Source organism: Clostridium aminobutyricum (assembly GCF_017255415.1).
Classification (GTDB): domain Bacteria; phylum Bacillota; class Clostridia; order Peptostreptococcales; family Anaerovoracaceae; genus Aminipila; species Aminipila aminobutyrica.
In genome coordinates, this window is sequence record NZ_JAFJZZ010000001.1 from 1,094,129 (window position 1) to 1,322,862 (window position 228,734).

The 228,734-nt window shown below is 39.6% G+C and carries 197 protein-coding genes, 3 tRNA genes, 1 rRNA gene, 1 pseudogene and 1 other annotated feature (1 of these 203 cut by a window edge); of the genes and pseudogenes, 30 read left to right on the forward strand and 172 right to left on the reverse strand.

Annotated features, from left to right (window positions below; translation table 11 throughout):
- Positions 1-845, reverse strand: the 5' portion of a protein-coding gene (locus JYB65_RS05265) for a cysteine desulfurase family protein (RefSeq protein WP_206581541.1). Its footprint begins 343 nt before the window's first position; the window shows 845 of its 1,188 coding nt (coding positions 1-845); its start codon is at positions 843-845; its stop codon lies beyond the left edge, outside the window.
- Between the two features lie 319 nt (positions 846-1,164).
- On the reverse strand, positions 1,165-2,718 hold the full coding sequence (gene rny / locus JYB65_RS05270; protein ID WP_342366622.1) for a ribonuclease Y: 1,554 nt from the start codon (positions 2,716-2,718) through the stop codon (positions 1,165-1,167).
- 165 nt (positions 2,719-2,883) lie between these two features.
- Between rny and rodA the strand changes: the two genes are divergently transcribed.
- Positions 2,884-3,990: a rod shape-determining protein RodA gene (gene rodA / locus JYB65_RS05275; RefSeq protein WP_206581542.1), complete on the forward strand. Its 1,107-nt coding sequence runs from the start codon at positions 2,884-2,886 to the stop codon at positions 3,988-3,990.
- Between the two features lie 60 nt (positions 3,991-4,050).
- Here rodA and minD read toward each other — a convergent pair whose 3' ends face one another.
- The 6 genes from minD to radC all read right to left on the reverse strand — a co-directional run bounded on the left by minD (position 4,051) and on the right by radC (position 10,709).
- A complete protein-coding gene (minD, locus tag JYB65_RS05280) occupies positions 4,051-4,773 on the reverse strand; it encodes a septum site-determining protein MinD (RefSeq protein WP_206581543.1) in 723 nt (240 codons plus the stop codon).
- Positions 4,774-4,787: 14 nt separating this feature from the next.
- Positions 4,788-7,601, reverse strand: a complete 2,814-nt coding sequence (locus JYB65_RS05285) for a penicillin-binding transpeptidase domain-containing protein (RefSeq protein ID WP_206581544.1) — start codon at positions 7,599-7,601, stop codon at positions 4,788-4,790.
- Positions 7,586-8,098: a rod shape-determining protein MreD gene (gene mreD / locus JYB65_RS05290; RefSeq protein WP_206581545.1), complete on the reverse strand. Its 513-nt coding sequence runs from the start codon at positions 8,096-8,098 to the stop codon at positions 7,586-7,588. The genes JYB65_RS05285 and mreD overlap by 16 nt, the downstream gene beginning before the upstream one ends.
- Entirely contained in the window at positions 8,095-8,913 is an 819-nt protein-coding gene (mreC, locus tag JYB65_RS05295) for a rod shape-determining protein MreC (protein ID WP_206581546.1), read from the reverse strand. The genes mreD and mreC overlap by 4 nt, the downstream gene beginning before the upstream one ends.
- Before the next feature lie 13 nt (positions 8,914-8,926).
- The gene (gene mreB / locus JYB65_RS05300; RefSeq protein WP_206581547.1) at positions 8,927-9,958 is read right to left on the reverse strand and encodes a rod shape-determining protein; all 1,032 of its coding nucleotides are present in this window, start codon (positions 9,956-9,958) and stop codon (positions 8,927-8,929) included.
- A gap of 73 nt (positions 9,959-10,031) precedes the next feature.
- A complete protein-coding gene (gene radC, locus JYB65_RS05305) occupies positions 10,032-10,709 on the reverse strand; it encodes a RadC family protein (protein WP_206581548.1) in 678 nt (225 codons plus the stop codon).
- A gap of 355 nt (positions 10,710-11,064) precedes the next feature.
- Between radC and JYB65_RS05310 the strand changes: the two genes are divergently transcribed.
- On the forward strand, positions 11,065-11,229 hold the full coding sequence (locus JYB65_RS05310; protein WP_206581549.1) for a DUF1540 domain-containing protein: 165 nt from the start codon (positions 11,065-11,067) through the stop codon (positions 11,227-11,229).
- An 80-nt stretch (positions 11,230-11,309) separates the two neighbouring features.
- The gene (sigK, locus tag JYB65_RS05315) at positions 11,310-11,936 is read left to right on the forward strand and encodes an RNA polymerase sporulation sigma factor SigK (RefSeq protein ID WP_206581550.1); all 627 of its coding nucleotides are present in this window, start codon (positions 11,310-11,312) and stop codon (positions 11,934-11,936) included.
- A 96-nt stretch (positions 11,937-12,032) separates the two neighbouring features.
- Here the strand turns inward: sigK and JYB65_RS05320 are convergent, their stop codons facing one another.
- The 9 genes from JYB65_RS05320 to JYB65_RS05360 all read right to left on the reverse strand — a co-directional run bounded on the left by JYB65_RS05320 (position 12,033) and on the right by JYB65_RS05360 (position 22,602).
- Positions 12,033-12,866: an arginase family protein gene (locus tag JYB65_RS05320; RefSeq protein WP_206581551.1), complete on the reverse strand. Its 834-nt coding sequence runs from the start codon at positions 12,864-12,866 to the stop codon at positions 12,033-12,035.
- A 166-nt stretch (positions 12,867-13,032) separates the two neighbouring features.
- Positions 13,033-14,385, reverse strand: coding sequence for a sigma-54 interaction domain-containing protein (locus JYB65_RS05325; protein ID WP_206581552.1), 1,353 nt, complete (start codon positions 14,383-14,385; stop codon positions 13,033-13,035).
- 40 nt (positions 14,386-14,425) lie between these two features.
- Positions 14,426-15,868: a glycosyl hydrolase family 18 protein gene (locus JYB65_RS05330; protein WP_206581553.1), complete on the reverse strand. Its 1,443-nt coding sequence runs from the start codon at positions 15,866-15,868 to the stop codon at positions 14,426-14,428.
- Between the two features lie 79 nt (positions 15,869-15,947).
- Positions 15,948-17,036: a GGDEF domain-containing protein gene (locus tag JYB65_RS05335; RefSeq protein ID WP_206581554.1), complete on the reverse strand. Its 1,089-nt coding sequence runs from the start codon at positions 17,034-17,036 to the stop codon at positions 15,948-15,950.
- Positions 17,037-17,256: 220 nt separating this feature from the next.
- Complete coding sequence (locus tag JYB65_RS05340; protein ID WP_206581555.1) at positions 17,257-18,930, reverse strand: ABC transporter permease; 1,674 nt, start codon at positions 18,928-18,930, stop codon at positions 17,257-17,259.
- Position 18,931: 1 nt separating this feature from the next.
- A complete protein-coding gene (locus JYB65_RS05345; RefSeq protein ID WP_206581556.1) occupies positions 18,932-19,720 on the reverse strand; it encodes an ABC transporter ATP-binding protein in 789 nt (262 codons plus the stop codon).
- A 154-nt stretch (positions 19,721-19,874) separates the two neighbouring features.
- Entirely contained in the window at positions 19,875-20,789 is a 915-nt protein-coding gene (locus tag JYB65_RS05350) for a ketopantoate reductase family protein (protein ID WP_206581557.1), read from the reverse strand.
- Between the two features lie 79 nt (positions 20,790-20,868).
- Positions 20,869-21,375, reverse strand: a complete 507-nt coding sequence (locus JYB65_RS05355; protein ID WP_206581558.1) for a metal-dependent hydrolase — start codon at positions 21,373-21,375, stop codon at positions 20,869-20,871.
- A 123-nt stretch (positions 21,376-21,498) separates the two neighbouring features.
- The gene (locus tag JYB65_RS05360) at positions 21,499-22,602 is read right to left on the reverse strand and encodes a Coenzyme F420 hydrogenase/dehydrogenase, beta subunit C-terminal domain (RefSeq protein ID WP_206581559.1); all 1,104 of its coding nucleotides are present in this window, start codon (positions 22,600-22,602) and stop codon (positions 21,499-21,501) included.
- A gap of 434 nt (positions 22,603-23,036) precedes the next feature.
- On the opposite strand from JYB65_RS05360, the gene rd reads away from it, so the two are divergent.
- The 3 genes from rd (at position 23,037) to JYB65_RS05375 (ending at position 25,836) form a co-directional block, all read left to right on the forward strand.
- A complete protein-coding gene (gene rd, locus JYB65_RS05365; RefSeq protein WP_206581560.1) occupies positions 23,037-23,201 on the forward strand; it encodes a rubredoxin in 165 nt (54 codons plus the stop codon).
- A gap of 24 nt (positions 23,202-23,225) precedes the next feature.
- A complete protein-coding gene (gene hcp, locus JYB65_RS05370) occupies positions 23,226-24,857 on the forward strand; it encodes a hydroxylamine reductase (protein ID WP_206581561.1) in 1,632 nt (543 codons plus the stop codon).
- Between the two features lie 91 nt (positions 24,858-24,948).
- Entirely contained in the window at positions 24,949-25,836 is an 888-nt protein-coding gene (locus JYB65_RS05375) for a 3-hydroxyacyl-CoA dehydrogenase family protein (protein WP_206581562.1), read from the forward strand.
- Positions 25,837-26,327: 491 nt separating this feature from the next.
- On the opposite strand, the gene ndk is transcribed toward JYB65_RS05375, so the two are convergent.
- From ndk to JYB65_RS05395, 4 genes are all read right to left on the reverse strand, one after another.
- On the reverse strand, positions 26,328-26,726 hold the full coding sequence (gene ndk / locus JYB65_RS05380; protein WP_206581563.1) for a nucleoside-diphosphate kinase: 399 nt from the start codon (positions 26,724-26,726) through the stop codon (positions 26,328-26,330).
- A gap of 213 nt (positions 26,727-26,939) precedes the next feature.
- Complete coding sequence (locus JYB65_RS05385) at positions 26,940-27,683, reverse strand: amino acid ABC transporter ATP-binding protein (RefSeq protein ID WP_206581564.1); 744 nt, start codon at positions 27,681-27,683, stop codon at positions 26,940-26,942.
- The gene (locus tag JYB65_RS05390; RefSeq protein WP_206581565.1) at positions 27,680-28,345 is read right to left on the reverse strand and encodes an amino acid ABC transporter permease; all 666 of its coding nucleotides are present in this window, start codon (positions 28,343-28,345) and stop codon (positions 27,680-27,682) included. The genes JYB65_RS05385 and JYB65_RS05390 overlap by 4 nt, the downstream gene beginning before the upstream one ends.
- A 12-nt stretch (positions 28,346-28,357) precedes the next feature.
- Positions 28,358-29,131, reverse strand: coding sequence for a transporter substrate-binding domain-containing protein (locus JYB65_RS05395; protein WP_206581566.1), 774 nt, complete (start codon positions 29,129-29,131; stop codon positions 28,358-28,360).
- 247 nt (positions 29,132-29,378) lie between these two features.
- On the opposite strand from JYB65_RS05395, the gene JYB65_RS05400 reads away from it, so the two are divergent.
- Together JYB65_RS05400 and JYB65_RS05405 are read left to right on the forward strand one after the other, a co-directional pair.
- Complete coding sequence (locus tag JYB65_RS05400; RefSeq protein ID WP_206581567.1) at positions 29,379-30,173, forward strand: ZIP family metal transporter; 795 nt, start codon at positions 29,379-29,381, stop codon at positions 30,171-30,173.
- Positions 30,174-30,238: 65 nt separating this feature from the next.
- Positions 30,239-30,364, forward strand: a complete 126-nt coding sequence (locus tag JYB65_RS05405) for a CDIF630_02480 family spore surface protein (protein ID WP_206581568.1) — start codon at positions 30,239-30,241, stop codon at positions 30,362-30,364.
- A gap of 140 nt (positions 30,365-30,504) precedes the next feature.
- Here the strand turns inward: JYB65_RS05405 and JYB65_RS05410 are convergent, their stop codons facing one another.
- Positions 30,505-31,248 (reverse strand): SIMPL domain-containing protein, encoded by a 744-nt coding sequence (locus tag JYB65_RS05410; protein ID WP_206581569.1) that lies wholly within the window; start codon positions 31,246-31,248, stop codon positions 30,505-30,507.
- Positions 31,249-31,414: 166 nt separating this feature from the next.
- Here JYB65_RS05410 and JYB65_RS05415 point away from each other — a divergent pair, with 166 nt between their 5' ends.
- Positions 31,415-31,600 carry a DUF6774 domain-containing protein gene (locus JYB65_RS05415; protein WP_206581570.1) on the forward strand — a complete coding sequence of 62 codons (186 nt, stop codon included), beginning with the start codon at positions 31,415-31,417 and terminating at the stop codon, positions 31,598-31,600.
- Between the two features lie 33 nt (positions 31,601-31,633).
- Here JYB65_RS05415 and JYB65_RS05420 read toward each other — a convergent pair whose 3' ends face one another.
- The 18 genes and pseudogenes from JYB65_RS05420 to gatC form a co-directional block, all read right to left on the reverse strand.
- On the reverse strand, positions 31,634-32,527 hold the full coding sequence (locus JYB65_RS05420) for a pentapeptide repeat-containing protein (RefSeq protein WP_245156576.1): 894 nt from the start codon (positions 32,525-32,527) through the stop codon (positions 31,634-31,636).
- 87 nt (positions 32,528-32,614) lie between these two features.
- Positions 32,615-33,076 carry a chemotaxis protein CheX gene (locus tag JYB65_RS05425; RefSeq protein ID WP_206581571.1) on the reverse strand — a complete coding sequence of 154 codons (462 nt, stop codon included), beginning with the start codon at positions 33,074-33,076 and terminating at the stop codon, positions 32,615-32,617.
- Positions 33,069-33,932 carry a response regulator gene (locus JYB65_RS05430; RefSeq protein WP_206581572.1) on the reverse strand — a complete coding sequence of 288 codons (864 nt, stop codon included), beginning with the start codon at positions 33,930-33,932 and terminating at the stop codon, positions 33,069-33,071. The genes JYB65_RS05425 and JYB65_RS05430 overlap by 8 nt, the downstream gene beginning before the upstream one ends.
- 62 nt (positions 33,933-33,994) lie before the next feature.
- Entirely contained in the window at positions 33,995-37,030 is a 3,036-nt protein-coding gene (locus JYB65_RS05435; RefSeq protein WP_245156608.1) for a GGDEF and EAL domain-containing protein, read from the reverse strand.
- 258 nt (positions 37,031-37,288) lie between these two features.
- Entirely contained in the window at positions 37,289-38,683 is a 1,395-nt protein-coding gene (locus JYB65_RS05440; protein ID WP_206581574.1) for a PhoH family protein, read from the reverse strand.
- Between the two features lie 103 nt (positions 38,684-38,786).
- Positions 38,787-39,377, reverse strand: a complete 591-nt coding sequence (locus JYB65_RS05445) for a 5' nucleotidase, NT5C type (RefSeq protein WP_206581575.1) — start codon at positions 39,375-39,377, stop codon at positions 38,787-38,789.
- Between the two features lie 215 nt (positions 39,378-39,592).
- Positions 39,593-39,952, reverse strand: a complete 360-nt coding sequence (locus tag JYB65_RS05450; RefSeq protein WP_206581576.1) for a CoA-binding protein — start codon at positions 39,950-39,952, stop codon at positions 39,593-39,595.
- A 215-nt stretch (positions 39,953-40,167) separates the two neighbouring features.
- Complete coding sequence (locus tag JYB65_RS05455; RefSeq protein ID WP_206581577.1) at positions 40,168-41,772, reverse strand: peptidoglycan D,D-transpeptidase FtsI family protein; 1,605 nt, start codon at positions 41,770-41,772, stop codon at positions 40,168-40,170.
- 66 nt (positions 41,773-41,838) lie between these two features.
- Positions 41,839-43,080 (reverse strand): DUF1015 domain-containing protein, encoded by a 1,242-nt coding sequence (locus tag JYB65_RS05460; protein WP_206581578.1) that lies wholly within the window; start codon positions 43,078-43,080, stop codon positions 41,839-41,841.
- Positions 43,067-43,738 carry a (d)CMP kinase gene (gene cmk, locus JYB65_RS05465; protein ID WP_206581579.1) on the reverse strand — a complete coding sequence of 224 codons (672 nt, stop codon included), beginning with the start codon at positions 43,736-43,738 and terminating at the stop codon, positions 43,067-43,069. Before cmk ends, JYB65_RS05460 begins: the two co-directional genes overlap by 14 nt.
- A gap of 16 nt (positions 43,739-43,754) precedes the next feature.
- Entirely contained in the window at positions 43,755-44,219 is a 465-nt protein-coding gene (gene nrdR / locus JYB65_RS05470) for a transcriptional regulator NrdR (RefSeq protein ID WP_206581580.1), read from the reverse strand.
- A 129-nt stretch (positions 44,220-44,348) separates the two neighbouring features.
- Positions 44,349-44,597 carry a PRC-barrel domain-containing protein gene (locus tag JYB65_RS05475; RefSeq protein WP_206581581.1) on the reverse strand — a complete coding sequence of 83 codons (249 nt, stop codon included), beginning with the start codon at positions 44,595-44,597 and terminating at the stop codon, positions 44,349-44,351.
- 121 nt (positions 44,598-44,718) lie between these two features.
- Entirely contained in the window at positions 44,719-45,810 is a 1,092-nt protein-coding gene (gene tig, locus JYB65_RS05480) for a trigger factor (protein ID WP_206581582.1), read from the reverse strand.
- A 249-nt stretch (positions 45,811-46,059) separates the two neighbouring features.
- Positions 46,060-46,830 (reverse strand): RNA polymerase sporulation sigma factor SigG, encoded by a 771-nt coding sequence (sigG, locus tag JYB65_RS05485; protein WP_206581583.1) that lies wholly within the window; start codon positions 46,828-46,830, stop codon positions 46,060-46,062.
- A 199-nt stretch (positions 46,831-47,029) separates the two neighbouring features.
- On the reverse strand, positions 47,030-48,787 hold the full coding sequence (aspS, locus tag JYB65_RS05490; RefSeq protein WP_342366632.1) for an aspartate--tRNA ligase: 1,758 nt from the start codon (positions 48,785-48,787) through the stop codon (positions 47,030-47,032).
- A 108-nt stretch (positions 48,788-48,895) separates the two neighbouring features.
- Positions 48,896-50,305: pseudogene (gene gatB, locus JYB65_RS14910) on the reverse strand (Asp-tRNA(Asn)/Glu-tRNA(Gln) amidotransferase subunit GatB); the annotation flags it as partial.
- The gene (gene gatA, locus JYB65_RS05495; RefSeq protein WP_245156609.1) at positions 50,305-51,753 is read right to left on the reverse strand and encodes an Asp-tRNA(Asn)/Glu-tRNA(Gln) amidotransferase subunit GatA; all 1,449 of its coding nucleotides are present in this window, start codon (positions 51,751-51,753) and stop codon (positions 50,305-50,307) included. The pseudogene gatB and the gene gatA, both read right to left, overlap by 1 nt.
- A 168-nt stretch (positions 51,754-51,921) precedes the next feature.
- Positions 51,922-52,209: an Asp-tRNA(Asn)/Glu-tRNA(Gln) amidotransferase subunit GatC gene (gatC, locus tag JYB65_RS05500; protein ID WP_206581585.1), complete on the reverse strand. Its 288-nt coding sequence runs from the start codon at positions 52,207-52,209 to the stop codon at positions 51,922-51,924.
- Between the two features lie 883 nt (positions 52,210-53,092).
- On the opposite strand from gatC, the gene JYB65_RS05505 reads away from it, so the two are divergent.
- On the forward strand, positions 53,093-55,177 hold the full coding sequence (locus JYB65_RS05505) for a glutamine synthetase III family protein (protein ID WP_206581586.1): 2,085 nt from the start codon (positions 53,093-53,095) through the stop codon (positions 55,175-55,177).
- A 55-nt stretch (positions 55,178-55,232) separates the two neighbouring features.
- Here JYB65_RS05505 and JYB65_RS05510 read toward each other — a convergent pair whose 3' ends face one another.
- From JYB65_RS05510 to infC, 13 genes are all read right to left on the reverse strand, one after another.
- Positions 55,233-55,802 carry an ANTAR domain-containing response regulator gene (locus JYB65_RS05510; protein WP_206581587.1) on the reverse strand — a complete coding sequence of 190 codons (570 nt, stop codon included), beginning with the start codon at positions 55,800-55,802 and terminating at the stop codon, positions 55,233-55,235.
- Positions 55,803-55,919: 117 nt separating this feature from the next.
- On the reverse strand, positions 55,920-57,659 hold the full coding sequence (locus JYB65_RS05515) for an ABC-F family ATP-binding cassette domain-containing protein (protein WP_206581588.1): 1,740 nt from the start codon (positions 57,657-57,659) through the stop codon (positions 55,920-55,922).
- Positions 57,660-57,922: 263 nt separating this feature from the next.
- Positions 57,923-59,446 (reverse strand): xylulokinase, encoded by a 1,524-nt coding sequence (gene xylB, locus JYB65_RS05520; protein WP_206581589.1) that lies wholly within the window; start codon positions 59,444-59,446, stop codon positions 57,923-57,925.
- Positions 59,447-59,476: 30 nt separating this feature from the next.
- Entirely contained in the window at positions 59,477-60,520 is a 1,044-nt protein-coding gene (locus tag JYB65_RS05525) for an NAD(P)-dependent alcohol dehydrogenase (protein WP_206581590.1), read from the reverse strand.
- Positions 60,521-60,726: 206 nt separating this feature from the next.
- Positions 60,727-61,716, reverse strand: a complete 990-nt coding sequence (locus tag JYB65_RS05530; protein ID WP_206581591.1) for a sugar ABC transporter substrate-binding protein — start codon at positions 61,714-61,716, stop codon at positions 60,727-60,729.
- Positions 61,717-61,780: 64 nt separating this feature from the next.
- A complete protein-coding gene (locus JYB65_RS05535) occupies positions 61,781-62,785 on the reverse strand; it encodes an ABC transporter permease (protein WP_206581592.1) in 1,005 nt (334 codons plus the stop codon).
- A complete protein-coding gene (locus JYB65_RS05540; RefSeq protein ID WP_206581593.1) occupies positions 62,785-64,296 on the reverse strand; it encodes a sugar ABC transporter ATP-binding protein in 1,512 nt (503 codons plus the stop codon). The genes JYB65_RS05535 and JYB65_RS05540 overlap by 1 nt, the downstream gene beginning before the upstream one ends.
- 185 nt (positions 64,297-64,481) lie before the next feature.
- On the reverse strand, positions 64,482-65,597 hold the full coding sequence (locus JYB65_RS05545; RefSeq protein ID WP_206581594.1) for an ROK family transcriptional regulator: 1,116 nt from the start codon (positions 65,595-65,597) through the stop codon (positions 64,482-64,484).
- Positions 65,598-65,689: 92 nt separating this feature from the next.
- Entirely contained in the window at positions 65,690-66,409 is a 720-nt protein-coding gene (gene sigE, locus JYB65_RS05550; RefSeq protein WP_206581796.1) for an RNA polymerase sporulation sigma factor SigE, read from the reverse strand.
- A gap of 8 nt (positions 66,410-66,417) precedes the next feature.
- Positions 66,418-67,242 (reverse strand): sigma-E processing peptidase SpoIIGA, encoded by an 825-nt coding sequence (locus JYB65_RS05555; RefSeq protein ID WP_206581595.1) that lies wholly within the window; start codon positions 67,240-67,242, stop codon positions 66,418-66,420.
- Between the two features lie 90 nt (positions 67,243-67,332).
- Positions 67,333-67,689 carry a 50S ribosomal protein L20 gene (gene rplT / locus JYB65_RS05560; RefSeq protein ID WP_206581596.1) on the reverse strand — a complete coding sequence of 119 codons (357 nt, stop codon included), beginning with the start codon at positions 67,687-67,689 and terminating at the stop codon, positions 67,333-67,335.
- Positions 67,690-67,707: 18 nt separating this feature from the next.
- Positions 67,708-67,908 carry a 50S ribosomal protein L35 gene (gene rpmI / locus JYB65_RS05565; protein ID WP_206581597.1) on the reverse strand — a complete coding sequence of 67 codons (201 nt, stop codon included), beginning with the start codon at positions 67,906-67,908 and terminating at the stop codon, positions 67,708-67,710.
- A 39-nt stretch (positions 67,909-67,947) separates the two neighbouring features.
- Positions 67,948-68,502 carry a translation initiation factor IF-3 gene (infC, locus tag JYB65_RS05570; protein WP_206581598.1) on the reverse strand — a complete coding sequence of 185 codons (555 nt, stop codon included), beginning with the start codon at positions 68,500-68,502 and terminating at the stop codon, positions 67,948-67,950.
- Positions 68,479-68,603: a sequence feature (ribosomal protein L20 leader region), on the reverse strand. Its footprint overlaps the gene before it by 24 nt.
- A 165-nt stretch (positions 68,604-68,768) precedes the next feature.
- Between infC and JYB65_RS05575 the strand changes: the two genes are divergently transcribed.
- The 5 genes from JYB65_RS05575 (at position 68,769) to lexA (ending at position 76,884) form a co-directional block, all read left to right on the forward strand.
- On the forward strand, positions 68,769-70,142 hold the full coding sequence (locus JYB65_RS05575; protein ID WP_206581599.1) for a sigma-54 interaction domain-containing protein: 1,374 nt from the start codon (positions 68,769-68,771) through the stop codon (positions 70,140-70,142).
- Between the two features lie 350 nt (positions 70,143-70,492).
- Positions 70,493-71,917, forward strand: a complete 1,425-nt coding sequence (locus JYB65_RS05580) for an aldehyde dehydrogenase family protein (RefSeq protein ID WP_206581600.1) — start codon at positions 70,493-70,495, stop codon at positions 71,915-71,917.
- A 106-nt stretch (positions 71,918-72,023) separates the two neighbouring features.
- A complete protein-coding gene (locus JYB65_RS05585; protein ID WP_206581797.1) occupies positions 72,024-73,355 on the forward strand; it encodes an aminotransferase class III-fold pyridoxal phosphate-dependent enzyme in 1,332 nt (443 codons plus the stop codon).
- 307 nt (positions 73,356-73,662) lie between these two features.
- Positions 73,663-76,026: a choline trimethylamine-lyase gene (cutC, locus tag JYB65_RS05590; protein WP_245156577.1), complete on the forward strand. Its 2,364-nt coding sequence runs from the start codon at positions 73,663-73,665 to the stop codon at positions 76,024-76,026.
- Positions 76,027-76,221: 195 nt separating this feature from the next.
- Complete coding sequence (gene lexA, locus JYB65_RS05595) at positions 76,222-76,884, forward strand: transcriptional repressor LexA (RefSeq protein ID WP_206581602.1); 663 nt, start codon at positions 76,222-76,224, stop codon at positions 76,882-76,884.
- Between the two features lie 80 nt (positions 76,885-76,964).
- Here the strand turns inward: lexA and JYB65_RS05600 are convergent, their stop codons facing one another.
- From JYB65_RS05600 to JYB65_RS05625, 6 genes are all read right to left on the reverse strand, one after another.
- Positions 76,965-78,158: a vWA domain-containing protein gene (locus tag JYB65_RS05600; RefSeq protein WP_206581603.1), complete on the reverse strand. Its 1,194-nt coding sequence runs from the start codon at positions 78,156-78,158 to the stop codon at positions 76,965-76,967.
- A 4-nt stretch (positions 78,159-78,162) separates the two neighbouring features.
- On the reverse strand, positions 78,163-79,008 hold the full coding sequence (locus JYB65_RS05605) for an AAA family ATPase (protein WP_206581604.1): 846 nt from the start codon (positions 79,006-79,008) through the stop codon (positions 78,163-78,165).
- A gap of 40 nt (positions 79,009-79,048) precedes the next feature.
- Positions 79,049-79,645, reverse strand: a complete 597-nt coding sequence (locus JYB65_RS05610) for a LysO family transporter (protein WP_206581605.1) — start codon at positions 79,643-79,645, stop codon at positions 79,049-79,051.
- Positions 79,638-79,940, reverse strand: a complete 303-nt coding sequence (locus JYB65_RS05615; RefSeq protein ID WP_206581606.1) for a LysO family transporter — start codon at positions 79,938-79,940, stop codon at positions 79,638-79,640. The genes JYB65_RS05610 and JYB65_RS05615 overlap by 8 nt, the downstream gene beginning before the upstream one ends.
- Positions 79,941-79,966: 26 nt before the next feature.
- On the reverse strand, positions 79,967-81,184 hold the full coding sequence (locus tag JYB65_RS05620) for an N-acetylmuramoyl-L-alanine amidase (protein ID WP_206581607.1): 1,218 nt from the start codon (positions 81,182-81,184) through the stop codon (positions 79,967-79,969).
- A 211-nt stretch (positions 81,185-81,395) separates the two neighbouring features.
- Positions 81,396-83,066 carry a S8 family serine peptidase gene (locus tag JYB65_RS05625; protein ID WP_206581608.1) on the reverse strand — a complete coding sequence of 557 codons (1,671 nt, stop codon included), beginning with the start codon at positions 83,064-83,066 and terminating at the stop codon, positions 81,396-81,398.
- 498 nt (positions 83,067-83,564) lie between these two features.
- Here JYB65_RS05625 and JYB65_RS05630 point away from each other — a divergent pair, with 498 nt between their 5' ends.
- Positions 83,565-84,221: a hypothetical protein gene (locus JYB65_RS05630; RefSeq protein ID WP_206581609.1), complete on the forward strand. Its 657-nt coding sequence runs from the start codon at positions 83,565-83,567 to the stop codon at positions 84,219-84,221.
- A gap of 77 nt (positions 84,222-84,298) precedes the next feature.
- On the opposite strand, the gene arcC is transcribed toward JYB65_RS05630, so the two are convergent.
- From arcC to JYB65_RS05670, 8 genes are all read right to left on the reverse strand, one after another.
- Complete coding sequence (arcC, locus tag JYB65_RS05635) at positions 84,299-85,258, reverse strand: carbamate kinase (RefSeq protein ID WP_206581610.1); 960 nt, start codon at positions 85,256-85,258, stop codon at positions 84,299-84,301.
- Between the two features lie 45 nt (positions 85,259-85,303).
- Positions 85,304-86,524, reverse strand: coding sequence for an arginine deiminase (arcA, locus tag JYB65_RS05640; protein ID WP_206581611.1), 1,221 nt, complete (start codon positions 86,522-86,524; stop codon positions 85,304-85,306).
- Between the two features lie 56 nt (positions 86,525-86,580).
- Positions 86,581-87,576, reverse strand: coding sequence for an ornithine carbamoyltransferase (gene argF / locus JYB65_RS05645; protein WP_206581612.1), 996 nt, complete (start codon positions 87,574-87,576; stop codon positions 86,581-86,583).
- A 56-nt stretch (positions 87,577-87,632) separates the two neighbouring features.
- Complete coding sequence (locus JYB65_RS05650) at positions 87,633-88,961, reverse strand: AlbA family DNA-binding domain-containing protein (RefSeq protein ID WP_206581613.1); 1,329 nt, start codon at positions 88,959-88,961, stop codon at positions 87,633-87,635.
- Positions 88,958-89,905: a 3-hydroxyacyl-CoA dehydrogenase NAD-binding domain-containing protein gene (locus JYB65_RS05655; RefSeq protein ID WP_206581614.1), complete on the reverse strand. Its 948-nt coding sequence runs from the start codon at positions 89,903-89,905 to the stop codon at positions 88,958-88,960. Before JYB65_RS05655 ends, JYB65_RS05650 begins: the two co-directional genes overlap by 4 nt.
- Before the next feature lie 565 nt (positions 89,906-90,470).
- Positions 90,471-91,268 carry a YfjL-like protein gene (locus JYB65_RS05660; RefSeq protein WP_206581615.1) on the reverse strand — a complete coding sequence of 266 codons (798 nt, stop codon included), beginning with the start codon at positions 91,266-91,268 and terminating at the stop codon, positions 90,471-90,473.
- A 186-nt stretch (positions 91,269-91,454) separates the two neighbouring features.
- Positions 91,455-92,126, reverse strand: a complete 672-nt coding sequence (locus tag JYB65_RS05665; protein WP_206581616.1) for a hypothetical protein — start codon at positions 92,124-92,126, stop codon at positions 91,455-91,457.
- A 541-nt stretch (positions 92,127-92,667) separates the two neighbouring features.
- Positions 92,668-93,390, reverse strand: coding sequence for an SH3 domain-containing protein (locus tag JYB65_RS05670; protein WP_206581617.1), 723 nt, complete (start codon positions 93,388-93,390; stop codon positions 92,668-92,670).
- Positions 93,391-93,792: 402 nt separating this feature from the next.
- On the opposite strand from JYB65_RS05670, the gene JYB65_RS05675 reads away from it, so the two are divergent.
- A complete protein-coding gene (locus JYB65_RS05675) occupies positions 93,793-96,039 on the forward strand; it encodes a HelD family protein (protein WP_206581618.1) in 2,247 nt (748 codons plus the stop codon).
- 23 nt (positions 96,040-96,062) lie between these two features.
- The gene (locus tag JYB65_RS05680) at positions 96,063-96,353 is read left to right on the forward strand and encodes a phosphopantetheine-binding protein (RefSeq protein ID WP_206581619.1); all 291 of its coding nucleotides are present in this window, start codon (positions 96,063-96,065) and stop codon (positions 96,351-96,353) included.
- 118 nt (positions 96,354-96,471) lie between these two features.
- Here the strand turns inward: JYB65_RS05680 and JYB65_RS05685 are convergent, their stop codons facing one another.
- The 51 genes from JYB65_RS05685 to JYB65_RS05935 form a co-directional block, all read right to left on the reverse strand.
- On the reverse strand, positions 96,472-97,287 hold the full coding sequence (locus JYB65_RS05685; protein WP_206581798.1) for a molybdopterin-synthase adenylyltransferase MoeB: 816 nt from the start codon (positions 97,285-97,287) through the stop codon (positions 96,472-96,474).
- A 65-nt stretch (positions 97,288-97,352) separates the two neighbouring features.
- Positions 97,353-98,285: a thiamine phosphate synthase gene (locus JYB65_RS05690; RefSeq protein ID WP_206581620.1), complete on the reverse strand. Its 933-nt coding sequence runs from the start codon at positions 98,283-98,285 to the stop codon at positions 97,353-97,355.
- Positions 98,278-99,531: a 2-iminoacetate synthase ThiH gene (gene thiH, locus JYB65_RS05695; protein WP_206581621.1), complete on the reverse strand. Its 1,254-nt coding sequence runs from the start codon at positions 99,529-99,531 to the stop codon at positions 98,278-98,280. Before thiH ends, JYB65_RS05690 begins: the two co-directional genes overlap by 8 nt.
- A 129-nt stretch (positions 99,532-99,660) precedes the next feature.
- Positions 99,661-100,434, reverse strand: a complete 774-nt coding sequence (locus JYB65_RS05700) for a thiazole synthase (protein ID WP_206581622.1) — start codon at positions 100,432-100,434, stop codon at positions 99,661-99,663.
- Between the two features lie 63 nt (positions 100,435-100,497).
- A complete protein-coding gene (gene thiS / locus JYB65_RS05705) occupies positions 100,498-100,692 on the reverse strand; it encodes a sulfur carrier protein ThiS (protein ID WP_206581623.1) in 195 nt (64 codons plus the stop codon).
- Between the two features lie 279 nt (positions 100,693-100,971).
- Positions 100,972-101,047: transfer RNA gene (locus JYB65_RS05710), tRNA-Arg, on the reverse strand.
- 324 nt (positions 101,048-101,371) lie between these two features.
- On the reverse strand, positions 101,372-102,259 hold the full coding sequence (locus JYB65_RS05715) for a YitT family protein (protein ID WP_206581624.1): 888 nt from the start codon (positions 102,257-102,259) through the stop codon (positions 101,372-101,374).
- 13 nt (positions 102,260-102,272) lie between these two features.
- Positions 102,273-103,607 (reverse strand): DNA methyltransferase, encoded by a 1,335-nt coding sequence (locus tag JYB65_RS05720; RefSeq protein ID WP_206581625.1) that lies wholly within the window; start codon positions 103,605-103,607, stop codon positions 102,273-102,275.
- The gene (locus JYB65_RS05725) at positions 103,607-105,484 is read right to left on the reverse strand and encodes a YgiQ family radical SAM protein (RefSeq protein ID WP_206581626.1); all 1,878 of its coding nucleotides are present in this window, start codon (positions 105,482-105,484) and stop codon (positions 103,607-103,609) included. Before JYB65_RS05725 ends, JYB65_RS05720 begins: the two co-directional genes overlap by 1 nt.
- 226 nt (positions 105,485-105,710) lie before the next feature.
- A complete protein-coding gene (locus JYB65_RS05730; protein WP_206581627.1) occupies positions 105,711-106,670 on the reverse strand; it encodes an ABC transporter permease in 960 nt (319 codons plus the stop codon).
- Positions 106,670-107,833, reverse strand: a complete 1,164-nt coding sequence (locus JYB65_RS05735) for an ABC transporter permease (RefSeq protein WP_206581628.1) — start codon at positions 107,831-107,833, stop codon at positions 106,670-106,672. Before JYB65_RS05735 ends, JYB65_RS05730 begins: the two co-directional genes overlap by 1 nt.
- 1 nt (position 107,834) lies before the next feature.
- Positions 107,835-109,364, reverse strand: a complete 1,530-nt coding sequence (locus JYB65_RS05740; protein ID WP_206581629.1) for an ABC transporter ATP-binding protein — start codon at positions 109,362-109,364, stop codon at positions 107,835-107,837.
- A gap of 182 nt (positions 109,365-109,546) precedes the next feature.
- Entirely contained in the window at positions 109,547-110,641 is a 1,095-nt protein-coding gene (locus tag JYB65_RS05745) for a BMP family lipoprotein (protein ID WP_206581630.1), read from the reverse strand.
- A 152-nt stretch (positions 110,642-110,793) separates the two neighbouring features.
- Positions 110,794-111,618, reverse strand: a complete 825-nt coding sequence (locus JYB65_RS05750; RefSeq protein ID WP_206581631.1) for a carbon-nitrogen hydrolase family protein — start codon at positions 111,616-111,618, stop codon at positions 110,794-110,796.
- Between the two features lie 199 nt (positions 111,619-111,817).
- Positions 111,818-112,723 carry a CAP domain-containing protein gene (locus JYB65_RS05755; RefSeq protein WP_206581632.1) on the reverse strand — a complete coding sequence of 302 codons (906 nt, stop codon included), beginning with the start codon at positions 112,721-112,723 and terminating at the stop codon, positions 111,818-111,820.
- 132 nt (positions 112,724-112,855) lie between these two features.
- Positions 112,856-113,494 carry an NUDIX domain-containing protein gene (locus JYB65_RS05760; protein ID WP_206581633.1) on the reverse strand — a complete coding sequence of 213 codons (639 nt, stop codon included), beginning with the start codon at positions 113,492-113,494 and terminating at the stop codon, positions 112,856-112,858.
- 35 nt (positions 113,495-113,529) lie between these two features.
- Positions 113,530-114,426, reverse strand: a complete 897-nt coding sequence (locus JYB65_RS05765) for a DMT family transporter (protein ID WP_206581634.1) — start codon at positions 114,424-114,426, stop codon at positions 113,530-113,532.
- Between the two features lie 141 nt (positions 114,427-114,567).
- On the reverse strand, positions 114,568-114,990 hold the full coding sequence (locus tag JYB65_RS05770; protein WP_206581635.1) for a hypothetical protein: 423 nt from the start codon (positions 114,988-114,990) through the stop codon (positions 114,568-114,570).
- A 208-nt stretch (positions 114,991-115,198) separates the two neighbouring features.
- Positions 115,199-116,239, reverse strand: coding sequence for a dual-specificity RNA methyltransferase RlmN (rlmN, locus tag JYB65_RS05775; protein WP_206581636.1), 1,041 nt, complete (start codon positions 116,237-116,239; stop codon positions 115,199-115,201).
- A 73-nt stretch (positions 116,240-116,312) separates the two neighbouring features.
- A complete protein-coding gene (ileS, locus tag JYB65_RS05780; protein ID WP_206581637.1) occupies positions 116,313-119,429 on the reverse strand; it encodes an isoleucine--tRNA ligase in 3,117 nt (1,038 codons plus the stop codon).
- Positions 119,430-119,900: 471 nt separating this feature from the next.
- A complete protein-coding gene (locus tag JYB65_RS05785; RefSeq protein ID WP_206581638.1) occupies positions 119,901-121,880 on the reverse strand; it encodes a methyl-accepting chemotaxis protein in 1,980 nt (659 codons plus the stop codon).
- 371 nt (positions 121,881-122,251) lie between these two features.
- Positions 122,252-122,806 (reverse strand): regulatory protein RecX, encoded by a 555-nt coding sequence (locus JYB65_RS05790; protein WP_206581639.1) that lies wholly within the window; start codon positions 122,804-122,806, stop codon positions 122,252-122,254.
- A complete protein-coding gene (locus JYB65_RS05795; RefSeq protein ID WP_206581640.1) occupies positions 122,799-123,710 on the reverse strand; it encodes a DMT family transporter in 912 nt (303 codons plus the stop codon). Before JYB65_RS05795 ends, JYB65_RS05790 begins: the two co-directional genes overlap by 8 nt.
- Positions 123,692-124,282, reverse strand: coding sequence for a 4'-phosphopantetheinyl transferase family protein (locus JYB65_RS05800; protein WP_206581641.1), 591 nt, complete (start codon positions 124,280-124,282; stop codon positions 123,692-123,694). Before JYB65_RS05800 ends, JYB65_RS05795 begins: the two co-directional genes overlap by 19 nt.
- 166 nt (positions 124,283-124,448) lie before the next feature.
- Positions 124,449-124,748, reverse strand: a complete 300-nt coding sequence (locus JYB65_RS05805; RefSeq protein ID WP_206581642.1) for a YerC/YecD family TrpR-related protein — start codon at positions 124,746-124,748, stop codon at positions 124,449-124,451.
- Positions 124,749-124,859: 111 nt separating this feature from the next.
- Positions 124,860-126,047, reverse strand: coding sequence for a S41 family peptidase (locus JYB65_RS05810; protein ID WP_206581643.1), 1,188 nt, complete (start codon positions 126,045-126,047; stop codon positions 124,860-124,862).
- Entirely contained in the window at positions 126,034-127,707 is a 1,674-nt protein-coding gene (gene recJ / locus JYB65_RS05815; protein WP_206581644.1) for a single-stranded-DNA-specific exonuclease RecJ, read from the reverse strand. The genes JYB65_RS05810 and recJ overlap by 14 nt, the downstream gene beginning before the upstream one ends.
- Positions 127,708-128,007: 300 nt before the next feature.
- A complete protein-coding gene (locus JYB65_RS05820; protein WP_206581645.1) occupies positions 128,008-129,126 on the reverse strand; it encodes a murein hydrolase activator EnvC family protein in 1,119 nt (372 codons plus the stop codon).
- Between the two features lie 44 nt (positions 129,127-129,170).
- A complete protein-coding gene (gene ftsX, locus JYB65_RS05825) occupies positions 129,171-130,064 on the reverse strand; it encodes a permease-like cell division protein FtsX (RefSeq protein WP_206581646.1) in 894 nt (297 codons plus the stop codon).
- The gene (ftsE, locus tag JYB65_RS05830; RefSeq protein ID WP_206581647.1) at positions 130,057-130,791 is read right to left on the reverse strand and encodes a cell division ATP-binding protein FtsE; all 735 of its coding nucleotides are present in this window, start codon (positions 130,789-130,791) and stop codon (positions 130,057-130,059) included. Before ftsE ends, ftsX begins: the two co-directional genes overlap by 8 nt.
- Before the next feature lie 172 nt (positions 130,792-130,963).
- Positions 130,964-131,752: a P-loop NTPase family protein gene (locus tag JYB65_RS05835; protein WP_206581648.1), complete on the reverse strand. Its 789-nt coding sequence runs from the start codon at positions 131,750-131,752 to the stop codon at positions 130,964-130,966.
- Between the two features lie 163 nt (positions 131,753-131,915).
- Positions 131,916-132,698: a tryptophan synthase subunit alpha gene (gene trpA, locus JYB65_RS05840; protein WP_206581649.1), complete on the reverse strand. Its 783-nt coding sequence runs from the start codon at positions 132,696-132,698 to the stop codon at positions 131,916-131,918.
- Positions 132,691-133,875, reverse strand: a complete 1,185-nt coding sequence (gene trpB, locus JYB65_RS05845; RefSeq protein ID WP_206581650.1) for a tryptophan synthase subunit beta — start codon at positions 133,873-133,875, stop codon at positions 132,691-132,693. Before trpB ends, trpA begins: the two co-directional genes overlap by 8 nt.
- On the reverse strand, positions 133,868-134,467 hold the full coding sequence (locus tag JYB65_RS05850) for a phosphoribosylanthranilate isomerase (protein ID WP_206581651.1): 600 nt from the start codon (positions 134,465-134,467) through the stop codon (positions 133,868-133,870). Before JYB65_RS05850 ends, trpB begins: the two co-directional genes overlap by 8 nt.
- On the reverse strand, positions 134,464-135,249 hold the full coding sequence (gene trpC, locus JYB65_RS05855) for an indole-3-glycerol phosphate synthase TrpC (protein ID WP_206581652.1): 786 nt from the start codon (positions 135,247-135,249) through the stop codon (positions 134,464-134,466). Before trpC ends, JYB65_RS05850 begins: the two co-directional genes overlap by 4 nt.
- Positions 135,250-135,276: 27 nt before the next feature.
- Positions 135,277-136,284: an anthranilate phosphoribosyltransferase gene (gene trpD, locus JYB65_RS05860; RefSeq protein ID WP_206581653.1), complete on the reverse strand. Its 1,008-nt coding sequence runs from the start codon at positions 136,282-136,284 to the stop codon at positions 135,277-135,279.
- Positions 136,285-136,357: 73 nt separating this feature from the next.
- Positions 136,358-136,936 (reverse strand): anthranilate synthase component II, encoded by a 579-nt coding sequence (locus JYB65_RS05865; protein WP_206581654.1) that lies wholly within the window; start codon positions 136,934-136,936, stop codon positions 136,358-136,360.
- The gene (gene trpE / locus JYB65_RS05870) at positions 136,936-138,411 is read right to left on the reverse strand and encodes an anthranilate synthase component I (RefSeq protein ID WP_206581655.1); all 1,476 of its coding nucleotides are present in this window, start codon (positions 138,409-138,411) and stop codon (positions 136,936-136,938) included. The genes JYB65_RS05865 and trpE overlap by 1 nt, the downstream gene beginning before the upstream one ends.
- 479 nt (positions 138,412-138,890) lie before the next feature.
- Entirely contained in the window at positions 138,891-139,367 is a 477-nt protein-coding gene (locus tag JYB65_RS15100) for a protease complex subunit PrcB family protein (protein ID WP_206581656.1), read from the reverse strand.
- A gap of 98 nt (positions 139,368-139,465) precedes the next feature.
- Positions 139,466-140,392, reverse strand: coding sequence for a transketolase family protein (locus JYB65_RS05880; protein WP_206581657.1), 927 nt, complete (start codon positions 140,390-140,392; stop codon positions 139,466-139,468).
- Positions 140,392-141,216 carry a transketolase gene (locus tag JYB65_RS05885; protein WP_342366624.1) on the reverse strand — a complete coding sequence of 275 codons (825 nt, stop codon included), beginning with the start codon at positions 141,214-141,216 and terminating at the stop codon, positions 140,392-140,394. The genes JYB65_RS05880 and JYB65_RS05885 overlap by 1 nt, the downstream gene beginning before the upstream one ends.
- Before the next feature lie 24 nt (positions 141,217-141,240).
- Positions 141,241-142,005: a WecB/TagA/CpsF family glycosyltransferase gene (locus JYB65_RS05890; protein ID WP_206581659.1), complete on the reverse strand. Its 765-nt coding sequence runs from the start codon at positions 142,003-142,005 to the stop codon at positions 141,241-141,243.
- Positions 142,005-143,102, reverse strand: a complete 1,098-nt coding sequence (gene csaB / locus JYB65_RS05895; protein WP_206581660.1) for a polysaccharide pyruvyl transferase CsaB — start codon at positions 143,100-143,102, stop codon at positions 142,005-142,007. Before csaB ends, JYB65_RS05890 begins: the two co-directional genes overlap by 1 nt.
- On the reverse strand, positions 143,102-145,309 hold the full coding sequence (locus JYB65_RS05900) for a DUF5693 family protein (protein WP_206581661.1): 2,208 nt from the start codon (positions 145,307-145,309) through the stop codon (positions 143,102-143,104). The genes csaB and JYB65_RS05900 overlap by 1 nt, the downstream gene beginning before the upstream one ends.
- Positions 145,310-145,325: 16 nt before the next feature.
- Entirely contained in the window at positions 145,326-145,724 is a 399-nt protein-coding gene (locus tag JYB65_RS05905) for a hypothetical protein (protein ID WP_206581662.1), read from the reverse strand.
- Between the two features lie 111 nt (positions 145,725-145,835).
- Positions 145,836-146,198, reverse strand: a complete 363-nt coding sequence (locus JYB65_RS05910; RefSeq protein WP_206581663.1) for a type II toxin-antitoxin system PemK/MazF family toxin — start codon at positions 146,196-146,198, stop codon at positions 145,836-145,838.
- 44 nt (positions 146,199-146,242) lie between these two features.
- Positions 146,243-147,094, reverse strand: a complete 852-nt coding sequence (locus JYB65_RS05915) for an NAD(P)H-hydrate dehydratase (RefSeq protein WP_206581664.1) — start codon at positions 147,092-147,094, stop codon at positions 146,243-146,245.
- Between the two features lie 8 nt (positions 147,095-147,102).
- Positions 147,103-148,479, reverse strand: coding sequence for a magnesium transporter (gene mgtE / locus JYB65_RS05920; protein WP_245156578.1), 1,377 nt, complete (start codon positions 148,477-148,479; stop codon positions 147,103-147,105).
- 274 nt (positions 148,480-148,753) lie between these two features.
- Positions 148,754-149,833, reverse strand: coding sequence for a flavodoxin family protein (locus JYB65_RS05925; RefSeq protein WP_206581665.1), 1,080 nt, complete (start codon positions 149,831-149,833; stop codon positions 148,754-148,756).
- 64 nt (positions 149,834-149,897) lie between these two features.
- Entirely contained in the window at positions 149,898-150,890 is a 993-nt protein-coding gene (locus tag JYB65_RS05930; protein ID WP_206581666.1) for a lactate dehydrogenase, read from the reverse strand.
- Between the two features lie 46 nt (positions 150,891-150,936).
- Positions 150,937-155,808, reverse strand: a complete 4,872-nt coding sequence (locus tag JYB65_RS05935) for a nicotinate-nicotinamide nucleotide adenylyltransferase (protein WP_206581667.1) — start codon at positions 155,806-155,808, stop codon at positions 150,937-150,939.
- A gap of 434 nt (positions 155,809-156,242) precedes the next feature.
- On the opposite strand from JYB65_RS05935, the gene gdhA reads away from it, so the two are divergent.
- Positions 156,243-157,589 (forward strand): NADP-specific glutamate dehydrogenase, encoded by a 1,347-nt coding sequence (gdhA, locus tag JYB65_RS05940; RefSeq protein ID WP_206581668.1) that lies wholly within the window; start codon positions 156,243-156,245, stop codon positions 157,587-157,589.
- A gap of 194 nt (positions 157,590-157,783) precedes the next feature.
- Here the strand turns inward: gdhA and JYB65_RS05945 are convergent, their stop codons facing one another.
- From JYB65_RS05945 to typA, 14 genes are all read right to left on the reverse strand, one after another.
- Entirely contained in the window at positions 157,784-159,235 is a 1,452-nt protein-coding gene (locus JYB65_RS05945) for an aminotransferase class I/II-fold pyridoxal phosphate-dependent enzyme (protein ID WP_206581669.1), read from the reverse strand.
- 128 nt (positions 159,236-159,363) lie between these two features.
- A complete protein-coding gene (locus tag JYB65_RS05950) occupies positions 159,364-162,807 on the reverse strand; it encodes a pyruvate carboxylase (protein ID WP_206581670.1) in 3,444 nt (1,147 codons plus the stop codon).
- Positions 162,808-163,336: 529 nt separating this feature from the next.
- Complete coding sequence (locus tag JYB65_RS05955) at positions 163,337-163,519, reverse strand: hypothetical protein (RefSeq protein ID WP_206581671.1); 183 nt, start codon at positions 163,517-163,519, stop codon at positions 163,337-163,339.
- A 63-nt stretch (positions 163,520-163,582) separates the two neighbouring features.
- Positions 163,583-164,377: a mechanosensitive ion channel family protein gene (locus JYB65_RS05960; RefSeq protein ID WP_206581672.1), complete on the reverse strand. Its 795-nt coding sequence runs from the start codon at positions 164,375-164,377 to the stop codon at positions 163,583-163,585.
- Positions 164,378-164,398: 21 nt separating this feature from the next.
- Positions 164,399-165,388: an ADP-ribosylglycohydrolase family protein gene (locus tag JYB65_RS05965; RefSeq protein ID WP_206581673.1), complete on the reverse strand. Its 990-nt coding sequence runs from the start codon at positions 165,386-165,388 to the stop codon at positions 164,399-164,401.
- Positions 165,389-166,309 (reverse strand): carbohydrate kinase family protein, encoded by a 921-nt coding sequence (locus JYB65_RS05970; RefSeq protein ID WP_206581674.1) that lies wholly within the window; start codon positions 166,307-166,309, stop codon positions 165,389-165,391.
- Between the two features lie 44 nt (positions 166,310-166,353).
- Positions 166,354-167,358: an ABC transporter ATP-binding protein gene (locus JYB65_RS05975; protein WP_206581675.1), complete on the reverse strand. Its 1,005-nt coding sequence runs from the start codon at positions 167,356-167,358 to the stop codon at positions 166,354-166,356.
- A gap of 2 nt (positions 167,359-167,360) precedes the next feature.
- Entirely contained in the window at positions 167,361-168,155 is a 795-nt protein-coding gene (locus JYB65_RS05980; protein WP_206581676.1) for an ABC transporter permease, read from the reverse strand.
- Positions 168,155-168,979 (reverse strand): ABC transporter permease, encoded by an 825-nt coding sequence (locus tag JYB65_RS05985; RefSeq protein ID WP_245156579.1) that lies wholly within the window; start codon positions 168,977-168,979, stop codon positions 168,155-168,157. Before JYB65_RS05985 ends, JYB65_RS05980 begins: the two co-directional genes overlap by 1 nt.
- Positions 168,980-169,116: 137 nt before the next feature.
- Complete coding sequence (locus tag JYB65_RS05990; protein ID WP_206581677.1) at positions 169,117-170,199, reverse strand: ABC transporter substrate-binding protein; 1,083 nt, start codon at positions 170,197-170,199, stop codon at positions 169,117-169,119.
- Between the two features lie 170 nt (positions 170,200-170,369).
- Positions 170,370-171,080: an undecaprenyl diphosphate synthase family protein gene (locus JYB65_RS05995; RefSeq protein WP_245156580.1), complete on the reverse strand. Its 711-nt coding sequence runs from the start codon at positions 171,078-171,080 to the stop codon at positions 170,370-170,372.
- A 67-nt stretch (positions 171,081-171,147) separates the two neighbouring features.
- On the reverse strand, positions 171,148-174,000 hold the full coding sequence (locus JYB65_RS06000) for an HD domain-containing phosphohydrolase (protein ID WP_206581678.1): 2,853 nt from the start codon (positions 173,998-174,000) through the stop codon (positions 171,148-171,150).
- Between the two features lie 98 nt (positions 174,001-174,098).
- Positions 174,099-174,905 (reverse strand): DUF368 domain-containing protein, encoded by an 807-nt coding sequence (locus JYB65_RS06005; RefSeq protein WP_206581679.1) that lies wholly within the window; start codon positions 174,903-174,905, stop codon positions 174,099-174,101.
- A 181-nt stretch (positions 174,906-175,086) separates the two neighbouring features.
- Positions 175,087-176,958 carry a translational GTPase TypA gene (gene typA, locus JYB65_RS06010; protein WP_206581680.1) on the reverse strand — a complete coding sequence of 624 codons (1,872 nt, stop codon included), beginning with the start codon at positions 176,956-176,958 and terminating at the stop codon, positions 175,087-175,089.
- A 383-nt stretch (positions 176,959-177,341) separates the two neighbouring features.
- On the opposite strand from typA, the gene JYB65_RS06015 reads away from it, so the two are divergent.
- Positions 177,342-177,899 carry an N-acetylmuramoyl-L-alanine amidase family protein gene (locus tag JYB65_RS06015; protein ID WP_206581681.1) on the forward strand — a complete coding sequence of 186 codons (558 nt, stop codon included), beginning with the start codon at positions 177,342-177,344 and terminating at the stop codon, positions 177,897-177,899.
- Positions 177,900-177,973: 74 nt separating this feature from the next.
- A complete protein-coding gene (locus JYB65_RS06020; RefSeq protein ID WP_206581682.1) occupies positions 177,974-179,143 on the forward strand; it encodes a class I SAM-dependent methyltransferase in 1,170 nt (389 codons plus the stop codon).
- 123 nt (positions 179,144-179,266) lie between these two features.
- Here the strand turns inward: JYB65_RS06020 and queF are convergent, their stop codons facing one another.
- The 9 genes from queF to JYB65_RS06065 all read right to left on the reverse strand — a co-directional run bounded on the left by queF (position 179,267) and on the right by JYB65_RS06065 (position 186,989).
- Positions 179,267-179,767: a preQ(1) synthase gene (gene queF, locus JYB65_RS06025; protein WP_425331114.1), complete on the reverse strand. Its 501-nt coding sequence runs from the start codon at positions 179,765-179,767 to the stop codon at positions 179,267-179,269.
- A gap of 14 nt (positions 179,768-179,781) precedes the next feature.
- Positions 179,782-180,459 (reverse strand): 7-cyano-7-deazaguanine synthase QueC, encoded by a 678-nt coding sequence (queC, locus tag JYB65_RS06030; protein ID WP_206581683.1) that lies wholly within the window; start codon positions 180,457-180,459, stop codon positions 179,782-179,784.
- A gap of 18 nt (positions 180,460-180,477) precedes the next feature.
- Positions 180,478-181,053 (reverse strand): GTP cyclohydrolase I FolE, encoded by a 576-nt coding sequence (gene folE / locus JYB65_RS06035; protein WP_206581684.1) that lies wholly within the window; start codon positions 181,051-181,053, stop codon positions 180,478-180,480.
- A 39-nt stretch (positions 181,054-181,092) separates the two neighbouring features.
- The gene (gene queE, locus JYB65_RS06040) at positions 181,093-181,761 is read right to left on the reverse strand and encodes a putative 7-carboxy-7-deazaguanine synthase QueE (protein ID WP_206581685.1); all 669 of its coding nucleotides are present in this window, start codon (positions 181,759-181,761) and stop codon (positions 181,093-181,095) included.
- Positions 181,762-182,184, reverse strand: coding sequence for a 6-carboxytetrahydropterin synthase QueD (queD, locus tag JYB65_RS06045; RefSeq protein ID WP_206581686.1), 423 nt, complete (start codon positions 182,182-182,184; stop codon positions 181,762-181,764). It lies immediately after the preceding gene.
- Positions 182,185-182,403: 219 nt separating this feature from the next.
- Positions 182,404-183,684, reverse strand: a complete 1,281-nt coding sequence (locus JYB65_RS06050) for a Na+/H+ antiporter NhaC family protein (protein ID WP_206581687.1) — start codon at positions 183,682-183,684, stop codon at positions 182,404-182,406.
- 115 nt (positions 183,685-183,799) lie between these two features.
- Positions 183,800-185,719: a DUF2207 domain-containing protein gene (locus JYB65_RS06055; protein WP_206581688.1), complete on the reverse strand. Its 1,920-nt coding sequence runs from the start codon at positions 185,717-185,719 to the stop codon at positions 183,800-183,802.
- Positions 185,719-186,270, reverse strand: coding sequence for a LemA family protein (locus JYB65_RS06060; RefSeq protein WP_206581689.1), 552 nt, complete (start codon positions 186,268-186,270; stop codon positions 185,719-185,721). The genes JYB65_RS06055 and JYB65_RS06060 overlap by 1 nt, the downstream gene beginning before the upstream one ends.
- A gap of 53 nt (positions 186,271-186,323) precedes the next feature.
- Complete coding sequence (locus JYB65_RS06065; protein WP_206581690.1) at positions 186,324-186,989, reverse strand: uracil-DNA glycosylase; 666 nt, start codon at positions 186,987-186,989, stop codon at positions 186,324-186,326.
- A 95-nt stretch (positions 186,990-187,084) separates the two neighbouring features.
- Between JYB65_RS06065 and JYB65_RS06070 the strand changes: the two genes are divergently transcribed.
- From JYB65_RS06070 to JYB65_RS06085, 4 genes are all read left to right on the forward strand, one after another.
- On the forward strand, positions 187,085-187,762 hold the full coding sequence (locus JYB65_RS06070) for a DUF6873 family GME fold protein (RefSeq protein WP_206581691.1): 678 nt from the start codon (positions 187,085-187,087) through the stop codon (positions 187,760-187,762).
- 89 nt (positions 187,763-187,851) lie between these two features.
- Positions 187,852-188,883, forward strand: a complete 1,032-nt coding sequence (locus JYB65_RS06075; RefSeq protein WP_206581692.1) for an elongator complex protein 3 — start codon at positions 187,852-187,854, stop codon at positions 188,881-188,883.
- Between the two features lie 100 nt (positions 188,884-188,983).
- Positions 188,984-189,247: an ACT domain-containing protein gene (locus JYB65_RS06080; protein ID WP_206581693.1), complete on the forward strand. Its 264-nt coding sequence runs from the start codon at positions 188,984-188,986 to the stop codon at positions 189,245-189,247.
- Between the two features lie 19 nt (positions 189,248-189,266).
- On the forward strand, positions 189,267-190,625 hold the full coding sequence (locus JYB65_RS06085) for a PFL family protein (RefSeq protein ID WP_206581694.1): 1,359 nt from the start codon (positions 189,267-189,269) through the stop codon (positions 190,623-190,625).
- 112 nt (positions 190,626-190,737) lie between these two features.
- On the opposite strand, the gene JYB65_RS06090 is transcribed toward JYB65_RS06085, so the two are convergent.
- The 6 genes from JYB65_RS06090 to murB all read right to left on the reverse strand — a co-directional run bounded on the left by JYB65_RS06090 (position 190,738) and on the right by murB (position 196,609).
- Positions 190,738-191,433 carry a DUF554 domain-containing protein gene (locus JYB65_RS06090; RefSeq protein ID WP_206581695.1) on the reverse strand — a complete coding sequence of 232 codons (696 nt, stop codon included), beginning with the start codon at positions 191,431-191,433 and terminating at the stop codon, positions 190,738-190,740.
- A gap of 415 nt (positions 191,434-191,848) precedes the next feature.
- The gene (gene whiA, locus JYB65_RS06095) at positions 191,849-192,796 is read right to left on the reverse strand and encodes a DNA-binding protein WhiA (RefSeq protein WP_206581696.1); all 948 of its coding nucleotides are present in this window, start codon (positions 192,794-192,796) and stop codon (positions 191,849-191,851) included.
- Positions 192,797-192,975: 179 nt separating this feature from the next.
- The gene (kce, locus tag JYB65_RS06100) at positions 192,976-193,800 is read right to left on the reverse strand and encodes a 3-keto-5-aminohexanoate cleavage enzyme (protein WP_206581697.1); all 825 of its coding nucleotides are present in this window, start codon (positions 193,798-193,800) and stop codon (positions 192,976-192,978) included.
- 220 nt (positions 193,801-194,020) lie between these two features.
- Positions 194,021-194,866, reverse strand: coding sequence for an RNase adapter RapZ (gene rapZ / locus JYB65_RS06105; RefSeq protein ID WP_206581698.1), 846 nt, complete (start codon positions 194,864-194,866; stop codon positions 194,021-194,023).
- Positions 194,867-194,873: 7 nt separating this feature from the next.
- Complete coding sequence (locus tag JYB65_RS06110; protein ID WP_206581699.1) at positions 194,874-195,662, reverse strand: PHP domain-containing protein; 789 nt, start codon at positions 195,660-195,662, stop codon at positions 194,874-194,876.
- Positions 195,663-195,676: 14 nt separating this feature from the next.
- Positions 195,677-196,609: a UDP-N-acetylmuramate dehydrogenase gene (gene murB, locus JYB65_RS06115; RefSeq protein WP_245156581.1), complete on the reverse strand. Its 933-nt coding sequence runs from the start codon at positions 196,607-196,609 to the stop codon at positions 195,677-195,679.
- A 495-nt stretch (positions 196,610-197,104) separates the two neighbouring features.
- Here murB and JYB65_RS06120 point away from each other — a divergent pair, with 495 nt between their 5' ends.
- Positions 197,105-198,373: an argininosuccinate synthase gene (locus JYB65_RS06120; RefSeq protein ID WP_206581700.1), complete on the forward strand. Its 1,269-nt coding sequence runs from the start codon at positions 197,105-197,107 to the stop codon at positions 198,371-198,373.
- The gene (argH, locus tag JYB65_RS06125; RefSeq protein WP_206581701.1) at positions 198,324-199,685 is read left to right on the forward strand and encodes an argininosuccinate lyase; all 1,362 of its coding nucleotides are present in this window, start codon (positions 198,324-198,326) and stop codon (positions 199,683-199,685) included. The genes JYB65_RS06120 and argH overlap by 50 nt, the downstream gene beginning before the upstream one ends.
- A 55-nt stretch (positions 199,686-199,740) precedes the next feature.
- On the opposite strand, the gene JYB65_RS06130 is transcribed toward argH, so the two are convergent.
- On the reverse strand, positions 199,741-200,460 hold the full coding sequence (locus JYB65_RS06130) for a Fic family protein (protein WP_206581702.1): 720 nt from the start codon (positions 200,458-200,460) through the stop codon (positions 199,741-199,743).
- A 98-nt stretch (positions 200,461-200,558) separates the two neighbouring features.
- Between JYB65_RS06130 and JYB65_RS06135 the strand changes: the two genes are divergently transcribed.
- Positions 200,559-201,266 (forward strand): MgtC/SapB family protein, encoded by a 708-nt coding sequence (locus tag JYB65_RS06135; protein WP_206581703.1) that lies wholly within the window; start codon positions 200,559-200,561, stop codon positions 201,264-201,266.
- Positions 201,267-201,303: 37 nt separating this feature from the next.
- Here JYB65_RS06135 and JYB65_RS06140 read toward each other — a convergent pair whose 3' ends face one another.
- Both JYB65_RS06140 and JYB65_RS06145 read right to left on the reverse strand, forming a co-directional pair.
- Positions 201,304-202,701, reverse strand: a complete 1,398-nt coding sequence (locus tag JYB65_RS06140; protein WP_206581704.1) for an oxaloacetate decarboxylase subunit alpha — start codon at positions 202,699-202,701, stop codon at positions 201,304-201,306.
- Positions 202,702-203,000: 299 nt separating this feature from the next.
- Positions 203,001-203,921, reverse strand: coding sequence for a GTP 3',8-cyclase MoaA (locus JYB65_RS06145; protein ID WP_206581705.1), 921 nt, complete (start codon positions 203,919-203,921; stop codon positions 203,001-203,003).
- A 300-nt stretch (positions 203,922-204,221) separates the two neighbouring features.
- Here JYB65_RS06145 and JYB65_RS06150 point away from each other — a divergent pair, with 300 nt between their 5' ends.
- A complete protein-coding gene (locus tag JYB65_RS06150; protein WP_206581706.1) occupies positions 204,222-204,800 on the forward strand; it encodes a hypothetical protein in 579 nt (192 codons plus the stop codon).
- 43 nt (positions 204,801-204,843) lie between these two features.
- Positions 204,844-205,395, forward strand: coding sequence for a metallophosphoesterase family protein (locus JYB65_RS06155; protein ID WP_206581707.1), 552 nt, complete (start codon positions 204,844-204,846; stop codon positions 205,393-205,395).
- Positions 205,396-205,431: 36 nt separating this feature from the next.
- Here JYB65_RS06155 and JYB65_RS06160 read toward each other — a convergent pair whose 3' ends face one another.
- The 22 genes from JYB65_RS06160 to rrf all read right to left on the reverse strand — a co-directional run bounded on the left by JYB65_RS06160 (position 205,432) and on the right by rrf (position 228,405).
- On the reverse strand, positions 205,432-205,893 hold the full coding sequence (locus tag JYB65_RS06160; protein WP_206581708.1) for a PaaI family thioesterase: 462 nt from the start codon (positions 205,891-205,893) through the stop codon (positions 205,432-205,434).
- Between the two features lie 180 nt (positions 205,894-206,073).
- A complete protein-coding gene (locus JYB65_RS06165) occupies positions 206,074-206,985 on the reverse strand; it encodes a DUF6179 domain-containing protein (RefSeq protein ID WP_206581709.1) in 912 nt (303 codons plus the stop codon).
- The gene (locus tag JYB65_RS06170; protein WP_206581710.1) at positions 206,963-207,436 is read right to left on the reverse strand and encodes a DUF6323 family protein; all 474 of its coding nucleotides are present in this window, start codon (positions 207,434-207,436) and stop codon (positions 206,963-206,965) included. The genes JYB65_RS06165 and JYB65_RS06170 overlap by 23 nt, the downstream gene beginning before the upstream one ends.
- A gap of 194 nt (positions 207,437-207,630) precedes the next feature.
- On the reverse strand, positions 207,631-208,536 hold the full coding sequence (rbsB, locus tag JYB65_RS06175) for a ribose ABC transporter substrate-binding protein RbsB (protein WP_206581711.1): 906 nt from the start codon (positions 208,534-208,536) through the stop codon (positions 207,631-207,633).
- 64 nt (positions 208,537-208,600) lie between these two features.
- Positions 208,601-209,569 (reverse strand): ribose ABC transporter permease, encoded by a 969-nt coding sequence (gene rbsC / locus JYB65_RS06180; protein WP_206581712.1) that lies wholly within the window; start codon positions 209,567-209,569, stop codon positions 208,601-208,603.
- Positions 209,570-211,066, reverse strand: a complete 1,497-nt coding sequence (locus JYB65_RS06185) for a sugar ABC transporter ATP-binding protein (protein WP_206581713.1) — start codon at positions 211,064-211,066, stop codon at positions 209,570-209,572.
- Positions 211,067-211,100: 34 nt separating this feature from the next.
- Positions 211,101-211,520 carry a D-ribose pyranase gene (gene rbsD, locus JYB65_RS06190; RefSeq protein WP_206581714.1) on the reverse strand — a complete coding sequence of 140 codons (420 nt, stop codon included), beginning with the start codon at positions 211,518-211,520 and terminating at the stop codon, positions 211,101-211,103.
- 13 nt (positions 211,521-211,533) lie between these two features.
- Positions 211,534-212,463, reverse strand: a complete 930-nt coding sequence (rbsK, locus tag JYB65_RS06195) for a ribokinase (RefSeq protein WP_206581715.1) — start codon at positions 212,461-212,463, stop codon at positions 211,534-211,536.
- A gap of 13 nt (positions 212,464-212,476) precedes the next feature.
- Positions 212,477-213,502: a LacI family DNA-binding transcriptional regulator gene (locus JYB65_RS06200; protein ID WP_206581716.1), complete on the reverse strand. Its 1,026-nt coding sequence runs from the start codon at positions 213,500-213,502 to the stop codon at positions 212,477-212,479.
- A gap of 381 nt (positions 213,503-213,883) precedes the next feature.
- Positions 213,884-215,425, reverse strand: coding sequence for an HAL/PAL/TAL family ammonia-lyase (locus JYB65_RS06205; RefSeq protein WP_206581717.1), 1,542 nt, complete (start codon positions 215,423-215,425; stop codon positions 213,884-213,886).
- A 60-nt stretch (positions 215,426-215,485) separates the two neighbouring features.
- Positions 215,486-215,767, reverse strand: coding sequence for a hypothetical protein (locus JYB65_RS06210; protein WP_245156582.1), 282 nt, complete (start codon positions 215,765-215,767; stop codon positions 215,486-215,488).
- Entirely contained in the window at positions 215,767-217,188 is a 1,422-nt protein-coding gene (locus JYB65_RS06215) for a sodium:solute symporter family protein (RefSeq protein WP_206581718.1), read from the reverse strand. Before JYB65_RS06215 ends, JYB65_RS06210 begins: the two co-directional genes overlap by 1 nt.
- A gap of 254 nt (positions 217,189-217,442) precedes the next feature.
- Positions 217,443-217,985, reverse strand: a complete 543-nt coding sequence (locus tag JYB65_RS06220) for a hypothetical protein (protein WP_206581719.1) — start codon at positions 217,983-217,985, stop codon at positions 217,443-217,445.
- Between the two features lie 221 nt (positions 217,986-218,206).
- A complete protein-coding gene (locus JYB65_RS06225; protein ID WP_206581720.1) occupies positions 218,207-219,841 on the reverse strand; it encodes a sigma-54 interaction domain-containing protein in 1,635 nt (544 codons plus the stop codon).
- 99 nt (positions 219,842-219,940) lie between these two features.
- A complete protein-coding gene (locus tag JYB65_RS06230; protein WP_209010482.1) occupies positions 219,941-221,506 on the reverse strand; it encodes an HAL/PAL/TAL family ammonia-lyase in 1,566 nt (521 codons plus the stop codon).
- A 464-nt stretch (positions 221,507-221,970) separates the two neighbouring features.
- Positions 221,971-224,499: a (2S)-3-sulfopropanediol dehydratase gene (gene hpfG / locus JYB65_RS06235; RefSeq protein ID WP_206581721.1), complete on the reverse strand. Its 2,529-nt coding sequence runs from the start codon at positions 224,497-224,499 to the stop codon at positions 221,971-221,973.
- Positions 224,500-224,525: 26 nt separating this feature from the next.
- Positions 224,526-225,476, reverse strand: a complete 951-nt coding sequence (gene hpfH, locus JYB65_RS06240) for a (2S)-3-sulfopropanediol dehydratase activating enzyme (RefSeq protein WP_206581722.1) — start codon at positions 225,474-225,476, stop codon at positions 224,526-224,528.
- A 167-nt stretch (positions 225,477-225,643) separates the two neighbouring features.
- A complete protein-coding gene (locus JYB65_RS06245) occupies positions 225,644-226,753 on the reverse strand; it encodes a helix-turn-helix domain-containing protein (RefSeq protein WP_206581723.1) in 1,110 nt (369 codons plus the stop codon).
- Between the two features lie 576 nt (positions 226,754-227,329).
- Positions 227,330-227,725, reverse strand: a complete 396-nt coding sequence (locus JYB65_RS06250; RefSeq protein WP_206581724.1) for a hypothetical protein — start codon at positions 227,723-227,725, stop codon at positions 227,330-227,332.
- 314 nt (positions 227,726-228,039) lie between these two features.
- Positions 228,040-228,122, reverse strand: a tRNA-Leu gene (locus JYB65_RS06255).
- 6 nt (positions 228,123-228,128) lie between these two features.
- Positions 228,129-228,203 (reverse strand) — tRNA-Glu (locus JYB65_RS06260).
- 85 nt (positions 228,204-228,288) lie between these two features.
- A 5S ribosomal RNA gene (rrf, locus tag JYB65_RS06265) occupies positions 228,289-228,405 on the reverse strand.
- Between the last annotated feature and the right edge of the window lie 329 nt (positions 228,406-228,734).

A 228,734-nucleotide genomic window follows, 5' to 3' on the forward strand; every position in this document is an offset into this window, starting at 1 on the left:
ATCTCTTCTTTTATGCCTTTCAGCAAATAATTTCTTGCCTCCGACATGGCTAGAATTCTCTTCTCAAAATTTTCACGAATCTGCTTTGCCGCATGTCCAAAACCTACGATAGCAGGTACATTTTCTGTGCCTGACCGCATATTCTTTTCCTGGCCTCCACCGATCAAATAAGGCTCAATCGTTAATCCCTTTCGAATATACAGGGCACCAATGCCTTTCGGTCCATGAATCTTATGACCGCTTACCGAGATTAAATCAACGCCCTGAAAGGACATCGGAATTTTACCCAAGGCTTGAACCGCATCGGTATGAAACAAGATGTCCGTCCCCTTTGCTTTATTGTACTCATTTTTTATCCGAATGATTTCTTCAAGAGGTTCAACCGTTCCTACTTCATTATTGACACCCATTACAGAAATCAGTATCGTTGCCTCGTCTACAGCTTCCTGTAATGCTTTTACGTCCAGATTGCCTTTTTCATCTACGCCAATATATTCTACGATATAATAACCTTGTCCTTCTAATCTTTTAACCGTTTCCAATACAGCCGGATGCTCCACAGCCGTTGTAATAATTTTATTTCCTCTTCTTTTCCGAGCAGATGCAGTGCCGAGTAAGGCCATATTATCCGCTTCTGTACCCCCAGAGGTAAATACAATCTCTTCCGACTTCGCTCCTAAAGCTAACGCAATCTCTTTTCTGGCATTTTTGATTCCCTTTTCGGCCTGAATCCCTAATCTATGCAGAGAAGAAGGATTTCCAAAATCCTTTTTCATATATTCCGTCATTATCTCTGTAACAGAGTCGTATTGTCTGGTTGTCGCACTATTATCCAAATATACCATTTCATTTTACCTATTCTACCTATTGATTATTGATTTAAAAAAATGGCTTCGCCATTCCGCTAAGGAACCCAACGGCTACGCCTCCGACTCACTTCGCTCCCTGCTGTCCGTTTTGCCTTGCCAAGCAAGCTTGGGGCAAAAAGGCTATGGTTCCCTTCGGCGCCCGCTTTGCGAGCTGAGCACCCTCCTTTATCGGCAAAGAGGCTCCTCCCCTCTGCACTTCCCCTGTTATCCTATCGGATAAAAAGGAAGAGGAATTTCTCCCTCTTCCTTAGATAATTAACAATTTTAATTAAAATGCAAATACTTTTTGATTATGCTATTTAGCAAAATCAATGGCTCTCATCTCTCTCAAAACATTTACTTTAATCTGTCCCGGATATTCAAGCTCGCTTTCGATTTTCTTTGAAATTTCTCTTGCTAAGAATACAAGTTCTTCATCTTTGACTTCATCAGGTTTTGCTATAATTCTGATTTCTCTTCCAGCTTGAATTGCATACGCTTTCTCAACGCCAACAGTAGTTGTAGCGATTTCTTCAAGCTTTTGAAGCCTCTTGATATAAGATTCCAGGGTTTCTCTTCTGGCTCCAGGCCGAGCGGCGGATAAAGCATCTGCTGCAGCGATAAGCACGGCTTCTAAGCTCTTTGGTTCATAGTCACCATGATGTGCTGCCATACCGTTAATAACAGCTTCAGATTCTTTATATTTTCTAAGTACATCAATCCCTATGTCCACGTGAGTACCTTCCACCTCATGATCCAAGGCTTTTCCAATATCATGAAGCAAACCAGCCCTCTTAGCCAGCTTTGTATCCATACCTAACTCACTCGCCATTAATCCTGCTAAATGAGCTACTTCTATGGAATGATTCAATACGTTCTGTCCATATGAAGTTCTATACTTCAATCTTCCTAACAGTTTTATTAATTCAGGATGGAAATTGTGAATACCAATTTCAAAAGTTGCCTGCTCTCCTGCTTCTTTTATGATAGAGTTTACTTCTTTTTCAGACTTCTCTACCATTTCCTCAATTCTCGCAGGATGTATTCTTCCGTCTACAATCAACTTTTCTAAAGCTAGCCTCGCAATTTCTCTCTTAACAGGGTCAAATCCTGATAAAATAACTGCTTCTGGTGTGTCATCAATAATTAGATCGATTCCCGTTAAAGTTTCGATAGCTCTGATGTTTCTCCCTTCTCGTCCGATGATTCTTCCCTTCATTTCATCGTTTGGCAGGGCAACAACAGAAACAGTACTTTCTGCTACATGATCAGCGGCACATCGTTGAATAGCTCCGATAATAATTTCCTTCGCCTTCTTGTCCCCTTCTTCTTTAGCCTTTGATTCAATATCTTTGATCATCAAAGAAGCTTCCACTCTTATTTCTTTCTCTACATTCGAAAGTAAGACTGCCTTTGCTTCTTCTACCGTATACCCTGATATTCTCTCAAGTTCTTCTAACTGCCTTTGAATAAATCCATCTAGTTCTTTTTGTTTATCAATTAATGATTGCTCTTTGTTTGTAATGCTTTCTTCTTTCTTTTCCAGGTTTTCGATTTTTCTATCGACAGTTTCTTCTTTTTGTATCAATCTTTTTTCAGATCGTTGAATTTCGGCTCTTCTTTCGCGAATTTCACGTTCAATTTCGCTTCGCATTTTATGAGCCTCTTCTTTAGCCTCTAGTGTGATTTCCTTCTTGATGGTTTCAGATTTGTTCTCAGCGTCAAGAATCAGATTCCTCGCTTTTTGTTCAGCACTCCCAATGGCTTTCTCGCCAACAGTTTTTCTGATTATATATCCAACCAATAGCCCAACAGCTATAGAAATAATTCCCACTAATACTCTAATTAGTATCTCTGTAATATAAAACACCTCCTCCTACAATATATATTGTATAGTACATAAACATAAAATATGCTGCAGCCATAGCAACAGCGGACAAATTCTTTGCATTACTTTAATTAATTATTGATATAATTACACAATACTATTATAATGTTTATTGTGACTCCATGTCAAGTTAATGAAAGGCAAACGATGAAGTATTTTTGGAATTTATTTAAAAATATAGACAAAATTTTACTATTTCTTCCTGTATGCTTTGCGCTTATCAGTATTGTGATGATTAGCAGCACCGCATCGCAAGGAGAATTTGTTTTTGCAAAGGACGTAAAGATTCAATTTATAGCTTATCTATTAGGTTTTTGCGCCATGTCCTGCATACTCTTAGTCGATTATAAACTGTTTGAAAACTGGGAGCGTCCGCTCTATATCGGTTCTATATTTCTCCTGCTTACGGTTTACATCCCTGGGCTTGGAGTAGAACATTACGGTGCGCGTTCATGGATAGACTTAAAAGTAGTTGATTTTCAGCCTTCTGAAATTGTAAAAATTACCTTTGTTATCCTAATGGCGCTTTATTTGTCAAAAAATCATGATACGTTAAAAACATATAAAGGAGTCTTTCGCGCCGGATTATATGCTTCTCCTTTTATCGTTATCGTTTTGAAGGAAGATTTAGGCGGTGCCATTGTTCTGTCCGTCATTTGGTTAGCGATGATTTTTTACGCAGGGATTGATTATAAAATCTTAGGAAAATCTGCTTGTGTATTTGTTGTAGCATTGCCGATCGTCTATCGATTTATGGCATCGCACCAAAAAGAAAGAATTGATGCATTCCTGCATCCGGACAACTTAGGTCTAGCCGGAAATTATCAAGTATGGCAATCCAAGGTAGCCATCGGTTCCGGAGGATTCTTCGGAAAAGGATTATTTCAGGGGACTCAAAAAGAATTAAAATTTCTTCCGGTTCAAAAATCTGACTTTATTTATTCGGTCATTGTAGAAGAATTAGGAATGATAGGAGGGGCACTTGTTATCGCCTTGTATGCCGTTTTTCTCTATAAGATCCTTAAAATTGCTTATAATGCGAAAGAAAATTACGGCGCTCTTATAGCCATTGGTTTTATCGGAATGTTCGGTTTCCAAGTATTTGAAAATATTGCGATGACCCTCGGTGCCATGCCGGTTACCGGCATTACCCTTCCTTTCATCAGTTATGGGGGTTCCTCTGTGGTAGCCAATATGATTGCGCTGGGATTCATCCTTAATGTGGGAATCCGAAGCAAGCTCATCAATTTCTAACGATAGGTATCCATAAAGAAAAAAGCCTGATTCAAATGAATCAGGCTTTTTATATAGACTTTATAAAGTTATTATTCGATCTACAATATTGTTAAAATTCTCTTCTATGTACGTTCCTTTTTTTATCACTACAGGGATACCGCTATTTGCTGCTATATGGATATTATCATCATATTGAATAATTCCTGCCATCTTTGGTTTCAGCAATTCCGCGATTTCTCTAAGGGTAGGTACAATGCCCATCCCCATGATCTCTGCTTTCACTTTATTTACAACATAGCACTTGTTCTTTATTCCTAGCTCATTTAAAACCCTGTCCAGCATATCCGCATCCCGGACAGCAACATGTTCAGGCGTCGTGATTATTACAGCACTGTCTGCACCGGCGGCAGCTAACTTTAAGCCATCTCCAATTCCGGCAGGCGAATCTACGAGAATATAATCAAACTTCTCTTTTAACTTTTCGCACAGTACTTTCATATGAAGCGGGGTGAGATCTCCCTTATCCCTGTGATGAGCTGCAGAAATTAAATAGAGCTCATCAAATCGCCTGTCTCTTATTAACGCTTGCTTAATACGGCACAAGCCTGTCATCGCATCTGCTACGTCATAAACAACTTTATTCTCAAGGCCAAGGCATAAATCAAGATTTCGCAATCCCATATCCATATCAATCAGGACAACCTTATAGCCCTTTTGTGCTAATGCTGCGCCGGCATTGGCCGTAAAAACAGTCTTGCCAACACCGCCTTTTCCTGATGCTACTAATATAACCTTGCCCATATTTCTATTGCCTCCTATTGTATCATTGTATCTAAACTAAAATCTTGATAAGTCTTATCCAGCTGCAAGTATTTACCTATCACTTCACGAGCTACCGGTCCGGCATAACCTGCCGTACCTCCCTGAACAATCATAACAGCAACTGCAATCTTTGGATTGTCGGCAGGCGCCATAGTTACAACCCATGCAAAGTTATCATAATCGCTCAAGTACGAATTTATTTTTTTTGTTGTGACAGTTCCATTGCTCAAATTCAGAACAGCCTGAATGACAGCCTTATCCCTCGTCGTGTAGATATCAGGTTCTTCTTTCATCAATTTAGTCATTTCTGTTTCCACTTGATCCCAAGATAATTTGTAATTAATTTGCTTTAAGTGGGACTTGATATATGCGACTTCATCAACCGGTGGAATCTTTCCTTCTCTTTGTGCAGTGCCGCTTTTCCCTGCTACTTGCACCGGAAAGTTTCCGAATACTCCCTTCAAACTACCCTTCGGTCCGTTAACTACTTGCTTCATACCCTTGATAATATCATCCAGATATTTGTCGTCACTAATGTTAATCTTTGTACCTTCTTCTTTTTGAATTGGCTCAGACTCCTCTATTGCCTTAATCAAGCTAACTTTGTTATGCACCCCTTTGTTTCCGATTGTCGCGATATAATTTGCTATTTGCAATGGCGTATAAGCATTTTCACCTTGACCGATTGCAATGTTCAATTCATCTCCAAGTGTCCATGCTGCTTGGTTAAAATAGTCGTATTTGCATAGATCTGCCACCTTGTCTACCATATCTTTCTTGACACCCAAATCCATAGACGACAAGCGGTCAATAATTGTTCCTCTAGAAGGATTTTCTTCGGCCCATCCGACAATGGTATCAATCTTTGCAGATAATAGCTCTTTATCGCTCACTACTTTTTTTTCAAAATATTTCGATGCACTGTTCAGTAAAACACTCCTCAGTGATTTCTTTGTCTGTATCATCTTATTTTCTGACTTTGGAACATCCGTCACTCGTTCAGCGATTTCAATTCCGGTCGGCTTACCCAGGCCATACTGTTCCGCATAGGAAGTAATGGTTTCAATACTAATCGGCGTAACATATCCCAAACTGCCGCCTTTATAGAAATCTCGGTTCGTTGCAATATCATAAAAATAATAGTTACAGGAAACTTCCAAAGCATCCGCTAAATTTACATAACCATGGGAGCCGCGAGATCTATTCCATATTAAGCATCCATAGGATCGGTTTCCGATCATAACGTGACCACCGTCATAAAGTTTCTTATTGGGATCCAATCCAGATTCTAATGCCGCCGTAGCGGTAACCATCTTAAAGATAGAGCCCGGCTGTACCGGTGTCATCGTTGCCACGTTATACAATGGTGCTGCTGCCATTGGATCTCTCGGATTTACACTCTGGAGCGAATTCCAATCGGTTTTACTGATTCCGGAAGCAAAAAGATTCGGATCGAAAGCAGGATAACTTGCCATAGCAAGTACATCTCCGGTCTCCACTTCAATGGCTACTGCTGCCCCAACCTTTGCATTTCTATACGCAGTGCCATACTTGTAATTGCCATATTGACTTTGAAAGGTTCCTCCCACCTGAATTTGCTCGATTGCCTGCTGCAATGCATCTTCCACCGTTTTCTGCAATTCCGAATCAATCGTCAAATAAACATCTTTTCCCTTTTGAGGCTCCGTCTCGTCTATTACCCGGACCAATTCTCCCACAGCATTTACTTGTACCGTCTTCACGCCGTCTTTTCCTTTTAACGTCGTTTCATATGCACTTTCGATGCCGTCCTGTCCTACTAAGTCATTGGTATTATATCCTAGCTTTGTTACATAATATTCTTTATCTCGCTCAGATATTTGTCCTAAATATCCTAAAATATGAGCCGCCATATCCTGATTCGGATAAAATCTTCTCGTTTCAGAAATGACTTCGACCTGAGGAAGTTCTGAACTTCTTTCTTCTATTTCCACAATAGTTGAATCCGAAATGCCGCGAGCAATATCAGCAGGCAAATATTTTCTGTAGCCCATCGACTGTATTTCATTCCGTATCACGATGATCTTCCTGGCTTCTTCATTGGAAAGAGATGCATCAATTTCAAAGTAACCCCTAAGGGCTGCAAATGCCTCTTCAGCCGACAGTTCATGTACGTCCTCTTCTTTTTTCCCTTCCTTTTTTGCTTTTTCTAACAGGGTTTTCTTATCGAGTTTATATCTTCCTAAAAAGCTCTCTTTGTCCAAATCTTTGGAGAACCTCATGTTCTTTACAGATATGGGAGGATATACTTTATAGACATTTTGCAGTTCTGACTGCGCTTCATATTTACTTAAGCTTTCATCGATGTCATAACGGGTTCTTAACTCATTGAAGGCTTCTTGAGCCGTAAAGTTTAAAGGAATTTCTTGCCCTGCAAGCCATTCATTGATATCATTTTGGTACGTATAAGTAAATTGATTTCCATTGATGATAATGGGTAGGTTATCAAAATACGTTTCATTATTTTTTTCAAGTATTTGTATAACTTCACCACACACTCGATTTAATTCTTTGTTATCTAAATCACCTGCACTAATCTGTAACGTAAATATTTGAGTATTTCCCGCAATAACTCGGCCGTATCGATCCAATATCTCTCCCCTTGGAGCCTTCGTATAGATGCTCTTGGTACTGATATTAGTTGCTTTTTCTTTCCAATCTTCGTTTTGAATGACCGTTAAATTAAAAAGGTTAGAAAATAAAAAAACCATAGCAAGGGCTATAACAAGAATCATTTGATAATATCTAGATTTTAATATTTTTTCCATATCAAATACCTGTCATTTCTATATTTAACAATTGTTTTCATTAAATTTATATATAGAATCAGCACAACGATTATATTTTCTATAATATAAAGAGGCTGAATTTTCATCCAATAAATAAAGCTGTATATACTTCCAAAGAAAAAAACGCTTATTACATAATAAATAAGATTATAGCCAATCGTCGAGCATATCGTCACAATAATAATAGACGCAATATTTTCCTTATTAATCATTTCACGCATAAAACTTACTGTCAATCCGATAATCAAGTACCCCATTGCGGCAATTCCTAAATACTGCCCCATGCAGAGGTCACTTAACAGGCCAAAAACTACTCCCATTACGATTCCCTTGTTGTCTTCATATAAAAATGAAAAAATCGACACAAGACATAGAATTAAATTTGGAGTAGCTCCTTTTATCGCGAACAAATTGAGCAATGTTCCTTGGAACAAAAATGCAAGTAAAAACAGGAGGACTGCATATCTTATTTTCATAATATAACCGCCACCTTCTGTAAACTTTTAAAGGATACACTTGGCTCTATTTTTACGGTTTTCAATTGCGTATCACTATCATATTCAACGGAGACAGCCTTGCCTATTTTTATTCCTTCCGGGTACAGTCCCATGCTTGAAGTAACTAACGTATCCCCTTTAATGATCCCTGCTTTATTATCAATCATAAAGCCGGATAAAGATCCATTGCTATCTCCGGAAACAATCCCGATCAAGCTTAAGTCTCTTGATACCATAAAGCTCACGTTATTCGATTCATCAATAATCGATATTACTTTGGACCAACCCGTTCCTGCTTCAGCAATTCTGCCAACCAGTCCATCTCCATTTACTACCACATCATCTTTTTGAATGCCGCTTTCCGTTCCCCTATCAATAGTGAATTGGTTGAACCAATTGGAACCATCCATCGATATAATACTGGCACCGACAATCTTTTTATTCCCTGAAATACTTTCATAATTTAACGCATTCGATAGTTGTTGAAGTTCCTGCAGCTCATTTTTTTTCAGTGTGAGGTCTATCACTTGCTGTTGTAAATCATTCACTTGATCTTTCAGCTTTTCATTTTCAGAAACTATACTTTTAAATTTAAAAATTCCCCTTAAGCTATTCTTGATTGATTTTTCCATGTTTGATAACGGGCTTTGAGCCTTAGTCACGGCCGTTTCAGTTGCATTGCCTATCGTCCCGCTTTTTCCCCCTGTTTCATAAGAAACAAGCATGATAACGCACAAGGCAACTACCACCGCTATCAAGATGCTAACCATTTTATGTTCTCTTATCCACCTCATAGTAAGTATTTCCCTATCTTCTTGAAACTCGAGCGTATCGCTTTAGTTTTTCCAAATCTTCTAAGCTCTTACCGGTCCCCAAGGCAACCGCTTCAAAAGCATTTTGTTCAACGGCAACAGTCATTCCGGTCTTCTTTGCAATCAATTTGTCTAAATTTGTAAGAGTTCCGCCGCCACCCGATAGCACTAATCCGTTCATGACGATATCAGCTGAGATTTCAGGCGGTGCCTTTTCTAAAGTTGACTTAATACCGTCAATAATAATATCAACCGACTCTTCCAATGCAATCAGCATATCTCGATTGGTTACTTCTACTGTAGCAGGAAGTCCTGAGATAATATCTCTTCCCCTGGCTTTATCCGTTATAATAATTTCGTTGCCATTTTCGTCTGTATCTAACATGGCACATCCGATATTAATCTTAAGAGCTTCAGCGGTTTTATCACCGATGGCAATATTAAAGTTCTTTCGCATATACTGAATAATCGCTTCATTGAGTTTATCTCCTGCATAGCGCAATGAAATACTCGTCACAATACCGCCTAATGCAATAATAGCAACGTCCGTTGTACCTCCGCCTATATCTGCTATCATACAGCCTTCTGCACCGTCTATTGCCAAGTTTGAACCGATTGCAGCTGCCATTGGTTCTTCCAAAATGTATACTTCTTTTGCGCCCATCTGTCTCACAACTTCTTCAACAGCACGCTTCTCTACTTCGGTTACCCCGCTTGGTACGCCTACGGCAATCCGAAGATTTCCTGGATTTTTATTGCCGAGAGCTTTTCGAATAAAAACTCGGATCATTTCGGCTGTCATATCAAAATCGGAGATAACACCATCTTTCAAGGGTCTGATAACTTTAATAGTAGACGGGGCTTTACCGATCATTTCTTTTGCTGCCATACCGGTCGCCATAACGCTGTTATTTAATTTGTCCATCGCTATGACAGAAGGCTCATTTAATACTATGCCCTTTTCTCTCATATATATTAAAGTATTCGCCGTTCCTAAGTCTATTCCCATATCGTTTCTAAAAAACATATTAATTCCTCCACTGTATCAAATAATTTGTCCATTACTATGTACGGATCTATTTTTTAATACTCCGTTTAGTTTACATAAAACCTCTATTTTTCAAACTAAAAAAAGTGCCGTCCCCAATAATGATATGATCCCATACCTGAATGCCCAGAATTTCTCCTGCCCTCAAAAGCCGATGGGTAATATCAATATCTTCTTTGCTCGGTGTGGGATTGCCGCTCGGATGGTTATGGACAAAAACCACTGCGGCAGCACTCTTTCTAACTGCATTACAAAAAATTTCTCTTGGATGAACAATGGTACTGTTCAAGTCACCGATTGCTGCATTTTCTACCGAAAGGATTTCGCCTTTTGTATTTAGCAAAACCACATTAAAAAACTCCTTTTTATAGTATCTCATTTCTTCCATAAAAAGGTTTGCAATTATTTCCGGATTATTTATTTGAATCTTTGATGCTTTTGGTTTATTGGAAATGCGTTTTCCTAATTCTATCGCTGCAATAATCTGACAGGCTTTTGCTTTTCCGATACCCTGTATTTGAGAAAGCTCTTCAGGCACACAATCCGCTAAAAATGCAACTCCATTTTTATCATAAGAAAGAATTTCATTTGCTAGAATCAACGCTGACTTTTTGTTGGTTCCTGTTCTAATTAGAATCGCCAACAGTTCTGCATTGGATAAAGCTCCAATTCCGTATAGCATTAGCTTCTCTCTCGGTCTTTCATCCGGTGGAAGTTCCCTTATAATCAATTTGTCGTTCCCCCTCACATCGTAACGATGCTACCTACCATCTCTCCTCCTTTAACATTCTGTCCAGCATTTTAATGCTGCTGACAGAATTTAGGCTAGAAAATCATAAATCTTGATTTATAGATTTTCATCGTCTATTTTTTCTATAATCCCCCAATTTGCAAAATCTTCATGTCAAAATAACAGTAAATTTGTCGTAGGTCAATAAATGCAATCCTACATTTCGACAATCTTTTTCGCATTTTATATTTTAACATTTTAAAGGTACTTATACAAGAGTTACAATATTCTTCTACTAATAATTTTCGAAATTATAGCCACACTAATGAAGGAATAAAAATTTAGGAGGTAAATTATGAATTCTTTTATTAATGAGAGCATCAAATGTTCAGTGAATCAGTGCAGACATCACGCAAACAGCAAGAACTTTTGTTCTTTAGATTGTATTAGTGTTGGAACACATGAAGCCAATCCAAAGATGGATCAATGTACTGATTGTCTATCCTTTGAAGTAAAATAAGTCCATGTATTTTTTCTAAGGTCATGCACTTTGCCCCTTTCTGTTGCATATAGTAAAAGTCTACAGAGGGGGTTACATAAATGGGAAATTCCTTTCCAAAACCACTTACTAGCAAGGAAGAGGAATATTATCTTAAGCAATTCGAAGAAGGAGATCCGGAAGCAAAAAACATCCTAATAGTTAGAAATCTTAGATTAGTCGCTCATATCGTCAAGAAGTATGCCGGAAATACGGCCAACAGCGATGATCTGATTTCCATTGGAACTATTGGATTGATAAAAGCCATCAATACATATAGCAGCAAGCGAAGTACAAGACTAGCCACCTATGCTGCTAAATGCATCGAAAATGAAATTTTAATGAACATCCGCTCCGAAAAAAAAAGGAAACTTGAGATTTCACTCAATGAACCAATCGGAACAGATAAAGACGGAAATGAAATAAACTTCAATGATATACTTGGCTCAGATCCCGATGCCATCCTGGATGATATTCATTATAAAATGCAGGTCAATGCCCTTTACTGTGCAATTTATAAAATTCTTACCAGAAGAGAGCAAGCTGTCATTATAAAAAGATACGGCATCACAGGAGAAGATCCTAAAACTCAGCGTGAATTGGCAAAAGAGCTTGGAATCAGCCGCTCCTATGTCAGTCGAATTGAAAAAAAAGCAGTTGAAAAACTGCGAGATTACATTAATATCTAAAAAATGGTGCCATTTTTGGCACCATTTTTTAGATATATGATAATTAAAAACATATTAATGTGCTCTTGCCCCATACAGCCCGCCGAAAATTGCTTTTTACAACTGGACTCCCATCCGTATGATATATGATAATATCTTATTGTTTATTTCGTCAGATGAAGTATATTCTAAAAGACTCAATCCGACAAGGTTAAAGCTTTCTTTCAATTGCGTTAATAAATCCAGTAACAATTGTCCTTTTAATCCATTTGGAACAGGTACCATGACATAAGGAAATTCCTCATTGTCAAGAACATCAAGATCAATGTGTATGTAAATATTATTCGAACCCTTTAATCTTACAGCCTGAATAACCCTATCAACGCTTGAATGTATTTCTTCTATACTTATTAAATCTATTTCAAATTCTTTTATATATTCTCGTTCCGGATCGTCTAGATCTCTTTGTCCTATCAGAATTACTTGAGATGGCAGCAATGTAGAGAACATTGTCGCAGAAATCTTATGCTCCCCATCTCCAAGCAGTGTTCTTAAAGGCATTCCATGAAAGTTTTTGCTGGGTGATGATTCAGGGGTATTTAGATCGCCGTGAGCATCTATCCACAGCACAGTTAGATCCCCCTGCAACTTATCATTTAAATAAGATACAGGTACTATTTCAATATCACATCCTCCCCCAATGGTAAAAATGCTATCCGGCTCTTTTTTAGCAATAAGTAAATTTGCCTGCTTTGATTGTCGAAGGATTTTTTTATATCCTAAAATATTATTTGTAATTTCATCAATCTCTTCTTCATCCACCGGTACTTCAAAAAAATCATAATTCTGAAGATAGTTATCTTTTATTTCCAGTGCTCCCTTTAAAATTTCTTTACTTCTGCCTGCTCCCTGCCATTGAGGGAAAAATAAGTTCATATGCTTTGTTTTCATTTTCAGTTTCCTTTCCATCATACAATATTAGAAGTTCGATTCCTGATTGATTAATATTGCATATATCATGCCAACAAAATATTGGTGGAAAGCCACCTATTTAGTACTTATATAGCGTAAACTGTAAAGAAATTTTTACTATGTAAAATAATTTTTACAATATCTTTTATTTTTTATTCAAACTATATTTTTCAATTTTATATCTTAAGCTCTGCCGCGTAATTCCGAGTTTTCTTGCTGCTTCAGCATAAGTACTATTTTCGGCAATTGCTTTAGTGATTAAATTCTTTTCATATTGTTTCATCTTTTCCTCTAGATTTGCATTTGAATCGGCAATAAAATATTCACTCGTTGCATCTTCCGCAGTAGCTGCATGAACCATATAGTCAGGCAAATCCTTTAAGGTAATTTGATTGCCCTTCACCAAATTAAAGGTACCTTCAATTACATACCGTAACTCTCTGACATTTCCTTTCCAACGACACTCTTTAAACAAGTTCATTACAAGTTCACTGACACCGTCAATAGAACAATTCATCGTTCCATTATAATAATCAATGAAATGATTAACCAAAAGAGGAATATCCTCTTTCCGCTCTCTTAAAGGTGGGATATGAATAGAAACAACACTTAACCGATAGAATAAATCTTCTCGGATTAGGTTCTTCTCCATCGCAATCATCGGCGGGAGATTCATAGCAGAAAGTATCCGCACATTTACAAATTTATCCTCATTTTCTCCGAGCCGGCGAATCACGTGATCTTCAAGAAAACGTAACAATTTCGACTGAACGTTTAAAGGCATCCTGTGGATTTCATCTAAAAACAATATCCCGCCGTTCGCCTTCCAGATCAATCCTTGAGTGTTTTCTGCACCGGTAAACGCACCTTTCACTGTCCCAAACAAGACCGATTCCAGTAAATTTTCCGGTACAGCCGCACAATTCAGAGGCACAAACGGCATCTGATTTCTCCGACTATGGTAATGGATAGATTGTGCAACAAGTTCTTTGCCCGTTCCAGTTTCTCCTGATATAAGCACAGAAGAATCTGTTTTTGCTACCCTTAGAATCTTTTCTTTAATTTCAAGCATAGCCGGATCTTTTGTAATCATATCTTTTAAAGAATAGCCTTTATTCTCTGCAACTTTCACAGAGTTATCTTCCTGCATTTTAATAAACTTTGATACCTCTATTGCGCCTATTATTTCATTCCCGTCGATAATGGGAACAGTACTATTGATAATATGATGCAAATTGCCCCTAAAATCATATAATGTTTGCTGTTCATAAAATATCGGTTTTCCCGTTTTTAGTACTTTTAATATACTGCTGTCTTCTTCTTTTAGCTGAGGATACACCTCGAGTAAGTGCATTCCAGTTGTGTTTTCATTCTTAAATTCCTTCACTTTCGTATCATACAAGGTGCTATACTCAACGATGCCCTCTCGATTCACTATAATGATCCAATCAATTTCATCATACAGATTCAATACATTATTAAGAGCTTTATTTATCAACTGGTTCACTTCCTCTCAAAAAACAGCAAGCATTCCTCCATCATTTCGACTTTGCATACACTGTTTTGCCTGCTACGCTATAAGACAACTGATAGCCGAAAGTTTCAAGGACTGGGCGGGCGGGCAGATAGGTTCGTTCGCCCTTGATGACAGCAGCCGTATCCATGGTTAATTCTTTTCCATTTACCACATACGTATTGCTGCCGATATGGATATCAAGTCGCGTTCCATTGAGATCAGCACCGACTGAAACGATTTTTCCTTCTGTGTCAGCTGTATAGCTGACCTCAGCACCGATGCTTTCCAGCAGTTTTCGCACCGGAACCAGCGTTCGGTTGTTTTCATCAATAAAAGGACTTCCCATTCCGTCCTTTGAAGTAAAAGCCAGCGGTTTATTATCAATCACTACCCAGATATAATTCTTAATTTCCTCTTTGGTCAGTCCGTCCATAGTGGTCAATGTGTCATCTATCATAGACACTACACTGGTCTCGTCATAGGTATCTTCGTTCACATCAAAGAGCATCACGCCTCCTGCCGTCCGAAGGGCAATCATCGTCTTTTCACGAAGCGTATTCAGCCCGTTATAGGTGGATTCCAGAGGCTCTGTAGCCAAATAGTCTTGATAGGCGTTTTCCTTGTTCATATCCACTAAAAACCGGTATTGCTGCCAGCTTGGTCTTGCATAAAGCGGCATACCTAATACCAATTTTTCTGCAGGTACATTTCTGTACGTTTTCCAATAGTTTATGGTTGTGTTTGCATACCATATCGGGCTATGGTTTGGGTCTGTCTTTAAATCGTAGCACATTAAATTGATAAAGTCGAAACAGGCTAGTGTTTTATCCGTAACACCCTCCAAGGCTTCCCAAACTTTTTTACCATCCGTACTCCCGGTCCCAGGTAATGCAGTAGAGAGCCCTTTATTCATTGGTTTCAATCGTTCTGATAATAAAACAATGGTCTTTTCATAATCCGCACTGGTACTATATTTAGGATACTCCCAGTCAATTTCAACGCCATCAAATCCATATTGCTGCACAACGTCTATGATATGATTCACAAAAATCGTTCTTAGGTTATCATCTGCGCCAATTTTTTCAAATACAGGGAACAACGGAGTACCGTCTTTTTCGGCATATCCGCCTACGGAAACATATACCTCCGTTCCCGCATTATGGCACTTTTCAATCAATTGTTTTAATTCTTCCGGTTCTTCAAAAGGCTTACACGTACCATCCTCTTTCGGTATTAAAAACCCATAGATGACATGAGTCAAATTTTCCGCCTGTAGCTTTTCTATCGGTACATCGAACCATTCCCCACAATAGTATCCGATCACTTTAAATTCATCTGTTTGATTGGCTGAATCTCCTTGGCTATTATCACTTCCAAAGCTTACAGCAGGAAGCAACATAACCGTCAGCATAGCAAATATCATTGCTGCATGAATTAACATTCTACCGCTTTTCTTTAATCTCATTTTTCCTATCTCCTATTCCTCTTATCTTGTTATTTTGATACACAATCCCCTGTTGATATAATTTCCTGTTTTTTACACATTAATTAAAAGAAGCCTCTTGTCCATTTTCCACTCGGTTTCGTCCGCTGTCTTTGGCTTTATATAGCCCCATATCTGCTCGAAGCAATAAATTGGATATTGTATCCATTTTGATATTGGTTGCGACTCCAAAACTGCAAGTTACTTTAGTTGTCAAATGGAAATTAAATTCTTCAATTATTTTTCTTATTCTTTCAGCTAAATACACCGCTTTTTCAAAGTCAGTCTCGGGACAGATTATTAAAAATTCTTCGCCGCCCCATCTGCCTACTTTTTCACTTTTCTCTACATTATTTTTGAGAAGCTCTCCTATCTTTGTAAGTACCATGTCTCCGACATTATGCCCGTAGGTATCATTTATTGTCTTAAATAAATCAATATCCAGTAAAATAAGTGAAATTTTTTTATTTTCTCTTCTGCACCGACCGTACTCTATTTCTAAAATTTCGTTTAATTTTCGGCGATTATAAATATTGGTCAGTTCGTCCATCGAAGAGGTATAACGCAGTGCCTCATTGATCTTTTCAATTTTAGTGGTTTTGGCTTGAAGCAGTTTATTTTTATCACATATAATTTTTTGATTTCTAAACTCTTTCACATACCTCCTATAATTAATAACGGAAACAATCCATGCGATGATGTTATTGGACAGAATATCCGGTATAAAGCTGCTTTGAACAATATCAGGCTGAAATATCGGTAACAAAAATATGGTCAACAGGCTAGTTGTACCATAAATGCAAAAATTGACTGCTGGACTAAAATAGAAAACTACAGCAAATCCGTAAATCACCGAAGAATAAATGGTAGGCAAGACAAATAGATGGTTATGTACCAGTAATGTTCTGGCGATTGCAATCGCAAACCCAAAAAATCCAAAGCTAACCTCATATATTTTTAAAATCCAAGATACATTTTTTACCTTCTTCACCTGTATCGTTCCGCTTATTACACCATACAAGGCCATAACAAACGCCGTGATAAAATGAATGATATGTATCAATCCGGATGTGGTCACATAGAATCCATAGTACAATTGTTCTATAGTCAAATAAATAGATAATATCAGTATGCATAAATTATTATGCATAAACTTTTTTTCATAAAACTCTTTCGTGTTTTCCTTCACTATAATACTTGAAAAAAAATTATGAATATAGTTCATAGTGATAGCCTTTCGATTAATAATCTGAAATAAGGGTTGAAAATTTTATCTTCACAAAATTGTACAAACATTTTCATTATACACCCAAATTCAAAATTTTCATATATTTTCCTTCTTACAAAATAAAGGCAGCTGAATGCTGTCTTTATTGAACATCTCCCTCTATATCTTTCCACGAAAATTTGAAACCATAGTGCCACAGTGCTATTAAAATAGACAACGATATTACTGCATTTATAATGATGCCAGCAGAAATATAGGATAAAAACACATAATGAACTCCCGCCAAGCAAGCGCATAACGCAAATGAAAAAAATACTATGCCGATATTACTGCCATTCTGAGCATATTGGAAGTTCTTGTAAAACGGTAATTCTTTCTTTGAAAAATGAAAAATCACTAAAATCAGTACCAACATGTTGAGAAAAATCAAAACAAGGTCTAAGACGATCTTCAATCCAAAAATAGCGATGGAGATTACGCTCAATAGGAAATAAGTCGGAACAATGTAATGGTATAGAAAGGCTTTCAATGCGCCTTTTATTACCCATGCAGGCTGTTCTATAGGCAAGGCCTTATAGATCCAAGCACCTTTATAATCCTCACTTTTACTGATCATCGAAAACAGCGAAGAAAGGAAAGCCACTGAGAAATACAAATAAAGGTAGTATCTTCCATTCCTTATTTCTTCAAACAGAGCGGAAAAAGATTGATTTGCCCTATAAAAACTAAAGAAGAAGATTAAAGGCATCATTACCGAAAAAACAAGATTTGGGTAGATGCTCAATTTTAATTTTCGCTCATTTCCTAACATGATCAACGTAAATCTAAAAAAGGTCCTCTCAAGCGGGTGGATGCAAATCCTGTTAGCAACTCTGTTTTGCCACGCATTTTCTGGCATTTTCTTTCGTTTTGGATTGTCGCTGTTTTTCATCTTTTGTAGATTTCTTTCAAAACCAGGTGCAACCACCTTCACGTATAAAGTCATGGTTATGATAGGAACAATAATTCCGGTGAAACTTAGAAAAATATAGTACGGATTAAAGTCATGCTCCACTAGCAAATTAAAAGGCGCAGCAAACCATGTTGACGGCAAGAAAAAATTCCACCAATGCGGGCTGATGCTTATGTTCAAATCTGAAACATTAAAAAGTCTTCCTATGAATTGATACATTAAAATCATAAAGACAGTTAATACAATCTGACAATAGTTGATGATATCTTTTAATTTTTCACCGCTGAAAATTGTGAGAATTGCATAGTAAAAAATGGATGTAAATAAGATCACAAAACCGCAGATCAGTATCAGTTCAAACAGAAAAACAAGAGCAAATAAAACCCCATATTTGATGAGACTGCAAATGATTGAAGCCCCCGATAGGGCTATGGTTATGGTGGAAAGATAGGCAAGTATATGAATCATTTTTGCCGTACTTAAAGTTTTAGCATCTACCGGTCTAGGTAAAAGAATGTTCTTATCATCCAGATCAAGAAGCACAGAAGAAAAGTCTGAGACCATCGTTGTCATAATCATAAAGATCAGCATGCCAATGACAATGTTCATTTTTAAAAATAAAGGGAAAGGGATCAGCACGAATGCTCCAATAAACAGTCCTAAAAAGGCGTATATAGCCAATGAAGAGCGAAAGGAACTTTTCGATTCGGATTTCTTAGTATCCCTCATGATGGTTGGTACTCTTCGCCCATCCATCACAAATTTCAGCTGCAAAATTTTCCTCATAATGGGGTAATCAATCCCCGCAGATTTAAAGATAAAACTAATTTTATCCAATAATTTTAATAGCATAAAATCTTTCATTTTAACCCTCTTTCAGCACAGATATAAATTCATCAGCAATTTGCTTATGCTGATTGAATCCGGTCAGCTGATTAAATATATCTTCCAGTGAACCTTCACTGCATTTTTCCTGCAACTGCAAGAAGGTACCGTCCGCTACAATTTGACCGCTATGAATTAAAATGATTCGATCACTTATTTTTTCGACAACCTCCATGATATGGGAAGAATAGAAAATTGTTTTTCCTTGCACGGCCAATTCGGAAATGATTTCTTTAAAAACCATAACACTATTTGCATCTAATCCGCTCAAGGGTTCATCAAAAAATAAAATATCAGGATTATGAAGCAAACTGGCCACAATCAGTACTTTTTGTTTCATACCTTTTGAAAAAGAAGAGATTCGGTTGGTATAAGCTTCGCCTATGCCGAGCAGTTTCATCAGCTTTTGAGCTTTACGGTCAACCGTCTGATAATCTATTCCGTAGATCTCGCCAATAAACGTAAGATATTCCTGTGCAGTAAGTGTATCATACAGTTCCGCCGTTTCAGGGACATAACCGATTCTTTTCTTATATTCAATGCTCCCGGCAGAAATATCTTCGCCGAAAACCTTTACTTCCCCTTGATATCCTTCTAAGATTCCTAACAAAATTTTTACTGTAGTACTTTTCCCTGCTCCGTTTGGCCCTATATAGCCGATAATTTGTCCTCCCTGTATTTCCAGATCAATTCCTTTCAAGACCTGTTTCTCGCCAAAGCTCATTTTCAAGTCTTTTATAGAAACGATCTTTTCCCCTGGTGCATCCATTTTTCATCCCCCTATCCTAATTTTAGTCCTAATATTTTACCACAAATAACATATTCTAACAATGTAGTTCTCTTGTCTCTTATACCAGCTGTTTCTTTCCCACTAAAAATACCGTCTCGGATAATCCAAAACGGCATTGTTTTTATTCCTATCTTTAATCTGTGAAGCCAAATTGGGCTGCAATCTTTTCGTAAGCGGGAATGGATACACCGAGTTTTCTGCCTAAACGAACCACTTCAAACAGAAGTCCGTCTATCTCAGAACGTTTACCCTGCCTTAAGTCTCGCTGCATGGAAGTCGACGCGGTAGGGGTTAGTGCTGCTAAAATATCCAAATTTGTTTTAACAATATCCACGGTAAAATGGATAGCCAACGTGTTAGCCAGCTTTTCTATTTCCTGCATGAGCGCGATAAAGGTATCTCTTGCGATGCCGTCCTTTTGCACATCTCCTGCATCCACATCATAATAAGCCCCACAGGCAGCCATAGGCGAAACGTAGGAAAATTTTTGAAGTGCATCGCGCTTGATATCTTCCGATAAAGTACCCGTTATACCGCTTTCCTTTAAATCCTGAGCTACTTGCTCGAGAGCCGGACGATATTCTCCATTCTTCCTTACACCAAATATAACGTTGAAAATATCCCCTTTCTGTACTATAGTACCCGGTTCTTTGATTTCTGCCGCTATGTAGATGCAGCCATCGGTTACTAACAAATTCGGCAACAGCTCTTGCATCTTTCCTCCTGTGCCATATACATTGAGCAACGGAATAACGATGGTATCTTGATGAGCAACCCGCTTTATAAAAGGAATCGTTTCCTCTAAGGAATAAGATTTCACACAAACAAATATGATATCCGGCTTATCGTTATAATGCTCCATGTCAAAAGCCGTTATCGGGCAGACCGTATAGTGTCCCTTACAGGTCGTTTCCATATGCAGTCCATTTTCTTGAATGGCTGTCAGATGCTTCCCTCTGGCAATCACGGTTACGTCCTTCCCTGCTTCTGTCATAAGAGCTCCTATACTTCCTCCGATACCGCCGGCTCCGATGATTAAATATTTCATGTTCTTCCTCCGAATGCGTATTCATGTCATATTATAAAGTATACCACCGAGTGAAGGTCAATAGGCAATTTTGATTATTTTAAAAAAACGAACCGTACTTTCCATATAAACAGGCACCCAAGACAACGCAAACTGCCATTTCCATCATACTGTTTGTTCGAATGCGCAGAAGATGGAACCGTTTATTTGAAATCGGCCAAAGCCACATGATTCCCTGAACATTTAATGTATCTAAAACCAAGTGGGACATCATGCCCGGAATGAACCCTCGAATAAAATACGGAGCGAAGACATTCCACTCATGAAGCCAGCTCCAGTCCAATACTCCTAAAATGATGCTCACAATCGCAACAAATACCGGAGTATGTATAACACCTCTGTGCTTAAACAAACCCGACGCTGCATTTGCTAGTAGGGGAATTTTATGCGCAATCCAACTTTTTTTATGGTCAATATCGATAAATAATGAGCCCAGAACAGCTCCGGTCAGGATAGCTGATTGCTGTGTCGGTTCATTGACTCCCATAGCATTGATGACCATGACTCCTGCTGCTGCTCCGCCTAAAGAATGTGTTATATAGTTCATGATTTTACCTCCAACTACTTCTAAAACCCTTGCTGTTTTCCTCTTTACTGCAACAAAAAAAGAGGCTTCCGCACCTCTGTACTTCCTTTTTGTCCAAATTGAACAAAAACGCCATAAGCATTTTTAATATTTTTCTAAAACATACCGAAGTCCGAAATGTTTGTAATCCTTCCAAAATTGGGTTCGGTTTTGTGACAGCGGTAATGGCTCGCTTAGTCGTTTCTGTTCGTTCAACGCTTCCTCCGGCGAACGGTTCTCTGTAATCATATCTTGTTGACACTGTCTCAATAAATCTTCTCCCTTTGGCGAGTTGATTAAAATTAACGAAACGCCAAGAGGATCAAAAAAATCGGGACTGTATTTTTCAATTCCCCAGTAATCAGCAATAGTCAGATCGGAAACGCGATGAATATCTGTAAATTGGCATTGCGAACAAGACGGTCGTGTGATACTGCCGCTCTTAAAGAATAATTGATAAAAGCGATTATCTTCCTGCTTGTTTGGATTTTTATCTGTTGTAAACAAAAAACCCTTTTTACTGTTATCACGACTCCATCCTAAATTTTTCGAACGAAATTGTATGCCGGTGATTTTTTCTCCATATTCTTCTTCCAATAAATTTTTATAGTCTTCCCAAACCAAGGGGCTTGGTATACTGTAACAAATCAAGTCACACATATATAAATTTTCTGTCAAGGATGACTCCCCGATGAATCCCCTTAATCCTGCACACTGGCAAGGGGTACCGGTGAAAAAAGTAATTCGCCCTGCTTTTAAATCTTTTTTGATTCGGGTATAGGTATCGCCCATATCGCTCTGCACATATTTAGAAAACCTCATCCGATCTCGCTGTTCAGTCGTCTCCGCTCTCCGATGTATGACACGAAAAGACTCATCAAAATCAGCCCCATAAATAATACCGCCCTGTCTTAAAATTGCGTCAGAAACAGCAGTGAACGCACCGCCTGACGTGGAATTCTGCAATACTTGCTTTGACTTATGACGTGCCGCACAAACAGAAGGCAAACCATTTTGTTTATAATTTCCCTCCTGTAGAATCGGACAGATTCCCGTGCATCTGCGGCAGTTCACACATCGAGTTGGGTCTATTTTAGGATATAGAAACCCTTCTTCATCAGGCAACATATGGATGGCTTGCATCGCACAAATAGCAGAGCAGGCACCGCATCCACAGCAATTTTCTTTTTTTGGATAAACTGATTGCATCGTCTCTTCCTCTGTAATAGAAGTCCATGTGAAATTCTATAGCTCTATGATACCTCCGCAATGCGGACATCTTATCACTTCTTTTTCCACAGCATTCGTTAAATCAAATACAAAATATCGTTGGCAGTGTTTACATTTTATCATTTTTTTCCCTCCATTTTTACCCACAACAAAAATTATACTACTGAATTAAAATAAGAAAAAGTCTTGACATCTCGATAAATAGTTCTTCTATTGTTATTTTATTTTTTTGATATTCGTTTCCTTTCAAAAAATAATAATTTTTAAAAAAGTTCAATTTAGTTGTAAAAACAACATACATCAACTATTAAATATCCTAAAATTAGCATACAGTCACTACTTGATGTTTAAATCTAGTATGTTTTATGTTCTATCAAATCTAAAATCTGCAATTGATAAAGGAGGAAACAGAAATGGTGAAGTACAGCTGCATCCCATGTGGATATGTTTATGACCCTAAGCTAGGTGACCCTGATAATAAAATTAAGCCAGGTACTGCTTTTGAGGACCTGCCGGAGGATTGGACATGCCCCATTTGTTTTGTAGGTAAAGAAGATTTTGAAGAAGTTGAAGAGTAAAATTAATTTAGGAGGAATTTAATTATGAGTATGTTTTGTTTTCAATGTCAAGAAACCGCTAAAGGAACAGGTTGTGAAGTAAGAGGAGTTTGCGGAAAAACAGAAGAAGTTGCAAAATTACAGGATCTACTGATCTATACAACCAAAGGCATAGCTGAAGTTATGACGAAAGGTAATTTAGATGCAGCCGCACACAATGGATTAAATCATGAAGTATTAAAAAGCCTTTTTATCACCATCACAAATGCGAATTTTGATGACCGGGCAATCGTTCAACAGATTACTAAAATGATTGAACTACGAAACGAGTTAAAAAAGCAGGTTTCTGGTATCCCATTCAGCGATGCAGCAAACTTTGAAGTAAACGATAAGGCTTCCATGCTTGAGAAAGCCTCTGCAATAGGCGTCCTTTCCTGTGAGAATGAGGATGTACGTTCATTAAGAGAAATGATTATTTATGGGATTAAAGGGATGGCGGCTTATACCCATCACGCACTTAATATCGGGAAAGAGGATCCGGCTATCTATGAATTCATTTATGAGGGACTAGCGGCTACATTAGAGGATACATTAACGGCTGATGATCTGGTAGCGCTTACACTGAAGACAGGAGAACTAGGTGTTACTGCAATGGCCTTATTGGATGCAGCTAATACGTCAAGATATGGAAACCCTGAAATTACAACGGTTGATATCGGTGTAAGAAACAACCCTGGTATTCTAATCTCCGGTCATGACCTTACTGATTTGGAGCAATTGCTTGAACAGACAAAGGGAACCGGTATTGATGTTTATACCCACAGTGAAATGCTGCCGGCTCATTACTATCCGGCATTTAAAAAGTACGATAATTTTGCTGGAAATTACGGCGGGTCATGGTGGAAGCAAGTAACCGAATTCGAAACCTTTAACGGACCTATCCTATTTACAACCAATTGTATCGTTCCTCCGAAGAGTGAAGAAATTCGTGCCAGAATCTTTACTTCCGGTGCATCAGGATATCCCGGCTGTACTCATATAGAAGCAGATAAAAACGGCAAAAAGGATTTCTCTGCTATTATTGAAATGGCTAAGGCATGTAAGCCGCCGACAGAAATCGAGAGCGGAAATATCGTGGGAGGATTTGCACATAATCAAGTTTTTGCAGTAGCAGATAAGGTTGTTGATGCAGTAAAATCCGGAGCTATCAAGAAATTCTTTGTTATGGCCGGCTGCGATGGCCGAATGAAGTCTCGTGAATATTACACAGAATTTGCTGAAAAACTTCCAAAGGATACGGTTATTCTGACAGCAGGTTGTGCAAAATACCGTTACAACAAGCTGAACCTCGGCGACATCGGCGGCATTCCAAGAGTTCTTGATGCCGGACAGTGTAACGATTCCTATTCCCTTGCAGTCATCGCTTTGAAACTTAAAGAAGTATTTGAACTGGAGGATATCAATCAGCTTCCGATCGCCTTTAATATCGCTTGGTATGAGCAAAAAGCGGTTATCGTTCTGCTGGCTTTACTATATTTAGGAGTTAAGAACATTCATCTTGGCCCTACACTACCGGGCTTTTTATCACCTAATGTAGCAAAAGTTCTTGTTGAAACGTTCGGTATTGCAGGGATTGGTGATGTAGAGGATGACATTCAGTTATTTATGGCTAACTAATCCTCAATAAAGTGTTTGATTCTCTCATTATTTTGGTATAATATTACTATCCGGTGGATATCGTAGCGTATATAGAGAAAGGAAACTTATAATGGGTGTAAACAAATTATTTATTATCGGTGCAGGATTTATGGGAATGGGCATTGCTCAAATCTCCATATGCAGTGGAATTCAAGTAGCTGTCAATGATCTCAGTGAAAAAAGATTAGAGGCTGGCCGTAAATCATTGGAAAAAATGCTGCAAAAAAACGTGAATAAAGGTAAAATGACAGAAAACGAGATGAGCGATGCTCTATCAAATTTATCGTTTACTACTGTTATTTCCGATTGCAGCGATGCAGATTTTATCATTGAGGCAGCTTCAGAAAACGAAAAAGTTAAAATTGCTATTATGGAAGAAGTGGACAAGTACGCAAAGACTGATGCCATCATATCCAGTAACACTTCTTCAATTTCTATCACTACACTGGCCAGCCACCTGAAAGATCCTTCACGATTTATTGGAATGCACTTTTTCAGTCCTGTTCCTCTACTCGATCTATTGGAAGTAGTAAAAGGCTTACAAACCAGCCAGCAGACGATGGATCGCTCTATGGCATTCGGAGAACAGCTGGGAAAGACTTGTATCCTTTCAAAAGATGAACCGGGTTTTATCGTGAACCGTATGCTGCTTCCAATGTTAAATGAAGCATTTATACTTATCGAACGAGGTGTTGGAAGCATTGAAGAAATCGACTTAGGAATGCGTTTAGGTCTGAACCATCCTATGGGACCATTGGAGCTTGTAGATATGATCGGCATTGACGTTGAACTGGCGGTTATGGAAGTGCTGTACAGCGAAATCGGTGATCCAAAATACCGTCCGGCAGTATTATTGCGCAGAATGGTTGCCGCTGGACATTTAGGCCGTAAAACCGGTAAGGGATTCTATATCTACCATGAAGACGGAACTCGTACACCAAATACAGAATTACAATAATTTTTTATATAGGTAGAACGGATTTCCGCTTCACCTTCATTTGAAGGATAGTATCTTAAAAAATAAACCTCCTGAATGCGTATTTCATACTTTGTTCAGGAGGTTTTCAAATGTAAATTTAAATGTAAACGAATATCGTCTTATTTATATTTCAGAAAATTAAAACTTTTACATGCTCTTTATATTTTGTATATTATGTAAACTTTAGTTTAACCCCTATCTGTTTTTCCACAGCCTTCTATTCCCGTATTTTTCGACATTGAAACACTTTTCCACATCTTTTTAAAAAATTGTATACAATTTTATCCCAAGTAGCATGTGGACAAGTTTGAATCCCTTAAGGCTTTTATTTCAATGGTTCTGCCATTCATATAATTTGTCAACAGAAAGTTATCCACAGGTTTACACTTTTGATAATATCCTATTTTGCTCCTCACGAAAAAACAGCCCTCAAGAGCTGTTTTCTGTGTATACGTTTCATTCTTTTTACATTAACCAAAAAATCGCTTAATCTCTATCTCTGCATTTTCCGGAGAATCAGAACCATGTATCAGATTTTCCGTGGTAGAGCTGGCGAAGTCTCCTCGAATCGTGCCCGGAACTGCATTTTCAAATTTTGTTGCGCCCATTAGGATACGTACTCCTTGGATTACATTTTCTCCTTCAACAATCATCGCCCATACAGGTCCTGACGTCATATATCCTTCCATAGCAGGATAAAACGGTTCGTTCGCCACATGAGCATAATGCTCCCGTAATATTTCCTTTTCTAAAGTCATAATTTTCAGTTCAACAACTCGATATCCTTTGGCTTCTATTCTGTCGATAATACGTCCTGTTAGTTTCCTTCTAACCGCATCCGGCTTTAACATTACATAAGTTCTTTCCATACTTTCCTCCTCTTGATTTTAAAGCTTTTATTAACATTTTTTCTATAAATTATACCGATTCATTGATATGTGCTGATTATACCACAATCAAACAAATTTTCAGCATACAAGATAAAATCAAGTGTTTTTTACAAAAAATAATCCTGTAAGAGATCTCACAGGATTTAAAATTATTCTATTAATTTATTTTCTTCACGTTTTAAAGCATTTACATTAATGAGTGGATAATACTTTGTTTAAAAATTCCTTTGCTCTCGGATTTTTTGGATTCGTAAACATCTCAGAAGGTTCTGCCTCTTCCATAATAATACCCTGATCCATAAAGATGACTCTGTCCGCTACATCCCGGGCAAACCCCATTTCGTGTGTCACTACGACCATAGTCATACCCATTGCAGCCAATTCCTTCATAACAGCTAATACTTCCCCTACCATTTCAGGGTCTAAAGCGGAAGTTGGCTCGTCAAACAACATGATATCCGGTTCCATCGCCAGAGCTCTGGCAATAGCCACACGCTGTTGTTGTCCGCCGGACAGCTGTCTCGGCATGGCATCTGCTTTTTCGGAAAGTCCAACTCTTTCCAAAAGCTCGATGGCTTTATCTTCAATTTCTTTCTTGCTTTTTAGTTTTAATTCAAGCGGTGCCATCATAATATTCTGCTTCACTGAGAGGTGCGGAAACAGATTAAATTGCTGAAAAACCATTCCGATATGCCGTCTCGTTTTATTGATATCCGTCTTAGGGTTCGTGATGGAAATATCATCTACGATGATTTCTCCGCCGGTTGACTCTTCCAGTCGATTAATGCATCGAAGGAAGGTCGACTTTCCGGAACCGGAAGGTCCGATAACACAGACCACTTCGCCCTTGGCAATTTCTAAATCAATGCCCTTTAACACTTGAAGGCTTCCGTATGATTTGTGCAAGTCCTTTACTTTTATCTGCGCAGATGTCATGTATTCACCTTCCTCTCCACGTATTTAGCCACTTGAGTCAAAAGCGAAATAAGTATCAAATAGAATATAGCGACCCAAGTATATGTATAAAAGGACTCCAACGTACGGCCTACATAAATTTTCGCCTGGTACGTAATTTCTGCTAATGCAATAACAGAGATGATAGAAGAATCCTTTAAGGTAATAATAAACTGGTTCACTAAAGATGGTAAGCAAATACGAAAAGCTTGCGGCAGGATCACTTTTCTCATCCCTTGTGTCTGAGAGAGTCCTAAACTTCTTGCCGCTTCCATCTGCCCTTTATTAACAGCGTTTATGGCACCTCTAAAGATTTCCGATAAGTAAGCACCTGCATTTAAAGTCAAAGCAATTAAGCCCGCAGTAAAAGGTTCTAATCTTACATCCAATCCCATTAGCTGAAGTAATTGTGGGATCGCAAAAAAAATGTAAAACACTTGAACCAGCAAAGGCGTTCCTCTGATTAGTCCTATATATATTTTTGAAATAAAGCGAAGCGGAGCCTTTTGAGAAATAGCCATTAGACAGGAAATCAAACCCAGTATAAAAGCCAATAGAAGTGACAATATCGTCACTTCTATTGTAACCCAAAGGCCACTTAACAGCATAGGATACACTTCGCCTAAAACTCTAAATAATTCCATTCCAGTTCCCCGTTATTCTGCTGCGATATATTTGTCTATGATGTTCTGATAAGTTCCGTTTTCTTTAATGTTCTTAAGACCTGCATTAAACATGTCAAGAAGTTCTGTATTCTTACCCTTCATTACTGCGAATCCGTAAGAAGAACCCTTTTCCATATCGGTTACCATCTTTAAGCCATTGCCCTGAGAAATTCCATAACCCATTACTGGATAGTCTTCAAAACAAGCTACGGCATTTCCTGTCTTCACCGCTTCATACATGAAAGAAGACTCATCAAAGTAAATCATTTCAAAACCATACTGCTGAGCAATGGATTCTGCAAATGTAGCCCCTTCCGTTCCTGTTTTAATCGCAACCTTCTTGCCCTTTAAATCATCATAAGACTTGATATCTTCATTTGCTGAACGAACAGCCATTACAACACCTGAATCATAATATGGTTCTGAGAAGTCGTACTTCTTTTGACGATCTTCATTAATACTCATACCAGCGATAACAGCATCTGCCTGATTGGATTCAAGCGCAGCCACTGCGGCACTGAAGCCAAGTGGATTTAATTGATACTCAAATCCCTGATCGTCTGCAATTGCCTGTAATATTTCAATGTCAATTCCAACATATTCACCCTTATCATTCTGGAATTCAAATGGTGCAAAAGTTGTATCCGTTGCAATTTTATATACCGTTTCTTTTGGAGCATCTTCTTTAGCTGCTCCTCCGCCACATGCAGTAAGCACGCTCATTGATAGTAGCAAAACAAGTGCTACACTTAGAATTTTTTTCATTTACCTTTTCCTCCTAATTAGTTGTTATAATACCATACATAGTTATTATACATGAACAAGCTCTAAATGAAAAATGGTTTTTTTTGAAAGTTTAATATGATATTATGATATAATAAACGCAAAGATTAAATATGGCATCGCCGTAAGGAAGCATTCATTGAATCGTGCGGCGGCGCTGCTTGCATGATATAATTTTCAATAGAATAATTTCAGTTTTTGTGCTCAAACTTATGAAAAGAGGTGAAACATGGCACAATCAATACTATGGGCCGCGAGCGGTACCGGATTCACATTTTTAATGACCACCTTAGGTGCTGCGATGGTCTTTCTCTTCCGAAAAGAAATGAGCGGTGGGATTCAAAAGGTATTTCTCGGATTTGCTGCCGGAGTTATGATAGCCGCTTCTGTATGGAGTCTTTTAATCCCTGCTATAGAAGAGGCGGAAAAAAACGGCCAAATAGGCTGGGTTCCTGCCGCAGGAGGCTTCATCATCGGGATAGCCTTTTTATATACGCTTGATCATATGATTCCACATTTACACCCTCAAGCAAATCAGCAAGAAGGGATGTCTTCTTCCATGAAACGGACTTCCCTATTGGTTTTAGCCGTTACCCTACACAATATACCGGAGGGTATGGCTGTTGGCTTGTCCTTTGCTTTAGCCGTACAGCATGGAGGTGACAGTTCAGCCTATGCTTCTGCCATGGCCCTTGCGATCGGTATCGGCATTCAGAACTTTCCGGAAGGCGCAGCGATTTCATTACCTTTGCGGCAGGAAGGATTTAGTGTCCGAAAATCGTTTTTTCTCGGAAGTATGTCCGGGATCGTAGAACCGATATTCGGGATTTCAACCGTTTTAATCGCCGGGCTCATTTTCCCTTACATGCCGTGGCTTTTAGCTTTTGCTGCAGGAGCCATGATGTATGTGGTGGTGGAAGAATTAATCCCTGAGGCTCATTTAGGAGAGCACTCCGATATTGGCACGATGGGTGTCATGGCAGGTTTTATCATTATGATGATCTTAGATGTGGCTTTAGGATGATTTAAACTGAATATCTGCGCTAAAAATTACACAAACTAGATTTATTCAAGAACCAAGGAGGCAGTATGAATGAATTTAGTACCTTTCCTCTGGCTGACGTTTCGACTATAGAAAAGGACTCCAATGTAACAATCCCAACGGACGATGGTGTAGAGGAAGTAAAAGATTGGGTAGATTTTAACGAAAAATAATACCTGCAAAAACAGACAGGACATTTTTTTAAATGATCCTGTCTGTTTTTTATTGCCATTTTTATGTTGATTCCTGTTCCGAATCCATTAAATAGTTCTTCACTCCGCTCCACACGTAGCCCTACGCCTATTTCTTCCGTTTATTTTATTTCAAACTCACAATGAACAATGGCAGTGATTTCTTTTTCTAAAGAAGAGGTGTCATTCATGCCGTAATCCGAAACCTCATTAGAATAAAGAGGCGTGATTTGTATAACTCCCATATCTGCATATTTCAAACCACCCAGTTTGCTTCCTGCATTCTCGGCAATCATCTCGGCTCTCTTTCTTGCATCCTTAGTGGCCTCAGCTAACATGGTCACCTTTAAATCGGCAATCTTAGTATATAAATACTGAGGCGCATTGGACTGAAATTGAACTCCTTCATTAATCAGTTCTGTAGCGTTTCTGGAGATTTCCGTCACTCTATCGATGTCGGCGGAGCTGATGGTAACTGTTTGATATAAATCATAGTAGTCGATATCGCTCGTATACTGGCCATTTGGCAATACTACATAATAAATGTTGGTATTGATTGCAGTAAATACGATTTGGTCCTTTTTTACGCCCTGTTTGATAAGATAATCAGATACTTTATTTTTATCTGCTTCAAGTTGGGTATACGCTTCTTGAAGATTTGCCGATTTCGCACTAAAGCTCCCATTCCATACGACGAGATCCGAAGTAATCTGCTGTTTTGCCGATCCCGTAACAGCAATTTTATCTCCGTTTCCTTTCACTTCAACGATGCCGTTTGTAAGAATAATCGATGAGATAATAATTCCGATCACAATAATCATGGCCACTGCACCGTTTGCTGCGATTCTGTTTTTCCATTCATTCATTTCATTGTTCCCCCTTATTAAAAATATTCTGCATTATTTTTTCATTATCTCTTAGACGGACTTCCCTTCCTTTTTGTTCCAATTAAAACTTAAATAGTTATATTGTAAATGCTCTTTAAGTAACCGAAAAACCGGTTGCGCATAAATTGAATGGAGGTGATTTCATATGAATTATTGTGAGTTGACCGCAGCCATTTCTTCTCTTGCCATCGTAATCGCTAAAAATATACCCGATGATGACGAGTTAGACCTGTTGGCAGCTACACTTACCCAATTGGGAGACACATTAGCTACTATTGCAGCTCACCGTTCTTTGTGTGAAAGCAGTAAAACACCTGAACATTCAGAGTAAATCCGGAATCGATTCCTAAACCTATCTCCTTCTTCAGCCTTGCCAATGTGCCGGACATGCCAGTACCGGAGGTAACTTTGTAGTCTTATCCCCTTTTGCAACATTGATCTGGGCCTGCGTTAAAAAGAGACTTTCGGAAAGGTCTGCCCCTCTTATATCGGCATCTCGCAAATCCGCCCCGATAAAATCAGCTCCCTTCAAAACGGTATCTTTCAGATTTGCAGCAATTAAGTAAGCTCCTCTGAAATTAGCACCTTTCAAATTCATGTTTCTGAGATCTTTACCCATCCACTCTTTTCCTTGTTTCAGCTTCTTTTTTTTATATTGTTCGGAACTTATTTCTTTCAGAATTTGCCCTCTTATCAATTCACTGGTTTGTAAAAGGTACGTGTTTGCTTCTGCCCGATGTACTGCAATATCCAATTTCAAAAGATCATCTGCATCCAAATAAGTTAATTTTTCGATTTTTTTGATCACGGTATCAAGATGCTGGCGGTAGGGCAAATCTGATTTTATATTTGCCGCTTGATTCAAATACCAAAGAACTTCTTGCAGTTGCCTCATGATTAAGAACGACTCATACATTTTGTTCGCTGCTTCCGGTTTTTCCCGCCAATTTGCTCCTTTAAAAGTAATTTGAGCAATCTTTGGCCCTGCACCAAAGCAATCAAAAGCATCACACCCCTTTAAGCCTCGTTCTCTTAAATGACTATGAACTCCGCAAGTAAAATTCGATTGAAGATTTGGACAAGGGGTTCCGGGTTCTTTGTCGATCGGAAATCCTTCAGAAGTTGAAAAATAAAGTGCAACACAGCACATACCAAAACAATTTTTACAATCCGCTCTTAAATTTCTAATCTCCATACTATTGAATTCGTTCCTTTTTTCATTTATAGTCAAGTCTTGATTTCTAGAAATAGGTGTCATTATACCTCTTTGTCCTTCCTTTAATGAATAAGTCACACATAAAAGGAGGCATCTCAAAAATACCTCCTTCTACCCTACCTATAACTTTTATTTTTCCTCCAGAGATAGATAAATATAAAAAGGCTTATCTTCCATACGCATTTCAAGGCAGATAACCTTTGAATAACTTGTACTTACCGTAAATTCCCCATTCATTAAGGTAGGGGTAGAGATGTCTATGGTTGTACCCATCTCCGATAAGCTGATACTTGCATTTGCTGCCAGCATATTACTTAATTCGGAGATAGCACTTTGAGCAAGCTCACCAAATTCTGTCACTTCCATCCCGCACATCATATAAGAAGCAATCTGCTTTGCGCAATCTTCTCCCATGGCGAAAAAAACATTTCCGGTCAGCTCTCCTATGATGCCTACGATTCCGATCACTCCGGAAGCATCAATTTGCTTCTCAAAATATTTTTGATTTTCGAGTTTTACATCTGTTATGCCTAACATTGGCATAACATTTAAAAACGCATCGCTAAATGCAGCTACAAATTCTCTATTCATCGCACTCGCTCCTATTAAAGCCAACATTCATGTATACCTCACCGAAAACCGTTTCTGCTTTAGCAGAAGTAACGGAATCTAACTTTGGTTTTGAAATCTTAATGGATTCTCCGTAAATAACAGTAGGCGGCGCTACACGCAGTCCAAAAATTTCGTTCTTCTTATTAATCATAGAACAAGCATTTCCCGCTATGATATTTGAAATTTCACCCATTACATTAATCACCTGTTCGTCGGTTAACACCTCTTTCTTAAACAAAGCTGCTGCCATGTTTTTAGCTGTTTCATGAGACATATCCAAGATCATTCTACCGGAATATTTTCCGATGATCCCCATCACAACCGATATTCCTCTTGATATTTGTTCATCGTTTGCGGTGGTTTCATTTTCATATTGGGGAACAGATTTAAAAAATTTATTGCATGTATCTGTCAACGCTTCTTTAAAAGCGGTGTAATACAGTTGATCCAGTTCAACAAATAATTCTTGATCTGCCATAATTCTTCGAATCAATAAGGAAAGTTCTTCTCCGTCTACCGGTTTTTGTAGGTATCCAGACACTTTCGCTTTTCTTGCTTTTCGAATAATTTCTTCATCCATCATTGAACTAATAACAATGACCTTCAGCTCCGGATCAATTTCGTGAATAGCTTTTGTGCATTCAATTCCGTCCGCTTCCGGCATTGTCATATCCATTGTAACCAGATCCGGTTTTAGGTTCGAAACTGCTTCCACTGCTTCCGACAGAGAATTTGCACTACCGATGACTTCAAAGCCTTTCTCCGTTAGGATATTGCTGATCATTGCCACCGAAAAAGGAGAATCGTCCACAACAACTACTTTAACATCTTTCATTCTTACACCTATCCTTTTCCCATTATAAACTATTATTGAAGAAGCCCTATATGATTTAATATTTAATTATTGCTGATCTTTCTGAATATGTTTTCAACCTCGGATGGAGAGATTGGCCTATATAAGTAAAAGCCTTGCACTTCATTACATTTTCTTTGACGTAAAAACTCTAGCTGTGCTTTATTCTCCACCCCTTCAGCAATAACACGGAGTCCTAAATTTTTTGCAAGATTAATGATACTATCTGTTATAACTCGATCTTTATCATTGTTTTCAATACCATTAATAAATTGCATGTCGATTTTAATTCGGTCTATCGGTAAAATTTTCAACCTGCTCAATGAGGAATATTCCGTACCGAAATCATCAATTGAAATCGAAACGCCTAATTTTTTGAGCTGATTTAATACGTCTACTATGTAATATTCTTCCGCAATCGTGATGCTCTCTGTAATCTCCAGTTCAAGATACTGCGGATCCAAGCCCGTCTTCTTAAGGATGTTATCAACTTGAGAAACTAAATTGGGATCTCTGAATTGATTCACCGATAAATTAACTGCCATTCGTACGGGAGGAAATCCTAAATTCTGCCAATATTTATTCTGTATACAAGCCGTTTCCAAAGCCCATTCACCAATGGAATTAATAGCGCCCGTATGCTCCGCTAGAGGAATAAATACGTTTGGAGAAATCACGCCTTGCTCTGGATGATTCCATCTTAGTAAAGCTTCAAAACCGGTAATCTGATTTGTCTCAAGACAAACTTGGGGTTGATATTCGAGATAGAGTTCCTCTCTTTCTTTGGCGTGATATAAATTATTTGTCAACCGTATTCTGGTATGGATTTCTTCTTTCATTTCAGAAGAACATAACAGGTATTGATTTTTACCCGTGTCTTTGGCTTTATGCAATGCGATATTCGCATTCTTTATCAAGGAGTCCGTATCTGCTCCATCTTCCGGATAAATGGATATTCCGGCACTGGCAGAGATAAAGAACTCCTGCTCTTTCAGTATGAAAACTTGATTAAACAGTTCCATGACCTTATTGACAACCGTAATGATATCTTCGCGATTTGAAATATTAGTCAGCAAGATCAAAAATTCATCTCCGCCAAAGCGGCAAATCGTATCTGATTTACGCAAACCAGCCGATAAATGTCCTGCCATCTGCTTTAACAGCTCATCCCCTCCGTCATGTCCAATGGCATCATTGATCGTTTTAAAAGAATCAAGATCCAAAAAAACGATTCCCAGCATTTTCTCCGTACGATTAGCCAGATGAATAGCTTGATTGGCTCTGTCTTTAAATAAAACGCGGTTCGGTAAATTAGTCAGTTGATCGTAATACGCCAAATAACTAATTTCTTTTTCGGCATTTACTTTTAGTAAGGCATCCGCAAATACATTCGATATAATTTTTAATAGACTCGTCTGATCCTTACGCCACTGTTCTTGCGATTTTGCTAAATTAAATTCCAGAAACCCCAGCACTTGATTATTCCCAACAATAGGAATCAATCTCGTTGTAAAGAAAGTTTCCTTACATACATGACCTAATTGATCTGTATTTTTTGATATATTTACGATCTCTTTTAACAGCAACTGTTTCACCCACCAAGTATCCGGATCTACATACATCTCTTCAAATTTTCTTCGCTCTATTTTAGAAGATTGATACCACCTATGGGTAGCCTTAATTTTCATGTTTTCCATATCAAAAATGCCTAAACTGGCAATTTCCACTTCAAAATGCTCCCCGCATTTTCGTAATGCATAATTTATTTTTTCGTCGAAATTAAGTACATTGATGGTTACAAAATTCGCTGAGATATCCGAAATCAATGTCTGAAACCTTACTTGTTCCACATTCTCTTTGAGCCGTAATATATATATTTTATTCACAAAAAATGCAACCCAAATCCCAATGGCCAAGATTCCGATTCGAGCTATATAATCACTGCTGTCGATAAGAACCATTGCCTGTGGTTTAATATACCACACGAGAATTTGTGTAGTAATTGCAGAAATTGCAATAAAAACCAACGTATTGGACTTATTCAGCAAAAGAGAAATGATGACAAATATAAAGGGGAAAACCCAAATCGTTACGCCGCCGAACTCAACAAATTGAATGGTGATTGCTGGAATAGCCACTACCATACTAATGGTGATAATGATATTTTTTATATTTTCCTCTAAGTTGACATACTGAAGGACTTTTACGGCTATACCCAAAAGAAGCAATACCGCACTGGACATTAAAATCTTAGACAAATTGCCATGTTCACTGACGATATACTGTGCAATAAAACATAAAAAACTTCCTGCTATAAATGCAGTCGACAAATGACGATAAATCCTCACACGATTGGCCTCATTTAAAATAAACTCGTCATCTAAATAAACTTTTTCATTCATGAAGCGGTATTTAATGATCGAATAGAAGATTCCAATACAGGGCAACAAAATAATGATAGGAGCGATTTGAGGTATAGTAAAAGGCAAAACAGTATTTCCTATTATGTCTGTAAACAAAGCTATAATAAAGGCTGTAACAAAAGAATAAAAAATAATATTGGCCTGATTTTTACTTGTCTTATCTGTTTCATGCTTTTTCCAATTCCATAGCAGAAAAAGGCCAAGACATACATAGCCAACAACATAGACATGAAAAAATAAATCATAAAAATTGTTCGGTGCGAAATTAACCCAACCAAACGAAGAATAGATAAAATGATACTGCCGGAAAGCATTACTGGATAATGAAAAAAAATAGAGAATAAATAAAGGAGGCAACGTTAAAAAGACCCACCTTTTCTTTAGAAACTGCTCTTCCCCGGTTAAAATAGCAATATAAATTAATAATTCATAGAAAAAAGTTCCCCAACCGATAGCGGATATGCGTCTCCAAAATAAGCAATTTTCCATTGTCGGAGCAGAAATAGCTATCGAGAATCCGAAGGACCAAATAAATAAAGAGAGACAAGTAATAAAAAAAATCCTATTAATCTTTTCTTTCGGATTAATATATAAAATATAAGTTCCGAAAAAAAAGTAAAAAAAACAGACAAATAAAAACACTATTGAAAATGTCATTGGTGCATTCACTACAAAAATCCTCCTTTAATATAAGGATCCAGATTGGTTGACTGAATTTCAATCGTCATTGTTACAATAAGTTAGACTTATGTATAGATACCTTCGATAGCTGCTACATTATTCCACATTTTATATCCATATTATACATAATTTAATAGGCTTTGTACAAGTTATTTGAAAAATTTGTATAATCCGTCAAGTAATGCACATAAAAAATCCGCCCCCTGCATTATTGGCAAAGAGCGGTTGAATTACTTACAAACATTCCTCTGCTATTCTAGCTAATGGGCTTCGCTCCACTTCTTCCAAAGTGACATGTCCGGTTATCTCATACGGTTTCATCTTTTCAATGACGTAAACGAGTCCGTTTGACTTGGAATCAACGAGAGTATTATCAATCTGATTGTCTGACGGATCCCCTATCATAATAAATTTTGAATTCAATCCGGCTCTGGTCAGCATCAGTTTTGCAAGATGCGGTGTCATTTCCTGCGCCTCATCTATAATAACCATTGCATTCGATAAAGTTCTGCCCCGCATGAACGCAAAAGTTTTCATTTCAATCACCCCTGCGTCTTTATATTGTTCTAAAAAGCTTTCTACCGAAAAGTTTGGCTTCTCGGTATAGTCCATTCGTTTCTTTGCGTTTTTACTCAGTTTATCATTTTTTGCAGCAGCGTTCTTTTTTTGTCTCTCACTCATTAAACTCTCAATTGCATCACCAAAGGAATCCATGAAAGGCTTTAGCTTTGCATCTTCCGTTCCGGGTAAATAACCGATAGCATTTCCAGCAGAAACCACAGGCTTGACAAGAATAATCTTATCATACACATTGTTTTCCAGAACCTTTTGTAATGCGGCCGCTACAGAAAGAATGGATTTCCCTGTGCCGGCTCCTCCGCTTAATGTGACCAAATGAAGCTCTTCATCCATCAGTAGTTCAAAAGCCATTCTTTGTTCTCTATTTTTAGGAGATAAGCCCCAAGCCTTATCATTGGCATATTTCAAAGGAACAATTTTATGTCCGTCAAATTTGGCAAGTGTCTCGTGGGAGTCCCGATCGCTGCTTCTGATGCAGAAAAATTCGTTTGGGTAGGCATTTAATCCGGTCTTCTTTGTTAACTTTAATCCTCCCTGATAGATTTTATCGATTTGCCCTGAAGTTAAGGTGATCTCTTTATACCCTTTAAAGCTTTGGTCTACATCAATCTTATCGTTTTGATAATCTTGTACAGATAAATTTAAGGATTCTGCTTTAATCGCAACACAAAGGTCTTTCGTCACTAAGATCGTCGGAATAGGTTGTGACTCGTTCATGATGTTCATTGCAACGGTTAAAATTTTGTTATCATTTTTATTTAAATCCATTGCATCAGGAAGTTCAACAGGATTCATATGATTTAATTCAACTCTTAACGTCCCGCCATTTGGCAACGTTACCCCATTATGAATATTGCCGTATTGCCGTACTTGATTGATTTCCCGGATGGCCTCTCGCGCTTGGTAGCCCAATATCCCTTCCTTTTTCTTTAGATTATCTAGCTCTTCCAAGCATACTAACGGGATAATGATGTTATTGTCTTCAAAAGTATGAATACAGCCAGGAAAATGGATCAATACATTTGTATCCAGTATATAGTTCTTAATCAAATCAAATTCCCTCCTTAGGGCAGTTTCGCCACTCTACTAAGAGCTAACGATATTTCCTAGTAGATAAAAAAACTAAAGCAGCATGATAAACTACCGATTGTAGTTACAATGCTACTTTTAACTCATCATATTGCTGTGCATATTGCTCTATTATCGCTCCAATTTGAAACCAATGTTTCACGCGTGTCACATTGGCAGGCAACGCCCCTCTATTGTAGTTACAATCAATCAGAAGCACTTCAAAACCTGCCTGCGACAGCTGTATGGCATTTTCATATCGATCCTCAATAAATAAATCTGATTTTAACTCCTCCGCTTTATGTATTTTGTCATGACTTCCGAGCAACGATAAGGAATGCATCGGTATCTTGTGGTCTGACAGCCAGTCCAAAGTCACTTGCTTCATTTTTTCTTCTCGGGCAGTCACAAAATGTATTCGGTGAATAGAATGCAGGTCTTTTATCGCCATTGCCGCTCCAAATCTGATCTTTGCTTCTTTATGCAGTAATTCACCGTACTCCTTATAGAATTGACTATAGGCCTCCGGATTTACACCTAGGATTTTATGTATTTCATAGTGAATGGCATCCTCCGGCTCGAGATGGGTGTTAAAATATTCATTTACCCGGGAAATCCAATAATAGGGCTCTGTAATCGTGCCATCAATATCAATGCACAGATTTAATCGTTTCATCCTCTTTACCTCCTATGTATTTTCTGATTACATTATAATATTTCCACGGAAATATCTCTTTAAGAGAGCGTAAAATCTTTGTAAATTAAATGATTTTACCTCTGGGAAATAACCTCTTTGACTCAATCACTCTTCATGACAACAAAAAAACCCTGTAAACTGATTATAAAAATACAGTACAGAGTTCTCTTTAAAGGTTTATTCTATTATAAAATTTAGTTACACATGTAAACACTTAACCCTACGAGGAGACAGCTTTCAATAAAAGGAAGATTCTTCTGGCGCAAATAATCAAGCAATTCCGGACTTTCCGCCCCCGGTTGGATCACCACATTATTAAAGTTCTTTTCACATTCTTTCATTAATTGTAACCCCTTTACCGGATTAATGCATAAATCAATAACATCAATATCCTCCGGAATATCATTAATGGATTGCAGTTCTTTTCCTACACAATAGACTTTATATCCTGCTCCCTCCATCTGCTTTTTAATTTTATAAGCATACTTATCTTCATTTAACGTATCGCCAACAACAGCAAACGTTTTTTGCCTCATTGTTTCTCTTAAATCCATTTTATTGCTCCTTTCATGATATGACCTTATTTTATCACTATTGTTTTCTATGTGCTGTAACAAAGTCACCGAACAGCTTTTTATGAAACTCCATTAATATCGCAAGCGATATTTCCTACATTATAAAAATTATAAGCCATAAACTGCATACTTGCAAGCTTGGAAAAGGTGGCTCCACTCCCTGCCGTCCGTTTTACCCAGCCAAGCAGAAAACATCACGGTAGTTTCTGGGTCAGTTCATCAAAAATAGGGACAGCAGACTTTCGCCCTGATTTCCCGTTCTCTGCAAAAACTACAATCGTATATTTAGGGTTGGAAGCCGGATAAAATCCGGTAAACCATCCATGGACGATATATCGTCCGGCATCCGATGCTTCAGCTGATCCGGTTTTTCCTGCCGTTTCTTCTTCCGTCGATACATTATTTCCCGTTCCGTACTTCATCGTCGCCTTCATCATCTTCGTGAGCTGACTTGCTGTCTGCTTCGAGATCACCCTATGATCCTGGTCATCCGATTTCTTTTGTATCGCAGATTTTTGTGTTTCTTCGCTTGGGTCTCCCAGTACTTCTTCTACAATTTTCACCTCTTTATCCACACCGCCGTTTGCTATAATATTTACCATTCTAGCAACTTGAAGCGGAGTTACCAAGGTTTCTCCTTGTCCAATGGAAAGATTTCCGATGCCTGCACCCTGACAATTCTTTAATGCGGGAAGATTACCGTTTTTAATATTCGGAAACCCATTAATCGGATTCTCACCCAACCCCATTTTCTCCGCCATTTTCAATATGTCTTCTGCCCCTACCATCTCCCCAAGCTCAATAAAGGCACTATTGCATGAGTAAGCAAAGGCATCGGTGAATGAAATATCTCCGTGGCCTTCCTCTCCTCCCGTCGAGCAGCCGAAGATTACACCATTTACCTCTCTCTTCCCGTCACAATGCAGAATAATGTCCGGTTTAATGCCTTTTTCTAAAGCAGCAGCAGCCACAACGATTTTAAAAATAGAGCCGGGAGGATATTCCCCCTGAAAAACTTTATCAATCAGCTCTTTATTATCGCTGTTAATATATTGTTTCATCTCATTCGGATCAAAAGCAGGCGTACTGGCACAGGCTAATATACTTCCGTCTTTTACAGATTGAACGACCACTGCTCCATTATAATCACTGTTATTTAACGCTTCTTCTACACTTTTTTGGATTTCCTTATCTAATGTCGTAACAACCCCGTAGTTCTGATTAACAGACGTCGAAAGTCCGATACCAGACAACAAATACCCTTTTGCATCTGCCATAGCAAAATAATTGCTGTCATTATTTTCTAATTTTTTGTTATACAGCAATTCAAGACCTGAAACACCGTTGCCGTCTTTCTGATTAATATACCCAATAAGATGGGACGCCAATTGGTTGTTATCATACCGTTTGTTGATTTCCAACGAATAGGCATTATACTTATCTTCCAGCACCTGCCAAGCTTCTCGATCATAATGATCGATTGCATATACATAGTATTTACTGTTATCTACACTCAATTTATGGGCTTCCATTTTACTTAAAACAGTAGCAACCTTTGAATCATATTTTTCTTTTAAGAGCAGCACCATATATTCTTTGCTTTGGCTGGTCAAAGGAGACATATTGCGATCATAAATGGTCCCTCTGAAATCGATTCCGTTCAAGCTTATCTTTTGTTGCCGGATAGCTGCCGTACTTAATTCTTCTCCACCTATAATTTGAATGTAGGTTAGCCGACCTGCCAGTCCTAAAGATAGCAGCACATATACGATGCATATGAACATCATTCTTTTCTTCATAAAAAACACCCCTTATAATGGGAGTTTTCCCCTTATAAAGAGTGTTTATACTTTCAGGATATTGTTTTACAGTTTATGTATAAATAAACCGCTGCCTAACTTAGGTTCAAACCATGTGGACTTAGGAGGCATTACCATATCGTTATCGGATACTGCCAATAAATCAGCTATCTCCACGGGATAGACCGCAAATGCAACCTGCATATCCGTCTTTACCCTTCTTTCGAGTTCTTTTAAGCCTCTGATCCCTCCCACAAAGTCTATTCTTTTATCCGTTCTTGGATCTTCTATGCCCAAAATCGGTTTTAACACATTGTTCTGCAAGATGGAAACATCCAGTGAATCAATCACATGATCCGGGATGATTTCAGGCTTCGCTTGTAATTCATACCATTTATCGTTTAGGAACATGCCGAATATATGTTTTCCTGTCGGTGCAAAAACATCGCTTCCCTTTTCGTTTATTTCAAATCCTGCCGTTTCCACCTTCTTTAAAAATTCTTCTGCTGTGTTTCCATATAAATCTTTAACCACTCTGTTATAGTCAAATATTCTTAAATCATTATCCGGGAAAATAACAGCCATAAAGAAATTGAATTCTTCTTCACCGGTATAATTGGGATTTTCTTCTCTTCTTTTCAAGCCGACTTTGCATGCGGAAGCACTTCGGTGATGTCCGTCTGCAATGTATAAAGCCGGAATTTCACCGAATAATTCCGAAAGATTCTTAATCACGGAATCATCGTCTACCGTCCATAAGGTATGCTGAATTCCATCCTCAGTAGTGATGTCAAACAGTATTTCATGACTGGATATCCAACCTTCTACAATGCTTCTGATTTTCTTATTGTCTCTATACGTTAAAAATACCGGCTCGGTATTGGCATCACAAATATCAAAATGATTAATTCGGTCGATTTCTTTTTCCACTCTTGTAAATTCATGTTTTTTAATGACATTATTTTGATAGTCGTCAACGGAAACGCAGCCTACGATACCAACCTGTGTTCTTCCATTCATCACTTGTTTATACAAATACATCACCGGTTTTTCTTCAACAACAAAAACCCCGTCTTCTATGTTTTGAATAATGTTTTGCTTCGCTCTTTCATGAACCGATTTCTCATATGGATTTTTCTGTTCAGGCATATCGATTTCTGCTCTGCAGATGTGCAAAAAGCTGTAAGGATTTCCATCTGCCATATATGCTGCTTCTTCTCTGTTCATTACATCGTAGGGTAATGAAATTACTTTGTCCGCATATTTTTTATCCGGACGTATTGCTTTGAAAGGTCTAACAATTGCCATTTTTTCTTATCTCCTTAATTATTTTTTCTGTGACTTCTGTAATACTCATTCCTGTTGTATCCAGTTCAATCGCATCTTCTGCTCTTTTTAAAGGGTTTAATGCCCGCGTGGAATCATCGTGATCCCGCTTGATAATATCCGCTAAGACAGCGTCAAAGTTCACGTTTTGTCCTTTTGCGACCAGTTCCTCATACCGCCTCTCTGCTCTTTCCTGTGCAGAGGCAGTCATAAAGAATTTATATCTCGCATCAGTCAACACATTCGTTCCGATATCCCTTCCATCCATTACAACACTTTTCGCTTGTCCCATTTTTCGCTGCAAAGCAACAAGCATTGCCCTTACTTCAGGCAATGCGGAACACATAGAAGCCATCTTTGTTACTTCGGGCGTTCTGATTTGGTCATTTACAATCTCACCATCCAGAATGATATTACCTTTACTAAAGTCTATATCCGTCTTGCCCAGTAAGTCAATCACTTCCTCCGTATGATCTAAATTAATTTTTCTCTCCAGAATTTTATATCCAATCGCCCGATACATAGCGCCCGTATCAATATAATCAATGCCCAGCAATTTAGCGACTTGTTGTGCGATTGTACTCTTTCCCGCACCGCTGGGTCCATCAATAGCGATTTGAAAAATTTGTTCTTCTTTCATCATTCTACTCCGGTTCTTACTTCTTCTTTCCATTGTCTAATAGTTTTTCTATTTCTGCAACAAAAGTATTGACATCGGTAAACTGCCTGTACACCGAAGCAAAGCGCACATAGGCCACTTCGTCCAGCTTTTTTAACTGTTCCATAATCAGCTCACCGATAAATTCACTTTGGACTTCTTTTTCCATCATGTTGTTCAGTCCTCTTTCGATTTCATTCACAACTTTTTCTATTTCAATCATAGGAACCGGTCTTTTTTCGCAAGCTTTAATAATCCCGTTCAAAATCTTATTTCGATCAAAAGCTTCGCGTCTACCGTCCTTTTTCACAACCATAAGCAACATTTCTTCTACTTTTTCATAGGTCGTAAATCGTTTATTGCATTGATCGCATTCTCGTCTTCTTCGTATAGCATGTCCTTCCTCAGTAGGTCTTGAATCGATTACCTTTGTATCTGGATTTTCACAAAATGGACATCTCATAATGCCACCTCCTACTATCTTTCGTAATTCTATATAACACTCTTTCTTCTACTAATCTGTTTTCGCTATACAATGATTCTACTATATATTGTGTGTTTTGAAAAGAAATTCTTCGTAAAATGGCTTTTTTTATACACTAATTCCCTCAATTTCCACTAAAATAACATCGTCACCTATAGTCCGTATATTTTCCCACTTTACCACATAGTCTCCATCACTTCTTCCAAAAATATTAAAGAAATTTTTCGGTGACGGAATAACAAGTCCCTCTATTCTTCCTTCTTCAAGATTAATTTCTATATCACTGACATAGCCTAAGCTTTTTCCGTCAAAAATATTGATAACCTCTTTGTTTTTAATTTCTTCTGTACTTGTCATCTTATGTTTCCCCTTCCACATGAAATGTATTGCCAGCTTTATAAGCTGTCCTATGGTACAATATATTAAAAGGGCAATGGAATTATACCATTGCCCTCTGATGATTTGTTTTTTATTCTTTTTATGCCTTAGCACTTTCTTCCGCGGGTACTTTCACGGACTGATCCACAACGAAATCAAGAACCTTTTCCATCATAAAGCTCTTCATCAGATTGGCCTTTCCTACATATTCTTCGAAGGATGCGCCATACTGCGCTTTAAATTCTTTATCGCTCGTAATATTCTGCTCCTTCATGTAATCCTTTAGAAGCTTGTCATATTCACTGTCATTGATCGTAATACCTTCTTTTCTTGCTATGGAGTAGATAACCATTTCTTGATGCACGATCGTCTTCGCATATTCATCTTCCGTCATCCCTAACATTTGCTCCATAAAGTCTGCATATTCCATACCATACTGTTCTGCATACGGCTCGTATTGCGTTTTAATGGTCTCCTTAATATCCTTCAATTCTTTATCCGGATATTTTAATACTTTTGCATTATCAACAACTGTATTCCAAACACTGTTTTGCATCTGCTGCTTTGCGTTGGCTTCTTTCTGAGCAAGCAAGTCTTCCTTTACGGATTTCTCATATTCCTCTAGTGTCGTGGATTTACTGTTCGCCTTTACAAAATCTATGTTGTATTCCGGAACGTTGCTAACGGTTATAGAATTCAATGTTACGGTAAAATCTACAGGCTTGCCGGCTACTTCTTTCCCCCAATAATCTTCTGGAAATTGTAAATTAAGAGTCTTGGTTTCTCCTACCTTCATACCGATTACGCCATCATCAAAGCCGTCAATATAGCCGCTGCTCCCTAAAGTAATATTGGTTCCTGTGGTACTTCCGCCTTCAAATTCCTTCCCGTCAATTTTACCGACATAAGCGATATTGACTGTTTGTCCTGCTGCAGCGGTTCCCTCTTTATCTTCAGTGGTTGTACTGGCTTGTTGAAGTCTATTTTGAATCTCGGCTTTAACGTCATCGCCGGAAACAGAAATGGCTTCTTCCGTTACTTTTATGCCTGTATAATCACCAAGGGTTACATATTCTGATAAATCATAATCATATGGTTCTTTATCCTCACTCTTGCTTCCGCACGCAGCAAGTGACAGTGTCAAGCAAAGAATCATTATAAAAGATACTATTTTTTTATTCGTTTTTATCATTTTTTCGCATTCTCCATCCCTTTGTTATTAACCGATATCGGCCTACATCTTAGCATTATATCATACAAACAGCGTCGCAGTATGATTCAATGAACGCTTCCCTACAGCAACACTGTATTCAATGCATTGCGTTCATTATACCATAAAAAGCTTACTAAATAAAGAAAAAAGCTCGGTAATTACACCGAGCTCTTCAAATCTTTATATGGTAACTACGATTATCACAAATTGGCCGAAAATCTTAGAAATCTAAACATATTTTCGCATGTATTTCAATGCGTTTTTCTCTAGCCTGCTTACCTGGGCCTGACTGATTGAAATTTCTTCTGCAACTTCCATCTGCGTTTTTCCTTCAAAGAATCTCATTTTTAAAATATGACGTTCTCTTGGGGATAATTTTTTCATTGCTTCAGATAACGATAGATTTTCAATCCACCGCGTATCTGTATTCTTCATATCTTTGACTTGATCCATTACATAAATGGCATCTCCGTCATCATGAAATACAGGTTCAAATAGCGAGATCGGCTCTTGGATTGATTCTAATGCCAGTACGACATCTGCCCGCTCCATCTCCGTTTCCTTTGCAATTTCTGCTATGGTCGGTTCCCGTTGAAGCTCCTTCGCTAACTTTTCTCGTGCCTGAAGGGCCTTATAAGCCGTATCCCGGAGCGATCTGGATACCCTGATCGGATTATTATCTCTCAGATACCTTCTGATTTCCCCTATAATCATTGGTACTGCATACGTTGAAAACTTCACACCGTGGCTAGTATCAAAGTTCTCCAACGCCTTAATTAATCCAATACACCCTACCTGAAATAAGTCATCTGGATTTTCTCCTCTATTGTTGAACCTCTGTATTACACTAAGTACCAACCTGAGATTCCCCTTTATGAATTCTTCTCTAACCTCTTTATCTCCCCCTTTAACAGCCTCTATCATTCTCATCATCTCTGCATCTTTGTAAACTGGTAATTTTGCGGTGTTTACGCCACAGATCTCTACCTTGTTTGCCATAAATAAGGTCCTCCGAATTCTCATTGCTCCCCTTTAGCAATCTTTTTTCGCTTTTAAAAGCGCTTTGTGACCTATATTATTTATGCGCAGAATGAGACTATTTTATACTCTATGCATGAAACTATTTGGCAGAAATCTACGACAAAAAACCTAGTTCCGTCAAGTCCGCATTTTTGGACTTAAAGAACTAGGTTTTAATTTATCTTATTTTAATATGCACGTCTCTCAGCTGAACTTCTTCTACTGTGCTTGGTGAATTAAACAATAAGTCTTGACCGTTTGGAGACAGTGGGAATGCGATGATTTCCCGGATATTTTCTTCTCCTGCAAGAAGCATGACCATTCGGTCTACTCCCGGAGCCATACCTGCATGAGGAGGTGCGCCAAATTGGAATGCTTTGTAAAGAGCTCCGAATTTTGTCTTTACATCTTCTTCCGTATATCCTGCGATTTCAAACGCTTTAACCATCACGTCCGGCCGATGGTTTCGAACGGCACCAGAGGATAATTCCACGCCGTTTACAACAATATCATACTGGTAAGCCTTGATCTCCAGTGGATCCATTTCCAGCAATGCTTTCATTTCGCCCTGCGGCATGGAAAATGGATTATGCGTGAAGTCAATCTTATTCAGATCTTCATTGAACTCAAACATCGGGAAGTCGGTAATATAACAGAATTCAAATCTGCTCTTGTCAATTAAGTCTAACCGATTTGCGAGTTCTGTTCGAATCTGGCCCGCATATTTTGCAACCACATTCTTTTCGTCGCTGATGAAGTATAGAATGTCTTCCGCCTGTAATCCTTCACGAACTGCTAGTGCTTTCTTCTGTTCATCGGTAAAGAACTTATCGATAGGACCCTTATAAGACATATCTTCATTAACTGTGATATAGCCAAGGCCTTTCATACCAATTCCCTTCGCAAAACTTTCCATCTTCTCAAAGAAAGACTTCGGCATTTTTGCCTTTCCCGGCACACGGATTGCTCGGACAATCTTACCCTTAAACGGTGCGAAATCAACGTCTTCAAAGAAATCACTCAAATCTGTAATGAGTAAAGGATTTCTTAAATCCGGTTTATCGTTCCCATATTTCAGCATGGATTCTTCAAAGGTAATCTTTCTAAACGGCGGCTTGGAAACTTCTAGCTGCGAAAATTCCTTAAAGGTCGCATACAGTACTTTTTCAGCTACCGCAAATACATCTTCTTGTGTAGCGAACGCCATTTCAAAATCTAACTGATAGAATTCTCCCGGTGAACGGTCTGCTCTCGCATCTTCGTCTCTAAAGCACGGAGCGATCTGGAAATATCGGTCAAATCCGGAAGCCATCAGCATTTGCTTAAACTGCTGCGGAGCCTGCGGCAGCGCATAGAAGCAGCCTTTATGCTTTCTGCTCGGTACCAAATAATCTCTTGCCCCTTCCGGTGAAGAGTTTGCCAAAATCGGCGTCTGTATTTCCATGAATCCCTGTTCTTCCATTCTTGCACGTAAGAATCGGATAATCTTTGAACGGAATATAATCTTTTCATGAACCTTCGGATTTCTTAAATCCAAGAATCGATACTTTAATCGAACATCTTCTCTGGTATCGGTAGAAGAATCAATTTCAAACGGTAGATTATTGTTCGCCATTCCAAGAATTCGAACAGCTAGCGCCTTTACTTCGATTTCTCCGGTTGCAAGCTTCGGATTTACCGTATCGGCATCTCTCTTAAGCACGATACCGCTGACAGAAATAACCACTTCTTTGTTGAGTTTTTCTACCATGTTTTCGGTTACTACAATCTGCGTCACACCGTAATGGTCTCTTAAATCAACGAAAGCAATACCGCCGTGGTTTCGGATTGTGCTCACCCATCCGGCAATCTTAATTTCTTTATCTACATCAGCAGCGGTTAACTGGTTGCAATTTACAGTTCGGTAGCATCCGTCAAATTCACTGTCATCATCGATAGCAATATCCCATGCCTTTACATCGTACTTTTTCGCTTCAGCCGCTTTTCTCTCTTCTTGCTGCGCTTCCGCTTCTGCCTGTGATCCTGCACTGATGTTTTCTAATTGTTCTTTAATCAGCTTATTTACAGTCTGAGGACTTGCCTTTCCTGCAAGCTTTCTCATCGCCTGGCCTACTAAGAAGCCAAAGGCTTTATCTTTTCCGGCCTGATAATCTTCGATAGATTTAGGATTTTCGTCAATCGCCTCAGTTACAGCTTTTTCAATTAAAGCCATATCTTCGATAGCAAGTAAACCCTTTTCTTCCACATATTTTACTGGATCAATATTATTATCAAATAATTCTTCAATAACCTGTTTTGCTACAGCTCGATTGATTTTGCCTTCTGCTGTTAATTTCACAATATCCGCTAATTTTTGTGCGTCCACCTGAATATCTTCCGGTGCAACATCTCTTTCCTTTAATAGTCTTAAGATATCTCCCGTAACAAAGTTCGCGGAAAGCTTTGCATCCTTTGATAAGGCTGTTGTATTTTCAAATAATAATGCCACTTCTTGGGTCGCAATAATCGTCTTCGCAATATCTTCGGATAAGCCGTATTCTTTCTGGTATCGTTCTCTTTTCGCAAGAGGTAATTCTATCATTTTTTCTTGTAACCCAGAAATCCAAAGTTCATCAATAGATACCGGCAATAAATCCGGATCTGGGAAATATCGATAGTCCTGCGCATTTTCCTTGGAACGCATGCTATAACTTTCACCGATTTCATCATCCCATCTTCTGGTTTCCTGAGTAACCTTACCGCCCGCTTCAATTAAGTCAATCTGTCTTTTGCTTTCAAATAAGATCGCTCTGTGAATGGCTTTGAAGGAGTTTAGATTCTTCATTTCTGTTCTTGTTCCATACTGTTCAGCGCCTTCCGGCCTGATAGACAAGTTCACGTCTGCTCTCATGGAACCTTCCTGCATCTTACAGTCGGAAACACCTAAATACCGCAGCATCTGCTGAAGATTTTCAAGGAAAGTCACTACTTGTTCGGGTGTTCTGAAATCAGGATTTGTAACGATTTCGATAAGCGGTACACCGCATCTGTTATAGTCTACAAGGGTACCGGATACATCATGCACCAGCTTGCCCGCATCTTCTTCCATATGGATTTCGCAGAGAGTGATTCGGCTTATTTCTCCGCCAACCACAATATCCATATAGCCGTTTCGGCAAATCGGATGATATAACTGAGAAATCTGATAATCCTTTGGAAGGTCCGGATAAAAGTAATTTTTTCTATCAAATCGATTTTCTCTTTGAATATTACAATTCAAAGCAAGGCCGGCTTTGATTGCACGATTTACCACGTCCTTATTTAATACCGGCAAACTACCTGGCAAGCCCATACAAACCGGGCAAACATGCGAATTGGGTTCCCCGCCGAATTCAGTGCTGCATCCGCAGAATATCTTTGTTTTAGTTGCTAATTCAACATGGACTTCAAGACCCATGACAATTTCATAGTTCATTACAGAATTCCTCCCTTCGTATGATGATCGGTTACCTGCTGGTACGCATACGCAGCCTTCACCAAAGTCGGTTCGGAGAACGTATTTCCGATTAGCTGCATGCCGATTGGCATATTATTTTCAGCTGAAATACCGCATGGCAATGCAACAGCCGGAACACCCGCTAAATTAATGGATACCGTATAAATATCCGCCATATACATGGCAATCGGATCATCAATCTGTTCGCCGATTTTATAAGCTGTATTCGGGCTTACAGGGCTCAAAATCATATCAAACTTTTGGAAGGCCTGATCGAATGACTCTTTTATCATGCCTCGAACCTGTAACGCCTTCTTATAATACGCATCAAAATAGCCGGAGCTTAGCACGAAAGAACCCAGCATGATTCTTCTCTTCACTTCGGAACCGAAGCCCTCGCTTCTGGATTTATAGTAAGTGGCCAACAAATCGTTTGCTTCTGCTGAACTGTAGCCATATTTAATACCATCATAACGAGAAAGGTTTGAGCTTGCTTCGGCACAGGCAACGATATAGTAAGCCGGTACCGCATATTCAATACCTGGCATTTCAAATTCATGCAATTCTGCTCCTAATGATTTTAACACTTGAGAAGCAGCAAGAACTTTCTCTCTCACTTCGCCATTTAATCCGTCTCCAAAATAGTTCTTCGGAATACCGATTCGTAAGCCTTTCAAGTCCTGTGTATAAGAATTAGTAAAATCAAACGGTTTGTCCATGATTGAGGTACTGTCTCTGCGGTCGGACCCAGAGATAAGAGACAACACCTCTGCACAATCTTCTACTGTTTTTCCCACTGGGCCAATCTGATCCAAAGAGGATGCATAGGCCATTAAACCGTATCTGGACACACTGCCGTAGGTTGGTTTAATTCCTGTTAAATTACAGAATGCACAAGGCTGCCTGATAGAACCTCCTGTATCGGAACCCAACGCATAAGGAGACATGTTTGCTGCTACTGCAGCAGCTGAACCGCCGGAAGAACCGCCCGGCACATATTCCTTATTCCATGGATTTTTTGTAACACCAAAATGGGACGTTTCAGTGGAACCTCCCATAGCGAATTCATCCATATTTGCTTTTCCGATGACAACAGCTCCTGCTGCGTTAAGCTTTTCCATTACACCTGCATTGTATATTGGAACAAAGTTTTCCAGCATTTTTGAACCTGCCGTGGTTCGGATGCCTTTTGTACAAATGTTATCCTTGATGATAACAGGTACGCCAGCAAGCGGAGAAAGTTCTTCTCCTTTATCTATTTTCTTTTGAACTGCTTCCGCAGATTGTATTGCTTCATGTTCAGTCACGGTAATAACCGCATTTACGTCTGTATTGTTATTATTTATTTCACCTAAATAGTATTCGGTTACTTCTTTACAGCTTAATTCCTTGGACTTAATTCGTTTGCCAATTTCAATGGCAGACATGTCCTTCAACGGTTGAGTTGACAATGCCATCACCTTCCTTTTCTAAAATATAATTGTTTCTATAACGCCTCTGTAGAAAAATTTCGACTGTAGAAATTTTTCTTTCATCTGTGCGTTCAACGAGGTGAGGGATATATTATCCTCGTTATATTCAGGGAGAAATTCTGTCTATTCTACTGTCTTGTGCACCTTAAAATAATCGCCTTTGCTTTCGGGTGCATTTTGCAGTACTTCTCCACGTCTGTCACCATTAGTCACATTATCTTCTCTAAAACAATTCTTATTTTCAAATGGGTGTGACATTTCTTTCATGCCCTTCGTATCCAGTTCATTGAGCTTATCCATGTAATTTAATATATCAGTTAAGTCTTTTTTCGCTCTCTGTTTTTCTTCTTCACCGAGCTCGAGTCTAGATAAATCGCCGATATAATCAATCAGGCTATCAGTTATGTTCATAAACGTGACCTCTTTCTATGAATTCATTGTTTTTGTGTGTAAAACTACCTTTATTTTGCGATAAAAGCATAAAAACATGTACTATAGGATACCACTTTTTGCTTAATTTTGCAAGGTTTTTGGATGTGGCCCGTCCTTATTTGTTATTTTAAACAAATAATTTATATTATTTTTGTTGACAAATCCAGTTTTATTTCATATACTTTGTAATAAGCAAGGGCGCTTTGAATAAAAATCATAGTGTCCTTGTCTTTTTTATTATTTCTTAAAAGGATGTAACGGAGGTATACTAAAATGTTTTATCCATAAAAATCCAAAATATACCCATTTTCCCCTTATTTGTTCTTATAAAAATTGCTGATTTTCTTATATAAAAATTTAAAAATGGGTATTGACACGGAATTAATTGTTTAGTATACTTTCGTCATTATATAGCAAAGGCGCTATGAGTATATACTCGTAGTGCCTTTTTTTTCGTAGCTTTAGCTACAATGAAAAAACGGACAGCAGGGAGCAAAGCGAGTCGGAGCCGAAGGGCGTTGCCGTTTTGCCCCAAGCTTGCTTGACTAGGCAAAACGGACAGCGTAGCGAACAACGTGAGCGAAGGAGCCGAAGGGCGTTGCCTTTTTGCCCCAAGCTTGCTTGGCTAGGCAAAACGGACAGCGTAGCGAACAACGTGAGTGAAGGAGCCGAAGGCGTTGCCTTTTTGCCCCAAGCTTGCTTGGCTAGGCAAAACGGACAGCGTAGCGAACAACGTGAGCGAAGGAGCCGAAGGCGTTGCCTTTTTTTCGTAGCTTTAGCTACAATGAAAAAACGGCACTGCTAACAGAACGATATTTATTTCAATGTTTATAAATCACAAAGAAAATCGGGAGGTAAAAAGATGAAAAAGATTTCAGAAATTTTCGGCAGCATGGTATTTAACGATGCAGTCATGAGAGAAAAACTGCCTAAGGATACTTATAAAGCACTTCAAGCTCATATAAACGATAGTGCTCCCCTTACAGTAGAAGTGGCCAATGTCATTGCAAGTGCCATGAAGGATTGGGCCATAGAAAAAGGCGCTACACATTTTACCCATTGGTTCCAGCCAATGACCGGTATTACGGCAGAAAAGCACGACAGCTTTATCTCCCCAACCGAAGGCGGAGAAGTAGTGATGAACTTTTCTGGCAAAGAATTAATCAAAGGTGAACCGGATGCTTCCAGTTTCCCTTCCGGCGGTATCCGGGCTACCTTTGAAGCCAGAGGATATACCAACTGGGACCCAAGCTCCTATGCATTTATAAAAGAAAATACGTTATGTATCCCTACTGCTTTCTGCTCCTACGGCGGAGAAGCTCTGGATAAAAAAACACCGTTGCTTCATTCCATGGAGGCGATTAACAAGCAGGCGGTCAGAGTATTAAATTTACTTGGCAATCCGGCTAAAAAGGTGATCACTACGGTTGGCCCGGAACAAGAATATTTCTTAATCTCCAAAGAGCTTTATGAAAAGCGTAAAGATTTGATTTACTGCGGACGTACTTTATTAGGGGCAAAGCCGCCGAAAAGACAGGAATTAGAGGATCACTACTTTGGTGCAATTAAGCCAAAGGTAAATGAATTCATGGCAGAATTGGATGAAGAACTGTGGAAGCTTGGTGTTCTTGCTAACACAGAACATAACGAAGTGGCTCCTGCACAGCACGAACTGGCTCCGATCTTTACTACGGCGAACATCGCATCCGATCACAATCAGCTTATGATGGAATTGATGAAAAAAATTGCTAATAAATATGATTTAGCATGTTTATTGCACGAAAAGCCGTTTGCTGGCATTAACGGAAGCGGAAAGCATATCAACTGGTCACTGGCCACGGACAGCGGAGAAAATTTATTGAAACCCGGCAAAAATCCAATTGAAAATATGCAGTTCTTACTGTTCTTATGCGCAGTGATCAAAGCGGTTGACCAGTATCAGGATTTACTTCGAATTTCAGTTTCCGGTCCAAGCAACGATCACCGTCTTGGCGGAAATGAAGCACCTCCTGCCATTATATCGATTTTCTTAGGAGAAGATTTAAAGGAAGTATTGGATGCTCTTGCAGACGGGAAGACAGAAGTTCCTTATCGGGATCGAAGGATGGATATCGGACTTTCCATTCTTCCTGATTTTAAAAAGGATACAACAGACAGAAACAGAACATCTCCGTTTGCTTTTACGGGAAGTCGGTTTGAATTCAGAATGGCTGGTTCTACAACATCCGTATCCTGTCCTTCCTATATGTTAAACACCATCACTGCCGATACACTTATGGGATTTGCAGATGTACTGGAACAAGCAGACGACATAGAAGCAGCAGTCAAGAATCTGATTAAGGAAACATATATCAACCATCAGCGAATCGTATTTAACGGGAACAATTATTCCGAAGAATGGGTACAGGAAGCAGAACGAAGAGGTCTTTTAAATCTAAAGGCTGCCGTAGATGCCTTTCCGCTTTTCACGAGTGAAAAGAACCTAGACCTCTTTAAGAGACAGGGCATCTTTTCAGAGGTAGAAGTGACAGCAAGAAAAGAAATCTTATTTGACGAATATTGCAAACTCGTAAATATCGAAGCATTAACCATGCTGGATATGGTTAATAAGGATATTCTTCCGGCTGTATCTTGCTATGTAAACGATTTAGCCGAACTAGTCATCAACAAGAAAAGTGTTTCTGAGACGATTGCTTGTGAGATGGAAAAAAACTTAATTTCAAATCTGTCCGCAATATGTGATGGCTTATACAGCAAAGCCTCTGCATTGGATAGCTTACTTCTTGAAGTAAATAATATTGAAAAGACTCAACTTGCGGCAAGATTCTTCTGCGATAAGATTTTACCGGCAATGAATGAAATCCGTGCATTGACAGATGAACTGGAAACCATGACGGCATCCAAATACTGGCCTATGCCTACATACGGAGAATTGTTGTTCTATTAATATAATATTAACCTCTAAAATAGGGTGTGCCTCGAAATGAGACACACCCTTTAGTTTAATGGTCGTATGTTTTTAATATTTTTTCTGCGATTTTCTTCTTGGAAACTCTTCTATTCATTGCTTGGTGCTCGATATATTTATGGGCCTGCTCTTCTGACATGCTTAAGTATTGTACCAATACCCACTTTGCACGATTGACCAGCTTCATTTCATCAATTTTACTCTGTAATTTTAAATTTTCCTCTTGAAGCGTTGTAATTCTGTTCTTTGCAAGCTGTGCGAATTTAATCGCTTGACTCAGCATGGCTTTCACCACAGGCTTGTTTACGATGATGATTCCATATTGCTCCATTTTTTCGGCTACCCGTTCAATATCTTCATTTTTTAACAAGACAATAACTCCTGCCGATGAATGATTTACGGCACAAATTGCTAAATTATCACCAACTTCCTCCTCCAAGGGGCTATTGATGATGACCAAGTCAAATAAGCCCTCCAGCAGTTTAGTTTGAGCTTCTTTAGCGGAATATACTGCTTCTGCTGTATATTCTTCAATCTGATTCATATACTCCATAAGAGCGTCCGTACTCTTACCATTTTTGGTCACTAACAACAGTTTTTTCAAGGGAGTTTCTCCTGTGCTTTATTGAAATATATTTCATTATATAAACATATATTTTATCATACAAATCTACTACTTGCAATATTTTTATTAATCTTCGTTCATTCACTTATTAACAATTTAAAGTAACTTAATCAGCTCCTCTAACTCTTCAGATAAAACTTTTGCAAGCACAAAATCCGTATCTTTTAAGGCCAATTCTATTTTCGTTTCAATTGATTTTTTCTTTTGTTCCATTTCTAAATAGTCTCTATCAAAATGACTGGCATAAATCATCTTTTTAAATTTTTGCATACTCATTTTTCTAATTGTCTTATCTTTAATGATTAAAACAAAATCCATACAATTCGCTATCGTATAGAAATCATGAGAAATCATGAGAATCGCACCTTTATAGTTTTCTATGGCTTTCTCCAATGCTATTTGCGAATAGGTGTCTAAATGACTTGTCGGTTCATCAAGAAGCAACAGGTTTGCTCTACTCGCAGAAACTTTAGCCAATTGAAGTATATTTTTTTCTCCCCCCGATAAAGCTTCTATCTTTTGATTAATGACTTCTCCCTCAAATCCATAGTTTGAAATATAGGATTGAACCTCTTGAGAAGTATTAAATCCAGCAATGAGGAATTCTTCAAGTATCGTATTAGACTCATTTAACCCTTCCCCTTGGAGCTGAGATAAATAAGTCACTTCAACGTCTTCATGTATCTCAATGGATTCATGATTATTTTCAAAGATGTCTCGAAGTAAAGTCGTTTTCCCTGTACCATTTGGCCCGATAAGGGCTACTTTATCGCTAGATTTAATCTCAAAAGTGACATTTTCCAGAAGCATATCATCAAAGGCGAGACTGTAATCCTTTACTTTTAAAGCGATGGTTTCTTCGATTTCATTAGCTGTAACCAAGCAGATATCCGGTTGTTTAATAGCTACAAATGGTGCTTTAATTCTACGTGCTTCTAATCTTTCTTGAATTTTAACTCTAGCATTTAGTGCTTTTCCCCTAGCCGCCTCCGAATTGCTCGTTGCGATGGTTCTTAATTTATTGATTAAGATTTCATTTCTCTCAATTTCTTCATTATCAGTAATAGCTAGTTCTTGCAATTCAATTTTACATTGGAGTAAGAAGAAGTTATAATCCATATATCTTCCATCAAACTCTTGGAGCTCCATGTTTTCAAGGTGCACAATTTTATCAAAACAATGATTCAATAGATATCTGTTGTGTGTAATAACTAACATTGTTCCTCTATGTGAATTAATTAGATTTTTAAGAGAATTAAGGTTTTCAAAGTCTAAAAACACATCGGGTTCATCCATAATCATTAGATCTGGACTAATCAGCATTTCCTTAATCACTTGAATAAGTTTGAATTCTCCGCCACTAAGTTCAGATACCCTTCGATTTTCATGCTTGATTAGGTTCGCTAAATTTAATTTTTTATTAATGTTGCTTTCATAATTATCTCCACCAATGGCATCAAATGCATCTAAAGCCTGTTGGTACTTTTCCAGTAAGGGATCCAGATCCGAAGAAGTTTCCATTTCAGTACAAATAGAGGTCAATTCATTTTGCAGCTTAATAAATTTTTCCCCTATATAGTCGAAAACTGTGACTTCTTTTATTTTGTCTAGCTCCGAGAACTGACTTACATACCCAATTCTACAATTGGAGTTTATTTCTAACTTTCCATCAAACATATATCGATCTGGGTCCATAATTATATCTATCAGTGTACTTTTTCCACTGCCACTTGTTCCTATAAAAGCACAATGTTGACCCTCCTCTAATGTAAATGAAATATTCTTATACAGATCCTTTTGCGGAAATGAGTAGGATAAGTTGTCAACCTTTATCATATTATTACCTTTCTTTATCACTAAAAAAGAGCCTATGGAAATAAGCTCTTCAATATATTATCTCGCTAATCACAATTTTACAATTGATTTTATATAGTAAAGACATTCTTTTAAGTTTACCGTTAATAGTATAACACTTTTTACGACTAATTTCAATCATTCTATATGAAAGGTTCGGATTGTAATCTGTTTTGTGAACGCTCTTCGCTAAAATACCCCTCACAAGCTCCAGCTAAGCGGGTATTTAAAAGGAAATGTTTAACCTATAAGGACGATAGCTTTTTAAACTGATCCACTAAGGTCACATATAGCTCTTTATATAATTCGTAATATTTTTTATAGGCTTCGTTATTTTCACAAATCGGCTGATGCGTTTGATTCTTTACAATCAATTTGCTGCAAGTCTCCTCTAAATCCTTATAGATTCCTGCTCCGACTCCGGCCAAAATCGCAACGCCCAATGCGCCGCCTTGTTCCGCCTGAATGGTGCTTACCGGGCAGCCGTACAGATCCGCAAACATCTGCCGCCAAAATTCACTTCTGGCTCCGCCTCCGCAGATCATCATATCGCCGATGGGTACGCCCATTTCTCGGAATACATCTACACATTCCAGTTGTGAATAGGAAATGCCTTCCATGACAGCTCGAATCAAATTCTTTTTCTGATGAATCGCAGACAATCCAAAGAAGGTTCCCCGGCAATCCGGATCGGGATGCGGTGAACGCTCTCCCATCAAATAAGGAAGATAAATCAGCTTATCTGCCCCGATAGGTGCTTCTTTAGCCATGGCGGTCATCAATTCGTAAGGGTCTACCCCTTGTTCTTTAGCCAGCTGTACTTCGTCTGTACACACATTGTTTCGGAGCCATTGAAGGGATAAGCCTGCCGCCTGTGTACAGCTCATCACAGTCCATTTACCAGGTACAGATGCACATAAGGTGTGAACCCGCCCCTTCTTATCGATTGCAACTTTGTCGGAAATGGCATATACTACGCCGGAAGTACCGATGGTTGTGAAAGCACTTCCCTCTGAAACAATTCCCGTTCCAATAGCAGCGGCCGGATTGTCTCCGGCTCCGCCGACTACAATTGTTCCCACTGCAAGACCGGTTGCAAGAGCTGCCTTGCTATGCACTTCTCCGGTCACCTCCGGAGATTCATACATTTTTCCGAGCAGACTTCTCTCAATCCCCAACGGTTCTAAAATTTCATCAGACCAATCTCTTTTGGCCACGTTCATCAGCTGCATGCCGGATGCATCCGAGACTTCTGTAGCAAATTCGCCTGTCAACATGTAACGAATATAGTCTTTCGGAAGAAGGATATGGGCACATTTATTGTATATTTCCGGCTCATTCTTTTTTACCCAAAGAATTTTGGCAGCCGTGAATCCTGTCAATGCCGGATTTGCCGTGATATCGATGATTTTTTGCGGAGTCAGAATTCGATTCATGTCCTCCACTTCTTTTCCGGTTCTCTGATCACACCAAATGATGGATTTACGGAGTGGCTTCCCGTTGCTGTCCAGCATGACAAGACCATGCATCTGGCCGGAAAGTCCGATTCCCTTGATCTGCTTCGAATCGATTTTTGAGGTTAAAATCACATAATAAATCCCTTCAACTGTTGCATTCCACCAATCCAAAGGGTCTTGTTCGGCCCATCCGTTTTGTTCTTGATACATTGGATATTCAAATGTCTTAGAACAAATGGTATTGGCATCTCTGTCAAAGAGTACTGTTTTTGTTCCTGAAGTCCCTATATCAATTCCCAATAAATATTCCACCAGCGTCTCCTCCCACTATCCAACACTCTGTTATTCGGTTATTTTGATTACGGCTTTTACCACATTATCCTTATCATTGATTGCACATTCAAAAGCTTCCTGAATGTTGTCAAAATCAAATTCGTGTGTGACGATTCCGGATATATCAATGATGCCGTCTGCAATGGCCGCAATCGCCTTTGGATAAATGTTTCGATATCTGAATACGGATTCAATTCTTGCTTCTTTTGCCATGATTTTACCAAAATCAAATTTGATCTCAGGTTCCGCAGCAAGTCCTACTAAAATAATTGTTCCGCCATTTTTTACAAGGTGAGGTGTCTGTGCAATAGTAACAGGAGATCCGGCCGTTTCAAATACCTTTTCAATTCCTGCTCCTTTTGTCAATTTTTCGATTTCGGCAACTACATTTACTTCTTTCCCGTTTAGTACTCTTGTAGCTCCTAATTTTTTTGCATATTCCAGACGCTTTGGTACCACGTCTACCACGGTGATATCGGCAGCACCTGAAGCCTTACAAGACAATAATGTCATTAATCCGATACAGCCGGCACCCAAAATAATTACCTGATCTCCAAGACCTATTTTCCCCTGTGCTGCTGCATGCAATCCAACTGCAAGAGGCTCTACCAATGCACCTTCTTTGGTTGACATGTTCTCAGGTAATTTAAAGCACATATTTTCAGGGAAAGCGATATAATTTTCATAGCATCCCTGAACCGGAGGTGTCGCTAAAAATTGAACATCCGGACATAAATTATAGCGTCCTGTCTTACAGAATTCACAATGTCCGCAAGTAATTCCGGGTTCTAAAGCCACTTTGTCTCCGACCGAAAGATTCTTTACTTCAGGGCCAATCTCTACTACGGTTCCTGCACATTCGTGCCCCAGTATAAACTCCCCTTCTACCACAAAATCTCCGCAGCGTCCATCATGGAAGTAGTGAACATCAGAACCACATATTCCTACATATTCAAGCTTCACAAGTACTTCCTTTTCTTTAATTGTCGGAACCGGAATCTCACGAATTTCCATTTTATTTAATCCTGTCATATAAGCAGCTCTGTTTTTCATAACTTTATCCCTTTCTTTACGTACCTTTTATAAATCCAGTTTATCCTGAACGGAAGAATTCCCCCTCCATCTGAACGGAAAAATTGCACTCTAGCTAAAGCTAGGCAATTTCCGTATAGCCCTTGCGCGCCATATCATAGATATGAGCATGCGTAAAAGTAAAGGTGCCATAAAGCAAAGTTTAAGGCACCTCTATAATCAAAGTCTTACTCAGTAATTAGACCTCTATCTTTGTAAATCTTTACATATTCGCTTGCGTTATCCTTCGTGATAAGTGGAGCGTCGATATCTGTATTAATCTGAGTTTCTTCACCGGTTAATAGCTTGTGAACGCTTTCCATGTTCAACTTAGCAAGGTCAATAGCGGACTGTAGGCAAGTTGAAGTCATCTTACCCTGTTCAATCAAGAGACAAGCTTCAGGCGTACCGTCTACACCATAAGAAAGAGTGTTCGCATATGCGGAATTGTCTTTGATAACTTCTAAAGCACCTGCTGCCATGTTATCGTTCATTGAAATGATCGCATCAATCTTACCCTGAGAAGTAACCCAGTCTTCCATTAACGACATCGCTTCATCTTTGTTCCAGTTTGCAAAGTCTTCACCAACGATTTTTACGTCAGGTCTTGCTGCAAAGAATACTTCTTTCCAAGCTTTCAATCTTTCATCTGCATGGAAGTTTCCAGAAGGTCCCTTAAGAACAACGACTCTGCCATTTTGAGGAACTTGGTCAATTGCCGCTTTTGCATTTACTTCAGCCTGTGTGTAAGGATTTGCATCGACAGAGGAAGCTCCTTCAATACCATCGATACGTGCGTTAGTAGTGATAGCAATGATTCCGGCATCAACAATCTGCTCTACGTAAGGACGCTGCGCTTCTCCATTGTTTGGCTGTACGATAATAGCATCGTATCCGTTAGCAATAGCGTTTTCAATAGCTGCATTTTCTTTTTCATCGTCTGCCTGCCCGTCAAAGATATCCAATTTCATGTCAGGATATTCTGCTGCTGCTGCTTTCATTTCGTTTGCCAGCCAAGCTGCAAAGGAATCGGACTGTGCTCTTGCAATATACGCTACTTTGTATGTTGCATCTTTGGAATCTTTGTTGTCCTCTTCTTTAGCACTGTTGCCACAACCAACAAATGTTGCAAGTACAAGTGTTAAAACCATTAGGATCGCTAAAATTTTCTTTTTCATAATTTTTCCCTTCCTTTCTTTCCCTCTATTTTAAAAATAAAATTGAGTCATGTTCAGAGTGTTTCTATTCTTCCAACGGATTTTTAGTCTTTGAAGCCTGAGACTTACTTCCTAAAATCACCTTTACACTCTTCTTGTTCTTAAAGCGTATATCATATAATACTGCTGCTGTAATGATTCCACCCTTTACAATCTGTTGTACATAAGAATCAATACCTTGAAGGTTCATAATGTTGTTTAGACATCCTATAATAAAAGATCCGGCTAACGTTCCAAACGTCGTACCAACGCCGCCGGTGAAACTTGTGCCTCCTACGATCGCAGCAGTCAAGCCTTCCATTTCATAACCTACAGCACCGTTCGGAAGTCCTGCATTGACACGGGACATAAAGAGCACTCCTGCAATTCCTACTAAAACACCATTCAATATAAACGCAATATATTTGGAGCGAATAACATTGATGCCGGATGCAATAGCTGCTTCTTCATTCCCTCCGATGGCATAAAGAGATCGTCCGAATCTGGTATGATTCAGTATGTACCAAATCACCCCTGTTATGACAATTAAGAAAATAACCGGAATCGGCATAAATCCGATTTTTCCCTGTCCTACTATCTTATAGTCTCCAATTTGAAGAATATTTTGTCCTTTCGTGTATAAAAGAGCAATTCCACGCGCCACCATAGTCATAGCTAAAGTAACAATGAACGCCGGCATTCTCCAATTGGCAACGAAAAACGCATTCACTAAATTACAGGCAACCGCTACTGCTATTGAAACCATAATGGCTCCAACCAGCGAACCCGTTGACTTATAGAAATTAACCGATAAGACCCCGGAAAGTGCCAGTACCGCGCCCACTGATAAATCCAGCATACCGCTGATAATCAAGAGCATTTCACCATAAGCCAATATTGTAGCCACTGCTAGCTGTCTGGCTATATTGGTCAAATTTCCCTGACTAAAGAAATTTTCATTCATTGCGGCTGATAAAAATATCATGACAAATAATACAAAGAAGATCGAATACTTCTGCATCATCTGACCTGCACCATCTTTTAATCTCATTATATTGCATCCTCCATTTCCACTGTCCCTGTTGCAAATTTCATGATCGCTTCCTGTGAGAACTCTTCTCTTTTAAGTTCGCCTGAAATCCTTCCCTGACACATCACGTAGATCCGATCACACATTCCGATCAGCTCCGGCAGTTCAGAGGACACCATGATTACAGCTTTTCCTGACGCTGTCATCTCTGACATCAGTTTGTAGATTTCAAACTTTGCACCAACGTCAATTCCTCTTGTCGGTTCATCTAAAATAAGAATATCCGGATTTTTAAGCATCCACTTTGCTAATAATACCTTTTGCTGATTTCCTCCGCTCAAGGACTGGATTTTAGTCTCCAAGGTCGGCGTTTTTACATTCATTTTTGAAAAGTATTCCCCAACGACTTTCTTCTCTTTATGTTTGTGCGCATAGCCACCGTAAATAAACTGTTCCAAACCGGAAATACTGGTATTCTCCATAACACTTCTGACCGGGATAATGCCAAACCGTCTTCTGTCCTCTGAAAGCATAATCATGCCATTCTTAATACTGTCTTTTACATTCTTTAGGTTTACCTTTTTTCCTGCAATATAAACCTCTCCGGATGAAATCTTATCCAGTCCGAATAAAGAACGCATCACTTCCGTCCTTCCTGCACCTACTAAGCCTGCGAAACCGACAATCTCACCTCTTTTTACATAAAAATTGACGTCCTCAAAAAGTTGATGACTGCATAGGTTTTTTACCTCAAGCAGCGTTTCTCCCAGCTTGATCTCCTGCTTTGGATAAACATTATCCATTTTTCTTCCGACCATCAGAGAAATGACTTCGTCAATATTTGTATCCGTTGCACGCATGCTTTTAACAACCATACCATCTCGGAATACCGTAATATCGTCCGCAATCTGAAACACTTCATCCAGCTTGTGGGAGATATAGATAATGCTTACCCCTTTTTCTTTTAATCCAGCAATCTTTTCAAATAGTAAATCTACTTCTTTATTCGTAATGGCTGAAGTAGGTTCATCCATTACGATCACCTGCGCATCGTTTGAAATGGCTTTAATAATTTCAAGCATTTGAATATCAGATACAGTCAAAGTCTTTAATTTCTGTTCAGGTTTATAGGCCAATCCTTGCTCTTTTAAAAATTGAAGGGTTTTTTCTCTTACTTCGCGCCATTTCACCTTCCCCATACTGTTCACAGGCAATCTTCCTAAAAAGAGATTTTCCTGAACAGACATCTCCGGAACATAGTTCAATTCTTGAGCGATCATGGCGATCCCCAAACTGCGTGCCTGAATAGGATCTTTTATTTTCACGGGCTTCTCATCCAGAAAGATTTGCCCTGCATCGGGTTTATATATACCATTAATTATTTTCATTAAGGTTGACTTTCCTGCACCATTTTCCCCGCATAAGGCGTGAACGGTTCCTTTTCTAACGGAAAAATCAATTTTATCCAGTGCTTTTACCCCCGGAAATGATTTCTCAATTTGAGAGACTCTTAATTTAATCTGCTCGTTCATAGCAAAGTCTCCTTTCCAAATTTAATATGTTAAATACTTTTATATATCTACTTTACATAAGTTACGACGAGTATACACTGAATGTTTTTATCTGTCAATGTTTGAAAAGAAGATTTCTCATGTATACATCTTAAACACAAGAAACCTTACATATTTGCTTTTTATACTCTTCATAATGATACGCATTATATGTTGTTAATGTAGTCATCCAGATAGTGAAGAGCTGCTCCCACCGCAGATGCTTCAAACTTATAATTACAAACTTTCACATAGTTTCCATCCTTCTCAAATGGATTTCTGAGATTAGCCATCTCGGTTAAAGCACTCACATGATTTTCCATATGGCTGCCCACGTAACCGCCTAGAACCACATCACAATCAAAACTCATTCTCAAATTGTTCACAAGCAAAGCCAAATAGTTCAAATACTCTTGAAATGCAGCGGTACATTCGGAATCTCCTTTATCGACATTTTCAAAAAACAGCTGTAAATTTCCGTCTGTCAAATCCGATAATATTTTTGCATTGCAATATGTATCCGCACAGCCTTTTTGTCCGCAGTAACACTGTCTTCCATCCTTTTCTAATGTAATATGCCCAAATTCTCCGCTGCGTTGATTTTCGCCCAGGTATACATTCTTAGAATACAAAATTGCTCCGCCGACACTGTTGCTTAAGGAGACATAAACGATAGGTGTTTCTGTGTCTCTGCGCCAAAATTCCGCGAAGCAGCCTGCATTGGCATCGTTAAAAAATACAAAAGGATAGTGGATATATTTTCCCATTCGTTCGTATAGATTGTCAGGCGCTTTAATGACGCAGATATAGCTGATGCTTTTACTATCCGCTCTGATAATAGCAGGCAGAGATACTCCCAGCCCTAAGATATTCTCTGGGTTAATTTTGCTGTCCTCTACAAAGGTGTCGATAACTTGTCCAATTCCTTGATAATACTCTTCGGTATCTCCGTATTCAAACCGCAATCGAATGCTATTCAATACCTTCCCCTGCATATCAACCAAAACCAAACTGATGTGGTTGGAGGTAATGTCCAGACCCAATGCCAATTTTGCATTATTAATCGATCGAATAACTCTTGCTTTTCGCCCTCCGGTAGATTCAAATGTCCCATATTCACCGATCAGACCTTTGTCCTTCAGTTCCGTAAGATTTTGACTTACCGTAGGTAAACTTAAATTCAAAATCTGTGCAATATCCTGTTTCGAAATACCATCCGAATCATAAATTAACTTATAAACGTTATTTCTATTTTTCCCTTTCAGGCCCATTCTATTTATCATGTTCCACCACTTTTCTAAAACTCTTTTATAAAACCTCGTTAATAATTAGCATATTACTCCTCTAGAAAGCGAAAAGCAAGCGGAACATGTTTTTATCCTAATTTCTTTATTTCTCTCCTTAATCTAGTAATAATCTTTTTTTCCAATCGGGATATATAAGATTGAGAAATCCCCATTTTATCAGCCACTTCTTTCTGAGTCATTTCTCGTCCGCTTAATAAGCCAAAACGCATTTCCATGATTTGTTTTTCTCTGTGATTCAGCTTTTTCATTGCATAGATCAGAAGGTTGCGATTGACCTCTTCTTCTATATGTCCATAGACCACATCTGTCTCCGTGCCGAGTATATCAGATAAAAGAAGCTCATTTCCGTCCCAATCCACATTTAAGGGCTCGTCAAAAGAGACTTCACTTCTCGTCTTATTATTTCTTCTTATGTACATTAGTATTTCATTTTCAATGCATCTTGATGCATAGGTTGCCAATTTAATATTTTTATCGGAATTGAACGTATTAACCGCCTTGATCAGTCCTATTGTCCCTATTGAAATAAGATCTTCAATATTTATTTTTGAGCTTTCAAATTTTTTAGCGATATAGACCACCAATCTCAAATTCCGCTCAATTAAAATCGACCTTGCTGCCTCGCTGCCTTTTGAAAACTCATCCAGCAGTTTTTTTTCTTCTTCACTGTTCAACGGAGGAGGCAATACCTCACTTCCACCTATATAAAAAATCTCTCCTGATTCTTTTTTCCTAAATTTGGAAAAAAATCGAAAAATCCTCTCGACTATCCACTGTTTAACTCGCATGCTCATTGCTATGCTACCCCCTCTCTTAGAATATCTCTACTAATCAGTACTTGATATTTTTCTTCTTCACCTATATTGCAAAATTCCGTATTATAGATTGCCACTACAACGCGTCCCAGTGCACATCCGTTTATGTAAGCATTGTCGGCCCGATAAGCCTCAAGAATTCCGTTTTCAATTCCTATTGCTTTATAAGGTACGATACAATACCTGCTGTCTAAATCAATATTACTTAAATTTTTCAAGTCTGCCGCAGCAGACTTGGATAAGATAATAACCGGTCTCCCTGTGATTGGATCCCGTAAAAAGTTACCTGAATCGATTAACGCCCGATGCTTGATGACAGCATCTCCGATCACAACTGAAATATCGGTGAAAACCCGTTCCTGTAACCTCTTTTCTTTAAAAATAGTTGAAAAGCCGCTTAAAATTATGTACGAAGCTGCAACACCGACCACCACATTAAAGTAAGTTACATCTCCGATATAGACCACGGCGTTGTTGGTGATGCCCCTTATCCTCCAAAGATACATAAGCATAATGGTGATTCCCCCCATCAAGGCGGAAACAACGTAAATCATGACGGTTGCTTTTATGTATTTTTTAGGGAAAACCGCGAATGACAGCAACAGAGCAAAAGATATCTTTATCAAAATACTCAGTAAAACGGGCATACGGATGAATATGATAAAAGCAAAGAAACCACAGAGCAATCCCCCCAGTACAATCCGTTTCTTACAGGTCTTCATCCCCCCCACTTTAGCCGAAAGTACCAGTATCACAATACCAATCAGAAAATTTTCTAAAAATAGATATTCTGCATAAATTTCCATAATAAAAAACCCCCTCGGCAGCTATCATCATTTAAGATTATAGTCCACCCGCGGGGGTATAATTTGTCGTATTCTAATGTCGTAATACTACTATTTTACTGCCTTCTTTGCTGTTTCGCAAAGCTGTGCAAACGCTGCTGTATCAAAAATAGCCATTTCAGCAAGCATCTTTCTGTTGATTTCGATTCCTGACTTTCTTAAGCCATCCATTAATCTGCTGTATGAAATATCATTCACTCTAGCACCGGCATTGATTCTAGCGATCCAAAGTCTTCTGTACTCTCTCTTCTTGTTCTTTCTTCCTACGTATGCAGAACGAAGCGCACGCATTACCGCAGGGTTAGCAGCTCTGAAAACCTTGCTCTTCTGTCCGTAAAACCCCTTCGCTAATTTTAATATCTTCTTATGTCTCTTATGAGCATTTACGCCCTTTTTTACTCTTGCCATTATTCGTACCTCCTAATTCTATTTAACCAATACAGCCTTAATTCTCTTGTGATCAGCACTTCCAAGAATAGTAGCCTTTCTAAGGCCTCTCTTTCTCTTCGCGCACTTTTTAGTAAGAATATGGCTTTTGTATGCCTTATTTCTCTTAACTTTACCAGTACCTGTTAACTTAAATCTCTTGCTAGCGCCTCTATGAGACTTCATCTTATTCTTAGCCATAGTAAATATTTCCTCCTAAGTTAAAATTATCTATACATCTTACTTATCCGCTTTAGGTGCAACAATCATAATCAGACTTCTGCCCTCAAATTCAGGCTTTTTCTCAACTACACCTACAGAAGACACTGCTTCAGCAAATTGCTTCATAACTTCAAGTCCTCTGCTGGCATAATCTTTTTCTCTGCCTTTGAATCGTAAGCTAACCTTTAGCCTATCTCCATCCTTTAAGAATTTTATCGCTGTGTTGGCCTTCACTTGGATATCATGAGCCTCAATAAACGTACTTAATCGAATTTCTTTTACTGAAGTGATTTTTTGCTTTTTCTTTGCTTCTTTTTCTCTCTTCTGAAGCTCGTAACGATATTTTCCGTAATCAAGAATTTTGCAAACCGGCGGCTTCGCATTTGGAGAAATATTTACTAAGTCAAGCTTCTTCTCATTTGCCAGCTCCAATGCGTCTTCCAACGTCATAATACCCAGCTGAGCACCATCATTGTCAATAACTCTTAATTCCTTGTCACGAATTTCTTCGTTGATCAGATTTTCCTTGCTAATGTTCTTGCACCTCCTGCAAATTAATAAGAGCGGGTACATTGTACCCGCTCCACAAAACCACATAAGTGTGTTACAATTGCTTTATTAACCCTAAAAGCGTCGCTATTAAGGTGAGAAGCGGATAACTTCTTCTTTATTACCTAAGTACTATACCATTTCTTCTGCTTAGTTGTCAAGCTCTTTTCTTTTAAATTACTTATTAATATAATTCCCCATAAACTCATATTATCTTATATCAGATTCATTTGTAAAATACATAATAATATGAATCATTCAATAGCAGTTTCGTGTAAAGGTAAAGAATTATGAGGGAATTTTTAGATGCATTTCATTCAGACGAGCTTCTGCCCATCTTAGACAGCATCAGTGATGCGGTGTTTATTGACAGCAAAGATGGCATTGCATTATGGTGCAATAAAGCTTGCTATGAACTTTATAAAGTATCACCGGAAGAAATCTACGGAAAACATGTAGCAGATTTGGAGAAAAGCGGTGTTTTTACGCCTTCTGTTGCATGCCTTGTTATGGAACAGAAAAAAGGAGTCACTATTGTCCATGAAAATAAAGACGGCAAAAGGCTTCTTTCCACCGGTATTCCGATTTTTGATTCCAACAACCATATGACAAAAATTATTACCACCTCTCGGGATATAACCGAACTGGTGAATTTGCAACATCAATTGGAATCGGTTCAAAATACTCTTGAAGATTTTAAGCTTCTAGGGAAGTTCTCCAGCGACGGGATGGTCGCAAACAGCCATCAGATGTTTCATGTATTGCAGCTTGCCAAACGTCTGTCTGATGTAGATTCCACCGTTTTAATCACGGGAGAATCCGGCGTCGGTAAAGGCGTGATAGCGAACCTGTTACATAGAAACGGGCGGCGTAAGGAAAAGCCTCTGATCAAAATAAACTGTGGAGCGATACCAGAATCCCTTATTGAATCCGAATTATTTGGGTATGAGCGAGGAGCCTTCACAGGGTCCCGTGCAGAGGGTAAAAAAGGTCTGTTTGAAACAGCCCAAGACGGAACGATTTTCTTGGACGAAATTTCCGAGCTGCCTTTAACTCTTCAGGTGAAACTGCTCCAAGTGATTCAGGAAAAAGAAATCACTCGCGTAGGCGGTGTAAAAAGTATTCCCATTGATGTGCGAATCATTTCTGCTACCAATAAGGACTTATTTGAGTTAGTAAACGAGAAGAAGTTTCGTGCGGATTTATACTATCGGTTAAATGTCGTTCCTATTAATATTCCTCCCCTGCGGGAGCGCTATGAAGATATCATTCCTTTGATTCAGCATGCTCTTAGAGAATGCAACAAAAAGATTCATGCCAATAAGCAGATTGACTCTAATGCGATGGCGATTTTGTTAAAGTATGATTGGCCCGGCAATGTACGAGAACTGGAAAATATCGTCGAACGTTTAGTCATTACAACGAAAGAAGACATCATTATGCCGGAAAATCTGCCTTCCTTTATATATGAGACCACCCATTCCAATCGGAACAAATCGCTAGAACCGGTTACCTTGAAAGATGCTTTAGATAAAGCGGAACAAGAACTGCTCTCTTCTGCTTATCATAAACATGGGTCTACCCGTATGATTGCAAAATCACTTGGCATCAGCCAGCCTTCCGTCGTTCGAAAGCTCAGGAAATACGGAATACCTGCGGAGTGATACAAAATTGAATCACCGATACATTTTTGAATCAAGTGCTTTTCCTTCTTTTCCAACATAATTGGAACAAAAAACTCTTATTGTCATGATTTAGGTGATACATTTTTGTATCACCTTTTTCTTTCCTGTATCTTAAACCCGTTATTCTCTTGAAAATTTTCCTGCCGCTCTCTTCTCTATTTCTTATTTTTATCTCATTAAATTTGATTTTTGAGGAGATTTCTGCTGTTTTCCGAAACTAGTTTCATTTTTAAGTGCATATGTTCTAATCTGGCACAAATCTTGCTTTTCATCCTTTTTGTTAGATGAATTATGAGTTGATTATTAGTGATCTAAGGGGGAGGTTCAATATGGCAATTAATTACGGCGAATACATTGCTGGGTTAGTAACAAAGGCAAAAGCTGCTCAGGCCATTGCAGAGAATTTTACACAAGAACAAGTAGACGAATTAACCGGTGCTGTAGCTTATGCACTGACAAAACCGAAAGTTGCTTTCATGTTTGGTGAAATGCTAGCAGAAGAATCAAATATGGGTATTCCTATCGACAAACAGTTGAAAATGTATGGAAAAGTGAAAGGTGCCTATTTCCAAATGAAGGGTCAGAAATCAGTAGGCCTTGTAGAAGTTGATGAAAAAATGGGTATGGAAAAGTACGCCAGACCGATCGGTGTGATCGGGGCCATCATCCCTGTTACAAATGGGGAAGCAACTCCGGTGGTAAAAACACTTATGGCTCTTAAAACAAGAAACGCTATTATCCTTGCACCTCATCCGAAAGCAAGGAAAACCAATTTAGCCATAACAGAGATGATTCGAGAAATCATCGCCAAATTAGGCTATCCGGCAGATCTGGTTCAGGCGATCGAACCGGAATACGTTTCCGTTGAAGCTTCTGCTGCGTTGATGAAGCAGGTTGACTTTATATTAGCAACCGGCGGTACACCGATGGTCAGGCAGGCTTATTCTTCCGGAAATCCGGCGATCGGCGTAGGGACCGGCAATGTCGTTTCTATCGTAGACGGCACGACCAACTTGGATGATGTTGCTGCTATGATTGTGAAATCCAAAACCTTTGACAATGCCACATCCTGTTCAACGGAAAACAATATTATCGTATTGGAAGATTGCTATAATGAATTTATAGCGGCTATGGGGCGTGCAGGCGCTGTGTTTATCAAAGAAGGGTCCGAAGAAAAAGAAAAACTATTGAAATGCTTATGGCCTCAATCTCCTGAAAATCATGACTTAAACAGACATATCGTAGCTCAGCCGGCTGAATTCATTGCAAAATCAGCCGGAATAGACGTTCCGGAAGGGACCAAATTACTTATGGCAGAAGAAAACGACGGATATGGCAATGAATTCCCTTTCACGGGTGAAAAATTGTCTCCTGTTTCGGGTATTCGCAAAGCCAAAGACTTTGATGATGCCATCGAAAAGATGCTGAATATCCTCAATTATCAGGGAAAAGGACATAGCTGCGGTATACATACCAGTATCAAGGAACGCGTTACCAAACTGGGTGAAGTCATCCCTGTATGTAAAGTTTGTGTGAATCAGCCTCAATCTCTGACTAATTCAGGTTCATGGACCTGCGGCTTCCCTATTTCTATGACGTTAGGCTGCGGTACCTGGGGGCACAACAGCATTTCCCATAACGCCACCTGGAAAGACCTTTTAAATTTCACTTACGTTTCCAGACCGATTCCTTCCTTCCAGCCTACGGATGAAGAATTATTCGATGAGGAAATCCGAGCCAAAGTGGATGCTTAACATGAGCCGTTCAACAGAATCACTGCTGAGCAGCGTTAATTACTCCATATATATAGAAGGGGTAGGAATGTGTCCTACCCCAAGAACCAGTTCTAATGAGAGGAGAATGATCATGTCCGACATTAAAGAAATGAGTTTAAAATATAATCTGCACTCCTGGAGTGCTCAAAAGGCTATCAATCCTACGGTTGTAACCAAAGCGGAGGGTATTTATTTCTGGGATGAAGATGGGAACCAATATTATGATATGTCCTCACAGCTTGTTAACTCTAACCTAGGACACGGTAATAAAGCGATTGTTGAAGCAATCAAGGATCAAGCTGACAAAATTCCTTTTATCGGACCAGGCTATGCGCTTGATGTAAGATCAGAAGCTGCAAAAGCAATTGTGGAAGCCTCCGGTCTCGAAGACTCAAAAGTCTTCTTCACTAATGCAGGAGCCGAATCAAATGAGAACGCCATCAAGATCGCAAAACAATATACCGACAGATGGAAAATATTCTCCATGTACCGATGCTATCACGGTTCTTCGGCCGGAGCAGGTATGCTCACGGGTGAACCAAGAAAATTTATTAATGAGCCAGGGGCGCCCGGATTTATTAAATACGATGGCCCTTACGCTTATAGAGCCCCTAAGGCGTGCAAATTCAAAACAGAAGAGGATATCTCTGCTTTCTATCTTGAATTACTGGAGAATCAAATTCAGTATGAAGGGCCTCATCAGATTGCCGCTATTTTTATCGAAACTGTAGTTGGTTCCAATGGAATTCTGATTCCTCCTAAAGGATATCTCGAAGGAATCAGGGCTCTTTGCGATACATACGGAATTTTAATGGTTTGCGATGAAGTCATGGCCGGATGGTACCGAACAGGTTCCTGTTTTGCATGGCAGCAATTCAACGTAAAGCCTGACCTTGTTACCTTTGCCAAAGGCAGTACATGCGGCTACGTTCCGCTCGGCGGAGTTATCGTTTCCAAGAAGATTGCAGAAAGCTTTGACCATGAAAAAATGTGGTGCGGCTTGACCTACAGCGCTCATCCGATAGGCTGTGCTGCTGCGGTTGCCACATTAAAAGAATACAAACGACTACACATTGAAGACAACGTTGCCGCTCAAGGAAAAGTACTCGGGGAACTGCTAGCAAATCTCCAAGCAAAGCACGCCTGTATCGGCGAATCTAGGCAAATCGGATTATTCTCAGCTATCGAATTAGTGAAGAGTAAAGAAACAAAAGAACCTCTTGTTGCATTCAATTATGATCCTGACGGATTAATGAATAAGATTATTGGAATGCTAAAAGCAGAAGGCTTCGCAACTTATTCACATGAAAATATGATTATTATTGCACCTCCGCTCATCATTACGGAAGAAGAATTAAGAACTGCAATGAAGATGCTGGATAAAGTTCTCGATTCCGTAGACAATATGATTCAATAGTATTTTATCTCCTACATAATAACCGGGGAGTCTCAAAAGAATTTATATGGAACAGCCAATGCCTACAGGAGTCATTCTCAGAATGTCCCTTATCACTGTTCCATCTGAATCATCGATTGAGACTTCCCTTTTGTTTTTGGATTTTCAAGGGCAGGGAATCAAATATTAGTAAAAAAATAATTTAATAAATTTTCTTGACATTCCTCTATAGGGGAACAGCTATAATTCAATCAGAAAAACTTATAATAATAACTTTATTGATAATAAGTGAAAGGACTTAACTATAATGGATAACAAGGAATTTGTAATGACCGAACGACTAAACCAACTTAAAGAAGCTTATCTGAAAGTAATTCCAAGCATCACAATCCATAGAGCGATTGCATATACGGAGGTGGCAAAAGAATATCCTGATATTCCGGTAAGTCTTAGAAGAGCAAAGGGATTTAGGCGAGCTTGTGAAACAGCGCCTATGCTAATTCAAGAAAATGAGCTTATTGTTGGACATCCTTGCGGTCAGCCACGTGCAGGAGCCTTTTCCCCTGATACGGCATGGAGTTGGGTAAAAGAGGAGTTGGCCGAGATTAGTACAAGACCTCAAGACCCTTATTTTATAAGTGAAGAAGACAAAAAGGTTATGAGAGAAGAACTTTTCCCTTTCTGGGAGGGAAAGTCTCTTGCTGAAGCCTGTGAAGCTGAACTTAGAAAAGAAGGAATTTGGGAGTATGGCGCTGAAGCCGCTATTACAGATCTAACGTATCATGTAACGAGCGGGGGTGGAGATTCCAGCCCGGGATACGATATTATTTTGTTTGAAAAAGGCATTTTGGGAATCAAAGCTGAAGCAGAGGAAGGTCTTGCAACTCTAGAAGGTAACCGGGAAGAAGTAAATGAAAAAAGCATCTTCTATCAATCCTCCATTGAAATATGTGAAGGCATTTTAACTTATGCAAGCCGTCTATCGAAATATGCTTCAGAGCTTGCTGAAAAAGAGAGCAATCCGATAAGAAAAGCAGAACTTATTAAAATTGCTGATGTAAATTCACGAGTACCTGCAAACCCACCAGAAACATTCCATGAGGCGTTACAATCCCTTTGGACGATACAATCATTATTTTTACTGGAAGAAAATCAATGTAGTACCTCGCTTGGTCGTTTAGATCAGTATATGCTTCCTTGTTACGAAAACGATATAAAAAGCGGCAACCTTACTGAAGAACAAGCTTTTGAATTAATGGGTTGCTTTATGATAAAATGCTCGGAAATAATTTGGTATACCCCAGGTGCTACAGCTAAATATTTTGCAGGATATATGCCTTTCATCAATATGTGTGTTGGTGGTGTAAAACGTGATGGCGGAGATGGAACGAACGATTTAACTTATTTAGTAATGGAAGCCGTAAGACAGGTCAAAGTTTATCAACCAACCCTTGCTTGTCGTATTCACAACCTTTCTCCGCAAAAGTATCTTGAAAAAGTTGTTGATTTAATTAAAGCCGGTGGCGGTATGCCTGCGTGCCATTTTGATGATGCCCATATCAAAATGATGCTCAGAAAGGGATATAGCTTTGAAGATGCAAGAGATTACAGCCTTATGGGTTGTGTTGAACCGCAGAAAAGCGGAAAAGTACACCAGTGGACGGCAGGAGGCTTTACCCAGTGGCCTATTACGATAGAGATGGCTATGAATAGGGGTGTTTTAAAGTCTTATGGCGATAAGCAATGGTTAGATACAGGCGATATCAATGAGTTTAAAACATATGAGAATTTTGAAGGTGCCGTAAAGAAACAGCTCGACTATTTGATTGATATCAACTGTAGAGGAACTGTCATCATTGAAAAAGTATTCAGAGATGTGACCCCTTCGCCGTATATGTCACTATTTATGGATGGTTGTATGGAAAAAGGTAAAGATGTCATGGCTGGGGGCGCAGTGATGTATGAAGGCCCTGGGACAATCTTTGCTGGTCTAGCTACCTATGTTGACAGCATGACTGCTATTAAAAAATTAGTTTATGAAGACAAAAAATATACGCTTGCACAAATAAAAGAAGCAATGGATGCAAATTGGGAAGGATATGAGCATATTCATAAAGATTGTTTAAATGCGCCTAAGTATGGCAATGATGATGACTATGCAGATATGATTGCAAAGGAAATTATTGATTATACAGAGCAAAAGATGAATTCTTATACATCCCTTTATGCAAGACAGATTCATGGGACATTATCACAATCGTTCAACACTCCCCTAGGGGGAATGGTTGGAGCTACACCAGACGGAAGAGCTGCTTATGCCCCTCTTTCAGATGCGATGAGCCCATCACAAGGTGCAGATAAAAAAGGTCCAACCGCTGTCATAAAATCCGTATCCAAGTTAAACGTGGAGTCCATGAGTTTAGGCATGGCTCATAACTTTAAAGTAAGTAATGGATTCCTTGATGGGGTTGAAGGTAGAAATGCGATTATTACGCTGCTCCGAACAGCTTCGATAATGGGCAATGGACAAATGCAATTTAACTGTGTGGATAATGCAACTTTAATTGATGCTCAAGTTCATCCGGAACTACACAGGGACTTGATTGTACGTGTTGCAGGATATTGCGCATTCTTTGTAGAACTTTGCAAGGAAGTCCAAGATGAAATCATCAGTAGAACTGTACTTGGTTAATATTTTAAAAGACAGTAAATTATCATAAAAGAAACTCCCAAAGCAATAGAAGCTGTCCGATATATTGGGCAGCTTCTATTGAACATTTTAAGATAATTATAATCCGAACATAATTTCAGAACATGTGTTTACAACCCTCTTGAAATATGGTAAAATAATTTTATTAAATATAGACTTTATTAATAGGGAGGATTTATGGAACAGTTAAAAGACCGAGAAAATAAAATATTGCAGTATATGAAAAAAGAAATCAGCCAGAAAGGCTATCCTCCGACCGTACGCGAAATCTGCTCCGCATTGAATATCAAGTCCACTTCAACAGTACACAAGGATATCGAAAATTTGGAGCTAAAAGGTTATTTAAAGAAAGATCCGTCCAAACCGCGTGCGCTGATGATTGTTGATCCCGAAGCTCATGACAACTCATCCGCAACCGAAAAAGGCACCGCTTCTTATGGAAACGCCGAACGTGCGGACGTCGTTGATATTCCTCTTGTTGGCAGAATTGCTGCCGGGACTCCTATTTTAGCGGAACAAAATGTAGAGGATACATTTCCTATTCCTGCTCGATTTGTAGGGAAAAATACCACTTTTATGTTAACAGTGTCCGGTGAAAGTATGATAGAGGCAGGAATTTTTGATGGGGACTATATTTTAGTCGAACAACAAAACACCGCAATTAATGGGGAGATTGTTGTTGCCATGATTGACGGTTTTGAAAGTGAAGCGACCGTTAAAACATTCTATAGAGAGGCCGACCATATACGCCTTCAGCCTGAGAATTCCAGCATGAGTCCTATCATTGTCAAAGATGTCAAAATCTTAGGCAAAGTGAAAGGCGTCTTTCGATATTTTTAAAAAGTATAAAATAGAGGATGATCAGAAGAACATGCAATCGATGTTGCATTCACTTTTGAAACATCCTCTTTTATTTACTGCTAACGCACCAATAATTTTTTAATTCCGGCTTCCAATCCGTCTATTGTCAGTTCAAACATCGGAAACACCTCTTTAATTTGCTGTAAGGTATAGCTTCCATAGATATAATCCCAATCCACTTTTCGTATCGGATTTAACCATATCAGCTTTTTATAACGTCGTTTAAACTTGTTGAGCCATTCAATACCCGGTTCTTCGTTGTAGAGTCCAATATAAGAATTTCCGCCAGGCCGCATCAGTTCATAGGGAGCCATTGTGCCGTCACCGATGAAAATTACTTTATATTCACTGTCCAGATTGGAAAGCACCCAATCTGTATTAATCCACTCACCTCTCCGGCAGTATGGAGTTGTATATAAATGTTCATAAATGCAATTATGAAAGTAATATACTTTTAAGTCTTTAAAGTGGCTGGATTTACTTACTGCCTGAAACAGTCTGCTGCATAATCGGCTATACGGCATCATAGAGCCATCGGAATCAAACAATAGCAGCAGCTTTATCGTATTCTTTCTAGGTTTATCAAAAACCAGCTTGAGGTTTCCTGCATTGTTACACGTTTCATCGATAGTCTCTTCCATATTCAGCTCGGTCTTTGCACCTTCTACTCTTGCGGAATACTGTCTTAGTTTTCTGAAGGCCATCTGGAATTGCCTTATATCGAGAATATTGTCTTGTCTGAAATCTTTAAAATTCCTTTCCCCTGCGATCTGAACCGCCGATTTATGTCTTCCCTGTCCGCCGGTTCGAATTCCTTGGTTATTATATCCGCCATAACCCATTTTGGAAGTTCCGCCGGTACCGATCCAATAATTCCCGCCGTCATGCTTTTCTTTTTGTTCCTCAATTCTTTCCCTGAACCGTTTCAGTAATTCTTCCAGCTCCAGCATCGCCTCATCCGGCATTGGTCTATCATAGAGACCCCGTTCTCTCGGATTGTCGTTCAGCCATTTCCAAAACTCTTCCGGCAAATCTTCAGGCGTTTCAATTCCTTTAAAATATTCGGCAAATACAGCATCAAATTTATCATAATCCGCTTCGCTCTTGATTAACACATTTCTGCATAAATGGTAAAAGCCAAGAAGACTGGACTCCGCCAAACCTTTATCCAACGCTTCAATCAATGCAAGCCATTCATTTAGCGAAACAGTTAAACCCTTCGCCCTCAACAAATAGAAAAATTCTAAAAACATCTAACTACCACCTTTTAAAGGAATAGCCTTTTTGCTTTACTTCACACATGGTATCAATATCTTGATTCTTTTTTAATAACACGCCCACAAAAGGAATTTCCTTTTTGATTCGCTCCAGGTCAATTCCGCTTATCATTAATGCCTGTAACCAGTCTAACAGTTCGGAAGTACTTGGTTTCTTTTGGAGTTCCTTCATCTCTCGAATAGAATAGAAAGCCTCCATCGCCTGCGCCACCAGCTTACCGTTGATATCATTGAAGTGAACTTTTACGATCTCTTCCATCCTATCTTGATCTGGGAATTCGATATAGTGGAATATGCATCTTCTTAGGAAAGCATCCGGTAATTCTTTCTCTGCATTAGAAGTGATGATAACAATCGGCCTAGTCTTTGTTTTGATGGTTTCCTTCGTTTCATTAATATAAAATTCCATTTTATCCAGTTCCCACAATAAGTCATTTGGAAATTCAAGGTCTGCCTTATCGATTTCGTCAATCAGCAGAACGACTTGTTCTTCTGATACAAAAGCCTCCCCCAATTTTCCGAGTTTAATGTATTGCTTGATATCAGCAACGTCTCCCTCACCAAACTGGCTGTCATATAATCGCTGAACCGTATCGTAAACATATAAGCCTTCCTGCGCTTTGGTGGTTGATTTAATACCCCAAATAATCAGTTGCATATTCAGTGCTTTTGCAATCGCTTCCGCCAGCATCGTTTTACCCGTTCCGGGTTCCCCTTTTATCAAAAGTGGTTTTTGCAATGCGATCGCTACATTGACCGCATTCATTAATTCTTTTGTTACGACATAATCGTCACTGCCTGTAAATCTCTTCATTTTATCAGCCATTCAAACTATTCTCCTTTGATGTTTTAAATGATTTTCACTTTTATAAACCAATAAGCAACGGCACCAAAATAGGAACAGCTATACTCAATACGGTTCCCATTACAAATGCATATACTGCTGTCTCACTATTCGTTGTTTTTTCAATGATCGGGAGACAGACATCCATTGCCGCAGCACCGGGCACACTGCATGCTTCAATATAACCGATTCTTTTTGCTACAATTGGAATGATGATGATTCCGAGCATCTCTCGTATTACGTTATGCAAAAATGAAACGGCACTGATTTCAGCAGAATACTGAGACAAAATAACAGGTGCTAAGGTATACCACCCAAAACCGGAGGCAACCGCCATGGTTTCTCTCGCTGTCATTGGCAAAATTAAAGATGCGATTGCTGCAAAAGCAAGGCATCCGATGATAGAAGCGATTGGAAAAGCCAATATTCGAATCCCAACCCGCTTAAAGTGTTCAACTACTGTCCCTGCGCGTCCCAAATCCAATCCCACAAAGAACAACATTACGCAAAGTCCTACAATTAATAAGTTTCCCGAAATAACATCGATAAAATAGTCCGGAATAAAAAAGTATCCCGAGAGCATTCCCAACGTTACAAAGGAAATGATAATCTTAGTCATCGGCTTTCACTCCCTTTCTGTCTATTCGAAAGAGTTTTCGAACCAAAAAACATGCCAGAATACTTCCAGCAAAAGCAAAAACGGAAATGACTGCTGCTTTGAATCCTATCGTTTGAAGGGATTGAATGACTTCTTCATTCGAACCGATTCTTGCACCCATCGTAAAAATAAGCACAATCAAGCAGCCTGTTGTCACTTTGCTCGTCCAGCTATATGATTTCTCCTTATCTGTATACTTTGCTCCTACTATATAGCCTATGAAAGCCATGCTTAAATATAATATTAATAGACGCAAATGTTACACTCTCTTTCCATTACTATTTATTTATACGCATCATTAAGGGATTTAATAATCCCTTTTGCTACAGCATATGCATAATTGTCGATAAATTCACTTGTTCGCAGCATTTTCAAATCACTTTCATTTGAAAGAAATGCACCTTCTACAATAATCGCCGGCATCACCGTATGTTTTAACACATACAGGCTTGGGCTGCTTCTTTCACCTCTGTCATAGGTTCCGCAAATGCTGACCATTTCATCTTGAACATTAGCGGCTATCGTTTTGCTTGCAATTCCATAAAGATCATTCTCTGTTTTTCCTTCCGCATTTACTTTGCTGTTATACAATACTTCTGTACCGTGAGGAGTTGAGCTTTCATTGGAATTATTATGTACGGACACAAAGAGCGTTGCTCCGTTGTTATTTGCTATCGTTGTTCTTTCGTCCAAAGTGAGATAAACATCTTGATCTCTGGTCAAAAGAGTTTTCACACCGGCACTTTTCAAGTATTCATTTAATTTTAGCCCAATCGGTAGATTCAGATCTTTTTCATATAGTTGATCCGTCTGACCTTGATGTCCAATGCTTCCGCAATCCTTGCCACCGTGTCCTATATCAATAACCACCAGCTTGTCCTTTGCCGCAGTATGAATCATATCAAGCATCCCCGAATCGTCATCAGTCGGGGTATCCGTATTTCCATCGGTCGGTTCCGTTGAAGGTTCGTTTGGTTCGATTACAGGTTCCTCTGTCTTTGGAGAGGTCGCCAGCACGCTTCGAGTAGAATCTTCCCAGCTTACTTCGCAGCCAAGAGCTTCCGCCGTAAACCGCACAGGAATCATCGTACTGCCATAGTAATCTCCATCCGGATCCAGTATCATAGCCGGAACATCCAATGGCTGATCTACTCCGTTCACAACTGCCACATCCGAACCGATAACCAGCTGTACGACTGTATTGTCCAATTTTATATTAACACTTTGGGTATTATTGTCCCAGGCAACAATCCCTCCCATGGCTTCAAACAATGCTCTGGCCGGAATAAGAGTTCTTTCTTTGATAATGACCGGCGGTACATCTTTTTCCCCAAAAGTGATCTCCGTGCCATCAAGAGCTAGCCTAACCGGGTACTCTTGACAAAAATTCAAACCCTCATCTATATCCGACTGTGTAATTTTTGTTCCAGCATAGGCTAACCCCGAAGCCATTGCGATCAGTACTATCACCATCATCAATATTCCTATGATTTTTTTCATATTGTCCCCCTTTTTGCTATTTAGTACCATATTATGTCACTACTCGACTAATTTATATTATACTATTTTATATGGGGTGATAGCAATTTTTTTTTCAGATTCCATTTTATTGAACATGATTTCATGTAAAAAGAAGGCATTAGGAAATGCCTTCTTTCTTTGATAAACCGTCCTTTTTCTTTTTTTATTTACCTAAAATTTCCTATTTTCTTTATTTTAATAATCGATGTAACCCCATTAAATCTATCTTCCCATACCCCCATTTTGGATTTGGATACTTCATATACATATTTCTTTGTGCTGACTGAATCAACAATTTTTTTATATCATATCCTTTTATATCGGTATTGTGTCCTTTTATGACCGCCCACTCCAATACCATAGCCACCACCCCTGATGCATATGCAGCGGCTGCTCCTGTTCCGGAAGCAGAGCCATAACTATTCCCTAAAGTCGGGCAAATCATGTTGACTCCCGGTGCCGCTAAATCCGGTTTCACAAAATTTGTCCTGCTATACCCTAAGCTTGAAAAATCTGCAAGCTCTCCACTGTCGGGGTCATATGCGGTTATCGTCATAGGCTCCTGCGAATTTCCCGGAGAGGTAATCGTTACATTCGGACAAGAATTTAAGAAATAAGTCTCATTCGAAATAAAATGATCTCCCGGCAGCCATACATTGAACCTAGTTTGTATATACATTTTGTTATATACTCTGAATTTCCAGTTTCCTTCCCGAGGGTTCAAAAAACGCACCCATATGACTTGATCTCCCGTCTCTCCGTCCGCCATGAGATTATTGATCCATACTACCGTTTTTTCATCAAGGGTATGCTCCGCACATTGCATGATTCCCATACTAAGCTCCGATATATATTCTCCGGTAGGGGAAGTAATATCAATAGCCACTTGACCCGGAGCTGTTGTCCATAACTCTATACTGAATCCCTTGTCCTGTTCACTAACTTTCAGATTAAATCTCGTAAATCCTTGGTTTTCCATTATATTTCCCTGGTAATGACGTCTTTGATTTCCTTCATTTCCCGCAGATATTACAACCGCCATTCGGGGTCTTTGAGTGATGAGGGTAAGATAGGTACTTAATGCCCCGTGTCCGTCATGCCCTCCTTTATTGCTTCCAAGCGCAACACATAGTACCAATGGACGTTTTAATTTTTCAGCAACCGATATCGCATAACTTATGCCAAGCATGATATCGGAATCTTGGTAACAAACTTCATCCGGCGGGACTAAAAAAACGTCTCGATTCAATTGTTTTGCTTGTTTTAACTTTACGACAACCAATTCTGCCTTCGGCACAACGCCGCAAAAATTTTCTTTAGGATTCTCATTTCCTGCAATAATACCTGCTAACATTGTGCCATACCCCAATTCATCCGTAGTAGGAACAACGGATAGAGGATATGGATCTTGCAATGCAAGATTCAGCATTTGCTTTGTGTATTCCGTACCATAATTATATCCTTCCGGTGGATTTCCGCCATCATTTATGGTTTGATCCCATATAGAAATGATTCGAGAGGTATTATCTATATTTAAAAATGCCTGATGCTGATATTCTATTCCGCTATCAACAATTCCAACCAAAACATCTTGACCTGAATAATCAAAATCGAGGCGCGTTAAATAATGAAGAACGTCAATTTTCCTCAAACTAATAATTGATTCAGGAAAAAACAGAGATTGAAACGCATAATAGGGATAATTTTTAAATGCGCATCTATCCGTGTATGGATTTTGAACATGCATGATAGAATGTCTTGTATTTACGGGAGTGACATTGTCTCCTTCTTTCTTAAAGTTTATCTTTGAATTTTCGAGCAATAAATCCAAGTAATCTTCACTTAGTATCTTATTAACCACAAAAACTTCCTCCCTCATATACTGATATTAATCACCTTATCCAGTATATGAACAGCGAAGTTATTACATACCGTTATTATCTGAAACCTTTTCGCTCAAACTTTGAAGAGATTTCAAAGAATTTTTATCCTTTATAGGACAAAAGTCATTTTATTCGCCTCCGAATCGCTTCGTTCCCAGCTGTCTGTTTTTTCATTGAATTCACTAAAAAAGGCATCCAAAGATGCCTTTTACAGAGTATAGAAGAGTGATATGTATATATGTTAATTTATTATGAATTTAGCAATTCCTTCCTCCCATAGACCGGATGGCTGAGGTGATTTGTAAGTTAATTATTTTACCTCACTATTAATATTATTAATTATATTACATAATCACAATTTTTTCAATTTTTTTACTATTAAAAGTTGATTTTTTATTTATTTTTGCTTGGCTTATCAAGTTTTCAGAAAATACGGTCGATATAATAAAATATAAAGAAACAGGGAGGTTTTTATAATGAATATTAATGGAGTAAATTCTTATTACAAGCAAACATTCCAAAATAGTTCTGCAACTTCAGGGGCGGAGAAATCGGAACAGCTTGAAACGAAAATAACCAGTGGAAACAAGGATACTATCGAAATTTCTGCCAATCAGGTGAATGAAGGGAAAAACGCATATAAGCTGACGGATCAATCCAATTCAACCTATACACAAAACATTGAGACGCTGAAATCTGAGTATGACAGGCAAGTAAAGGATTTCAAAGACATGCTCCGAAAGATGATTGCGCAACAAAGTACCATAAACGGAGGTGTAACTGAAACTCATTTTAATTTTTCTTTTGGCGTAAACCTCGATATTCAGTACAGTTCTTCAAACACACAGACTTCTGATTCCCTGTCCGGTTTTGGGGAAGATGATTATTGGGGAGCAGAACAAACAGCCAACCGAATTTTTGATTTTGCGGTTTCCCTTGCAGGCGATAACGATGAATTGTTATCAACGCTTAGAGATTCGGTAAAAGAGGGATTTAATCAAGTAGAAAAATTATTCGGGGGAGCGGGAAAACTTCCTTCGGTTTGTTATGACACACTGGATAGGATCAATGAACTTTTTGATCAAAGGCTACAAAAACAGGATACGAATGCTCAAGGGAAATCTGAAATATAATCATTGCAAAAAGGGATGCTTCAAATGAATATATCATTTTAAGACATCCCTAATCAATTTTTTTCTAAGCGACTTTACTAAGCAAATGTAATGACTGTACCTTTGTCATTTTCCAGAGCTTCAACTGCGTTATCCAGAGAAGTAATGATCGCCTTTTTCGTTGGATTTGCGCGGACAAACTTCATGGCTGCCTGCACTTTAGGAAGCATGCTTCCCGGTGCAAATTGTCCCTCTTCCACATATCTGGAGGCTTCATTCAAATCCATTTTGGACAGATTTTGCTGATTTGGTTTATTAAAATTAATAGCCACCATTTCAACTTCTGTTAATATCATCAAAATATCGGCTTCCACTTGTTCCGCGAGCAGTTCTGCAGCAAAATCTTTATCGATAACTGCTGCAACTCCTTTTAGTACGCCATTATCTTTTTCAATGACAGGGATCCCTCCTCCACCGCACGTAATCACAACCGTAGAGTCCCATAGCTGCTTCACAGCTGATATTTCAACGATTTTTCGAGGTATCGGAGAAGCTACTACTCTGCGCCATCCTCTTCCTGCATCTTCTTTCATGGTAAAGCCCTTCTCCTTTTCAAGAGTTCTGGCTTCTTCTTCCGTGTAAAAGGGCCCGATCGGCTTAGTTGGGTTTCGGAAAGCAGGGTCCTCTTCCTCTACAATCATCTGTGTTGCAACCGTTACAACAGGGATATTGCGATTTCTTTTATTGAGTGCATACTTCAGCGATTGCTGAAGGTGATAGCCGATATATCCCTGTGACATAGCGCCGCAAACGTCAAACGGCATGACCGGCGTTACATCCTTTGCCGTTTCGGAAGCAAGCAAAATTCTGCCTACCTGCGGACCGTTTCCATGCACCACCGCGATTTCATATCCTTTTGTACTGATTTCTGCAATATATTCACTGGTTTTACGAACTACTTCCAGTTGAGCGTCTGCCGTAGCGGCCCCATTCCCCGATTGTAAGGCATTACCGCCCAGCGCAATTACTATTTTTTTAGGTCGTTCTGCTTTTATCATTTTATCTTATCTCCTATCCTATAGTAAGGTCAGTATATTTAAAAATTAAAAATCATCACGATTAATCGGACACGACATACATCTTGGGCCCCCTCTTCCTCTTGACAATTCAGAAGATGGGATTGTTAATACCTTTATTCCTTTTTGATCCAACAAATCGTTGGTTACATAGTTTCTTTCGTACGTTACAACCGTTCCCGGAGCAATCGCCAGCGTATTGGAGCCGTCATTCCATTGCTCACGCTGCGCTGCCATTTTATCGGTTCCTCCACAACGGATTAATTCGACTGCCGGTAACTTCAACTCTGCTTTCAAAATATGGACCAGCTGTTCCTGCATGCTGGAAAAATGTGATTTTCCGTCTTTGTCGAGTGTGATCTCAAAAATTTGCAGCGGTCCTTCTATTTCGGGATGAATGGTGAATTTGTCAACATCCACCATAGTAAATACGGTATCCAGATGCATAAACGCACGGCATTTAGGAATATCAAAGACCAAAACCTTTGTAAACGAAGACTTGTTAAGCATATTTTCTGCGAAACGTTCGATTGCCGGCACTGTTGTTCTCTGGCTTAATCCGATGGCTACAATTTCTTTTGAGAGCACCAAAACGTCTCCGCCTTCTATCGAGTACTCCTGATCATAATCATACCAAAGGTTTGTTCCCTCCGGTGCAAAGTCCTTGTTGTGCAGGAACATATACTTTAGCAACAATGCCTCACGTCTTCTCGCCTTTGTACTCATATGATGGATGTTAATGCCGTTTCCGACACAGGCTCCCGGGTCTCTCGTAAAATAGAGATTCGGCATAGGGTCCGTATAATACGGATACCCCGACGTTATATAATCTGCAAGGGATTGAGAATGAACCGTGCCGATATCCTCCTTTTTTATCCCTGAAATCACCGTTTCCACCATTTTTTCAGGCGGCATCTGAATCAAATAATCCGCTAACGCTTCTTTCACTCCTTGCGAATAAATCTCACTTTCTTCAATGAATTTATGAATAAATTCTTTTCTTACCGCTGCATCTTGCAATGCTTTTGCCGTTTCATCCACATAATATACAACTTCCACTCCATTTTCCTGCAATAGTTTCGCAAAGCAATCATGCTCCTGCTGAGCTACTTTCAGATAGGGAATATCATCAAACAACAACCGTTCAAAATTGTCAGGAACGAGACCTTCAATTTCGCCTCCCAACTTATGAAGCAATACCTTGTTGAGCTTTCCAATCTCAGAATAATTGTTCATTCCAAGTTTCATACATGTACCATCCCTTCACTAATCATGTTGTTCTGGGTTGCTATCCTCGAATTATATTAGGATATAGTTGCTACTATAACGGCTTTTATCGTATGCATGCGGTTCTCTGCTTCGTCAAATACCTTTGAATGTCTGCTTCTAAATACTTCATCGGTTACTTCTCGGATGTCATACCCCAATTCCATCTGCGATTTAGCCATCGCTGTTTCAAAATCATGGAAGGCTGGCAAACAGTGCAAGAAGATTACGTCATCGTTTTCTGTGGCAGACAACATTTCTGCTGTCACTTTATAAGGCGTAAGCATTGCCACCTTTTCCGGGATTTGAGCTTCTTCACCCATGGATGCCCATACATCGGTATAAAGCACATCCGCATTCTTTAAGCATTCCGGCGTACTGCTGATTTCGATGGTTGCTCCGGTTTCCTTTGCAACAGCTTGTACTTTTTCCAGAAAATCCTTATCAATTTCTTCCGCTAATTTTGCAGGGCCGTATGCCACATAATGCATCCCCATTTTTGCACAGCCAATCATCCAAGCATAACTCATATTGTTTCTGATGTCTCCGCAGAACACAACCTTCACCTTGTTTAAAGGCTTAGCGATATGTTCTTCAATAGTAAGAAGATCTGCCAAAATCTGAGTAGGATGATCTACATCTGTTAACCCATTCCATACCGGTACACCTGCATGCTTGGCTAAACTTTCTACAAGTTCCTGCTTATAGCCTCTGTACTCAATGCCATCATAAAATCTGCCGAATACCTTTGCAGAATCTTCAACAGATTCCTTTTTTCCGAACTGTGAGCTGTTTGAATCCAGAAAAGTTACATGCCCTCCTTCATCTACACAAGCTACTTCAAATGCACAACGAGTTCTTGTGGAAGTCTTTTCAAAGAGCAAAACAATGTTTTTCCCTTTTAGTGCATTTCCTTCGATACCAGCTCTCTTTTTTGCCTTCAAATCTTTTGATAGATCCAGCAAATATCTGATTTCCTCCGGTGTGAAGTCCATCAATGTCAAAAAGCTTCTTCCTTTTAAATTTACAGCCATAATTTGATTCCCCCTTAAATAAAATGATTTATACTTATTTTTTAAATAGACCATGTTTATGAACCGTTATTCATCAAGTTTAAAATCTCATTCATCTTATTTTCTAACATATTTAAATTTTTATCAATTTTATATTCAATGGAATACAAGTTCTTGTAATGCGGATATTCCTTCATAAAATAATTGATATCCCACAGTTGCTTTATTCTTTCGTTAATATTATTTGCGAATAAGAACGAATCATAATACTCTTGTGTTATTGTATCCGGAAAAAAACGCTCTATCTTGGTTTTCAATATAAAGCGGTAAGATTCATATCGTTCTTCAAAATAGTTTTGACCCTCCATGCCGTTATTTTCTATCAATATACTTGCATATGGATTAGTAGAAAAAACACCGATTTTCCATCCATAAAATAGCAACTCTAGATCAATAGAAACATAATCATTCGTAATTGTAAAGATAATATTGTTAAATTGATCCTCCGGCTTTGTTATTTTCAATTTTGACTTCGGAGGGAAATTAACTTTTCGGTCAAACGAGTCAAATAAGTGCGGTTCTTGCCCTTTGATAGCCTGAAACAGTCTAAATTCTTTGCTTGGACGCGGCAGCCTCACCGCCGTTTCACCGATCACATTGCCTTCTAGCGACTGGATTATCGTGTACATCAACGCTTCCGTCATAAGTTCATATTTATATCCGGTATCCGACTGACATCGCTCTATCGTATCATCCGAAAAGGCACGAATATAATGGAATAAATAGTCCGTCGCGCTTGGCTGCATGACAAACCGGTCACCAAACTTGCCAATGCTTATCGGCATCCCTTTTAGATCTCTGGAGGTAGTGAGTTCAACGGTAAACTGCGCCTCTTCAACATCGTTGTTTTTTTCGGAAAACAGCCAGTCCAACTGCGTGTCGGAAACTAAGACGTTCGAATGACTGGTTTTGATATAGTATTTTCTGCTTTCTACTTTGTCCCCTCTTTTTCTTATTATCGCATGTGGAATTTTTCGTTTTTTAGGAATAAGGATTTGCATCACTTCATATTCGTCATTTTGATAATGATTCATCTCTATATTGATAATCGGACTGATATTGTCATTGCATTCATTGACAACTTTCTCTTTGAATTTATCTACGCCGGATTTCATCTCACTCTCAAATTTCTTGAAAATGCCTAGCCCTTCCGGTTGCCCGTCATCTTTAATACCGATGATGATCTGACCGCCTTTTCTGTTTGCAATTCCTACAATCAATTCCAATATTTTAGTTACGGTGAAATTATTCATTTTATCAAAGCAAACACCCGTCTGTTTCAGTTCAAAATCCAGACTTTCATGGTCCTGTTCATTTGCCCGTTTAATGATTTTCTCTAAACTCATAATTCCCCTTTTGCATGCAATAGCTTACTCACTTTTATATATAAATCATCACGTTTCCGAATAGCCTCTTCATCTTTACCATGACTATAATCATAAAACCCTTTTTTTGCCTTTACCCCATAAGACCCTTCTTCATAAAGTTCTTTTAAAATCCGTTGTGGTTCTTTGACATCTGAAAGGTCTGGATATAAATATTCTGCAATATGATAAAAGGTATCCAAACCACCCATATCACAAACTTCAAAAGGACCTAAGCAAGAATATCGAAACCCTAATGCATACTTCACACATCGATCAATATCTTCATACGTTCCCACTTCATTTTCCACTAAATGAAGTGCTTCGCGGAGTATAGCCAACTGAATTCTATTCCCTATAAATCCGGGGACATCTTTATTTACCCGAATTGGCTCCTTTCCTATTTGGAGCGATAAGTTGTATAAATAATCAATCGTTTCTGTTGACGTTCTCTCTCCCTTTATGATTTCAATCAGTGGGATCAAATGCGCCGGATTAAACCAATGCATCCCTGCAAATCGTTCAGGTTTTTTAATTACTTCTGCTATTTTTGTGATAGATAGACCTGACGTATTGGAGGCGAGAATCGTATCTTCTCGAACTATCTGAGAGATTTCACGCCAAAAACTGTGTTTTATAGGCATTTTCTCAACAATAGATTCCACCACTAAATCGCAATTCTCAAAACAAGTTTTGTCACACGTATGAGCTAATTTATTCTGAAGGAATTCTGACTCTTCTTGAGCTATCTCTCCAGCCTTTACTTGCCCTTCCTGATTGATTCGAATAAGATTTTTACTTTTTTCAAGGGCGGTATCAATCACATCATAAATAATAACGTCATACCCTCTATGAGCGAAGATCTGTGCCATAGAGGTTCCCATCAATCCTGCTCCGGCTATAATAATTTTTTTACAATCTCCCACGCGTCTCTCCTTTTAAAATCATAAGAATATACTTGTGAGAAGATTATATAATTAAATGTAAAATTAATCAAAACAGAATTATTTTGTTACTTACTAATCTGTATTATTATCCTGCTAATCCAATATACTCCTTTCTATATCGGGAAAATATGTATTACCAAATTTGGTTAATTGTTCTATTTAAGCATAATTTATTGCATTTTTTCTGGGAAGTATAGTATAATGAGTATATAGAAAGTGCTACCGATAAGCGGCTAGCCCAAAAATGAACAGTGAATAAATAATCGCCTAGTTTTCGAGAGCAGGGCGATTATTTCTTTTTTGTGATTCTATATGTAACATCTACAATGACAAATATTAAGCCGGTAAAGGCTATTAAATCAGTTAACGTTATACTCATAGCATCACCCCCTCGAAAGGGCATAACCGCCTACCGATTCTCTTGGTAGCACTGCTTAAAGTATACCAAAACATTCCAATTAATTCAACTGATACCGCTCGCGCTTAGAGTAGCAGAAATGACAAAATGTACGATAACGGACATTATAATCCCATATAAAGCTATTTATTGCTCGCTGCTTTGTGAATCCTTCTCTTTATCCCTCTGCTCATAGTATGCTCTTGTTAAATCCACGTTTTCCTGAACCCGCTCCTGCAATCTTCCCGCATAAATATCTTGGTATAGAAAATCTTGAATTTGTATGCTCTCCCTGCTTTTTTGATCTTCCGAACGCGATGTTTGCAAGGTTAAATCAATAGAATAAAAAGGAACTTTTTTCTGATCAAATAAGCTTTTTACTTCGACCAAAGTTTGTGCTAACGTTTCCGCGTCTAGCATATTGCTGGTGACATAAAGCACAATATGTCCTTCCTTTTTCCCTAACTCCTTAATGTCGTATTCCTTATCAATTTCGAGCTCGTCAAAAGGTTGGCTTTTATCCATTATTTCACCAAACGCTATATCACTTTCATAAGGGAAATCCTCATTTTCTAATACAATATCTGTTAAATTACGATATTCTGTATCTAATCTTTGAAAAGTATTCCATTTGCTAAGAACCATATCTTTATAATCATCATAAATGAATTTGCCCGTTCCGGTAAATGAAATAGAAAAATGAGTGTCGATGCTCGTTGTTGATTTTACATTCACATGATATTTCCCGTCCTTGAAGTTATAAAAGGCTTTATCCATTGTTAAGTTTAAACCAAAATAGTGTTGTTCAATATATTTTTTAGCGGCATAATTCACCAGTGCTTTTGATATAGGATTGCCCATAAAAGCATTGATAAAAGATAAAACAAAACAGACAAGCGCTGCTGTTACAAAGATCGCCAAATATTTTCTTATTTTCATGTTCATGATAAACCTCTTTCCTTATTGAATTTACGTTGTAATAATTATATATCATCTGTTTATGCATTTGTAGGAAAGATACTTTTTACTTTAACAAATAAACCATCGGGATCAACCCACTGTCATTCGGGGTCTATTCCGTGTCCGTATCTGTAAATCCAAAACGATGGGATACAGTTCTTAAACCAGACTTCAAGTAACAGTAACGTCCTCTAAACGCGAGTACAGCTTTTCATTGTTTAACCATTTATAACCAAAGCCTCTTAATAACATTTTAGCACTATCAGGCCTAATATCCAGTTTTTCAGCTAACTCGTAATGGTTCCATTTTTCCCGTGATAGGATGATTTCTTCTACCGCACAAGGGGCAGGCAAATTGTTTTCCTTAAACATCTTTGATATTCTTTTGACAAGCTCTTTTTTAGAAATAATTTCTCCAGTCAATAGGAGTGCCGCTGAAATGTTGTCACCGTAATTACCCCATAATTCCACAATATATTCTAAAAAATCAGGGTTGCTATCCAGTCCAAAAACCTGCTTATTAGTAAGGAATAGCCCTTTTTCTTTTACCATGCTATGGGTCGCACAAAAATCTTTCAGTTTCGCATCAAGCGTATGGACATTCCAAGCATATTTTCCATCTACCATTAAATACGGCAACACATTCGGGCAATTGTCCATGAAGTCACAGCTATTCGGATAATATTTTTCCAATCCAATGATATCACATTTCAGTTTACTTTCTTTCAGTATTTCAAAGAAGGTGCTTTCTTCGCTGATGTCATGCAGATACATTGTTTCTTCCTTATAGGTGTTCTCCTTTCCCTCCGCTAAATCGATATTGCAGGTAATTTTTAAATCCATCCCCTTAACCCCCATTCACTTTCTCTTTTCATGCTATTCAAGCGATGGTTCCATGATGAATTAATATGAAAGGGAGTATATTAAAATATTTCTGTCTGTATACCATATAAACAACTTCTTCTATATAAAAATATAGTTGTTGTTTTTTCAGTCCGGTGTTGGTATAATTGAGATATAAAAGGTGCTACCGATAAGCGGTTAGCCTGAAAATTAAACGAACATTAAAATAATCGCCTAGTTGACCAGACCGGGGCGATTATTTCTTTTTTGTGATTCTATATGTAACATCAACAATAACGAATATTAAGCCGGTAAAGGCTATTAAGTCCGTTAAAGTTATATTCATAGTATCACCCCCTTGAAAGGGCATAACCGCCTACCGTAGCTTTGGTAGCACTATAGACAGTATATCAAATTCTGGAAAATATTTCAATAAAAAGTCGTTTACATTGAAATAGTGAAATAATGGTTAAAATTGAAAAATGCACGTCTTTTTCTGATGAGAAACGTGCATTTTTACACGAATAAATCGCAGCTTCTTCTAGTCTCCAGCAACCATAAAAGTTAATTTCCATTCATCATTATTTTTATATATGATTGATAGACGATAATCGATCGGAGATCTAATGAATTGTTTCTGTACGTAACCCTTCTTTCCTGAAGGCATCTCAATTTTTATAAGGTCTTGATCTGATTTATTCCAATAATCACTCTCCGTTGCATCCACCTTGATGATATTATAATTCAAATAAGCAATTACTTTTGACTCAAGATCTTTTTTTCCATATACATTTACTTTTTGGCTAATGACTACAAAATTCTCAAAAGCATCAAACTCGTCGGGGAAGCTGCTATAGGTATAAGGCGCAGTAAAAGTCCTATCTTCCTTGCTATAGGACCCTCCTAAACTAATTATCTTCTCAAGCTCAGCCCATAATTCGGACTGAGCGGGGTTCGTATTTAGATTCCAATATTTATAAAAATAATCTTTCCCGCGTTCGCCACCATAGCTTGTTAAAATATTATCATCAAGAAAACGATCTAAAGCGGGTAAGTCTTTTTTATGCACAGCATCTACAAATTCTTTGTATGCTTTATCAAAGTCGGCATCATAAGCCTGCTCCTGCTGAGGTGATAATTGATTTTCAGTTTCAACAGGAATCGTTTCTCCAGATTGATCTGATGCATTGTTACTTGGATTTTGACATCCAGTCATGCCAATTGTGAATACTATCAAACAAATAATGATAATTGTGGGTTTCATTTACTCCTCCAAAGTTTCTTAACTATTAAGTAATTGTTTAGACCATGAAACGGTTTAAATCTTTAGTAGTCTTGCTATATATTCCCTTTTTTATTCGTTCATTTTTCTCGCTTCATTTCCTTTTTGGTTCTCGTCCCTCGTTTGCGGCAAGAAAAAAACTGAGACGGAATTGCCACCTCAGGTTTTAATTGTTCTTTTCTACTTCTATTATAACATAATTATCTAACAAGAATAAGCCTTGTTTATACATGATAATAATGTTATTTTGATATGTACCGAAAGTAAGCAAGCAACACTTGCGGAGGAGTTCCAACCGTGGAATTCCCGTATGGCACCTACCAGACATTTGTGCAAATGTGGTTAGGTGCGTAAAATTGGGCAAACTAGTAAAGGAGGAATTGTATGGAAAACTATGAAGTTGAATTTGATTTTGAAGTCAAACATTTAAGACATATTATTACGATTGCAGAAAAGCAGTTAAGTGTCATTCGGCAAAACAGCAGCAGGCAGCAATCTGATATCATTGAAGCAAAGAAAGAACTATGGGAAAATTCCAGTCACTCTATATCAAATCTCTGGTCTAAGGATAGTTTTTATGAACTGATAGCCTTAAACCAATATGCAAACTCAGTATCCAGCAAATTATCAACGTTGGAACTGGGTGCAAATAAAATGATGGCATTAGAAAAGACGGTTCAATCTCCCTATTTCGCTCGAATCGATTTCCAATTTGAAGGTGAAAACGAGGTGGATCAAATATACATTGGCCGTACTTCCCTCATAGATGAAACAGATGTCCAAATCTATGTATACGACTGGCGATCACCGTTAGCCAGCGTTTTCTATCGTTTTGGGGTTGGGAAAGCGTTCTATGATGCACCTAACGGCAGAATTTCAGGTGAAGTCAGCCTTAAACGCCAATTTGAGATTCACCATGGAGTACTTGAGTATTTTTTTGATGCTGATGTACAAATCATGGATGAATTCTTAAGAAAGCTTCTATCCCAAAATGCATCATCAAAAATGAAGGCAATTGTTGAGACCATACAGAAAGACCAAGATATTGTAATCCGGGATATTGAAAATGATTTAATGATGGTGCAGGGCGTTGCAGGGAGCGGAAAAACCTCAGTCGCCCTTCATCGGGTAGCTTATCTTATGTACCAAGGGCTTTCCTCCAAGTTATCTGCTCATAATATTATGATTATCTCACCCAATACCCTATTTGAACGATACATTTCCAATGTACTGCCGGAACTGGGGGAAGATAATGTAGTTTCTGTTAACTTTGATGATATGCTCAAAACGATACTCCCCTCCATGCCAATACAAAACAGGCACCAGTTTTTAGAAAGCCTACTTACTTGTAAATCGGAAGACAGCGCCAGATTGATGAAAAAAAGTTTAGAATTTAAAGCATCGACCGAGTTCAAAGAAATCCTGGACCGTTTTATGGATGATATACCAAGAAAATGGATTGAGTTCAGTGACATTGATTACGACGGAAAATGTATAGCAAGCCGCACCTTATTAAAGGCGGAAATCTTAGATAGAAAAAAAGCGGTACCATTGGGTTTGCGTTTAAAGCAGTTGGAGGAATCCATCTTTAAAAAAGTACATGAGATGCGAAAAGTTCGTATGAAAAAGTTAAGAGACTTTGTAATAAATTACAAAGAGCATATCTATGAAGTTGAAGAATTCTCCAGGCTATTGTCGATATCTGAAAGCACTGTTTTGCTTCAGAAAATTGAACGGTTTACAAAACTGGATATCCTTTCTTTATATAAAGAGTTGTTTCATGATCCCAAATATTTTCACCGTTTGGCAGCTGGAATCCAACTGCCTGATGACATTGATCATATTTTAAACTTCACTCAGGAAAACATGAAAAGAGGTCAGCTGTCCTTTGAAGATGGATTGGTATTGGCGTTTTTACAATTGAAATTATATGGTTTTCAGTATGGTAATTCCATTAAACAAGTTGTAATTGATGAAGCACAAGATTATTACCCCCTTCACTTTGAACTTTTAAAAACATTGTTTCCTCAAGCACGGTATACGATTTTAGGCGATATTTACCAAACAATTGAAAAGCCAGAAGAGGTAATCTTCTTTGATCGAATCAATAAAATTTTAGATAAGAAAAAGTCTGCACTGATAACCATGAACAAAAGTTTCAGGTGTACCAACGAAATCCTGAATTTTAGCAAGAAGTTTCTTCAGCAAGATTCGGAAATTGAAAGTTTCAGCCGAAAGGGTGAAGTGCCCGAGATTTATGAAGCGCAAGATCAAGAAGAATTTGATGAACTGGTCATAAGAGAAATACGGTTTTGTAAAGAGGCAGAATATCAGTCAATTGGTTTGCTGTGTAAAACAGAAAAGGATGCTATCTCTCTCTATCACCGCTTAAAAGAGCAATTAGCGATTCGTTTTATTGGAAGTGACACAATTACAAACATCAAAGGGGTATTTGTTTTGCCGTTATATATGGCAAAAGGGTTGGAATTTGATGCGGTATTGCTCTGTGACACTAACAAAGAGCATTATTCTACCGAAGACGATAAAAAGCTTTTATATATTGGATGTACCAGAGCCCTTCATCGGCTCAGTCTATTTTATACAGGAGAAAAGAGCCCGCTATTGTATTAAAAAATTTAAAGGAGGAGTTTCATTTGGTTTTTCGTAAAGTAGCCAGAATACTGGCTGATATTTTAGATCTGGATGAGGAAGAGATTACCTCGAACACAGAATTGACACCAGAATTTGAAATAGAGAATATTCACATAGCAAAGCTAGTCATTGAATGTGAGAGAAAATTCAAAATTTCTATACATGATGAAAAAATCCATACCTTCCATACAGTTGGGGATGTTGTAAAATACATTGAAAACACTTTATCGGAAGAGGAAGGCAATATTTCCGAAAGTTCCGAAGAGGAGCGTACGGGGTGGTATTATTCGTAATCACAATTCTTTCAGATTACCATTATGCTCATAATCTCATCAACAAGTCGGAATTTTCGATTTTCGCTATACCTCAAAGAATTCCTTGGCATACTTCCTATAGACTCTATGCGTTTTTTTACAGACCGCAGCCCGCTTGCGTATATTGATCCGCATTTTTGATGACGTCCGTTATCTCTGGCAAGCTTCCGCAGACTTTGCATTCTTCGCTGGCCGAGCGATAAGTTACGGTACGGAAGGTCATTTTCAATCCGTCGAACACAAGTATGCGCCCCACCAGCAGGTCGCCGATTTCCAATATATATTTAAGCGCTTCCAGTGCCTGCAGGCTCCCGATAATGCCTGCCATCGCACCCAATACACCGGCCTGCGAACAGCTGGGCACAGCATCCTCCGGGGGAATACCCTCAAATATGCACCGGTAACAGGGTCCCTTTTGCGGAACGTAAGTCATAAGCTGCCCTTCAAACTGTAAAATTCCGCCGTGAGAAAAGGGTTTACCCGCAATTACGCAGGCATCGTTTATCAAAAATTTGGTTGGGAAATTATCGACGCCGTCAATTACAAAATCATATTCCTGAATGACAGGCATGATATTTTCCGGCGTAATCCGGACAGGGTAGGCCTTTACACATATCCCCGGATTAATTTCATGTATTGTCCGCCCGGCAGAATCCGCCTTATTCAGTCCGACCGTTCCCGTCTTATGGATGATTTGCCTTTGCAGATTGGACAACTCTACTTTGTCATCATCCACAATTCCTATGGTTCCGACGCCTGCCGCAGCTAAATACATGGCCGCAGGGGCACCAAGTCCTCCCGCACCAATGATTAAAACCTTGCTTTCCAAAAGGGCCTTCTGACCTTTGGTTCCCACGCCCTTGAGTAAAATATGTCTGGAATAGCGTTCAATTTCCTCTGTTGAAAACATAATATCCTCCCATATTACCTCCGTATGTCCAATGGGCCTGGCTCTTTAACCTATAACGCCTTTGCGGCTCAGTCATTTTCCATATAAGCTCTCAGCCAGCCCAGAAATCCCTCCGCCAGATTGTATGCCTCGTATTCAGCATCAACCAGCAATTCTGCGATTTCCTGACTGATTTCCCCTCTTTGGCAGCAAACAACCACCGCTTTTTCCCTGGGAATTTCATAGAGCCTTACCGCCTCCTGCGGAAACGGAATGTTGATGGAGCCCGGGATATTCCCAAGCTGAAAGGCGACGCCGTCGCGTATATCCACAATCCGGTAATCCTTTTGGTTCAATTGTTTCAGCTGCGACCACGCAATGTCTCTTCCATTTTCTTCGGGGGCAAACAAGCGTCGCTTTTTTGTACCGGTTTCGCGAATCCCGCGGACCAATTTATCCGGATCGGCACTTTTCATAAATTCGGACATCATACATACTCCTGCCACCCCTGTGTTCAGGCATTGTTCCGCGTTGGAAATACCGATGCCACCCAGGGCGTACACGGGTATCGAAACGCTGCCGCAGACTTGCTCCAAAAAAGAAATTCCGCGAGGGGCATACCCTTTTTTACTATCGGTCCGGAAGACATGCCCCGCAGTAATATAAGTTGCCCCCAAAGCCTGGGCCTCCAAAGCTTCGTCCACCGAATGCGTGGAGCAGCCGACGATAAGAAAATGTTTTTTCGCATCTTGATGAAATTCCCTCAGGAGTGGCAGTGGCAAGTGAATTCCATCGGCTTTCTGATCCTTTGCTGCGGAAAGCCATGTATGAAAAATACAGCTTACCCGCTTTTCCCGGCATATTTTCAATACTTCCGCCGCCAGGCCCGCATACTCTTCCTCAGGCAGGTCCTTTTCTCTTAACACAATCGCGTCGGGGCCGGCTGCCGCTATTTTTTCAATTTGCCGCAGAAAGCTTGCACCGATCAGCTTGCGATGGGTAATGCACATGATTTCAGACATAAATATAATCGTTCAAGACAGGCTGGAGACCTTCCGATTTCATATCGCTGTACATTTTATCCAGCGTCCTTTCATCCGCAATTTTAAACTGCTCGTCTCCAACGTCCTTTTTATCCTTTCTCATATATTTGTTTTCATGATCTCCGATTCCGGTGGATACCCCTGCCGAAACCTTTGTTGCTGCAATCTTTACGATTCCATTGCGAAATTTCATGTTCTCCCTTGAGGACACAGTGATGCCGACATAGGGAAGGAAAATACGGTAAGCGCACAATATCTGGCACAACTGCTTCTCATGCACATCCACCGGACGAATTCCATCGTTATTGATAATCGGTCTTAGTCTTGGGCAAGACAAGGAATATTCTACATGCGGATATTTCCTCTGAAGATAATAAACATGCATCGCCGTTGCAAATGCATCCTTGCGAAAATCTCCCAGCCCAAGCAATGCGGACAGCCCGACCCCACGCATACCACCCATGATCGCGCGCTCCTGCGCTTCAAAACGGTAGGGGTAAATCCTCTTACGCCCCATAAGGTGCAGCTTTTCGTAGCGATCCGGGTTGTAGGTTTCCTGGAAAACCGTTATATAATCCGCGCCGCATTCATGAAGATACCGGTATTCGCCGACATTGACCGGATAGATTTCAAGGCCGATATTACGAAAATATTTCTTTCCCAGTTTGCAGGCCTGGGCGATGTATTCCACACTGCTTGTCTTGCGGTTTTCTCCGGTAAGCATCAGTATTTCTTCGATGCCGGAAGCCTTGATTACTTTCATCTCATGCTCAATCTCCTGCGTCGTCAGTTTTTTGCGGACGATATCATTGTAGCAGTTAAACCCGCAGTACACGCAATAATTGGAGCAGTCGTTTGCGATATACAACGGTGTGAACATATAAACCGTATTTCCGAAATGTTTTCCGGTTTCCCTCTTTGCACGGGACGCCATCTCTTCCAGATGGGGCAATGCAGCCGGGGACAACAGTGCTTTAAAATCCTCTATGCTGCAGGTTTCATGCAGCAGCGCCTTCCTGACATCCTCCTGCCTATAGCGGCTGTAATCATAGGCATTCATGGCTTCAATAACCTTCGCCATAATATCGGATGAAATTTGCTCCATATCCGGCATATATTCCATATGACTGTTCCGGCTGTCCGGGTCGTTTTCAAGACGGTGTTTTTTCTCAGACGCCGCCCGGCTTAATCGTCCCGAGCCTACAAAAAAAATATTATCTTGCATTATTTTTTCCTCTCTGCTTCGTTAAACAAAGGTTTTGGCTTCCGGCGATTCATTTGCCATAACTCAAAACCATAAACATCAGCCGGGGATTGTCCCCCGCCATTTAAGAAATGGATACTGACGCCGTCATCAATCGGTTAAAAATCCCGTAAGGGGATTGGAAGCCGATGCCCCTCTTCCCAAAACTCTGCCAAGACCAGCCAGATAGGCGCTTCTTCCCGCCTGTATCGCATCTTTAAAGGCTGCCGCCATCCGGGGAATGTCTCCCGAGGTTGCAATAGCAGTATTGGACATGATCGCTGCGGCGCCCATCTCCATCGCCGCACAGGCTTCCGACGGTTTGCCGATTCCGGCATCCACGATAATCGGAACATCTATTTCATCAATGAGAATCTGGAGGAACTCTCTGGTGGCAAGTCCTTTATTGGAACCGATGGGCGCCGCCAACGGCATGACAGAAGCGGCTCCTGCGTTGACCAGATCCCGCGCCGTGTATAAATCCGGGTACATATAGGCCAAAACAATAAACCCTTCCTTTGCCAGCAGTTCAGTCGCCTTAACGGTTTCTACATTGTCCGGCAGAAGATATTTCGTGTCCCCCATGATTTCCACTTTCACAAAATCTCCGCAGCCAAGCTCCTTTGCGAGCCTTGCGATCCGGACGGCTTCCTCCGCATTTCTTGCTCCTGACGTATTGGGAAGTAGGGTTATCCCTTCGGGGATATAGTCGAGGATATTCTCGTTCTCTTTCGTATTTGTTCTGCGTACGGCCAGCGTAATGATCTGCGCCTCGGCATATTCTATCGCCGCTTTTATGAGGTTCAGCGAATACTTTCCCGAACCTAAAATAAATCTTGAGGAAAATTCTTGACCTCCTAAAACAAGTGGATCTTTCTTCTTCATAAGTTCTCTCCTTCGTATGAATTAATACTGTAAAATTCAATGACACGTTCATTTTACAGACAATCAGCCGCCACCGACAAAATGCACAATTTCAACCGAATCGCCCGGCATTAAAACCTTGGCCGAGTACTGCGCTTTCGGGATAATCCAGCCGTTCACCTCCACCGCAATTTTTTTCAGCGAATAACCGGCATCCTCCAAATAATTCTGTAAAATCCGGTTGTCCGCCGAAACCTCCTCGCCATTAATTCGGACCATAAAACCACCTCCTGAAAATAAAAAAAGCCGCAGAAAAAATACACCCAAGGTGGTGTACCCCTTCATGCGACTTAACGTCAACATATCTTTTACAAAAATACCATAATTACCTCCGGTTGTCAACACTAGAACATCCGAAATTCGAAGAGATTTATTCTTAAAGATACTAATTAATACGAAGCCCCAAGGCCTTATCATGCAAGGCTTTGGAGCAAAGAAAAGACCTTCAAATTTTGTTCAGTCCCAAAAAACTGTTCAAAATTTGAAGGTCAAATCATTTGGTGAGGCACGAGGGATTCGAACCCCCAACCGACAGATTCGAAGTCTGCGACTCTATCCATTGAGCTAGTGCCCCAAAATTTAACTATGTGTTCCTAACGAACAGATATCATTATACCCTATTTAATTTAGAAAATCAACGCTTATTTGATTTTATTGGTACAAACTATGAAGTTTTTCATGGCCTTCACTGGCTTAATATTCGTTATTGTCGATGTTACATATAGAATCACAAAAAAGAAATAATCGCCCCTGTCTGGAAAACTAGGCGATTATTTAATTAACTATAATCTAGGCTGACCGCTTATCGGTAGCACTTTTATATTCTAATTATAACAATACATCTCTGAAAATACAATATTTTTATATTTATTTATTATTTTATGCTCATTTTAATCTTCTATTCTTTCTCAATATCATTAAATCCGATGCCATTGCCCCAGACAGAATCAACATGTATAACGGTAACGAGTGCTTTCGGGTCGAGTCTCGCAACCTTCTGACGAATCAATATGCCCTCTCTAGGGGAACATAAAATCTGTAATTTATCGCGTTCCTTTCTGGTATAGGCGCCTGTGATCCGCTCGATGGATACACCTCTTTCAATGTCGTTCATGATATAGTCGGCAATTTCTTTAGAGGCACTTGTGATGATCTCAACCTGAACAATTTTTGTCTCAAATCCAAATAAAACATAATCTGTCATCTTTGAAATGATAATCGTAGTAATCAGCGCATACAAAGCAATATTTCTACCGAAAACAAAACCGGAAGCAACGATTACACAAGTATCGATGGCCATTAAAATTTTGCTTAAGCTTACGTGGGGCAGTATCTTTTTCTGTATGATCTTTGCAATCGTATCCGTTCCTCCAAACGAATAGCCCCTTGAAAAACCTATTCCGTTACAAATACCAGAAAATATACCGCAATAGATGGCGGCCAAAATGATATCTTTTTGCTCCAGCAATTGAAAATTAAACTGTTCAAATACCATCAAAGCCGCAGGATACATGATAGTTAACAATAAAATCTTCTTTCCTTCTTTCATTCCCAAGGTGATGGTACAAATTACAAGAATGACTAACGCTCCTATGTAATACATAATAGAAAAGTCTAACGACACATAGTTTTGTAAAATTCGAACCGCTCCGGTAACTCCCCCGCTGCTCAATCCGTTCGGTATCAAAATACTTACCGTTGCAAACGCACCGATGCAACAAGCAATTAATATAAAGGCTAAGTCAATGATAACTTGTTTTACTCTCTCCTTGGTAATTTTCTTCATTATAGAATCCCCCTTACCCGTTTATCGTCTTGGCGACGCGATTGCCGAACACATCCACGCATATGATATGGATCACTCCTGCCGTATCATGAATCACAACCTTGCGTTCAAGACATCCTTTCGTTTTGAATATAATTTCTTGAGGCTGATGCACCTTGCCATTATACTGTGTGTCCACACTCCAAAATTCGATCAAACTCATTGAATCTTCTTTCAATATGGCCTCTATCAACGTTTTATCCTTCGGAGTCAATGCTTCCAACCATTTTTCAGACGGCTGATAATGCAGGAGCGTCAGCTCCAAAGAAGCTACCATATCATCCGTACAGGATTGAAATTTCACCTCTATCTCTCCGTCTGGGTTCTCAAAACACTCATTATCTTGTATAAAAAAGCTGAAATCCATTTCATTGGACAGCAGTCTTTTCTGAATATTTGCTATGGAGGACAATCCTATATCACAGCTTATCCACCGCCGGTTCATACGCGAAGCGGCTGCAGCTAACGTTCCCGAACCTCCAAAGAAGTCTGCACATAAATCTCCTTCTCTTGTGCAGCTTTCTAATATTCTCGACAATAGCAGTTCCGGTTTTTGCGTCGCATAACCGGTTCTTTCTGCTGAAGTCCGTCCAACCATATCAATCTGCCAAACATCCTTCATGTTCACCATCGTATACCAGCCCTGCTCATCTTCGTATTCTGTGACTCCTTTAAATCGGTATGGTTTAAACCCCCTGTTATAGGATTTCTCCTTCTGAGGATTAAAATAATACCGGTCAGTCTTCGAATAGAACAGAAGCGTATCATGCTTTCTGGAAAAACGACGGTTGCTGGTGCCTCCGGATTTATAGGTCCAGATAATTTCATTGACAAAATTGTTTTCGCCGAAGATTTCATCCATTAAAAGCTTCACATAATGAGCGACATGCCAATCCAAATGAATCCATACACATCCTTCGTCGCTAAGTAAATCCCTCATAACAAATAGTCTCACAGCAATCATTTTCAAATAATCTTCAATGCCTTTATTCCACGTATCCGTATAAACCGTCTGTTTGATTTTAAAGTCTTCTTCCAACTTTTCGGATTCGATCTTTACACTCATAAAATAGTCTGCCTTGGAATAAAACGGAGGATCCACATAAATCAATTGCAAATTTCCTTCCATCCCTAAGTGATCCTTTAAATAATTCATCCATTGCAGATTATTGCCATAAGCCAACAGATTTCTTTTATCCTGCTGCGTGTGACCAAAGCATGCAACCTCACTATAAATTTCTGCTTTTGACTGTAAATATTCTGCTCTACTCTCTTCTAATATTTGTGCAAGCTTGTAGATCAAGCCCATTATTTGCTCCTCTTATTCTTTCCTGTATTTCTGTGTATAGGCTGATTCTGCGATTTTTGAGGTCGCGAATCTTTCTCCGGGCCCCCCTCCTGATTCTTAAAGGTTCTTCCGAGCAAAACGCCGATTAAATCTGGTCGTCTGGCTTTGATTAAGGCCGCCTTTACCGTTTCTCGGTTCTCCGGTTTATTAAAATGGATTAATGCACGCTGCATCTTCTTTTCTTCCATGGTTTTCGGTACAAACACCTTCTTCATGGTCAAAGGGTCCATTTCAGTGTAATACATGCAAGTGGAAAGGGTTCCCGGTGTGGGATAAAAATCCTGTACTTGATCGGGAATAAATCCATTTTCTTTTAAAAACAAGGCTAGTTCAATCGCATCCTCCAGCGTACTCCCCGGATGAGAAGATATCAAATACGGAATCAAGTATTGCTTGAGGCCCAATTGCTCATTAATACGCTTATATTTTTTGCTGAATTCTTCAAAGATCTTCTTTTCAGGTTTCCGCATATAGGAAAGAACCCTTTCCGATACGTGTTCGGGTGCCACCTTTAAAATACCGCTCACATGATATTTACATAATTCACGCAGAAATTCATCATTTTGATCTGCCATCACATAGTCAAATCGTATTCCTGAACGTATAAACACCTTTTTCACGCCCGGCAGTCCTCGAAGAGATCGTAAAAGTTCCAAATATTCTTTATGATCTACTGAAATTTGGCTGCAAGGGCTTGGATAAAGACAGTCCTTTTCACTGCAGACACCTTTCGTCAGCTGTTTTTTACAAGCAGGTCCTCTAAAGTTTGCCGTCGGTCCCCCTACATCATGAATATATCCCTTAAACCCCGGTTGCGCAATCAATTTTTTCCCTTCTCTCACAATCGAGTCTTTGCTTCTCCCACGTACCTGCCTGCCCTGATGATAGGTTAAGGCACAAAAACTACAGCCCCCAAAGCAACCTCGGCTGCTCACAATGCTATATTCGACTTCCTTAATAGCCGGAATACCCCCATCCTTTTCATAGACAGGATGATACGTTCCTTCATAAGACAATTCATATACATCATCCAGTTCCTGTGTGGAAAGAGGTTCTTGAGGCGGATTTTGCACCACATATACATCCCCGCCATAAGGCTCTATCAATCGTTTACCGGTAATAAAATCATTGTTTCCATATTGAATTGCAAAACTTTCGCAGTATTTCTTCTTATCACTGACAATCTCTTCAAAAGACGGAAGCAACATGGATTCCTCATCCAATTCAATTTCCTTTGCTTTTACACAGGTTCCTCGAATCCAGCCGATATCTTTTGCTTCTATCCCTGAATCCAAAGCCTCGGCGATCTCAACGATCGAGCGTTCCCCCATCCCATAAATCAAGATGTCCGCTTTTGAATCCAGTAAAATGGACTTGCGAACCTTGTCGTCCCAATAGTCATAATGCCCCAAACGACGTAAACTTGCCTCAATTCCGCCAATGACGATCGGTACGTCCTTATAGGCTTCTCGTGCTCGATTGCTGTACACAATCACCGCTCGATTCGGCCTTTTGCCAATGGCACCACCTGGAGTATATGCATCGGTTCTTCTTTTATGCTTAAAAACAGAATAGTGATTTACCATGGAATCTACATTTCCGGCATTAATTAAAAATCCCAGCCGCGGCTTCCCAAATCGCATAAAATCATCTTTACTGTTCCAATCCGGCTGAGCTAAAATCGCCACCTTAAAGCCTCTGCTTTCCAAAATTCTGCTTATTATCGCCGTACCAAAAGAAGGATGGTCAATATATCCATCCCCTGTAATTAACACAAAGTCTGGCTGAGGCCAACCTCGTTGCTCACATTCTTGTTTTGTTATGGGTAAAAAACTCATTCAAATCCTTCCTTGCTCGTCTTTTTTTCATATTACTGCGTTATGAACAGTCAAACCATTGCTCGAGTGCTTTTGTACACTCCGCTACGTTTGCCTATTCACGCCTTGTCCTACGAAAAAAATCCTGCGCAATTATATCGTCATGTAAAAATTCACAAATCTATACTTTGTAGAATTTTACGGTTATTTTTATATATTATTGTGTTGTAAAAGTCAAGTTGTTCACTTATCTGCTTCCCTTATCATATGGTATCGCAACTGCCTTCGGAGCCTGTGAAGACTTCGAACTAAACGCTAATACAATTAGTGTTGCAATAAACGGAATCATTTTATATACATCACCCGGTATAGCAGATGTTGCCAATATCGGAATAACCGAATATGCAGAAGCGACAGTCTTCATCAAACCGAAGAAAAAAGCGGCAAGTAAAATTTTAATCGGTCTCCACTGACCGAAAATCATTACGGCTAGTGCAAGGAATCCATATCCGGATACGGTGGCATTGAAGTTCGTGGAAGTAGGAATGATAAACACCAAGCCTCCCAAACCAGCCAATCCGCCGGAAATCATAACTCCTGCATATCGCATCTTATACACATTAATTCCAACCGAGTCAGCGGCATGCGGATGTTCCCCGCAGGCACGCAAACGCAAGCCAAATTTCGTCTTATACAGTATGACTACGGAAATCACTAAGATAGCGAGTCCAATATAAGTAGTCAGGTAAGCATTCTTAAAAAACAAATTTCCGATAACCGGAATATCCCCCAAAACAGGTACGGAGAAAATTCGAAAGCTGTTGATGAACTGAATTTGCTGTACGCCGTTCTCCTGAATCGTTCTGGCAACATAAATAGCAAGAGCCGGTGCCAGCATGTTCAGTGCAGTCCCGCCGATAATTTGGTCTGATTTCAAATTAATAGCGGAGTAGGCCAAAAGCAGTGAAAAAACGATACCTATCGAAACGGAAATCAGTATTGCCAGAATCAATAAAAGCTGTCCGCTCATGGTCTGCCCCATTTGATTGATAAAGAAAATTCCGGCAAAAGCCCCAATAATCATCACGCCGTCCAACGCAATGTTGGTTACTCCGCCTCGCTCCGTAAACATACCGCCAAGCGCAACGATCAAGAGAGGTATGGAGAAAAACATTGTCTGCTGCGCAACTAAATACAAAATATCCATTACTTTTCTCCCTCCTCGTTATTTGCTGAAATCACGGCATCTTTTACTGCTTTCTTTTCGTGAATATGCTTAATAACCTTCGGTAATATCGATCTGAAGATCAATGAAAATGCACTGAAATAGATGATACATGCAATAATGATATCAATAATTTCAGGAACAAAATCTAATGTCTGCAAATAATTACCTCCAAGGGTAATATAGGAGATGAACAGTGCCGCAAAGATGATTCCGATCGGGTTGGATAACCCCAATAATGCTACTGGAATTCCGTTAAAGCCTTCGGCTGCCAATACATCTACTACCTTAATATGGCGGCCGCTTGCACCGGACAAATATAACAGTCCGCCGCCAAGGCCTGCAAGCGCTCCTGCAATCACCATCGCTAATACAATATTTCTCTTTTCATTAATACCCGCGTATTTGCTTGCCTTCTGGTTGTATCCGCAAGCTTTCAATTCGTAACCCAACGTGGTTTTATTTAAAAGGATATAAATGACTATCGCCATAATAACCGCAATATAAATACCGCTATTGACCGTAGATAAATCCTTCATCGTTCCCATTGGATTATAGAAGACATCATCCAAACCACCCTTCGGTAATACAGCAGTTGATGCAACGTCCATTGATAACGCTTTGTTGCTGTCATATACGGTCATCTTTACCAAGTAGTTTGCCATGTACATGCCGATGTAATTCATCATGATCGTCGCAATCACTTCATGCACATTTAAATAGGCTTTCATCAGACCGGGGATGAGTGCCCATAAGCCTCCCACAAAAGCGGCAGCAATCAACGCAATAATCCAATGAAACGGTGCCGGGAGAAAATCCCATTTTACGCCTACATAAATAGCTGCAAAAGCGCCCATGATAAACTGACCGGATGCTCCGATATTAAAGAGACCAGTTTTAAACGCAAAGCCAACGGATAATCCGGTTAAAATCAACGGTGTCGCAAAATAGAGTACTTGTCCTAACCCTTTTGCTTCTGTACTGAAACCGCCCTTTAAGATGATAACAAAACCGGCTGCTGCCTCTGAAGGGTTCGTTATTAATAAAATCACAAAACCAAAAATCAGTCCGATTAGAATAGCAAAAATAGAAGACATGGCATTATTGAAGCCGTTGCTCTCAAGAAGATTTTTAAGCCTATTCATACTAAGCCGTCACCTCACTTCTCTTGGAGCCTGCCATATAGAGGCCCAGTTCTTGAGTTGTAACCTCTTCAGGTTTCACATCTGCTACAATCTCGCCTTCATATATGACTAAGATTCTATCGCTTACATTCATTACTTCATCCAGTTCCAAAGATACTAATAGAATTGCTTTTCCTTCATCTCGTTTTTCAACCAACTGCCGATGAATATATTCAATTGCACCTACATCCAAACCTCGGGTAGGCTGTACGGCGATTAAGATTTCTGGGTCCATATCCAACTCTCTGGCCACAATCGCTTTCTGCTGATTTCCTCCGGACATACTGCGTACTATCGTGTTCACACCTTGTCCGCTTCGGATATCAAATTGACCGATCAGCTTTTCAGCATACGCTTTGGCTTTCTTGAAATTGATAAAGCCGTGTTTTTGAAGCGCCGGCATAAAATATTTCTTTAGCATCAAATTTTCTTTCAAATTATAATCCAATATCAGTCCATCCTTATGTCGGTCTTCCGGAATATGACTTAGTCCTGCCATATTCTTTTTACGAATGCTCCATTTCGTTACATCCGTACCGTTGATTAGAACTTGCCCTGACTCCATCGGACTCAGTCCTGTTAAACCGTAGACGAGCTCGGACTGACCGTTTCCGTCAATACCTGCAATACAGACTATTTCACCTTTTCGAATCTTAAAGGAAACGTTATGCACAGCATGTTTACTGCCGCTCTTTGATTTAATGCTCAGCTTGTTTACTTCTAAAACGATCTCTTCCTGCGGCATCGGTTTTTTGTGAATCGACAAATCAACCTTTCTGCCAACCATCATTTCAGACATTTCTTCTTTCGAAGTCGCCGCCACATCAATGGTTCCTATGTATTTTCCTTTTCTAAGAACAGTACATCGATTTGCCACGGCTTTGATCTCATTTAATTTATGTGTAATGAAAAGAATCGATTTTCCTTCTGTTACAAGGTCCTTCATGATTTTCATGAGTTCTTCGATTTCTTGCGGTGTTAAAACTGCCGTTGGTTCATCAAAAATCAAGATTTCATTATCTCTATAGAGCATCTTCAAAATCTCAACACGCTGCTGCATCCCAACGGTGATGTCTTCCACAATAGCATCCGGATCAACCATCAGTCCATACTTTTCCGATAAGGCAACTACTTTTTGTCTGGCCTCTTCCATTTTCAGCAGTCCGCTCCTAGTTGTCTCAACGCCTAATATGATATTTTGAAGTACGGTAAAATTATGCACCAGCTTAAAGTGCTGATGCACCATCCCAATCCCAAGTGCATTTGCATCATTGGGGTCCTTTATACTGATGATTGCACCGTTTTTCTTTATGACACCCTTTTCCGGTTGATACATTCCGAAAAGAACACTCATCAGCGTCGACTTACCCGCTCCGTTTTCTCCGAGCAAAGCATGTATTTCACCTTTTTTAAGTTGGAGTGTGATATCATCATTCGCAATAATACCTGGAAATTCTTTAGTAATGTTCAGCATTTCTATGATATATTCCATACAGCTTCTCCGTTCTTAATATAATACATACATTATATCCAATTTACCAAAAAAATCAACTACAGGGTGTATTATCAAGGCCTAAGAGACCCCGGCGAAAATAGAAAAGTACGGCATAAAGCATGCCGTACCTCAACTTAAATCGAACTATTCATCAACCGTAACATTTAAATAAGCCGATATTATTCAACTACAGTAATCTTAACAATCTTTAAACCTAAATCTGCGGCAGATTTCACTTCATCTTTCTGAAGTACGATCTTGCCTGCAGCTAGATCAGCATAAACCGCATCATAGTTGCCCTGAGCGAATGCTTCAAACTTGGAAGTCTCCATAGGAAGCTGTACCCCATTATCTGCAGCACCAAGAGTTAAGGACTGTCCGCCTGGGAACTTTTCTGCATAGTACTGTTCCAATGTGGACTCAACTGCAGCAGAAAGATCCTTCATTGCAGAGGTAATAACGGTTGGAGATTCAGAACTCTGATCTACGTCAACACCGATAACCTTCTTTCCTGCAGCGGCAGCAGCTGACATGACAGAATTTCCTACAGCACCGCCGGCTGCAAAGATAACTTCCGTACCTTCCGCATACCATGAAGATGCCAGAGTCTGCGCTTCAGGCGTTGCGTCAAAATTACCTGTATAGTGATATTTTAAATCAATATTTTTAATTTTTAATTCTTTAGCGGCAGCTTCAGCACCTTGAGCAAATCCGTACCCATAACGAACTACTGCAGGAACAGCCATACCACCCATAAATCCAAGCTTTGTGTAGCCTTCCATAACTGCTGCGTAACCAGCCAAGTATCCGGACTGTTCTTCAGCGAACTTAATGCCTACAGCGTTTTCTGCCGTGCGATAAGTTGGATTATCTTTCGCTCCATCATTCGGATAACCGTCAATTAGAATAAAGTTTACATCTTTGTATAAGTCCTGAGCCTGATAAATAGGTACTTCGAACAAAAATCCAGGAGTAACAACAACTTTTGCTCCACCCTGTACCGCAAGCTGTATGGCTGCTAGATAAGCATCCGTTGTTTGTTCGGTTGGTTTGTAGTACTTACATGTAACCTTGTTTTTATCTGCATAAGCTACAACACCTTCCCAAGTCCCCTGGTTAAAGGACTTGTCATCAATTGAGCCAATGTCTGTAATCATTGCGATTTCATAAGTCTTGTTATCTTTTGTGTCCTTAGCAGGTTCGCCTGAATTGCCACAAGCCGCTAATCCGAGCACTAACACTAAAGTAAGTGAGATTGCTAAAAATTTCTTCATATATTTTCTCCCTCCTGATACGGTTGATTGATTGTATAACGTACATTTATTATAAGTCTTAAAGGCTTATTTTAAAAGTGTTTTTTAGCATAATAAGGAAAAATATCAAGCCTCTTATTTCTACAATAAAAGGCAGATAACGGGCTTTGTATTTAATCATATAATTCAGGTTTTCTATGCTTTAACAGAGGCAGCTGCTCTCTGATCTCATCTAAATAATCCAAGTCTACTGTACCGTATACGATGGTCTCTCTGGAATCGGCTTTGGCGCAAAATTCCCCCCACGGATTCACTAAGCAGGAATTTCCGTAAGCCTGGTAGGGCGCCTGCTGATCTCGAGCCGGAGATACCGCCGCAAAATAGATTTGATTGTCCAAGGCTCTTGCCCTCATGGTGATCTCCCAATGGGCCGGTCCGGTTGTCATATTAAAAGCAGCAGGCAAAATAACCGCTTTCACACCCGATAACGTCATTTTCCGGAACAGTTCAGGAAACCGTACATCATAACAAATAGCGATTCCGATCTTACAGTATTCCGTATCAATAATCGTCACCTCCCGACCGGAAGTCAGGATATCCGATTCTTTAAATCGTATACCACCTTTTACATCAATATCAAATAAGTGCGCTTTTCTATGCTTTCCAATGAGTGCACCGCTTTTATCGAAAGAAAAATTCGTATTATATACGCGTTCTTCCCCATTTTTCAAACGTTCCAGTTCGGGAATACTTCCCGCCACTAAATATACCTTTAATTCTTTTGACAAAGAAGACATAAAATGCACGGTTTCTCCTGATTCTTCTTCGGCATATTCTTTAAAATACTGAGTGGCATAAGGGCAGTTCCACATTTCAGGAAGCGCGATTACGTCAGCACCTTTGGAAGCAGCTTCTCGAATCATAGATTCCGCTTTTGCCAAACTTTCTTTCTTATCAAATGATCCTTTCATCTGACACAAAGCAATTTTAAAATTCATATACTATCCTCCTCTGTAATAGGATTTCCATATGGCATATGGATAGTATACCATTATTTTGATAAATTAAATAGGCAGGAAATATCAGTTTTGATATTTCCTACCTATTTTACAGTGTTTCAGTTAAAAACACTGAAGGGGTAACTTATTAAACATGGAATCACTTTTACTATGTGATTTAAAAAATGAGCTTATCTCATTAGTTTGTAAATTCTTGAACCCAATAAGTAGTTCCATTGCTACCTTTTACATAGCCTACGCCAATTTTACCGTATTTGGAATTTAAAATGTTTGCTTTATGTCCGGAAGAGTTCATCCATGCATCCATAACACTCTGAGGTGTCTGCTGTCCCATCGCAATATTTTCTCCCGCAGTCGTATATGAAATACCGAACTGCTTCATCATATCAAATGGTGAACCATAAGTTGGTGAAGTGTGTGAGAAATAATTGTTAGTCAGCATATCCTGAGCCTTTGCTTCTGCTGCCTTTGATAATTCAGTGCTTAATGTCAATGGAGCTAACCCGGCTGCAGCTCTTTCCTGATTTACAATATTCGCAACCTGTTGTTCATATGAACCGATTCCTGCAGTATCCGAAGTGCTAGTGTTTGTATTATTATTTGTTGTAGTGTTGTCCTTCGTTGGAGTAGTAGTGTCCTTCGTTGGAGTAGTAGTGTCCTTTGTTGGAGTAGTAGTATCCTTCGTTGGAGTCTGCTGATTTGTTTTTGTTTGATTAGCAGTCAACGGGCAATTGGTACTCTTGCCTGTGTTTTTTGTTGTAGCATCCTTTGCATTTAAAGTAATCTTTCCAGATGTGCTTTTTAGGTTTGATAGATTCTTTAGAAGAACCTGCTGGCAATCGTTGCTCTGTGCAGCATCTACAGCTGTAGTGTTTAGATTGCATAATGATTGAAGATTTGAACAATTTAGCTTAATACAATTGTTGTTTGATAGGCAGCTGCTTAAATCTTTAACCACCGTTTGTTGGTTCAATGGAACCGAGACATTGCCTCCGCAACTTGTCCCTGCAAATGCTTGAGCCGGTGCTGCAGCCATAAGCAGTAGTGATAACGTTAACGTAGTTTTGACAAAGTTCTTTTTCATAACTATTGTCCTCCTTTTCCACTTATTCCAAAAATCAGGGTAATTTTGTCTTGCGTTTACCCATATGAGAAGTATAGTGCCAGTTGTCCCCAAAAATCATTATATAAAATTTACCAATAAAAAAGCAGGGTATCATTTTACCCTGCCGCTATTTCTTATAATATTAGCCAAATTATGTGTAATTATAGCGGTTAAGCCCCATATTACCCAATTTTCGTATTGATAAATTGGGATTTGAGATTTCCCTTTTCTCCAATTATATCCATTGTTAACTTTTAACATTTCAAAGGGGAAATCCTCCCTAATATCAGGCAGTACATCCATTTTATAGATATATGGTTCATTTTCGAGAAAGAATTCCAACGGTACATAAAAGATTTCTTGTACTTCATCTTTGCTGAATTTTGATTCATCAATACGCTCATAAGGGATCGTTCCTAAGAATGGATACATGGTAAAATTACTATACGTATATAAAACATCCAGTTCCGAAATGATTTTGATATCCTTTCTTTTCAGGCCTAATTCTTCACAAGTCTCGCGAATGGCACACTGTTTTTTTGTTTCCCCTTTTTCTACGGCACCGCCCGGAAAGCATACCTCACCCGGCTGTCTTCTTAATCCCGCCGACCTTACTTCGTAGAGAAGAAATAGATCCCCGTCCTTTTCTACAAGGGGAGCCATCACAGAAAAATAGGAATAATCACCCCAAACTCCCGCTTTTCTTTCTTGAAATATTTGTTCGATTTCTTGTAATTGCAATTTTTCCACGTTCTATCTCCTTATATAAAGAAATCAATTCTGTTCTATCCTTCATTCACCTGTAACGCTTCTTCTCTCTTTTTATTTCTAATATTAAGATAAGAAGCAATTAAGATCAGAAAAATCCCTACATATGTATTCCACAATATTTTATCGCCCAAAAGAATAACTGCTATAAAAGGCGATATAGCCGGTTTAATAAAGAATGCGATGGACCCTGTGGTTGCATCTGAATTTTTAATGGCTGCAAAATAGAAATAATAGCCCATTCCGGTCACGAAAATACTGATATACAGAACCATTAAGAAATGGTCGGCAACTCCGGCAATAATAGGTTTTCCCATTATGATCATAATCACCAATAAAACAAGGGATCCAAAAATAAAACTGATGCTCGTCTGAGCCATAATGCCGATCTTTTTTACACTGATTTTTCCTGCTACGGTATATAGTCCAAATGTTACGGCCGCCAATATCATCATAAGGATTCCAAAAGGAGTATTCCCTTCCTGCAAACTCCAAGGCCGAATCATGAAGACAATGCCCAGTAATCCGAAGATCAATACGACCAGTTTATTCCGGTTAAAATGTTCATTTGCCATAAAGTGAGCAAATATGATAGTAAACAAAGGATTCGCCGAAATAAGCACAGAAGCCGTAGATGCATTGGAATGCATCACGCCGAATTGGAAGAACAACATGCTGACAGGGATGCAGAGGATGCCTACGTATAGTAAATACCCCAAATCCTTTAAATCTAACTTGGTATCGTTCTTTTTCATCTCATTTATAGCAAAAGGAAGCAGCAGGAGTCCTCCGATCATAAATCTCAGAAAGGTCAGCTGGAAGGAGTCCATGTTTCCTCCTGCAAGTTTTAAAGCAACTTCCATGGTGCCAAACAAAAATGCCGTTAAAAAAATATAAACTGCTACTTTCTTCATGTTCTTATTCCCTCTTTTTTAATTTCTATCCTGTATGCTCTGTATTACCATTTGTCAGAAAAATCACAATACACAGCCTACACTTGAAAAGCGACGGTGTGAAGCACCGCCGCTTTTTTTTCATATGTAAAAGTCAATCTATTAATTTAATGTTTCAAACTGATCAAAATCTACACCTTTTAATTCTTCTTTTTCAGCACTTAAGCTGACAATAAACTCAATATTGTATTTCTTTGAGATTCTATCCAATCTTTTAATAAACTCCGGAATGTTCTCTTCGCTGATATCTGCATGCTTTAGAATACTGTCAATGAAAACTGTCTCAATATCATGGTCAGCACTTATAATTCCATACAGGAACCCAATGTATTCATCGCTATTTGTAATGTGTTCAAATTCCTCCATACATACAACTCTAATTCTATACTTTAAGTCATACATCAATCGTTGATTTTTATTGATAAAAATCACACTACCATTGCTTTGTTCCACTTTTTCATTGGCCATGTCAATCATTGACTTTGTTTTGCCTGCACCCTTTTTACCGATTAATAACTTAACCATCGTAACCGCCTCCTCTTTCCGCTATGCAATATCTGCATCCTCTAGAACTTAGATTATGACATAGTCTATATATAGGCTATGTTTCGATAAACTCTAAAGCCGTTTACATATGAACTAAAGAGTTCATCAGTGGAGCTTATTATTATAGTTCGTTTTTGTCATTATACACTATTAGTCACGCTTAATCAAGCTAAATCATTGTCATTTCCTACAAGGAATCCTCGGAATTTGTCAGTCGCAATTGCCCGCAAGCTGCGTTAATGTCGCTGCCTAATTCCCGCCTTACAGTAGTCGGTATGCCAAGCTGTTCCAGCCTGTCTTTAAACAGCTGGGCTTCTTTTCTTGAAGATCCTTTCAATCCCGTTTCCTGTACGTTGTTTAACGGGATCAAATTGACATGGCAAAGCATGCCTTTCAACATTTTTGCCAGTTCTTCCGCATGTTTGGATTGGTCGTTGACACCGGAGACCAGTGCATATTCAAAGGTGACTCTTCTCCCTGTTTTCTTCGTGTAATCGCGGCAAGCCTCCAATAACATGGAAGTATTATAGGTTTTATTGACCGGCATGGTTTGATTTCTGATTTCATCATTCGGTGCATGCAACGAAATCGCTAGATTAACCTGTGGGAAATCCGCGGCAAAATCAGCGATCTTCGGTAAGATTCCACAGGTGGAAACCGTGATATTGCGCATTCCTATATTTAGTCCTTCTTTGCTGTTTACCAAATAAATAAACTTCGATAAATTTTCGTAATTGTCAAAAGGCTCCCCAGTTCCCATCACGACGATATGGCTGATTTTTTCGCCTGTATCCCGCTGCACGCAAAGAATCTGGTCCATAATTTCTCCCGCTGTCAGATTTCTCTTTAGTCCTCCTATAGTCGATGCGCAGAACTCACAGCCCATTCGGCATCCGGCTTGAGAAGAAAGACAAATCGAATTGCCGAATTTATATTTCATAAACACGCTTTCGATTTTATTTCCATCTTGCAGCCCAAATAAATACTTTTTGGTCTCATCCGTTTTGGAATGCTGTACCTGCAATAACTCCAAGCATTCGATGGTTGCAGATTCCTCCAGTTTCTCCCGTAGTCCTTTGGACAAATCCGTCATGTCTTGAAAACTGCAAACACCCCGATAAATCCACTGATAGATTTGCTTGGCTCTGAATTTCTTTTCACCAAGGCTTTCCAAATAGTTTTCCAGTTCCTTTAAGGTACAATTTTTTAAATTCGTTTTATTTGTCATTTCATTCTCCATCGATTAAACGTATAAAGCATGGTCCCTTTCACTGATCGCCAAAAGAACCATGCTTCGTTTTTTAGATTTTTTCTACATCTATACCTGTTTTATGACCGTTTAAATCATATTCTGTTAAGCCGTCTTTTTCTGCCAGCTCTACCGCTAAGGTTTCGCTCATGATGTAATCTTTATGAGCAGATACCGCTGTTTGAACCGCATCATCGGCACTGATATAGATTCGGATATTGTCCATCATTTCAAAGTCTTTCTGTTTTCTAAGCTGCTGAACCTTTGAAATCAACTCTCTTGCCAGACCTTCATCAATTAATTCCTGATTGATGGTCGTGTCTAAAATAGTAAAGATGTTATTTTCCATCGCTACGGAGAAGCCCTCTTTCGCACTGATTTTAATCTCTACCAAATCCTTTGTTACCGTGAAATCTTCACCGTCCAGTTTAATGACAGCTTCTCCCGCAGATTCTAGCTTAGCAACCAATTCTGCCGGATTCTCCTGTGCCAGAGCACCACCGAACGCTTTGATCTTACCGCCCAATATCGGACCTGCCACCTTAAAGTTTGGTTTTAAGCTATAATCCATGAACTTCTCTAAAGCGGTTTCAAAGACAACCTTCTTTACGTTCAGTTCTTCCATGATTAACGGCGTTAAATCTCCGATTAGTGCCTCATATTTACCATCCACAAGGATCTCGCTAAGGGGCTGTCTTACCTTTAGCTTTTCCTTTTCTCTTGTTCCTCTTCCGAGAGCTACCAAGGTTCTTACAAGATCCATTCTTTCCTCTACATTTCTGTCTATCAACGCTTCATTTGCGTTCGGGAAGAATGAAATATGAACGGATTCTTTTCCGGTAAGCTTTGTATAAATTTCGTCTGCAATAAATGGTGCAAACGGTGCGATAAGCTGTGAAACGCCAACCAATACTTCATACGTCGTAGCGTATACACTTTTCTTATCTTCTGTCATCTCGTCGCCCCAGAATCTTCTTCTGGCACGTCGGATATACCAATTGGATAAATCTTCGGATACAAAATCCTGAATCTTTCGAACCGTCTTCATATGGTCATAGCGATTCATTTCTTCCGTCACATCCAGCACTAATTGATTGTATTTAGAAATAATCCATCGGTCGAGTTCCGGTCTCTTTGCATAGTCCACCGTCAATTCACTAGGATTGATTTGGTCTTGATTGGAATATAATACAAAGAAGTTATATACGTTTTTCAATGTTCCAAAGAATTTACTTACAACCTCGATCAGACCATCCTCGTCAAACTTTGTAGGCGACCAAGCCGGCGACACATAAAGCAGGTACCATCTGGTCGCATCCGCACCATATTTATCAAACAGGGCAAAAGGATCGACTGTATTTCCTTTGGACTTACTCATTTTCTTTCCTTCTTTATCAAGGATCAGGTCATTTACCAGTACATTTCTGTAAGGTGCCTTTCCCTTAATGAACGTAGAAATCGCAAGTAAGGAGTAGAACCAGCCTCTGGTCTGATCAATTCCTTCACAGATAAAGTCTGCCGGAAATAACTCCGTATCAAACTTTTCTTTATTTTCAAACGGATAATGGTGCTGTGCAAACGGCATCGCTCCTGAGTCAAACCAGCAGTCCATTACTTCAGGAATTCTTGACATGGTCTTTCCGCAATGCGGACAAGTCAAATGCACATCATCTACATAAGGTCTGTGCAACTCTATTTCCATGGTAATATCTTCTTGCGCCTTTTCAACCAGCTCTTTTCTGCTGCCGATGCACTCCAGGTGACCGCATTCGCATCGCCAAATAGGAATTGGCGTACCCCAATACCGATTTCTGGAAATTGCCCAGTCATTTACATTCTCAAGCCAGTTTCCAAATCTCTTTTCCCCTACAAAATCAGGGAACCAATTCACGGTCTTATTATTCTCAACTAGCTCGTCCTTCAATTTAGTCATTTGAATATACCAGCTTGGCTTTGCATAATAAATCAACGGAGTACTGCATCTCCAGCAATGCGGATAGTTATGCTCCATCTTTTCCTTTGCAAAAATCTTGTCTTCAGCGGCAAGCCACTTAATAATATCAATGTCCAATCCGTCTTCCATGACGAAACGTCCAGCCCAAGGGGTCTCCGTATATTTGCCCTGTTCATCCACCGGATTGATAACCGGAAGATTATATCTCCTGCCGGTCTGATAGTCATCTTCACCAAATGCAGGCGCAGTATGAACGATACCGGTACCATCTTCGATGGTTACATAATCTGCACAAGTTACGAAAAATGCTTTTTTGTCCGGCTGAATAAACGGCATTAATTGTTCGTATTCAAGGAACTCAAGAGATTTGCCCTTCATTTCTTCCAGAACGTCATACGTTTCTGCACCTAAAACCTTATCTGCAAGAGACTTTGCCAGATAAAAGACGCTGCCTGCTTCCGAGACATCCTCATGCATCTTAACCTTCACATAATCTACATTCGGTCCTACTGTCAATGCAACGTTGGAGGCCAAAGTCCAAGGAGTAGTAGTCCATGCAAGAAAATACTCATTTGCATCTACTCTCTTAAACTTAGCGGTAATCGTCGCAACTTTTACTTCTTTATAGCCTTGAGCTACTTCATGAGAAGCCAGTCCGGTTCCGCAGCGCGGGCAATAAGGCAAAATCTTATGGCCTTCATAAATCATACCGGCTTTAAAGAACTCTCTTAAAATCCACCATCCGGTTTCGATAAAATTATTGTCCAGCGTAATATAAGGATGATCTAAATCGATCAGATATCCCATTCTTTCCGTCATCTCTCTCCACATACCTTCGTACGTGAATACGGATTCTCTGCACTTTTCGTTAAACTCTTTGATACCATATTTTTCAATATCTTGCTTTCCTGACATATGAAGCTGCTTTTCTACTTCAATTTCAACAGGAAGTCCGTGCGTATCCCATCCGGCCTTTCTTTTTACGGCATAGCCCTGCATGGTTTTGTAACGGCAAACAGAATCCTTTAACGTTCTGGCAATAACATGATGTATTCCGGGTCTTCCGTTTGCAGTTGGAGGTCCTTCATAAAATACAAAGGAAGGCATACCTTCTCTTGTAGTAACGCACTTCTCAAGCAAATTTTCTTCTTCCCAAGCTTTCGCTTGATCTTTTTGCAGTTCAGCAATTGGTTTTTCAGATAAATTTTCAAACATACTACTGATTTCCTTTCTACATAAAAAGTGGCTTCGCCACTCCGTTAGGAAAGTCTACCAATCTCCCCTAACAGATAAAAAAATCCCCAATTCGCAGCAGCGAATTAGGGACGATCATTATAACCGCGGTACCACCCTATTTGCAAAGAACTGTTTACAATACATCGGTTCTCTGCCTCTTCATGTGTGATTAGGCTCCGGAGTGATATTCAAATCTGCTTCACCGGTGAATTCTCAGCTTTATTCACCTCTCTGTAAGGATATTTACACAGTTCTACTGGGTTCCATCATGGCCTATAAATATTAAATTTACATTTTTAACCAACTTATAATGGAAAGTTAAATTAATTAGTAAATCGCTTCTTTCTACTTAAGAATTGGTTGTTAAAAAGGATACGCAATATACTGCATATCCTTTTTAATTCTATACACTTAAATTATTAATGTCAAGGTATTATTGTTGTTTTCTGTTTAAAAATATTCACGATTTTTTAGCGTGAACCGATTCACTTCTTCCTTGAGCGTAGAAGCTTGCCCCGATAATTCCTCACTTGCCGCAGCACTTTCTTCTGCCGTTGCAGAATTGGATTGAACAACAGACGACACTTGGTCCAATCCGATCGTGATTTGATTAATCGAATCCGCTTGTTCTTTGAATGCGTTGGAGATGTCATCAATGACCGTGATGACATCTCCGGCATTTTCAACCACAGATTTAATGGCGATTGCAGTCTGTTCTGCGATAAGACTTCCTTCCGAAACTGCTCTTACCGTTTCTTCAATCAACATCGTTGTATTCTTTGCAGCTTCTGCTGATTTTCCGGCCAAATTTCGCACTTCATCTGCTACTACAGCAAATCCTTTGCCCGCGGTTCCTGCTCTGGCTGCTTCTACAGCAGCATTCAATGCAAGGATATTGGTTTGAAAAGCGATATCCTCAATGGACTTAATGATCTTGCTGATTTCCTTCGACTTGTTAGAAATATCCTCCATGGCCGTCATCATATGGTTCATTTGCTCATTACTTTGCTGCAAATCTTCCCCAACTCGTGTTGTTTTTTTATTTGCTGTAATAGCATGTTCGGCATTCGCTTTCACTTTTTCCGCTATTTGATTTACTGCGGCTGCAAGCTCCTCAATAGAGCTTGCCTGTTCAATGGCTCCCTGAGCAAGAGCCTGTGACCCTGTAGAAACTTGCTCTGCTCCTATATCCACTTGATCCGCAGATGTTTTAATCGTATGTAAGGTCTGGCTTAATTTCAAAACAATGTTCATCATAGAGGTCTCTATTTGTTTAAATATACCTACATATTCAGCTGTTGAGTTCAAATCAAAGTTGCCTTTTGACATTTCGTCTAAGGCCCTTGACGTATCCGTGATGACATCCTTCGTTCTCATTATCATGGTCCTCATGCTGTCCGCCAGATTTCCGATTTCATCTTGACTGGAATAGGTTATTTCATAGTCGAAGTTTCCTTCTGCAAGCTCTTTGGCTGCTGCCTCTACTTCTCGGATAGGCTTTGTAATTTTTCCGGCTAAAACCATCATAATAAAAGCTGCTGCGAGTAATGCAGCCAACGCAATGCCAACGCAAACTGCAAGGGCCTCATAAGAATATTTCATAAATTCGGATTTTTCTACATTGACACAAATAGACCAGCCATCCGTTCCTTCAATAGGACAGAAAGCAGCAAGCTTATCCGCTCCTTGGAAAATATATTCCCCAAAGCAAGCTTTTCCTTTCATCGCTTGTTCTGCTAAGCCGGCTAAATCACTAAGCGTACTATCGGACTTACTCATATTTATAATATTTGAGGCTGAGTTTACCAGCGATTCATCTTGATGGGCAAGGAATGTACTGTTTTTATCGATGATATAAGAATCTCCTGTCTCCCCGACAGAAATAGTGCCTGTAATATCCGATAAAAATTGTCCGTCCAGAATCACATAAACTACACCGACAACACGGGAATTAAAGACCCCTTTATCCCAGAGCGGTGCCGAAACATACATCATCGTTCCCGAACCGTCTTCTTTTAGTTCAGGAGATGAATAAAAGGTTTCACCGTCCAGAGACTTCTTAAAAAATTCTTTATCTCCTACATATTTTCCTTCCAGATCTACTCCGGAAAAATTAACAACAGAAAATCTTACTGCTTTATACTTCTCCGCCTTACTGTCCAAAATTTGTCTCTTTTCTTCATAGGTAGCATTCATATCGGTAAATAAAATATTTGTTCCAATCTCATTGAGGATGTTTTTTGATACATTCATTCTATTCTGCATTGCCAGAGCAGCGGTCTTAGAAGTTTCTTCTAAGATTGCCCTTACGGTTGATTCAGTACCTTTGATACTTAAAATCCCAAATACAGCTGATACTGTTCCGAGTGACAAAAGTAATACAGCTAAAACGACAACTAATATTTTTGTTTTAATACTTCTAAAACTCATACCCCTACCCTCTTTTCTATAAATAGTTACATTAACATCCTATTTACAATTATACAACTATTTACAAAAATGTCCATAATTTAACACTATATTCGACTTATTTGTCCTTATTTCTGTCATATTTTGTAGATTTTTGTTTAATTTTTATTCTTTTTTGAGACTTACCGCAAAGTAATTCTTTCAATACCGCAACTATTGAAGGTTCTAAACAATCTGCTTCAAACATCATTCGTTTCTGTATTTTATGAAAAATGACGGCAAACAAAAGACCCTTCAATGTTTCATCAACATCGGAGAGTCTCAAAATATAGATGCCTAATTAAGTTTTACTTCCAGTTCGGCAAACTCCACCCTGTTCGCTAAATACCGGATTATTGAGGATTACCAGAAAAGATCTCTTCAATAGTAGTAAAAATCACATCTCTGGAATATCCCAAGCTTTCCAATCTTCTGCCAACCTTTGCTTTCACTTTTTGCATTTCTTTATATTTTAGCATTTTCTTATTAAAGTCATTATCCAGGTCATCATCGCAATCCGTTGAAAATTTTAATTTCGTATTGCCCAATATCTTTACAGCTTCAGCATAAGCACGTTTTCTTTCATTTTGTCCCGTTAAGCTTTCAGAGCTGCACAGCAAATCCTCTAATAGGTCTTTATCAATCCCCTTTTCCTTCAGCTCATGCTTTATTTTTGCACGGCCCTTTCCTTTTGAAACCGCATATTCCATATACTTTTCCACATAAGCAGCATCGTCTAAGTACTTCATATCGAATAAATAGGTGACCGCTTTTTCGATTTCTTCTTTATCGTATCCCTTTTCCGATAAATGCAATCGGATCTCCTGGCAGGTTCTATCCCTGTGAGCCAAATATTTTAATGCTGCATCAATGGCATCTTTTTTCTTTTTAACGCAATCTTCATCCATTTTCCTCCTCCTTTTCTCCCGTTAAGCTCACGCCGATTACCCCTATTATGATTAGAATCGTACAAATCACGTGATATACTTTCAACGATTCATTCAGTACTACGACTCCTGCTACAATGGAAATGGCAGTAGATAGATTCCCAAATATCGTTGCCTTCACTGCCGGCATATTCGCTAACATATAACTCATAAAAAGTGCCGTAACCGTTGTACAAGCAATGCCTAAATAGGCAGTGGCCAGTACAAAGCTGCCATGAGATAAAGGTGCAAAATATTCACTGAGATTTTCGTTTTTAATCCCTGATACGATAGTCGCCAAATTAAAAACCAGACAACCGCCAAGTGTAATCATAAATGAAATTTCTATTGGCGTATATTGACTTCTGACGTATCTCATATAGACATTACTGATTGCCATACTTAAACTCGAAATCAGCAATAATAAAATACCGACAACATTGGCATTGATTTCACCTGCACCCATTACAATCATAAGAATCAGCGCACCTACACAAAGACATACGAAGAAATTTTGTAGTGCGGTCGATTTTTCCTTTAATACTCCGGCAGCAATGATTTTCACAAGGATAGGAACAATCGCAAAAATAATCCCGCTTTCAATGGTAGAAACAAATATAAGTCCTACTGTTTGAAAAATCATAAACGCTATGTAAAAACCTGAAGTAATTAAGATATTCTTTTTTGCTTTTCCGCGAATAGTCACCTTTGACCATCCAAAGGCTAGAATAACCAGTGCTCCTAAAAATGCAAAATTATATCGAAAAGTCAATAACTGAAGAGTCGTTGAAACTTGTATCGCTGTCTTTACTCCTATAAAAGAAAATCCCACTAACGTGGAAAATAAAATGGCAATGCCATATACTTTTAAAGCCTCTTTATCCATAATTCTTCCTTCTTTTGCGTACAAAAAGCACCTGCTATTTGAGTACCTATTGCTGATTCTTTGGAAAAATCAAGCGAATGTACCCAAATCCCATCAATGTGTTCCGTCAATTTCAATTGCTCATCCACAACGGAAAAAGTTGAAAATCCTTGGTCTGCGAATCCTTTCCCCGTATATTTTACATAAGCTTCCTTTCGGCACCACACGTCAAAAAATCCGATTTCTCCAAATTCATGAATATATTCCTGTTCAAGCTTTGTAAAAAAACGCTTTGCTACAGCATGACGGTTTACGGTTCTTCTCTTTTGCACATCCACACCAACCGGATAATCTGCCATCAGACAAACCCATAACTGTTCTGTGTGGCTTACGGAAAATTCTACATTATATTCCTTAAAAAACGGTTTGCCTTTGTGTCCTCTCAAGATCACCGTATCGGCAATATCCATTTGCACCTTTTCATCTATCGGTTGGGGATTGCCGATTTTCAGATAGTCGTTTAAGGCCCGGCCAATTAACCGTTCCCCTTCTTTATTTTTATGTTTTTCTTCTTGACAGTAATACAAGATCATATGATATCCTCTCTATTTTGATATTCTTTTATTTTATCAAACCAAAACAAAAAGCGCCATCTATTCTCATGAATAGCTGGCACCTTTTCTTCTGCTTATTTGAGCTTTGCCTCCACACTTCATTTAAATAGGAGGTTTTTTCTATGTATATCGAATAAAATAGACCTTATTTCTGCTCCTCTAATCTGGCTAAAATTCGCTGATACCCATCTGCTCCATAAACTAAACATTTATTAATTCTGCTGATGGTAGCTGTACTAGCTTTCGTGATTTCTTCAATCTCACTGTAAGTTTTCTTTTCGGATAACAATTTAGCCACCTGCAATCGTTGGGCAATGGCATGGATTTCATTAATTGTACAGATATCCTCAAAAAATCTATAACAATCCTCTTCATCCTGTAATGTTAATATTGCCTTAAAAAGCTCATCGATATCCTCACGTTTAAACTTTGATTCATATGCCATTGTATTGCTCCTTTCGAACACTTTAACACTTCGCAGTACGATTATAGCACCACATGGCTTTTATAGTCAATTACAAATTTTGCAGTTCCATGTGGCGCCTTATCAATGAAATTATTTTCGCAGTAATTCAATTGCTTTTTCCAGCTGGGTATCGGTTTTATCATTCTCCGTCATTTCTACCACATAATCCGGTTTTACACCAACCCCTTGGATGACATTCCCGTTCGGTGAAAAATATTGAGCAATCGTTATCTTCACCGCATCTCCTTCTTTCAAAGGTGCCATGGACTGAATCACACCTTTGCCGAAAGAAGTAGTTCCAACTATTTTGCCGCCCTTCTCATCCTTAATACTTGCTGCTACGATTTCTGAAGTACTTGCTGTTCCTCCGTTAATCAACAATACATAAGGAAGATTCGTTTTTCCTGTTGTTGATTTCATGTAGGATCGTTCTTCTGTTTTTCCTTCCGTATACGCGATCACCCCTTCATCCAATAACATATCCGCTATTTTCACGCCGCTTTCTACAACTCCGCCGCCGTTATTTCTTAAGTCAATAATTAATCCATCTACACCTTTCATCTCAAGATTGCGTAATTCCTTTTCAAAGTCATCAGCGGTTCCCGTTTCAAAACTATTGATGTAGATATATCCAATATTATTCTCTAAAGTCTTTGCATAAACAGAATCTAAGGTTATATTTGCTCTCGTTATCACAACATCTTTATTTTCGCCGTTTCGAGAATAGGTTACGTTTACTTTCGTGCCCGCATCGCCTCGCATATTGGCAACAGCGGTATCCAAATTACTGCCTGCATATTCCACACCGTCTACTGCTAAAATCAGATCGCCTGCTTTCATCCCCGCATGTTCAGCCGGACTATCCTTAATGACCGATACAACAACAATATAGCCGTTTTTATCGATCCCCATCGTCACACCGATTCCTTGCAACTTACCGGTGGTCTTTATGACTAAGTTATCGTATTCTTCTTTTGTCATATAGTTTGTATAAGGATCCCCTGTACCCCAAAACAAACCGGAGTACATGCCTTGTTTTAACTTTTCCTCATCCAAATCCTTATAATAGTATTTGCTAAGGGTGTTATATAACGAATCTAACTTACCATATCGTGCCGATAAAGTTTGATAGTAGCTGTAATCATTGGCCGATAATGTCACATTTTTATCGAGTATCACGTTGTTTACTACAAAGTACCCGCCTGCGCCGATACTGGTTCCGATCAAAGCCGTTATTATTATCAATATGATAAAATTTTTCTTACTAATTTGAATCATTTATCCCCTCCGCTAAATCACATCGGATATCATTCACAATAAACTGTATTTTTCGTTGTCCGTTCCACTCCTGAATGTCCAGACTCCCCATTAATAATACAGGATTATCTCCCATAATTAAACTGAAATATTCTTTTGCTCGATTAAAAAACACGCAAGGCAGAACAGAACCATCCGTACATACTGCCGAAAAACGAACATGATTTTTATCGGTTCCCATCCATTGAGAGTACATTAATTTAACATTTTTAAGACCTATAAGAGGTTTTTCGTTGGAATTTCCAAAAGGAGCTAACCGGTTTAATTCACAAATCAATTCCATGGTAATTTCTCTTCCTTCCAGAAAAAGATCCACCTCTGTTTCGTCCTCGAAGATGGAGCCATCTTCTTCAAACATTTTGCGAATGTAATTCGATATAACCTCTCTAAAAATTGTGAGATTCTCCTCTTTCATCAACAACCCGCATGCTCCGGCATGACCGCCGAATTTTTCAAATAAATCCTCCTGCTCCTTTAGAATAGTATACAAATTAATATTTTTTATACTTCTGCCGGTTCCTTTTAAATATCCGTCTCCCGAAGGGGTCAAAATAATCGTCGGCTTATGATATTTATCCTTTATTTTTCCTGCCACAATCCCAGAAATTCCCTCGTGCGCGGCGGGGCAATGGATGATAAAAAATAAATCTTCCAAATGACTTTCCCTCACGATCTTTTCGCACTCTTCAAACGTCTCTTCTTGAACTCTTTTCCTTGCCCTGTTATTCTCAATGAGCTGCAAAACAATTGTTGAAATGGTTTTAGGCTGCCTTTCCGTCATTAATTCCACGCCGATTTTTGCATCTAACATACGACCGGCAGCGTTCAAATGAGGCACAATACCAAAAGCAATGTGATCGCTTTTTATCTGTTCTTTTTTCAACGAAATATCATCGATCAGCTTTTCCAATCCCGGTCTGCATCCTTCTTTTATCCGCTGCATGCCGTATTTCACAAGCGTTCGATTTTCATCTACTAAAGGTACGATATCACCAATGGTGCCTATTGCCACTAAGTCCAGCAAATCTGTCACGGTTTTCCTGGGCAGTCCCGCTTTTTTTTGGATTCCTTGGGCCAATTTAAAAGCCACACCGCATCCGGCCAAAAATTTAAAGGGATAATCGCAATCTGCCTGTTTAGGGTTTATCAACAGGCAATCTGCTTTTTTATCGGTAATACTATGATGGTCTGTTACAATCACCTGCATTCCTAAATTTTTTGCATACTCTACCTCATCGTAAGAGACACTTCCGCAATCCACCGTTAAAATCAGATCAGTACCCAGCTCCTTGATAACCGTTATGGCTTCCCTGTTTAATCCATACCCTTCGTCAAATCGAGAAGGAATGTAATAAAATACATCTGCATTAAAATTCGATAAAAATTGCATCAAAATACTAATTGAAGTAACTCCATCGGCATCATAGTCCCCGTAAATACATATTTTCCTGTTCTGTCGAATACAGGACAATATTAAATCCACTCCCGCTTCTAAATCCCGAAGCAGGAATGGATCATATGTTTTTTGAGGTTTATCCGACAAAAACTCCAGTATTTCAGATTCTTCTGTTACACTTCTTTTTCTCAGTAATTCCACTATTATCGGACTAATTTTATTCATTTTTCTCCATACCCAAGTTTCTATTATACCATACAAGCAACGTCGCCGTATGATTCAATGAACGCTTCCTTTCGGCAACGCCGAATTTCTAATTAATGCGTTCATTATACCATAAATCCCGTTTATATCTTTTGCCCATAAACTTCACGTGGTCATTTATGGTGAAATCGCCTCAGCCCATTTAAAAGCTCGTCAAGGGCAATTATACCATAAATCTCGTTTATATCTTTTGCCCATAAACTTCGCGTGGTCATTTATGGTGAAATAGCCTCAGCCCATTTAAAAGCTCGTCAAGGGCAATTATAACCAATCTCTTGGATTCTTATATTCACCATTTACACGAACTTCAAAATGCACATGCGGTCCGGTCGAATCACCTGTAGAGCCTGATTTTGAAATCGCCTGACCTCTCGAAACTACATCGCCTGTACTCACAAGCAGCTTGCTGTTATGAGCGTATAAAGTAACAATTCCACCGCCATGGTCAATCATGACCATATACCCATAACTGTTGTTATAGGCCGCTTTGATGACTGTTCCCGGATTCGATGCGACAACAGTCGTACCGGTAGGTGCCGCAATATCCATACCTGTATGTAATTTCTTATAGCCCAATATCGGATGAAGTCGATAGCCAAATTCAGAACTAATTCGAGTCACTCCCGGTACAGGCCATGCCATAATGCCGCCGTTATACGTTGTGCCTTTGCTCTGCAGGGCCAAAATTTCCGCTTTGATTCGATTTGCTTCGGCATTCAAATTGTTCAGCTGTTCTTCTAATGCCTTATTATCCTTCGCAACTTCTGATTTCTTTTCCGTCACTTCTGATTTACTCGCGCTTAAAGATTGTTTCTGCGCTTCCTGATTCGATTGTTTTTGTTTCAGGTCAGCCTGCAATCCCAGCAAATACTGCTTTTGAGCATCAATGATTTGATGCTGTTCTTTCAGTACTTCCAAGACCTCTTTATCATTGTCATAAATCCTCTGCACTCGATCCATATTTGTCATTAAGTCGCTGATACCGCTTGAGCCAAGCAAGACATCAATAAATCCTACAGAGCCATTCTTATACATCGTACGAAGTCTTTTATTCAGATTGTCATTCTGCGTGTTCATATCCGCTTCAAGCTTCTCTAAGTCAGCCAATGCCTGACTAATTTTTGCTTGTGTTGCATCAATATCACCATCTAATGCATCAATTTGGGCCTGAGTAGAATTAATTTTACTTTCAAGGTTTTTAATCTCATTATTCAGCGAGTTTTCCATTTTTTTGCCGTTGTTCAGCTGACCTTTTGTATCTGTGATCTGGCTATTGAGATCGTTCAGCTTATCTTGAGAATTTGCTCCGTATGTTAATCCCAATGCGCCGAAAGATAATACAAGCACAAATATTAAAGTATATGATATTACTTTTTTCATATGTACGTTTCTCCCTCTTTACTTCTCTAATCCTAACCGGTTCCTTATGTGTCAAGAAATCTTCTCATCGAAATAATACTGCCGCAAGCACCGATGCTGATACCGATGGATAAAAAGATCAAAATCAAATTTGTCGTTAAAAAGCTGGTAGGCACCATCGGCGTGGAAAGAATCAAAAACAAATCCTGACCGATCAATTCTATAATCTTTGCGTAAACAAAAGCAACGATCCCAACAGACAGTCCGGCAGATATCAGCCCTATGAGGATACCTTCTATTAAGAAAGGGCCTCGGATAAACCAATTTGTCGCTCCAACATATTTCATGATACGGATTTCTCTTGATCTTGCCAAAACAGTTAACTTGATCGTATTTGAAACGACAATTACCGAGACAACAACTAAAAATACCATAATAATCAACGCTGCAATTTGTATGAAGTTTGTAATTCGTATTAATTTTTCAACGGTCTCTTTATAATATTTAACGCCTTCAATCCCTTCAAAGTTTTTTAAGGCGTTTACGACAGAATCCGACGTTTCTAAGCTCTCTACTGTCACTACGATTGCGTTAGGGAGCGGATTGCTTGTCAAGGAATCCAATAAATAGGCTTTGTCACCCCAATCGGAACGCCAATCTGCCAATGCCTCTTCCTTAGAAAGATAACCTGCATCGGAAACTCCACGTATACTCTTTATCTCATCGATCATAATATCGACCTGATCCTGAGTAGTTTCATCTAATAAATAAACCTGTACGGTATCGAAATCTTTTTTGGCGGTCTCCGCTGCCATATTGATATTAACAATTAAGACAAAGAATAAACCCAATATTAGAAGCATAGCAGTGATAGAAAAAACCGAAGCCAAACTCATGGTTCTATTTCTAAAGACTTGTATGAAAGCTTGTTTCATTGAATATTTTATGCTGTTAAACATGATTTTCGAAAATCCCCCCTTTGTACATACCCGTATGCTTTAGAGGCTCTTCCGATAGGCCGTAAGCACCCACGTCATCTCTGACAATTTTCCCCTTTTCAATGACAATAACTCTTTTCCCCATTCGATCTACGATATCTTTCGCATGGGTTACCATTACAATCGTGGTACCTCTCAGATTGATCTGTTCCAACAGACGCATAATTTCCCATGCCGTATCCGGGTCCAAGTTTCCGGTAGGCTCGTCCGCGATAAGAACCGTCGGATTATTGACAATAGCTCTCGCAATTGCTACTCTTTGCTGTTCTCCAGCCGACAGTTCATCCGGATATTTATTTGCCTTATTGCTTATTCCGACAAGACTAAGCACCTGTGGCACCTGTCTTCGAATCGCTCTGGAACTCATATGTATAATCTCCATCGCAAAAGCTACATTTTCATATACGGTCATCTTCGGAAGCAATCTGAAATCCTGAAATACGATTCCAGTGCTTCTTCGTAATTTCGGAATCTTTCTATTGGAAAGGTTCGTAATCTCATTTCCGTTTACTTTAATGCTTCCTGAATCCGCTTCTATTTCTTTTAAAATCAACTTGATGAAAGTGGATTTGCCGGCTCCGCTCGGACCAACTAAAAAAACAAAATCACCTTTATTTATTTTAACGTTTACATTGTCTAAGCCAATATTTGTCTTATATTGCTTACAAACGTTTTGAAAAACTATCATAGAGGAAACCTCCCTAGCTGCAATAAATTTATTAGATTTGCGTCTTTTTTACACAAAACTACATATTATTATACTATGAAACGACAACTATTTAAATAGTTCCAATTATTACAATACTATTACATTCGCGGACAGAGGTCTAATCCATTGATACTCCAGTGCTTCAGAACCTTTAAAATTCAATCTGAAGCTTGATTTTTTCCAAAGGCTCTGTCATCACTTCAGCAATGGATTTTACCGAATACGGGATTCGACAATTATATTCCGCTAAATAAAAGGATTGCTGTTGAACCATCGGAACGATAATATAATTTTTTACTTTAATAAAAGTATTGAACTCCCTTTTATTAACCCCTTCATTATACTTATTGACAAGCCATATTATTTTTTGTCCTTTCATCTCAAGATTTTTCATCTGGCATAAAGAAGGATATCCAGAAATAAGTTTGGAGGGGAGCGGGTCAATTACAAAAATAATCAAATCCATTTCCCGGATAATCTCTTCTGTATCATGAGAGGTCGTTAGATCGCAAACGATGATGTCCGCAGTAATATTATTAATAATCCTGCACATCTCAATCGGCTCAATCTTTATGTTGTCTCTATACTGACCCGTCATGGAAGGGACACGCAGCGCCCAATTTATTTTTTCATCCAGATTTACCAATCCGCTAACGGAACGTCCTTCCTTCATTTCATGATAAAAATCATAGAAAGCACGGCCTGCAAACCGTTTGTCCATCCCAAGACTGTCATATATATAGCGTTCACTGGAGCTATCTGTGCACGCCTCAACGAAAGCGACACGCTGGCCCTTTTCTTTTGAAAGGTGTTTTGCTAAAGAAGACGAAATAAAACTTGTCCCTGCACCTGCACTCATCCCTACTATTCCGATTTTTTGTCTGCTTTTCTTTGCAGCATAAAGCTCCTCTGCCTCTTCCCTTACAAATATTCGATTCACATACATCCCTCCTTCTTATTTGTAAGTATTATTTAAACATAATTTACATTATATGTAAATAAAATTCTTCTGATTTATCCCCTAGTTACAGCAAGCGATATGTCCTGCATAATATAAAAGACTGCTTCTTCTCGAAACAGTCTCTACTCTCCTATTATAAATCTTATTTACAAGCTTCTTTCATTTCTCTAACATAGTGATATAAATGCGGGCCTGCATCGGCCCCATATTTTTCGATAATCTTCACAATTGCACTCCCGACGATGACACCATCCGCATCCTTCGAAATGGCTTTCGCCTGATCGGGGGTATTGATTCCAAAGCCTACTGCACAAGGAGTATCGGTCGCCTCCTTCACGGCGTTTAAAATAGCGGTCAAATCTGTTTTGATTTCACTTCGCATCCCGGTAACGCCCATGGACGAAACAATATAGACAAATCCGGTTGATTCCTTGGCAATCATCTTGATTCGTTCTTCGGAGGTCGGTGCAATCAAGGAAATGATATCAATCCCTTGCTGTTTTGCCAATTCGGTCATTTCGCCTCGTTCTTCAAACGGAAGATCCGGAATAATCATACCATCCACTCCTACAGCCTTGCATTTTTCAAAGAATTTTTCATATCCATAACTGAAAATCGGATTGAGGTAAGTCAAAAAGACAAGCGGAATATCACTCTCCTTTCTCACCAATGCAACAAGATCAAATACCTTATCCGTATTGGCTCCTGCCGACAAAGCACGAATATTTGCTTCCTGAATCACAGGGCCCTCTGCTATCGGATCGGAAAAAGGAATACCGATTTCGATTAAATCTGCCCCCGCCCGTTCCATTTCCAGAATAAAGTCTTTGCTTTGCTCTATCGTCGGATCTCCTGCTGTTAGAAATCCGATAAACGCTTTTCCTTTTCCCTCTTTATGTGCAAATGCACGTTGAATCTTACTCAACGATCTCCACCCCCCTATATCTGGCAATTGCGGCCACATCCTTATCCCCTCTTCCGGATAAGCACAGAATGATACTATCCCCTTTGCTCATAGTTGGTGCCAGCTTCATCACATGGGCAACGGCATGTGCACTCTCAATGGCCGCTATGATCCCCTCCGTTCTGGCTAGATATTCAAATGCTCTTACTGCCTCTTCATCCGTTACCGGTACATATTCTGCCCGACCGATGTCATGCAAGTGCGCATGCTCCGGTCCGATTCCCGGATAATCCAGGCCAGCAGAAATGGAGTAAACCGGTGCAATCTGTCCAAAATCATCTTGGCAGAAATACGATTTCATGCCATGGAAGATACCCAGTCTGCCGTTTGCAATAGTCGCTGCATTCATGTCGGTATTTACGCCATGTCCAGCTGCTTCACAACCGATCAGTCTTACTCCCTCATCGTTTATAAAATTATAGAACATACCCATTGCATTGCTGCCTCCGCCTACGCAAGCAATGACCGCGGCCGGCAGTTTACCCTCCCGTTCCAAGATTTGTTCTCTCGCTTCTTTGCTGATAACACTCTGAAAATCTCGAACCATCATCGGGAACGGATGAGGCCCCATAACGGATCCCAATACATACGCCGTATCTTCCACCCGTGTCGTCCATTCTCGAAACGTTTCATTGACGGCATCCTTCAGGGTCATGGTGCCGCTGGTTACCGGATGCACTTTTGCACCCAGAAGCTCCATGCGATACACATTGAGTGCCTGTCGCTCCGTATCCTCCTTGCCCATAAAAATCTCACATTCCAAGCCAAGCAACGCGGCGGCTGTTGCAGTTGCTACACCATGCTGACCGGCTCCGGTTTCCGCTATAATACGCGTTTTACCCATTTTTTTAGCCAACAAAGCCTGTCCCAATACATTGTTAATCTTATGGGAGCCTGTATGATTTAAGTCTTCGCGCTTTAAGTAAATCCTGGCTCCTCCTAAATCGGTTGTCAGCTTTTCAGCATAGTACAGTAAAGACGGTCTGCCCGCATATTCCTTAAGAAGTTTATTCAATTCATCATTAAATTCTTCATTGTACTTATATTTTTCGTAACATTCCTCTAAATGAATGATTTCATTCATCAACGTTTCGGGAATGTATTGTCCGCCATGAACACCATATCGTCCTTTAGACATCTCTTACCCTCCTTATAAACTCTTCTATTTTATGTTGATCCTTTTTCCCGTCACTTTCCACTCCGCTGCTCGTATCGACAGCAAATGGATTTGCAGTTCTGATTGCCTCTTCTACATTCTCACAACGAAGTCCTCCTGCCAGAAAAAAGGCTTTTTCTAAATTTCCGATCAAGCTCCAGTCGAAATGGTGTCCGGTTCCTCCGCTCCCATGATCCAACAGCAAATAATCTGCGGCACTTTCCTGCGCCTCTACAATATCCTCGCGGCTGTTTACTTGAACGGCTTTGATAATCGGCACATGAATCTTATCTTTTAAAGTTTTGATATAATCTTCACTTTCCTGCCCATGAAGCTGCACCATGTCAATGATTCCCGCATCCATTATTGATATAATTTGTTCCAGTGGTTCATTGACAAATACCCCTACCGCTTGTATCTTCGGATTCAATTTTTTTCGTAGCTCCTTTGCTTGCTCCGCCGTTACTTTTCTTTTACTTTTTGCAAAAATAAATCCGATAAAATCCGGTTCTGCCTCGTTCACAAAATCGATATCACACATTCTGGACAGTCCGCAAATCTTTACCTTCGTCATCCTTTCATCCCCCTGAGCTCCTGCAGCCGTATTTTTTTATCGGAACTTCTCATCAACGTTTCACCAATCAGCACCGCGTTCACACTGTTTTTTCGTAGGAGCGCAATATCTCCGGCGGTTGTTATACCGCTTTCCGATACAAAAATCTTATTGGACGGAACCAACTCTCTCAGCCGGATGCTTGTCTGAAGCTCCACTTCAAAGGTTTTTAAGTCTCTGTTATTGACACCAATGATTCTTGCACCGGCTGCTAAAGCACTTTTTACTTCCTCTTCCGTATGCGCCTCTACAAGAGCAGAAAGCCCCAAACGGTCTGCAATTTCAATATATTCTTTCAATGTATCCGTATCAAGCAATGCACAAATGAGTAAAACAGCAGAGGCTCCTAGTATTTTTGCTTCATAAATTTGATAGGGGTCAACGGTGAAGTCCTTTCGCAGGATCGGAATCGTGACAATTTCACTGACTTCCTTCAAATAGTGATCGCTGCCTAAAAAGTATTTTGGTTCCGTTAAGACCGATATACAGGAAGCTCCGGCATCTTCATATTCCTTTGCAATACTCAAATACGGGAACTCTTCATCGATCATCCCTTTTGAAGGAGAAGCTTTTTTAATTTCGCAAATAAAAGATATTCCTTCTGACTGCAAAGCCTTTTCAAAAGGAAATCCGGTATCGGAAGGATATGCCTCAGCTTCTGCTTTTACGATTTTTATCGGTTTGCTTTCCTTTAGCTGTTCTACCCTCTTTCTGGTGCTGTCAGCTATGCGTTCTAAAATCATCCTATCTCACCCCTTCTACTATGGACATTAACTATTGGACATTCGAACAAACTGTTCAAGCTGCTCTTTCGCTTTTCCGCTGTCAATGATTTCTTCCGCCAATCGGATTCCTTCCTGAATCGAATCCACTTTCTTGGCTATATACAATGCCGCTGCTGAGTTTATTAACACGGCATCTCTCTTCGGGCCTTGTTCTCCGTCTAGTATTCGTCTTGTAATCCCGGCATTTTCCTCCGGCATTCCTCCCACCAAATCCCCTTTTGAACAACGACGGAGACCAAAATCCTCCGGAACAATTTTGTAGGAATGGAGTTCTCCATCTTTAATCTCACACACTGTGGTTGGTGCGCTCATAGAGATTTCATCCAATCCGTCATTTCCGTACACCACCATGGCATGTTGAACGCCTAAATTTAAAAGCACTTTTGCCAGAGGTTCTACCAAAGCTTCATCATACACACCCATCAGCTGCATTTTAGCGCCTGCCGGATTAGAAAGAGGACCTAATATGTTAAATACCGTTCGAATTCCAAGTTCTCTTCTGACAGGGCCCACATGTTTCATAGCAATATGATAGTTTTGAGCAAATAAGAAACAAATACCTATTTCCTGTAATAGGCTAGTGCTCTGCTCCGGTGAAATCATAATGTTTACGCCGAGCGCTTCCAACACATCCGCGGCCCCGCATTTACTGGAAGCTGCCCTGTTTCCATGCTTAGCCACGGCCACACCTGCCGCAGAAATTATCAGCGCAGAGGTGGTGGAGATGTTAAAGGAATTGGACTTATCCCCTCCCGTTCCAACAATCTCGAGAACATCCATTTCATGCAGCAATTTGATGCAGTGCTTTCTCATGCCGGCAGCGGAAGCTGTGATTTCGTCTATGGTCTCTCCCTTCATGCTAAGTGCCACTAAATAAGCACTTTTTTGTATATCGGTGGCCTGACCACTCATGATTTCATCCATGACAATCTCAGCCATTTTATAGTCCAAATTCTCTTTATTCGTTAATTTTACGATTGCTTCCTTAATCATAAGTACCTCTCTCTCTATTAAAAATACGGCTATCTCATCGCTACCTTTACACCCTTTATATCAAGCTTCATTTTCAATCTTGTTTACTTAGCGATAAAAAATTTTCTATTATTTTCTTTCCGTCCGGAGTCAAAATAGATTCCGGATGAAATTGCAGACCACATACCTTATATTCCTTATGCCGTATCGCCATCACTTCTCCGTCTTCACTTCTGGCAATAATCTGCAATGCCGGCGGCATCGCTTCTTCTACCGCGGCTAAAGAGTGATATCTGGCCACTTTTATTTCCTCCGGCAAACCTTTAAAAATTGCTGTATCGTTATCTATTTGTATCAACGATTGTTTACCATGCATTAATTGCTTTGCATATGACACCACTCCGCCGTACGCTTCACAAATCGCCTGATGCCCCAGGCATACGCCCAAAATTGGAATGCTCCCTCCCAATGCTCGGATTACCTCTATGCAGATTCCTGCTTCCGCAGGCCTTCCGGGGCCGGGAGAAAGTACAATGGCCTCTGGATTTAATGCTTGAATTTCTTCAACAGTCCGTTCATCATTTCGAATTACCTCGATATTTTCATGAATGGAACCGATCAGTTGATACAGATTATAAGAAAAGCTATCATAGTTATCAATCAGTACAATCATTATTCCAACCCCTCTCTGGCAATCCCAATGGCATGTATAACGGCTTGCGCTTTATTTAAACATTCCTGATGCTCCGATTCCGGAATGCTATCCGCCACAATTCCGGCCCCGGATCGAATAAATATTTTCCCGTTCTTTTTGAAAGCCAATCGAATGGCGATACAAGTATCCAAATTTCCTGTAAAATCGATATAGCCAATGGCTCCGCCATAAATTCCCCTTTTATTATTTTCCAATTCATTGATAATTTCACACGCTCTTATTTTCGGTGCTCCTGAAAGTGTTCCGGCAGGCAATATGGCATCCACCGCATCGATAGCGCTTTTATCCTCTTGGATTTCTCCCTCTATGGTAGAACCGATATGCATCACATGGGAGAATCGTTCAACAGAAAGGTACTGGTTAACCTTTACACTGCCGAACTTGCTGATTTTGCCCACATCATTTCTGCCCAAGTCGACCAACATATTATGTTCAGCCAATTCCTTTTGGTCAGCCAGCAGTTCACGCTCCAGCTGTAAATCTTCTTCTTCCGTTTTTCCTCGAGGTCTGCTTCCTGCTAGGGGAAACGTATTTAAAATGCCGTTTTCTAATTTTACTAGTGTCTCCGGTGATGCGCCTGCAATCTCAATGTCATCGCTGGAGAAGAAAAACATATAAGGCGAAGGATTTGTCGTTCTCAATACGCGGTATACATCCAGCAGACTTCCTTCGAATTCCGCTTCCAAACGATTGGATAGCACCACTTGAAAAATATCGCCCTCTTTTATATAATGCTTCGCGCGTTCCACCATCTGGCAAAATTCTTCTTTCGTAAAGAGTGGTTTTAATTCAGATTTTAAAACTGGTTTTGGCGTCAGCATCGCTTCTCCTGATTGAATCAGCTGCATTAAATTTTTCAATTCCATGACAGCTCTGTTGTATTCCGTCTCTAATTCCACTAATTTTGCATTCGCAATCAAAATAATCTTCTGCTTAAAATGATCGAAAGCGATGACCTTATCAAACAGCATTAAGTCTACATCTTTGAAGTTTTCTTCATCCCTTGCATCCAGTGTAAGGGATGGCTCTGCATATTTGATATAGTCGTATGAGAAATATCCTACTAATCCACCGGTAAAGGACGGCAGATAATCCATCTTTGGGCTCTTATTTTCATCGATGATATTTTTGATATAGTCTCCCGGTCTATCAGTTTGAACAGTAAAGGTTGTCCCTGAATTGATTTGTAACGCCCCGTTCGTACAAGTTAGTTCCAGCGTTGGATTAAATCCAAGAAACGTATACCTCCCCCATTTTTGCGTATCTTCCACACTTTCCAGCATATAGCAGTGCTTGCTGATCTTTTTTAGCTTTTTCAGTAATTCGATAGGGGTGCAGCTATCCGAATAAATCTCACAGCTAACAGGAATCACCTTATACTCACCGTTTCCTGCTATTTCTCTGGCTTCTTCTAATGTTGGTTTAAAATTCATACAATCCTCCTTTATTTCTGTAGGCGAAGGCAAATACAATAAAAAAACTCGCCCATGACGTTATAAATAACATCAAGGACGAGCGAACCAATCAACCCGCGGTACCACCTTGCTTTGCAGCGAACCACACACTTTGCAGAATACTAACATATTCCCGGCAACTGACGGATGCCTTCACGTCGCAGAATACTCAGCAATAATCATTGCTTTTGACTGCGCCCTCAGCGGTCCATTTAATAAACTGCGTTCTGCCTGGATTCCAGCTGCCCAAGCTCTCTGTAAGTGCACGATTTATTTTTATCTCCGCTTCAACGGTTTTCAATATTTACTTTTATTTAGTTGTTATCATACACAATAATAAGGTAACCGTCAATAGTTTTTTGTAAATATTCATAACTTTTTTATGGTTATTTGTTTAAAATCAACAAATGTTTTGTCAGATCAAATACTATCACAAGACTTTTTCGGTTTTGCCTCTGCTATTGTTTATATTGAACTCGTAGTTCTATTTGATCGGGCAACTCTTTCAATGAAGTCTCTGCAACCTGTAGAGGATAAGTCAAAATTTGGGTAAGAGCCGTTCCCGGTTCAGGATCTGAAAAATTAGCATAAACGGCAAGATTGGATACTCCGTCTTGTTCCTCAATTACCATTTTTTCAATTCTTACGTCAAATCCGGAGGTAGGTTTCTCACCTCTCGACACTAACACATATACTTTATCGCCAACGACACAGGCAAGTGCCCTTTCTAAATCCCTATACTCAGGAATAACCTGCCCAACAATGTCCTGTGGTATATCTTTATCACCCAGTACCTTAAAATCCACAGCCTCATCACCTCTGAACTGGTGCACCGCTAACATAGCCATTAACAAAATTACTATGATAAGGGCAATTATTATCCAACCCTTTTTGCTCGGCCTATGCAGCTTCTTTAAAATATTTCTCTCGCTCACAATCAAAACTCCCTTCGCCCGTAAATCTCATATGATATAGAAATTTATTCTCGAAGGGAGTTAAATATGCATGTAAATATTATATTTTTAGACAAAGCCTACAGGCTTTTCACAGCAGCAACAATATCCTCTGCCGTCATTCCATACTTTTTCTTCAGTTCATCCGGTTTTCCTGACTCGCCAAAGGTATCTTTTTGTCCGACCATCGCCATCTTCACAGGAGCATGCTGGCAAACGACTTCTGCAACCGCAGCTCCTAACCCGCCGATCACAGAATGTTCTTCTGCAGTGACAATTCCTTTTGTTTCCGTAGCTGCTTTAATGATGATATCCTTATCAATCGGTTTGATGGTATGCATGTCAATGACTCTCACGTCAAAACCTTCCGATGCTAAAGTTTCTGCTGCCATCATCGCCTCATTCAATAATATGCCGGTTGCGATGATGGTATAATCCTTACCTTGTCGTACACAGTTGCCTTTTCCGATTTCTATCGTAGAATTTTCATCATAAAGCACCGGAACAGCAGCTCTCCCCAATCGGATATATGCTGGTCCTTGGAACGCAACAGCCTGTCTTATCAGCTCTTTTGCAGACACAGCATCTCCCGGATTGATAACGGTCATTCCCGGAATGGTTCTCATCAAAGCGATATCTTCAAAAGTCTGATGGGATGCCCCGTCTTCACCGACCGTAATCCCTGCATGGGTTGCACAAACTTTTACGTTAGCATGGGGATAACCGATGGAATTACGGATAATTTCAAACGCCCTCCCAGCCGCAAACATCGCAAAAGTACTGGCACAAACAATCTTTCCCGACATCGCAAAACCTGTTGCCGTGCCATAAAGATTCTGTTCTGCAATACCCATATTAAAAAATCGTTCCGGAAACGTCTTCCCAAAGTCTGCTGTCATCGTAGATTTTGAAAGGTCTGCATCCATTACTACTAAATTGTCATATTTCTCTCCCAGTTCTATAAGAACCTGACCATACGCCTGCCTAGTTGCAATCTTATCTGCCATTACCATACACCTCCCAATTCTTTTACTGCGTTCTTTGCTTCTTCATCACTTGGTGCTTTTCCATGCCACCCGGCAATATCTTCCATAAAAGAAACACCTTTGCCCTTGATCGTCTTTGCGATAATTACCGTAGGCTTGCCGCTGAAGTTTCGCGCTTTATTGAATGCACTGATAATCTCTTCAAAATTATGCCCATCGATGCAGATCACATTCCATCCAAAGCTCTTAAATTTCTCATCTACCGGAGAAACGGTGATTACATCATCATTCTTACCATCAATCTGAAGTCCGTTCCAGTCAACGATCGCAGTCAGATTATCCAGTCCATAGTGAGCTGCAGCCATTGTTGCTTCCCACACAATACCCTCTTGAAGTTCTCCGTCTCCAAGCAATACATAAATTCTTCCTTCGCTTTCATCCAATCGGTTTGCAAGAGCCATACCGACTGCAACAGAAAATCCCTGTCCAAGGGAACCGGTTGACATCTCTACCCCCGGCACTTTTTTCATGTCCGGATGTCCTTGAAGCTTGGAGCCAAGTTTTCGAAATGTCAATAAATCTTCTTTCGGGAAAAACCCCTTTTCTGCTAATGCTGAATACAGTACAGGACCTGCATGGCCCTTTGAAAGGATAAATTTATCTCGTTGACCCATCTTCGGGTTTTCAGGATCTATATTCATTTCACGAAAATATAATGCGGTAACGATATCTGTTGCTGATAATGATCCGCCCGGATGCCCCGAGCCTGCAGCATGGACAGCTCTTATGATATCAATTCTGATATTATTTGCCATCTGTTCTAATTCTGGATATGCCATTTTCAATTCCTCCTTATTCCTTAAGCTTTTCTATACACTGCTATTCTTAGCCGTTGTTAAGACTTTTACCATAAACAATGGCAATTGCGCCATTCTCTTATATCTGCTTGGTTCCTTTACAAAGCGGTACAGCCATTCCAATCCATGATCCTGATAAAATTTTGGTGCCCGCTTTACTGTTCCTGCCCATACGTCAAGGCTTCCGCCAACACCTATGCCGGCGCAAACATGTTTGAATTCATCTCTATGTTCATAAATAAACTTTTCCTGTTTTGGCGCACCAAGGGCAACGCACAAAAACTCTGCGCCGGATTCATTGATCTCGTCCACCAATGCGGCCTCTTCCTCTTTTTTAAAATAACCGTCATGTGTTCCGGCGATCTTGAGGTTCGGATACTTGATTTGCATATTTTGAGCTGCCAGTTCCGCTACAGAAGCGCTTTCTGCGTTGGCCGGTTTGCTGCCGAGCAGATAAATCGATTTTCCGGTCTTCTCCAGATAAGCTAAAATACTGTTTAAGAAATCTACCCCCGTCACTCTTTCACTTAAAGGTTCTTTTATGATTTTGGATGCATACACAAGTCCGATTCCATCCGGAATAATCAAACCGGCTTCTTCAATTAACATTTTCAGCTCGGTATCCTTCGTTGCATTCATAATAATTTCCGAATTTGGTGTAACAATTAAGCTGCAGCCCGGAAGTTCCATCAACCCTTCAAATATTTCCATTGCCTGTTTATTATTTACCATATCCACAGGCACATCTAAAATCCTGATTCTTTTATTCTGTCCCATTACTTCACCATTAGTTCTTTTATCATCTGTTCATTTGTATCCAGTGCTTGATTCAACAGGCCTACTTTTTCTTGTACCCTTTTTTTTAGCACTTCTTTATTGATCATTGTTTTATTAAATTCATCCATAAAATCTTCATTGTTAAAATCGTAGATGGAGCACATGGCTTTCATCCCTATAGATTTCATAAAAGAATTAATTTTTGGATCATAAGAAATAGCGATCATCGGCACATCCATAATAGCAGCATGAATTAATGCATGCAGGCGTACTCCGATAAGTACATCCATGTTGCCGATAATGCTCAGCATCTCATCGGTAAGATATTTGTGTTTGATTGAACATACCATATTACCCAGCCTGCGCTCCAATTCATCAATCACCGTTACGTCCTCTGAATAGTGAAACGGGATTAAAACAATCTGCGCATCATACTCTTCCACGAGCCTCTCTACAGCAATACATAGTTCATCAATAAACTCACTGTCCTGCTTGCGTTCACGTATCGCAAACCCCACCGTTAATTTTTCTCTGCTGATCTCAATCCCTTCCTCTGATAATATTTTTTCTCCCATCTCCAATGGAGCAGGCTTAATTCTCAGAACGGGATCTGCTGTAACCGCAATTTTATTTCGAGGAAGACCGATTTCAGCAAGAAATTCCTTGGAGGCCTCATCCCGAACAACGATTCCGCTTACATTCGATAGAGTTCTTGCGGTCAATTTTCTATTCACTGCAGAGTTAATCGGACCGATGCCCTGACTATAGATAAAAATATTTTTGCGAAAAAATTGTGCCATCCACATGATCAGCAAATAATAAATGATGCTCTTTTTGCTGGTCACATCCTGAAGCAAACTTCCGCCGCCGCTTATCAGCAAATCACACTGCCTTACGGCGCGAATAATACTCTTCACAGATTTTCTATTGACAGACTTGACCCCATATTTTTCACCAGTCGATACAGGATCTTGAGAAAGCACTGTGATGTCAATATCTTCAAGCCGATCTTGTAAATTATCGACTACTGCTCGCAGGATTGATTCATCCCCGATATTATTAAAACCATAATATCCTGAAATTAGAATCCTATACATTAATTACCTGCCTCTTCCTTTTTTGCATAGCTTTGTATAAACGGAACCCACCGTTTAATGTAAAAATGATGTATTCCTTCAAATACCAAAATACCTACTATTCCCACGACCAGACCAAATACCAGCGAATAGCCTGTTCTCGCAAAGCCTAAATAGAGCGGCGTTCTGATATGCATAAACGTATTCACAACCGAAGTCATGCCGATCACACCTGCCAATCCGAAAATAACCGGCCATAATGGATACTTTCTGACAGAAGAATAGACCATCATCATGATTGCGGGGAACGCAAATAAAAATTCCTTATTGCGAGGTCTCGCAATCAGTGTATCTTCCAAATAATTTCTAAACAGCATTTCTATACTGGATACCTCAACGGCTGTCTCATGTCCGGTTCTTGCGATATAGTAATACCCCACTCCTGCCATGATAGCTCCTAAGATAAGCATCCATACTTTGATCGTTGTATTCAGCAGTTCCCTTATATCCCGAACTTCTAAAGTCGTGGCTGTTTTCTTCGACGAGTTATATCCGTAGTATGCCAGATAAATTACACCGAAATAGGCGATTGGCAGCAATTGTGCCAGCTTTACTCCTCTAAACACATCAATTTCCAGCATGTATTTTGTAGAAGAAATAGGAGCTGCAGTCATCATCGCCCCCATCATGGCTACCAATACGCATGCGATTAAGGTTAGTCCAGCTAACTGAACGATTTTAAGCAATGGCGTATCCGGTTTCAATCTATTGCTAAATTCTTTACTTAACCTGGTGAACAGGGTGACGGCTAAGCAGGCAAAAATCACTGCTGCCGAGAAGCTCAACAGGATTTCAAACGTATTGGGAATCACATAGGATGCAGCCAGTGCACCTAGTACTCCTAATCCTCCAAGAACCAGTGTTTCTCTTCTCCTTATTGGCGTAAAGGCACGAAGAAGCAATAGCGTTCCTGCCACACAACCGAAGGACATCAAAAGTTTCAGAACAGTACTTACTTCATAGTTCTTCATAGTAGAAGCCGAACCATAAGTGAATCCTTCATTGGCTAACCGCTTCTCAAGATTCTGGAACATTTCCTTGTATTCACCCATATCCGTTACATATGTAAACAAGTCTTTATTTTCTTTAATAGGCTTGTAATAAATAACTCTTATGTTTCTCTCTGTAACAGATCTGAAAAGAGTATTTTCAATTTCTTTAGCGCCTTCATATCCGTAAAATTGGTATCGATACTGAATATAATCCCAAACCGAGAATACACGAACCGCATTATAGTCATTATCTTTTGCAATGTCTTCTACACCATACTGTAGGATATTCTGAAGCTGTGTTGTATTTTCAATTAAGCCAAGCTTAATATGGTTTTCGTTTATGTATTTTTCAGCGAATTGGATTCCGTCATCATGCCCAATGACACTATCGCCGCCTGCAATTAAATATTCCGGCACAATACCATATTGCTTATAGCCGGCCACGACTGCTTTTGCATATTTATCGCCATTAAATCCATCATAGCACAACGTTCTTGGAACGACTTCCATACCCAGGTTTTGAACCGTCGCTACTTTCTCCGGCAATAAACCCAAACTTATGTACATGATTTTAGAACCGATCACTTCTGTTTTCTGTGAAAATCCACCTTTTCTTGAATCCATCAGTTTATAAGGTTCTTTATATAGGGCGTTCTTCGAATTACCGTCGATCACGGCATAGGCCTCTCCATTCAGCTCAATCGTAAAATATTTATCTTTTTCGAAACGCTGTTGGATGGCAGGAAGTACAAAATCAACAGCTTCCTGTGTTCCCATTTTAATAAGTACATCGTATTTATCGTATCCATGCTTGTCCAACGCATCAATAAACGCTTGCGGATAATCCTTTTCCCAGTTGGCTTCCTGCATCACTTGATCCATCACTTTACCGCTGACATGCATATTGGAGTCGTCTTCCATTAAGCTCGAAATACTTTCCTCTAAAACACCTATCTTCGTGATATTCAGCTGGTCCCGAAATTGCTTCAGCCAATAAGACACCGCTTTATGGGTCTGATCCGCCATCAAATTAATTTCATTATAATCTGCGACGATATCGTACGTTTTATTATTTTGTTCAATGGCAAATCGATTGCCGATGGAAACCCCTGAAACAAGTGTAAAAATACAAAGTGCAATAATCAAGAACTTGTTTTCCCTAAAAAATAACCTCATATGTAACTCCTTTAAACTACTGTATGCTATATACCCCTCTAACCATTACCCATATATCGGTTGTTGCTGTGATTCCTCTCCCATCTTCACGGGGAATCAACAATAAATGATTTAATCCCACCGCCTGTCCGGTCATTAAATCAGTTCCCGCCGTGATATCTGAAACACCATTGGAGCTATTTCCGATGGCCGTTGCTTCTCCGCTTCGTAAAATGACTTCCGTACCGACACCGCCAATTAGTTTTTGCCCCGGCGTCAAACTGATAGGGGTATAGGAAGATTTACTATCTACGTAGCTTTTTGTCACGATTGGGTCCGTTTCTGAACCAGGGTCACTCGTTGCAGCCACGGCAACTGTGATTCCCAATACCAATGTCAAAACGGTTACTACAGTTAAAATCATGCTTTTTTTCATATGTACCTCCGATTTGTCTCTTGTATCTACTTCTGATTTCTTCTTATTTTATTTCTTAAAACTATCCACCACGTTAAAACGTGGCGGATATCTATATTTTAATTATCGCACTTAAGTCATAGTAGGGTTTTGCGCAATTCCTAAACTAACGGTCAATGCCTCATTTACATTAGGAAGAAGTTCTTCATCTATGGTTCCGATTCTCTCTTTCAGTCTTTTTTTATCAATTGTTCTGAGCTGTTCGAGTAAAACCACCGATTTCTTACTTAATCCATTATCTTTAGCATCTATTTCAACGTGTGTAGGCAGCTTTGCTTTATTCAGCTGTGAAGTAACAGCTGCTACGATTATCGTAGGACTGTATTTGTTGCCCACATCATTTTGTACGACAAGAACGGGTCTTATACCCCCCTGTTCAGAGCCTATGACCGGACTTAGATCTGCGAAATAAATGTCGCCTTTTTTAACTAACAAGTCACTCACTCTCCATCATTATTCAGTTAATCTCTTTTATCATTTTATCCCATTATTTTTTTAATAGCCAAAGCACTCATGCTTGCTATATCCCTAGCAACCAAGCCATATTCCCCAAAGCTTTCTGTTCCTAAATCGCCTGCAAGGCCATGAATATAAACGCCTGCCTTGGCTGCATCCTCAGGCTCGAGGCCCTGACCCGCTAAGGCTGTAATGATTCCTGTAAGGACATCTCCTGAGCCTCCGGTTGCCATGCCTGGATTACCTGTAGTATTAGTATATGAATCACTGTTTGGCATTGCCACAATAGTACCTTCCCCTTTTAAAACTACTATTGCATTCGTTGCTTGAACCAAATGTTCCGCCAGTTCCTGTCTTTCCATCTTTTTTGCCTCAGATGGCCTTATTTGAAGGAGTCGGGCTGCTTCACCGATATGCGGTGTAATAATAACCTTGCAAGCTGCCTTCTTCAATTGTTCAAATAAATGACTGTGCGAAATTTGATTGAGCCCGTCCGCATCCAATACCAACGTTTTATCATATCCAGCCAATATGGTTTTAATCAACTCTGCATTATTCGAATCCTCCCCTAGTCCCGGGCCCACCGCAATCGCGTCATATTGCCGCAAGTCCATATTCAGAGACGTTCTTGGAATACAGGTAGCTTCAGGTACGCTAACCTGAATGATTGTAAAAAGCTCTTCGGGTACCGCTATTCGAACCAGACCGGCACCGCTTCTAAGAGCCCCCCATCCGCACAGAACAGCAGCACCTGCCATCCCAAAGGACCCCGCAATCAAGAGAACTTTACCACAATCGCCTTTATGTATGTCCCTTTTTCGTCTCTTGATTACAGTATTTACATATTCTTCTGTAATTAAACCTTGATTCTTCATTTTTTTATTTAAATTCCTAAAATAACAGACGCCATTAAGAAATACGTTACAACAGAAACCATATCCGTAAGTGAGGATATCATCGGTGTTGCCATGAGCGCAGGGTCAATACCGATCTTTTTAGCCAACATCGGGAGCATGCTTCCAATCACCTTTGCCGCTATGACAATGACTAACATAGCTCCGCATACCGTTAAAGCAACCCAAGGCCCCTGACCGTCAAGCCAGCAGATTCTGGCAAAATTCAGCGAGCTTAAAATTACTCCTACAATAATACTGACACGAACCTCTTTCCATAAAACGCGTCCAAAATCAGATAGCTCCAGCTCATCCACGGACATTCCACGTATAATCAAGGTCGCTGATTGTGAGCCTGAGTTTCCTCCGGTACCCATCAGCATTGGCATATAGGCTACCAAACTAATAACGCTGGACAGCATATCCTGAAAACTGGCAATAATACCGCCTGTAATGACATAGGAACACATTAGCACGAACAGCCACGGAATTCTCGATTTCACATGGTGAAATACGCTCATATCTAAATATTCTTTATCGGAATGGTCAATAACGCCGGCCATTCTTTCAATATCTTCGGTTGTTTCTTCTTCAATGACGTCCAAAATATCGTCGACCGTAATGATGCCAACCAGGCGTTCTTCCTTATCGACTACCGGTATAGCGAGGAAACCGTACTTCCTAAATGTTTCCGAAACTTTTTCCCGGTCATCATACACGTTTACACTGACAAAATCCTCATGCATCAATTCGTCTATTTGAAGATTATCCTCAGAAATCACAAGGTTTCTTAAGGAAACAATGCCAAGCAATTTCCGTCCATTATCTTTTACGTAACAGGTATATACCGTCTCACTATCCATTCCTTCTTTTTTAATATAGGCTAATGCCTCAGCGACGGTCATATTTTTCTGCAAACTAATATAATCAGGTGTCATCAGACTGCCTGCGCAGTTATCCGGATAGTTTAGAAAGGTGTTGATTAACTTTCTTTCATCTTTCGATGTCTTTTCCAGAATCTTGTCCACTACATTAGCAGGCAATTCTTCCAATACGTCAATCATATCATCGAAAGCAAGCTCATCCATGATAAATTTGATTTCTTTATCGGTAATAACATGAATTAATTCTAATTGATCATCAATAGGGAGATAGGAAAAAACCTCAACAGAAACGCTTTTAGGCAAAGTTCTGAAAATGATAACGGTTTTTTCTACTCCTAAATTTTCCATTATTTCTTCTAATATTTCGGCTATATCCACTTCATTATTTTGAAGCAAAATATCTCTAGCCTTTCCATACTTTTTTTCTTGAAGAAGTGCCAAAATTTCTTCCAGCATTTCTCCGAATGTCTTTTCTTGTTCCATTGGAAAGCACCTCTTTTCTTTTTTGGGTGAATTCCAAGTTTATATCATGAGTTTTACTCAATCAGCAAAAACTGTGAATTCACCTGCATTATTCTCATGTAACTATTGTTCCGTATAGGACTCGGACCATTCTCCACAGTTTTCACTTCCTTTCATCCTCTTTCATTTTTTGTGGTTAAATTAAGATTCCAATCTACAATATTTTTTGTTCATAACTGATAAATTATACCTCATTTAGAGGTTTAATTGCAACCCTTTACCGCTTTTCGACTTATTATTTTTTTAGATAGCCCAAAATATTTTTAGAAAACGCTTTCGCTCGAATATCAATATTTTCCACCTCTAATATCGTACCCGGATTATTTGCCGTTTCCATCATGGTAAAACGGCCCGGCAAATAGAAAGATTTATTCATATTCAGCGAACCGATGAGCTGTTGTGCAACAAGGTCACTGCCGCTGTAGCCGGATACTACGATCGCAAACAACGCTTTGTCATAAAAGCGCCTTGTTCTAAAAAGTGCCGTCAGTCTGTTAATAAATGCTGCAATGTTCGCACTGACTGCATCATTATAATTAGGACAGACCAAAAGAAGGGCATCTGCCTCTAGAATAGCCGGGTAGACTTGCTCTGAAATAATTCCGCCATAAAAACATCTCCCTTTTTCACCGAAATGCAGACAAGTATTATATTGACACCCCATGCAGTCCCAAACTTCTCCATTCCTCAAAGAAATCTCATGAATATCGCAGGAAACTTCCAATCTCTGTTTGATATTATTCCATAGGCTCAACGTATTTGACGTTTCATAATTGCTCGCGTGGAGCATCAAGACAGACGGTTGTTCCTTTTTAACCGGTTGAAATGCCATAACTCTCTTTATTAATTGTCTGCCTGACTCAATATAGGCCCCCATATTGTCCGTGGATAAATTCTTTGCGACAATATTAAAATTGTCAAGAGAATGGGTTCCTTCTACAAGAGGCCTTCCGACAAAGGTACAACCTGACATATTAGCACTTAAAACGAGTTCCCTGGCAAAAGCTTTTGTATAAAGCTCACTGTTTCCGTCTACGATAATACCTCCGATACTCCCCTCAAAGCAACTCCCTGAGGTTCTTATCTTCTTCAAGATCCCATACCATTCCAAATTAATTCCGGATTGCCCGAGGGATACGGCGAATAAAATCCGTTTATTTTTTAAATCGTATTCCTCAAATTCTTCTACGGTATTGATGGTGTCAAAAGTGTGTCCTTCCAAACTCTTTTCTAAAATAGCGGTCAGCCTTCCTGTTTTTGCTTTTTCCCTGCAATACGGCTTGATCAACAGTAATTCAGCTCTATTCTCACTCATGTGCTCACCCCCGTCAAACAAAGCATACAAAAGCTGTCTTTGATTATCTTTATTCCGTTTTCCCTTAAATAATATCTTGCAACCTGTCATAGGCTCGTTTTATTCGATAAAACAAAGACTCCGGCAAATTTAAATCTTCCCATTCCAGACCTTCTTTGGTCATCCTGTTCAAGGCCCCCATAAAGGCTCCCTCTGTTTGAAATCCGATATAATTGGAACTGTAATGCCAATCGCCTCTCATCGTCAGCAGGATGGAAATGGCTCCGGAAGACAGCGCAGGAGCAATATAAGGCTTAAATCCCAACTGCCGGGTTACCCTATTGGACTCCACCGTGAGTTTCGTTAATTCGTCGGAAAGCTCTTGATTATAGTGTTCAATGCTGTTGGCAATCACTAAATCTTCTCCGTGAGGACCAAACGCTCTTCCTTCTTTCAGGTATTGTTTATACCGTTCCTCTTTTTTAGCGAAATATATGGCTCTGCTGTTCATGACACCCAGACCATAGCCCTGGAATTGCTGCGCACAAAGACCATTCCAATGATAATGGCCCTGCTCTTCGCGATTGGAAGCCAAATATGCGGCTTTGCACAAAGGGTCCACCGGGTCCGAAACAATCGCAAATAATCCTTTAAACTTTTTCTCCGCTGCCAATCTGGCATACTGTTCCACGATAGCTTTATTGCCTTCAAACTGAATCATCCTTACATCCCGAACTTCCGTGCCAACTTCCGGAACTCCTTTTGAAGCACAAAACACAAATACATCGCAATCAAATAAAGCTTCCGGCTTCACCATTTTTACATCCGGTAATTTTTCCGGTTCAAAGGGGAAGACAATTTGATTCATCTCCATCTCATACCGCATAGCCACATTTTCGTTGATATCACAGATTCCTATTTCCGAAATCACATCGCTTCCTAAGAGCTTCAATCCTGTTAGAAGCATTCCCCCGACATCACCGAGAGCCAACAGATTGACTCTTTTTTTTCCTTTTATATTAAAAGGTAGATATCCTTCCGATTTATACTTTTCACTCAAGTCACTTAACTTATGCATTGCTTCTTCTCCTTATCAGGCTGTCTTAAAAAGAATTCAATAGTCTTTAAATCATATTTCTCAATCTCATTAACTTTTCAATATCATTTGATATATATACAGATGGAGCCAAATTCTCATCATAACTTACGCAAAGCCCTTTATCGGGATAGCGGGGAGAAATGATTGCTTCGCTAAGCCTGCTCAACGTCAGATTTCGTTCAAAAGTTTGCTGAAATTCCTCTTCCAGTGCCTTCAATATATTTCTTGCGTTCTTTAAACATGTAAGAGAAAAATTAAATACTGCCTTTCGATCCTCATTACTTAAGAAAGTGGGTGCCGTATAGGGCAGAATCAAATTAATCGAAGGAAGTAAATTCGCATTCGAATAATATTCCCGTTCCACACCATCCCCACCAATAAAGGGATACATGGATTCGTCCACAAACCATGTTCTGAGATTTGGAATAAAATAAGCACTATCTACATGTCGATTCTGAATCGACATTAAATCTTTTCCTCTGCCGGACAATACGCCAACAATGATTTTTTCCACCTCAATTTCGTTTTCTTTCAGAATCGGATCGAGCTCCTTTATTCGATATCCCTTATGAAGCAGGTCATCCACCAATAATATCGGCTTGTCAAACGATTGAATGGTTCGGATTTGATTATCTAGAGGCGAATAGTAAGGATATTCTTTAATTTTGAATTTCCGAATCATCGGATCAAATATTTTTTCGGTATGAAGTGTTTTGGTAACTGTATTCGGAACAGCCTTACCGTCCAATATTTTTCCAAATGGGACACACATAAAAGGCCCCATTTTTCGGTCCCTCGTTGCTTCCCGTGGAACGCCGTTCGACTTGGTGATCATCTCAACCAGTTTATGATGCATCACGCCGGAATTAAAGGATAAAACAAGGGTCCCTTTATATAATTCCGTTAACGACTTTTGCATATCTCTATGCGCTTTATGGATGACATTCAATATTTTTTCATTGGTATTAAAGGGACTTTTTATTCTCATTTCCATATTCTCAAACAAGGCAATCGGCCGTTTCATATCAACGGTGTAAACAGGATTGCCCTGAGCTGTTTCACTAATTTGAATAAACCCTTGCCTTTTCAGCGTATCATCGGTTTCTAAAGATTGCTCCAAATTAAACTGTGGTAAGACAGCATGGTAGATCGCATAGGTAAAATCTTTGCTTAAACAATAGGCAAGCGTCTCCGTCAACACGATTTGGTATAAGTCTCTTAAATTGGTGTTGTCACTTACGTAAAGCCCTCCCAATACCATAATTTTACCAGAAGTTGTTTCCCGAATATATGATGCCAAGTCAATATTTTTAAATTCGTCATACAAATTTACGGTATCAATCTCATGAAACAATGAAATGGCAACAGCTTTGTTATTTTTGCTGCCGTCCCGTATAATAATAGAGCTTACTTTTCGTTCCGATATATACTTCTTTAGTTTTGTAAGCAGCTCCGGCGTATTTCCGATAATATCCTTCAGATCATTAAATAAACCCACGTTGGCTCTTGGAATCACATAAAAATTAATAGATTTTGATTGCATCACGCTCTTATATTGTGGTTCTCTCAAATATAAACTGTTTTCATAAATATAATTTTGAGCGATCGGATCAATCAAATTTGAAATATCTCGATCACTGTCTATATTCTCACGAATTCGAGTTGAACTGATATCCTCCAAATGCATCGGAAGTTTCAATTCAATAATATTTCCTACTATATTTTTATAGCGAAAACTTAAATCATTGCTTTCAATTTGCCCTTGCTCATCGCTCGTCCGCATAAAAACCAAATGATTCATGCGGTGAATGGAATATTCAGAAAGCGGATTTCGATAGGAAGAAGCGTTCACAATCACATCACTTCCCACTACCATATAAAGTTCTTTCCCTGCAAAAATTTCGGACAACCGCTTCAAATCTTTATTGTTGGCAATATTAATCGGAATGTCATCCGGAAAAATATAAACACCTCTTTCATTGGCAATTGACATGCTCGCAATCTGCTTTCGAATCAATCTGGGCTGTGTCTTTTTTGACCATGAAAATTCATCAATGGCTAAATAAACTTCAAATCCAAGTTTCTTAATCTCTCTCACTATGCCCTTATGACTCAATGAAAATGGGTCAAACGTTCCCGGGAAGAAAGCAATTTTATGATTATCTTCTATATCAAAGGTTCCCATTTTTATCAAATAATCCGAAATAAATCGATAAAGGTGATTTAATGCTGCCGCACTATTAAAAAAGGCCAGCTCATTTTCACCTTGATCGGCGATCAAGGTAAGCATCTTCTTATGGATAATTTCAAAAATAACCTTCTTATCTTCTAACGATAATTCATCGCATCCAAAAATACTTTGTCCGATTACCAGAAAAGCTTCCTGACTGACGATTTCATCATAATTGGCAAGGCCTCTCAAAAGAATACCCAGCATCACTTCTCTTCTTTTTTCATAACCTTCCAAGCTTTCTTCAAATCGTCCCCGATAAGAAGAGTACTTTTTTATCATTACTCCTATTGTATCTAATGTAACTGAACCGACTTTGCTATTGGTGCTGTTCTGAAGATTCTTTAGCTCCTTAATAAACTCATCCAGTTCTCTTGGATGAAGGTATAGCGCAAGTTCCCCCAAATATTCCGGGACATATTTTGAAAACTGATATTCTCCTATTTCCAATCCTTTGGTAAGTTCAATCACGATTTCATTTCGCTGATCAAGGGATAGCAGCTGTATCATGGAAATCAGACCATTCCCTGCAATATGCCTTACGGTTACTCGTTCACTGACTTTAATCAAATTAGACAAATGCGTTGCAATATGAAGTTTTTCATCATAAATTTTCAGACGCAGCTTATCCAGCAAGAATTCAATATTGACTGCTTTGATTACCCAAGGCGTACCCACTTTTAAATTCTCCAAATAAAGATCGGATTCCATCTGCTTGGTTTGATACAACATGGAATGATACGTTTCACATTCTTCCTCTGAACTGCCAAGACTCATCAATATTTTATATTTTAAATAGGACACTCCTACCAAGTCTTCATTTACATGACTCATGAGTTCCAGTACATGCCCTCTAATCTCTTCCAACAACTTCGTACAGCTTGTGTCGGTTACAACATATTTGACAAATCTTAACGCCCCGATTTTGATTTCCAGCGGTTCTCTCTTGGATAATTCAGAAGCAAATTTCATTAAATTTTCAATTTCTGAACAACTGCATAAATGAAGCGGAATCGTTAATATCGCCCCCAGCAAGGTAAATGCTGTTAGATCATCAACGGTCGTGTCTTCAAAATACTCGAAGAGATTCTTAAGATATTTACGCTTTTCTGTATCATCCTTACATCTTGATAAGATGGTATTCAGGATAGTCATTAAGCTATAACCAATCCACCTGCGGTGTTGATCCGTCAACTTATAATCGGGAAATATGATTTCACCTAAAAATTTCGACCATAAATCCATTGAAGTAATTTCCTGGGGAATAACCTTGGCATTTTCAGGTAATTCTTTTCTATATTCTTCATCATATTTCACGATAATATTGGCCATCAAGGTTCCTGCTTGCCGCCGAATATCTCCCTCTCGATGCATCAGTAATTCATAAAGAAAATTTAAGGTTACAAGTTTCTGTTTTTGAGTCATGTAGGTGGAATATTCGCTAAATATATTCAAATAAGCTCGAATACTCTTCCATTGTTTTTCACTTCTGGCTGCTTCCAATAAATTAGCAAAAGAGGTCTCATCATTAAATTTATTCATCAAAGCAATATTGTGCTCAATAGCTAAATACTTAAAGCGCTGAATCGCTTCCTGCACACTAAATAAACTGACAGGATGTTTTTCAACCAATCTTATTTGCTCCGAATCTAAATCAGTCGATATACCAAGACTCTCCATATAATCTTCAAAGTCTTTCAGTTTTGAATAAACTCGAACATACCGCTCGCGTTTTTTTTCATCTACATTATCCAGTTTGTTGAGGATCACATCAAACGACTCTTTTAACGTATAAAAATTAACAATTTCCTTTTTATTTTCGTCGCGGCTGCTTTTCACCCGAAAATCGGCATAAATCAAGATCAATGATTCCGCCGATAAGTTTTCAAGTTCCAAATCCCACGTTGAATGGTTCGTCGCAATATGCCCGATCGTTAACATATTATTATTCTTAAAAAGTTGATCCGTATAATAATAATGCAAATATGGAATTCTGGCGTATTCGTTTGGTTTGCAACCGAACTTACCCAGATCATGTCCTGCTGCCGCACCGGAAACAAGCGCCAGATCAATTGGCACATTTAATTGCTTCAACTGTCTTGCGACATGCATTGCCGTAAAATGAACACCGCTGATATGTCCTAAGGTATCAAAAGAAGTGAGTTCTTTAAAGATAAACATGAATTCGTAGATATAATTGGAATCCCAAAATTCAAGAAATAGTTTATACTCCGCCTTAGATTTGCACTCACGCAATTCCTCTCCCGTTAAAAACTTAATATTTAATGTAGGATCAAACGCACGTCGCTCCTGTTGGAACGCTATAAAAACCCTCAAGATCTTCAGGTAAAGCAGCATCCCCTTTTTTCGAATAATCACTTTCCCTCCTGGGAATAAAGCTTCTATCGTATAATTTTTTATATATTCCAGCCAGCCTTCAAGAGGCTCTGTGTCTATCGCTTGAATAGTCTGGGTACTTACCTTGAGAAGTTCCACACATGTTATTTCATCTAGATCTAATAAATACGCTATGTTTGCTTCCCAATCATTAACGGACAACAATTCCGTCATAAATTTTTTCGATATGCCCAATTCTTTCAGAAACGCTTTGTCTGTCAGTGCTTGTTCCAGTTCTTTATATATGAATTTGATAACTTTTTTAGGCATTGCTTCACCCCTTGTCTCTATACATAGTTTTTAATAAATATTCATAATAAATATTTTATCACTTTTTTATACTGATTTCTACTTATTATATGTATATACAACAACTGGTATTAGTTTGTTGTTCGAGAAGGCCATTTATCCAACAAATTAATACCAGTTGTATATAGACTGATTTTGCGCAAATTCTACAGTAAACGATTGGTCATTCTGCGAAAAGCTGTGTCGCATTTTATAAATCGGCGAATATACGCAATGTTAGATAATACAAGGCTTTCAGAAGGTTGAATATTCTCAAATTATATGTTTTTTCTGAATATTATAACTTTCTATTTTGTCCTTTATTTTGTTGACTAGATTTTTACAAAGTGCTATATTGAAACTAAGTTGAGTGCTTATATTATTGTAAACATTATAATATGAAAGAGGAGAAAAAAATGTCAAATTATGTTGAGAGATGCATAGAATTATGCAAGCAAAAGAACCCTGGCGAAGTTGAATTCCATCAGACAGTTGAAGAAGTATTACATTCTTTAACACCTGTAATTGAGCAGCACCCTGAATACGAAGAAGCTGCCCTTCTTGAAAGATTAACTGAGCCTGAAAGAGGCGTTACTTTCAGAGTAGTATGGGTTGACGATGCTGGTAAAGTACAGGTTAACAAAGGTTACAGATATCAGTTTAACAGTGCAATCGGACCTTACAAAGGTGGTTTAAGATTTGCTGCAAACGTATACCCTGGAATCGTTAAATTCTTAGGATTTGAACAGATTTTCAAGAACAGCTTAACTGGACTTCCTATCGGTGGCGGTAAGGGTGGTTCTGACTTTGATCCTAACGGAAAGTCAGATGCTGAAGTTATGAGATTCTGTCAGGCATTTATGACTGAATTATATAGACATATCGGACCTAACACTGACGTTCCTGCTGGAGATATCGGTGTTGGCGGAAGAGAAATCGGTTTCCTTTTCGGACAGTACAAGAGAATCGTAGACAGATATGAAGGCGTTTTAACTGGTAAGGGTCTAACTTTCGGTGGTTGCTTAGGTAGAGCAGAAGCTACTGGCTTCGGTATCTCCTGGTATGCTGAAGAAATGTTAAAGGCTAACGGCGAATCCATGAAGGGTAAAGTTGTTTCTATCTCCGGTTTCGGTAACGTATCTTGGGGTACAGCTATCAAATTAAGAGATTTAGGGGCTAAGTTAATCACTATCTCCGGTCCAGACGGATACATCCTTGATGAAGATGGAATCAACACAGATGAAAAGATTGCTTTCCTTCTTGATTTAAGATCTTCCGGAAAGAACATCTGCGCACCTTATGCAGACAAGTTCCCTGGAGCTAAGTTCTTCGCTGGCAAGAAGCCTTGGGAAGTTACTGCTGACTTATATATCCCTTGCGCTACTCAGAATGAAATCAGAGAAGATGATGCAAGATCTTTCGTAGAAAGAAAAGTTAAGTTCGTTTGCGAAGGTTCAAACATGTCTTCCACAAACGAAGCTATCAAGATCATGCAGGAAGGCGGAATCATCGTTGGACCTTCTAAGGCTGCTAACGCTGGTGGCGTTGCTACTTCTTGTATCGAAATGGGACAGAATGCAGGTCACACTGTATTAACAGCTGAACAGGTTTATGAACAGCTTCACGGCATCATGGTTCATATCCACCAGGCTTGTGCTGATGCTTCCAAGAAATACTATGGCAAGTATGACCTAGTTGCTGGCGCTAACATCGCTGGTTTCGAAAAGGTTGCTCAGGCTATGATGGAACAGGGTTTAGTATAAACTAAATAATAAATCTTTAGATTTTAAAAATAGAGCGTATCATTTGATACGCTCTATTTATTTGCCACTTTTAAAAAATAGCGAGTTTGCTCTTCTATCTGAAAGCAGAGAACGAAATTTATTAAAAGATTCATTCTGAAAACGAACCTGTGAGCATTGGCTGGCTTAAATAAGTTTACTGAGACAGTCTATTTTTATTCCTCTATTATTTTAAAGGTCTTTAATTCTTTATCGGCAGGACCATGAAGATGTCTTTTTCGAATACGATAGCTCTCAACATATTCCCACACTTGATTTGTCATTCGCTCTCCCGGATAAATAACAGGAATTCCCGGCGGATAGGGTGCAATCATTTCTGCTGCGATTTTTCCTTTCGCTTCTTCCCAAGAAACTATTTTACTTTTAGAAAAATAAGCTTGCCTTGGTGAAATTACATAGTCCGGCTGTTCGGGTAAAAAGATTTCGTTTGAAATAACTACTCCGTTCTTTCTTTTTGCCGCGATCTTTCTTAAGGCTTCAACAAGCCGTTCCATATCTTCCATTGTATTGGCATAGGTTACAATAGCAAGAACGTTGATGTAATCAGATAACTCCATATCCACATTGTATTCATCTTCAAGTAACTGAGCTAATTCAAATCCGGTAATGCCTAAGCTTTTGCCGCTGATAATAAGCCGGGTCAAATCAACATCCTTGATTCCGTTGGAACCGATTACCTCTTTGCCCAAGCAAACCATTCCATCGATTTTATTGATTTCTGTTCGGGCATATTCCGCAAGGTTCACCGCATGATCGATCATGTTACGTCCATTGATAGCTAGATCTTGTCTTGCCATATCCAATGAAGTCATTAATAAATAAGAAGGACTCGTACTTTGAACAATGTGAAGATTGGCTTCGAGCTTTTCAACATCCACCAGCTTTGACTTTACGTGTAGCATGGAACTTTGCGTCAAAGATCCGGTTACTTTGTGAATACTCTGGGCGCACATATCCGCCCCTTGCTCTATAGCCCCCTTGGGCAATTGCTCCGAAAAATAAAGATGTGCACCATGCGCTTCATCCACGAGTAACGTCGCCCCGTATTTGTGGCAAACGGCTGCGATACCTTCCAGATCACTGCAAATTCCATAGTAAGTTGGATTGACCACCAGTATTCCTTTGCAATTTGGATTCTTCTGAAATAGTTCTTCCACTTTTTCCGGTCTTATTCCGCCTTGAATCCCCCATTCTTCTGAAAGCTCCGGCATAATATATAACGGTTCTGCTCCTCCGATGATCAACCCCATCAGCGCAGACTTATGTGCATTTCTGGGTATTGCTATTTGATCTCCCTGAAAAGCTGTCGTCATAATCATCGCTTCGTTTCCGCAGGTTGTTCCATTGACCAAAAAATAGCTATGTTCTGCGCCAAATACCTCACTCGCCAAATCCTGAGCTTCTTTTATTGTACCTTCCGGATTGTGCAGATCATCCAGCATAGAAGCTTCCGTCAGATCATATTTAAAAATATTCTCCCCCACTGCATCTTTCCATCGCTTGTTTATCCCGCGCTCAAATCGATGTCCTGGAATACGAAAATAGGCAGGGTTCTTTTCGATATATTTTGTTATCGCTTCAAAAATTGGGGTTCTGTTTTGATCCATAACAAGTCTCTCCTTTTATTGCAAGAGAAAAACTCACCGAAAGGCGAGTCTTCTCTCAAAGTTATTTATTATAAGTTTTTATTAAAGATTATCATGGAATACCTATTTATGGCTGTGTGATTGTCAAACTACTGTTTTAGCTTTACAATCAATTGTCCGGCCTTCACTTGTTCTCCTTCTTTGACGTGAATTTTTTCAACCACGCCTTTTACAGGAGCTAAGATGTTGGTTTCCATTTTCATTGCTTCAACAACTGCAACCGGCTGCTTTTCCTCTACGGTATCCCCTTCTTTTACAAGAACTTTTAAGATATTTCCCGGAATGTTTGCACCGATATCACTCGGATCATCAGGGTCAGCCATTGCAATGGATTCTCTGAAACTGCCCATTAGTTGTAGATCCTTATCCTTGATTCGAACGGATCGTCTGTTTCCGTTCACTTCGAATACACATTCCCTTAGTCCTTCTAAATCAGCAGACTTTACTTCAACCAGCTTAATGATCAGTTCTTTACCTGCGGCAATCTTTACTTCGCAAGTTTCTCCTTCTGCAAGACCGTGGAAGAATATGTCACTGCCCATCAATCTAAAGTCTCCCTCAGCTTTAAGGCTCTTTAAGTAGTCCTCGAATACTTTAGGGTATAGGGCATAGCTCAAGGCTTCTTGCATAGTACCTTCTAAGCCAAATTTGCTTTTTAACGTCTTCTTTATTTCCTCGAAATCTTCCGGTGGTAATAATTCACCTGGTCTGCAAATGATAGGCTCCTTACCTTTTAACACAAGCTTCTGAAGCTTTTCAGGGAAGCCACCCTGCGGCTGGCCCATCATACCTTCAAAGTAAGATACGATTGAATCCGGGAAGTCAATATCTGCTGCCTTCTCATAGATGTTTTCAGGAGTTAATCCGTTTTGTACCATAAAGATTGCCATATCACCTACAGCCTTTGAAGACGGCGTTACCTTTACGATATCACCAAGCATGTCATTTACGGTTTTGTACATTTCCTTAACTTCCTCAAACTTGTGGCCAAGGCCGAAGCTCTCAACCTGCGGCTTAAGATTTGAATATTGCCCGCCAGGGATTTCATATTTATAAATTTCAGCAGTACTTACCTTTAAGTCCGATTCAAAGCCTTCATATACCGGTCTTACTGCATTCCAATAAGTCGAAATCTTTTGGATACCGTCTAACTCAATTCCTGTTTCTCTGCCGGTATTTTCCATAGCAGCAACGACGGAATTTAACGCAGGCTGACTGGTTAATCCAGCCATACTGTTGAAGGAGGTATCTACAATGTCAACACCTGCAAGTGCCGCCATTAAGTTCGTTGCACCTCCGTTTCCGCTTGTATCGTGCGTATGAAGGTGAACCGGAATACTGATTTCATTCTTTAGATTTTCAATCAGCTTCTTCGCAGCCATTGGCTTAAGGAGACCGGACATATCCTTAATACCTAAGATATGAGCACCTCTCTTTTCAAGCTCCTTGGCCATATTAATATAGTAATTTAAGTTATATTTTTCTCTTGATTCATCTAGGATGTCACCTGTATAACAGATACAAGCTTCTGCAACTTTTCCTTGCTTGATGACCTCATCCATGGCAACTTCCATACCTTGAATCCAGTTTAGAGAGTCAAAAATACGGAATACGTCAATGCCGGATTGTGCAGATTCTTTAACGAATTCACGAATAACGTTATCAGGATAGTTCTTGTAGCCAACCGCATTGGCACCTCTGATCAGCATCTGGAATAAGATATTCGGAATCTTCTCTCTTAGCGTAGCAAGTCTTTCCCATGGAGATTCCTTTAAGAATCTGTAAGAGGTATCGAACGTAGCTCCCCCCCACATTTCCAGTGAGAACAAGTCCTTTCCATAAAGAGCAACAGCCGGTGCAATCTTTTCCATGTCGATTGTTCGGACTCTGGTCGCCATCAAGGACTGCTGCGCATCTCTCATCGTTGTGTCCGTCAGCAAAAGTTTCTTCTGCGTATTGATCCAATGCGCTAATTTTTCAGGACCTTCTTCATCCAGAATCTGCTTTGTTCCTCTTAAACTGCTGATTTCTTCCGGTTTGATTCGAGGGAATATAGGAACGTCAAACTGCGGTTTTTCACCCTTTGTTTCATTGACAATCTTATTTCCAAGGAATGTAAGAATCTTCAATTCTGTATCCGGACCATGTACAATATCTAATAAATCCGGATGGTTGCTGATGAATCCTGTATCGCATAATCCTTTTCTAAACGTCTCGTGATTTAACACATTTAGGATAAATCCAATATTGGTCTTTACACCCTTAATCTTTACTTCATCAAGCGCTCTGATAGACTTTGCAATGGCATCGTCAAAGGTTCTGGCCCATGAAGTCACCTTTACAAGCAAGCTGTCATAGTAAGGTGTAATCTGAGCTCCGGTATAACCATTGCCGCCGTCCAAACGAATACCGAATCCGGAACCGGTACGATACACATCGATTACGCCGTTGTCCGGTGCAAAACCATTCGCCGGATCTTCGGTTGTGATTCTGCACTGAATGGCAAAACCTCTTGGCTTAATATCCGCTTGGCTCTTAATATTCAGCTTATCAGAATCCAAGGCATACCCTTCGGCAGCCAAAATCTGTGACTGAACAAGGTCAACACCTGTCACCATTTCTGTTACCGTATGTTCTACCTGGATTCTTGGGTTCATTTCTATAAAGTAATGGTTTCCACTTTTATCTACAAGGAATTCTACCGTACCTGCACTTCTGTAATTTACCGCTCTGGCAATTCGAAGTGCATCCTGACAAATATTTTCACGCTGCTCCTTTGTAATACTGATAGCCGGAGTAAATTCAATTACCTTTTGGTGTCTTCTCTGAATGGAACAGTCTCTTTCATATAAGTGTATAAGGTTTCCATAGTTATCGCCAAATACCTGTACTTCGATATGCTTCGGATTTTCCAGATATTTTTCAATAAAGATGTCATCAATACCAAACGCTTTTTTGGCTTCGCTCTTGGCACTTCTATATTCATTAATTAATTCGCCTGCAGTTCGAACGATACGCATACCTCTTCCACCACCGCCGGCTGCTGCTTTGAGCATGACAGGGTAGCCGCAGTCATCGGCAAACTTCTGCGCTTCTTCTTCGCTTGCAATAGCCTTTTCAACGCCAGGAATCGTCGGTACACCCACTTCATGCGCTACGATCTTGGACTTTATTTTATCGCCAAGACGATCCATCATCTCATGAGTAGGTCCAATAAATATGATCCCCGCTTCTTCACACTTTCTTGCAAATTCTACATTTTCAGAAAGGAATCCATAGCCTGGGTGAATGGCTTCCACACCTTTCGCTTTAGCTAATTCAATAATTTCATTTATGCTGAGGTAAGCATCGACAGGTGATTTGCCTTTTCCTACCTGATATGCTTCATCTGCTTTTGTTCGGAACAACGAATTTTTATCCTCTTCTGAATAAATTGCTACTGTTCGGATACCCAGTTCTTTACAGGCTCTGAACACTCTGATTGCTATTTCACCTCTATTTGCAACCAAGACTCTTTTAAACTTTTGCTGCATCATAATTCTCCTTATAACAAACAACTCAATAACTTTTTTACTTCTTTTATTTAATATTGTATCAACGGGTTATTATAGATTTTATCTATAATATTCCATTTCATTTTTTTGAAAATGATTTTGTGTTTTATCACAATAGCGCTAACTTTATCCCTGAATTTACGTACCGCTTTTGTGTTTTTACACAATATATGCACTTATTGTATCTAATTATAAGGAATAAAATATTCCTTTGTCAATGTATATTTATGAATAGCCTTATCGTTTTTGTGTATATTGCTATAATTATTTTCTATGATATGACAACAGATATTTTACCCTTAAATTTGCAAAAATTACTTTTTAAGAATTTCTTTATATAAATCTTCTTTTATTTTAATACTCGTCCTATAAAGTAACCTACTTAAATATCGCCATATTAGACTTGCAATCACTTCAGGAGTGTTCAAATCCTTCATTAATAAGCCACTTATCACGAATACAAAAACCATAAATAAGGATCAGACCTTTTCTATCTGACCCCTATGGACTAACGAGAGCCCTTCTTCTTTGATTTTAATGCTTGAACCATTATGTAGATTAGAGCTGCTGCAAAAACAAGAATAATCAAGGCTTTGTTATCTCCCGCTAGACCCAAGACTTTGGCCATAACCATAGCTCCCAGGATAAAAGCCCAGAAGCCTATGATGACTTTTATGAGGTCTAAGCGCATGCAGTCCCCTTCCTTCATTAATATGATAATTTTATTTTATCATCTATTAAAGAAAATTTCAATTTAGTTATTTTTTGTAACCAGATAGAGCGATTGTGGAATGGAGATGCCGGCTTCATCAAAGGCCGATTTTACATTCTCCTCCAAAAAATATTTAACATCCCAATATTTTTCATTTTTACACCATACCCTTAAATCTATCCGAACTCCGCTTTCTGTCTGCCCTGCCACGCCTACGAAAGATTCCGGTTCCGAGAGAATGTCCCCATTGGATTTCGCCACCGCCAGCAACACATCCTTCGCATGAGCCATATCATCTTTATACCCAATGTTAAATTGACAATCTACCCTTCTAAGCTCTTCCGTGGAATAGTTGATCATCACAGCAGTTGTAATTTTACCGTTTGGCACACTGATAACCTTATTGTCAGCAGTCTTAAGCATCGTATACAGTAAGTCGATTTCCTCTACCATACCGGCCACTTCTGTAATATCAATAAAGTCACCTTTTTTAAACGGTTTCGTCACTAAAATAATAATTCCCCCGGCAATATTTCCCAAGCTGTCTTTAAGTGCTAAAGCAACCGCAGCACCCATTGCACCGAGTACTGCTATAAATGCCGATATCTTCACGTCTAAGGCACTTAAAACTGTTAATAAAAGAAGTCCCCACAAAATAACTTTTATAGAATTTTGGATAAAAGTATGCAATGCTTCATCCAAAGGCGTCTTGCTCAGCGCGCGCCTTGTCACAGCCAATGCTATCTTAATCAAGATATAACCTATGATTAGAACAAGCAGGGCTTCGCCGAATTTCACTCCCATGTCCATCAGGTTGTTCATTGCTTTTTCTGACATAATCTCCTCCATCTTTATCTACTATTTTAAGGAGATTAATTTCTCCGCCGTATGATAAAAGTCAATTCCGCTGACTTTTTGTACTCTTTCCTTCCAAACCGCTGGAATCGCACGTGCACCTGCATAAGCGCCGCAGATATTCCCGCAGATAGCGCCGTTTGTATCCGCATCATCACCGCAATTGACGGTGGCAGGGATTCCTTTCTCCGGATTGCCTTCCACCGCATAAAATACACCTAGAGAAAGCGGTACGGATTCATGAACAAACATACCGGCACCAATTATACCGACCAGCTCATCCAGAACCATTTCGATCCCCCTCGGCTTGTTTTCGTCTACGATTCTCTTTGCCAAGAGAATTCTTTTGGAAACCATCGGCGCAGGTATATCGTTTCCTATATGTTCGCCATATACAGCAGCCTCATAGGCTTTCTCCATCACTTGCGCAGGAGTAAAGCCTCCATGCACACCGGCTGCCACTGCTGCCGCTACCGCACAGGCCCCGGCAACACAAGGCCGGCTTCCATGGCTTGGCAATGAAGATTCTGCCGCGGCTTTCATGCAGCTTTCAAAGTCATTCCAATACCTTACACCTATTGGGGCAACTCTCATTGCACTTCCGTTGGTTTGGCTTAATCCAGAGCCTTCTTCCGGATTCTTTCCTTCCATAAGCGCTGTCAAATATCTTCTGGTGGAAGGTCCGATTACGGTAGTCTCCAGCATCTTCTGTTCGATTGCCCACGTTCGCATCGCCTCATTGAACGCTTCTTTCGAAAACGCCTTATGTTGGATTAAGATATCACTGATAATAACACTTTCCATGGTATCATCCGTCACTTCCCCTGCCTGTAAGTTTCCGTGGTAGCGTTGTTCTTCTGCTTCCGGTGTCACAAAGTCATGAATGTACCCATACGTCTTTTTCATTTTATCTCTCGTAAAAAAGGATGCCGGCATGCCCATTGCATCGCCGATTGCGCCTCCTACTAAAGCACCGTATGCTCGATCTATCATTTATTTTTCCTCCAATTTCCAAAATCCATGCGGACGATTGATTCCGACTGTAACCGCCGCGCACCGAACCGCTAAACGTATCACTTCCCGCAGCTCTCGGCCTTCTGCAATTCCATATATCAACCCTGCCGCAAAACTGTCTCCTGCGCCGGTAGTATCGACTGTTTTCACTTTTTGCGCTTCATAATCGAAAGCACCGCTCTTGTCATAAACAGAGCCGCCTTGTGAACCTCTTTTCAGGACAACTGTATTTCCCGCATCAATGAATTCATCCAGCCAAGCCTGTACCGCTTCTTCCGAAGGACTATTTCCCGTTGGATTTACAGAAGCTGCCAGCCAGCCGATTTCACTGGTATTCGGCGTTATAATACGGCTGATATGCAGTATTCTCCGGCATATTTCCGCATCAATCGCATGTGCCATAGGACTTGGATCAAAGAGAATTGTTCCGCCGGCAGCATGGAATTCTTCGAGTACATCTAAAATCACCGAAGCAGCCGGATTTAACAAAAAATATCCGGTTACGGCTGCAAACTGTATTCCATGTAACCGATCGGCTATTATTTCCCGGGTAAAGTCCAGTTCTAACCCTGCCTTCGTCAAAAAAGTCCGTTCTCCGTTCGGTTCTAAAAATACCATAGAATAACCCGTCTGACCGTTTTTTTGAACCACATAGCGAGTCGAAAAATGGTTTTCTTGCAAATAGTCTAGGATAGCCATTCCGGTGGCATCGCTCCCTATATAGGAAACAATATGTGCATTTCCGCCTAAATTATTAAAAGTAGCTGCCATGTTGACGGAACAGCCGCCTACACAATCAAATTCATTCGTTATGAAGCCATCTTGTCCTCTTTCAGGCAAAGCTTCGATCTCATAATACTTATCTAAAAGCAGTCCGCCAAATATTACACATTCTATCATACAAGTCTCCGTCACTGTTCATTTGATTTATGGTCATATTCCGATTATACTTCCAATGGTATTTGTGCCCCTTGTTCCCATCCGATATGCACCATATCCCCTTTTACGATTTCTTCATTTGCAGAAGCATTCTGTATCTCTGCTAAAACTTGACTTCCCTCTACTTCTATAGCATAGGTCGTAATATTCCCCGAGTATGTGATGAAGTCCACTTTTCCAACTTTTAAGCTTTTTTCGTTCTTTTCCTTAGATACGGTTATCTTTTCAGGCCGCACAGCAAAAATTTCAGCAAGGTCAGTTTCCCCGTTGTCAAAATGCCTCTCTTTTTTAAAGAAATTTGCTTTTCCAAGGAAGCTCGCGACAAACTGATTTTTGGGCCTTTCGTAAACCTCAAAAGGAGTTCCGATCTGCTCAATAAGTCCATTATTCATGACCACAATATAATCCGAAAGGGTCATCGCCTCCTCCTGATCATGGGTAACAAAGAAAGTTGTAACGCCGGTCTCTTCGAGAATCTTACGGAGCTCTGCCTGCATTTCTACACGAAGTTTTTTATCCAGCGCACTTAAGCATTCATCCAACAGCAGCACCCTCGGTTCAATCACCAAGGCTCTTGCCAGAGCCACTCGCTGCTGTTGTCCTCCTGAAAGCTGCTTTGGCTTTCGATCTGCATAGGGCTCCATGTGAACAAGCTTAAGGACAGCTTGCACTTTTTCATGAATCTTTTCCTTCGAAAATTTTCGTTGTTCCAAGCCATAGGCAATATTCTGAGCCACCGTCATATGTGGAAATAAAGCATAGCTTTGGAAAACCATTCCGATATTTCTTTTATTGACGCCTATATCGGTAATTCGTTCCTCATCGAAATAAATTTCTCCTTCTTCCGGTTGCTCAAAGCCCGCAATCATTCGAAGCGTCGTGGTTTTTCCGCATCCGGAAGGTCCGAGGATGGAAACCAACATTCCGTTCGGAATTTCTAAATTAATACGGTTGACTACCGTATTTTCGCCATATATTTTTGTCAGTCCTTTTATCGTAACTTTTGCCATGATTATTTATTACCTCCCAATACACTTTTCAAGCTGGAGCCCATGATGATTCCCACTACTGCAAGACAGATCAACGATATGCCGATAATAATGGTTGAAATCGCATTGATTTCCGGGGTAAATCCAAATTTAATCGATGATTGAATCTCGATCGGCAGTGATGAAATTCCTGCAGGCATCAAGAAATAGCTGATTGCAAAATTATCAAAACTAATCATGAATGAAAGGAAACCTCCTGCCACCATTGCCGGTGCCAACTGCGGAAAAATAATTCTGCCGAACGTTGTTATCGTCGAGGCCCCTAAGGATGCACTCATTTCTTCCAAGGCCGGGTCCATCGCTTGGATTCGGGCCTGTAAGACCAGCATCGCATACGGCAAAGATATCACGACATGACCAATCACCACAAAAAACAGACTCTTTTCCATATCCAGAAAACGGATCATCAATAGCATCGACAAACCCATAATGAGCCAAGGAATGCTCATCGGCATCATCATCATATTTCGAAACAATCCTTCCGTCTTATGAGACAGCGACTTCATACCCAGGATAAACAGTGTAGCTAATATCACGCAAATCAATCCTGTTGTAACAGCAAGGTAAAAAGAATTGGTCGCAGCATTCAGCAGTGTTGTATTTTGTGCCAACGCTTTATACCATTCTAAGCTAAACCGGAAAGGAAGTGAATTGTATCGGCTTTGATTAAAGCCCATCACCATCAGTACCGCTATCGGCGTATATAAAAACAGGATGGTAAGCAATACATATAATTTTATAAAAATATTTTTTTTCATTAAGAATCAACCCTCCTGCCTAAACTGCTGATTCCTGCCATGCTGATTAATACCATAGCCAATAATAGGAAGGCTATTGCAGCACCGAAATTCCAGCCGTAAATTTCAAAAAATTGATCCTCGATCACCGTCCCGATTACCGTCCCGTTCACCCCGCCTAAAATTCGAGGTTCCACGAAAGTTCCTAAACAAGGCACGAATACGATCATAATTCCGGTCACCACTCCCGGCATCGACATCGGAAAAATGATTTTTCTGAAGGTAGTAAGCTTAGAAGCACCCAGCGAGCTGCTGGCCTCTAGCAATGAATTATCTAATCGCTCCAGCGCCATATAAATCGTGATGACCATATACGGAAAGAACGCATGAATTAGTCCGATAATGACCGCAGCTCTTGTATAGAGCAATCCAAGCGTGCCATCAATAAGTCCTATCGAATTTAAAAAACGTTCAAAAACGCCGCCATCTTGTAAAAAAATCAACCAACTATATACACGAACGAGCTGATTTGTAAAAAAGGGGATAATAAGCAGTATCATGACGATATTTTTCAGACCTTTTAAATGCTTTGCCATGATATACGCCAATGGATACGCGATAATCAAACTGATTGCCGTCACCATCACACTGTTAAAAATCGTCCTGCCTGTTAGCGTTAAATAAAACGTCTTCGTAAAAAAACGAGTGTAATTTTCTAAGGTCAAGCCGATTCCAGTATCACTCTGAAAGCTATAGGCCAACATGATAAACAACGGAAAGATTGCAAAAATCAATAGAACGGCCATGCTGGGCAATGTCAGTAATTTTTTATTATTTCTTTTCAAATTTCCTTCCTCCGGTATGTCCTGAATATCTTTTAATAGCAAAAGAAGTTTCTTTTATAAAAGACAGTATACCATAATTGCAAGAAAAGAGGGTGCTTAAAATTTCAGTCACCCTCTTCCAATATTCCTATTAAATGTTATTGCGCCTTTACCTCAGTCCATAGTTCATTCCATGTGTTTTTCACTTCATCGCTTCTATATTCCATGAAGTATAAACGATTCAAAGATGCTTCATCCATTGCAGCGGATGCGGCATATGCCGGATCAATGGATTCTGCAGCAGCCTGGCTTACAGGGGCAGGACCACCCTTTGAAGCCCAATTATATTGGAAGTCTTTACTGATCATCCAATCAACAAATTGATAAGCGAGCTCTTGATTTTTACTTCCTTTTGCAATCGCCCAATTGTCTACCCATCCGATTGCGCCATCTTCCGGTACAACAAATGCAATTGGTTCTCCTGCTTGCTTCATCGATGCAGCCTGTCCGGACCACATTAATCCGATTGAAATCTGTTTACCGGCAAATAACTTGGAGAACTCATCGCCGGTCTTCCAGTAAGTCCGATTCAATGGTTTCTGATCAATCAGCTTTGACTTGATGGCCTCTAAATCAGACGGATTGTTAGGATCTTGTCCTAAAACGATAGCTGCTGCCATCACTGCATCATTGTAGTCATCTCTGAACGCTATCTTTCCAGCATATTTTTTATCAAACAATGCCGCAAGAGTTTTAGGTGCTTCTTTAATAGCTTCTGTGTTATATGCAATGGCGGTTGATCCCCATACAAACGGAACCGCATACATCTTGTCACCATCGAAGCATTCTTTCTGAGTCTTAAATCGATCAAACATTCCGTCAAAGTTTTCAAGCTTGGCTGTGTCGATTTGAGTCAAAAGACCTTCTTTGATTGCTGCCGGTAAAATCGTACAATTTGGCAGACATACATCTATTTCACCTTCTTTGGCAGTTCGAAGCTTTGTTAAAAGCTCTTCTTCACTGGACATATACGTGTTTACAATCTCACAGTTATACTTTTCTTCGAAGGCTTGGATAAATTCCTTATCATCGGAGCCGTAGTCCTTCCAGTTTACAACATAAAGTTTTGTTTTTTCACCGTCCGTCTTCTTTTCTTCCGAAGATTGGCTCGAACCGCAAGCCGCCATGGACAACGTTAGTGAAAGAGTCAATGCAATCACTAATAACTTCTTGAATCTCATTCTTTCTTCCTCCTAAATGCCTAAATGCAAAATGCATTTCAACAATAAGTCCAATTCACGTGTATATACATATGAATTGGACGTGTATATCTGTAGAATAGCATTATTAAATGGTAAAATCAACTAGAAAAAATGGAAAACCATGGCATCGTCTTCCCTAGCAAATAGTCTCATCCTCCTAAGGTCTGATCCAAGTCCTGATACCACTTCAATCCTCTAAAAAATTGTTCCGGGGTGAACTCAGGCCAATATTCTTCCAACACAAAAATGTCAGCATATACAGACTGAACCGGTAAAAATCCGCTTAATCTGCGATGCCCTCCCCAGCGCATGATGATGTCCATTCTTGAAATATCCTTAGAGGCTAAGCCATCCTCATGCATTAAGTCCCAATCCCAGCCATAGTTTACTAAGAAATTGACCTTTATTCCTCCCGACCCAAATTTAGTCCTTGTTAAAAATGGTTTTAATTCCTCAGGAAAGCAGGGCGATTCCGCATTACCCACCACCAAAAGTTCTGCATCTTTATCCGTAAGCTGTAATACCGCATCTACACAAGCCTGCTGAAAAGCGACCTTTTGATCTGCGGGTCGTTTCGTGTTATCGACCGTAAACCCGTACAAGGTCAGTTCCTCTACACCGAGATCTTTGCAGAGTTCATACAAGTGAAACCCTGGATCAAGTCCATACTTATATCCATCCTTTTTTTGAAGTCCGCAATTTAGAGCCCACCGTCGATTTCCATCCGGAATGACCCCGACATGCCTAGGTATTCTCTTAAATTTGGGGATCTCCTGCTCATACGTTAAATGATCTATTTTTTCTTGCAGGTCCTGCCTTATTCCTTCAGCGGTTTTAAAGTTTATTACATTGTCCATCATCACACCATCACCTCGATATATATTGAAGTTAGTATGCGCAAATATTGGCAAAGTCATTCACATAGGCTTATCCGATCTCTTCTTTCAAAACCTTTTCAATAAATAGATTGACAAGCTCCGAATCGAATTGTGTTCCTGCATTTTTTTGCAATTCCATTATCGCTTCTCCTTTGCTCAATGCCTTTTGATAACTTCTGTCACTGGTCATTGCATCATAGGAATCTGCAATACTGATAATTCTGGATTCAAGAGGAATTTGATCTCCTGTCAATCCTTTGGGATATCCTTTTCCGTCTATTCTTTCATGGTGGTATAATACATAGGTTGCTATGTCAGACATATCATGAACGGTACTAAGAATTCGGTAGCCGATCTCCGGATGCCGCATCATTTGTTTCCGTTCGTCTTCTGAAAGGCCTCCGGGCTTATTCAATATGTTTTCTTCTATAGCAATTTTGCCGATATCATGCAGTAATCCGACTGTTTTCAATTCTTCTATCTCATTTTCAGATAGCTGTAGTGCTGCGCCCATGCTTTTACATAACGCGGAGACTCTATGGGAATGCTGTTCTTCTCTTTTATTTTTTTCATGTAACGTATTGATAATAGTTTGTACGGTCTTCCCCCTTATGCTTGGGCTCTCAAATAATTTCTTTTTATACATCTGATCTTCCGCTTTTTTGAGAGCTTCCTGCATCTTCGTATTTTTATCTCGTTTTATTTCGTAGCCAAAAGAAATAGAAATATCAATCCCCTCTATTTTCTCTTTATCTGCTAAGATTTTAATCTTTTTAATAATCTTCTCCGTTTCAAGCGTATCTGTCTTAGGCAAAAGTACGATAAACTCATCCCCGCCAAGTCTGGCTATGATATCCTCCTTCCGGCATCCGTTTCTTATAATTTCTGCGACTTTCTTTAATAGTTCATCACCCATATGGTGACCAAACGAGTCATTAATCAGCTTTAATCCATTGACATCAGCCATAACCACTGAAAGAGGGAAGTTTCTTTCCTCATCCAGGCGGTTTAATTCCTCCTCTAAAAATCTTCTATTATATAAGCCTGTAAGTTGATCGTGGTAACTCAGATATTCGATTTGATTTTGCCGTTCTTTTTTTTCCGTATAATCTCTAAAAACTAATACTGCTCCGCTGATGTTGCCGTTCTCATCTTTAATAGGAGCAACGCTATCTTCAATCGATTTTTTAACACCATTTTTCGAAATTAACATCTTACTGCTATCGATCTCCATGACCTTTCCCGTTTTTAAGGCATGAAGAACCGGATTCTCGCACCGTTGTCCTGTCACCTCGTCTACTATGTGAAAAACTTCTTCCAGCGACTTTCCTATGGTTTCCTCTTGGCGCCATCCTGTGATCTTTTCTCCGGCTCCATTCATTAACTCAATCGTTCCATTCTTATCCGTTGATATAACACCATCGTACACAGATAATAAAGTAGCTTTCAAACGTTCCTTTTCACTAAATATTTGTTTTTCCATCCTTTTGCGTTCCGTCACGTTTTCATGCATCACCACATATTGTTCCGTCTGAAGACCATTTTTGAAGATAGGGAAGATAATAGCCCGAATCCAGATAGGCGTATCTCGAAATTCTATTCTTTCTAAATGTGCGTTATAAAAAAAATCCGGAAAATATACAACTCCCCCGCTTTTAGCCCTGTCCATCAACTCTTGGAGTCCCTGTTGTTTTATTTGCATATCATCAAAAACAGAATAATCTGGATGTGGAATAGAACCAAAAAGTTTTATGAATGCATCATTCACCTTCTTGGTATGTCCTTCGCCATCTATTATTTGTATGGACATAGGATTATTATCTATAATGCTGCGAAGGTTCTCCTCCGATTTCTTTAGTTTTTGATTATTCTGTTGAAGTTCATAAAGTAAACTAATATCCTGTACTACTAAAATAAACCCTAGCAGTTCTCGTACATTACTATTGAAAATTCGTTTGCAAGAAATGTTTACCGGAATCTTTTCTCCGTTTTTCTTTAATAAATTAATTTGATCATATTTATCATCTCGTTGTTTCATTTGATCGATGGTAATTTTCTTATTCTCACCATCAAAGATTTGTTCAATATTTTGTTTTAACAGATCACTTTCTTCATACCCCATCATATTCAGCGTATGCTGGGAAACTCGAATAATCGTCCCCTTATGATCCGCAATGATTACCATATCCAGTATTTCTTTTGTGACCTCTTCTAGAATAAATTTTTCCGGAAGCTTTAAAAAATTATATTTTGTTATGACAATATAAGTGCCGAAGATCATAATCACCGAATATAATTGCCCCATCAGTGGTACATTGTCTATGCCAAACCTTGGAAGAATGTCTTGTGTCAATAAATTCAGTGTAAATGGAATGATACTCGATAAAACGAGTATATTAGATTGCTTTTTTATTCTTAGACTGTCTGTTTTCCGTCCCCAAATAAAAAATAAATAAATACTTGCTAGGAGATAAATAAAATTATATAAAAAATTCCCGATATAAAATAGGTTTGATAGAAGGCGTGGCGTATGAATGCCTTCACCGAACAAAAAAACTGCCATAAAGAAAAATACAAAAGCAGGAAAGAATAACAGGCTTTTAATCCCTCTTTTTTTCAAGATATTATTTTCTGTAATTAACAAGGTCAAAAACAATATAAGAGCACTGAAGCTGCACCATCCGATTGCAGATATTTTGTTCCAGAAGCAAAAGACATATTTATCGGTTGAAACATACGCAAAAGCATAAGCAAATGACCAAATAGCATAGCTTGTGCATAACAAAAGAAACACCTCATGGATAGTAGACCCGATGGCCTGTCTATATGTAAAAATGCCGATATACATATAAATACATACCGCCATTAATGAAAATGCTGAAAATAAACTATTTATGTCCATATCTATACCCTATACTGCCTATTGAACATCCATCTATAACAAAACCGCCTACAGTTGAAAAGGCGGTCTCACTTTTTGCAATCCGTTTATACAAAAGCTCATTTGCCCTTCCCGATCCATAAAATCACACCAGATCCAAGCATAAAGGTAGTGATGCAGGTTAACAGTTCCGATCGATTTGGTACGCCCGGAAAGACCTCCAGCAAGGAACCCAACATAAAGCCGATGATTAACATATAGGTAAACTGAGGATGCCTCTTCATCTCCCGTTCTATCACTCCGGCAGTCAAGAAAGTTCCTACTACTACACCGATTGCCAGAGGTATCAAATATTTCAAGTCGAAAATTCTTATTGCTTTCAGCGTCAAGTCATACATCCCCAGCATTAAAAGTACGTAAGATGCACTGATTCCCGGTAACACTAAGGCTATTGCGATAATTATTCCTGCAATAAAAAGCACAAGGAAATGAATCCAATAGGCGCCTGTCGCTAATTGCAGCATATTTTCAGGGAACATCGTAATAAAATAGGCAATTCCGGAGCCCACAGCCACTGCACCAACATTAAGGGGCTTCACTCTATCAATAGTGGCTTTCTTATATAAAGGCGGAATGCTGCCGATAATTGCACCTAGAAATAAGTACATCATCGGTTTATGCCAAGCGGTAACCGCATCAAGCATGAGCCCTGATAAAACAACAATACCCGCTGCCCCTGCTAATCCAAATTGCAGCAATAGCAATCCATTTGCTTTTAGGTCCTGTTTTAGTGAACTGACTGCGTGTATTAAATCATCATATATTCCAAGTATAATGGCCATGGTGCCTCCGCTAACTCCAGGTATCAGCATGGATGCCCCAATAATAAAGCCTTTAACAAATCTTACCCCAATCCTATCTTTCAAAATGATGCTCCCCTTATGTAAGTATATAATATCAAGCCTTACTAACTTATTTTTATATCTTGTTTTATTATATAATATTATACAAGAATATTAAACCTAAATAATTGCAGAAAAAAGAACAAGGTTTAACTCCTGATAGAGCTACTCTCTTGTTCTTTCTATTTTTTATAATTCTCTTGCCTTATCGGCCGGAGCGACGTCGTTCCAGCTCGTTTAAGACCTTCTTTCGAAGCCGTATATCATCCGGAACCACTTCAACCAGTTCATCATCATTGACAAATTCAAGCGCTTCCTCAAGCGTAAATTCTCTAGGAGGAGATAGTTTAATCGCATCGTCATTGCCCGATGCACGCATATTGGTCGCTTTCTTTGCTTTGCAAGGATTCACTACCATATCATCATTTCGGCTGTTCATCCCTACAATCATGCCTTCGTACACTTTTGTTCCGGGTTCAAGGAACATCTGAACACGTTCTTGGATATTGAACAGTGCGTATCCCGTTGCTATTCCTGCCTCCTGAGCAATCGCTACACCATTGATTCGCTGCGGAATCTCACCCTTATATTCATCAAAGCTGTCGAAACGACGAACCATCGTTCCTTCCCCTCGTGTGTCATTAATAAATTCACTTCGATAGCCTAGGAGGCCTCTGGTCGGAACCAAATAAACCAGCTTTGAGTACCCGTTATCGCCGGACATTTCCTTCATGATCCCTTTTCGTATGTTCAACTTTGCTATAACACTGCCGCTATATTCATCCGGAACCGAAATAATGACCTCTTCCATCGGCTCAAGCTTCTTGCCGTGCTCATTACGGTGCATGATAACTTCCGGCTTTGAAACCGCTAATTCATATCCCTCACGTCTCATATTTTCAATTAGGATGGAAAGATGTAATTCGCCTCTGCCCGAAACCTTGAAAACATCCGTGGAATCCGTTTCTTCTACAACAAGTCCAACGTTTACCTCCAGTTCCTTCTCCAATCGTTCCTTAATATGTCTGGAAGTCACATATTTCCCGACTTTACCGGCGAAAGGTGACTTATTAACCATAAAGTTCATGGAAAGCGTAGGCGGTTCAATATGGATCATTTCCATCGGCTGCGGGTCATTGCTAACCGTTATTGTTTCACCAATGGAGATATCGGCAATACCTGCTACTACTACAATATCGCCGCATTCCGCTTCTTCCACAGGAATTCTCTTCAGTCCTCTATACACAAAGACTTGATTAATCTTGCGCTGAACCAGGCTTCCATCTGCTTTCGCAACAGCAACCGCTTGTCCGGTTTTTATGGTTCCCTTGGTGATACGCCCAATTCCTAATCTTCCGATGTAATCATCATATCCTAAAGTAGAAACCTGCAACTGGAGCGGCTCTTCTGTAAGATCCGGATAAGCCTCACAATGCTTGATAATCGTTTCAAATAACGGCGTAATATCTTTTCCTTTTCCACCCTGTGGATTCTTCTCTACCTTCTGGTCTCCGGTTTCCACTTCAATGTCCGCTACATCCGCAGGATCATATACAACGATCCCCTGTCTGGCAATTCCGTAGAGTATCGGGAAATCAAGCTGCTTATCATTTGCATTCAAATCCATAAACAGTTCGTACACTTCATCTACAACTTCATCGATTCGCGCATCCTTTTTATCGATTTTATTAATCAAAAGAATAGGATTCAGTCCCTTCTCTAACGATTTGTTTAATACAAATCTTGTCTGAGGCATAGGCCCCTCCGAAGAGTCTACCAACAGTATAACGGTATCCACCGTTTTCATAATCCGCTCTACTTCTGACGAAAAGTCTGCATGTCCCGGTGTATCCACTATATTAATTTTTACATCATCATGCATAACCGAACAGTTCTTAGAATAAATCGTAATACCTCTTTCTCTTTCGATATCATCACTGTCCATTACACAATCTACCACTTCTTCATTTGCACGAAATACGCCGCTTTGATTTAAGAATGCATCCACCAGCGTGGACTTTCCTGCGTCAACATGGGCGATAACCGCAATGTTAATAATCTTTTGTTTCTTTGCCATTTTTCTATCCTACTTTCTATATGGAACCGATCCTTAGTGTGTCCTTCTCCTTTTCAAGGCGGAGACACATGTTCTGTCGGTAATCATTATTGGTCAATGAAAAAGCCCGCCGTTGGTATAAAATGTATCACTTTGCTGGCGGTTTTCCATAAATGTTATGTCCAAAATTCGAACCGTAATATTATATCATATAAATAGCATAAAGTAACTATTTATTTTTGATACGCTATGAAATAGATGCTCCTGCCATAACCCATATCCTATTGAACTTTTCACCAGTTCCTCTTTTGTTACATATTATAAATATTATGTTTAATGACTAACAACTCTTTTGTTTCTCAGTAAATTTCCGTATTGGGGAAAAATCTGCAAGGAGGATAACAATGGAAAAAAGTCCTAGTGTATATTTAAGTCCTTCCGTCCAAGACTATAACGAATATATTATCGGCGGAAGCGAAGAATATTATATGAATCTTATAGCGGATGCCATGGTTCCTTATCTAAGAGCTAGCAATATCGCTTTTACTCGAAATAATCCGAATGATTCGTTATCTCAGGTTATCGATCAATCAAATGTAGGAGATTACGATTTGCACGTTGCCCTTCATACCAATTCTTCTCCGGAAAACATCTCCGGGATTCTGCAGGGGCCTGATGTGTATTATTATGCTTACAGTACTGAAGGCGAAAAAGCAGCCAATATTTTTGCCAAAAATCTGACGAGCATCTATCCGCATCCGGATTTAGTAACCGTCATACCGAACACCACTTTGGCCGAGTTGCGACGAGCAAGAGCAACGGCAATACTGTTAGAGCTAGCTTATCACGACAACTATCAAGACGCCACTTGGATAGCAGAAAGCATTGATCCGACTGCGCGCAATCTGGTACTGTCTCTTACACAGTATTTTGGGATTCCTTTCATCATCCCTTATGCCTAATGGAATTTCTTGCTTTATAGGAAGTTCTTATGATACACTACCACTATAAATCTGTAGATTGAAAGTGGTGTAAAATGAACAAATTAACGGAATTATTGGATGAAATATTTGATGATGACCGGGCGGAACTTCTGAACAAAATGATCTTCGGAAACTTACGCAAAAAGTCAACTCTATATAAAAAGGTAACCATTCGGCCTATCCTGCTTCAGGGAAAACCCTTATTTCAAGCAGAATATCACTATGAAAAAAAGGTAATCCAAAAGAATCTGGATTGGTTTGAAGCAAACGAACTGGCTCAGCAATTGATACAGGAAGATTTTAAGCAAATTAATATACAAACAGCCCATGAAGATATTCAAGTGTTGGCTGCTAAACCGGAAACTCCCAAAATAACACGAAAACCGGTAACGGGTCGAGATCCGGTTAAGCTGGAACACAACCAAGAAAAAAAATATATCATCCCGGATAAAAAGCCTTGCGATTTCTTGATTAAACTTGGCGTGATGAGCGATGACGGAACGGTCTTTCAAAAACATTATGCGAAATTTCGCCAAATCAATCGGTTTCTTGAAATTGTCGATGATGTAATGGAATACTTGCCGAAAGAGCAAGCAAAGCCTTTTAAAATCATCGATTTTGGCTGCGGGAAATCGTATCTGACCTTTGCCCTCTACTATTATTTAAAATTACTGAAAGGTCACGCTATAGAAATCATAGGTCTTGATTTAAAAGAGGATGTGATCGCTTTCTGTAATAAGACAGCTCAGGACTTAGGATATGACGGCTTAACGTTTTTATTAGGCGATATTGCAGATTACACGAGTGACCATGCCGACATGGTTGTCACGTTGCATGCCTGTGATACCGCTACTGATTATGCTCTCATCAATGCGGTAAAATGGAAATCAAAAGTCATTCTTTCCGTTCCCTGCTGTCAGCACGAACTGTTCAGTCAAATAAAAAATGAGCTGCATCAACCGATGTATAAGCATGGTATTTTAAAAGACCGATTTACAGAATTGCTGACAGACGGACTGCGTGCATTAAAGTTAGAAGCCTGCGGATATGAAGTATCCTTGATCGAATTCACAAGCTTAGAGCATACGGCAAAAAATATTATGCTTCGGGCGGTATTGGATTCTTCTCCAAAGGCATCAGCGGTTCAGCGCGCCGAAGCAGAATACCAGGCATTGAAAGAATACTATCAGGTAAACCCTACCATTGATCTATTGAATAAATAATGAAAGTATAAGCAAAGCGGATAAATAAAGAAAAAAAGAAAAGCAAGCAACATTAACGAACTCGTTAGTCTGTGCTTGCTATTTTATTTCCTTTTATAGTTCTCCGATTTAGTAATCGTCAAATTATCTATTGTCTACTTTTTCCGGATACAGATCATGATTTGCAAGCCGATTAAAAGCAATTTGTTCCCATTTCGTATCCGCTTGCCCATAATTGCAGAACGGATCGATGGAAATCCCTCCACGAGGCGTAAATTTGCCCCATACCTCAATGTATTTCGGGTCCATTAGCTTAATCAAATCTTTCATAATCACGTTCACACAATCTTCGTGAAAATCACCATGATTACGGAAAGAAAATAAATATAGCTTTAACGACTTGCTTTCCACCATCTTAACATTTGGTACATAGGATATGGTAATGGTTGCAAAATCAGGCTGTCCTGTTATAGGACAAAGGCTCGTAAATTCAGGACAATTAAATTTTACAAAATAATCATTATCCGGATGCTTATTCACAAAAGTTTCTAATATACCCGGATCATAATTCATTTCATACGTTGTGTTCTGATTACCTAATAAAGTAATTCCCTTTGTTTCTTCATCGTTTCTTCCGCTCATCATTTCCTTCTCTTTCTTTACATTGCAGGATCATTTAATCCATTTATTTCAAATGCCTTCCGTCGGTCAATGCAGGTCGCACAGGTTCCGCAAGGCTCATCTCCGCCTTCATAACAACTCCACGTTAATTCGTATGGGACTTTCAGTTCCATTCCCTTTTTTACAACCTCTGCTTTGGTCCAGGATACAAAAGGGGCTTCGATTTGTAACTGCTTTCCGCTTCCTTCATAGATGGCTTTGTTCATTGCAGTATTGAATTCAATGCTGCAATCCGGATAAGCATTTCCCGCCGCATCATCGCTATGTGCTCCATAATATATGATATTGCAACCCTTGGATAAGGCGATACTAGCCGCCGAAGACAGAAACAATCCATTTCGAAACGGAACATAAGTGGATACCGGTTTGCCCTCGGTGCTTTGAATTTGTTTCGAATAATCACCTTTTGGAATTTCGTTCCTTGAATGGGCCAGAAGAGAACATTCACTGTATTCAAAGATCTTGGCTAAATCTAAATAAATCAATTCCACTTGATAATACGATGCGATTCTTCGAGAAACCTCTATTTCTTTTGCATGCTTTTGTCCATAAGAAATGGATAAAGCGATCACATTTTCTTTCCCATATTGATCGATAGCTAAGGCAAGGCAGGTGGTACTGTCTACTCCTCCGCTGGATAAGACTAATGCTTTCATATCTACTCTCCTGTTTTTCTATTTTAAATGCATCTGCAAATTTGCATCTGTCTGGAAACGTCCCCTTAAAGTTAACGTAAGAGTTTTTGCAGAATTTTTCTTAATTCCCCTGGCACTCATACAACTGTGATATCCCTCTATCACGACCGCCACATCTTCCGAACCGGTCACTTCTTGAATGATTTCTGCAATATCAGAACCAATTCTCTCTTGAAGTTGTAATCGCTTGGCAGCCATTTCTGCAATCCGTGCAATTTTACTTAACCCTATTATTTTTCCATTGGGTACGTAAGCTACCGACGCTTTCATATCATACATCAACGCTAAATGATGCTCACAATGACTGAAAATATCAATATCTCTCACCACAATCAAATCTCGGTTGTCTTGAACAAATTCTAAATCTTCTTCAAAGGTTTTGCCAAACAGTTGAGCAATGTCATGATTGCTGTAATTCATTCCTTCAAACACTTCTTCATACATACGGGCTACTCGCTTAGGCGTATCTTTTAGGCCTTCACGATCAGGATTATCCCCCAGCGCCACGATAATACCCCTAATATGTTCTTGTATAGCGGCTATATCTATTGCCATCTCTTTACCTCTTTTCTATCCTTGTTCCTATATCTTCCATTAAACCCCTCGTCTATCCGGCTCCCAAATCACTTTGTGCATCTGCAACTGCATCGTTACATCATTCAACCGGTTTTGTATTAAATAGTCCACTATTTCTTCCAACTCTATTCGACCGAATACCGGACTGATATAGACGTGACATGTTGATGTCAGATCATGTGTCCTTATAATATCCGCCGCACGGTTTAAATCATTCATATCACCTACTACAAACTTTACTGTATCCTGACGGGTAAGCCGTTTAAAGTTTGAGACGAGCATGTTTGATTCCATCAAACTCCCTGGAAGCTTATAGTCCATCGTAAACGCAGGCGGATTACTAATACCCGTAAAAGACAATAAATCAATACTGCCGTTGGTTTCAATTTCTACTCGCAAAAGCGGGTCTGCCGCAAGTAATTGCAGCAATTGCATTATATTCGGAACAAGCAAAGGTTCTCCGCCAGTAAGGGTTATATTCTTGATGCCGGTTTCCTTTATATACTCATAAATTTGCTGCTCTGTCATCCAAGCAAAAGGCGCATGCTCTTCATTGGCCCATGCGGTATCGCAATAGGAACAGGATAGATTGCAGCCTTGAAATCGAATAAATACCGCTAATTGTCCTGCACAAACGCCTTCTCCGTTTATGCTCACGAATTTTTCAACTACTTTATATTGTGCCATTTAATGCTCCTCGTAGGAGGCACAATTGTTCGGCGTTTCATAAACCGTAGCCGATTTCACCTGATAACCTCTTTCTTTCATTCTATCATAAAAATATTTTGCAAAATTTTCTGCAGTTGGACGAAACTCCATTACAATAATTTGAAACCCTTCCTCTGTTAATGCCTCTATGGTTTTTGACTTCAGCGTACCCTTCTCAATAATGAACGCATGATCCAATAAATCCACTTCTGCTTTTATCTCTTGCTTCAACTCACCAAAGTCAACAACCATTCCGTTCAGCTGATGATTCGTTTGTAATGTTGGACTTTCCACTTCAATGACAACCCGCCATCTGTGACCGTGGATGTTGCTGCAATTCCCCTTATATCCAGCTAAAAAATGTGCTGAATCAAAACTATGTTCTGTTTTCAAAATATACATAAGAGATATCCTTCCCATAAAATTTCTTATTAGATAAAAAAAATAGGCATACCAACTATGCCTATTTATATCATTACCTAAATAAATGCGAAAATTCACATTGTCTTATATAATCATTAAATATTAGCCCTAGTTTTGTTTATAGACAGGATGGTACAAATAAACTGTCTTTCCTATTATATTTCAAATTATAACATTCGTATTTCATAAGTGTCAAGATTAGCGTCGAACTTTCTGCGGTCTGAACAGTATAAACAGAATCACACTTACGGCCATCAATGGTTGATAATACAAGTAAGGCATAATTTCTATGGGTGATATACTTAATAATGCAGCCGCCGTCAGTAACTGAGCACCATAAGGAATCAGTCCTTGTCCAACAGAAGCGAAAATGTCCAAAATAGAGGCAACCCTTTTTGGCTCTACGCCGAACTCATCTCCGATTTCCTTTGCAATAGGCCCCGCCATTACAATAGCAATCGTGTTATTTGCCGTACAAAGGTCTACTAGAAAAATCAAAAGAGCGATGCCGAATTCTGCCCCTCTCTTTCCTTTCAGATTTTTCTTAATCGATTCAATGATTAAGTCAATACCACCGTTTTCTTTTACCAACGCTACGATACAAGCTACAATAATAGAAATAATAGATATTTCAAACAATCCAGTCATTCCCGTTCCGATTGCTTTAAAGCTTTCAATTAAGGTAAACGTTCCTTGTGCAACACCCACTGCCGATGAAAGCACTATTCCCACAATCAAGACAGAAAACACGTTAAATCCGATTAATGCACCGATAAGTACCACAAAATAGGGAATAATCTGAATCACATCATACGTATATTCTCCAGTTAATTGAGTGGTATGTCCCTTGCTGTTTGCATAGAAAAGGAATACGGTAAGAATCGCAGCAGGCAGCACAATGAAAAAGTTCTGCTTGAATTTATCCTTCATCTCACAACCTTGTGTTCGAACTGCAGCAATCGTTGTATCTGAAATCATGGAAAGATTATCCCCAAACATAGCTCCGCATACAACAGCTCCTGCGCAGGCAGCAGCCGAAAATCCGGTTTTCTCCGCGATTCCTAGTGCAATCGGTGCAAGCGCTGCGATGGTACCCATGGAAGTTCCCATTGAAAGAGAAATAAAACACCCTATGACGAATAGTCCTACAACCAAAAACTGACTCGGAACAATCGATAGTCCAAAATTAACAGCACTCGTCACTCCGCCGGCTGCTGATACAACTCCTGAAAAAGCTCCGGCAAGAAGAAAGATCAATACCATAGTAATAATGTTTATATCTCCGGCTCCTTTTGATATAACCGCCATTTTATCATTAAAGGATAGTTCTCTATTTTGCAGCATGCCTACAAATAAGGCCGTTAAAAATGCCAATAATGCCGGCATTCCATAAAAGTCTCCGCTTATGATTCCAACGCCTGCAAACAGTACGATAAATACGGCAAAAGGCAGCAACGCTAAACCTCTGTTTTTTTTCATTTCTTGTCTCTCCCCATTCACAAAATATTTTTTACAGCAAGCACTATTTTATCAGGAATCGACAAGAAATCCAAATAGATTTTTTTACACGAAGATTATTTTACTTGAAACCCAATTACCAGGAACCGCCTCCGCCTCCGCCAAATCCGCCGCCGGTAAAGCCTCCGCCACCGGAGAATCCTCCCATTCCGCTGCCGCTGCCCTCGCTGGATGGAATCACGATATGGTCGCTAAACGTTCTCGTATAATTGTTCATCATACTCATAAAAATCCACGTATTAAACATATTGCCGGTAACACTGCCTGTATACCAAGTTGGCGGTTCTATGTTGATTTGCTCAAATTTTTTGGCCCATTTATCACTTAGTCCAAACACATAGGCATACGGAAGCACGTTATAGAAGTAACTCGGATTTTGTTCCACTAAACGTTTAATTCGATCCAGCTCTGCCACGTCAATAAACTCCTTAAACCCCAGCAATTTACCCATTAATTTTGCACTGTGATTCGTTCTTTTTTTCATGAATATAGTAAAGACCACTGAAAGTAAGGTGCTGGCAGTCATGATCACAGCTGGGAGCAATCCGGCTGCTTTCCACATGCCGTAAAATTCTGAAAAGAACCCTATCCCAGTAGCGATAAGCCCTGAAACCACAAGAATCCGTCGGCTGGACGCTTTCATCGCATCCTTCCTATCATAAGCAATGATCAGCATGATGGCGCCTAGAAATACAATATTTGTAATAACAACACCAACCAAAATAAATTCATCTTTCATCGTTCCGATCGCTCCGAAGACATATCCTCCTATGATGGGCACTAGCATAAACAGGAAGCTGAACACTCTCGCTAAAGTAGAACCTAACGTGTATACCCTTTTATCACGATCTTTATTGTAATACCCTTGCAATTGAGTAATAGAAGCCTTATAGTTCGCATAGAAATCTTCGCCTAATTCCTGTAGGTTTACTTGCTCTCTATTTTTGAAAATACCTTCAAACAAGGTCTGTTCAAATATCTTCGCATCTGCCGGAAATTCCTTTTCCTTATATAAAGTAAATTGGTCTGCGCCCTGCTCTTCAATTCTCAAATATCCCTTGTCGGCAAAGTAGATGATCATGGAAATAATGTCCTTCTTATCAACCACACCATCCACAATATATCCGACCTCTGCAGGCGTCATCCCTGCCGGCGGGTAGAATTCCACTGTTTTTACAATTTGAGGGTCTCTTCCGAATATAAACCATAGCCCTGCGATCACTATAGGCGGTACGATCATGAAAATGAACATGATCAAAAATGCCCAATCATTGGTTATTTCTCCTTGGAAATAATCATTCGGCAATTCCAAAATAAGCGTTACACCTTCACCTAATGCAAGATCTTGTACCTGAGCCGTAAGTGTCATGCCATCCGAAACAAACCAAGACATCTTATCCGAACTTATACTGCCGTAAATGCCTGAAGTAAATTCTGCATTTGCTGCATTGAACGATTTTGGCATCTGTATGCTCATCGCAGATTTGCCAATCGGACTCTCCCATCCTGTGGGAATTAAATCCCAATAAAGCACATCAAAGTCCTGGATACCGTCATCATATAATCGACAGCGATAGGAGATGGTATATTCCTGCGGGCCGTAAACCGTTTTGGATTCCGAACCGATTTTCAATACCAAGTTGTCGTTTTCACGGGAAGTGCTATAATCACAAGAAACTCCATTTAATTTGATATCCACTTGGTCTATCTTCATTTTCTGATTTATTTCTACGACTTTATCGTTCATCTGAACTTTCGTCTTTCCTTTATACGGAATATAGCGATAAATCCCATGGCGTTCTTCCGAAAAATTAACTTTTATAGTCTCTGTCACATAAATCGTATTATTTTCTTCCACTGTAAGATTCGTATCATATTCATTTGTTGCAAACCCTCCCGACCCATAAACAGGTTCGGCAAAGAGCGGCATAGACAGCCCAATGAATAATACGGCAATAAACCCTATTGCCGTAAATCTTTTCCACCTTTTCTTCATTAGAATTGCACCTTCACAACTTTTCTTTCTGTTTCATCCTCTACTTCAAACATTGGCTTTCTAACAAAATTAAAAACCTTTGCTATAATAAGGCTCGGAAAGCTTTCACATTTTGTATTAAAGGTCCGAACTACCGCATTATAATACTTTCTGGAGTTGGCAATATCCTCTTCCACCCTTTGCAGCTGTTGCTGCAAGTCCAGAAAATTTGTATTTGCTTTCAAATCAGGATAAGATTCTGCCAATGCAAATAAATTCTTTAAGGTCCCCGATAAAATATTTTCATTGGTCAGCTTATCTTCTACGGTAGTCGCACTCTGTGCTTTATTTCTCGCAGAAATGACCTTTTCTAAGGTTCCTGCTTCATGTGCCGCATAACCTTTCACGGTCTCCACTAGATTCGGAATCAAATCATATCGCTTTTTCAGATAAACATCCATCGTAGAAAAAGCTTCTTCTACGCTGTTTTTTAACTTTATAAATCCATTATATCCTGCAGCAAACCAAATCGCTATGATAGCAGCCACCACCATTAAAATAATAATCTCCATTTTTATCCTCCATTTTTCCTATTATGTACACTAGATATCATTCTATTTTCCCTCTATTTAATACTCCAATCAATAAATTCATCCTGTTTGCTTAAAAATTCATTCGTCTTCGAAAAATATCTGCCGCCCCAAAAACCGTTATGCGCAGACAAAGGACTTGGATGGGCACCTTCCAAAATCAAATGATTCGGATTCGTAATCAATGCTTTCTTTGCTCTGGCCGGTCTGCCCCAAAGGATAAATACCATCGGCTTTTCGCGTTCATTCAGTAACTGAATTACTTTATCGGTAAAGATTTCCCACCCTTTTCCTTGGTGTGAATTAGCTTGACCTTTTCGAACTGTTAAAACGGTGTTCAAGAGCATTACGCCATGATCTGCCCAATCTTCCAGACAGCCGTGCTCCGGAGGGTCTATACCCAGATCACTTTTTAGCTCCTTAAAAATATTTTGAAGCGAAGGCGGTTTGGGCACACCTTTTTTCACGGAAAAACAAAGACCATGAGCTTGTCCCGGTTCATGGTATGGGTCCTGTCCCAAAATAACCGCTTTCACATCATTATAAGAAGTATGTTTTAAAGCGGAAAAAATATTGTTTACATGCGGATAGATTATTTCATTTGTATACTCTTCTTTCAAAAAAGCTCTTAACTTCAAATAATAGTCCTTTTTAAATTCATCTTCTAAAATTTCATCCCACTCATTTCCTAAATGAACCATATTCCTTTTTCCCCTTCTCTTATTTATCTTGTCAAATTTACTATAAATTATATAATGTTTCCCTCAAAAATACAAATTTATTGTATACTAGCACTATGAGTACGATTTATTTATCCGAACATGCAAATTATATATTAATTGACTATCTAAAAAGCTTAGGCCATCATTTGATTTTTATCCGTTCTACGGATTTAGTCTATGACGCAGTGTCTGCTCACCCTGACATCTATCTATGTAAAATGGGGGCAGATAAAAGGGCCTCCGTATTTATAGGAGATAAAACTCAGCTTGGTTTCGAGTACCCTCAAAATATCGGGTTTAATGCTGTATGCATGGGGCATTATTTTATTCATAACTTAAAATACACTTCTCCGGAACTTATGGAGACGGCAAGAAATCAAGGAATGACATTTATCCACGTGAAGCAAGGTTATACGAAATGCAATACGGTTGTCGTAGATGAAAACGCCATCATCACATCTGATGCGGGGATTGTAAAAGCTTTAAATCCATTCCATATGGAGATATTACTGATTCAAAGCGGCTATGTAAATCTGCCGGGATTGCCGTATGGTTTTTTAGGAGGCGCCTCCGGTCGAGTAGGTAATCAGATCGTTTTCAACGGCAACCTGGAGCAGCATCCTGACTGTAAACGAATCTGCGAATTTATTGAATCTCGAGGCCTTTCTGTTCACTACTTTCGAGAATATGAGCTGGAGGATATCGGTTCCATCATCGAAACGGACTCAAACGACTCTTTCGGCTATTATTGATAAACTCAAGTGATTCTATTTATATATTAAGACGATGAAAATCGATCAACGGTATTAACAATGCCGGACAAAATGGTAAAGGAAGAAACATGAAAAAACATGCCATTATACCTATTTTTATTCCTCATGAAGGCTGTCCGAACGACTGTGTTTTCTGCAATCAGAAAAAAATAACTGCACGGCAGCAACCTGTCGAGGCAAGCGATGTAAAGGATATTATTGAACAGTATTTAACGACCCTTGCAGGCCGGGGACTTGAAACCATAGAGGTGGCTTTTTTCGGCGGAAGTTTTACGGGACTTTCCATTGAAAAGCAAAGCAGTTATCTTGCGGTAGCAAAAGCCTATAAAGAGAATGGGCAAATCGATAAAATTCACCTGTCTACCAGGCCGGATTATATCAATGAAGAAATTCTGACAAATCTCAAAAACTATGGAGTTGATATCATTGAACTTGGTGTACAATCTTTTGACGAAGAAGTCCTAAAGCAATCCAACAGAGGACATGACAGTACCATCGTTTACGAGAGCTGCCGGTTAATCAAAGGATTTGGATTTGAGTTGGGCATTCAGCTTATGATTGGCTTGCCGGGTGATACCCATGAAAAATCCATCTATTCCGCAAAAGAAACCGTAAAAATCGGGCCTTCTATCGCTAGGCTTTATCCTACCATCGTTATAGAGGATACAGAGCTATACGAGATGTATTGTCATGGCAGCTACCAACCGCTCTCTCAAGAGGAAGCCATTGATACCACAAAAGAAATGGTTCAAATCCTTAACCAGGCAGGCATTCGGATTATTCGCATAGGCCTCAAAAGCACGGATTTGATTCAAGAAAACGGGGTGATCTCAGGCGGTACCTACCACCCTGCCTTCCGGCAGCTCGTGGAATCCGAAATTGCAAAGGAAATGTTAGAAAACCAGCTTACCAACCTTCAAAACAACTCTCTCTCCGATCCATTGGTACTTTCTTTCGAGAGCAATCAAAAATGTTTCTCCAATATGATTGGAAATAAACGCAGCAATAAAGAATATTTTGCCAGCAAATACCCGCATATAAAAATTGTATATAAAACAAATAGTTTCCTTGCAGACCATCAATATATTGTGATACAATAGTAAATTATATTAAAATATAATTTATTGATTTAATATATTAGAACAATTTACCCCGCAATTTTTTGTAAGTTTTAACAACACCCTAAAGGAGGACGATTAAATGAAAGCAGTCATTACAGTGATCGGAAAAGATATGGTAGGTATCTTAGCAAAAGTAAGTACCACCTGTGCAGAGGCAAACGCAAATGTTATTGAAGTAACGCAATCTGTTCTTCAAGAATACTTCGCGATGGTTATGTTGATCGACATATCTAAAATGAACTGTGAACTTGACACCTTAAAAGAAAATCTGCATAAGAATGTAGCGGATATGACTATCCACGTAATGCATGAGGATATTTTCAATTCAATGCACAGAATTTAATTACGGGGAGGAAAACAGAATGCTGAATATGACAGATATCATGGAAACAATCACCATGATACAAGATGAGAACTTAGATATCCGTACCATTACAATGGGAATTTCTTTACTGGACTGCTGTGACAGTGATATCGATAAGTCCTGTGAAAAAGTATACAACAAAATCTACAGCTATGCCAAAGATTTGGTAAAGACCGGCGAAGACATCGAAAAGATGTACGGTATTCCGATTGTCAATAAGAGAATAGCCGTTACCCCTATCGCTATGTTAGTGGGTGCTTCCGGCGGCGACCCCATCCAATATGCTAAGACCTTGGACAAGGTTGCTAAAGATATCGGTATCAACTTTATCGGCGGTTTCTCCGCACTGGTTCACAAAGGATTCTCTCCTGGAGATAAAGAGTTAATCGAATCCATTCCAAGCGCCTTGGCTGAAACAGAGTTTGTATGTTCTTCTATTAACATCGGTTCTACCAAAGCCGGTATCAATATGGATGCCGTTAAACTGATGGGGAAAATCGTCAAAGAAGCCGCTGAAAAGACAAAAGATAATCAATGTATCGGTGCGGCAAAGTTAGTCGTTTTCTGCAATGCACCGGAAGACAATCCATTCATGGCAGGTGCATTCCATGGGCCTGGAGAACCGGATTGCATTATTAATGTCGGTGTTTCGGGACCGGGAGTCGTACGAGCTGCACTTGCGAAAATGCCTGATGATGCTGATTTAACTGAAATTGCAGATATGATTAAGAAGACTGCTTTCAAGATCACCCGTATGGGTCAGCTGGTTGGCTCAGAAGCCTCCAAACGTCTCGGTGTTCCCTTTGGTATCATTGACCTATCTCTTGCACCGACTCCGGCTATCGGCGATTCAGTAGCCCATATTCTTGAAGAAATCGGACTGGAACAATGCGGTGCCCACGGCACCACGGCAGCACTTGCGATGTTAAATGATGCTGTGAAAAAAGGCGGCGTTATGGCTTCTTCTAATGTCGGCGGACTATCCGGTGCCTTTATCCCTGTAACAGAAGATGCCGGGATGATCGCGGCGGCACGCGCAGGTGTTTTAACCATCGAAAAACTCGAAGCCATGACCGCAGTTTGCTCCGTCGGTTTGGACATGATTGTTATACCGGGTGAGACACCGCCTGAGGTAATTTCCGCTATCATAGCAGATGAAGCGGCCATCGGTATGGTAAACTCCAAAACAACAGCTGTCAGAGTGATTCCTGCAATCGGCCTAGAGGAAGGAGAAGAATTGGATTTCGGAGGGCTTCTCGGAATGGGGCCTGTTATGAAACTCAATACAAAATCTCCTGCGAAAATGATCAATCGAGGCGGCAGAATTCCTGCTCCGCTTCAAAGCTTAAAGAACTAATAAAAAAATAGAAGGGTGCCTCCTATGAGACACCCTTTTTTGTTATTCTGTATTTACCTTTTATCTTTAACGATATAGTAAAATTTGATTTTATATCTAAAAAATTCTCGTTTTATAAAGGTAGATATCCCATTACATTGCATAACAAAATCGGTAAAAAAATGGCGGGCAGATAATTCATTACTTTAAACTGCGTGACACCAATAATGTTCAAACCTAAGGCAATAATCAAAAGAGAACCAGAACAGGTCATTTCCGCTATTACATCATCCCCTAAAAACGGCGAAATATATTGCGCTAACACAACGATGATTCCCTGAAACGCAAATACAAAGCCTGCAGCAAACAAAACTCCGATCCCTAAAGCAGAAGCAAAAATACAGGATGAAATCAAATCCAGCATGGATTTCGTAAACAGCATTTCATTATCTCCAGTCAATCCGGCTTGAAGAGATCCTACAATCGTCATTGCTCCTACGCAAAAAAGCAAACTGGCGGTAGTGAATCCTTCGGCTATAGAAGTTTTTTCGCCCTCTTTTTTAAATCTTTTTTCAAGCTTACTGGCAAAATGATTCAACCGTTTATCTAAATCAACACCTTGTCCGATAATGGCTCCAATAACAATCGAAAGAATAAGTATTAATGCATTTTGTCCCTTTAAACTCCCCGTTATCCCTATGTAAATGGTGCAAAGTGCGATTCCCTTCATAATGATATCCTTCATATTGTCAGGTATCCCTTTTTTAAGCAGAAGGCCAACCGAACTTCCAACCACTACTGCAATAGTATTTACGATCACTCCAAACATCTATGCCTTCCTCCAAATTTCTATTATATTTTGCTATTCTTTTCATTTAAAAAATGTAATACGAAATGATTATTTATAAAGAATTATGTAAACCTTATGCGATATTTTCAATGTCTTTTCCACAGCCCTACAATGCCTAATTTTTCAATAGTATAGCAGTTTTCCACAAATTAAAATAAAATTGTATACAATTTTATCCCAAGCGGGCTGTGTATAACTTTACACGCTCATACCCTTCATATTTCAATAGTTTTTCATTGTTTAAAACTTGTCAAGCTAAATTTATCCACAGGTTTACAACGTTTTGCACGGCATGTTTTTTCAAAAAAACTTGACAAGTAAATTGATAAAACATCCTGTACAAAATTGTCGTTTGCATAACCATCTTGTCAACTCATTTGTTTCAATTTATAAATCAAACTGACAATTTATTCGCTATCTCTTCAATCTTCTTAAGCCGATGATTCATTCCTGATTTTTTTAATGGGGGTTCCATCATATCGGCCATTTCCTGCAAACTGGCATCCGGATTTTCCAACCGCAATACGGCCACTTGATGGAGTTTCTCAGGGAGGAAGCTCAATCCTTTTTTCTGTTCGATTTTCTGTATAGCCTCCAACTGTTTCTGTGCGGCATTCAAGGTTTTATCTAAATTAGCACTATCACAATTGTTGATTCGGTTTGCTTTGTTTCGCATTTCCTTCATAATGCGCACATCCTCAAATTTTAAAAGTTGTCCATGAGCTTTTAATATATTCAAAATGTCTATAATTTGTTCGGATTCTTTCACATATACCACATAATTTTTCTTTCGCTGCACTTGTTTCGCATGAAGTCCGACAAAACTGTTAATTAATTTTTTTACATCGTTGGCTAAAACCTGCGAGCTGCATACGATCTCCATGTGATATCCTTTTTTCGGGTCACTTATGGTCCCCGCCCCTAAAAATACACCTCTAAGATAGGCTTTTCTACAGCATTTTGTTTTAATCAATCCTTCATAAATACCATCGCTGATGTAGTTCATTCCCTCTCGGATCATCAATATGCCAGTTTCACGCAAGATTTGTTCACTCATTTCCTCAGCTCCGATAATAAGCAGATAAGGATCTCCTTTTTTTCTAGTCATTCCCTGTTCTTCGTCGGACTTCGCATCTACCCCAAAGTATTCCTTTATTAAAATTTTATAATGTCTCGCCACAGCCAGGTTATCCGTCGAAAGGACGATTTTAATTTTACCTCCTCCGGCCAACCGAATACTGCCGCACATTCTTATAAACCCTGCTATTTCAGCAATCATGCAGCATTTCTTTTCTTGACTTAGATGTGCTAGCTCATTTTTTGTATCTATTGAAAATGACATTCCAGTAGTTCCTCCATATAAAAAAGCCTCTGCGAGGCGCTTTTAGCTCGCATTCGCTCGCGTTTTAATCATAGATTTTTATGATACTCCATCATATCGCAAACGGTATTTCCCAGCAGATAAAAAAGGAGGTTGTCTCAAAACCAGAGACAACCTCAATCATCAAACACCAAACATCACTATTTTTTCTTAATGCTTAATATTTCTCTCGCTTCATCAGGAGTAGCAATTTCTCTTCCCAGCAATTTTGCAAGTTTAACAGCTTTTTCAACCAGCTCTCCATTGCTCTTTGCCAGAACACCCTTTTCAAGGTAAAGATTATCTTCAAAGCCGACACGAACATGACCGCCCATAATAATGGAAGCTGCCGCCATATCAAATTCAGCTCTGCCTATTCCGGTTCCGGTCCAAGTTGCTCCAGCCGGCAAACTGTCAACACAAAATGCAAGATCGCGGATAGTTGCTGTCATCTGAACGCCCAGCACAAAGTCAAAATGCAAAGGGTGTTCAAGAAGTCCCTTTCGGTCTGCTTTTAAGGCAATATCGAGCATCCCCTTATCAAAGCATTCCAGCTCAGGTTTAATGCCTCTTTCTTTCATGATCTTAGCAAAATTAAAAATTGTATTATCCGTATTAATAAAAATTTCATCTCCACCGAAGTTGCATGTTCCGCAATCCAGCGTAGCAAATTCAGGTGTCGGTTCAATTTCCGTTGACTGTAATCTCTCGAGATCAGTCATTCCTACAGCTCCTCCCGTTGACGGTTGAATAATCACATCCGGGCAAACTTTCAAGATCGCATCTACGCACTCTTGAAAACGTTCTTTACTTTGGGTCGGTGTACCGTCATCTTTTCTTACATGAAGATGAATGATAGCCGCACCGGCATCATAAGCAGATTTTGCCTCACGTACAATTTCTTCAACTGTATAAGGCACTGCAGGATTATGTTCTTTTGTAACTTCCGCACCGCATATTGCGGCAGCAATAATTAGCTTTTCCATATGTTTTCCCCTTTACTTCAATATCGTGGAAACGATATTGACTACACAATAAATAAAAAATAATCAGCAGCAGTCAAATTTTCAGCATAAATTTAACTGACTTAAATTATATCATACAAGCCACGTCGCAGGATGATTCAATGAATGCCTCCTTACGGCAACGCCGCCGTATCAATAATTGCATTCATTATATCATAAAGATTGCCCTTTAATCAAGCGTTCAAAGGTCTCGATGATCGATAGTGATCCTTATTCCTTCTTTTTTAAATTTTTCCGCAAAGACATTCGCCATTGTAACAGAGCGGTGCTGCCCGCCAGTGCACCCAAATGCCAAATTCAAATGATATTTTCCTTCCCTTATGTAACAGGGGATCATATCTTTCAGCATCTTCTCCACATTCGTGATAAAGCTTTGTGATTCGGGAAACTTTAAAACGTAATCCTGTATTTTCTTACTGTTACCGGTCAGTTTTTTTAAACTGGTGATATAATACGGATTGGGAATAAAGCGTACGTCAAGAACCATGTCCGCTTCCAGCGGAATACCATGTTTAAATCCAAAGGAAAAGATATTTAGTACAAAGCTGGCATCTTCTCCTTTTCCGAACAAAGCCTTTATTTCTTCTCTCAGCTTCGCCGCTTTCATATTGGAGGTATCAATGACAAAATCCGAGATGCCTCGAATACTTGCCAACACTTCTCGCTCTCTGTTGATTCCGGTAAGCGTTTCTCCCCCATCAGAAAGCGGATGCTGTCTGCGAGTTTCATTAAAGCGTCGAATAAGCACTTCATCCGATGCCTCTAAGAATAGTATTTTATACTCAAGACCCATCAATTTCAGATCTTGCAGACACGGGTTTATTTCATCAAAGAACTCTCCTCCGCGTATGTCTATAACAAAAGCGGCTTTCTCTATAGAGCTTTTCTGGTTAATAGCCAACGTCATAAAATTTTTAATTAACGCCGGCGGCATATTATCGATACAATAATATCCCAGATCCTCTAAGCAATTTGCTGCTTGCGATTTTCCTGCACCAGATAAGCCTGTCACAATTACTGCTTCCATCTGCTTATCATACCCTTTCTATATTTACAATCCTGTCCAAATCAATTCCAGCCTCTATCGCTCGGTCCAATCCTCCTTGGAAATCTCCGATTCTAGAAGGAACATGAGCATCGCTGCTGATAATAAACCGTACATCCGTCAGAGCTGCCGTTTTAATCTCCTCTACGGTCAAATGCTTGTGCCACGTGCTGATCTCCATTAAAGTTCCTTGTGCTTCACACGCTTTTGCGATAGCTAAAATATCAAAAGGCCCTTTATCTCCGGGATGTGTTAAGATCTTTAAGTTGTTTTCATAGATCGCTCTCACCATCATCTCGGTATTTTTCATTCGCAACCTTCTTATACCTCTTGAATCGAGCTTCCCTCCCTTTCTATGAGGTACATGTTTTTGTAAATAATTTTCAATACAATATCCGTTTAAGACGCCATAGTGATACCCGCCGATAACGAAATCATACTGAGCAAATTCATCCGGTTTAATATCAAGTCCTTTGCCGCTCTTTACAATATTGGCCTCTACACTTAAGCTGATTTCAATATGAGGATAAATCTTCTTGAGCTCTTCAATTTCTCTTCTCATCTCCGGTATGGCACTGCGCTTGATCCCATATGTTAAATGCCCCGGTCCGTGGTCTGTTATTGCGATTTTTACAAGACCTTTTTTTAGTGCCGCTTCCACATTATCCTTAATACTCCCTTTCCCATGAGAAAAAGTTGTGTGGGTATGCAAATCATACAACATACGGTACCCTTTATATACAATTACCTCATCCTTTACAGTTACGCCTTCTGACATAATGAATCAGCCTCCTAATCCCCTAATATACGAACCTCTGGTTCAAGTTGTACACCAAATTTATCTAGCACCGTATTCTGAACCAACTTCATCAGCTCTAGAATATCTGCAGCGGTAGCATCTCCTGTATTAACGACAAAACCTGCATGCAAAGGTGAAACCTGTGCTCCCCCTACGCTGAGTCCTTTTAATCCGGCTTCCTGAATCAACTTTCCCGCAAAATTTCCCGTCGGTCTTTTAAAAAAGCTTCCTGCACTAGGCAAATTAACCGGTTGTTTCGTATTTCGCTTTTCCATTAATTCTTTCATTTTAGCAGCGATTTCATCTCTATTGCCTTTTTTCAGCTTAAATGTGGCACTTAAAATAATATCTTCTGTCTCATGAAAAATGCTATGCCGATACGATAATTGACACTCACTTTTATCTAAATGATATTTTTTCTGCCCATCTACGCGGATCGCCTCCACGGATTCAATCACATCCGCAATCTCTTTTTCATAAGCCCCCGCATTCATAAAGACGGCTCCTCCAACACTGCCGGGAATCCCACTGGCAAATTCAAGGCCTGTCAAACTGTATTCCAAGGCTTCCTTTGCAACTGCAGAAATCCTTGCTCCAGCGTATGCCGTCAAGGTTTCTCCCTTCACTTCAATGTTCGAAAAACAGTCCCCCAATTTTATGATTACTCCTTGATAACCGCTATCCTTTACTAAAACGTTGGTTCCATTTCCCAGAAAAAAGGATTGGATTTCAGACTTCCTTAAAGCTTCCATTGTAACCATCAGTTCCTCTATTGTCTGAGGGATTACAAGAAGTGCGGCTTTTCCGCCTGCTTTAAATGAGGTATATTTTTTCATATCTGCATTTTTTATAACATGTTCTTTCTTTAATATTTTAAGCAGTTCATCGCATAAATCTGCCATGCTCACAGCTGCCTCTATTTTCATTCAGCGGTTTCCTCCCCATTCATCTTTTATTGCCTTTATGTTTACTGTTTCCACAGATTCTTTTATAGTATTTTTATCGCTTATTATTAAGTATCCCTATTGTTGTTATTTTTACACACAAGATACAGCATTATATACGTTGTATATTTATGAATTATATCATATTTTTCTGTCTGCCACACTTAATATATGCTTTTAATGGCTAATTTTACATACTATCTTATTGTTATTATACCCCTCCTTCTTTTATTCAAGCAGGAATCACTTCTGTATATTCATACATCATATTTGAGTATATATAATATTTCATGTATATTTATAGAATTTTATCTTGCAATTCATATATAATCAGTGTATAATCGTTTTTAAAATATAAGCACAGCGAATAATTTTATACATTTCGACAATGAAATTATTCAAGATTGCTTTGATAAAATAAACTTATTAATTTTAAAAGATTTATCATAGAGCATAAATCGTTAGGAGGCAAAGGAAATGGCAAAAGAAAAAATTGTATTAGCTTATTCGGGCGGATTAGACACTTCAGTTATTTTAACTTGGTTAAAAGAAAATTATGATTGCGAAGTAATAGCCGTTTGCTGTGATGCAGGTCAAGGCGAGGATTATGCGGCAGTTGAAAAGAAGGCATATGCAACAGGCGCATCAAAAGCTTACATACTGGATATTAAAGAAGAGTTCATCACAGAATTTATCTGGCCTACTTTAAAAGCAGGCGCGATTTACGAAAATGATTACCTTTTAGGTACTTCCATGGCAAGACCGCTTATGGCACAAAAGCTGGTTGACATTGCAGAAGCAGAAGGTGCCTATATCATTGCCCACGGTTGTACCGGAAAAGGAAATGACCAGGTTCGTTTTGAAACAACCATCAAAGCATTGAATCCTGCGATCAAAATTATCGCTCCTTGGAGAACGTGGGATCTCACTTCCCGTGAAGATTGTATTGAATATGCGAAAGCACATAATATTCCTATCGCACAAACAACTGAAAAGATTTACAGCCGTGACGAAAACATCTGGCACATCAGCCATGAAGGCGGTAACTTGGAAAGTCCATGGAATGAGCACAAGGATGATATTCACGTACTAAGCCTTCCTATCGAAAAAGCCCCTGATCAGGCAACCTATGTTGAAATCGACTTTGAAGAAGGTATTCCTGTTGCTGTAAACGGAGAAAAAATGGATGCAATAACGCTTCTGACTACGTTAAATAAGCTAGGAAGTGCAAACGGCGTAGGAACGATTGATATCATCGAAAACCGTCTGGTAGGAATGAAATCCAGAGGTGTTTATGAAACGCCTGGCGGAACTATTTTATATAAAGCGCATGGAGCTTTAGAAAAATTAATACTTGACAGAGATACGATGCAGTATAAGAATATAGTAGCACAGAAATATTCTCAGTTAGTTTATGATGGCTTATGGTTTACACCATTAAGAGAAGCTATTGCCGCCTTTGTCGATGTTACGCAGGAATTAGTAACCGGTACGGTAAGAATGAAGCTTTACAAAGGTAATGCCGTTTCAGTAGCTTCCAAGTCACCAAACTCACTATACAGTGAAGAATTCGCTACATTCAGTAAGGATGAAGTATATAATCAGAGTGATGCAGAAGGTTTCATCAACCTATTCTCATTGCCTCTTAAGATTAGAGCGATTCAGAAACAATCAAAACAAGGAGGGGCACAAGAAAATGAAGCTTTGGAAAGGAAGATTCTCAAAGGAGGCGACTTCATCCGCTAATGAATTCAATGCGTCAATTGAATTCGACCAGAGGCTGTATAAGCAAGATATCACCGGGAGCATTGCCCATGCAAAGATGCTTGCAAAACAAGGAATACTGGATTCAAGTGATGCGCAATTAATCGAAAAAACGATGCTTGACATATTAAAGGAAATCGAGGACGGAAAAATCACCTTTACCATTGAGCAAGAAGATATTCACATGAATATTGAAAGTATCCTAACCCAGCGAATCGGTCAGCCCGGCAAACGGCTTCATACAGCACGAAGCCGAAACGATCAGGTTGCTGTAGATATTCGTTTATACTTAAAAGATGAAATAAACGAAATCGGTAAGCTCCTTGAAGCGTTAAAGGATACCTTATATACCTTAGCAAAAAATAATCAGGATACCGTCATGCCCGGTTATACGCATCTTCAACGCGCTCAACCGGTTACGCTTGCTCATCATTTGCTCGCGTATTATCAGATGTTTAAAAGAGATGAGGAACGGTTTTCAGATTGTTTAAAGAGAACAGATTCTCTGCCGCTTGGTTCCGGTGCTTTAGCAGGTACGACCTACCATACCGACCGGGATTTTCTGGCGCAAGAGCTGGGATTTGCCAATGTTTGCCCGAATTCCATGGACGCTGTCAGTGATCGGGATTTTGCGGTTGAGTTTTTAAGCTGCTCTTCCATTTGCATGATGCACTTATCCAGATTCTGCGAAGAATTAATCCTATGGAGCACAACAGAATTCAACTTTATTGAAATGGACGATGCATTCAGTACGGGAAGCAGCATCATGCCGCAGAAAAAAAATCCGGATATGGCCGAACTGATTCGAGGAAAAACCGGCCGCGTTTACGGGGATTTGATGACCCTCCTTACGATCATGAAGGGTCTGCCTCTTGCTTATAATAAAGATATGCAGGAAGATAAGCTTCCACTCTTTGATGCGGTCGATACGCTGAAGGCTTCCCTTTCCATTTTCACCGAGATGATTTCGACGATGAAGGTAAACATTGAAAAGATGGAAAAAGCCGTTAAATCAGGTTTTATGAACGCTACAGATGCAGCGGACTATTTGGTGGCGAAAGGCCTTCCGTTCAGAGACTGTCACGAGGTGATCGGCAAGATCGTTCTGTACTGCATTCATGCAGGCAAAGCAATCGAAGAGCTGTCATTAGAAGAGTTAAAAGGATTTTCTGATTTGTTTGATCAGGATATTTACGAAAGTATTGATATCAGAGCTTGCATTGCCGCAAAGAAGTCAAAAGGCTCCACTTCTTTTGAAAGCGTAAAGGAACAACTGAATCAAATCAAAAAATAATAGAGCCGCCGGCAAGAAGTTTTTCTTATCGGCGGTATTTTCATGCGTTTCTTATTTAATCTTCAGCAGTCATCTGAAGCAGTATGTCCAGTCTATTGTATATGCTTCTTTCTAAAGCGCCGTAAAAAGGCTGGATATCTCCTGCGTTCAAGTACTTCATCACTGCTGTATTGTATTCGCGCTCACTTAATCGCAGTTCAAAAATCGGATATCCGTCCCGCAGTAAGCTATAATACATCACCAGCCTCGCTACCGCTTCCGAATACAACTCAAACGGATAGATTTCAAACAACTTATTATGTAAATAGGCCGCTCTCAATAGTGGATTTCTTTCCGCAGCCTCTTCATAGCTCCATTTAATAAATTCTTTTAAAAGATGTTCAATGTCCTTCCAATGCGGAGGATTATAATCCAAGGTGTATAATGTTGGGTTGGACATGCGAAGAACAGTACCTTCTCCTTCGCTCAGGATTTCATAAAATTGTTCCAGAATTTTATAGCTGATTTCACTGTCCATGGCCAGTAGATCATCCATAAACAATAGGCATTGGATATACTTTTTAATAATAAAATGATCACTTACCGTAGCTTCGACTATAAATTCCCCCTCCAAAATGCGGACCACCTGCTCTTTAGTAATATTGCTGCCGTCAAGCCGCAGCAAAGTGTATATCATCTCACATAGTTCTGATTTTTTAATCTGTTCTTTCATCTGCGGGGCGTATGGTTTTCTGCTGTCCAGATTTTTTTTCTTACTAAGAATTTCCTGATACATTTGACACCTCCTACCATGAATCTACTTTTGTACATTTTAACACAATATGGTATAATTACATATATATATTTAACAATAAACCGAGGAGGTTTTTTTATATGCCATCAAGTTTTTATGACATCACTTCACTTTCACTTTATGATGTAAACATTGCATCCATCTTTACCCGGTTGCTTCTAGCGGTCATTTTAGGTGGAATCATCGGATTAGAGCGAGGAGCGGCCAATCATCCTGCTGGTTTTAGGACTCATATCTTGGTCTGTGTAGGCTCTACTTTAGCGATGCTGACCGACCAATATATCTTTCAATTTTTAACACCGATCGCAGACCCTGCCAGATTGGGTGCTCAAGTGATTACAGGCGTCGGCTTTTTAGGGGTTGGCACCATCTTTGTAACAGGACGACATCGAATCAAAGGTCTCACCACGGCAGCAGGCCTTTGGGCGTCGGCATGTTTGGGCCTTGCCATTGGAATCGGTTTTTATTCCGGTGCCATCATAGCCGGGATACTTATATTTGTCAGCCTTGCCCTGTTTCCAAAAGTAGAAAACCACTTTTTAAAGCATTCCAGATTTCTGAATTTATATGTTGAAGTGGATTCTATTGCAAGCTTTAAAGCCTTTGTCGCTCAGGTGAAGCAGCAGGGTTATCAAGTTTTTGACGCCCACATCAGCAGTTCAGATCCCATTTTAAGAAGCGGGATCGCATTTTATATTTTCATGAAGACACCAAAAGATATAGACCACAATGATATTGTAGAAGAGTTCTATACTTACCAGGGTGTATTTATAATCGATGAGGTCTAAAAAAAGCAGGCTGCCTTTGGGAGCCTGCTTTCTATGTTTATACCGGATAAACCATATCCTCTTCATTTAACAAATTTGAATCAATCTTATACTGCTGTACTTCTCTTTTCTTAAAGAAATCCTCTGCCGGTTTTGGGAACATCGCTTTTGTGAGCACATCTTCTTCCTGCTCCATATACCTTGCGCAGTCACGTTTTACGGCCTCCAATTCAGGTTCTATTAAATCCGCAGGTCTGCATGTAATCTGCTCTTCCTCTCCGATAATTTTCTTTACGATCTCTTCTTTTATCGGCAAAGTCGTCTTCCCGTACATTCCTTTTACCAACATCCGGACTTCATTGGGAACCATTTTATACCGTTCACCCATTACAACATTCATGACCGCTTGAGTTCCCACAATCTGACTGGTTGGCGTAACCAGCGGCGGATAGCCAAGATCTTCACGAACTCTCGGGACTTCCTTTAATACTTCTTCAAATTTATCCATCGCATTGGATTGTTTCAGTTGAGAAACCAAGTTTGAAAGCATTCCGCCCGGAACCTGGTACATCAAGGTCTTGATGTCTACCCCCATCAGCTTTGGATCCATCAGTCCGGAAGCAATATATTTTTCTCGAATCGGCCTGAAATGCTCCGCAATTTGATTCAGTAAATTCAGGTCTAATCCGGTATCGTATTCCGTTCCTTGGAATGCCGCCACCAAAGGCTCAGTCGGCGGCTGTGAAGTTCCCTCCGCAAATGGAGATATGGCTGTATCAATAATATCAACTCCGGCCTCAACGGCCTTCATATACGTCATACTTCCGAATCCGCTCGTAGCATGCGTATGAAGCTCGATCGGAATAGAAATCTCACTTTTTAACCGCTTCACTAATTCATAGGTATTGTAAGGATCCAATAAGCCAGCCATATCTTTAATGCATAAAGAATCTGCACCCATTTGTTCTATTTCCTTAGCGAGGCTGATAAACACTTCATTGGTGTGAACCGGACTTCGTGTATAAGAAATAGTTCCTTGTGCATGCCCTCCGAATCGTTTTGTTGCTTCAATGGCTCTTTGAAGATTTCTAGTATCATTGAGCGCATCAAAAATTCTTATTATATCAATCCCGTTAGCAATTGCTCTTTCTACAAACTTATCAACAACATCGTCTGCATAATGTTTATAACCAAGCAAATTCTGCCCTCTTAATAGCATTTGCAGCTTTGTCTTTTTAACCCTTTCCCGAATCGCTCTTAGCCTTTCCCATGGGTCTTCATCCAGAAATCTGAGACACGCGTCATAGGTTGCGCCTCCCCACATCTCAAGAGCATTATAGCCGACACTATCCATGACTTCCAATATCGGCAGCATCTCATCAGTCTTCATTCTTGTTGCGATGAGCGACTGATGACCATCTCTTAAGACGGTTTCCGTTATCTTTACTTTTGCCATTATTAACCTCCCATAGTATTTAAACTTCCAATAAAAGCAGATGCTATATTGTCAAAAACTATAGCAGAATAAAATTATCTGTGATTCCGTTACCATTAGATCTTATTAAGTGTGATACCTTTTTCTATTTTGTACGACATCTATAAAAATATTCCATCATCAACATGCCGTTGTTACTTACAAGGGAACGCTATTCCCTCGAAACATCCTTGCATGAGCTAGCTCTTTTCTTTTAAAGCAGTTTAACCTTTTATTCCGCATTACCTCTTTACGGTAAAAAATTGTCCTTGCAATCACTCCTAATTTTCAGCAATAGGAGTCTTTTCTTCTTTGTTTGATAGGGCCTGTTTTAAAGCCTCCATCAGCTCTTCTTCATCGTTTGCCGCAAGTGCAAGTTTCAAATCAACGACTTGATTTGCATGAGGACCGCATTGTAGTTTCCCATCCGGGGTTAATTCAATCTGATCAAATGGTTCGTAGGACGAACTGCTGACAGGACTGACAAAACTGATCGTACCCCTTGCACCCGGGTATTTAAATAGTTCTTCCGTCTCTTCCTCTGTTCCCACCTTTCTTAAGGAAGGCAGCTTAGCTTTAATTTCATCGTTAGAAATATAAGCTTCTTGAGTTACTTCTGCATAGTTACCCTTCGGTGTCATTTCGATAAACCGAATGCCTACCTCGTGTTGGAAGGTTAACTGAACAAAATCTAAAATTTCATCCTCATTAAATCCTTTCATAACAACCGTGTGAATACTTACCGGTTTCAATTTTGCTCCTGTAGCTGCATTAATTCCTGCTATGACTTCATCCATATCTCCGCCGCCGGTCATTTCCGTAAATCGACTATTTCTCATCGAGTCCAAACTGATATTTACTTTGCTTAAGCCTGCCTCTTTCAAGTCCTTCACATAATCGGTCAGCAACGAACCGTTTGTAGTCATTTCCACTTCCTGCACGCCTTCCATACCGGTCAGCATTTTCACAAGCTTAACAATGCCTTTTCTCAGAAGAGGTTCGCCGCCGGCCAGCCTAAATTTCGTAATGCCTAATTTTACTGCCGCCTGTGCAATCCTTTCGATTTCTTCGAAGTTCAATATATTACTCTGGTCAATATCTGAAGCATCTTTTTTAGCTGAGCTGTACTTATAATCAAAATTATTTTCATCTGTTACAGATATTTTCATATAATTCATGTCTCTTCCAAAACTGTCCTTCATTTGTTCCTCCATTTATTTGTATTCGCTAAAATTTTTATTATCTAACTTTTTTATTCTACCATTTTTTATGATTATAAGTCAATTATTCTAATAGTAATATATTAAACAAAACGGATTTAACCTCTTTTATTGAACGCGCGTCCAAAAATTAACTTTACAAATATTATGAAATTACTAGACTTGTTATGCTATTGAGGTTAATATATTGTTGATGAGTTCTAATTTAAATGGAGAAGCCATCTTTTTTCATCTAGTAGAGTTCTTCGGAAAAAATTTTAGGGAAGTCAAAGGAGTAAACGCTTGAACATATCAGATGCAAAATTAAAAAGCTGGATTGCTTTCATCATGCGCAATAAAACTGAAATCGGCACATTATTGGATTATTTCGATCCACGTGATATAGAAAATGGCATTCTTACCATTCCTGAATCGTTCATCAATTCCGGTCTGAAGATGAGAATAATGGATCATTTGCAAGATTATGTAGATGACTATCGAATTGCCTTTGAAAATAATCGGATCTATCTGCATCTAAAACTGCACCTAAAACAGATTGGACCGATAGAAGCAAAATACCTGATTGGAATAACAGATTTTAGATTTTCCGATGATTGCCGGCGAATTTACGGCACCTTCCAAGAGGAAGTCAAGTCCTTGGGGAATATGTTGCAGGCAATGGCTTTAAAAGCGGCCTGCTCCAATAGCACTTGTCTTCAAAAGGCCTTGCGCTTTACAAATTGCGATTTTATATTTGTAGACGGAAACCGTATTATGATTGATTTAGATCGATTTGAATTAGCTCAAAAAGTTCCTTCTAACTTAGAGCTAAACTATGTAGAATGTGACAATGGCTATTTAAAGCTTAATTTTAATTATTGAGGATAAGCAGAATGTATTTGCTTTCATTATTTAGGAGAAAACATTGAAACTATTTGTAATAAGTGATACCCATGGGAAGTTGGATAAAGTATTGGAGGTCTGTAAAAAGCTCACCGCTGTCGACCTTATCCTCCATCTCGGCGACTGCAGCAAAGATGCAGAGGAACTCGAAAAAGTTTTGGGTATTGACGTTCTTTCCGTCAAAGGAAATATGGACGGTTCCTACAGTCCTTCCGATTATAAAATTCTGGAAACCGAATGCGGCAAGCTTTATCTGGCTCATGGGCATATGGAAAATGTAAAGGCAACCTACCAAAATATCTATTATCGTGCAGAAGAATGCGGCTGCATTGCCGCCCTATTCGGACATACGCATAAGCCGGTGTTCGAAGAAGTCAACGGCATTCATTTAATAAACCCCGGCAGCTTATCCTTGCCTTCTGACGGTACACAAGGCTCTTACGCCATCGTTCACACCTCTCCAGAGGGATTGACAGGCTCCATTGTTTATTATTCGTCTATTCAAAAAAATAAGCCCCAAAAAGTGCAAGGGGGCTACATTAGAGGACTTTTAAACTATAGTGACCGATTTTAATGATTCGTTGAAGAGTCTGAACTTAAAAAAAGGGGATTATCCCCTTTTTTCTGTTGTTGTATCAATAGACATATAAACCGCTGCTGCCGTAGCAACGAGTTTGCCCGTCTTCCCGCTGTACGCTTCTCCCCTTAGCTGGATGATTCTTTTACCTGTAGCAGTTGCAATGCATTTTACGACGAATACATCTCCCATGTCCACCGGGCGAATGTATTTTACTTCTATACTTACCGTCGGGGCCCAATTACTTCCTGCGTAGAATCTGGATAGTACGCCCATTGAAAAGTCAAAGGCAGTGCACATGACTCCTCCATGCATAAAGCCAACTCGGTTTTCTTCCCATGGTAAAACCGGAAATTCAAATGTCATCGAAGATTCTTCAAAAGAACAACTCTTTCCTCGCACCTGTAAAAGCCCATTGGTTATATTTTTTTGTTCGTTATACGTTTCTTCAACGGAAAATTTTAAGAATTCTTCCATTCGCTTTTGTTCTGCCATCATGTTCTCCCTATCTATACAACCGTATTTTATTCATTTCCTCTTTTAACGCAGCTTTCATGAGTTCCTTCAAACTCCTTTTTTACAATTATACTTTTCTCCGTCTATTATTGCAAATGTAAAACCACCATTCAGCACCTTCACCATTACTTGTTATAAATACAATTCATGGTATTTGGCTTATTTCATACTTTCAACAGGAAAAAGGGAATCCAAACAATTGTTTTCCGCCGCAGTTAATAGTCTCACGGAGAAGTCGTCTGCATCTGCCGATAAATATTTATAGAGAGCTGTGTTGCCGCCATAAACATGCTTTATGATCGTATGAATGATCTCGTTGATTTTCTCTTTCAATTCGGCCTTATTCTTTCCTTGAACAAACTCTTTGATAACGGTCAAATCCTCTTTCTCTATTTTTAATGATGAAATTTGTTTCTGTGCAAGGAAGCAGCCTGCGGCGTTCTCTAAAACAATGCTGGCAGCATTTATAAACAGTTCATTGTAATTCTCATCAAATCGTTTCAGCAAACGGATGATAACATCTTCTGAAAAGGCTTTCAGAAAGAGTTGTTCTAAAAAAATATACTCTAGATATTGATAAATAGCATCGATTCCGGATAAATGGTGTACTGATTTTATGGTCGGATAATCCAACGTTAAAATATGGTTTTCGGGATTGAACTTTGCATCGTAATACTGAAAAAAAGCAGGCATTCCTTTTACGACGGTATCATAATACGCGATATTCTCGTAGGCTCTAAAATCCTCCATGATGTGATTATATAATACTAAAGCCTTTTTAACTTTTTTAATTACCAGTCCATATCCCTCTTCATAGGCGTCTTTTGCGGATTTGTTATTTCCACTCATCCTTAAATTTAGTTTCTTCCGATGAACCTCTTCCGGATCGAGATCAGCATCTCCATGCTCACGAGCCTGAGCATCCTCTCGAATACAATACACTATCGCCGACAACAGCATTTTCGCAGTTTCATAAGTTATGGACGAGCTCTCATTGGATGTATATTGGATAGTCAGTTTTTCAACGAGCGGAAGGAGCTCCTCCATGTTATAATTTATCCCGTTCATCATCGTATATTTCCTCTCTACTTTCACCGGCACGAATGCTTCTTGCTAATTCGTCCAGACAAGTTTCTTCCAAGTACTCTAATGATCCTTGACACGAGCCGTCAAAATGATGCTTCATGAATTCTAAAAGCTCATCATCACTAATCTCATCTAAACACTCATTTTTATATTGATAAAATATGTCCTGCAATACGGCCAAGGTATCGGCATAATTTTCCTGATAAATATAAGGTGAATCACAAAAATGGTAAATTAATTTTGAAAGGATGCCTTCACCAAATTCAATGCGCTCAGTTTCTTTTAATGTCTCCCTCCTGCTCTTCATTAACATCGATGCATTTTCTTCTGACAAGGTCACACCAAACTGACTTGATAATTGATTCGAAGAAATGATCTTCTCCAGTTCCTGTTTCTGCTTACCGGCCAACATGATTTGAAGTAATTCTTCTTTCATAGAAAATCCCCCTTTCTCTTAATAATTGATTCTACTCCCGGGGAATAATCATTACAACTCTTGAAATTTCAGCGATTTTATGGTAATATAATAGTGTAAAATGATATAAATTTTTATTGAACAGATAAAAAGATACCGGCAGAAACTGCTTCTGCCGGTATCTTTCGTATCTCGATCATTTAATTTTTCATTCCTTATTCCGTTACAAGTTGAAGATCTACTGGGATATAGGAGTCTACGGTTTCTCCGTCCAGTACTTTCATTGCGGTATCAACACCCTTACCACCAATTTCTTTTGGAAGCTGTTGTACAGTTGCAGCCATATCTCCGGCTTTCACTGCTTTCACAGCATCATCGGTTGCATCAAATCCAACTACTAAAATATCTCTTCCGGATGCTTTAATAGCCTCCAATGCTCCTAACGCCATTTCATCATTATGTGCAAATACTGCGTTAATTTCCGGCTTTGCCTGAAGAATATTTTCCATTACGGATAAACCCTGTGCTCTATCGAAATTTGCTGTCTGTCTTGCAACTACTTCGATACTGCTGCCGGAGATTGCGGTGTTAAAGCCTTCGCCTCTGTCTCTAGTTGCAGAAGCTCCAGGGATTCCTTCCAATTCAACAAGCTTTCCTTTTCCGTCTAACTGTTCAATGATAAATTCTCCGGCCATCTTACCGCCTGCTACATTGTCAGAAGCAATGTGAGCTACCACTTCACCGGAGTTTGCGGATCTGTCAAGGGTAATTACTGGAATTTTCGCTTCGTTTGCAGCTGCCACAGCATTTCCTACAGCATCAGAATCAGTAGGATTGATCAAGATTAGATCCACTTTTTGAGTGATCAAATCTTCAACATTTGACATTTCTGTAGCGGAGTCATCCTGTGAGTCAAGCACTACAAGAGTCGCGCCGAGTTCATCCGCTTTCGCCTGTGCCCCGTCTCTCAAATCCACAAAGAACGGATTGTTTAATGTTGATACAACCAAACCGATTGTTGGGCCTTTTTCTGTTGCGGAATCTTCTGATTTAGAATTACCACATCCAACCGTAGCGATCATCATCAGCAGTACAAGCAACAATGCAAATACTTTTTTCATTTTTTTCTCCTCCTTATATCTTGTAATAAAAAATTATATCTCCAACCCAAGCGGGTCAAATTCACTATCGGGAAGATTTTTGTTTCCTGTCGAGCAGAACTGCAATAAGAATCACCACACCTTTTGCCACATCCTGATAATAGGAAGGGACTTGTAACAAATTCAATGCGTTGTTCAGAAGGCCAATAATCAGCGCTCCGATTACGGTTCCCTGAATCGTTCCCACACCGCCGGACATACTGGTACCTCCCAACACTACCGCCGCTATGGCATCTAATTCATAACCGGAACCGGCTGTAGGCTGTGCGGAACCTAATCTCGCTGTCACCAAAATGCCTGCCAAGGCAGCCAGAAATCCTGCTGCTCCGTACACATACAGTTTTACATTATCGGTCTTAATAGCCGAATACATGGTAGCCTCTTCATTCGAGCCGAGTGCATAAATATACCGGCCCATCCTCAGATGCCTTAAAATATAGTAGGCGATGATAAAGACTATAATCATGATATAAATCGGAATCGGTATCTGTAGTATATATCCCGTTCCGATCTTCGAAAAAGCTAACGAATGCTCAGCTCCCCTGGCACTGATTGGTCTCCCCTGCGTGTAAACCAACGTAAGACCTCTCAATAACGTCATGGTCCCAAGGGTTGCAATAAAAGGCTGCAATCTTCCTTTACTGATCAACAAGCCGTTTATCAATCCAATACCTAAACCTAACAGTAAAGTCAATAAAACAACAAGAAGGGCATCCATACCGGAAGAGATCAGGGTCGCGGCAATTGCTCCGCAGATCGCCAAAACAGAACCCACGGAAAGGTCAATACCACCGATCAAAATGGCGAAAGTCATACCTGTTGCTATAACAGCATTGATAGAAGTCTGTCTCAATACGGTTATGATATTTCCCCAAGTCCAAAAGCGATCATTTAAAATAGACATCAGGATGCACAAAATGAGCAATACGACCATCGGCTTATTTCTTTGTATCATTCCTGTAAATGATTTTGCGTTGAGCGATACTTTTATCATTTATCCTACTTCCTTTCCTACTGCCAAACTCATGATTTTTTCCTGTGTAGCCTCGTCACGATTTAACGTTCCCATCACTTTACCCTCGTGCATCACCAAGATTCGATCACTCATCCCTAAAATTTCCGGAATCTCCGAAGAAATCATGATGATACTCATGCCTTCCTGTTTAAATTGGTTGATCAATTCATAAATTTCCTTTTTTGCTCCTACATCCACGCCTCTTGTCGGTTCATCTAAAATTAATATTTTAGGATTCGAATCCAAATTCTTTGCAATCGAAACCTTCTGCTGATTTCCACCGCTGAGGTATTTCAAAAGTTGCTTGGAGCTTGATGTTTTAATAGACATACTCCGCATATATTTCTGAGTTGTTTCCTCTTCTTTCTTCTTCAGAATATTCCCGACTTTCCCGCTGTAACGTTTCAATGAGGCTAACGTAATATTTTCCCGGACACTCAATCCCAATACAATTCCGTTTGCCTTTCTATCCTCTGAAACATAGGCGATCCCTTGCTTCAAAGCATCCGCCGGTTCCCTTAATCGAATTTCTTTCTTATTGAGGAGAATCGTGCCTTTATTCTTTGTATAAATGCCGTACAAGGTTCTAGCCAGCTCTGTTCTTCCCGCCCCCATCAATCCCGCGATTCCAAGGATTTCTCCGTGATGCAGTTCAAAAGAGACATCCTTAACAAATTGATTGGTAAGCCCTTTGACTTCCAACACCACATTGCCGGCCTCGAAAGAAATTCGAGGATATTGATCACTCAGCTTTCTCCCAACCATCATCTCAATAATTTTATCCTCATCCAGTTCATCGATGCTTTTCTCCCCGATCAGTTCCCCGTCTCTCAAAACGGTCACATCATCGCAAAGCTCGAAAATCTCCTTCAACCTGTGAGAAATGTAGACAATGCTGTGGCCTTGCTGTTTTAACTCCTTGATTACACTAAATAATTTCTCTGTTTCGGAAACAGTAAGGGCTCCTGTTGGTTCATCCATAATAATCACTTTGGCATTCAGCGAGAGAGCTTTGGCTATTTCAACAAGCTGCTGCTTTCCAACGCTGACATTTTTTACGAGTTCTCTTGGATCCTCGTTTAATCCCAGCTTATCCAGCCATTTTTTTGATTCCGCGTAAAGTTGGCTCCATTTAATGTTCTTACGCTTCGTGATAGGTTCCCTACCCAAAAAAATGTTCTCACTAATGGATAAATGCTGAATCAAATTCAGTTCCTGATGTATGATAGCAATTTGGTTATCCTGCGAATCTTTGGTACTCGTGAAATTAACTTCTTTCCCGTTCATGATAATTTCGCCCGAAGTCTTCGCATAAACACCGGTTAATATTTTCATTAAGGTAGATTTCCCAGCACCGTTTTCGCCGATAAGAGCCATTATTTTGCCGTCATAGATGTTGAAATCCACATCCTTCAAAACCGGTACACCAGAAAACTCTTTTCTTATATTTTTCATAGAAATTATTTTTTCAGGCATAAATAAACCCTCCACATTGGTCATATCGTTCCGTTTAGAATACTACCCCTGAAACCAGAATGATGTTTGCATAAGGCGTACATTCACCCGTTCTCACAACCGCCTTACTGCCTATCGTCTTTGCTTTAAAATCTTCATGAGTAACATATTGAATTTCAATGTTAATCTGCTCCTGCTTTTCAATATGGTGAAAAAGTTCCGTAATCTCCTCGTGAAGTTTACTGCTTGCCTGGGAGATTTCTTCCGCTAAAATGACTTTTTCCACCCGTAGTTCGGATAGCGTTGCCTTTAATACCGAGAGAAAATCAGGGATACCTTTCGTTACAGCCAAATCAATCTGCGGTACTCCAGGCGGAACAGGCAGTCCCGAATCACCAATGACAAGCATATCCGTATGTCTCATATTTGCTATCACATAAGAAATTTCTGAATTTAATAATGCATTTTTTTTCATTCTGACTTTCTCCTTATCCTTGCGCCCGGCCCTTCATCCATTCTTCAAAAGATTCTACTTCGCGAAGAAGGGGTAACGAGGTCTGCGCTCCTTCTTTCGTGACAGTTAATGCCCCCACTTTCATTGCAAATGTTATCGCTTCTTCCATGGTTTTACCTGCACTTATGTGAACCGCCAACGCTGCATTGAAACTGTCTCCGGCAGCCGTCGTATCCACCGCCTGAACCTTATAGGCCTCATAGTGCACGGTCGCTTTTTTAGTCATGTGTAAACAGCCACTGGAACCCAGCGTAATGACCAGTTCTTTTACACCTCTATTTAAAAGAATTTTCCCTGCAAGTTCTATATTTTCTAACGTATCTGTTTTATGCCCGCTTAATAATTCCAGTTCCGTTTCATTCGGAGTCAATAGATCTATATGATCCAATATTTCTTCATCCAATTCCTGCGCAGGTGCCGGATTCAAAATGACTTTTTTCCCCGCTTCTTTTGCGGTCAATATTGCCGTTTTTACAATCTCCAACGGAATCTCAAGCTGTAATAACAGAACTTCTGAATCTTTTATAACCTCTTTCGCTTGAAGGATGTTGTCATGGCTCATCGAAAAGTTTGCTCCGGGTGCAACTGTAATGCAATTGTCACCGGAAGCTTCTACAAGTATAACGGCAACCCCTGTTGATATATTCGGTTTTGTCAGCACATAATCCACGTGAACTCCATCAGCATATAGACAATCTTTCAATGTAGACCCAAAAGAATCATCACCCACACAGCCGACCATATGGACAGATGCCCCAAGCTTTGCTGCTGCATCCGCTTGATTTGCTCCTTTCCCTCCCGGTACTTGCTGAAAATTTTTACCCAAAACAGTTTCACCTGGGCGAGGTATCTTATCTGTGAAGACTACTAAATCCATATTCAAACTGCCTACAACGGTAATCATTGCTTTACTCCTTTCATGTTGACTTCCTTACAGTTAACTCTGTATTTAAAATAATCGTCTCTACTTTTAACGCCTGATCTTCTTCGTCTGAGTTTTTGTTTTCAATCGCATGAATCAGCAATTCTGCTGCACGATAGCCCATTTCATAATTTGGTTGTTTTATCGTGGTCAAGGCCGGTTCAACCATACTGGCCATATAGATATCATCAAAACCCATCACACCAACGTCTTTTGGCACCTTATATCCTGCTTCTTTTAGAGCCTTTATTGCACCGATTGCAATAAGGTCATTCCCACAAAATACGGCATCAAAAGATATCCTCTCATCGAGAAACTGCTTTATAGCTTCTGTTCCCCATTGGCTTTTATATTCACCGACTTTTATATATTCTTCCTTGCACTCAATCTGCCTGTCAGCCAACGCTTTTTTGTATCCGTCTAAACGGTCTCTGGCAGTCTGCGTATGAACAGGACCCGCAATATAAGCAATTTTTTTATAACCATTATCGAGAAGATAGTTCACCCCCATATAGGAAGCCGTTGTATTATCGACAAGAATCTTTCCGATAACGTTCGGAATATCGTAGTCTCTATCGATGAGAACAATCGGTACTCTGCATCGGTTGAAGCCCTCTGCACTGCCTTCCGGATCAGCTGAATGAGTGAAGATGATACCATCCACCATTTTCTCCGTTAATATATCTACATACGCTTCTTCGCGTTTTAAATTATCGTCTGTATTGCAATAAATGACACTATATCTTGATAGGCTCGCTCTGTCTTCTGCACCCCTAGCGATTTCAGGAAAAAACGGGTTCACAATGTCCGGTAAAATCAAACCAATCGTCCTAGTTTGCTTCGTCACAAGACTTCGCGCCATCGTATTGGGGATATAGTTTCTCCTTTTGGCGATCTTTAATACTTTATTCCTGGTTGCCTCACTGATATTTTTATCTTTATTATTTAAAATCATAGAAACAGTTGCCGTTGATACTTCTGCTTCCTTGGCGATTTCTTTAATTGTTACTGACTTTATCATATCATTTTATATCCTTTTGCTTAGTTAAACGTTTAACTAAAACGTTTAACTAAATTTTACTATAAAATTTACTTTCTTTCAATAAAAATAAAATACAATACCAATTATCGACTTATCTTTGATTGAAACAGTTCTACTAATTATCACTCATTTGCTATAGGTTCAGTATTTATCTAGCATTGTAATGTAATTTGATTAACTGGCTCATAGTAAATGGCTCATAAGATTTTTACATACAACTTGCTAAACACAGTTTAAACAACAAAAAATCAAGTGATGAGTTAAATTTCATCACTTGATTTCATAGGTTAAGAAAGATTATTATATATGTTGTTAATTTACATTCATTTTTTTAACTTCCAGTATTTTTCTTCTAAATAATTAGAATTCCAATTCGCCGATTACTTCTTCCACTACCGCGATAATTTCTCCCTGATGTATCTGTTCACTTATATACTCAAGAAATGGATATAGCTGTTGATCATCCTCCACTTTTGGAACTTCTTTTCGAATCAGATCATATACAGTCTTTGTTGCTGGAGATGGATTCAATGGTTTCAAAAACTCTAAAGCCTGTGCGGCATTTAAAAATTCAATTGCCATTATATTTTCCAAGAACTGAACGGACTGATATGCCTTTCTGGAAGCATTGTACCCCATGCCAATATAATCTTCCTGGTTGGCGCAAGTTGAAGTATTATCAATTGTCGAAGCTGTTGACAACAGACGCATTTCACCTAAGAGTCCTACTGCGGTATACTGCGGAATCATAAATCCACTGTTTAACCCTGAATTCTCAATCAGGAATGGCGGTAATTCGCTTACATGATGGTTAATCAGCCGATCAATTCTTCGTTCTGACATCTTTGCAATATTCGTTAAAGCGATGCACATGGAATCTGCTTCTATTCCTACATAAGCGCTGTCCGCATTGCATCCCATTAATGCGATTCCATCGTCCTCTTCAGGATAGATGATTGGATTATCGCAGCACGAATTCATTTCGACCCCTATTGTCTTTGCTGCATCTTTGAACGTCTTCTTGGCTGCTCCATGAAGCTGAGGGATGCACCTTAAAGAAAGTGCATCCTGCAATCTGTAATCCTTATATTTATCGGCAATCTCACTGTTATTCAAAATTCTTAAAACATTTCTTGCTGTCATAGACTGCTCTTCATGCGGCCTCACTGACTGTATCCTTGGATCAAACGCTTTAATGGTTCCCCTTAATGCTTCTAAACTCATAGCTCCGGCAATATCCGCCGTCTTTGCCGCTTTTATTGCATCGAACAAGGCAAGTGCAGCTATTGCGGTAACCGATGTCGTTCCTGAAACCAAAGCCAAGCCTTCTTTACAGCCTAACTGGATAGGCCTTATTCCTGCTGCGGCTAATGCATCTGATCCATTTAAAAGCTCTCCTCGATACCATGCTTTTCCTTCTCCTAACAGCACCAGACAAATATGTGCTTCCACCGCAAGGTATCCCACTGAACCACGTCGTGGTGCAAATGGAGTAATTCCACCATTTAATAGATTTACTATGCACTCCAAGGTGCTAATCTGTACGCCTGAATAACCTTGCCCCAAATTTTGCAGCATCATCAGTAAAATGCCCCGTACCACTTCTTTTTCAAGAGGCTCCCCCAAAGAGCATGCATGAGAGCGAAGAATATTTTTTTGTAAAGTAACTGCTTGCTCCGGAAGAATAATTTTATTGTAGTTATCTCCAAACCCTGTTGTAACGCCGTAGATTATTCTTCTCTCGTCGAGAAACTTCTCTACTAATCTTCTTGATTTTACAACCCTTTTACAATATGCCGGAGACAATTCAACCTTTGCTTCATATCTGGATATTGCTACAAATTCCTCCAATGTCATGTTCTGTATATCTAAAGTAATAGTCTTAATCTGTCTTGGGTTCATTTATGCCACTTCCTTTATTTATGTTATGAAGAAAATATTCATATCATCTCAATTGCTGCGCTATTCTTCTTGATTCTGAATCGGTTCGCCGCTGCTTGCTTCAGGAATTCCTTTTTGATTCTTAGGTTTAGCAAATTTGAAAACATGAGATATGTAATTAAAAAATATCAAGGTAACTCCGATCATCAACCCGAAAGGAATAATCGTTCCCATCATTAAGTCATTTTTAGCCAGTATGGTCCAAAGAATGATACCTACAACGACAAAGTACATAGCTACCAAAAAACCATCCATACCGAGCCAAGATATTTCCAGATTGTTTTTCTTTTTTAACGTTGACATTAGATTACCTCCTTTAGTTCATCCGTTTCAATTCTTATTGCATCTACTTCAACCGATTTGCCTATGCGGTTCCCTATAATCCATGCAATAAAGGATAGCGGAAGAGCACCAATCAATGGTTCAAGACTAAAAGATGATGGTGGGAAAATGGAGATGTAAGCAAATGCGCCTGCACCTGTAATTAATGAAAGATAGCCGCCCATTGGGGTTTTCTTCCCTGGATATAAAAGCCCGCCAACAATTGGAACAAATCCTGCTGACATCCATAAACTTGCCATAAATATAAATGCATCTTGCGCTGTTGGGAACTTAAAAGCAACCGTAAGGCCTATTACGGCAAGAACAGGGATGCAGATTCTTGTCATTCGAACCAGTTCTTTCTGAGTAACTTCACCCTTAATTCTACCTACTATATCATTGGAAAGGGTTGCTGCCCCCGATAGATAATATCCATCCAGTGCGGATATGATAGATCCCGCAAGTCCTACGATGAAGAGAGCTCTTATTCCTGCCGGTAACGTAGTCAATACCAGTTTAATGTAGCCTTCGCCCGGCTGCATTTCCGGATATTTAGCGGCTACAATAAGTCCGGTAACCGTCAGCACGATATCGAATAAAATCCAAATTATAAAACAGGACAGCATGGCACGTCTGCCTGATTTAGGAGAATCTGCCGCCGAAAATCGTTGATAGAACGTCGGATCTGCATACACACCAAAAGCTAAAACACATAGCATAAAAGCTTTCATTGGCGTTAATCCTCCCCATGGATCCATCAGTTCCGGCTTGCTGCTTAATGCCTGTGTAAGACCATCCCAACCGCCGATAGCACTCCACTGTCCTGGCAGTACCATGGTCAATCCAAAACACATACACCAGAAAAGAACCATATCTGTAACCGCTACACCCATCAGTCCGCCGGATACCGCTACGATAATAACAAGAACGATTAATATGGCGCCTGCAGTAAATGGTGTGATACCCCATGCGATGCCGATTTCACCCATTGCCGTTATCTGGGAAAACTGCGTGCAGTAAATCAGCATTAAAATAGCCCCTATAATAGCTACGCCTTTCCCATATATTCCGTTTAATAAATCCGGAACGGTTACATCAGTTCGAACATGTATTTTCGGTCCTACCCACAAGGCCAGCGGCATACGTCCTGCGTGTGCGGTTACGCACCATATGGCCCATATGGACAACCCATACATCGCAGAGTATTCAACTGTACCTATCGTTCCAACTCCGCCGTACCATGTGGCTACAAGAGCTCCAACCGTTAGAGACCATGGCAGCGTTCTATTCCCCAGATAAAACGTTTCCATATCTTTCACTGCGTTGGAAAAATGTACTCCTACGTATACAATAAAAATTACAAAAAGAACAATAATTGCGTTATCAAGACTCGATAACAGCATCGATAACCACCTCTTTCCTAAATTTTAGTATTAAACTAGTAAAGAATGATGTATAGCTGTATTACATAAGGGCAAATACCATGCCACTTTAAGGTAATTATAAAAATAAGTTTTCACCCTGAAAATTCGTGTATTTTTCATCTACTCACAACTTTTCGCAGGTTTTATATATGCCATCAGCGCAAAATCTCTTTGCATATATGCAAAGAGATTTTGCGCTGATATAGCACAATTTTTGCAACTAATAATTTTTACTATCTGGTTCTAAAAGTACCGCACCCGTCAGCGGCTATCGGTTTGTATCGTACTTTATTCCCTACAATGACCTCTCCATAAAAGGCGATCCAATAAGGTCTGAAAACACTTTCTATCTCCATCAATTCCAGATTAGGCACCCCGCCGATATGCCGATGAATCACTTGGGTTGCTATTTTCTTTCCTCGTTTAATTAACAGATCTTCCTCTTGGTCCGACAGTTGAATGTCATCATCCTCTACATCTTCAATCGTAACTACTTCCGGTAAGCTGTCCACCCATGCCACTGAACCGGTAGATCCATTGGCCAACATGGTAATCAATTGTTTCCTCGTCCCTGTTTTATGTTTAAAATATCGTTCAATCCATGTTGGCTGATAAGTGGCCTCAAATGTCATCAACTTAAACTCAATAAAGTGTCTTTTCATCTTTGTCAAATTTCTGTCTGAAAACACAGCATTCCAAAGGAACCCGCCTTTATCTAAAGCCATGTGCTCGGCTTCTTTTTTATCTATTTTTATTTGAAATGATCGAATATCCATTTCTGTCCCTCCTAACTTATTTTTATTTTTGAAAACTGCAAAATGTTTTTGCAGTCACATGCAATTCTATGTTATTTGACTTTTCATTTATACATCTATACACCCTAAATACTCGCAATATCTATGCCACCTTTGTCATTCAGAACTCTTCCAACTGTTAAATGAGCCTTTTGATATATAAAAACGGAAGCCGTATTAAACCGCTTCCGAAAATTAATTGTTTATAAATTGTATTTTTTTATCCTGTATTGCAAACTCTGTCTCATGATACCTAATTCATCTGCGGCATTTGTAACATTGTTATTGCAACGCTTCATGGCTCTGCGAATGACTTCTTTTTCATATTGATCCATAATGTCCTTCAATTCCATTTTAGGGATGAGTTCTTTATAGATAACATGATCCCCGTATAAATACTTTGGCAAATGATTTACTTGGATTACATTTCCTGTCATGGTATTAAAACAATACTCTAAAACATGCAATAATTCTCTAATATTTCCGGGCCAATCGTACCGTTTAAATAGACTGAAAACTTCATCCGAAACTTCCGTATCCTGCTTTAAATAATTCCAAGATAACTTCTTTGTAAAATATTTGGTTAAAATATCAATGTCTCCTTTTCGTTCCCTTAACGGCGGGATCGTAATCGTCACTGTGCTCAGTCTGTAAAATAAGTCTTTTCTAATCTTATTGTTGCCGACTGCAAAAAGTGGTTCTTCGTTGGTAGAAGAAATAATTCTGGTATCACAATAAATATCATTTAACCCGCCCACACGCTTAAATTTCTTCTCCTGTAAAACACGAAGCAGTTTTGATTGCATATGTATATCCATTGAGTTAATTTCGTCCAAAAATAAAGTGCCGCCATCGGCCTGCTCAAATAATCCCATTCGATCGGTACTTCCGGTAAAAGAGCCTTTTTCTGTGCCGAACAAAATGCCTTCAATTAAATTTTCCGGAATAGCCGCACAATTAATGGCAACAAACTCTTTATCCTTTCGATCGCTAGCAGAATGAATACTTTGGGCAAATAATTCCTTTCCTGTTCCGGTTTCTCCATAAATTAAGACGGAGCAATCGCGCTCAGCTACATGACGTGCCAAGCTGATTGATTCTTGATAATTTACATCCTCGCCGATTAAGTCATCAAATTTATAGAATCTAAATTTGTAGTACTTTTTTTTATTGGAAATATTTTGTATGTTTTTCTCCGATAGATATTTCTCAAATATTTCGTTTCCTTCTTTACGAAGTTCAAAAACCGATGAATCCTGACATAGCCCGACTGCACCGACTAAATTATTCTCAATGAAAAGCGGCTTCCCGGTATTCATCGTTGTGATGAACTCCCCATTTTTCGCTTTAAAATGATCACAGCGGTTAACAACTGGCTTCTGGGTTTTGATTGTGGTAAGAATCGTGCTGTAGTCCTCATTTAAATCATAAATATCCATTAAATGTTTCCCAACAATATTCAATCGATTTGTTTTTTCTATTTTCTCACTCGCCTTATTACAAAATAAAAGATACCCATTTTGGTCAAATATCTGAACCGCATCCGGAATACAGTCTAGTACTTCTTCATAGATTCTGCTGTTGTCATTCCCCTTGGTTATATAAAGAATAGAACCCTTCCCCATGGCATTGTTCACTTTTAAATACCAAAAAAACAAACTATTTAAAGTAAAATATCCACTATTATTATTTAGGTCTATATTTAAAAAATTAGTGATTTCTTGGCCAATATACTTATTCCAGTCAAACGTTTTGTCAACACTGCTAATATGGCAATAGTCAAAATGCTTAACTATATTATTATCATCCAAAAAACATATTACATTATAATAGCCCATAGAGTATTCTCCTTTGGTCTCATTTCTTTGATTAATTATTATATTGATTTTATACTTCATAACCAAATTTATCAAGTCAGTTTCTATGGGAATGCTTTATTAAAATTTCAAATTTCCAGTAATGCTTTCTACGCATTTTACCAGTGCTCCGTCGTGTATAAGCGCTTTTATGTACTCCATATCAGGATAAAAATATCGATCCTCTTCTACGGTAGGTACTTCCTTCCTCACTAAATCATAGACAGCCTGAGTAGCTGTGGAAAGCTTCAAGTCATTTATAAAATCCAATGCTTGAAGTTCAGTCATAATCTCTATTGCCAGTATATATTCCAATTTTTTTGATACTTCATAGGCTTTCTTTGAAGCATAATAAGCCATGGATACCGGATCTTCCTGACTGGCGCAAGTTGGGACATTATCAATGGTAGAAGGATGGGATAGTACTCTTATTTCACCAACCAATCCTGCTGCCGTATATTGTGGAATCATATATCCGTTGTTTAATCCCGGATTTTTTACTAAAAATGCCGGATAACCGCTTAAATGTCTATTTACAAGCCGATCCACTTTTGCTTCTGATAATTTCGCCAAATTCGCCATAGCAATACACGCGGCGTCCATATGAATCCCGACATAAGCACCATCGAAATTACCTCCCATTAGTGCAATTCCATCTCCATCCTCCGGAAAAATAATCGGATTGTCACTGCAAGAATTCATTTCCTCGACAACAGAAGTCGCCGCTTCCCTCAGGGTTCTTTTGACTGCCCCATGAATCTGCGGAAGGGGCCTAATAGTAAGAGAATCCTGTACTCTTAAATTCATGCTGGCTTTTGCTATTTCGCTGTCTTTCAGTATAGAAAGAAGATTTTCTGCCGTTCTGCTTTGTTCAATGTGCTTTTTTCGATCGATTAGCCTTTTGTCGCAGGCTTTCAGTGTTCCTTGCATTGCCTCATACGCCAGTGCACCTGCTATATCGGCAGCTTTTGTTGCTTGAATGGCATTATATATGGTCAAAACAGCAATAGCAGTTACTGAGGTAGTTCCATTTAATAGGGATAACCCTTCTTTACATTCTATAACGATAGGTTCCAATCCTGCTCTTTCTAGTGCCTCGCCGCCTTCGAGCAATTCTCCTTTATACCAGGCCTTTCCTTCACCTAACAGTACTAACGACAGCTGTGCTTCCACACCCAAATAGCCAACGGAACCTTCACCCGGCGCAAACGGGATAACTCTTTTGTTCAGAAGATTTTTAATTAATTCGAGCATCTTCAACGAAACACCCGAATAACCAAGTCCTGTGTTAAGTAGCTGTATCAATTGTATGCCACGCACCAGTTCTTCTTCCAAGGGTGCCCCTACTGCACAGGCATGTGAACGAATGATATTGGTTTGAAGTTTTACAGAATCGCTTGGCGAAATCACATTGATTACGTTATCACCAAATCCGGTAGTTACGCCATAAATGATCCGGTTTTCTGCTAAAAACTTTTCCAATAGGGATTTAGAATGCTTTACTTTTTCACAATATTCATCAGAGAATTGTACTTCTGCGCCGTATCTGGCAACTGATACAAATTCTTCAATTGTTATATCTCCCTTGCCTAATATAACGCTTTTTATTCCCCTCGGATCTTTACATAAAATCGTATCTTTATTCAATTGTATTCCCTCCCCATTCTATATTTAATGTCTTTACTAACTTAATAAAGCAATAATCATACCACATATCTATAATTGTACTAATATTGCTATCAAACGTATACTCTTTTTCTATTATCCCTTATATAATATTAAAAGCAGCAAAGCTATTTTGCGCCAATGCAAAACTATTTTGCTGCTTAATTTATCAATAATTTATTTTTACCGACTCCATTTCAATATCACTGAATTCTACACTGTCAAAATGATATAAGGTTTCAAATACATTCCCTCTTGCATATGTTTTTAGCAGTTCCGGGCACCATTAGAGCACTACAAAATGAGCATAAGAAAACCCGCGTAAATCAAGGTTTTACACGGGTTTGTGTTTGTTTTATATGCTGTGATTTCAACGTTTTGTATTCATTTCTACTAAAAAAACAAGCCATCTTTTATTTACTAAATATTCGTGTTCTAATAAAATATTAGAAATGAAGCTCTGTACGCTGAATCAAATCTTTCTGTAACGGCTTGCCAAGCTCTACAAAGTAAGCGCTATATCCGGCAACACGTACCAACATGTCTTTGTAATCTTCAGGTTTCTTCTGTGCAGCTCTCATCGTTGCAGCACTCATCACATTGAACTGAACATGCATTGCCTGCTTAGCGATATACTCATCGATGAAGCTTACCAGGTTGTCTCTTCCTTCTGTACCTGCAATAGCCTCCTGTGGAAATCTAAGGTTCAGCAGCGTGCCATTGGTGGCAAGGCTATGATCAACCTTAGTTACAGAGTTTGCAATTGCCGTCGGCCCGTAAATGTCGTGAGAGCCTCCTTCCGTATGCACCGGGCCCATGTTGTCTGAGATTGCCTCACCTGCTTTACGACCATCCAGAGAAGCGTTGGTATTCAACCCCATCCCTACATTTGCATTGACGGAGTATACGCCCGGACTGAACTCGCCGCCCCTTGGCGTCTTCCGTCCTGCGATATGTCTGCAGTAGCATTCGAACATATATTTGAACAGGTCATCTGCATAATCGTCATCATTGCCGTAATGATGAACTTTTGAGCTATTGACGAGCGCATAGAGTGCCTCATGGCCTTTCCAGTTGTCCTTTACTGCCTGAAGCAGTTCAGCACCGGTGTAGCGCTTCTCATCGAACACCAACTGCTTGATAGCAGCCAACGTATCTGCACAAGTGCCGATGCCGCTGGCCTGCGGCCCGATGCCGTTATACTTAGCTCCGCCCTCTGTCAGATCATTGCCAGTACCGATGCAGTCCTCGAAAAATGCGGAAACAAAGGGAAGAGGCTTACGTGCTCTATGTGCTTTGTCGATGATATTCAGGCTGCTGCACATCTGATCGCACCAGTAAGCGAACTGTTTGTCGACGCTTTCAAGAACCTCTTCGAAGTTCTTGTATGTATCCAGGCTGCCAGTATCCGGGCCAAGGTGTCCACCGATAGCTCCGCAGTTCTCCCATCTTGCACAATGAGGACCGCAATCCAGGCAGCGTCCGCCATTGATCACCATTTCCATCATCTTCGCTGCATTCACATACGCGGCATCATGCCAGCCGTATTCCTTACCGGGAAGATCGGGCTCAACGCAACCTACAACCGCATAGTCTCTTGCCTCTTCAAGTGTCATTCCCTTCCTCATCATAGCCTTGATAGTGGGGCCGTCATTGAAAATCTTCGGATGTCCGTACCCTGCACGGATACACTCAACAGTCTTTACCTTTAATTCATAAGGTGTATTTTCATGCAACCGTACTAAGAGCCACGGGTTCATCATACGTGTATGTGCAGAAGCTTCCAACATCAACATGGTCAGATCGTTGGTCATGTCATTGCCATCGCGATCTACGCCACCGATGGTCAGACATTCACCACCGAAGCCACGACCATTACGGACTATTACGGTACCCTTATCCTTCAGCTTGGTGGGATTGTTCATCTTAACATACTGAACCTCGATAAGCTCAAGAGCGAATTCCTTGGTAAGGGTGCCATTCTTTATATCAGCCTCATAATAGGGATGCAGCCACTGATCCATACGACCGTAGGAAATCGAATGTCCATTGCCTTCGATCTGAGTAAGGGTCGTTGCGAAATTGAACAGCTGCAGTGCCTGCCAGAAAGTCTTTGCCGGACCGCCTGCTATCTGATGACAGTTTTCTGCCATGGTTTCAAGTTCTTGCTTCCTCTTGGGATCCTTTTCTGCTGCGGCGCGCTCTTCAGCCAGCTCCAGATAACGCTCAATGTACTTTTTAGCAGCTTTAAGGGAGATCATCATCGCCTCGTAGAAGTCTCTCTTATCTGCATAGTCCGGATCTTTCTTGGTCAGCTGTGTAAAAGCCAACTTGGCTTCTTCAATCAGGCCATTGAAGCCGACCCTCATCAGCTTTTCGTAGTCCAGAACCAGATGGCCGACACCTGCATAATGGTACAAATTGGTCTGGAAAATCTTCTTACCTACCTCAGAGCCCTTGAGTTGATCCTCTTCCAGTCTTGAATTGATAAGATCATCAACTGTCTTGCCTACCCAGTATTGGCAAAGCTCTACGATTTCTTTCTTGTCTTCGTCGTTTCTGATGTAAAACTGGTCATGTGCACGCTCCTCAAAGGGGAAATGCTGCACTTCATCAATGATCCAGTTCACAGAGAACTCCGGATATATCGGTGATGCCTTTGCCGGTGCAGCAATCTCGCCCAGGATGATATCTTCATCATAGATGTCCAGATTTGCATGGAGCAGGATATTCTCAAAAGCATAAGCGCACCGAAGCTTGGGTGTACATCCCTCATGTTTCTTATAGGCCTCGGTAACCAGCCTTAATCTCTCCACGTCAACGTCATACGGTCTATCCAGGAATGTCTGTCTAAGATGGTTTACACGCGGAAACGGCGACCAATCTTCATGGTGAACCTGATAGCCCAGACTGTAAGGTTGGTCAAAAGGCTCTGTTCCACACGGTTTTTTACATGTATTTATAGTAAAACTCATTACAAAATACCTCCTCATAAATTACTTTATTGTTTTTCTTTCGTACCGACCTGGCAGTGGATGCCACGGCTGTTGAAATAGTCCGCTAGTTCATTGATACGCTTCTGAAATGATCTCCTATTGACCCTGACATCTTCCATCTTGTAGGGCATGCCCAGCGAAAGGTATTTCTCTTCGCCCAGACGCATAAAGCTCAGAAGTTGTAGTACTCTGACATGACCGCCAAGCTCGTCAAGGATAAAATCAGCCGTAGCTTTTATATTATCCATATCATCATTTACATTCGGAATAATCGGAACCCGCAGAATGAGTTCGCATTCTTCAGTCGTCAGTCGTTTCAGGTTTTCCAGAATTCTAGTATTGTGTACTCCAGTATACTTTTTATGGATATTTATATCCATATGTTTTATATCCGAAATTATAATATCCGTATAGGGCAGGATCTTTTCGATTTCTTCCCAGTCGGCATAGAAGGTGGACTCCAAACAAGTATGAATGCCTTCGTCTTTGCAAGCTTTAAAAAGCTCTGCCACAAAGTCGCTTTGGATCAAAGGTTCGCCGCCGGAAATCGTAACACCGCCACCGGAGCGATCATAATATCCCTTGTCCTTGCGTATCTCTTTCAAACATTCTTCCACGGACATGGGCTTACCCCACTGCTTGATAGCGTCCGAAGGACAGGCATTATAGCAGGCAAGGCAATTGGTACATTTACTGCGATCTATGGAAGTAAGTTTGCCGCGCGTAAAATTCAGTATGCCCTCCTCGGGGCAGGCTTTCTCACACGCGCCGCATTTTTTGCGTGAAATACATTTGCTTTTGTACACGCCCAGCTGTATAGAAGCCATCTGACTCTCGGGATTGCTGCACCAATCGCATCTCAGAGGACACCCCTTCAAAAACAACTCCGTACGGATGCCCGGTCCGTCGTGGATCGTAAAACGCTGAATATTGAATATAATTCCTTGCCGTGACAATTGATTCCCTCCGCCAAATAACAAGTACTGTTATTTCTTTATATTGATATATTAGATATTCAGTATATCAAAACCAATATAAAAAAAGAAGTGGCCATTCTCACTATTTTAAATAGGGAATATTCCCTATTTAAAATAGTGAGAATGGCCACCTATGATGATGATAATTATTGCTCGGCATTTTTGAGCAATTTGCATAATTGAAAACGGCTTTTTACTCCGCACTTGGTATAGATATTCTGCACATGATTCTTGACGGTATGATAGCTAATCACCAGTTCGTCGGCGATGGCCTGATAAGTCAGACCGTCGTACAAAAGCTCCGCCACTCTCCGCTCCGCCTGTGTCAAAGGCAGTTTCGTCCCGGGATGATCAGGAGTCTTTCCTGTCTCGTTCTTGGAAATGGTAATCCAATGATACCTGTCTATGATGCCGTGCGAATAGCACTGATCATAGGTGTATATTTTAAAAATATAGTTTTTGATGACACTGGTCTGAACACGATATGTGGTGATGATATCCTCCTCGCCTCCCAGCAGGAAAGGCAGCCAGGTACAGGGTTTTGTGCTGCTCATCTGATCAGCAATGGAAGATCCCAGAATGTCTTCCAGATAATTCAGCGCTGTCTTGTTATAGCTCATGATGTGCATAAAGTCGTCAGTCACCAGATAAGCCTTTTCACCTGAGGAAATTATTTCATCCTGAATGTTGGAGAGGATCTTTGCCTGTTCATGCTTTTTGAAGTTTTTATAAGAATTGGCCACATAAATATAGATTTTATTCAGCTCCTCGATTTCCTCATCGGTAAAATCCCCCTCCTCCAGATATTTAAAAAAGATAATCTGAATGTAAGCATTGATACCGAAAGCCATAGTCACACTGTAATGTGCGTGGAAGTTTTCTTCCATAAAGCGAACATATGCGGAATGATCATAATCGATGGGATCGATTATATCTGTGGATTTATAGAGCCTGGGAATGACATTGAAATAAGTCAGGTGGTCACGGCGCGCATCCTGATAGGCTATATGCCCGATCACATCGTTCGCGGCAAATTTTCTGTATGGATGTTCTTCACAGTCGATCAGAATGCCGTTCCGGTCTGTCCACGAAAGAAAATTATTATCCTTATCAAAGCACAAGATCAGTACATTTTTCAAATCAAAATTTTTATCTAGAGAATTCAGCAAAACATTACTGAAGAATTCACGTGCTGAGATTTGACGCTCTGACATTTCCAAGAGAAAATCCAACTGACAGACATCTTTGTATTGCATAACACCCTCCTATACCGTCCGAAAAGCTTTATTAATTACCTCTTCTGAACATTCTATTTCTGAGTTATCTGTTTCTTTTCTGTGGTCTATACAAAAAAGTCTTGTTTTTGGGTATATTAGAGATAACCACAAATCCACAAATACCAACGAAACGAGAGACTTTTATGAATACTATTATAGCAGATAAATTACGCACTCAACAGACTGTTTCAATAAAAACAGATTTGTTTTCAAACAGATTGTCCAAGCTTCTCTACGGCAGACAACCGCTAGTCTTCTAATAGAAGCTGGTTGGACTCTTCTTGATATAAAGGAACTGTTAGGAAAGGTTGTATATCTCCTCCATTGCCAATACCTATGGTCATATATTTACAGAATCAAAGCGTAAACTTGCACAAGATGTGGGAAAGATATTAGAACCAACAAGATAAATAGTATCGCCTTGGATACTTTTTTAGAATTAAAAAACCTATACCATAAAGTATAGGTTCTTTTATGTGTCATTTGCTCATTTGATGCAGACTTGAAGCTCGAATGTTAAGTTCAAAATACAAAGAGGACCATTGGATTGCTGCATCAATAATTTATCTTTACCGACTCAATTTCTATATCGCTGAACTCAACACTGTCAAAATGATATAAAGTTTCAAAAATATTCCCTCTCGCTCTTGCTGTATATTTCATTTGGATTTCGACTGGAATATTTTCTCCAGTACTGGAATCTGTAAATAATGCATAAATCGTGCCTTCACGCTTATATGCATCAAACGGAGTTGGCGGCACATAAGTTCTATCCGGTTGGTATAAATTTATATCTAATAAAGTTATCGTTGAGGGTTTGATTCCATAATTAACTAACCCTAATAACGCCTTTTCAGCCTCTGGGGTTAATTCAAATGAAGCCATTCCGATAAGCCTATCCGTCTCCCCATCATAAATCAGTATTCTTGGATCTTTAATCTTTGTAAACATCTTATTCTTCCTCCTTCTTTTATCATAATATTCAAGTAAGGCTAAAATGCGTGATTTTGTCAGATAGCAAGAATCAGTTTTTAGACATAAAAAAATGCACATCTGTTGATGTACATTCTCATGGTGCGCGATGAGGGACTCACACAGCCTCGCTCTGCTCGTCTGCCGTTCTTCGCTTTCATTTCATTTCAGCTTGAACCAGTCGCTATTCGAAAGTACGCTGTACTTTCTCACTTTACGCTTCTGCCCTTTCGGGTTCAAGTCCTTTTTAAACATAAAAAAAATTCTTACACCTTACAGTATAAGAATTTCCTTGGTGCGCGATGAGGGACTTGAACCCCCACGGTCGCCCGCTAGATCCTAAGTCTAGTGCGTCTGCCAATTCCGCCAATCGCGCATATATTGGTGACTCCACCGGGAATCGAACCCGGGTTACCGCCGTGAAAGGGCGGTGTCTTGACCGCTTGACCATGGAGCCATATTTTCTTTTCTGGTTACAAATGCTCAAGCATTGTATCTTCGATTTTGAGCAAAGCTCTTGCTTTCACAAGAGCTGCTCTCAAAACCGGCAACGTCCTACTTTCCCAGGCAGCTGCCCGCCAAGTATCATCGGCGCTAGAGAGCTTAACTACTGTGTTCGAGATGGGAACAGGTGGATCCTCTCCGCTATAGTCACCGGATTTACGCATCCTAACCCAATTTGTTTCACAAATTGTTGGTAGGTGCTATACGGGAATTCCCCAGCTTTAGCTGGTACGGAATTCTTCCGTTCTAGCTTGTTAATTTTTCACTAGCCTTCGTTGCTGCTCTCTCATGCGGTGCTCATGTACCTTTGTACACTCCGCTCCTCTTCGAGTTTGCGCCTTGGCTACTAAAAAATTTCCTTCGCTATCGATATATTCTTTTCTTTTGAGGTGTACCCTCAAAACTGAATAACATACTTTTATCATACTCTTAATAATCTTCAATTCTTGAAACCTTATTGGTCAAGCGTTCGACCTATTAGTAT

What these genes read in the sequence shown, in the direction of transcription:
- rodA (WP_206581542.1), top strand. Translation starts at nt 2,884, where the DNA reads ATGAAGTATTTTTGGAATTTATTTAAAAATATAGACAAAATTTTACTA.
- minD (WP_206581543.1), bottom strand. Translation starts at nt 4,773, where the DNA reads ATGGGCAAGGTTATATTAGTAGCATCAGGAAAAGGCGGTGTTGGCAAG.
- JYB65_RS05285 (WP_206581544.1), bottom strand. Translation starts at nt 7,601, where the DNA reads ATGGAAAAAATATTAAAATCTAGATATTATCAAATGATTCTTGTTATA.
- mreD (WP_206581545.1), bottom strand. Translation starts at nt 8,098, where the DNA reads ATGAAAATAAGATATGCAGTCCTCCTGTTTTTACTTGCATTTTTGTTC.
- mreC (WP_206581546.1), bottom strand. Translation starts at nt 8,913, where the DNA reads ATGAGGTGGATAAGAGAACATAAAATGGTTAGCATCTTGATAGCGGTG.
- mreB (WP_206581547.1), bottom strand. Translation starts at nt 9,958, where the DNA reads ATGTTTTTTAGAAACGATATGGGAATAGACTTAGGAACGGCGAATACT.
- JYB65_RS05310 (WP_206581549.1), top strand. Translation starts at nt 11,065, where the DNA reads ATGAATTCTTTTATTAATGAGAGCATCAAATGTTCAGTGAATCAGTGC.
- sigK (WP_206581550.1), top strand. Translation starts at nt 11,310, where the DNA reads ATGGGAAATTCCTTTCCAAAACCACTTACTAGCAAGGAAGAGGAATAT.
- JYB65_RS05320 (WP_206581551.1), bottom strand. Translation starts at nt 12,866, where the DNA reads ATGAAAACAAAGCATATGAACTTATTTTTCCCTCAATGGCAGGGAGCA.
- JYB65_RS05330 (WP_206581553.1), bottom strand. Translation starts at nt 15,868, where the DNA reads ATGAGATTAAAGAAAAGCGGTAGAATGTTAATTCATGCAGCAATGATA.
- JYB65_RS05335 (WP_206581554.1), bottom strand. Translation starts at nt 17,036, where the DNA reads ATGCATAATAATTTATGCATACTGATATTATCTATTTATTTGACTATA.
- JYB65_RS05340 (WP_206581555.1), bottom strand. Translation starts at nt 18,930, where the DNA reads ATGAAAGATTTTATGCTATTAAAATTATTGGATAAAATTAGTTTTATC.
- JYB65_RS05345 (WP_206581556.1), bottom strand. Translation starts at nt 19,720, where the DNA reads ATGGATGCACCAGGGGAAAAGATCGTTTCTATAAAAGACTTGAAAATG.
- JYB65_RS05350 (WP_206581557.1), bottom strand. Translation starts at nt 20,789, where the DNA reads ATGAAATATTTAATCATCGGAGCCGGCGGTATCGGAGGAAGTATAGGA.
- JYB65_RS05355 (WP_206581558.1), bottom strand. Translation starts at nt 21,375, where the DNA reads ATGAACTATATAACACATTCTTTAGGCGGAGCAGCAGCAGGAGTCATG.
- JYB65_RS05360 (WP_206581559.1), bottom strand. Translation starts at nt 22,602, where the DNA reads ATGCAATCAGTTTATCCAAAAAAAGAAAATTGCTGTGGATGCGGTGCC.
- rd (WP_206581560.1), top strand. Translation starts at nt 23,037, where the DNA reads ATGGTGAAGTACAGCTGCATCCCATGTGGATATGTTTATGACCCTAAG.
- hcp (WP_206581561.1), top strand. Translation starts at nt 23,226, where the DNA reads ATGAGTATGTTTTGTTTTCAATGTCAAGAAACCGCTAAAGGAACAGGT.
- JYB65_RS05375 (WP_206581562.1), top strand. Translation starts at nt 24,949, where the DNA reads ATGGGTGTAAACAAATTATTTATTATCGGTGCAGGATTTATGGGAATG.
- ndk (WP_206581563.1), bottom strand. Translation starts at nt 26,726, where the DNA reads ATGGAAAGAACTTATGTAATGTTAAAGCCGGATGCGGTTAGAAGGAAA.
- JYB65_RS05385 (WP_206581564.1), bottom strand. Translation starts at nt 27,683, where the DNA reads ATGACATCTGCGCAGATAAAAGTAAAGGACTTGCACAAATCATACGGA.
- JYB65_RS05390 (WP_206581565.1), bottom strand. Translation starts at nt 28,345, where the DNA reads ATGGAATTATTTAGAGTTTTAGGCGAAGTGTATCCTATGCTGTTAAGT.
- JYB65_RS05395 (WP_206581566.1), bottom strand. Translation starts at nt 29,131, where the DNA reads ATGAAAAAAATTCTAAGTGTAGCACTTGTTTTGCTACTATCAATGAGC.
- JYB65_RS05400 (WP_206581567.1), top strand. Translation starts at nt 29,379, where the DNA reads ATGGCACAATCAATACTATGGGCCGCGAGCGGTACCGGATTCACATTT.
- JYB65_RS05405 (WP_206581568.1), top strand. Translation starts at nt 30,239, where the DNA reads ATGAATGAATTTAGTACCTTTCCTCTGGCTGACGTTTCGACTATAGAA.
- JYB65_RS05410 (WP_206581569.1), bottom strand. Translation starts at nt 31,248, where the DNA reads ATGAATGAATGGAAAAACAGAATCGCAGCAAACGGTGCAGTGGCCATG.
- JYB65_RS05415 (WP_206581570.1), top strand. Translation starts at nt 31,415, where the DNA reads ATGAATTATTGTGAGTTGACCGCAGCCATTTCTTCTCTTGCCATCGTA.
- JYB65_RS05420 (WP_245156576.1), bottom strand. Translation starts at nt 32,527, where the DNA reads ATGACACCTATTTCTAGAAATCAAGACTTGACTATAAATGAAAAAAGG.
- JYB65_RS05425 (WP_206581571.1), bottom strand. Translation starts at nt 33,076, where the DNA reads ATGAATAGAGAATTTGTAGCTGCATTTAGCGATGCGTTTTTAAATGTT.
- JYB65_RS05430 (WP_206581572.1), bottom strand. Translation starts at nt 33,932, where the DNA reads ATGAAAGATGTTAAAGTAGTTGTTGTGGACGATTCTCCTTTTTCGGTG.
- JYB65_RS05435 (WP_245156608.1), bottom strand. Translation starts at nt 37,030, where the DNA reads ATGACATTTTCAATAGTGTTTTTATTTGTCTGTTTTTTTTACTTTTTT.
- JYB65_RS05445 (WP_206581575.1), bottom strand. Translation starts at nt 39,377, where the DNA reads ATGAAACGATTAAATCTGTGCATTGATATTGATGGCACGATTACAGAG.
- JYB65_RS05450 (WP_206581576.1), bottom strand. Translation starts at nt 39,952, where the DNA reads ATGGATTTAAGAGAAACAATGAGGCAAAAAACGTTTGCTGTTGTTGGC.
- JYB65_RS05455 (WP_206581577.1), bottom strand. Translation starts at nt 41,772, where the DNA reads ATGAAGAAAAGAATGATGTTCATATGCATCGTATATGTGCTGCTATCT.
- JYB65_RS05460 (WP_206581578.1), bottom strand. Translation starts at nt 43,080, where the DNA reads ATGGCAATTGTTAGACCTTTCAAAGCAATACGTCCGGATAAAAAATAT.
- cmk (WP_206581579.1), bottom strand. Translation starts at nt 43,738, where the DNA reads ATGAAAGAAGAACAAATTTTTCAAATCGCTATTGATGGACCCAGCGGT.
- nrdR (WP_206581580.1), bottom strand. Translation starts at nt 44,219, where the DNA reads ATGAGATGTCCATTTTGTGAAAATCCAGATACAAAGGTAATCGATTCA.
- JYB65_RS05475 (WP_206581581.1), bottom strand. Translation starts at nt 44,597, where the DNA reads ATGACAAGTACAGAAGAAATTAAAAACAAAGAGGTTATCAATATTTTT.
- tig (WP_206581582.1), bottom strand. Translation starts at nt 45,810, where the DNA reads ATGATAAAAACGAATAAAAAAATAGTATCTTTTATAATGATTCTTTGC.
- sigG (WP_206581583.1), bottom strand. Translation starts at nt 46,830, where the DNA reads ATGGCAAACAAGGTAGAGATCTGTGGCGTAAACACCGCAAAATTACCA.
- gatA (WP_245156609.1), bottom strand. Translation starts at nt 51,753, where the DNA reads ATGTCTGCCATTGAAATTGGCAAACGAATTAAGTCCAAGGAATTAAGC.
- gatC (WP_206581585.1), bottom strand. Translation starts at nt 52,209, where the DNA reads ATGAACATAACTGATAGCCTGATTGATTATATCGGCGATTTATCTAGA.
- JYB65_RS05505 (WP_206581586.1), top strand. Translation starts at nt 53,093, where the DNA reads ATGAAAAAGATTTCAGAAATTTTCGGCAGCATGGTATTTAACGATGCA.
- JYB65_RS05515 (WP_206581588.1), bottom strand. Translation starts at nt 57,659, where the DNA reads ATGATAAAGGTTGACAACTTATCCTACTCATTTCCGCAAAAGGATCTG.
- JYB65_RS05525 (WP_206581590.1), bottom strand. Translation starts at nt 60,520, where the DNA reads ATGAAAAACAGAGCTGCTTATATGACAGGATTAAATAAAATGGAAATT.
- JYB65_RS05530 (WP_206581591.1), bottom strand. Translation starts at nt 61,716, where the DNA reads ATGAAAAAGAAAATTTTAGCGATCCTAATGGTTTTAACACTTGTACTT.
- JYB65_RS05535 (WP_206581592.1), bottom strand. Translation starts at nt 62,785, where the DNA reads ATGAGATTAAAAGATGGTGCAGGTCAGATGATGCAGAAGTATTCGATC.
- JYB65_RS05540 (WP_206581593.1), bottom strand. Translation starts at nt 64,296, where the DNA reads ATGAACGAGCAGATTAAATTAAGAGTCTCTCAAATTGAGAAATCATTT.
- JYB65_RS05545 (WP_206581594.1), bottom strand. Translation starts at nt 65,597, where the DNA reads ATGATAAATAGAATGGGCCTGAAAGGGAAAAATAGAAATAACGTTTAT.
- sigE (WP_206581796.1), bottom strand. Translation starts at nt 66,409, where the DNA reads ATGCGAGTTAAACAGTGGATAGTCGAGAGGATTTTTCGATTTTTTTCC.
- JYB65_RS05555 (WP_206581595.1), bottom strand. Translation starts at nt 67,242, where the DNA reads ATGGAAATTTATGCAGAATATCTATTTTTAGAAAATTTTCTGATTGGT.
- rplT (WP_206581596.1), bottom strand. Translation starts at nt 67,689, where the DNA reads ATGGCAAGAGTAAAAAAGGGCGTAAATGCTCATAAGAGACATAAGAAG.
- rpmI (WP_206581597.1), bottom strand. Translation starts at nt 67,908, where the DNA reads ATGGCTAAGAATAAGATGAAGTCTCATAGAGGCGCTAGCAAGAGATTT.
- infC (WP_206581598.1), bottom strand. Translation starts at nt 68,502, where the DNA reads ATGTACCCGCTCTTATTAATTTGCAGGAGGTGCAAGAACATTAGCAAG.
- JYB65_RS05575 (WP_206581599.1), top strand. Translation starts at nt 68,769, where the DNA reads ATGAGGGAATTTTTAGATGCATTTCATTCAGACGAGCTTCTGCCCATC.
- JYB65_RS05580 (WP_206581600.1), top strand. Translation starts at nt 70,493, where the DNA reads ATGGCAATTAATTACGGCGAATACATTGCTGGGTTAGTAACAAAGGCA.
- JYB65_RS05585 (WP_206581797.1), top strand. Translation starts at nt 72,024, where the DNA reads ATGATCATGTCCGACATTAAAGAAATGAGTTTAAAATATAATCTGCAC.
- cutC (WP_245156577.1), top strand. Translation starts at nt 73,663, where the DNA reads ATGACCGAACGACTAAACCAACTTAAAGAAGCTTATCTGAAAGTAATT.
- lexA (WP_206581602.1), top strand. Translation starts at nt 76,222, where the DNA reads ATGGAACAGTTAAAAGACCGAGAAAATAAAATATTGCAGTATATGAAA.
- JYB65_RS05600 (WP_206581603.1), bottom strand. Translation starts at nt 78,158, where the DNA reads ATGTTTTTAGAATTTTTCTATTTGTTGAGGGCGAAGGGTTTAACTGTT.
- JYB65_RS05605 (WP_206581604.1), bottom strand. Translation starts at nt 79,008, where the DNA reads ATGGCTGATAAAATGAAGAGATTTACAGGCAGTGACGATTATGTCGTA.
- JYB65_RS05610 (WP_206581605.1), bottom strand. Translation starts at nt 79,645, where the DNA reads ATGACTAAGATTATCATTTCCTTTGTAACGTTGGGAATGCTCTCGGGA.
- JYB65_RS05620 (WP_206581607.1), bottom strand. Translation starts at nt 81,184, where the DNA reads ATGAAAAAAATCATAGGAATATTGATGATGGTGATAGTACTGATCGCA.
- JYB65_RS05630 (WP_206581609.1), top strand. Translation starts at nt 83,565, where the DNA reads ATGAATATTAATGGAGTAAATTCTTATTACAAGCAAACATTCCAAAAT.
- arcC (WP_206581610.1), bottom strand. Translation starts at nt 85,258, where the DNA reads ATGATAAAAGCAGAACGACCTAAAAAAATAGTAATTGCGCTGGGCGGT.
- arcA (WP_206581611.1), bottom strand. Translation starts at nt 86,524, where the DNA reads ATGAAACTTGGAATGAACAATTATTCTGAGATTGGAAAGCTCAACAAG.
- argF (WP_206581612.1), bottom strand. Translation starts at nt 87,576, where the DNA reads ATGGCTGTAAATTTAAAAGGAAGAAGCTTTTTGACATTGATGGACTTC.
- JYB65_RS05650 (WP_206581613.1), bottom strand. Translation starts at nt 88,961, where the DNA reads ATGAGTTTAGAGAAAATCATTAAACGGGCAAATGAACAGGACCATGAA.
- JYB65_RS05660 (WP_206581615.1), bottom strand. Translation starts at nt 91,268, where the DNA reads ATGAACATGAAAATAAGAAAATATTTGGCGATCTTTGTAACAGCAGCG.
- JYB65_RS05665 (WP_206581616.1), bottom strand. Translation starts at nt 92,126, where the DNA reads ATGGATTTAAAAATTACCTGCAATATCGATTTAGCGGAGGGAAAGGAG.
- JYB65_RS05670 (WP_206581617.1), bottom strand. Translation starts at nt 93,390, where the DNA reads ATGAAACCCACAATTATCATTATTTGTTTGATAGTATTCACAATTGGC.
- JYB65_RS05675 (WP_206581618.1), top strand. Translation starts at nt 93,793, where the DNA reads ATGGAAAACTATGAAGTTGAATTTGATTTTGAAGTCAAACATTTAAGA.
- JYB65_RS05690 (WP_206581620.1), bottom strand. Translation starts at nt 98,285, where the DNA reads ATGTCTGAAATCATGTGCATTACCCATCGCAAGCTGATCGGTGCAAGC.
- thiH (WP_206581621.1), bottom strand. Translation starts at nt 99,531, where the DNA reads ATGCAAGATAATATTTTTTTTGTAGGCTCGGGACGATTAAGCCGGGCG.
- JYB65_RS05700 (WP_206581622.1), bottom strand. Translation starts at nt 100,434, where the DNA reads ATGAAGAAGAAAGATCCACTTGTTTTAGGAGGTCAAGAATTTTCCTCA.
- thiS (WP_206581623.1), bottom strand. Translation starts at nt 100,692, where the DNA reads ATGGTCCGAATTAATGGCGAGGAGGTTTCGGCGGACAACCGGATTTTA.
- JYB65_RS05715 (WP_206581624.1), bottom strand. Translation starts at nt 102,259, where the DNA reads ATGAAGAAAATTACCAAGGAGAGAGTAAAACAAGTTATCATTGACTTA.
- JYB65_RS05720 (WP_206581625.1), bottom strand. Translation starts at nt 103,607, where the DNA reads ATGGGCTTGATCTACAAGCTTGCACAAATATTAGAAGAGAGTAGAGCA.
- JYB65_RS05725 (WP_206581626.1), bottom strand. Translation starts at nt 105,484, where the DNA reads ATGAGTTTTTTACCCATAACAAAACAAGAATGTGAGCAACGAGGTTGG.
- JYB65_RS05730 (WP_206581627.1), bottom strand. Translation starts at nt 106,670, where the DNA reads ATGGATATTTTGTATTTAGTTGCGCAGCAGACAATGTTTTTCTCCATA.
- JYB65_RS05735 (WP_206581628.1), bottom strand. Translation starts at nt 107,833, where the DNA reads ATGAATAGGCTTAAAAATCTTCTTGAGAGCAACGGCTTCAATAATGCC.
- JYB65_RS05740 (WP_206581629.1), bottom strand. Translation starts at nt 109,364, where the DNA reads ATGGAATATATCATAGAAATGCTGAACATTACTAAAGAATTTCCAGGT.
- JYB65_RS05745 (WP_206581630.1), bottom strand. Translation starts at nt 110,641, where the DNA reads ATGAAGAAATTTTTAGCAATCTCACTTACTTTAGTGTTAGTGCTCGGA.
- JYB65_RS05750 (WP_206581631.1), bottom strand. Translation starts at nt 111,618, where the DNA reads ATGAATTTTAAAATTGCTTTGTGTCAGATGAAAGGATCATTTGATAAG.
- JYB65_RS05755 (WP_206581632.1), bottom strand. Translation starts at nt 112,723, where the DNA reads ATGAAAAAGAACTTTGTCAAAACTACGTTAACGTTATCACTACTGCTT.
- JYB65_RS05765 (WP_206581634.1), bottom strand. Translation starts at nt 114,426, where the DNA reads ATGAAGAAAGTAGCAGTTTATATTTTTTTAACGGCATTTTTGTTTGGC.
- JYB65_RS05770 (WP_206581635.1), bottom strand. Translation starts at nt 114,990, where the DNA reads ATGGTTAAGTTATTAATCGGTAAAAAGGGTGCAGGCAAAACAAAGTCA.
- rlmN (WP_206581636.1), bottom strand. Translation starts at nt 116,239, where the DNA reads ATGACAAATAAAACGAATTTAAAAAATTGTACCTTAAAGGAACTGGAA.
- ileS (WP_206581637.1), bottom strand. Translation starts at nt 119,429, where the DNA reads ATGTTTGAAAATTTATCTGAAAAACCAATTGCTGAACTGCAAAAAGAT.
- JYB65_RS05785 (WP_206581638.1), bottom strand. Translation starts at nt 121,880, where the DNA reads ATGAGTTTTAGAAGTATTAAAACAAAAATATTAGTTGTCGTTTTAGCT.
- JYB65_RS05790 (WP_206581639.1), bottom strand. Translation starts at nt 122,806, where the DNA reads ATGGATGAAGATTGCGTTAAAAAGAAAAAAGATGCCATTGATGCAGCA.
- JYB65_RS05795 (WP_206581640.1), bottom strand. Translation starts at nt 123,710, where the DNA reads ATGGATAAAGAGGCTTTAAAAGTATATGGCATTGCCATTTTATTTTCC.
- JYB65_RS05800 (WP_206581641.1), bottom strand. Translation starts at nt 124,282, where the DNA reads ATGATCTTGTATTACTGTCAAGAAGAAAAACATAAAAATAAAGAAGGG.
- JYB65_RS05805 (WP_206581642.1), bottom strand. Translation starts at nt 124,748, where the DNA reads ATGGCATATGAATCAAAGTTTAAACGTGAGGATATCGATGAGCTTTTT.
- JYB65_RS05810 (WP_206581643.1), bottom strand. Translation starts at nt 126,047, where the DNA reads ATGATTCAAATTAGTAAGAAAAATTTTATCATATTGATAATAATAACG.
- recJ (WP_206581644.1), bottom strand. Translation starts at nt 127,707, where the DNA reads ATGAATAAAATTAGTCCGATAATAGTGGAATTACTGAGAAAAAGAAGT.
- JYB65_RS05820 (WP_206581645.1), bottom strand. Translation starts at nt 129,126, where the DNA reads ATGAAAAAAGTAATATCATATACTTTAATATTTGTGCTTGTATTATCT.
- ftsX (WP_206581646.1), bottom strand. Translation starts at nt 130,064, where the DNA reads ATGTTTAACAGCATAAAATATTCAATGAAACAAGCTTTCATACAAGTC.
- ftsE (WP_206581647.1), bottom strand. Translation starts at nt 130,791, where the DNA reads ATGATAGTTTTTCAAAACGTTTGTAAGCAATATAAGACAAATATTGGC.
- trpB (WP_206581650.1), bottom strand. Translation starts at nt 133,875, where the DNA reads ATGTCTAAAGGACGATATGGTGTTCATGGCGGACAATACATTCCCGAA.
- JYB65_RS05850 (WP_206581651.1), bottom strand. Translation starts at nt 134,467, where the DNA reads ATGACGAAGGTAAAGATTTGCGGACTGTCCAGAATGTGTGATATCGAT.
- trpC (WP_206581652.1), bottom strand. Translation starts at nt 135,249, where the DNA reads ATGATTTTAGAACGCATAGCTGACAGCACCAGAAAGAGGGTAGAACAG.
- trpD (WP_206581653.1), bottom strand. Translation starts at nt 136,284, where the DNA reads ATGATTAAGGAAGCAATCGTAAAATTAACGAATAAAGAGAATTTGGAC.
- JYB65_RS05865 (WP_206581654.1), bottom strand. Translation starts at nt 136,936, where the DNA reads ATGATTGTACTGATTGATAACTATGATAGCTTTTCTTATAATCTGTAT.
- trpE (WP_206581655.1), bottom strand. Translation starts at nt 138,411, where the DNA reads ATGAATTTTAAACCAACATTAGAAGAAGCCAGAGAAATAGCAGGAAAC.
- JYB65_RS05880 (WP_206581657.1), bottom strand. Translation starts at nt 140,392, where the DNA reads ATGGCAGATAAGATTGCAACTAGGCAGGCGTATGGTCAGGTTCTTATA.
- JYB65_RS05890 (WP_206581659.1), bottom strand. Translation starts at nt 142,005, where the DNA reads ATGGGACAGAATAAAAGAATCAGGATTTTAGATGTGCCTGTGGATATG.
- csaB (WP_206581660.1), bottom strand. Translation starts at nt 143,102, where the DNA reads ATGTATAGGATTCTAATTTCAGGATATTATGGTTTTAATAATATCGGG.
- JYB65_RS05900 (WP_206581661.1), bottom strand. Translation starts at nt 145,309, where the DNA reads ATGAGGTTATTTTTTAGGGAAAACAAGTTCTTGATTATTGCACTTTGT.
- JYB65_RS05905 (WP_206581662.1), bottom strand. Translation starts at nt 145,724, where the DNA reads ATGAAAAAAAGCATGATTTTAACTGTAGTAACCGTTTTGACATTGGTA.
- JYB65_RS05915 (WP_206581664.1), bottom strand. Translation starts at nt 147,094, where the DNA reads ATGAAGAATCAAGGTTTAATTACAGAAGAATATGTAAATACTGTAATC.
- mgtE (WP_245156578.1), bottom strand. Translation starts at nt 148,479, where the DNA reads ATGGAACAAGAAAAGACATTCGGAGAAATGCTGGAAGAAATTTTGGCA.
- JYB65_RS05925 (WP_206581665.1), bottom strand. Translation starts at nt 149,833, where the DNA reads ATGAGTGAGAATAGAGCTGAATTACTGTTGATCAAGCCGTATTGCAGG.
- JYB65_RS05930 (WP_206581666.1), bottom strand. Translation starts at nt 150,890, where the DNA reads ATGCATAAGTTAAGTGACTTGAGTGAAAAGTATAAATCGGAAGGATAT.
- JYB65_RS05935 (WP_206581667.1), bottom strand. Translation starts at nt 155,808, where the DNA reads ATGCCTAAAAAAGTTATCAAATTCATATATAAAGAACTGGAACAAGCA.
- gdhA (WP_206581668.1), top strand. Translation starts at nt 156,243, where the DNA reads ATGTCAAATTATGTTGAGAGATGCATAGAATTATGCAAGCAAAAGAAC.
- JYB65_RS05945 (WP_206581669.1), bottom strand. Translation starts at nt 159,235, where the DNA reads ATGGATCAAAACAGAACCCCAATTTTTGAAGCGATAACAAAATATATC.
- JYB65_RS05950 (WP_206581670.1), bottom strand. Translation starts at nt 162,807, where the DNA reads ATGCAGCAAAAGTTTAAAAGAGTCTTGGTTGCAAATAGAGGTGAAATA.
- JYB65_RS05955 (WP_206581671.1), bottom strand. Translation starts at nt 163,519, where the DNA reads ATGCGCTTAGACCTCATAAAAGTCATCATAGGCTTCTGGGCTTTTATC.
- JYB65_RS05960 (WP_206581672.1), bottom strand. Translation starts at nt 164,377, where the DNA reads ATGTCAGAAAAAGCAATGAACAACCTGATGGACATGGGAGTGAAATTC.
- JYB65_RS05965 (WP_206581673.1), bottom strand. Translation starts at nt 165,388, where the DNA reads ATGATAGATCGAGCATACGGTGCTTTAGTAGGAGGCGCAATCGGCGAT.
- JYB65_RS05970 (WP_206581674.1), bottom strand. Translation starts at nt 166,309, where the DNA reads ATGATAGAATGTGTAATATTTGGCGGACTGCTTTTAGATAAGTATTAT.
- JYB65_RS05975 (WP_206581675.1), bottom strand. Translation starts at nt 167,358, where the DNA reads ATGGCAAAAGTTACGATAAAAGGACTGACAAAAATATATGGCGAAAAT.
- JYB65_RS05980 (WP_206581676.1), bottom strand. Translation starts at nt 168,155, where the DNA reads ATGAAAAAAAATATTTTTATAAAATTATATGTATTGCTTACCATCCTG.
- JYB65_RS05990 (WP_206581677.1), bottom strand. Translation starts at nt 170,199, where the DNA reads ATGAGATTCAAGAAGTTATTAGTGATTGCATTGACTCTTTCACTAACG.
- JYB65_RS05995 (WP_245156580.1), bottom strand. Translation starts at nt 171,080, where the DNA reads ATGATGGACAATGTAATAAACTTTAAAACCGCTGAAGGAATAAGGCAG.
- JYB65_RS06000 (WP_206581678.1), bottom strand. Translation starts at nt 174,000, where the DNA reads ATGGACATAAATAGTTTATTTTCAGCATTTTCATTAATGGCGGTATGT.
- typA (WP_206581680.1), bottom strand. Translation starts at nt 176,958, where the DNA reads ATGGCAAAGAAACAAAAGATTATTAACATTGCGGTTATCGCCCATGTT.
- JYB65_RS06015 (WP_206581681.1), top strand. Translation starts at nt 177,342, where the DNA reads ATGGAAAAAAGTCCTAGTGTATATTTAAGTCCTTCCGTCCAAGACTAT.
- JYB65_RS06020 (WP_206581682.1), top strand. Translation starts at nt 177,974, where the DNA reads ATGAACAAATTAACGGAATTATTGGATGAAATATTTGATGATGACCGG.
- queF (WP_425331114.1), bottom strand. Translation starts at nt 179,767, where the DNA reads ATGATGAGCGGAAGAAACGATGAAGAAACAAAGGGAATTACTTTATTA.
- queC (WP_206581683.1), bottom strand. Translation starts at nt 180,459, where the DNA reads ATGAAAGCATTAGTCTTATCCAGCGGAGGAGTAGACAGTACCACCTGC.
- folE (WP_206581684.1), bottom strand. Translation starts at nt 181,053, where the DNA reads ATGGCAATAGATATAGCCGCTATACAAGAACATATTAGGGGTATTATC.
- queE (WP_206581685.1), bottom strand. Translation starts at nt 181,761, where the DNA reads ATGGCACAATATAAAGTAGTTGAAAAATTCGTGAGCATAAACGGAGAA.
- queD (WP_206581686.1), bottom strand. Translation starts at nt 182,184, where the DNA reads ATGTATATTTTGAAAACAGAACATAGTTTTGATTCAGCACATTTTTTA.
- JYB65_RS06050 (WP_206581687.1), bottom strand. Translation starts at nt 183,684, where the DNA reads ATGAAAAAAAACAGAGGTTTAGCGTTGCTGCCTTTTGCCGTATTTATC.
- JYB65_RS06055 (WP_206581688.1), bottom strand. Translation starts at nt 185,719, where the DNA reads ATGAAGAAAAGGTGGAAAAGATTTACGGCAATAGGGTTTATTGCCGTA.
- JYB65_RS06060 (WP_206581689.1), bottom strand. Translation starts at nt 186,270, where the DNA reads ATGGAGATTATTATTTTAATGGTGGTGGCTGCTATCATAGCGATTTGG.
- JYB65_RS06065 (WP_206581690.1), bottom strand. Translation starts at nt 186,989, where the DNA reads ATGGTTCATTTAGGAAATGAGTGGGATGAAATTTTAGAAGATGAATTT.
- JYB65_RS06070 (WP_206581691.1), top strand. Translation starts at nt 187,085, where the DNA reads ATGAGTACGATTTATTTATCCGAACATGCAAATTATATATTAATTGAC.
- JYB65_RS06075 (WP_206581692.1), top strand. Translation starts at nt 187,852, where the DNA reads ATGAAAAAACATGCCATTATACCTATTTTTATTCCTCATGAAGGCTGT.
- JYB65_RS06080 (WP_206581693.1), top strand. Translation starts at nt 188,984, where the DNA reads ATGAAAGCAGTCATTACAGTGATCGGAAAAGATATGGTAGGTATCTTA.
- JYB65_RS06085 (WP_206581694.1), top strand. Translation starts at nt 189,267, where the DNA reads ATGCTGAATATGACAGATATCATGGAAACAATCACCATGATACAAGAT.
- JYB65_RS06090 (WP_206581695.1), bottom strand. Translation starts at nt 191,433, where the DNA reads ATGTTTGGAGTGATCGTAAATACTATTGCAGTAGTGGTTGGAAGTTCG.
- whiA (WP_206581696.1), bottom strand. Translation starts at nt 192,796, where the DNA reads ATGTCATTTTCAATAGATACAAAAAATGAGCTAGCACATCTAAGTCAA.
- kce (WP_206581697.1), bottom strand. Translation starts at nt 193,800, where the DNA reads ATGGAAAAGCTAATTATTGCTGCCGCAATATGCGGTGCGGAAGTTACA.
- rapZ (WP_206581698.1), bottom strand. Translation starts at nt 194,866, where the DNA reads ATGGAAGCAGTAATTGTGACAGGCTTATCTGGTGCAGGAAAATCGCAA.
- JYB65_RS06110 (WP_206581699.1), bottom strand. Translation starts at nt 195,662, where the DNA reads ATGTCAGAAGGCGTAACTGTAAAGGATGAGGTAATTGTATATAAAGGG.
- murB (WP_245156581.1), bottom strand. Translation starts at nt 196,609, where the DNA reads ATGAAAATAGAGGCAGCTGTGAGCATGGCAGATTTATGCGATGAACTG.
- JYB65_RS06120 (WP_206581700.1), top strand. Translation starts at nt 197,105, where the DNA reads ATGGCAAAAGAAAAAATTGTATTAGCTTATTCGGGCGGATTAGACACT.
- argH (WP_206581701.1), top strand. Translation starts at nt 198,324, where the DNA reads ATGAAGCTTTGGAAAGGAAGATTCTCAAAGGAGGCGACTTCATCCGCT.
- JYB65_RS06130 (WP_206581702.1), bottom strand. Translation starts at nt 200,460, where the DNA reads ATGTATCAGGAAATTCTTAGTAAGAAAAAAAATCTGGACAGCAGAAAA.
- JYB65_RS06135 (WP_206581703.1), top strand. Translation starts at nt 200,559, where the DNA reads ATGCCATCAAGTTTTTATGACATCACTTCACTTTCACTTTATGATGTA.
- JYB65_RS06140 (WP_206581704.1), bottom strand. Translation starts at nt 202,701, where the DNA reads ATGGCAAAAGTAAAGATAACGGAAACCGTCTTAAGAGATGGTCATCAG.
- JYB65_RS06145 (WP_206581705.1), bottom strand. Translation starts at nt 203,921, where the DNA reads ATGAAGGACAGTTTTGGAAGAGACATGAATTATATGAAAATATCTGTA.
- JYB65_RS06160 (WP_206581708.1), bottom strand. Translation starts at nt 205,893, where the DNA reads ATGGCAGAACAAAAGCGAATGGAAGAATTCTTAAAATTTTCCGTTGAA.
- JYB65_RS06165 (WP_206581709.1), bottom strand. Translation starts at nt 206,985, where the DNA reads ATGATGAACGGGATAAATTATAACATGGAGGAGCTCCTTCCGCTCGTT.
- JYB65_RS06170 (WP_206581710.1), bottom strand. Translation starts at nt 207,436, where the DNA reads ATGAAAGAAGAATTACTTCAAATCATGTTGGCCGGTAAGCAGAAACAG.
- rbsB (WP_206581711.1), bottom strand. Translation starts at nt 208,536, where the DNA reads ATGAAAAAAGTATTTGCATTGTTGCTTGTACTGCTGATGATGATCGCT.
- rbsC (WP_206581712.1), bottom strand. Translation starts at nt 209,569, where the DNA reads ATGATAAAAGTATCGCTCAACGCAAAATCATTTACAGGAATGATACAA.
- JYB65_RS06185 (WP_206581713.1), bottom strand. Translation starts at nt 211,066, where the DNA reads ATGCCTGAAAAAATAATTTCTATGAAAAATATAAGAAAAGAGTTTTCT.
- rbsD (WP_206581714.1), bottom strand. Translation starts at nt 211,520, where the DNA reads ATGAAAAAAAATGCATTATTAAATTCAGAAATTTCTTATGTGATAGCA.
- rbsK (WP_206581715.1), bottom strand. Translation starts at nt 212,463, where the DNA reads ATGATTACCGTTGTAGGCAGTTTGAATATGGATTTAGTAGTCTTCACA.
- JYB65_RS06200 (WP_206581716.1), bottom strand. Translation starts at nt 213,502, where the DNA reads ATGATAAAGTCAGTAACAATTAAAGAAATCGCCAAGGAAGCAGAAGTA.
- JYB65_RS06205 (WP_206581717.1), bottom strand. Translation starts at nt 215,425, where the DNA reads ATGAACCCAAGACAGATTAAGACTATTACTTTAGATATACAGAACATG.
- JYB65_RS06210 (WP_245156582.1), bottom strand. Translation starts at nt 215,767, where the DNA reads ATGTCAACGTTAAAAAAGAAAAACAATCTGGAAATATCTTGGCTCGGT.
- JYB65_RS06215 (WP_206581718.1), bottom strand. Translation starts at nt 217,188, where the DNA reads ATGCTGTTATCGAGTCTTGATAACGCAATTATTGTTCTTTTTGTAATT.
- JYB65_RS06220 (WP_206581719.1), bottom strand. Translation starts at nt 217,985, where the DNA reads ATGGATATTCGATCATTTCAAATAAAAATAGATAAAAAAGAAGCCGAG.
- JYB65_RS06225 (WP_206581720.1), bottom strand. Translation starts at nt 219,841, where the DNA reads ATGGGCTATTATAATGTAATATGTTTTTTGGATGATAATAATATAGTT.
- hpfG (WP_206581721.1), bottom strand. Translation starts at nt 224,499, where the DNA reads ATGAGTTTTACTATAAATACATGTAAAAAACCGTGTGGAACAGAGCCT.
- JYB65_RS06245 (WP_206581723.1), bottom strand. Translation starts at nt 226,753, where the DNA reads ATGCAATACAAAGATGTCTGTCAGTTGGATTTTCTCTTGGAAATGTCA.
- JYB65_RS06250 (WP_206581724.1), bottom strand. Translation starts at nt 227,725, where the DNA reads ATGTTTACAAAGATTAAAGATCCAAGAATACTGATTTATGATGGGGAG.